Origin of the sequence: Paraburkholderia sp. EG304, from assembly GCF_046543485.1 — a bacterium.
Taxonomy (GTDB): Bacteria; Pseudomonadota; Gammaproteobacteria; order Burkholderiales; family Burkholderiaceae; genus Paraburkholderia; species Paraburkholderia youngii.
In genome coordinates, this window is the sequence record NZ_JBKGUA010000001.1 from 1 (window position 1) to 228,961 (window position 228,961).

Here is a 228,961-nt window from a genome sequence, read left to right on the forward strand (position 1 = left end):
CCGCCATGCGGCAGTTCGCGATCCTCTACGAGGATCGCTTCACACGACCCAACAGCTAGAATGAAATTGATCGCCTGCCACGCCTGAAATGTTCAGACGCCTTGCACACAAAAATTCAGACACTCCCCAAAAAAGCGCCGCCCCCACCGGGGCATATAATGTCCCCCGAACTGCGCTCCGCGAAAAAAATGCCCGACCTCCTCTCCAATCTGAACCCCGAACAACACGCCGCCGTAACGCTCCCGAACGAGCCCGCCCTGATCCTGGCGGGCGCCGGCAGCGGCAAAACCCGCGTCCTGATCACCCGCATCGCGTGGCTGATCCAGCAAGGCCTCGCGTCCCCCGCGACCGTCCTCGCGGTGACCTTCACCAACAAAGCCGCCCGCGAAATGATGGCGCGCCTCTCGGCGCTCTTGCCGATCGACACGCGCGGCATGTGGATCGGCACGTTCCACGGCCTGTGCAACCGGATGCTGCGCGCGCATCACCGCGACGCCGGGCTGCCCGCCACGTTCCAGATCCTCGATACCGCGGACCAGCTGTCGGCGATCAAGCGCCTGATGAAGGGCCTCAACATCGACGACGAAAAGTACCCGGCGAAAAACCTCCAATACTTCATCAACAACGCGAAAGAGCAGGGCCTGCGCCCCAAAGACGTCGACGCCACCGACAACTTCAACCGCAAGTTCGTCGAGCTCTACGAAGCCTACGATCAGCAATGCCAGCGCGAAGGCGTCGTCGATTTCCCCGAGCTGCTGCTGCGCTGCTACGAGCTGCTCGCGCACAATCCGCCGCTGCGCGCGCATTACCAGGCGCGCTTCAGGCACATCCTCGTCGACGAGTTTCAGGACACCAACAAGCTGCAATACGCGTGGCTCAAGCTGCTCGCGGGCCAGCACAACGCGATCTTCGCGGTCGGTGACGACGACCAGTCGATCTATGCGTTCCGCGGCGCGAACGTCGGCAACATGCGCGACTTCGAGCACGAGTTCAACGTGCGCAATCTGATCAAGCTCGAGCAGAACTATCGCTCGCACGGCCATATTCTCGATGCGGCGAACCAGCTGATCGCGAACAACTCGCGCCGGCTCGGCAAGAATCTGCGCACCGACGCAGGCCACGGCGAACCGGTGCGCGTCTACGAATCGGCGACCGATTCGCAGGAGGCCGGCTGGATCGTCGAAGAGATTCGCGCGCTCATCAACAACGGCCTGTCGCGCAGCGAGATCGCGGTGCTCTACCGCAGCAACGCGCAGTCGCGCACGATCGAGCACACGCTCGTCAATGCGGGCATCGCGTACCGCGTGTACGGCGGCCTGCGCTTTTTCGAGCGTCAGGAAGTCAAGCACGCGCTCGCGTACCTTCGCCTGATCGACAACCCGAACGACGACACCGCGTTCGGCCGCGTCGTCAATTTCCCGACCCGCGGCATCGGCGCGCGTTCGATCGAACAGCTCGCCGACGCGGCGCGTCTGTACAACTGCTCGATGGCCGCGGCGATTCCGTACGTCGCTGGCAAGGCGGGCTCGAGTCTCGCCGCGTTCGCGAACCTGGTCGGCAAGATGCGCGCCGACACGCAGCAGATGAGCCTGCCGGAGACCGTCGAGTACGTGGTCCGCGCGAGCGGTCTCGCCGACTTCTATCAGAACGAGCGCGAAGGCCAGGAACGGCTCGAGAACTTGCAGGAACTCGTCAACGCGGCCGCCGCGTTCGTCAGCGAGGAAGGCTACGGGCTCGATACGCCTGCGCGTTCGATCCCGCTGCGCCCGGGCGCCAGCGCCGCGCCCGAACTCGCGGTCGCGACCGACGATCCGAACACGGTGGTTCTCGACGCCCCGGGCATCGCCGATCCCGCGCAAAACCCCGACACGATGACGCCGCTCGCGGGCTTCCTGTCGCACGCGTCGCTCGAAGCGGGCGACAACCAGGCGCAGGCCGGCCAGGAAGCGGTGCAACTGATGACGGTGCACGCGGCAAAGGGGCTCGAATTCACCGCGGTGTTCATCACCGGTCTCGAAGAAGGGCTGTTCCCGCACGAGAACAGCGCGATGGAGGCGGACGGCCTCGAAGAAGAGCGGCGCCTGATGTATGTCGCGATCACGCGCGCGAAGGAGCGGCTGTATCTGTCGTTCGCGCAGAGCCGGATGCTGCACGGTCAGACCCGCTACAACATCCGCTCGCGTTTCTTCGACGAATTGCCGCAGGAAACGCTGAAGTGGCTCACGCCGAAGGTCGAGGCGGGCTCGCGCTGGGGCGGTCGCTCGGACAACGCCGGCTACGGGCGCGACTGGTTTGCGCGGCCGGGCTACGGCGGCGGTTCGGCGGCCGCGGTGACTTCTGCGCCGGCGCCGGCCTTCGCGAACGAGCAACGCGCGGCCGAAACGGGCTTCCGCGTCGGCCAGCAGGTGTTCCACACGAAGTTCGGCGAAGGCACGATCACCGCGCTCGAAGGCAACGGCGCCGACGCGAAAGCGCAGGTCCGCTTCAAGCGGCACGGCGAAAAGTGGCTGGCGCTGGCGGTGGCAAAATTGCAGGCGGTCGAATGAGCACGCCCTTGAACCTCAGCCATGGTGCGCGACGACCGCTCGGCATTCTGGCCGCGTTGCCGCAGGAACTCGGCGACCTGATCGAAGCGATGCGCGCCGAGTCCGGCGTGCGCACGGTCAAGTACGGCCAGCGTGACTACCACGTCGGCACCGTGCACGGCACGCCGTGTGTCGTCACGCTCGCGCGCGTCGGCAAGGTCGCGGCGGCCGCGACGGTCAGCGCGCTGATTCACGCGTTCGATGTCGAAGCCGTGGTGTTCACCGGTGTCGCGGGTGGGGTCGGGGTCGATGTGCATGTCGGCGATATCGTCGTCGCGAGCACGCTGATGCAGCACGATCTCGACGCGTCGCCGCTGTTTCCGCGCTTCGAGGTGCCGCTGCTCGGCATGTCGCGCTTTGCCGCCGATGCGGCGCTCGCCGATCGTCTCACGCTCGCATGCGAGCAGTTCGTCGCCGAAGAAGGCGCGGCCTGCGCCGCCCGCTTCGGCACGCGCGAGCCGCGCGTGCATCGCGGCTTGATCGTCAGCGGCGATCAGTTCGTCGCGAGCGCAGCGGCCGTCGCGGCTTTGCGCAACGCGCTGCCCGACGCGCTCGCGGTCGAGATGGAGGGCGCGGCGATCGCGCAGGTCTGCTACGAGTACGGCGTGCTGTGCGCGGTCGTGCGCACGATTTCCGATACGGCCGACGACCACGCGCCCGGATCGTTCATGTCGTTTCTGACCGGCATCGCGGGCACGTATTCGAACGCGATCCTCGCGCGCTTTTTGGGCACGCGGCACGCCGCGGGCTGAGCGCCCGCCGATTCATTTCTTCGTGCCGTCGCCGAGCGCGTCGCGCACCTGCTGTAGCGCGGCCGGATCTTCGATCGTCGGCAGATCTCCGGGCTCGCGTCCCTCGGCGAGCGCCGCGATAGCGCGGCGCAATAGCTTGCCGGAGCGCGTCTTCGGCAGCATCGATACCATCACCACGCGCGCGGGCCGCGCAATCGAGCCGAGATGGCGGTCGACCGTCATCGTCAGCTCGGCGGCGAGCCGCGCGCGCTCGCTCGGATCGCCTTCACTTTGCGCGCCGCGCAACACGACGAAGGCCATCGCCGCCTGACCCTTGACCGGATCGGTTACGCCGACCACCGCGACTTCCGCGACGGCCGCATGGCTCGACAGCGCCTCCTCGATCTCGCGCGTGCCGAGCCGATGGCCCGCGACGTTGATCACGTCGTCGGTGCGGCCGAGGATCGTCACGTAGCCGTCCTCGTCCTGCACGCCCCAGTCGAACGTCGAATAGACCTGCTGGTTCGGCACGCTCGACCAGTAGGTTCCGACGAAGCGCTTGTCGTCGCCCCACACCGTCGACATGCAGCCCGGCGGCAGCGGATAGTCGAGCGTCAGCACGCCTTTCTCGCCGGGCGCGCACGGCTCGCCGGTCAGCTCGTCGCGCACGGTCAGGCTATAGCCGACCGACGGTACGCCCGGCGAGCCGAGCTTGGTCGGCAGTACGTCGATGCCGCGCGGAATCGCGAGCATCGGCCAGCCGGTTTCGGTCTGCCAGTAGTTGTCGATCACCGGCTTGTTCAGCGCGGTCGAGATCCATTCGGCGGTCGGTTCGTCGAGCGGTTCGCCGGCGAGAAACAGCGTGCGCAGGCTCGACAGATCGGCTGCCTTCATCAGCGCCGGGTCCTGCTTCTTCAGCACGCGAATCGCCGTCGGCGCGGTGAACATCAGGTTGATCTTGTGCTGTTCGACGAGGCGCCACCAGATGCCGCCGTCCGGGCGAATCGGCGTGCCTTCGTACATCACCGTGGTCAGCCCCGCGATCAGCGGCGCGTACACGATGTAGCTGTGGCCGACCACCCAGCCGACGTCGGACGCGGTGAACATCGTGTCGCCGGCCTTGCCCTCGAAGATGTATTCCATCGATGCCGCGAGCGCGACCGCATAGCCGCCCACATCGCGCTGCACGCCCTTCGGCTTGCCGGTCGTGCCCGACGTGTAAAGCACGTACGACGGCTCGTTCGATTCGAGCCATTCGCACGGCACGTGGGCGTCGAAGAACTGTTCGCGCAGCGGCTCGTAGGCGACGAGGTAGGGCGCGTTCAGGCGCTCGGGCGCGAGCTGCCGGTCGATCAGCAGCACGTGCGGTGTCTTGTGCTTCGCGCGCGACAGCGCTTCGTCGACGAGCGGCGTGTAGTCGACCACTTTGCCGCCGCGCGCGCCGGCGTCGGCGGTCACGATCAGCACCGGCTTCGCGTCGTCGATCCGCGCGGCGAGGTTCGGCGCCGCGAAGCCGCCGAACACGACCGAGTGGATCGCGCCCAGCCGCGCGCAGGCGAGCATCGCGAACAGTGCCTCGGGGATCATCGGCAGATAGATCAGCACGACGTCGCCGCGCTTCACGCCGAGCGAACGCATGACCGCGGCCATGCGGTTGATTTCGGCGTACAGCTCGGCGTAAGTGTACTGCCGCTCGATGCCGGTTTCGGTCGATACGTAGACCAGCGCGTTTTGCTGTGCGCGCTCGGCCAGATGTCGGTCGACCGCGTTATGACAGAGGTTTGTGCGGCCGCCGACGAACCAGCGCGCGAATGGCGGCTTCGAGCGATCGAGCACGGTGCCGAATGGCGTGTGCCAGTGAATGCGCTGGGCTTCTTCGCGCCAGAAGGCTTCGGGGTGTTCGATCGAGCGGCGGTGGAAATCGCGGTAGCGGGTCATCGGCGGCGATCCTCGTGCGGCGGGAGTGGACGGGGGTGGACGCAAGTTGTGCGCCTGGGGCGGCGCGGGGGATGCACCATTGGCATTGTGCGCCGGAAATTGCTCGGATGCGGGGCGGTTTTCTTTCGTTGGTCTGGCTTCTTTGGCCTTTTCTTGTTGTGTTGTCGGTCAATTAGCGTTGCCCGTGTGCGGGGCATTTGCATGCATCGCATAGCTGACATTTCTGGAACATCGTAGCCAGGAATCGCCTACAGGGCAGAACTTGCACGTGTATTCCCATGAGTGCGCGGTCTGAGCGGCCATCTGCCCGATCCTGTCCCGGTATCCGGGAGATAGCCCGGCATGCCCGCCCGCCTGTCGATGCGGTGCAGTATGAACGCCTCGCACTGGCCGCTTCCCATCTTTGCGAACGGCAAGGGCAGCAACTTGACCTTGAGCGCTCTCGCGACGAGGCACTAACGGGTTGATCCGTGACGGCAAAGGCGGGCCGATGCCGCCTCTCCGTCTGCGTTGCAGTAAAACCGATAGTCAGTTGACGGATATTCGAATCCACATACTTCCGAAAAAACGTCCATCAGACCGATCCGGTTTTCGAAAATCTGTTGTCATCGCGCATTCATTAACATTGCCTGACAGATCTGAAAAGCATGTTGGCCTATCTTCGGAAGATAGCCAAAAAAAGCGTCACGCAAAATGAATAAGAACATTTTCCGGCTGGTATTCAGCCGCTGTCGGGGCATGCTCGTTGCCGTCGCAGAAACAGCCGTCTCCCATGGCCGGACCGGTGACGGCGAAACCCGCGCGCCTTGCACTCCGGTTTCCATCATGCAGTTCGCGATGCGCCACGTGGCCTTTGCCGCGCTGGTACTCGCCGGATTCGCTCCCGCTCTGTCGGACGCGCAGATCGTCCCCAATGGCGCGAACGGGCCGAACGTGATCAGTACGGCGAACGGATTACCACAGGTGAACGTGAACCGGCCCTCTGGGAGTGGTGGCGTATCACTGAATAGCTATTCGCAATTTGACGTCTCGCGTTCAGGCGCGATTCTGAACAATTCACCCGTGATGACGGGCACCCAGCAGGCCGGGCAGATCAACGGCAACCCGAACTTCGGGGCGAACCAGGCTGCGCGCATCATCGTGAACCAGGTCAACAGCAGCGCGGCGAGTCAGATCAACGGCATGCTCGAAGTGGCAGGACAACGCGCAGAGGTGGTGATCGCTAACGGTTCCGGCATTTCGGTGAACGGCGGCGGGTTTCTGAATACCTCGCGCGCCATTCTGACGACCGGTACGCCGAACTTCGCACCCGATGGTTCGCTCACCGGTTTCAATGTGACGCGTGGCAACATCACCGTGCAGGGAGCGGGACTCGACGGCTCGACGGTGGATCAGGTTGACCTGCTGGCCCGAGCGGTGCAGGTCAATGCGGAGATATACGCCGGAAAGAGCCTGAATGTTATCACCGGTGCAAATCAGATCGGTCACGACTCACTGGCGTTCACGCCGATTGCAGGCGACGGACCCGCACCGGCCGTCTCGATCGATGTGAGCCAGCTGGGCGGCATGTACAGCGGGCGTATTTTTCTGGCGAGCAACGAGTACGGTGTAGGTGTTTCGAACCAGGGCGTAATCGCCGCGCAGGCGGGCGACCTGACGCTGCAATCGAACGGCCTGCTGTCCCTCACCGGAAAGACCAGCGCGAGCGGTAATCTTGCCGCCACCGCTGCCGATATCCAGAACAGCGGCACGACCTACGCGCAGCAAAGCGCGACGCTTTCGGCCAGCGGTACGGTCACGAACAGTGGTATGGCGGCCGCGCAGCAGAATACGACTGTCAACGCCGCCAGCGTGAATTCAACCGGCACGCTCGCGGCGGGCGTGAACGGCGACGGCTCGCTCGCGCAGACGGGCGACCTGAATATCAGCGCATCCGGCGCGGTGACGGCAACCGGCCGCAATGTGGCGGGCGGCAATGCGAGCGTGAGCGGCGCGGCGGTCAATCTCGCGGGCGCGACCAATTCGGCGAATGGCGCGCTTTCACTCGCTGCGAACAACGGTGACCTGAACCTGTCGGGTGCGACCACGACGGCGGGCGGCACGCTCGACGCTCGCGCGGCGGGCACACTCACGAACGACAGCGGCGCAATGTCGTCGGGCGGCGCACAGACCATCACGGCTGGCGCACTCTCGAACCGCAACGGCCAGATCGTTTCGGGTGGTCCGCTGACGGCTAACGTAACAGATGCTGTGTCGAACGCGGGCGGCACGATGCAGGCGGCGGGGGCGCTAACGGCGAACGCAGGCAGCCTCGACAATACGGCAGGACACATCGCCTCACTGAGCGGCGATGGCCTGAGCGTCTTCACGGCGGGCCTGCTGAACAACGGCGCGGGCGGCACCATCGGCGGCAACGGGAGCGTGACCGCGCAGGCCGGGCAGCTTGCCAACGCGGGTTCGATCACGGCGGTGCAGTCGCTGATCGCCCGCGCTGTGCAGACGCTATTCAACGGCGGCATCCTGGCCGCCAACGGCAACACGACCGTCTCGGCGGGCACGGTGCTGACCAGTTCCGGCACGATCGCGGCCGGTCAGGTGGTGAGCGCGAGCGCCACGACAATCGACAACAGCGCGGGCGCGATCAGCGCGAACCAGATCGCGCTGCACGGAACGAATCTCGTCAACCACGGCGGCACGATCACGCAAACCGGAACCGGCGCGACGACGCTCGACGTGACCGGTACGCTCGACAACTCGGCAGGCGGCACACTCCAGACCAACAGCACGGACCTGACTCTTGCACCGGCCGCGCTCGACAACGACGGCGGCACGATTACGCATGCGGGTACCGGCACGCTGACGATTACGCCGGGCAACGGAGCCGGGTCAATCTCGAACGTTGACGGAACGATCATCGCTGCCGGTCAGATCGCGGCGCAGGCCGGGAGCCTGAACAACGCGACGGGCGTGTTCGCCGCGCGGGGAAATATCGCGGCGAGCATCGCTGGCAATATCAACAATACGCAGGGCGCGATGCGCTCGCTCGCGTCCCTCTCGCTCGCCAGTGGCGGCGCGCTGACGAATACGAACGGACAGATCCAGTCGGGCACGGGCGCGGCGGGCGATGCGAGCACGCTCGGCGTTCAGGCTGCGTCGATCGACAATACGAACGGTCTCATCAGCAACCTCGGCACGGGCGATGCGACCGTGCAGGGTGGCAGCCAGATCGTCAACAGTGGCGGTGTCATGACGGGTAACGGTCATGTGGCCGTCGACACGTCATCGCTCTCCAATACCCAGGGTGGTCAACTGAGCGGCGCGAGCCTCGCGGTTCAGGCGGCTACCGTCGACAACAGCGGCGGCAGGATCGGCAGTTTTGCGGGTTCGACCGGCGACGTTGCCATCACGACGACCGGCGCGGTGACGAACGCGAACGGCCAGATTGGCGCGACGCATGATCTGTCCGTGAATGCCGCGACGCTGACGGGCGGCGGCGCGTACAGCGCGGCTCATGACGTGGCAGTGAGCGTTCAGGGCGATTTCGCGCCCACGCCCGATGTGCAGTTCAACGCCGGTCATGACCTGTCCTTCACCCTGCCGGGCACGTTCAGCAACGGCGCGCTGGTTGAGGCGGCGAACAACCTGAACGTCCATGCCGCCGATGTCCGGAACAGCGGCGTCATGATGGCGGGCGGCACGCTCGCGACGCATTCGAACACGCTGGAGAACACAGGGACGATGGTCGGCGGCAGCGTCTCGCTGAACGCGACGCAATCGATCACGAACGTCGGGCCGACCGCGCTGATCGGTGCGACGGACAGTAACGGAACGCTCGAACTGCTCGCACCCGATATCGAGAACCGCGACGACACCACGACGACCGACACGCAGGCGACCACCGCGATATACGGTCTTGGCAAGGTGGTGCTGGCGGGTGGAAAAAACGCGGACGGCAGTTATACCAGCGCGAACCTGATCCGCAACCAGTCGGCGCTGATCGAGTCGGCCGGCGACATGGAACTGCACGCCGCTCAGGTGACGAACACGCGCACGACGATGACCACGACGGGTCTTAACCAGTCGGTCGATCCGGCCCTGCTCGCGCAGCTCGACATCAGCCTGTCGGGCTGCACGGCGGTCGACATGGCCGCCTGCTCCGGTCAGGACATAGGCTGGGCCATCTCCCAGCCGGATACCCCGGCATTCCTGACCATGATTGGCGGTGTGTACACGATCCCGCCGCACGGCGGCCAGTGGAATAGCGGCTACCAGTACACGACTTACACGGGCGTGGCGGTGGCGAACCTCATCACGGGGATCAGCCCGCAGGCGCAGATCATGGCGGGCGGCAACCTGGATGCGTCGAAAGTGGGGCTATTCCAGAACTACTGGAGCGCGGTCGCGGCCGTCGGCAACATCGCCGCGCCCGTGACGCTCGACCAGAATAGCTGGCGCGGGCAACTTGCGCCCGGCGTGCAGGTAACCTATTCAGGCCAGTATCACTACAACAATTACGACAACACCGAACACAACTGGCAGTTGCCGTTCGGCAACGCGACGTTCGTGACCTCCAATCCAGGCGGCTACCAGGTCGCGCCGGCTGACATCCGCACCTACGCGCTGCCGAGCTACGAATCGACGTTTGTCGCGGGCAGCACGCTTTCCGGCACGGGCGTGAACATCGATAACACGGCGGGCAATGCAGGCATCCCATCGCCCGGTCTTGCCCCCGGCCAGTCGCGGGGCGGCGTGACTGTCGGCGCAGTCAGCGGCGGCGGCCTCGTCAATCCGGTCATCGCCCATGCGACTGCGCAGAACGTGCTGCAAAACCTCTCGATTCCTCAGGGCGGACTGTTCAGCCCCGCCACCTCACCGGGCGCAACCTACCTGATCGAGACCAACCCGGCGTTCACGAACCAGAAGTCATTCATATCGAGCGATTACTACCTGCAACAGCTTGGCCTGAATCCGCAGACGACGGAGAAGCGCCTGGGCGATGGATTCTACGAACAGCAACTGGTCCGGAACCAGATTACGTCGCTGACCGGCAAGGCGGTACTCGGCCCGTACACAGACCTTCAGTCGATGTATCAGGCGCTGCTCGACGCGGGCGCGTCACTGTCGAAGTCGCTCGATCTGCCGTTCGGCATGAGCCTGTCGGCTGAACAGGTGGCCGCGCTCACGAGCAACGTCATCATCATGCAGACCGAGACCGTCAGCGGGCAACCGGTACTCGTGCCCGTCGTCTATCTCGCGAAGGCCAGCCAGCAGGACATGAACGGGCCGTTGATTGCGGCGACCGACATCGACCTTCAGAACACGCAGACGTTCACGAATAGCGGCACGATGCAGGCAGGCAATACGCTGTCGATCCAGGGCCAGCAGATCGACAACGCGTTCGGCAAGCTGCAAAGCGGCGGCCTGATGTCGCTGGCGACCACGGGCAATGTGGACCTGACCTCGGCCACGGTGAATGCGAGCAGCCTCGCGCTGAACGCGGGCGGCGACCTGTCGCTGAACACGGCGGTGAAGACCGTCGATCAGGTCAGCGCGACGGGAGCGACACGCAGCACGACCGCGCTTGGCCCGATTGCGAACCTCAACGTCAAGGGCGACGCGGCGATTGTGACGGGTGGCAACCTTGAGCAGAACGGCGGCAACCTGAACGTGGGCGGCAACCTCGGCATGGCCGTGGGCGGCAACTACGATCTCGGCTCGGTGCAGACCAGCGAGCATAAGGTGGTCGCGGGCGCGAACGGCGTGTCGAATACCGACTTCAACCAGACGACGGGCAGTTCGATTAACGTAGGCGGCGTCTCGCAGATCGGCGTGGGCGGTAACCTGACCGCGACAGGCGCTGATATCAACCTGGTCGGTGGCGGGACGGTTGCGGCGAACGGCGACGTCACACTCCAGGCGGCGAAGGCGACCTCGACTGTCGACAGCAGCAGTTCCGGTAGCGATAGCCACGTCAGCTACTCAGCGTCGCAGCATACCTCAGCCGATACCCTGACAGGGACGACGCTCCATGCCGGAGATTCACTGACCGTCGCATCGGGCCACGATCTCAACCTCATCGGCAGCACGATCAGTCTCGACCAGGGGACGGCGACGCTGGCGGCAGCGAACAATGTGAATATCGGTGCGGCCACCGCAACCTATGTCGACAATTCGCAGGAACAGCACAGCCACAGCACTATCGTGAGCGGCAAGGAAGTGGCGAGTTCGAGCAACACCACCGCCACGCTCTCGCAGGGCAGCCTGGTTTCCGCAGACGCCGTGACCATCGCCAGCGGTAACGACATCAATGTGAAAGGCAGCACGATTGTCGGCACGAACGATGTCGCGCTTAGTGCAGTGCATGACGTGAATATCACCACGTCACAGGACACCATGCAGTCGTCCAGCAGTTACCAGGAGAAGCGCACGGGCCTGGGAACAAGCGGCCTGAGCGTGACGGTCGGCACCAGCAAGCTCGCGACGACCAGTGAGGCATCGGGTGTCACGAACAACGCGAGCACGGTCGGCTCGCTGAACGGAGATCTGTCGATCCAGGCGGGTAACACCCTGCACGTTACCGGCAGCGATCTTGTCGCGGGCGGGAACCTCGCCGGAACGGCGGCGAACGTCATCATCGACGCGGCCACCGATACCTCGCACCAGGCGCAGACGCAGAAGACGAGCAGCAGCGGCCTCACGATTGGTCTGGCGGGTTCGGTCGGCGATGCGATCAACAACGCGTATTCGGAAAGTCAGGCCGCGAAGAATTCGGCCAGCACGGGCAACGACCGTGCGGCTGCGCTGCACAGCATCGCGGCGGCGGGCGATGTGGCCTTGACCGGTCTGACGTCTGCGGGCGTGACAGCGGACGGCAAGCCGGATATCGGCATCAAGGTCAGCATCGGGTCCAGCAAGAGCGAAAGCCAGTCGTCGGAAGCTCAGACAATGCAGCGTGGCTCCAGCGTGCAGGCAGGCGGCACGGCGGGATTCGTGGCAACGAACGGCGACCTGACGATCGCCGGGTCGAATATCAGCGCGAACGATGTCATTCTGGCGGCGAAAAACCACGTGAACGTCATCAACACGACCGACACCGATTCGACGCGTAGCTCGAACAGTTCCAGCAGCGCAAGCGTCGGCGTGCAGTACACGCTGGGCGGCGGCTTTGGCGTCTCGGCTGCGATGTCGAACGCGCATGGCGACGCGAATAGCGACGCGTCGATCCAGAACGCGTCACATGTGAACGGCGCGAACAGCGTCACGGTGATATCGGGCGGCGACACGAACATCATCGGCTCGCAGATCAACGGCAAGCAGATCGCGGCCGACGTGGGCGGCAACCTGAATATTGTGAGTGTGCAGGATGTGACGAACAGCGCCGCGCACCAGAGCAGCACGGGCGGCGGGTTCACGATCAGCCAGGGCGGCGGCAGCGCCAGCTTCAGCGCGCAGAACGGCCATGCCGGTTCGAACTACGCGGGCGTCAATGAACAGGCTGGCATCAATGCGGGAGATGGCGGGTTCAACATCAACGTCAAGGGCAATACGGACCTGACGGGCGGAGTGATATCGAGCACGGCCGACTCGTCAAACAACAGCCTGACGACCGGCACGCTCACGTTCAGCGATATCCAGAACCAGTCGCACTACAGCGCCAACAGCAACGGGATCGGCGCGGGCGTGGGCTTCGGTGGTAACACCGGCAAGGCGGTTGGCCCCGGTTCGGTGAGCGGCCATCCGGGCGTGTCGCCGATGATTTCGCAGAACGAAAGCGGCGACGAGAGCGCAACGACGCGCAGCGCGATCAGCGCGGGCACGATCAACGTGACGAACAGCGCCGGCCAGACTCAGGACGTGGCGAACCTGTCGCGCGACACGACGAATACGAACGGCACAGTTGCGAATACGCCGGACGTGAACGCTATCCTGTCGCAGCAGGCCGACACGATGCAGGCCGCGCAGGCGGCGGGTCAGGCGGTGTCGCAAGGTATCGGCGCGTACGCGGACATGAAGCGCGGCGAAGCGGCGGCAGCCTACAAGGCCGCGTCCGATCGCGGCGACAGCGAAGGCATGGCCGCAGCAGCGGCTGACTACAACAACTGGAAGGAAGGCGGCGATTCGCGCGCCGGACTGCACGTTGCGGGCGGTGCGCTGATTGGTGGGCTCGGTGGCGGTAGCGCGTTCAGTACGATTGGCGGTGCTGCTGGCGCGGGCGTGGCGTCGAAGATGGCCGGTTCGCTGAACGATATCTCGAAGGGTGTAGCGTCAGCGACGGGATCGGACCTGATCGGCAATCTCGCGGCCAACATCGCCGCGGGCGTAGCTGGCGCTGCGGTCGGCGGTACAGCGGGCGCGGCGATGGCGTCGAACGTGCAACTGTACAACCAGTCGATGGATGATGAACGTGCATTGACGGGCGACCCTGGTAAGAAATCGCCGTCCCTGTTCTCCCTCGCACTGCAAGGCATTGCGAACGGCCTGAGTGCGATCATTGGCATGGGTGGTGGCGTGCCGCCCGCTGCTAGTCCGGGGATGGTGCTGGCGAATGGCGCGGGACAGGTGCTGAACGCTGTCCCCGGTCTGCCGGGGTATGTGTCCGATAATGCAACGCTGAACGATGGCGGCGACGCTGCCAAAAGTCCGAGTACACCCACAGGAATGAACGGTAGTCCGATGAATGTGCCGCGCGGCACAAACGCGCCAACAACTATCAACGGGTTGGACTACTCAGGTCATTCGATAGATCAAATGCAAGGTCGAGGTGTTCCGCCCTCGGCGGTGAAGAACACGATCGAGAACGGTGTCACCTATCCTACCCGAGAGGGAACGACAGGATACTATGATGCAGCGAACAACCTTAGAGTTGTTACGAACTCTAAAACAGGATTGGTTGTAACAGTAATCCCCGGAGCACCTGGAAAATGAAAAAGACCTTCGTTGGCCTTGATTTGGACGTGAAGAGAATCCTACTTAACGAATGGGATCCAATTGGGATTGCTGACTTTCAGGAAGCAGACGACGAATACGACTCATATGTTCCGTACGTTAGTCGGATGCTACGAGAACACAAGACAGTTGAGGAACTGTACACCTATCTCCGGTGGATTGAAGTTGAGCGCATTTGTCTTGACGGTGATGAGGCACACACGCGAAACATCGCAAACCAGCTGATGGATTTATCTAAGGGCTAAGTTCAACGTACAAGGGACTGCTGGCAATGGGCCTTTGACGTTACACGGGTGATCAAAGCACCACTCGCAGAATCGAGGACCAATTTAGTAATGAAAGTCTCAAAGAGGCTGGCGGCATTGCCGCTTACAGCCCTGATAACGCTCGCGCACGCGCAGCAGACGCCGACGCCCACACCGGCGGATAAAGCAGCAGCGGCACGCGCCAACGCCGAGCAGAACCAGCAGGTCGAGCAGCAACGCAATGCACAGGAACGCGAAGCGACGGTTAATGCGCCTTCGGTGCGCTCGACGGTTGAGCGCGCCTCTGGCTGGCCAGACCTGCCGCCTGAAACGCCGTGCTTCCGCATTGACTCGTTCGTGCTTGACGTGCCAGCGACGCTACCTGACGCCGTGCGCTCGCAAGGCGCATCCGCGTTGCCGCTCGACCGCTTCGCGTTCGCCCGCGAATGGCTCGACCACTACAGGGCGCAATGCGTGGGCAAGGCAGGACTCGACATGCTCACGAAGGGACTGCAACAAGTCATCCTGAGCCGGGGCTACATCACCACGCGCGTGCTGCTGCCCGAGCAGGACCTCTCTACTGGCACGCTGAAGTTCGCACTGGTGCCGGGTGTCGTGCGTGCGATCCGCTTCGCCGAACCTGCCACGCGCGGCACGTGGAAAACCGCCTTCCCGGCCCGCGAGGGTGACCTGCTGAACCTGCGCGACCTCGAACAGGGACTCGAACAGATGAAGCGCGTCAGCAGTCAGGACGTGGACATGAAAATCGAGCCGACTGATGTACCCGGCGAAAGCGACATTGTCGTCACGGTAAAGCGCGCGAAGCCGTGGACAGTCGTCGCCTCGGTGGACAACTCGGGCACGCGGGCCACCGGCAAGCTGCAAGGCAACCTGAGCCTTGGCATCGACAATCCGCTCGGGCTGAACGACGTTTTCAACGTCGGCGTGAGTCAGGACCTCGAATTTGGTGACAAAGGTCTCGGTTCGCACGGCTGGAACGGCTTCTATTCCGTTCCGTGGGGCTATTGGACCGGCACGCTGTCAGCCTATACGAACACGTACTACCAGCAGATCGCGGGCGTCAACACGACTTTCGTGTCGAGCGGCAATTCGCAGACGGTCGATTTCAAACTGGCGCGTGTCCTCATGCGCAGCCAGAACAACGTACTCGGCGTGCAGTTCCGGCTGACGAAGCGCTTTGGCGAGAGCTTCATCGAAGATACCGATATTCCGCAGCAGCATCGCAACAACACCTTCATCGAGGCGGGGCTAACTGACCGTCATTACTTCGGCGCGTCGCAGTTCGACGGCAGTCTCGCGTACCGTCAGGGTGTGGGCGGACTTGGGGCGACAGCAGACTTTTACGAGAATGGTCCGACTTACCGCTTCCGCATGGCTGTGCTCGACGCGAACCTGTCGGTGCCGTTGCAGATCGCGAACCAGCCGCTACGCTACGTCACAACCGTTCACGGCCAGTTCACCAACAACACGCTCAACTATATCGATGACCTGACCATTGGCAGCCGCTACACAGTGCGCGGCTTCGACGGCGAAACGATGCTCGCGGCCGAGTGCGGTTTCTTCTGGCGCAATGAGCTTCAGTTATCGATCGGCTCGACCGGCCAGTCTGTGTATGCCGGTATCGACTACGGCCGCGTGTTCGGCCCCAACGCCGCGTTTCTCGCCGGTACCCAACTCGCGGGCGCGGTGATCGGTGCGCGCGGCAGCGCATCGGCAAAGCTCGGTGCGCTCGCCTATGACCTGTTTGCAGGTACGCCGATCTATAAACCGTCGGGCTTTCCAACTGCGCGCGTGACGCTCGGATTCCAGGTGACGGGGCAGTTCTGACAGACCGCCTGCGCCGTTTCCGCGCAGTCGCCGCAACGCGGGGCAACGCTAATAGACCGACAAGTCAGCAAGGAAAAGCCAAAGAAACCAGAACAACGAAAAAAGCCCCATCCCGCAGCGATATCACCCCTTCACCCGCTTCTCTTCAACATCCGGCAACAAAACAGTGAGCACCCCAATCAACGGCAAAAACGAACAAACCTTATAAACAAACCCAATACTGGTAGCGTCTGCCAATTGCCCCAGCACCGCGGCGCCAACGCCGCCCAACCCAAAGGCAAAACCAAAGAACAACCCCGCCACCATCCCCACCTTCCCAGGAATCAACTCCTGCGCATAAACAAGAATCGCCGAGAACGCAGAAGCGAGCACCACCCCGATCACAACAGTCAGCACCCCTGTCCAGAACAGATTCGCATACGGCAGCAGCAGCGTGAAAGGCGCGACGCCAAGAATCGACACCCAGATCACATACTTGCGCCCGATCCTGTCGCCAATCGGCCCGCCGATCACCGTCCCCGCCGCGACTGCCGCGAGGAACACGAACAGATGAATCTGCGCGGCCTGCACCGACAGATGGAACTTGTCGATCAGATAGAACGTGAAATAGCTGTTGAGGCTCGCGAGGTAGAAGTACTTGGAGAACACCAGCAACACCAGCACGCTCATCGCGAGGATGATCTTGTTACGCGGCAGCGCCGCATGCGCCGCCTGGCCGCGCGCTTTCCTGACCGACGGATGCCGCTTGTACCAGCGGCCGATCTGCGTGAGCACGACGATCGCGACGAGCGCCGCCGCCGAGAACCACGCGATGCTGCGCTGGCCATGCGGAATCACGATCAGCGCGGCCAGCAGCGGCCCGAGCGACGAACCCGCATTACCGCCAACCTGGAACAGCGACTGCGCGAGACCGTGACGGCCGCCCGAGGCCATCCGCGCGACCCGCGACGACTCCGGATGAAACACCGACGACCCGCAGCCGACCAGCGCCGCGGCGACCAGCAGCACGCTGAAGTTCGGCGCAACCGACATCAGCAGCAGGCCGGCAAGCGTGAAGCCCATGCCGACCGGCAGCGAGTACGGCTTCGGATGCTTGTCGGTATAGCTGCCGACGAGCGGCTGCAGCAGCGACGCGGTGATCTGGTAGGTCAGCGTGATCAGACCGATCTGCCCGAACGACAACGAGAAGTTGTCCTTGAACATCGGGTAGATGGCGAGGATCAGCGACTGGATCATGTCGTTGAGCAGGTGCGAAAAGCTGATTGCACCGAGCACGGAATACACCGTGCGCTGCACTTTGGCGGCCGCCGGCGCGGCGGCGACCGGGGACGCGCTCGCCCCCGTGGCGGATGCGCCGGCGAGGGCGCTTTTGTCGAGGCTCGTTTCCATACGCGAGTAGAAGAAGATCAGGCAAATGGGAGAAAAAATCGGCGCTGGAACCGGTGCGGCAGCGCGCTTCGTAGGCGCGTTCCGCCAACTGCTGCGTCGTTTGGTCGCGGCAACCGGCGCTTTGACTATTCAGCCGAAGTTTAATGTGGCCGGAGCGAATTGTAAGGACAAGTTTTGTCGCGAATCGGACGCGGGGCCGGATGACTTCGCTTTCGGCTGGGAAAGGCGAATCGTCTGCTCCGCGTTGTCGACGCATTTTTGGCGGGTTTTTGTCTGCGGTATAAAGCGCTCGCGAATGCGCGGCTCACGAAGCGGCGCATCGGACATGGGACCGGGAACGGCCGGCGGCGCACGACCCGCCGTCGTCTGATCGCGCGACATTCAAGATCGCGCGGCAGGCTGCCGTAGACCCGAAGAGACAAGCGGGGACGCCGGAACCGATCTTTCCGGCGCGTCGACACGTGGGGTGGGGGACTATGGAAGCAGTGGCACAGAGCGCGGCGGCAACGAAGTTCAACGGCCTGTCGGTCAAGGCGACGCTGCGGATCGCGTTCGCGATCCTGCTCGCCGGCACGCTGCTGATCGGCGTGTTTTCGCTGCTGCAGATCGGCCGGCTGAACGCGTCCACGCAATCGATCTACGACCAGGGCCACGTCGCGAGCCGCGCCGCCGAGGAAGCGCGCGGCCACATGCTGCGCGCGAGCCGCGCGCAGAAGATGCTGCTGACCGCGACTACAGCGAAGGAGCGCGACGAACTCGGCGCCGACATCGAGCGCGGCCTCGCCGGTCTGAACGAGCAACTGCGCACGCTGCAGCAGTACGCCGATCCGTCCGACGCGAAGGCGGTCGCCGCGCAGAAGGCGTTCGCCGCGGCGATCGGGACCTGGAGCACCCATCTGCGCGACTTCGTCACGCTCGTGAAAGCGCAGCCGCTCGATCTGTCGCAGATGAACTGGCAGGTCGGCACGCAGGACGTGTCGCTGCTCGTCGAAACCGGCAAGCTCGAAAAGCTCGTCGACGAACTTGTCGCCCAGCGCGGCACCGCCGCGAAGGCGACGATCGACGCGTCCGGCTTCATCTACCAGTCGTCGTTCGTGATGATCGCGGTGATGACGCTCGCACTGATCGTGCTCGCGTTCGGCATCGCGGCGTGGGTCGTGCGGCGGCTCACCGCGCAGCTCGGCGGCGAGCCCGCGTACGCGAAGGAAATCGCGCGCCGCATCGCCGCGGGCGATCTGTCGAATCGCATCGCGCTCGGCGGCAAGGACCGTTCGAGCATGCTGTTCGCGCTGTCCGACATGCAAAGCGGACTCGCGACGACGGTCGCCGACATCGCATCGAGCGCCGATGCGATCGCGACCGCGTCCGGACAGATTTCGATGGGCAACCTGGACCTATCGCAACGCACCGAGCAGCAGGCGCTCGCGCTCGAGCGCACCGCGAGCAGCATGGAACAGCTGACGTCGACGGTGCGTCAGAACGCCGACAACGCGAAGCAGGCGAGCACGCTCGCGAACAACGCGTCGGAGATCGCCGAGCAGGGCGGCGCGGTCGTGAGCCGCGTGGTCGCGACGATGAACGACATCAACGACAGCGCGCGCAGCATCGGCGACATCATCGGCGTGATCGAGGGGATCGCGTTCCAGACCAACATCCTCGCGCTGAACGCGGCCGTCGAAGCGGCGCGCGCGGGCGAGGAGGGGCGCGGCTTTTCGGTGGTGGCGGCGGAAGTGCGCAATCTGGCGCAACGGAGCGCTGCGGCCGCGAAAGAGATCAAAGGCTTGATCCAGACGTCGGTCGAGCGCGTCGGCAATGGCTCGACGCTCGCCGCGGACGCCGGTCAGACGATGGACGAAGTCGTCAAGGCCGTGAAGCGCGTGACCGACATCATCGGCGAGATTTCGGCGGCGTCGTCCGAGCAGAGCGCCGGTATCGAGGCGATCAATCTCGCGGTCACGCAGATGGACGCGGGCACGCAGCAGAACGCCGCGCTGGTGGAGGAGGCCACCGCCGCGGCCCGCTCGCTCGACGATCAGGCGCGCGGGCTGAAGGCGATGGTGGGGCAGTTCCGGATTTAAAAAGCGGCGCGGTGTTGAGCCGGAACCTGCTACCGGCCGCACGACCACTGTGCAGGTCGTGCTCGCCGCCAGCATCACTTCGGCCGGCATCGAGTCGATCTTCACGCACACCGGCACGCGTTGCGCGAGGCACTTCGGCCTGATCGCTGACGCGCACGTGCGGCAGCCTGGCTTCCTCGAAATAGCCATACACCCAGAACGAGTGACTATCGACGATCGCGAGCTTCGCGGCGTCGGCGGTTGCATAGTCGCAGCCGAACATCGCGAGGTTCATCGAAAGCCGATTTTGGGCGGTCGCCCATGTACGGACTACCTGTCGCACGGTAATTATCTGACTGCTGTCAACTCCGGCAGCGACTTCAGATAGACCAACGACACACCTATGTCCCTGTCCGTATTTGAGATGCACTCCGTGGAGCTGTTCTGTCAGCGGCCACCGGGTGCCTGTTACGTCATCTGTGACGAGTGGCACTATAAAGCGTGCCTTGGCAAGGCCGCAGTCCGTCAGAGGGCCAGGGCGGAGACCCGGGAATTTCTCGAGATTGCCGCACTGAATCACAGGAAGTGGGAGGAGGACCGGAAGCTGGTCAGGCGTATCCAGAAGACTGGCTGGCTGTTTTTCCATAGCGCGCGGTACCGTAACCCCGACACCGATGGATGGTGGGTCATCGTTGCTCTTCTCGAAGAGGTTCGCCGGGGCAAACTGCTTGCCATTAGAGGTCCGCGTAATGGCCTGTTTCCGTCACGTTACCGCAGCGCGCCGCTGAGGAATCCCGTTGCGAGGACCGGCAGTCATCCGGACGGCGAACCCATTCAGTCCGTCGAGTATGATCCGGCCACCTGGCAAGCCCAGTTAGCCGCTGCGCGCGCAGCCAGGGTGACACCGCCACACATCGAGATACCGCAGGCACTGACCAAGGCGCAGCGGTGGCAGACGCGCAAGGCGCTGATTGCGGCGGGCAATGCGGCCATGTCCGGGCGCGTGCGGGCGGCGGCTGAACGGCTCGCACGCAACAATGTCGCGGCGGAGAAGGCCAGACTCTCCGATCATGTCTACGAGCCGTCCGGGCCGGTGCCCGAAGGGTGGGCGAACCGCAGCGGGGATACGGAATTTCTGGATCGGTATGGCTTGAAGCCAAAAGACCTGAAAATCAAGGGCTCGAACTTCAGGGCGCAGCTATACGAACCGGATTCGGCGATCTTCGGTATCGATATGAAGCCCGCCCTCGCGTTCAAGGGAACCGAAACGACGAGTCTGGCCGATTGGTCGAACAACTTCAGCCAAAGCGTGGATATGGAATCGCCTTACTATGAGCGAGCCGTAGATATTGGATGGAAGATGCGCCGCACACAGGCGCCAATTGATATTGCAGGGCACTCGCTGGGTGGCGGTCTGTGTTCGGCCGCATCTTTGGCCAGCGGCAAGAACTGTTGGAGCTTCAATGCAGCGGGCCTGCACCCGAAGACGGTCCGGCATTATGGCGGGCAGGTCACACCATCGAACATCAATGCGTACCATGTGAACGGCGACATTCTGACCGTCGCACAGACATGGACGCCCCTGCCCGATGCAGCCGGTACTCCGTATCTCCTTCCCGGCAGCGGCTCGCCCGTGTCGCGGCACTTCATCAAGCAGGCAATTGACGGCATCGAGCAGCAGAAGGCGGAGGACATCTCCGTACTTGAAACACTGTCATGACAGGGCTGAAAGCGATGAAAACACTCAGCCGAATCCTTATCGTGCCGGTGCTGTTACTGGCGCTACTCCCTGTGGTTCATGCAATGAAAAAATTTTCCGCCACTGATTTTTTTAGCGGCCCGCAACTCGAACTGGCGCAGGCCATCGAGCGCGGTGACATGGAGCAGGTCAGGCGACTGGCGCCGAAGACGGACCTGAATACGCCGGGGCGCAAGAACATGACGATGCTGTTTTTTGCGTTTCAGGAGGCGTTGCAGCGCGACCCGCATCGGCTTGCGTTAGCGTCGGAGGTGGTGAGGGCCGGGGCCGATCCTTTGCAGGAAGTGCCGGATTTTGGCGATCCGCTCGGCGTCATGCTCAACAGCTCGCACCCGGAATTCCTGCGTGCGATGCTGGACGGCGGTGTTGATCCAAATTTGATTGCAGAAGGCACCCCGATAATTTTTGATGTTGCAAAGGAGTCGACGTCTGGCTCGCTCAAGCTGCTGGTGGAGCGTGGCGCAGATGTGAACCGGCGTGATTCGTTGCGTAATTCAGTGCTGTATGAAGCGCTGGCAAATCGCGCGCTAGATCAGATTGACTACCTGCTGGACCATGGGGCAAACCCCAGCACGTACAACATTAACGGCGAGTCATTCCCACTAGGGATATGGGATGACATTAATGCCTCCGCGCCTGATTCACCGGCATACAGGAAGCTGGTCGAAATCCGGGATCGCATCATCAGGATGGGCGTGAAATGGCCTCCCGAGACTCCGGAACAGATAAAAGCACGTTGGGGAGCCAATCCTCCGCGCCGGCTCGATGACAGCAAGCTTCCGCTGCCTTGACGCCGCTTCACGCTGGCGAGAGGTTAGAAGTTCATAACCGCCTCGCACTCGACAAGGCGGATAGGGCTGAAGGCGACGATGCGGCAGTTCCGACTATAAAAAGCGGCGCGGTCATCAGCTCGCATTGACCGACGGGGAGTGAGACCCGGACCCCGTCCCCGGCCGCACGACCACCGTGCAGGTCGTGCCCGCCGCCAGCATCACATCGGCCGGCACCGAGTCGATCTTCACACGCACCGGCACGCGCTGCGCGAGGCGCACCCAGTTGAAGGTCGGATTCACGTCCGCGAGCAGCTCGTGGCTTTGCGGATTGTCGCGGTCGTAGATGCCGCGCGAGATGCTCTCCACATGGCCTTGCAGCGTGCCGCCGCTCATCAGCCGCACTTCGGCCTGATCGCCGATGCGCACGTGCGGCAGCTTGGTTTCCTCGAAATAGCCATACACCCAGAACGAGTGACTATCGACGATCGCGAGCTTCGCCGCGCCGGCGGTCGCATAGTCGCCGCGGAACACCGAGAGGTTCGTCACATAGCCATCGACCGGCGACACGACGCGCGTGCGCTCGAGGTTCAGCTTCGCGGCGTCGAGCGCGGCGAGCGCCTGCTGATAGGCGGCACCGGCGGCGGACGCGGTATGCGTCGCGTTTTCGCGGCTTTCCTTCGACACCACCTGCGAGTCCATGTCCGCACGCCGTTGCGCGTCGTCGCGCTTCATCTGCAATTCGGCCTTGCGCGCGGCAACCGCGGCCTGCGCCTGCTCGACCGCGATCTGGTAGTGCGACGGATCGATCTGCATCAGCAGGTCGCCCTTCTTCACGAACTGGTTGTCCTTGACCGGCAGATCGACGATCGCGCCCGACACGTCCGGCGCGACGTTGACGATCTCGGCGCGTACGCGGCCGTCGCGCGTCCACGGTTCGTCCATGTAATGGACCCACAGCACGCGGCCAATCAGGATCGCGACGATGAAAATGACGGCTGTCGCGATGAAGCCCACAAGATTTCGGATGGTCATGTTTCGACTCTGATCAACGATAAACGGCGAGGCCGAGAAGGCCGCACACGGACACGAGCAAACTCGCCCGGAACAGGGAGGGATGCCACACCACGCGATACAGGCCCGTATAGGCGATCACGCGATCGAGTAGCCAGGTCAGCGCGGCGCCCGCGATGAACAGCAGCAGAATGGCCGGCACATAGGCATCGAGCACGGCGATATCACGCGGCATGAGGAGCTCCTTCTTCTTCTGAGATGTGCGCGCGCGCGCCGATCGCCGACGCGAGCGGCGACTGCGGATCGAGCAGCGCGGTACGGATGAAATGGAGTTGACTGAGAATGCGCAGCAGTTGATGGCGTTCTTCGCGCGATGGCGTAAAGCCGGCCATCAGCTGCTGCACTTGAGCGATCGCATCGGCGGTCGCCGCGAGCGCGCGTTCGAAGTGCCGCTCCCGCGGCCGCTCGAACAGCGCCGCGAGCGCATCGCGCAGCGAGCGCAGTGCGACGCGCCACGGCGCCGCCTTGTGGTAGCGCGGCTCGCTGGGCAGCGTCGCGATTTCGCGGCGCAGGTCGATCACCGCGTTGCCGACCTCCAGCACCGAAAACAGCCAGCGCAGCGTGTCGCGCTTCGTTTCGGGCTCGTTCTGCGACAGCGAATTGATCTGGAACATCAGATCGCGCGCACCGCTCTCGAAGCGCGAGCGCACGCGCGCAAGACTCGCGCGGCCAGCCAGCACCACCTGGCGGCGCAGGTCGACGAGCAGGCGGTTGCGCAGCCACGGCGTGGACGGCGGCAGCAGCACCGCGAAAGCGATCGACGCCACCAGCATCGACAGCACCAGCGCGAGCGCGTCGTTCATGAACGAGCTCGGGTCGTAGCGAATCACGTTGTCGGGGCCGGCGAGGAAGCAGAAGAAGATGCAGTAGCCGACGCCGTAGCCCGCGAGCTTCGCACGCGTGGTCATGAACACGCCGAGCAGCAGGAACGGCGTGAGCGCGACACACAGCATCACGAAGCCGTCGATGTGCGGATACACGCCGAACACCGCGGTCATGCCCATCAGCGCCGCGAGCACCGTGCCGCCGGCCATCTGGAACGCGGTGCGCTTCGGGTCCGGCGACGACGACGCGAGCGCGCACACGGCCGCCGCGTCGAGTGTCAGCGTCGAGCCGCTCGGCCACGCGGTCGCGATCCAGAACGCACCGAGCACCAGCATCACGATGGCCGCGCGCAGGCCCGCGACGCCGGCTGCGATCGCGTTGGTTTTCGGCTCGTAGCGCTCGATCCAGCGTTCGCGCGCGTGCGTGTCGACCGCGAGCGACGCGTAGGTCGCCGCATACGCGTGCAGGTCGTCGATGAAGCGGTACAGCAGCTCGGCACCGGTGTCGAAATCGAGCAACGGCGCGTCGGGGTGGGTTTCGAGCTCGTCGCGGGTCGCGCGCACGCGTTTCGGCAACTCGCTCCTGTAGGTGTCGAGCTGCGCCGCGGCGTGCGCGGCGTCGGCCGCGCTCAGCACCGGCTCGCCCGACTTCGCGAGCAACGGCGCGATCTCCTTGAAGTACGGCTCGAGCGCGTCGATCGCGATCGCCGCGCCGTGCGTGCCGTTCTCGCGCAGACGGTTCATCAACTGATGCAGCGCGTGAAAGCGCGTCGACGCGGTCATGAACTCGCTGTTCAGACGCGCGAGGCGCCCGCCGCGCATCCGCGAATCGGGACCTTCGAACATGGCCATGCTGCGCGCGGCCTCGAAACCGACGATGTCGGCGACGAAGCGCGCATTGGTCGCTTCGATCTGCGCGCGGTCGTTGCGCCCGGCCAGCGACGCCGACACGTATTCGACGAAGGCCGAGAAGCGCGCGCGCACGGTGCTGCGCATCTGCTGGCCGGCGAACTGCGGAAACACGAGGCCGCTGACCGCGCCGGCGCAGATGATGCCGATCACGACTTCGGCGACCCGCGTGAGCGCACTGAGGAACGCGCCATCCGGATGCTGCCAGGTCGGGATGCCGATCAGCGCGGCCGTGTAGCCGGCCAGCACGAAACCGTACGAACGGAAGTTGCGATTGCGTGCGGCGCCGGCGGTGCAGATGCCGACCCAGATCGCGGTCGTGATCAGGAACAGCTCCGGCTGCTGCGCGAACAGGCCGATCAGCGCGAGCATCACGACCAGACCGACCAGCGTGCCGCAGATCCGGTAGAAGCTTTTCGCGAACACCGCGCCGCTTTGCGGCTGCATCACGATGAACACGGTGGTCATCGCGGTGCGCGGCTGCGGCAGATCGAGTTTCATCGCGATGCCGAGCGCGAGGAAACACGCGGCGAGCGCTTTGAACAGATACATCCACACGAGGCCGTCGGTGCGCGCCCAGTGGGCGGCGGCTTCGTAGAGCGCGGCGAACGACGCGGGGCGCGCGGTCGACGGGGAGGACGAGGAGGACATGGCTTTTGTTACTCGGACGCGGGCGCGTTCGGGGCGCGCGAGGCGGTGGTGGCGGTGGTGACTGCGTTTGTCGTGGCGTTGCCATTCGCATCCGCCTTTGCCTTCGCCGTGCCGCTATCCGCCGAGCCGCTCTTGCCTTCGTTGCTGCCCTTGCCATGCGCCGGCAAAGTTTCGCTATCCCGCGGACCGTTGGCCGGATCGTCGAGACCGCCGCCGAGCGCCGTCATTAGCGACGCATGCGCGCCGAGCCGCTCGGCCTGCACCTTGGCGACGCCTTCCTGCGCGCGCAGCAACTGGTTCTGCGCGACCAGCACGTTCAGATAGTCGGTCAAGCCGCGCCGGAAGCCCTCGCGCGACAGATCGTAGTTCCTGCGCGCGGCGGCGACCGAGCGGTCGGCGTCGTCGGCCTGGGTGGTCAGCGAACGGATGCGGATCACCTGATCGGAGATGTCCTTCAGCGCGGTGACGATCGACTGGTTGTAGCGCTCGACCGCCTCGTCGTAGCCCGCCGACGCGGCGCCGAGCTGAGAGCGCAGCCGGCCGCCGTCGAAGATCGGCAGCGTCAGCGCAGGGCCCACGCTCCAGCTATGCGACGGACTCTTCAGGAACTGGAACAGCGGCCCCATCGCCGCATAGCCACCGATCGACGCGAGCAGGTTGATGTCCGGATAGAACCCGGCCTTCGCGACGTCGATGCCGCGCGCCTGTGCGGCGACCGTCCAGCGCGCCGCGACCACGTCGGGGCGGTGGCCGATCAGATCCGCCGGCAGCGCGGCCGGCAGACCGGCGGGCGCGGCGAGCGACAAGGTCGGGCGCTGGATCGCGTCGCCGGCGCCCGGACCCTTGCCCGCGAGCGCGGCCAACTGATTGCGGCCGAGCGCGATCTTCTCCTCGATCGCGTCGATCTGGCGCTCGTACTCGGGCATCGGCGTTTCGGCCTGGCTCACTTCGAGCTGCGTGCCGATGCCGCCCTTCAGGCGCCGGTTCGCGAGGTCGACGATTTGCTGCTGTTGTTGCAGCGTGGCCTTCGCGATGTCGAGCAGCGCGTAGTTCAACGACATCTCGATATAGGTGCGCACGACGTTCGCCTGCAGTTCGAGCTGCGCGGCGCGCGCGTCGGCGGCGCTCGCGTGCGCGAGGTCGAGCGCGCGCTCGGCGGCGTTCTTGTCCTTGCCCCAGAAGTCGAGGTGATAGGAGAGGCCGAGCGTGCCGGTGTTGTTCCACGACTGCTCGCCGGCGAGCGGCCCCGGCCCGTAGAAAACGTTGTCGGGCCACTGCTCGCGCTGGATCGACAGGCTGCCGTTGACTTGCGGCGCGAGCGCCGCGCGCGCGACACCGGCCATCGACGCCGCCTCGCGCACGCGCGCCTGGGCGACCGCGAGACTCGGATTGCCGGCCTGTGCGTCCGCGATCCACTGGTTCAGCTGCGGATCGTTATAGGCGCGCCACCAGTCGGCGGCGGGCCACTGGGCATCGGCGTTGGCGGCACGAATCGCGTTGCCGGCGTCGAGCGATGAAGGATTGATCGTGCGCGTTTGCGGCGCCACGCCCCCGGTACTTGCGCATCCGGCGATTGTTAATAGGATCGTAAGAACCGAGGCTGCGGCGATCCCTTTGTGTACCGGAGACTGCACGATTTCCTCCAAATTTGACTATAGAACCTTGTGCGCAATTATATTTTTCGATCAATTGCGGAATAACCGGTAATGATGCAAGGCATTTTTACAAGACATGAGATAATGGCCATTGCTGATCGTGTAACAATCGCTGCCGATTTTTCGCAACTGTGTTGCATGGGATCGGAGCAGGGGCGAAAGCGCCCACTCCGGTCGACAGAGGATAGGTATGGACACGCTTCAAAACATGCGCGTATTCGTCCGCGTCGTCGAAGCGGGCAGCTTCACTGGCGCCGCACAGCATCTGAATACGACGACGGCCTACGCGTCGCGCGCGGTTTCCGATCTGGAAGCGCATCTGCGCACGCGGCTGTTGAACCGGACCACGCGCCGCATCGCGCTGACCGAGGCGGGCGAGCGCTATCTGCAGCGCTGTGAGCAGATCCTCGCGTACGTGGATCAGGCGGAGGCCGAGGCGAGCGACGCCCATGCGCGCCCATCCGGCAAGCTGAAGGTTCACGCGATGACGAGCTTCGGCCAGCACTACGTGGTGCCGGCCGTTAGCCGTTATCAGCAGCGCTACCCGGACGTGCATGTCGAGCTGACGCTCGCGCAGCGCATGCCGGATCTGCTCGACGAAGGCTTCGACGTGTCGCTGACGCTCGCCACCGGCCTGCCGGACTCGGGGCTCGTATCGCAGCGCATTGGCAGCGCGTTCAGCATTGCGTGCGCGTCGCCTGCGTATTTGGAGCGGCACGGCGTGCCGCAAACACCCGCGGATCTCGCGCAGCACAACTGCCTGCAGATGGTGACGCCGGTGTACCCGCCCGACAAATGGACCTTCGACGGCCCGAACGGCGAGGAACTCGTGTCGCTCGGCTCGGCGACGTTCCAGGTGAACGTGGCCGAGGCGATGGTCGTGGCTGTCGCCCAGGGCATGGGTATCGCGCTGATTCCGATCTACTCGGCGATCAGCGGTTTGCGCAGCGGCGAGCTGGTGTGGCTGCTGCCCGAGTACACGTCGCAGCAGATGAACCTGTATGCGCTGTATCCGTCGCGGCAGTATCTCGATGCGAAGATCCGCACGTGGGTCGAATTCCTGCGCGACGAGTTGCCCTCGACGCTGGCGGCGGATCAGGAAGAATTGCGGCAGTTCGCGCGAACCTGACCGACCGGTTCGTCAAGCGTTGACGTTCGAGGGGCGCGCGGCGTGACAGCGTGTTACACACGCGCCGCGCCGCAACATTTCTTTACTTCTGCCGCGCAGTCGATTTGTTAACGTGTCGTTCACGCGTCGCCGCTCTGGCCGTACGCGCTGGATTCGCCGCCGTTCGGCACCTCGCAACCACTGAAGGACGACACATCCATGGATACGCACCTGATGATCGGCTTGGCCGTCATGTTCGGATTGATCGGCGTCGCCGCGTCGCGTGATCTGTTGCGACGCATACGTGTACAGCAGCCGCGCCTCGTGCCGGTCGAGGTCGAGTCACAGGATGCGCCGCGGCGAGAGCGGTGAGCGGGCCCGCTAGAACCAGCTAGATCTCGACGACCTTGTCCCAGGCAAACAGCGGATTTTCCCACTCGCGCTTGCGCCGGTCGAAATAGCCGCGCGGATTGCACACGACACGCGTGCCGTCCAGCACATAGTCGAACGACGTATGCGTGTGGCCGTGAATCCATAACGCGACGGGCGCGCGCACGAGCTCCGGCAGGTGATTGACGAAGCCCGCCGACGCGCGGTCCTCGGCAAAGCGCTCGGCGAGACTCAGCCGATGCGGCGCATGGTGCGTGACCACGATCGTTTGGCCGGCGAACGGTTTGGTCAGCTCGCTTTCGAGCCACGCGCGCGCATGCTGGTGCAGCGCGAGCGAGTCGGCGGGCGTGAAGTCGCGCGCGGCGTCGCGCGGGTCGTGCGGCCAGTTCATCTGGATCAGCCCGCGATAGTCGAGCATGACGCGGCGCGCCGCGACGATCGATTCCTCGATTGCTTCGGGCGTCGCGCCGTACAGCGCGAAGTCGGTCCACAACGTCGTGCCGAGCACGCGCCAGCGCCCCTGGCTATCGACGAGCGTGGCGTTGTTCAGCACGTGCACGTTATCGACCTGCGCGGCCGCGTCGAGCGTCGCGCTCTCCAGCGCGCCGAACTCACCGTCGTAGTACTCGTGATTGCCGGGCACGTAGACGACCGGCACCGTGTCGTCGAACGCCTGTGCGGCCCAGCGCGGGCCGGCCCCATGGTTGTGAATGTCGCCCGCCAGCACGACCAGATCCGCCTGCGCATGCGGGATCAGTTCAGGCTCGTCGTTTTCCAGATGCAGATCGGACAGCACGCGAATCTTCACGGACGCGACTCCTGCGAAACGCCGCCGCGCCGGATCGCGGAGGCTTCAAACATTAGCGTAGCACCTTGCCCGGATTCATCAGGTTCAGCGGATCGAGCGCGTGCTTGATCGCGCGCATTATCCGCACCTCGACGTCCTGCTTGTAGTGCGCGGCCTCGTCGATCTTCAGTTGGCCGAGTCCGTGTTCCGCACTGATGCTGCCGCGGTGCGCATTCACGCTGTCGTAGACGATCCGGTTGATCGGGCTCTGGTACTGCCGCAGAAACGCTTTCGCGTCGACGCCCTCGGGCGCCTGCACGTTGTAGTGCAGATTGCCGTCGCCGAGATGGCCGAACGTGACCATGCGCGCGCCCGGCGCGGCTTGCGCGATCGCGGCATCGGTCGCTTCGATGAAGTGGCCGATGCGTGAGATGGGCACCGCGATGTCGTGCTTGATGTTCAGCCCTTCCTCGGCCTGCGCGAGCGGAATGTGCTCGCGCAGATTCCAGAACGCGCGCGACTGCGCGAGGTTTTCCGCGACCACGGCGTCTTCGACGAGACCCTGTTCGAGCGCGGTTTCCATCAGCCCCTCGAACAGCGTGCGCGCGTGCTCTTCGCTTTCGCTGTCCGACAGTTCGAGCAGCACGACTTGCGCATGCGGCTCGGCGAACGGATAACGCATCTGTTCGAAATGCCGGCCGACGAGGCGCAGGCAGAAATCCGACATCAGCTCGAAGCCGGTCAGCAGCGGCCCGGCGACGCGTTGCGTGAGCGCGAGAAAATCGAGCGCCGCATGCGGCGACGCGAGCGCGGCGAGCGCCGTGACGCGCGCCGCCGGCTGCGGATGCAGCTTCATCACTGCCGCGGTAATCAGGCCGAGCGTGCCTTCCGCGCCGATGAACAGGTCGCGCAGATCGTAGCCGGTGTTGTCCTTGCGCAGCCCGCGCAGGCCGTCCCACAGTTCGCCTTGCGGCCGTCACCACTTCGAGGCCGAGGCATAGCTCGCGCGTGGTGCCATAGCGGAGCACGCCGGTGCCGCCCGCGTTGGTCGACAGATTGCCGCCGATCGTGCAGCTGCCTTCGGCGGCGAGGCTCAGCGCAAACAGACGCCCGGCCGCTTCGGCGTGCTTCTGCACGTCGGCGAGGATCACGCCGGCTTCGACGGTGATTGTGTTGTTGTGCGGATCGATGTCGCGCACGCGATTCAATCGGCGCAGGCTGATGACCGCTTGCGCGCCGCTAGCGTCAGGAGTCGCGCCGCCCGCGAGGCCTGTGTTCCCGCCCTGGGGCACCAGCGCGACGCGATGTTCGACCGCGAGTGTGACGAGCGCGGCGGCTTCCGCGGACGTGGCCGGGCACAGCACAGCGCAGGCCGCGCCGGTGTAGCGGCGGCGCCAGTCGGTCAGAAAGGGAGCGGTGTCGTGCGGATCGGTCAGGACGTGAGCCGCGCCGATGGCGTCGCGGCAGGCGGCGAGAAAAGCGGTGTGGTTCATGTGGATCGGTTGACGGTTTTGAAGCTTGGACGTCAGGCGGGCGGGGTTGGTTCGCGGGTGGTTTGCTTTACAGCCTGCTTTGCGGCTTGTTTCGCGGCGCGTTTCGCCGCGCGCTTGAACGGCCCCACATACGCGAGCGCGCAGGTGAAGAAGATCACGGCGAGCGCTGCTTGCAGCCAGCCGAGCCGCGCGCCCAGGCCTTGATCGCTCCAGCCGCGCACGACGCCTTCGGCGAAATACAGCAGGACCAGCATCGACGCCCATTGCATCGTATAGAGCCGACGCCGCCACACGCCCGGCAACGCGGAGAGCAGCGGCAACGCCTTCAGCACGAGCAGGGAGCCGCCAGGCCGCAACGGCGCGAGCCACCATTCCCATGCGACCGCCAGCACGATCATCGCGACCAGTGTGAAAGCGGCGACGAGCGCGGCGGCGGCTTTGGGCTGCACGGGTACGACGGTTGCGGCTGCCGACGTGCTTGCGAATTCCGCGCCGCTGGCGTCCCGACGGGCGTCGTCGCGGTCGGTTGGTTGCGGGTGCGGGTCGTTCACGGCTTTGCGCTCACGGCCTTTCTGACATCGACGCCGCCGTGCGCGCAACCCGCGCACCCAGCGCAATGGCGAGCGTCCGTTCGTCGGCGGAGATGCCATGGCCGGTCGTGCCCACGCGCGCGAAATGCGACGCGCCGTACGGCGTACCGCCGGTTTGCGTGGTGGACAGCACGCTCTCCGTGTACGGAATGCCGACGATCAGCATGCCGTGATGGAGCAGCGGCAGCATCATCGACAGCAGCGTGGATTCCTGGCCGCCGTGCAGGCTGCCGGTCGACGTGAACACGCAGGCCGGCTTGCCCGCCAGCGCGCCCGATAGCCACTGCGGCGTGGTGCCGTCGAGAAAGTATTTGAGCGCGGCCGCCATGTTGCCGAAGCGGGTCGGCGAGCCGAGTGCGAGGCCCGCGCATTCTTCGAGGTCACGCAGCTCGACGTACGGTGGTCCTTCGGCGGGGATGTCCGGCTCGCTCGCCTCGCAGACCGTGGAAACCGCCGGTACGGTGCGCACGCGCGCCTGCATGCCGGGGACGCTGTCGACGCCGTGCGCGATCGCCAGCGCGAGCTCGCGCGTGGCGCCGTGACGGCTGTAATAAAGCACGAGAATGTCTTTCATAGGCCTCATCATTGAACGGGTATTATAGGGGTTCGGTCCGTTGCACAGGCCATTCATAGCCGTTCGGCCAGCAGGTCCGGCCGAACGCCGCACGGGGTACCCGCAGTCCCGTTCCGACGGTTCAGCAAGCAAGGAGGCAGGTTTGTTGGTTAGGGTGCGTTTCGATCTCGACACGCTCAAACGGCTCGCGGCATTCGCCGCGCAACGCATCGGCGAGGACCGGATTCCGCAGGTCGCGGGCAGCCTGACGTTCACCACGATGCTCGCACTCGTGCCGCTCGCCACCGTCGCGTTTGCGCTGTTCACCGCGTTTCCGATCTTCAGCTCGTTCCAGGCGTCGTTGCAGTTTTTTCTTGCCGATCACCTGATGCCCGCGCAACTGAACGATCAGATCTTCAAGTATCTGAACCAGTTCGCGTCGAAGGCCAAAGGGCTGACCACGATCGGCATGATCATCCTGTTCGTCACCGCGGTGATGACGATGATGACCGTCGAGTCCGCGTTCAACGTGATCTGGCGCGTGCGCAAGGCGCGGCCCGTCGCGCAGCGCATTCTCGTGTACTGGGCGATCATCACGCTCGGTCCGATCCTGATCGGCGTGAGCCTGTCCATCTCGTCGTATCTGTTCACGCAATCGATGTCGTTCAGCGCCGCGCAGCGCATCACACCGCTGATCGAATGGGCGCTCGCGAGCGCCACGCTGCCGTTCACGATGCTCGCGTTCACGATCCTTTACGTTTATTTGCCGAACTGCCGTGTCGAATGGCGCGACGCGGTGGTCGGCGGCGTGATCGCCGCGGTCGCGTTCGAGCTCGCCAAGCGCGGCTTCGGCTACTACGTGCGCCGTATTCCGACCTATACGGCCGTGTACGGCGCGTTCGCCGCGGTGCCGCTGTTCCTCGTGTGGATGTATCTGTGCTGGTTCATCACGCTGACCGGCGCGATGATCGCATCGGCGTTGCCGGCGATCCGCATCGGTCAGTTTCACCGCCCGGTGTTCTATGGCAGCAATCTGTTCGATTCGCTCGAATTGCTCGCGCGGCTGTGCGAAGCGCGTGAGGGCGGCAGACGCGGCTACACGATGCCCGAGCTTGCACGCATGCTTCGCCGCGACAAGGATACGACGCTGATTCTGTTGCAGCGTCTCGAGGAGATCGAATGGATCGCGCGGCTGGAGGAGGACCATACCGGCCCGCACTACGTGCTGCTCGCTAACCCGGCGCAGGTGACCGTGCAGCGGCTGTACGACCTGTTCGTGATCGACCGCGCGGAGCTCACGTATCAGCTCGAACTCGACTCCACGCGGGTTGACGGCGGCATGCTGCTCGCCGCGCTCGACAACGACCAGCTGAAGGTGACGCTCGCCGCGCTGCTCGCTTCGCGCGCGGCGGCAAGGGCGGCGCGACCCGGAGACGAACGTGCGGCGGCTTCGATGCCGCACCAGGCGGCATGACAGGTCGGCTCGACTTCGAGCCGACCTGGTAAAACTACAACGATATCTTCCCCACGCAGATGTCCTTGAACATCACCCAGTCGCCCATCAGGCTGTAAAGCGGATGACGGAAGGTGGCCGGCTTGTTCTTTTCGAAGAAGAAATGGCCGACCCACGCGAAGCCATAGCCGCACACCACCGCCGCCGGCAGCCATACCCAGCTGCCGGTGGCGAGCGCCATCGCGAGAAAGCCAATTACACCGAGCGAGCCGACGAAATGCAGCCGCCGCGACGCGATGTTGCGATGCTCGCTCAGGTAGTAAGGGTAAAACTCCGCGAAGCTCGCGAAGTGATCGGTATGTGCTGTATGAGCCATAACGGCCTCCGGAGGCTGAAAGAGACGCTTCAAATCATTCTCCGGCGATCGCCTGCCTAACGCAACCTGGCCATTTGGCCAATGGCGCGTCAGGTTCGGCGTGGATATCGTCGTGATTCAGCGCGCTTCGTGCGGCGCACGCGTAGCGAAGCTGTACAGCGCATCGAGCGTCGCGTCGGGTTGCTCGGTCATCAAAGCGTGGCCCGCATCGAGCATGACGGTGTCGACCGGCGTGCCCGCCTGCGCGAGCGCATCGGCGAGCGCTTTCGCCGCGCGCGGTGGCGTCATCGCATCGCGCCGGCCGACGATCAGGCGCGTCGCGCAACGCACCTGCGCCGCGCGGGCGAGGCCGTCCGCATAGGTATGGCAAGCGGTGAAATCGGTGTGGAACAGATGCGGTTCGCCGCTCGCGGACACGCGCTCCATCAGCCGCTGGTTCATACCGTGCAGCCAGAAGCCGGGGCCGGGGCACGAGGGCTTCGCCGCGAGCGTCGAATGCGACCACTGATTGACCATGTCGATCGCTTCGGGCTCCCGATTGAGCGCGGCGTCGAGCAGCGCGTCGGAAACTGTCATCGGCAGCGCGCTCGCGAGCAGCGCAAGATGCGTGGCGCGCTGCGGATAGCGGCCGGCGAAGTCGAGCGCGATCAGCGAGCCCATGCTGTGACCGGCGGCGAACGCACGCGCGACGCCCACGGCATCGAGCAGCGCGGCGAGCCAGTCGGCCAGCGCGGCGATGCTGGCGAGCGCGGGGCCGGCGCTGCGCCGGTGGCCCGGCAGGTCGAGCGCGAGCACGCCGAAGCCGTGATGCGCGAAATAGCGGCTTTGCAGCGCCCACACGCTGTGATCGTGCTCGGCGCCGTGGATGAACACGGCGCTCGGCAGGCTCGCGTCGAAGGGTTTGCCGCCGGTGTAGGCGTAGGCCGGTTTGCCTTGGACGGTGACGATCATGCGGACTCCGGTCGGGCGGGGGCGTTCGTGGCGGCGGGCGCCGCAGCGGCGGTTTTTTGCGCGGCCTTCAGCGCGCGCTTGAGATCGTCGATCAGGTCATCCGGATCTTCGAGCCCGATCGACAGACGGATCGTGCCTTCGGTGATGCCGGCCGCGGCGAGCGCCGTGGCATCCATGCGGAAGTGCGTCGTCGATGCCGGGTGGATCACCAGCGAGCGCGCGTCGCCGACGTTCGCGAGGTGCGAAAACAGCGTCAGCGCTTCGATGAAGGCGCGGCCGGCCGCGCGGTCGCCGCGCAGGTTGAAGCTGAACACCGCGCCGGCGCCGCGCGGTAGCAGCCGCTTCGCGAGCGCGTGGTCGGGATGCGTCGGCAGCTCGGGATAGGCAACCGATTCGACCGCCGCATGACCGGCGAGAAACTCGACCACGCGGCGTGTGTTCGCGACGTGCCGCTCCATGCGCAACGGCAGAGTCTCGATGCCTTGCAGCAATTGCCACGCGGCCTGCGGATGCAGGCACGCGCCGAAGTCGCGCAAGCCTTCGCGCCGCGCGCGCAGCAGGAACGGCGCGACCGTGTTTTCCTCGGCGAACACCATGCCGTGGAAGCCGTCGTACGGCTCGGTGAATTCGGGAAAGAGGCCGGAAGCCTCGAAGTCGAACGTGCCGCCGTCGACCAGCACGCCGCCGATCGTCGTGCCGTGGCCGCCGAGAAACTTGGTCGCCGAGTGGTAGACGAAGTCGGCGCCGTGTTCGAACGGGCGCAGCAGGTAGGGCGTCGTGAAGGTCGAGTCGACCAGCAACGGCACGCGGTGCGCGTGCGCGATCTGCGCGAGCGCGGCGATGTCGAGCACCTCGAGGCCCGGATTGCCGAGCGTTTCGCCGAACAGCAGGCGCGTGTTGGGGCGCAGCGCGGCGCGCCACGCGTCGAGGTCGCCGGGCTTCACGAAGGTCGTCTCGATACCGAAGCGCCGCAGCGTGTAATGCAGCAGATTGTGCGAGCCGCCGTACAGCGCGCTCGACGCGACGATGTGCGAGCCGGCGCCCATCAGCGTCGCGATCGCCAGATGCAGCGCGGCCTTGCCGCTCGCGGTGCCGATCGCGCCGGCGCCGTTTTCGAGCGCGGCGACGCGCTCTTCGAACACGGCGACGGTCGGATTCGAGATGCGCGAGTAGACGTGGCCGGCGCGCTCCATGTTGAACAGCGCGGCGGCGTGGTCCGAGTCGCGGAACGAAAACGACGTGGTCTGGTAGATAGGCGTCGCGCGCGCGCCGGTGGCGGGGTCGGGGGCAGCGCCGGCGTGCAGCGCAAGCGTATCGAAACGGTTGGCGGACATCGTGTGCGGCGGGCCGGGAGGGGCCACGCGAATGATCAGGGTGGGCCGGCCATCCTATCATTGGCGCGCGCCGCTTCAAGCGCGGTTTTCCCGCGGGTGGAGCACGGGTTTGTGCGGCTCGTGCCGGGAGCGGGGCATGCTCGCTATCTGGAAGTCAGCTGAATTGGAGCCCTCGAAAGCCCGCCGAGCCTTGGCTGGCGGGCCGCTTTCCTTTTATGGGCCTTTCCGATAGGATCGAAACAACCATTTAATGCACTGCAAGATTGGCGGTACCAGGAGATAGATGATGCGAGTCAGCGACATTCTTAAAGTCAAGGGCAACACCCTTTTTACGGTCACGCCGGATACCACGCTGCATGACGCCGTCATCACCATGGCCGAGCACGACATCGGCTCGCTCGTCGTGATGGAGTACGGCGACCTCGTCGGCATGCTGACGTTTCGCGAAATCATTCTGACCTTGAGGGAGAACGGCGGCAGCGTCGGTACGTCGACGATCCGCAAGGTGATGGACGACCATCCGCTCACCTGCACGCCCGAAACCGACGTCAACGAAGTGCGCCGCATGATGCTCGAGCATCACGTGCGTTATCTGCCGGTCATGGAAAGCCGCACGCTGATGGGCGTCATCTCGTTTTACGACGTCGCCAAGGCGGTGGTCGAGGAGCAGGGGTTCGAGAACCGCATGCTGAAGGCCTATATCCGCGACTGGCCGGAAGAGCAGGAAGGACAGGACCAGCAACCGGCGCGTTGATGCGCGTGGCTCGAACGTCGCGCTCCGGCTGTCGCCGCGAGCGCGAATCCGCCGACAGGGCGCGCGCGCAAGCGGGCGCTTTTTTTGTGTCCGGGCCGTTTGTCCGCCGCTCCGCGCGCTTCATTGCCATTTTCCGCGCCGTTGTTCTGAATTCATGAACGATCGTCCGTTGCCTGCCGCCCGGCGCGCCGCTCGCGCGCATGAAGCGCACGAATCCCAGTTCCGCCTGCTTCGCCAGCGTCGTTTCGCGCCGTTCTTCTGGACGCAGTTTCTCGGCGCGATGAACGACAACGTGTTCAAGATCGGCTTCACGTCGCTCGTCACGTATCAGGCGGCGCGGTTTTCGGGCGTCGACCCAAAAACCGCGGCGTTCCTGATCTCGGCGATTTTCATTTTGCCGTTCGTGCTGTTTTCGGCCACTTCCGGCCAGATCGCGGACAAGTACGACAAGGCGTTGCTCACGCGTCTCGTCAAGACTTTCGAGATCGCGGTGATGCTGGTCGGCGGCGCGGGCTTCTGGCTGCATAGCGCACCGTTGCTGTATCTCTGCACGTTCCTGATGGGCGTGCATTCGACCGTATTCGGGCCGGTCAAGTATTCGTATCTGCCGCAGCATCTGTCGAAGGCGGAGTTGGTCGGCGGCAACGGCATGATCGAGATGGGCACCTTCGTCGCGATCCTGGTCGGCACGATCGTCGGAGGCGCGGGCGCGGGGTTCGCCGAGCATGGCGCGGTGGTGCTCGCTGGCGCGTGTATCGCGATCGCGCTGATCGGGCGCGCGGTCTCCGGCTTCGTGCCGGCTACGCCGGCGCCGCAACCCGGGTTGCGCATCAACTGGAACCCAGTCAGCGAAACGTGGCGCAATCTGAAACTGGCGCACGAGAACCGCACGGTGTTTCTGAGCCTGCTCGGCATTTCGTGGCTGTGGTTCGTCGGCGCGACGTTCCTCGCGTCGTTTTTCAATTTTGCGAAGGACGTGCTGTCCGCCGATCCGGACGTCGTGACCGTGCTGCTCGCCACGTTCTCAATCGGCATCGGCATCGGCTCGCTGCTGTGCGAACGGCTGTCGAAGCGGCGGATCGAAGTCGGCCTCGTGCCGCTCGGCTCGATCGGCATGAGCGTGTTCGCGATCGATCTTTTTTTCGCGAGCCACGCGCTGCCGCCGGCGGGGCATCTGCTCAGCGTCGGCGAATTTCTCGCGCGGCTCGCGCATTGGCGCGTGCTCGCCGATCTGTTCCTGCTCGCGATGTTCGGCGGCTTCTACAGCGTGCCGCTCTATGCGCTGATTCAGAGCCGTAGTCAGCCGAGTCATCGCGCGCGCATCATCGCCGCGAACAATATCCTCAACTCGCTGTTCATGATCGTGTCGGCGCTGATGGCGATGGGCCTGACCGCCGCGGGCTTCAGCATTCCGGCAATTTTTCTCGTCACCGCGCTGCTGAACGTGGTCGTCGCGGGCTACATCTATTCGCTCGTGCCCGAGTTCCTGCTGCGCTTCGTTGCGTGGCTGCTCGTGCATACGTTTTACCGGATCCGGCTCGTGCACGCGGAGCGCATTCCGGAGCACGGCGCGGCGGTGCTCGTGTGCAACCACGTCAGTTTCGTCGATGCGATCGTCATCATGGCCGAAAGCCCGCGGCCGATCCGCTTCGTGATGGACCATCAGATCTTCCGCTCACCGTTCATCGGCTGGCTGTTCCGGCATGCGAAGGCGATCCCGATCGCGCCCGCGCATCAGGACGCGGCGCTGCTCACGCGTGCCTACGATCTGTGCGCGCAGGCGCTCGCGGACGGCGAGCTCGTGTGCATCTTTCCCGAAGGCAAGCTGACGCGCACCGGCGAACTGAATCCGTTTCGCCACGGCGTCGCCGAGATCGTCAGGCGCACGCCGGCGCCGGTTATTCCGATGGCGCTGCGCGGTCTGTGGGGCAGCGTGTTTTCGCGCGCGGTCGACGCCCACTGGCCGCGTCCGCTCAGAAAGGGCGTGATGACCCGGCTGAGCCTCGCGGTCGGCGAGCCGATCGACCCGGCGCTCGCGACGCCGGAAACACTGCAGCAGATCGTGACCGAGCTGCGCGGCGCGCGCAAATAGCCTTGGGCCGGTGCGCGGATGCTGAGGTCGCTAGTTTGCCCAGTATCACCCGCATTCGGCAGCGCTGTCGCCCAGCCCCGTCTTAGAGGCGAGCGGGCTGGCATAATAGCGTTCTCCCCGAATTTCTTTGGACGACGCTCATGTCCGGCAACACGCTCGGTACGCTTTTCACTGTCACGACCTTCGGCGAATCGCACGGCCCCGCTATCGGCTGCGTGATCGACGGCTGCCCGCCGGGCATGGCGCTCAACGAAGCCGATATCCAGTTCGAACTCGATCGCCGCAAGCCGGGCACGTCGCGCCACGTGACGCAGCGCCAGGAAGAGGACAAGGTCGAGATCCTGTCGGGCGTGTTCGAAGGTCAAACCACCGGCGCGCCGATCGCGCTGCTGATTCGCAATACCGACCAGCGCAGCAAGGACTACGGCAACATCGCCGAGACGTTCCGCCCCGGCCACGCCGATTACACCTACTGGCAGAAGTACGGCATTCGCGATTACCGCGGCGGCGGCCGCTCGTCGGCACGGCTGACGGCGCCGACGGTCGCGGCGGGTGCGGTCGCGAAGAAATGGCTGCGCGAGAAGTTCGGCACCGAGATTCGCGGCTATATGGCCGCGCTCGGCGAGATCGACGTGCCGTTCGTCGATTGGGCCCAGGTGCGCGAAAACCCGTTCTTCGTGCCGAATGCCGAGATCGTTCCGCAGCTCGAGGCGTATATGGACGCGCTGCGCAAGGACGGTGACTCGATCGGCGCGCGCATCAACGTGGTTGCCTCCGGTGTACCGGTCGGCCTCGGCGAGCCGCTGTTCGACCGCCTCGACGCCGACATCGCGCACGCGATGATGGGCATCAACGCGGTGAAAGGCGTCGAGATCGGCGCGGGCTTTGCGAGCGTCGCGCAACGCGGCTCGGTGCATGGCGACGAGTTGACGCCGGAGGGCTTCGTCGGCAATCACGCGGGCGGGGTGCTCGGCGGCATTTCGACGGGGCAGGACATCACGGTGTCGATCGCGATCAAGCCGACCTCGAGCATTCGCACGCCGCGCCGTTCGATCGACAAGGCGGGGCAGCCGGTGGTCGTCGAAACCTTCGGGCGGCACGACCCGTGCGTCGGCATTCGCGCGACGCCGATCGCCGAGTCGATGCTTGCGCTCGTGCTGATCGACCACGCGCTGCGCCATCGCGCGCAATGCGGCGATGTGGCCGTGAGCACGCCAAAGATCGCGGCGAGCGCGCCATAACGCCGACGCGGCCCGAGATTGGCGGCGAACGAGCCGCCATGAAAAAGAATAGGGAAGGGGACCAACGAAACGCGCAACAATGCGCGCAGACGAAAGCGCGAGCGCGCTATCGGAATTTGCCTTCGCGACGCTGCCGCTTATCGCACAGCGCCGCAAAGGCAAACAGCACAACAGTTACATGTTCGGATAGTTCGGCCCGCCACCGCCTTCCGGCGTAACCCACACGATATTCTGCGTCGGATCCTTGATATCGCAGGTCTTGCAGTGCACGCAGTTCTGCGCATTGATCACGAGTCGCTCGTTGCCTTCGTCGTTCTTCACGAACTCGTACACGCCAGCCGGGCAATAGCGCGACTCCGGTCCGGCGTAGGTCTGCCAGTTCACGTTGACCGGTACGGTCGGATCTTTCAGCGTCAGATGCGCCGGCTGATTTTCCTCGTGATTCGTGTTCGAGATGAACACCGATGAGAGCCGGTCGAACGTCAGCTTGCCGTCCGGCTTCGGATAAGTGATCGGCTTGCACTGCGAAGCCGGCTTCAGCATCTCGTGGTCGGAATGCTGATGATGCAGCGTCCAGGGCACGTTACCGCCGAGCAGCTTCTGCTCGACGCCGACCATCAGCGTGCCGAGGTAGAGACCCTTGCTCATCCACTGCTTGAAGTTACGCGCGCGATACAGCTCGGTGTAGAGCCACGACGTCTTGAAGGTTTCCGGATAAGCGGTCAGTTCGTCCGACTGACGGCCGGCTTGGACGGCGGCGAACGCGGCGTCGGCGGCGAGCATGCCGGTCTTGATCGCGGCGTGCGAACCCTTGATGCGCGACGCGTTCAGGAAGCCCGCGTCGTCGCCGACCAGCGCACCGCCCGGGAACACCAGCTTCGGCAGCGACATCAGACCGCCCGCGGTGATCGCGCGCGCACCATACGACACGCGCTTGCCGCCTTCGAGAATCGCGCGGATCGCGGGATGCGTCTTATAGCGCTGGAATTCCTCGAACGGCGACAGATACGGATTCGAATAGCCGAGGCCGACCACGAAGCCGACCACGACCTGGTTGTTGTCCATGTGATAGAGGAACGAGCCGCCGTACGTGTCGTTTTCGAGCGGCCAGCCGGCCGTGTGCATCACCAGACCCGGCTGGTGCTTCGCGGGATCGATCTCCCACAGCTCCTTGATACCGATGCCGTACACCTGCGGATCGACGCCGTCGCGCAGCTTGAACTTCTCGTTCAGCTGGCGGCCGAGGTGGCCGCGCGCGCCTTCGCAGAACAGCGTGTACTTCGCGTGCAGTTCCATGCCGAGCTGGAAGTTCTCGGTCGGCTCGCCGTCCTTGCCGATGCCGAGGTTGCCGGTCGCGACGCCCTTGACCGAGCCGTCGTCGTTGTACAGCACTTCAGCGGCCGGAAAGCCCGGGAAAATCTCGACGCCGAGCGCCTCGGCCTGTTGGCCCAGCCAGCGCGTCACGTTCGCGAGGCTGATCACGTAGTTGCCGTGGTTCTTGAAATTGTCCGGAAGCGCCCAGTTCGGCACGCTCTTCGCGCCCGTCGCCGACAGAAACAGGAAGCGGTCTTCGGTCACCTCGACCGTCAGCGGCGCGCCTTTGTCCTTCCAGTCCGGGATCAGCTCGGTCAGCGCGCGCGGATCCATCACCGCGCCCGACAGAATATGCGCCCCGATCTCAGAGCCTTTTTCGAGTACGCATACGCCAAGCTCGACGCCTTGTTCGGCGGCGCGCTGCTTCAGACGAATGGCAGCCGACAGGCCCGCAGGGCCGCCGCCGACGATGACGACGTCATACTCCATCGACTCGCGCGGGCAATACTGCTCAATGAGACTTGCGGGGGTCATTGATGCTCCTCTTACCGTTAGAATGCTTTTTTCGGGTTCGTATTGTGGGCGATCGATCCCTGCGCCGCAACCCAAAAGCCACAGATTAGCACGAGCGTACTATTTCATGATACGGTATAGACCCTAGTCGCGGTCGTACCAAACCCCGTCAACCGCAGTTGTCCTTACAACCGAACAAGGAAAGACAATGGGCCGTTCGATCAATCTGGAAGGCAAGGTCGCGCTGATCACTGGCGCCTCGAGCGGGTTGGGCAAGCGCTTCGCGCAGGTGCTGTCGCAGGCGGGCGCGAAGGTCGTGCTTGCGAGCCGACGTACCGAGCGGCTCAAGGAGCTGCGTGCGGAAATCGAGGCGTCCGGCGGCGCCGCGCACGTGGTGTCGCTCGACGTGACCGACTACCAAAGCATCAAGTCGGCGGTCGCGCACGCGGAAACCGAAGCCGGCACCATCGATATCCTCGTCAATAACTCGGGCGTGTCGACTACGCAGAAGCTGTCCGAGGTCACGCCGGCGGACTTCGAATACGTGTTCGACACCAATACGCGCGGCGCTTTTTTCGTCGCGCAGGAAGTCGCCAAGCGCATGATCATGCGCGGCAACAACGCACAGAAGCCGTCGTACCGGATCATCAACATCGCGTCGATGGCGGGCTTGCGCGTGCTGCCGCAAATCGGCCTGTATTCGATGAGCAAGGCCGCGGTCGTCCACATGACGAAGGCGATGGCGCTCGAGTGGGGCAAGCACGGCATCAATGTGAACGCGATCTGCCCCGGGTATATCGACACCGAGATCAACCATCACCACTGGTCGACCGATCAGGGGCAGAAACTGATTGCGATGCTGCCGCGTCATCGGGTTGGCAAGCCGGAGGACCTCGACGGGCTGCTCCTGCTGCTCGCGGCGGACGAATCGCAATTTATCAACGGCTCGGTGATCGCCGCCGACGACGGTTTCGGGCTCGCGTGAGCGGGCCGTCCTAAGTTTCAACAGTCAGGCAGCAAAAGGAAGAACGGAAGTACAGCATGAGCGATTTTCACGCAGTTTTCGAAATGACGATGCCGATTCGATGGGGCGACATGGACGCCTTCGGTCACGTGAACAACACGGTTTATTTCCGCTACATGGAGCAGGTGCGGATTTCCTGGTTCGAACAGATGGACTTTCTCGGCGAGCGCCCGGACGGCCAGGGGCCGGTGATCGTCAATGCGTCGATGGAGTTTCTGAAGCAGCTGCACTATCCGGGCGACGTGATCGGCCGGATGTCGGTGGCCACGCCGGGGCGCAGCAGCTTCGATACGGCTTTCGAGCTTCTGCGTGCCGATGAGCCGGATACGCTCTATGCGCGGGGCGCCGCGCGATGCGTGTGGATCGACTACGCGGCAGGCAAGTCGATGCCGGTGCCCGACGTGCTGCGCGCGGCCATCGAGAGCGCGGCGCTCGTCAAGGCCGCCTGACGGCACTCCCTGAGCGCGCGATCGCGCGCCTCATACTCCCTTTCTCTGTCAGTTTCCGAGCAGCCGCTGCAACAGCTCGGTCGCATTGCCCGTATCGTATTTACGCATGAGCCGCGCACGGTAGACGTCGACCGTGCGCGGGCTGATGTCGAGCACGCGGCCGATCTGCTTGCTGGTCTTGCCCGTCACCAGTTGCGCGGCGATTTCGCGCTCGCGCGGCGTCAGTTCCACGGCAACCCGGCGGGTCGCGCTCAGATCCTCGAAGGTCCAGACACCCGCCGCGTGCGGGTCGGTGCGCTGCTGCGCGCGGCCCGTCACGTGACACCAGAACAGCTCGCCGTTCGCGCGTTTCATGATGCGGTCGTCCGCGTAACTGCCTTGCGCGGTCATGATCGGCGGGATGCGCGCGCCGATCCGCTCGAACTCATCCGTCGATGGGTACAACACCTGGAATGACTGACCGATCAGCGCGTCGCGCGCGTAGCCGAAAATCGACGCGAGTTCGTCGTTGCAGTCTTCGATGGTCCGCTCGCGCGACAGCACGAGTCCGATCGGCGCGAGGTGAAAGGCAGTGCGGTAATCCAGGGCGGGCATGGGCGGGGCGGCAAGTACTTATGTATTTTTGCGTATTGTGCCGTATGGCGGGGCCAGCGTACTCTTGCGGGCAGATGACAACGCGGCGCATGCCGCGGATGACTACTAGAATGACGTAGCGGTATCGTGAGGCGACGTGAAGTTCGCCAGTTGCGATATCAGCCGCAATGATCCGGCGGCCTGCATACAGGTTTGGTTTCGGGTTTCCATAGAGGAAGGGACATACAGATGAACAAAGTCTATCCAGGCGCCGCCGAGGCGCTGAAGGACATCGTCAAGGACGGGCAGACGTTCGCCGTCGGCGGCTTCGGCTTGTGCGGCATTCCAGAGGCGCTGATCGCGGCGCTGCGCGATTCGAAGGTGCGGGGCATCACCTGCATCAGCAACAACGCGGGCGTCGACGGTTTCGGCCTCGGCCTGCTGCTCGAGACGCGTCAGATCAGGAAGATGATCTCGTCGTACGTCGGTGAGAACAAGGAGTTCGAGCGCCAGTACCTGTCCGGCGAACTCGAGCTCGAATTCACGCCGCAAGGCACGCTCGCCGAGAAACTGCGCGCGGGCGGCGCGGGCATCCCGGCGTTTTTCACGAACACCGGCTTCGGCACGCAGATCGCCGAGGGCAAGGAAACCCGTCAGTTCGGCGAGAACCACTACGTGCTCGAACATTCGCTGACCGCCGATATCGCGCTCGTCAAGGCGTGGAAGGCCGACAAGGCCGGCAACCTGATCTATCGCCGCACCGCGCGCAACTTCAATCCGATGTGCGCGATGGCGGGCCGCATCACCGTCGCGGAGGTCGAAGAGATCGTCGAAGTGGGCGAACTCGATCCGGACGCGATCCATACGCCTGGCATCTTCGTGCAGCGCATCGTGCTGAATGCGCATCCGGAAAAACGCATCGAACAACGCGTCGTCCGCGCGAAAGGAGACTGATCATGGCTTGGACTCGTGACGAAATGGCCGCGCGCGCGGCGAAGGAACTGCAGGACGGTTTTTATGTGAACCTCGGCATCGGCTTGCCGACGCTGGTCGCGAACCACGTGCCGGCGGGCGTCGAAGTGTGGCTGCAGTCGGAGAACGGTCTGCTCGGCATCGGCCCGTCGCCGACCGAAGACGAAGTCGACGCGGACCTGATCAACGCCGGCAAGCAGACGGTGACCACGCTGCCCGGTTCGTCGATTTTCTCTTCGGCGGATTCGTTCGCGATGATTCGAGGCGGCCACATCAATCTGGCGATTCTCGGCGCGATGCAGATCAGCAAGAAGGGCGACCTCGCGAACTGGATGATCCCGGGCAAGATGATCAAGGGCATGGGCGGCGCGATGGACCTGGTCGCGGGCGTCAAGCGCGTGGTCGTACTGATGGAGCACGTCGCCAAGGGCGATCAGCACAAGATCCTCGAAGAATGCACGCTGCCGCTGACGGGCGTGGGGGTGGTCGACGAGATCATCACCGATCTCGGCGTGATCGAAGTGACCGAAAACGGCTTGAAAGTGACCGAACTTGCACCTGGAGTGAGTGTCGACGAAATCAAGGCGAAGACCGGCGCACCGCTCGATGTGAGCGCGGTGAGCTGACGAGGGTTCAAACGCCGCTGCGCGCGTCGATGCGACCACGCGGCGGCAACGATGTTTTCGGACGGGCGAGACGCGAGTCTCGCCCGTTCTATTTTTTTGGCGCGCGGCGCCGGATGCGCCGGACGGTTTGCACGACCTTCCTACGCCTTCTGGCCGATGCTTGCCGCGCGACGAAGCGGTTTACAATCGTTCGCAGCCCAATCCGCAGCGTCTTTGCAAGGACACCAGATGAGCGCAACGACTTCCGCTTCCCCCACCGGGCGGCCCGAGCCGCGTCAACGTTACGTGCAGTGCGCGAGCGCTGCCGGCCTGCATCGCGTCGCCTACACCGAGTGGGGCGATCCGGACAATCCGCGCGTGCTGCTGTGCGTGCACGGACTGACACGATCGGGGCGCGATTTCGACCGGCTCGCTGCCAACTTCGCGGAAACCTATCGCGTGGTGTGCCCGGACGTGGTTGGCCGGGGCTTGTCGTCGTGGCTCGCGAACCCCAACTTATATGCGGTGCCGCAGTACGTCGCCGACATGGTCACGCTGATCGCGCGGCTCGACGTCGACACCGTCGACTGGTTCGGCACCTCGATGGGCGGCCTGATCGGCATGGGGCTCGCCGGTCTGCCGGACACCCCGATCCGCAAGCTGCTGCTGAACGACGTCGGGCCGCATCTGGAGCCGGTCGCGGTCAAGCGCATCGGCGATTACCTCGGCAAGCCCGCACGCTTCGATACGCTGCAGCAGGGTGTCGACTACGCGGCGCAACTCGCGCAGGGCTTCGGCCCGCTGACGCCTGACGAATGGCGCGAAATCAATTCGCCGTTGCTGCGCGAAGACGACGGCGCGTGGGTGCTGCGCTATGACCCGCGCATCGCCCAGCCGTTCGAGGCGGTCACCGAGGAAGCGGCGAAGCTCGGCGAAGCGGCGCTGTGGCATTCGCTCGCGTCGTTTCAGGGGCCGGTGCTCGTGGTGCGCGGCGAGCATTCGGATTTGCTGTCGCGTGAAACAGTCGCAAAGATGGTGGCGGCCGGGCGTGCCGTAGCGAGCGTGGAGATCGCGGGCGTCGGTCATGCGCCGGCGTTTCTCGCGGCGGACCAGATCGCGCTCGCGAGGGAGTTCTTCATCGGTTCGGCCGCGAACGGGTCATAATATTGAGTTCCGCATGAAGCTTTTATCAGCAGTGTCGTGCGGCATGTAGTTCGATCAACCCTCAGCTCAGGACATTTCATGGCAGTCATTCGTTATCACGTCGGCAAGCGTCTCTCGGAAATGGCCGTGCACAACGGCACCGTGTACCTCGCGGGTCAGATCGCCGAGGACGACGATCAGGACATCACCGGCCAGACGCGTGAAGTGCTCGGCCACATCGACCGTCTGCTCGCTGAAGCGAACAGCGACAAGTCGCTGCTGCTGTCGGTGCAGATCTATATCTCGGACATGGCGCATTTCGCCGGCATGAACGCCGTGTGGGACGAGTGGGTCGCGCAGGGCGACACGCCGCCGCGCGCGACCGTCGAGGCAAAGCTCGCGAATCCGAAGTGCCTCGTCGAAATCGTCGTGATCGCGGCGCAGCGCAGCTGACTTGCGGTTGCGAGGCCGCACCGTTGCTGATTTTCCGTTGAATCGTCTGGCCCGGCGGGCCGTCGCACCATGAATACCGAAACCGTTCCGAACGCGCCTCACCCCCATCGTTCCTTCGACGAAGCGATGGCGTTCGTGCGCGAACATGCGGGCGAGGTGCGGCTGTCGTCGGGCGAATTGCTCGCGGATCACGCGGCGGGCACCGCGTCGATCATGCGCAAGCTCAACGTCGATCCGCCGGCGGTGCTGGCCGCGGCGCTGTTCGCGCTAACACCGCATCTGCACGATCCGGAGCGGGTGATCGCCGACAACTTCGGCGAAGAAGTCGCGCAACTGGTCGGCGACGTGCGCAAGCTGCTGCGGCTCGGCACGGTCAGTTTGCGTGCGGCACAAAACGCGATGCCCGAGGCCGGGCGTGACGCGCAGGCTGCGCGCCGCGCGCAAGTCGAGGCGCTGCGCAAAATGCTGCTCGCGTTCGCGCAGGACATTCGCGTCGTGCTGATCCGCCTCGCGTCGCGGCTGCAATCGCTGCGTTACTACGCAGCCGCGAAGATCACGCCGTCGCCGGACGTCGCGCGCGAAACGCTCGATATCTACGCGCCGCTCGCAAACCGCCTCGGCATCTGGCAATTGAAGTGGGAGCTCGAGGATCTCGCGTTCCGTTTCGAGGAGCCGGACACCTACAAGCGCATCGCGAAGCTGCTCGACGAGAAGCGCGTCGAGCGTGAGAGCTATGTCGCGCAGGCAATCGAACGCCTGCAGCAGGAGCTGGCCGCCGCGCATATCCGCGCCGAAGTGAGCGGCCGGCCGAAGCATATCTACAGCATCTGGCGCAAGATGCGCGGCAAGCAGCTCGACTTCGCGGAGCTGTACGACGTGCGCGCGTTTCGCGTGATCGTGCCGGACATCAAGGACTGCTACACCGTGCTCGGCATCGTGCACAACCTGTGGCAGCCGGTACCGAAGGAGTTCGACGATTACATCTCCCGGCCGAAGCCGAATGGCTACAAGTCGCTGCACACGGTCGTGATCGGCGACGACGGCCGCGCGTTCGAAGTGCAGATCCGCACGCAGGAAATGCATCGCTTCGCCGAATACGGCGTTGCCGCGCACTGGCGCTACAAGGAAGCGGGTGCGCGCGGCTATGGCGGCACGTTCACCGCGAGCGAGAAATACGACGAGAAGATCGCCTGGCTGCGACAGCTGCTCGCATGGAAGGACGAGGTGTCCGAGGGTGAGCATGGCGAAGCGGGCGCGGTGCAGCCATGGGAGCAGTTGCGCCAGGCGACGCTCGACGACGATCACATCTACGTGCTGACGCCGCAGGCGCGCGTGATTCCGTTGCCGCACGGCGCGACGCCGATCGACTTCGCGTATCACCTGCACAGCGAGCTTGGGCATCGTTGCCGCGGCGCGCGCGTCGACGGCGTGATGGTGCCGCTCAACACCGCATTGCAGAACGGCCAGACGGTCGAGATCGTGGCGGTGAAGGAGGGCGGTCCGTCGCGCGACTGGCTCAATCCGCAACTTGGCTATCTGCAAAGTGGGCGAGCGCGGCAGAAGGTGCGCGCGTGGTTCAATGCGGTCGAGTTGGAGGAGCACATCGCGAACGGTCGCGCGATGGTTGAAAAAACCCTGCAGCGTGAAGGCAAGACCTCGGTCAATCTTGATCAGTTGGCCGCGCGGCTTGGTTTCAAGGCCACCGACGACCTGTTCTCCGTGGTCGGCAAGGAGGAATTCAGCCTGCGGCTCGTCGAGCAGGCGCTGCACGACGCGCCGCCGCCCGAGCCCGAGGTCGAGGCACCGGAAAAATTCGAGAAACGCAGCAGTGGCGCGAGCGTCGCGCGCGGCGCGTCTACCGGCGTGCTGGTGGTCGGCGTCGATGCACTGCTCACCCAGCTCGCGCGCTGCTGCCGCCCCGCGCCGCCCGACGATATCTGCGGCTTCGTCACGCGCGGCAAGGGCATGTCGGTGCATCGCAGTGACTGCGCAACGTTCCGCCGCATGGCAGAGCGCGCGCCGGAGCGTGTGCTGCAGACCGCGTGGTCGGCTGACGTGATGAGCGGCCGCGGCCAGTCCGTCTACCCGGTCGATCTCAGCATTGAGGCGACGGACCGACAGGGCTTGCTACGTGATATCTCCGAAGTGTTCGCGCGGGAAAAGATGAACGTGATCGGCGTGAAGACGCAATCGCGCCGCAATGCCGCGTTCATGCAATTTACCGTCGAGGTATCGAGCTCTGCGCAGATCCAGCGCGCGTGCACGTTGCTGGGCGAAATCACGGGAGTGGTGCGGGCGACGCGCAAGAACTGAGGCCGGGACGATTGAAAAAAGGCCTGCTGACGGCGAGACGAATTAAAGTCGCTGCATAAAAGTACTTGCCAAGCTGCGATATACCCCATATACTCTCGTTTCTTCAGGCTCGTAGCTCAGCTGGTTAGAGCACCACCTTGACATGGTGGGGGTCGTTGGTTCGAGTCCAATCGAGCCTACCAACGAAATGAAATTCCGGCTTCGCCGGGGTTTCGCAAACTGCAGTAAGCGCTTGGAGCGCAAAAAGGCGAATACGGTTATGACACCGCGAACGTTGACCGAAACCACTTCGGAACGACGCTAGTCGAGGACCACTTTCGCCAGTGATGTTTGCATAAAATGTGAATGCGGCCCCTCGAAAGCGGGGCCGCATTTTTTTTTGTCTTTTTGACCCTGGTTGTATGTGCCGCCGCCGGTCGGCACCACGGAGAACGCAATGGTTTCGATACGTTTGCCTGACGGTTCTGTTCGACAGTACGAGCATCCGGTGACCGTCGCCGAAGTGGCCGCTTCGATCGGCCCCGGCCTCGCGAAAGCCGCACTCGGCGGAAAGATCGACGGGGAGTTGGTCGATACCTCCGCGCTGATCGATCGCGACGTGGCGCTCGCCATCGTCACGGAGAAGGACGCGGACGGACTCGATATCATCCGCCACTCGACGGCGCACCTGCTCGCGTATGCGGTGAAGGATCTGTACCCCGAAGCGCAAGTTACGATCGGCCCGGTCATTGACAACGGCTTCTATTACGACTTCTCGTACAACCGTCCTTTCACGCCGGAAGACCTCGAAAAGATCGAAAAACGCATGCAGGAGCTCGCGAAGAAGGACGAGCCGGTGTCGCGTCGCGTGGTGTCGCGCGACGAAGCGGTCGAGTACTTTAAGAGCATCGGCGAAAAGTACAAGGCCGAAATCATCGAATCGATCCCGGCCAGCGACGAAATCAAGCTGTACTCGCATGGCGGCTTCACGGACCTCTGCCGTGGCCCGCACGTGCCGTCCACGGGCAAGCTCAAGGTCTTCAAGCTGATGAAAGTCGCGGGTGCCTACTGGCGTGGGGACTCGAAGAACGAGCAGTTGCAGCGCATTTACGGCACGGCCTGGACGAAGAAGGAAGACCAGGAAGCGTACCTACACATGCTCGAAGAGGCCGAAAAGCGCGACCATCGGAAGCTGGGCAAGCAGCTCGACCTGTTCCACATGCAGGACGAGTCGCCGGGCATGGTTTTCTGGCATCCGCGCGGCTGGACGCTGTGGCAGCAGGTCGAGCAGTACATGCGCCGTCGCGTGAACGACGCCGGCTACCTTGAAATCAAGACGCCGTTGATCATGGACCGCTCGCTGTGGGAAGCCTCAGGACATTGGCAAAACTATCGTGAAAATATGTTCACGACCGAGTCGGAAAAGCGCGACTACGCGATCAAGCCGATGAACTGCCCCGGTCACGTACAGGTGTTCAACCACGGTCTGCGCTCGTATCGCGATCTGCCACTGCGTTACGCGGAGTTCGGTTCGTGCCATCGCAACGAATCGTCGGGCGCGCTGCATGGTCTGATGCGCGTGCGCGGCTTCGTGCAGGACGACGCCCATATTTTTTGTACTGAAGACCAGTTCATCAGCGAATCGATCGCGTTCAATACACTGGCGATGAGCGTCTACCGCGACTTCGGCTTCGACAACGTCGAGATCAAGCTGTCGCTGCGTCCGGATGCGCGCGCCGGTACCGCCGAAACGTGGGATCGCGCGGAGCAGGGGCTCCGCGAGGCGCTGACGGCCTGCGGCGTCACGTGGGAAGAACTGCCCGGCGAGGGTGCGTTCTATGGCCCGAAGGTCGAGTATCACATCAAGGACGCGCTCGGCCGATCGTGGCAGTGCGGTACGCTGCAGCTCGACATGGTGCTGCCGGAGCGTCTGGGCGCCGAATACGTCGCCGAAGACAACAGTCGCCGTCGCCCGATTATGTTGCACCGGGCAATTGTCGGATCGATGGAACGCTTCCTCGGAATTCTGATCGAGCACCATGCTGGTGCAATGCCCGCCTGGCTCGCGCCGATGCAGGTCGTCGTGATGAATATCGCGGAAAGCCAGGCCGAATATGCGCAGTCGCTAGCCCAATCGTTGCAAAAACAAGGGGTTAGAGTCGAGGCTGATTTGCGCAACGAGAAGATTAGCTATAAAATACGCGAGCACACGCTGGAAAAGGTGCCGTACCTACTGGTGGTCGGCGACAAGGAGCGTGAAGCACAAACGGTAGCCGTGCGTGCCCGTGGTGGTGTCGATATGGGTGTGATGCCTGTTGACGCCTTCATTGAGCGTCTGCGCCAGGACGTGCAGTCGTTCAACTAATCCACTTGGTACCCGGCTCGTTTTTTTTAATTTTTAGAGGAAACGTAACATCGCTACTGATAAGTCTGCGCACCGCATCAACGGTGAAATTACAGCACCCGAGGTGCGACTGGTCGGCGTCGAGAACGAACCGCTCGGCATTGTGAAACTCGCTGATGCGTTCCGCATGTCGGAACAGCAGGACGTGGATCTGGTCGAAATCGCCCCGCAGGCGGTTCCGCCGGTTTGCCGCTTGATGGACTACGGCAAGTTCAAGTACCAGGAAGCGAAGAAGCAACACGAGGCCAAGCTCAAGCAGAAGGTCATCCAGGTCAAGGAAGTCAAATTCCGCCCGGGTACTGACGACGGTGATTACAACGTCAAGCTGCGCAACCTCGTCCGCTTCCTCGAAGACGGCGACAAGACGAAAATCACGTTGCGTTTCCGTGGCCGCGAAATGGCTCATCAGGAAATCGGCATGCGCATGCTCGAACGCCTGCGCACCGATCTCGACGAAGTCGGTCAGGTCGAGCAGATGCCGAAAATGGAAGGGCGCCAGATGATCATGGTGCTCGCTCCGAAGAAAAAGAAGTAAGCACGAAGCAGTTGGCCGGAGCGGCGGCGTGCCATGTGGCCCGCGCTCCGGTAGCGCAAGGTTGTTTGATGCTGTGCTAGGTGTCCAGCGCGGTGTTGGAAAGTTTCGGAACGTCGCGCATGCAAGGGCGCAGTCGTTCCCGAAAAGCGGCCGCTGGCGGTATCGGCGGTCTGCATACCAAGTGGAATGGGTTTCGAAGGGCGGGAAATGGTCATCTGGCCGACCGCACACCCATGTCCATCTAATAATGGAGTTGTCATGCCGAAGATGAAGACCAAGAAGAGCGCTGCAAAGCGCTTCGTGGTGCGTCCGGGCGGTACCGTCAAGCGCGGTCAGGCCTTCAAGCGTCACATTCTTACTAAGAAGACCACCAAGAACAAACGCCATCTGCGCGGCTCCACGGCAGTTCATGATTCCGATCTGAACTCCGTTCGCGCAATGCTGCCGTTCGCTTAACCCTTAACCGACACTCATAGGAGCGAAACATGCCTCGAGTAAAACGTGGGGTTACCGCACGGGCCCGTCACAAGAAGATCATCAAGCTGGCCAAGGGTTACCGCGGCCGTCGCAATAACGTCTATCGCATCGCCAAGCAGGCGGTCATGCGCGCAGGCCAGTACGCCTACCGCGATCGCCGCAACAAGAAGCGTGTGTTCCGCGCACTGTGGATCACGCGTATCAACGCGGCGGTGCGTCAGCACGACATGACGTACAGCGTGTTCATCAACGGCCTGAAGAAGGCGTCGATCGAACTGGACCGCAAGGTGCTGGCCGACATGGCTGTGTTCGACAAGGCTGCTTTTGCTGCGATCGTTCAGCAGGTGAAAGCCGCCGTTGCAGCCTGATTGCGCTTCTGGCAATTAAAACTGCGTGGTTCGTTGCAGCGAACATCCGGTCGTCTCGGTGACGCTGCAACAAAAACGGGGCTCCTCACCGAGCCCCGTTTTTGTTGGTAGAACCAGTTTTGTTTCGATAGAACACTGACGTTGAAATGATGGGATCAATGGATCTGGACCAGATTGTCGCCGACGCGCAAAAAGCCTTCGCAGAAGCCCCCGACGTCACCACCCTCGAGAACGAGAAAGCGCGCTTTCTCGGTAAGGCGGGTGCGCTGACCGAGCTGTTGAAGGGTCTTGGCAAACTCGCTCCTGAAACGCGCAAGACAGAAGGCGCTCGGATCAACCTCGTCAAGCAACAGGTCGAAGCGGCGCTGACGGCACGTCGTCAGTCGCTCGCCGACGCGCTTCTGAACGAGCGCCTCGCCGCTGAAGCGATCGACGTCACGCTACCGGGCCGCGGCGCCAATGCAGGCAGCCTGCACCCAGTGATGCGCACCTGGGAGCGCGTCGAGCAGATTTTCCGTACGATCGGATTCGACGTGGCCGACGGCCCCGAGATCGAAACCGACTGGTACAACTTCACTTCGCTGAACAGCCCGGAAAACCATCCGGCGCGTTCCATGCAGGATACCTTCTACGTCGACGGCAAGGACGCCGACGGCCGCCCGCTGCTGCTGCGTACGCATACGAGCCCGATGCAGGTACGCTACGCGCGTACCAACACGCCGCCGATCAAGGTGATCGTGCCCGGCCGCACGTATCGCGTGGATAGCGACGCCACGCATTCGCCGATGTTCAACCAGGTCGAAGGCCTGTGGATCGACGAAAACATCAGCTTCGCGGACCTGAAGGGTGTCTATACCGACTTCCTGAAAAAATTCTTCGAGCGCGACGACATTCTCGTGCGCTTCCGACCGTCGTATTTCCCGTTCACCGAACCGTCGGCCGAGATCGACATGCAGTTCGAAACGGGCAAGAACGCGGGCAAGTGGCTCGAAATTTCGGGCTCCGGCCAGGTGCATCCGACAGTGATCCGCAACATGGGTCTGGACCCGGAGCGCTACATCGGCTTCGCTTTCGGCAGCGGCCTCGAGCGTCTCACGATGCTGCGTTACGGCGTGCAGGACCTGCGCCTGTTCTTCGAAAACGACCTGCGTTTCCTGCGTCAATTCGCATGAACCGGCGCGCACGAGCGTGACAAAGCATAGAACGTGGTAGCGCACCCGGTGCGCACCGCGAGCGTCCCCGGCAGAGCTCGCTGAACCGGCGCAAGATCACCGGCTTTACGAAGAGATTACCGGCTTTACGAAGCACCTGCCGGACGTGGACCTAACCTGATCAGAACGTACACAGAACCATGCAATTTCCGGAATCCTGGCTCAGAACTTTTGTCGATCCGCGACTGACCACCGACGAGCTGTCGCACGCGTTGACGATGGCGGGTCTCGAAGTCGAAGACCTGCGGCCGGCCGCGCCGCCGACCTCGAAGATCGTCGTCGGCCAGGTGCTGGAAGTCGTCAAGCACCCGGATGCGGACAAGCTCAACGTGTGTCAGGTCAACGCCGGCACCGGCGCGACGCTGAACATCGTATGCGGCGCTCCGAACGTGGCGCCCGGCATCAAGGTGCCGGTCGCGCTGGTCGGCGCGCAACTGCCGCCGGCCGAAGAGGGCGGCGCACCGTTCGCGATCAAGCTGTCGAAGCTGCGCGGCGTGGAAAGCCAGGGCATGCTGTGCTCGGCGCGCGAGCTGAAGCTCTCCGAAGATCACAGCGGTCTGATGATCCTGCCGGAAGATACGCCGATCGGCCAGGACATCCGCGAGACCCTCAACCTCGACGACACCGTTTTTGAAATCAAGCTGACGCCGAACAAGGCCGACTGTTTGTCGGTTTTCGGCGTCGCGCGCGAAACGTCGGCGATTACCGGCGCGCCGTTGCGCCCGCTCGACATCAAGCCGGCTCCAGTCAAGCTCACTGAAACCCTGCCCGTGAAAATCTCGGCGCCCGATCTGTGCGGCCGTTTCTCGGGCCGCGTGATCCGCGGCGTCAATGCGCGCGCGAAGTCGCCGCAATGGATGGTCGAGCGTCTCGAGCGCTCAGGCCAGCGCAGCATCTCCGCGCTCGTCGACATCTCGAACTATGTGATGCTCGAGCTGGGGCGTCCGTCGCACGTGTTCGATCTCGACAAGATCCACGGCGGCATGGACGTGCGCTGGGCCCGCAAGGGTGAAACGCTGAAGCTGCTGAACGGCAACACGGTCGAGCTCGATGAAACGGTCGGCGTGATCGCCGACGAGCAGCATATCGAAAGCCTCGCGGGCATCATGGGCGGCGACAGCACCGCGGTCACGCTCGACACCACCAATATCTATCTCGAAGCCGCATTCTGGTGGCCCGATAGCATTCGTGGCCGCTCGCGCAAGTACAACTTCTCGACCGATGCAGGTCATCGCTTCGAGCGCGGCGTCGACTACGCGACGACCGTCGATCATATCGAGCGCATCACGCAGTTGATCCTCGACATTTGCGGCGGCGAAGCGGGTCCGGTCGACGATCAGATCGTCAACGTGCCAAAGCGCGCGCCCGTGAAGATGCGCGTTTCGCGCGCGAACCGCATCATCGGCGTCGCGATCGGCGCCGATGAAATCGCACAGATCTTCACGCGCCTCGGCCTGTCGTTCGAGCGCGACGGCGATACGTTCTCGGTGATGCCGCCGTCGTACCGCTTCGATATCGAAATCGAAGAGGACCTGATCGAAGAAGTCGCACGTATCTACGGCTTCGAAAAGATTCCGGCGCGCCCGCCGGTCGCGACCAGCGAAATGCGCCCGACCAACGAGACGCAACGCTCGATCCACGCGATCCGGCATGCACTCGCCGCGCGCGACTACGCGGAAACGGTAAACTTCAGCTTCGTCGATGCCGAGTGGGAGCAGGACTTCGCAGGCAACAGCAACCCGGTGCGTCTGATCAACCCGATCGCGAGCCAGCTGTCGGTGATGCGTACGACGCTGTTCGGCAGCCTGATCCATGTGCTGCGCACGAACCTGAACCGTCGCGCGGCGGACCGTGTACGCGTGTTCGAAGCGGGCCGCGTGTTCCTGCACGATCCGTCGATCAAGGCCGGCGAGCTGACCGTCGAAGGTTTCGCGCAGCCGAAGATGATCGGCGCGCTCGCTTATGGTCCCGCGCTCGACGAGCAGTGGGGCGCACCGACGCGTGCTGTCGACTTCTTCGACGTGAAGGGCGACATCGAAGCGCTGGTCGCGCCGGCGGTCGCGCGGTTCGTGAAGGCCGAGCATCCGGCGCTGCATCCGGGACGCAGCGCGCGTATCGAATTGAATGGTCGCGCAGTGGGCTGGATTGGCGAATTGCATCCGCGCTGGATGCAAAAATATGATTTGCCGCATGCGCCAATTCTGTTTGAAATCGAAGCGGAAGCATTAATGCAGCGGGTATTGCCGATTCCGTCGGAAGTTTCAAAATTCCCGCCGGTACGACGTGATATTGCGGTGGTCGTCGATCAGAAAATCGAGGTTCAGGCGCTGCTCGACGAGCTGCAGAAGGCCCAGTCCGAGCCGGCCTGCAAGGCTGTCCAGAAGATTGCACTTTTCGACGAATTTCGTCCAAAATCAAACACTTCCGGTGGTCTGGCCGCGCACGAGAAAAGCCTTGCGTTCCGGGTGACCTTGCAAGATACTGGCGGAACCCTTCAGGATGAAACGGTCGATCTGGCTATTCAAACTCTGGTGGAACGTCTGGCTCGAGTATATGGCGCACGGTTGCGCGGATAACCCGCATTTATCATTTGCACGGCTGTTTCCGCATCCATTGTTTTACGCTTGGCGCGCCATTTGATAGATATGAATGAAATGAACTCGAGTGATTTCGAAGCCCTTCTTACGGCGCAACGCAGCGCCATGATTCGAGAAATTCCGACATCACCCGCCGTCGTTTCCAATGAAACGCCGACGCTCACCAAGGCGGAACTTGCCGAGTTGCTGTTCGACAATGTCGGGCTCAACAAGCGGGAAGCGAAGGACATGGTCGAGGCGTTCTTCGAGGTGATCCGCGATGCGCTCGAGAGCGGCGACAGCGTCAAGCTGTCGGGTTTCGGCAACTTCCAGTTGCGCGACAAGCCGCAGCGTCCCGGCAGAAATCCGAAGACGGGCGAGGCGATTCCGATCGCGGCGCGTCGCGTGGTGACGTTTCATGCAAGTCAAAAGCTGAAGGCGCTCGTCGAAAACGGCGCCGAAGCGAGCTTCGCGCGCTGATCGACTGGCGCGCTTCCGGGCAACCCATCACGGCTAACTGACGATGACAGCGACGATCGAAAAAGTCGTCTTGCCTCCGATTCCGGCGAAGCGCTACTTCACGATTGGTGAGGTCAGCGAACTTTGCGGCGTGAAGCCCCACGTGCTGCGTTACTGGGAGCAGGAGTTCACCCAGTTGAGGCCGGTCAAGCGGCGCGGCAATCGTCGGTATTATCAGCATCACGAGGTGCTGCTGATCAGGCGGATTCGAGAGTTGCTGTACGAGCAGGGTTTTACGATCAACGGGGCGCGCAACCGGCTCGATTCGCATAGCGGCGGTGGGCCGGAAGCGGCGGTCGAAGAAGGTGAGGCCGCCGGCGCAGCCGCGGGGCAGGTGCAGGCATCGGCGGCAACGGTTGCTGTCGATGTCGAGAAGTTGCGCGAGGAACTGCAGAGCGTAATCGATCTGCTGGGCCACTAGTTCCATCGGCTCGTTCGTTTTGTTCGCGTCGGGCAGTTCTAATCGAATGAAGTGTCTGTTATAATTTTTTTTCTGTTCGGGGCGTAGCGCAGCCTGGTAGCGTACCTGCATGGGGTGCAGGTGGTCGGAGGTTCAAATCCTCTCGCCCCGACCAAGATCAAAAAGGACTTACGGTGAAAGCCGTAAGTCCTTTTTTCTTGCCCGTCGCGGATAACTGCGACGCCGCTCGTCTCCGTCAAGCAGGTCGCCTCATGATCAGACCTGCGCGAGCGAAACCGCAGCCCCCAGCGCCACGAACCGCTCCAAATGATGATCCTCATCCCCAAGCTGATGATCGATGATCACGAGCCGCTTCGCGTAATGCGCAAGCGGCAACTCCCAGGTCATGCCGATCCCGCCATGCAACTGGATGCATTCCTCCGCGACTCGCGTGCCGATCCGGCCGATGCTGTACTTCGCCGCCGACACCGCGCGCTCGCGCGCATTGCGTTCACCATCGAGCACTGCCGCCGCATTGATCACTGCGGAGCGCGCCTGCTCGATTTCGAGCAGCAAATCGGCCATGCGATGCTGCAATGCCTGGAAGCTGCCGATCGGCACGCCGAACTGCCTGCGCGTGCGCAGATAGTCGAGCGTGTAGTCTTTCGCGACGTCCATGGCGCCGACGGCTTCCGCGCACAGCGCGAGCACGCCGCAGCTCACCGCATATTCGAGCGTCGCAAAGCCCTGGTCCACTGAGCCGAGCACGGAGTCGTCGCCGAGCGTGACATTGTCGAGCGTCACTTCGGCCGCGCGTCCTCCGTCGATCTTCCGATAGCCGCGCACGCTCACACCCGCCGCGTCCCCCGGCACCAGAAACAGCGTGATGCCGGCTTCCGCATCGTCATCGCCGCACGTGTGTGCCGAGACGAGGAACACCTGAGCATGCTCGCCATGCTGAACGACGGCCTTCGCGCCATGCAAAGTCCACACGCCGCTGTTGCCCTCAACGCTGCGCCGCGCGCGCGTCGTTGCGACCCGAGCCAGTTCGTAGTGACTGTCCGGTTCGCCATGCGCGAGCGCAACGATTCGCGAACCGTCGATCAACGAGCCGAGCGCCGCTTTTTGCGCGTCACTGCCGCTGCGAGCGATCGCCCGTCCGACGATCAGCGTATCGAGAAACGGCTCGACGACGAGCCCCCGGCCGATACTCTCGAACACGACGGAAATATCGAAGCCGCCGCCGCCAAAACCGCCGCTCGCTTCATCGAACAGTGCGCCGATCACGCCAAGCTCCGCGAAGCGCGCCCACAGATCGGGGCTGAAGCCTTGCGTCGAGCGCGCGATCTGATCGCGCGTCGCGAAGCCGTACTGCTCGCTGATAAACCGGTTCAGCGTATCCGCCAGCATGCGGCGATCTTCGGTGTGCTGGAAATTCATGACGTGCGCCTTTTACAGTCCGAGGATCATTTTGGAAATGATGTTCTTCTGGATTTCGTTCGAGCCGCCGAAGATCGACAGCTTGCGATTATTGAAGTACTGCGACGCGGCACTCGCGGCTTCGTCCGGGCCGACCGGCACGCCATCGAAGCCTTCGTACAGCGCTTCCTCGACGAATGGCTGCGCATAAGCGCCCATCGCGCGCCGCGTCAGCGACGAGATTTCCTGACGGATTTCGGTGCCGCGAATCTTCAGCATCGAACTCTCGGCACCGGGCACGCCGCCGCCCGCCACGGCTGCGATCACGCGCAGGTTGGTCGTCTTCATGTTCTCGAGGTCGATCTCGACGCGCGCCATGCGTGCCGCGAACGCGGGATCCTCGGCGAGCGGCCGGCCATTGCGCAGCTGTTTCGCGGCGATCTTGCACAGACGATTGAACGCGGCGACCGAAAAGCCGACGCCCGCGATATTGGTGCGCTCGTACGTAAGCAGATATTTTGCGTAAGTCCAGCCCTTGTTCTCCTCGCCGACGAGATTGTCGGCAGGCACGCGCACGTCGGTGAAAAACACTTCGTTGACTTCATGCTCGCCGTCGAGCGTGATGATCGGCCGCACTTCGACGCCCGGCGTGTTCATGTCGATCAGCAGAAAGCTGATGCCTTCCTGTTTGCGCACGTCGGTCGCGGTGCGCACGAGGCAGAAGATCATGTTCGCGTAATGCGCGAGCGTGGTCCACGTCTTCTGGCCATTGACGATGTAGTGTTCGCCCTGCGCATCCTTGCCGCGCACCGCCGTCGTCTTGACCGACGCAAGGTCGGAGCCCGCGCCCGGCTCCGAATAGCCCTGGCACCACCAGTCGGAACCATCGAGAATGCGCGGCAGCCAGTGACGCTTCTGCGCGTCGCTGCCGTACCTGATCAGCACCGGCCCGAGCATGTTGACGCCGAACGGTACGACGCGCGGCGCGCCGGCCAGCGCGCATTCGTTCTCGAAGATGAACTTCTGCACCGCGTTCCAGCCCGGGCCGCCGAACTCCTTCGGCCAGTGATTCGCGAGCCAGCCTTGCGCGTTCAGAATCGCGTGCCACCCGGCCATGTCGTCGCGCGTCAGACGCCGGCCGCCGTGCACCTTGTCGGCGAGGCGTCGCGGCAGCTTGTCGCGCAAAAACGCCAGCACGCTGGCGCGAAACGCTTCTTCTTCGGGGGTGAAGTTCAGATCCATCGCAGTCGTTCCGTCCGGTTCGTGGCGGCTCAGGCCGTCGTGTTCAGGCTCGCGAAATCCGCTCCGCGCTCGACCAGTTCGACGAGCAGCGGCGACGGCCGCCAGAACAGCGGGTCTTCCTTCGCGAACTCGCGGATGTCGGCGAGGATCGTCGCCAGCCCGACGCTATCCGCGTATTTCATCGGACCGCCGCGGTAGCGCGGAAAGCCGTAGCCGTACAGCAGCGTCACGTCGACGTCGAGCGGGCGCAGCGCGATGCCTTCGTGCACGACGTTCGCGCCTTCGTTGATCATCGCGGCCATATAGCGGCGCATGATCTGCTCGTCGGTGAAGCTGCGCGGCGTGACGCCCGCGCGCTTGCGTTCGGCGTCGATGATCGCCTCGACTTCGGGATCGGGGATGCCGCCGCGCGATCCTTCGGGGTACAGATAGAATCCGCGGCCGGTCTTCTGGCCGAACCAGCCACGCTCGCACAGGCGGTCGGCGATCTGCACGTAGCGTGCGTTCGGGTCGCGCGTGGCCGCGCGGCGTTTGCGCGCCGCCCAGCCGATGTCGCCGCCCGCGAGATCGACCACCTGGAACGGGCCCATCGGCAAGCCGAACGCGCGCACGGCCGCGTCGATCTGATACGGCGACGCACCGTCTTCCATCAGCGCGTCCGCGGCGGCGCGATAGACGGCGAGCAGCCGATTGCCGATGAATCCGTCGCACACGCCCGCGCGCACCGGCGTCTTGCGCAGCTTCTTCGCGAGCTCGAACGCGGTCGCGACGACGTCGGCGCTGACCTGCTTCGGCACCACGACTTCGAGCAGCTTCATGATGTTGGCGGGGGAGAAGAAGTGCAGACCGATCACGTCGGCGGGGCGCGAGGTGCTGGCCGCGATCGCTTCGATATCCAGATACGACGTGTTGGTCGCGAGCACCGCGCCGGGCTTGCAGACACGATCGAGCTCGGCGAACACGGCCTTTTTGACGCCGAGATCTTCGAACACGGCTTCGATCACGAGGTCGACGTGAGCAAGCGCATCGTACGACGTGCTGCCGCTCCAGCGCGCCATCGTCGCGGCTTTCTTCTCGGCGGTGAGGCGGCCCTTGGCGATCAGCCCGTCGTAGACCTTGTCGATGTGCGCGCGGCCGCGCGCGAGCGACGCTTCGTCGCGTTCGATCATCGTGACGGGCAGACCCGCGTCGAGCACCGCGACCGCAATGCCCGCGCCCATCGTGCCGCCGCCGATCACGCCGATCGCCCCGAGCGCGCGCGGTTTCGCGTCGCGCGTTTCGGGCGCTTTCAGCACTTCGCGCTCGGCGAAGAACGCGTGCACGAGACCTGCGCGCTGCGGGCTGTCGAGGCATTGCAGGAACAGCTTGCGTTCGAACTTCAGGCCTTCGTCGAAGGGCTGTTCGATCGCGGCTTCGACCGCGTCGACGATTTTCAGCGGCGAGAACAGGCCGCGCGCTTTCTTCGCGGTTTCGTCTCGCGCTTTCGCGACGGCGGCGAGGCTCGCGGCGCGATCGCTCAATGCGGCGGCGTCGCGCGTACGACGCACCGGCGCGTGCGCGGCGAGCAGTTCGTGCGTGTAGGCGAGTCCTTCGGCGAGGATGTCGCCGCTGTCGCCGAGACGGTCGATCAGACCTAGCGCGAGCGCTTCCTTCGCGCTCGCATGACGGCCGCTCAGGATCAGATCGAGCGCGGCCGGCGCGCCGATCAGGCGCGGCGTGCGTTGCGTGCCGCCCGCGCCGGGCAGCAGACCGAGCTGCACTTCGGGCAGGCCGAGCTTCGCGCCGTCCACGGCGATCCGGTAATGCGCGGCGAGCGCCACTTCGAGCCCGCCGCCGAGCGCGGCGCCATGCAACGCGGCAATCACGGGTTTCCCGCAGGCCTCGATGCGATTGCACACCTCCGGCAGCGAAGGCGGCACCGGAGGCTTACCAAACTCGCGAATATCGGCACCGGCGATGAAGTTGCGCCCCGCGCCGACGATCAGCACGGCTTCGACGGCGCGCTCGGCGTCGGCGGCTTCGATCGCGTCCAGCAGGCCGCGCCGCACCTCGGCGGAGAGCGCGTTGACCGGCGCGTGGTCGATCGTGACGAGCAGTACCTTGCCGCGCAATTCGCGCGTGACGACGTCGGCTGAAGGGGATTGATTCATCGTGGGTGTCTCCGTATCCAGGGTGGCGAAGTGCGCCGGATCGTCCCATTCTGGAGTGGTCAACGTTCATTGACAATCACATGGTTGATTGACAGACTGTCAAAATTATTTTGACAACGATGCGGCCATGGACGTCAACTCGCTGACCCTGCTCGTCGACATCCTCGACGCCGGCAATCTGAGCGAAGCGGCGCGCCGGCTCAAGATGAGCCGCGCGAACGTTAGCTATCACCTGAACCAGCTCGAGCGTTCCGTGGGCCTGCAATTGGTGCGGCGCACCACGCGCCGCGTCGAGCCGACCGAGATCGGTCTGCGGCTCTACGAGCACGGCCGCACTATTCGCAACGCGTTGCTGGCCGCGCGCGAGTCGGTGGCGACGCTGGGCCAGAGCCTGCAGGGGCGGGTGCGGCTGAGCGTGCCGAGCGGCTATGGCCAGCTCGTGATGTCCGACTGGCTGATCGCGTTCAAGCGGTTGTATCCGGGCATCGTGCTAGACGTGATGTTCGAGAACCGCGTCGAGGATCTGATGCGCGACGAAATCGACATCGCGGTGCGCGTGATGTCGGAGCCGCCGCAAAACCTCGTCGCGCGGGACATGGGGCCGGTCCGGTACGTGGCCTGCGCATCCCCCGAATTCGCGCGGACGCACGGCATGCCCGCGACGCTCGACGACCTGCGCGCCGCGCCGCTGATTACCGCGGCCGTGATCGGCAAGCAGTTGCGGCTCGCCGCATATTTGCGCGACGAGCGTCATGAAGTGCTGCTCGAACCGACGATTATTTCCGAGAACTTTCTATTTTTACGGCAGGCGGTGCTGGCCGGTCTGGGCGTCGGACTCGTACCCGACTATGTGGTGCAGGACGATCTGAAGCGCGGCGCGGTGCTGACCGCGCTCGATGCCTGGCGGCTCAGCATCTTCGGCACCCACATGTACATGCTGTACATGCCGAACCGGCACCACACGCGCGCGGCCGCGACGTTCATCGACTTCGTGCTGGAGCAGGCGCAGGGCTCGGGCAGGGGCGCTGCGAACTGAAGCGGCGAACTCAGGCGCCGAGTCTGCGCGCGATGGCCGTCGTGACCATCGGCACGCCGACGCGCAGCAGCTTGCGCACGCCTTCGTCGCTGCCGACTTTCTCCACCGCGTTGTCGATCATCGCCTGCATCACGCTCGCCGGATAAAACTCGCGAAACAGCTCGTTGGCGCCGGCTTGCTCGAACAAGTGATGCAGGAACGACCCGACGGGCGGCCCGATGCGCTTGAAGAGCCCCATCTTGACGACCCGGTTGTTCCACAGATGCAGCGTGTACGTGTCGGAACAGAGCGCCGCGCACTCTTCGAAATAGCGCGGCAGGAACACCTTGTAGTAATCGTTGAAATGCACCGGATAGAACAGGCTCTCGGGAAGCCCGGCCTTCACGCCGTAGACGGCGGTCAACAGACGAGGGCCGGTGTCGCCCCACTTCAGTGCGGTGCCTTTCATCGCTTCGATCCGTTCGATTGCCTCGTGCAAGCGCGGCTGATCCGGATCGAGCCTCAGAATCGCATTGCAGATGCTCGTCTGGTTTTCCCGTCCGATCAGATCGCCCTTGGCGTTGAGATCGAAATCACGAAGCAGCAGCATGTCGGTGTCGACCCAGATCTCGTCGGTCTTCGTGAACATCACGAAGCGGAAATAGTCGGTGAAATGCTGCATCGACGGCACCCCGCAAATCGGGAAGTCGTTCAGCGAATCGCGCGGCAATATCGTGGTCGCGTCCTTCGCGGCTACGCCGGGCGGCAATCCGGCGATCGGCTCGTAGCTATAAAGCGCGACCTCGCTGCCGTACTGCGTGAACGAACTTAGGCAGGCGACTTCATAGGGAGAAAGTTCCGGGCCGTGCCAGAACGATGCAAATCTTGCCTTGCGCATATGTCATCCGGGGGGAGCGATCATGCGGCGCAACATAGGCGCCGAAGCTGTGTAACGATCCTAGACGGGGACGGCACAGGTCAGACGTAAAGGGCTTGAATCACACAGGAGTTGTCGCAAAACGTTGAGTTCAGTGCGACCGGTCGGCGATTATGGGCGGGACTATGTCGTATTTGGCGAATCCAGTTGCGCAAGGCGACGCGTCGAACGGGACAGGCAAGATCGTGGGCTAAACTGCGGAACACCGGCCACGCGCGGAAGTAGCAAGCGATGGGCCATGCGGCAGCCCATGCAGCGATAACGACGATATTCAGGAGACACGATGAACCTCGACGGCGAGACTTACGATTCGCTCACGACCAATTTCACGTGGCGCATTCCACCGCGCTACAACATCGGCGTCGATGCATGCGACAAGTGGGCCGATGGCTCGGGGCGTCTCGCGCTGATCTATGAAGATGCCGAAGGCCGCGCGACCCGCTATACGTTCGATGAACTGAAAGCGCTGTCCGACCGCTTCGCCAATGCGCTGCTCGCGGCGGGCGCACAGCGCGGCGAGCGCATCGGCATCTTCCTGTCGCAATCGATCGAAACGGCCATCGCACATCTCGCTGCCTACAAGGCCGGCATGGTCACGGTGCCGCTGTTCGCGCTGTTCGGCGTCGACGCGATCGAGCATCGGCTCGGCGATAGCGGTGCGGTCGCACTTGTCACTGATCACGCCGGCGTGCAAAAGATCGACGAAATCCGCGCCGCGCTGCCGGAGTTGCGACACGTGTTCAGCGTCGATATCGAGCAGGATGACGAAGCATCGGACGCGCCCGTGAGGTCGTTCTGGCAGGCGTTGCATGGCGCTTCCGCTGAGTTCACGCCGGTCGATACCGCTGCGGACGAGCCGGCGATCATCATCTATACGTCGGGCACGACCGGAAAACCGAAGGGCGCGTTGCACGGGCATCGCGTGTTGCTCGGCCATTTACCCGGCGTCGAGATGTCGCAGCAGGGCTTTCCCGCGCACGCGACGCTGATGTGGACGCCCGCGGACTGGGCGTGGATCGGCGGTCTGTTCGATGTGCTGCTGCCGTCGTGGCATCACGGCGTCGCGGTGCTCGCGCGCCGTTTTGCGAAATTCGACGGCCACGCCGCGTTCGATCTGCTCGCGCGTCACGCGGTCTCCCATGCGTTTTTACCGCCGACCGCGCTGAAGATGATGCGCGGTGTCGAGCGGCCCGCTCATCTGCGGCTCGCGTTGCGCTCGGTCGCGAGCGGCGGCGAATCGCTGGGCGAGGAACTGATCGGCTGGGGGCGCGACGCGCTCGGCGTGACGATCAATGAGTTCTACGGGCAGACCGAGTGCAACGTCGTGGTGTCGTCGTGCGCGGCGCTGTTCGAGCCGCGCTTCGGCGCGATCGGGCGCGCGGTGCCGGGGCACCATGTCGCGATCGTCGATGCCGCCGGCAACGAACTGCCGCCCGGCGCGATCGGCGATATCGCGGTGGCCGCGCCTGACCCGGTGATCTTTGTCGGCTACTGGCGCAACGAAGCGGCGACGCGCGAGAAATTCCGCGGCAAGTTTCTGCTGACCGGCGATCTCGGCACGCGCGACGCGGACGGCTTCATTCGCTTCGTCGGCCGCGGCGACGACGTGATCACGAGCGCCGGCTACCGGATCGGGCCGGCATCGATCGAAGATTCGCTGCTGCGTCATCCGGCCGTCGCGATGGCCGCCGTGGTCGGCGCGCCCGATCGCGAGCGCACCGAAATCGTGATGGCGTTCGTCGTGCTGAAAGCGGGCTTCGTCGGCGACGATGCGCTGGTGCGCGAGATCCAGCAGCACGTCAAGACGCGTCTGGCCGCGCACGAATATCCGCGCGAGATTCGCTTCGTCGAAAGCCTGCCGATGACGGCCACCGGCAAGGTGATCCGCAAGGCGCTGCGCGAGGCGTTGGGGGAGACCGGCGCGCACGACCCGGACGCGGTCCCACCGGCAAAAAACTGAGTCTGCTACGATGACCCACCCACGATGAGAATCACAGCGGAGACATGGAATGCGCCCCGAGAGTGCCATTCGTTTCGATCAGGAGTTCGCGCCGCGCATTGCCGAGGCGATCGCCGCGTGCGTCGCGACGACCGTTCACACCGACGTGCTGCCGCATGGCGAGCCGGGGCAGCCCACCCGCGTGCGGATTCACGCAACGCCGCTCGATGAACTCGGTCATTACCCGCATCCGTTGAATCTGTATCTGACCTGGGACAGCGATGAAATAGAAAGACTGATGGGCGAGCAGGGCGTGACGCGCTTCGCCAGATATCTGGCCGCGCTGCCGCGCAAGCTCAATGCGTGGACCCAGGCGCGCGAACTCGATTTCTCCACGCACACGCAGGGTGAGCCGGTTACGTTGATCGGCGGGCTCGATTTCGAAGCGTAGACGCCCGCGCGCGATTGCGGGTTGGCGGGTGTGCGCTCGAGATAGCTGGATAAAAAACGGCCGCTGTGCTCGAAGAGCCAGCGGCCGTTACTTTTGCAGCGTTGGCTGACAGCGACGCTCAGCCGCCCTGCGCCGGATCGCTGATGCTGTCATTGCCCGTCTCGACGTGACCGGCGATGCGGCGTGCGAACGTCGGGTCGGTATCGACGGTGATCGCGAGATCGTACCAGCCGTATGCTTTGCGCAGATCGAGGTACAGATTGTCGGTGTCGCCGCCGCGCACCCAATGCTTGATCACATGGTTCCTGTCGTACGCGTTGACGATCGTGAACTGGCAACGCGCGCTGCCGACGTTCTCGAGCCGCAGTTGGAGATTGCCGTTCGCGACATCGTAGCCTTCGGCGACGGCGGGCCGTGCGGTATCCGAACCATTCCACCAGTTCCGCGCAACCACTTTGCCCGCGAAGCGGCGCAGGAAGCCGTTCGGTCCGTGCACGCTGAAGTCGTAGCTGCCATCGGCATTGAGCATCAGCGTGTCCTGCAGATGCTTGCCCGCTTCGACGGTATAGCTGCGCGGCGCGTCTGCGCTATTGGCCGCGTACACGAGGAACACGGCGCCCGCGCGGCCCGTGTTGACGAAGCGCATCGTCAGCTTGCCGTTCGCGCCTTCGTCGACGCGCACGAACAGTTCGTACGGCAGCGCGCGTGCCGGGCACACGCCCGCTTCCTGCTTCGGCACCGTCTGCACCGTCGGCGCTTGCGGCACGTAGTCCGGGTGACGGTTCTGGTCGGGCGGCACGTAACCGCTCGTGCTCGGCAGCGACGGCACCGACGCGTTCGGATTCGCGAAGTTGAACGCGGAGGTCAGATCGCCGCACACCGCGCGACGCCACGGCGTGATGTTCGATTCGCCGAGATTGTGCCGGTGACCGAAGCGCTTTTCGATGAATTGGATCACCGACGAGTGGTCGAATACTTCCGAGCATACGTAGCCGCCTTTGGACCACGGCGACACCACCAGCATCGGCACGCGCGGTCCGAGCCCGTACGGCCCGGCGACGTTCTTCGGATCGCCCGCATAGATCTCGTTCGTGATGTCGACGGTCGACAGACCGTTCGCGCTCGACGCGGCCGCGAACGGCGCGGCGATGTGATCGAAGAAGCCGTCGTTTTCGTCGTAGTTGATCAGCAGCACGGTCTTGCTCCACACGTCCGGGTTCGACGTGAGGATCTGCAGCACCTGGTCGATGTACCACGCGCCGTAGTTGGTCGGCCAGTTCGGGTGTTCGCTGTACGCTTCGGGCGCGACGATCCACGACACCTGCGGCAGCGTGCCGTTTTGCACGTCGCGCTTCAGGATGTCGAAGTAGCCGTCGCCGTTCGCCGCGTTGGTGCCGGTACGCGCATTGTCGTACAGCGGGTTGCCCGGCTGGGCGTTGCGGTACTGGTTGAAATAGAGCAGCGAGTTGTCGCCGTAGTTGCCGATGTACGCGTTCTGCGTCCAACCCCACGAGCCGTTCGCGTCGAGCCCGGTGCCGATGTCCTGATAGATCTTCCACGAGATGCCCGCGTTCTGCAGCACTTCGGGGAAGGTCGACCAGCCGTAGCCGAGCTCCGAATTGTCGATCACCGGGCCGCCGCCGCTGCCGTCGTTGCCGACCCAGCCGCTCCACATGTAGTAGCGGTTCGGATCGGTCGGGCCCATCAGCGAGCAGTGGTACGCGTCGCAGATCGTGAATGCGTCGGCGAGCTGATAGTGGAACGGGATGTCATCGCGCGTCAGGTAGGCCATCGTGGTCGCGCCTTTCGACGGCACCCACTGATCGTTGCGGCCGCCGTTCCATGCGGCGTGCGTGGTGCCCCAGTCGTGCGCGAGATCCTGCAGGAATTGCAGGCCGAGGTTCGGCGCGCTCGGACGGAACGGCAGCACGTAGCCGGCGCCGGTGGTATCGGTGGTGAGCGGCTGATACCACACCGGCTGGCCATTCGCGAGCTTGATCGCGCGCGTGTCGCCGAAGCCGCGCACGCCCTTGAGCGTGCCGAAGTAGTGGTCGAACGAGCGGTTCTCCTGCATCAGCACGACGATATGCTCGACGTCGCGGATCGTCCCGGTGCGGTTGTTGGCCGGAATCGCGAGCGCATTGCGGATGCCGGGCGGCAGCATGCTCAACGCGGTAAAGGAACCGGCGGCTTGCGCGGCCGAGCGCAGAAAATCACGGCGATTTGTTGAGGTCATGGTTGTGGCTTAGATCTTCGGTGGAGGAAAAAGGCACGGGGAAGACGACTTGCGGTACTGAAACGGCAATGCTGCGTCGGACGCGCGAAGGCAGGCTAGTCTCCGCGCGCGGCGCGATTCTCAATCGACGGTATGGATGACGGGGCGGGCAAGCGGCGGCGCAGCGGCGGACAAGGCCGTGCCGGCTTCGGATGCCGGTGCCGCTGGTGTCTGGATCGTCAGCGTCGGCGGCGCGGGGTCGGCCGGCGGCGGGGCGATCGATGGGTCGCCCGGGCTGGCGGCGGAATGTTCCGTTGAACTGATCGTATCCGTGCTCGGGGGCGGGTCGTCGTTGCTGCACGCTCCCGCTAGCGCGCACAGCGCGATGACCGCCACGGCGCCGGTCAAACGTTTGCGGCGCGGCGCACGAATCGGCTTCGACACGAAAGGCATGGCACTGTCTCCGGGCGAGGAAGGGATGCCTCGCCATCGATGTGCCGAGGTCAGCGATGCGCAAGCATAATCGCCGAACCGTGTAATTTTTATGAAGTATCGGTAACAGCCACGGCGCCGCTTATCGCTGCGCGCGGACGAACGCAGCGATCGCGTCGTTGAGCGCGGCGGGCGCATCGCGATGCGGCGAGTGTCCGCACGCGTCGAGCTTCACGAGTTTTGCATGCGGCACGCGCGCGCCGATCCTATCGATCTGCGCCATCGTGCCGTAGTTATCGTCGTGGCCCTGGATCGCGAGCAGCGGTCGGCGGATCGGCGCGAGCGCCTCGACGATCGACCACTGCCTGAACCCGGGATCGAGCCAGATATCGTTCCAGCCGTAGAACGCGGAATCGACGTCCGCGTGATAGCGGGCGAGCTTCGCGCGTAGATCGGTGGTTTCGTAAAGCTGCTTCATCTGGGCGATGCTTTGCACCGAGATGTCTTCGACGAATACGTGCGGTGCGATCACGACCGCGCCCGCGAGCGCATCGGGATATAGCGCCGCGTACAGCAGCGCGATCGAACCGCCGTCGCTATGGCCGATCACCCACATGCGCTGGCGTTGCCGCAAGCCGATATCGAGCGCGTCGAGCAAGGCGGGGAGAATGTCGCGCGCCTGCGCGGTCATGAAATCGACCGGCCATTTCTCGTCAGGCGCACGCGGTGTCGAGAGTCCGTAACCGGGCCGCGAATAGACGAGCCCGCGCATGCCGAGCCGCTCGCACAACGTCTGCGGCCAGTCGCGCCACATCGCGATCGAGCCGAGCCCTTCATGCAGGAAGACCGCGATCGGTGGATCGTCGTGTTGAGCATTCGCCTGCTCGTTGACCCATTGGTACTCGATGCGCAGCGGCCCATGCGACGTGGTCGCCGGCAGTTCGGCGAAGCCGCTGGCGGGATTCGTGGAGGGAGCAGCAGGGGCGGTACCTCGGTTCTGCATCAATGAAACACCTATGACAGTTCACGTAGTTTGAAGCGTTGAATCTTGCCGGTGGCGGTTTTCGGCAGATCGTCGGTGAACACGATATCGCGCGGATACTTGTGCGGCGCGAGCCGTTCCTTGACGAAGGCCTTCAGTTCATCGGCGAGCAGGTCTGAAGGCATGAAGTCGCGCTTGAGCACGACGAACGCGCGCGTTTTCACGAGTCCGCCATGATCGACGCCGACCACCGCCGCTTCGAGCACCGCCGGATGCGCGACGAGCACCATCTCGACCTCGACCGGCGACACATACTGGCCGCTTACTTTCAGCATGTCGTCGCTGCGGCCCGCGTAAACATAACAGCCGTTCGCGAGACGCCGATACTTGTCGCCGCTTCTGATCCATTCGCCGAGAAACGTCGCGCGTGTTTTCTCGCGATTGCTCCAGTACATCAGCGCCGCGCTCGGCCCCTTGATGAACAGATCGCCGACTTCGCCGTCGGGCACCGGCCGCCCGGCCTCGTCGCGCAACTCGACTTCGTAGCCCGGCACGGGGCGCCCGGTCGTGCCGTATTCGACTTCGCCCGCGCGATTCGACAGGAAGATGTGCAGCATTTCCGTCGAGCCGATGCCATCGAGAATCTCAGCGCCGAAGTGCTCGGTGAAGCGTTCGCCGACATCGCGCGGCAACGCCTCGCCGGCCGACGCGCACACGCGGATCGCGACGTCGGCGCGCGCGGGCAGATTCGGCGACACCAGCATGTTCGCGTACAAGGTCGGCACGCCGTAGAACACGGTCGGGCGATGCTTGACGAGGCGCGCGAAAATCGCGTCGGCGGTCGGGCGCTCGGCCATCAGAATCGCGGTCGCGCCGACCGACAGCGGAAACGTCAGCGCATTGCCGAGCCCATACGCGAAGAACAGCTTCGCCGCCGAAAACACCACGTCGCTCTCGACGATCCCCAGCACCGGCTTCGCATACAGCTCGGCGGTCCAGTACAGATTCGCATGCGTGTGGACGGTGCCTTTCGGTTTGCCGGTCGAGCCCGACGAATAGAGCCAGAAGGCGATGTCGTCCGCGTTGCTCGCGCAGCCTTTGACGGCGGGTGTGGCGGTATCGACCAGCGTTTCGAAGCGGGGCGCCGCGAGCGGCTCTCCAGGGGAAGCGTCAGGCTGCGAGACGATCAGCTGGCAGCCGTCGTCGTCGATGCTGCTCAGCGCCTCCGTCAAGTTGGGCAGCAACGGTTCCGACACGATCACCGCGCGCGCATGGCTGTGCGTCAGCATGTACGTGTAGTCGGCGGCGGTCAGCAAGGTGTTCGCGACGACCGGCACGATGCCCGCGTACAGCGCGCCGAGAAACGCGACCGGCAACGATACGGTGTCGAGCATCACGAGCAGCACGCGCTCCTCGGGATGCACGCCGAGCGCGCGCAGTGCGCTGGCGCAACGCCGCGCGCGCTGTTCGAGCTCACCGTAGGTCATCGCGCCGTGGTCGTCGATATAAGCGACCTTGCGCGCGCGCGCTTCGTTCAGCTGGAACAGATGCGTCGCGAAGTTGAACAGCGGGGGCGGCGGCGCAACCGGCTCGCGCGTGCTCGTTTCCAGCAGGGCTTCCATATGTCTCCTCCGTCCGTGGACGCGTCCGGCTTTTGTATGCGCGTGATCCGCTCGATGCTTGCCGCTCCCGGCTCACGCGCGCGTGAATTCGATCGCCCCTTGCGGCAGCAGATACAGCACCAGCGCCTGGCCATTCGCGACGGTCGGACGATGCGCGGAGCCGGGGCCGTACACGCACCAGCCGGCCGGATGGCCGTCGAACGTCGCGCCTTCGGTGAGCGGCATGATCAGATCGATCTCGCCGTGCGGATGGACGTGGTGCGGACCGGCAATGTCCTGCATGTCGACGACGTCGACGGAAAAGCCGTGCGTGTCGGGCAGCGCCTTGAAGATGCGGCCGTAGCGGATGCCGCCGGCCTCGCGGTTGCACAGCCAGCCTTCGGCGACGCCTGTACGGCATGCGCTCGCGAGTTCGTGAAAGGTGGGGCTATCGGCGGGCCAGATGTCGTTCAGCCAGTCGGCGAGCGAAGCGTCGAGCGGCCGCCCGGCGAGGTGCCTAGTGACACCTGCGATCAGGCGCTGGAATTCCTGTGCGGACATGCGAGCCTCCAGAAGCGCGCTCACGCAGGCCGGAGGGCCGGCCCCCGGAACTTTGTTGCATGCGTGGTGCGGCGCCGTCTCCGTGACGCGGCCGGAATGCAGGGCGGCGCGCGCCTGTGTTTGTGATTGGATCAGCTTTTGGCGAAAATTAAACCGTTCACCTGGTGCGTGTCAAGCACTATAGTACATGTCTCGTAGTCAAGAGGTCGCAAAACATGAACCAAAAGTATCCACCCGCACCGTTGGACGCAACCGACGACGCGGCCCGCGCCGAACGCACCGAGCGCGCGGGCGACCGCGCGGCCGAACGCGGCGGCGAGCGCGAAGAGCGCGACCCGTTCCTGACCGCGATGGGCGAGCGCGTGCGTTTGCTGCGCGCTCGCCGCGGCATGACACGCAAGACGCTGGCGGCCGAAACCGGTTTGTCGGAGCGGCATCTCGCGAATCTCGAATCGGGCGTCGGCAATGCGTCGGTGCTGGTGCTCCGGCAGCTCGCGGCCACGCTGAACTGCCCGCTCGCCGAGGTGATCGGCGACGAAACCACTGCGTCCGCCGAATGGCTTCTGATCCGCGAACTGCTGCAGGGGCGCGACCAGGCGGCGCTGCAGCGCGCGCGCATCGCGCTTGCGGAGATGTTCGCGCAGGCGCCGCGTGACCCGCATCGCAAGGACCGCATCGCGCTGATCGGTCTGCGCGGCGCGGGCAAGTCGACGCTCGGACGCATGCTCGCGCAGGAGCGCAAGGTGCCGTTCATCGAGCTCACACGCGTGATCGAGCAACTGGCGGGTTGTCCGCCGTCGGAGATTCATTCGCTGTACGGCGCGAGCGCGTATCGACGCTACGAGCAGCGCGCGCTCGAGGCAGTGATCCACGAGCATTCGCGCGCGGTGATCGCGTCGCCTGGCGGACTGGTGTCGGAATCGGGCACGTTCAACGTGCTGCTGTCGCACTGCTTCACCGTGTGGTTGCAGGCGACGCCCGAGGAACATATGCGCCGCGTCGTCGCGCAAGGCGATCTGCGGCCGATGTCCGGCAACCGCGAGGCGATGGACGACCTGAAGCGCATCCTCGCGGGGCGCGCCGAGCTGTACGGGCGCGCCGACATGACGTTCGACACCAGCGAAAAGACGCTCGCCGATGCCTACCTGCAGTTGCGCGACCGTCTCGCCGCGCGGCTCGCGGCGGAAGCGCCTGACGAAGCGCGCGTGAACTGACCGATCGGGCAGTAGGGTTTCCACTTAAAAATGCATTAAAGTGCTTTACGGTGGTATGACGATGCACTATTGTTCAAAAAAACAGATTGCATCGTCCAGTCAGGAGACGCCCCATGTCCACAGCACCTGCCGTCGTTGCCGAGGCGGCGCCGGTCGACTACCGCACCGAGCCGTCGCAGTACAAGCACTGGAAGCTCAGCTTCAACGGTCCGGTCGCGACACTCGGCATCGACATCGCCGAGGACGGCGGCATTCGCGACGGCTACAAGCTGAAGCTCAATTCGTATGACCTCGGCGTCGACATCGAGCTGCACGACGCGATCCAGCGCATCCGCTTCGAGCATCCGGAAGTTCGCACGGTGGTGGTGACGAGCCTGAAGGACCGGGTGTTCTGCTCGGGCGCGAATATCTTCATGCTGGGCCTGTCGTCGCACGCATGGAAGGTCAACTTCTGCAAGTTCACGAACGAAACGCGCAATGGCCTCGAAGATTCGTCGCGCCATTCGGGGCTGAAGTTTCTCGCCGCGGTGAACGGCGCGTGCGCGGGCGGCGGTTATGAACTCGCGCTCGCCTGCGACGAAATCTATCTGATCGACGATCGTTCCTCTTCGGTGTCGCTGCCAGAAGTGCCGCTGCTCGGCGTGCTGCCCGGCACTGGTGGTCTCACGCGCGTGACCGATAAACGCAAAGTGCGCCACGATCGCGCGGATATTTTCTGCACGGTGGTCGAGGGAGTGCGTGGCGAGCGCGCGAAGGCATGGCGTCTCGTCGATGAAGTCGTGAAGCCGAACCAGTTCGAGCAGGCCATTCAGGCGCGCGCGCTCGAACTCGGCGCGCACAGCGATCGTCCGGCCGATGCACAGGGTGTCGCGCTCACGCGCATCGAACGCACGGATCGCGAAGACGGCCTCGGCTACCAAACCGTGGACGTGACCATCGATCGTGCGAAACGGGTGGCGACCTTCACCGCGCGCGCGCCGCGCACCGAGCAACCGACCGAGCTCGCCGCGATCGTCGCGGCCGGCGCTAACTGGTGGCCGCTGCAATTCGCCCGCGAACTCGACGACGCGATCCTGTCGATGCGCACCAACGCGCTCGACATCGGCACCTGGGTGTTCAAGACCGAAGGCGACGCGCGCCATCTGCTCGCCGTCGATGCGACGCTGCTGCAGCACAAGGATCACTGGTTCGTGCGCGAAACGATCGGCATGCTGCGTCGCACGCTCGCGCGCCTCGACGTGTCGTCGCGTTCCATCTTCACGCTGATCGAGCCGGGTTCGTGCTTCGCCGGCACGTTCGCCGAACTCGCGTTCGCCGCCGATCGCACCTACATGGCGGCGCTTCCCGACAACGAGGACGAGGAGCCGTCGATCACGCTGTCGGAAGTCAACTTCGGTCTGTATCCGATGGTCACGCATCAGTCGCGGCTCGCGCGGCGCTTCTACGAGGAAGCCGAGCCGCTCGACGCGGTGCGCGCGCTGATCGGCCAGCCGGTCAAGGCGCTCGATGCCGAGCGCCTCGGTCTCGTTACCGCGTCGCCGGACGATATCGATTGGGCCGACGAAATCCGCATCGCGCTCGAAGAGCGCGCGGCGATGTCGCCCGATGCATTGACCGGCCTCGAAGCGAATCTGCGCTTCAACGGGCCGGAGACGATGGAGACGCGCATCTTCGGCCGTCTCACCGCCTGGCAGAACTGGATCTTCAACCGGCCGAACGCAGTGGGCGACAAGGGTGCGCTCAAGGTGTACGGCAAGGGCAGCAAGGCGCAATTCGATGTGTCGCGCGTGTAATCGGCATCGCGCTCACACCGACCAAACGACGCCGCTTGCCGATACGCGCCTCTCGCCACTGCAGCTTCCGAATAGGGAATCGACCCAGGGAACCGACCATGTCCTCGATCAACTACAGCGAAAAGATTCCGAACAACGTCAACCTCGCCGACGACCGCGCACTGCAGCGCGCGCTCGAACAATGGCAGCCGAACTTTCTGTCGTGGTGGGGCGACATGGGCCCGGAAGGCTCGCACAGCTACGACGTGTATCTGCGCACCGCGGTCAGCGTCGACGCGGGCGGCTGGGCGCACTTCGACTACGTGAAAATGCCGGAGTACCGCTGGGGTATTTTCCTCACGCCGGGCGAGCAGGATCGCAAGATCCACTTCGGCGAGCACAAGGGCGAGGCCGCGTGGCAGGACGTGCCAGGCGAGCATCGCGCGAACCTGCGCCGCATCATCGTCACGCAGGGCGATACGGAGCCGGCTTCGGTCGAGCAGCAGCGTCACCTCGGCTTGACCGCGCCGTCGCTGTACGATCTGCGCAACCTGTTTCAGGTCAACGTCGAGGAAGGCCGGCATCTGTGGGCGATGGTGTATCTGCTGCATCGCTACTTCGGCCGCGACGGTCGCGAGGAAGCCGAAGCCTTGCTCGGCCGCCGCTCGGGCGACGAAGACAATCCGCGCATTCTCGGCGCGTTCAACGAGAAAACGCCGGACTGGCTCGCGTTCTACATGTTCACGTACTTCACCGACCGCGACGGCAAGTTCCAGTTGTCGGCGCTCGCGGAGTCGGGCTTCGATCCGCTCGCGCGCACCACGAAGTTCATGCTGACCGAGGAAGCGCATCATATGTTCGTCGGCGAGTCGGGCGTGTCGCGCGTGATCCAGCGCACCGCGCAGGTGATGAACGAGCTCGGCAGCGACGACGTCGCGAAGATTCGCGCGGCCGGCGTGATCGACCTGCCGACCATCCAGCGCTATCTGAACTTCCATTACTCGGTCACGATCGACCTGTTCGGCGCCGATCATTCGTCGAACGCGGCGACGTTCTATAGCTCGGGCCTGAAGGGGCGCTACGAGGAAGGCAAGCGCGACGACGATCATCGGCTGAACGAGCATAGCTACAAGCTGCTCGACGTGCAGGACGGCAAGCTCGTCGAGCGCGAGGTGCCGATGCTCAACGCGATGAACGAAGTGCTGCGCGACGATTACATCAAGGACTCGGTCGCGGGCGTCGGGCGCTGGAACAAGGTGCTCGAGAAGGCCGGCATCGACTTTCGCATGACGGTGCCGCACAAGGCTTTCAACCGGCAGATCGGCACGTTCGCGGGCACGCGGGTGTCGCCCGATGGCCGCGTGATCAGCGAAGCCGAATGGGCCGCCAATGAAGCGACGTGGCTCGCCACGCCGGAAGACCGCGCGTTCGTCGCTTCGCTGATGGGTCGCGTGGCCGAACCGGGCAAGTTCGCGAACTGGATCGCGCCGCCCGCGATGGGCGTGAACCGTCAGCCGGTCGATTTCGAATACGTGCGCTTCAACTAGGGCCTGTGCGCAGGCCCTGGCAGCCGAAGCACGAAAGGCGCGCCACGCGCGCGCCGTATTGCGAGGTGGAGGAAGTCATGAACGGCCCAGTATCGGTCGAAGTTCTGCGGCAGCATCTGATCGATCCGGAGATCTGCATTCGCTGCAATACCTGCGAAGAGACCTGTCCGATCGATGCGATCACGCACGACGACAACAACTACGTCGTGAAGGCCGATGTCTGCAACGGCTGCATGGCCTGCGTGCCGCCGTGTCCGACCGGCGCGATCGACAACTGGCGCACGGTGCTGAAGGCCGACGCGTATTCGATCGACGAGCAGTTCACGTGGGACGTGCTGCCGGAGCAGAACACGATGGCCGTGCCGGCTGAAGAAACAGTGGCCGCTTCCGCCGCGGGCGACAGTTCCGCCGAAGCCGACGGCATCGAAGTCGACACCGTGCGCGGCGCGGTCGTGCCGCCGTGGTCGGCTGCGAAGCCGTACGTGAATCTGTACACGCACAAGGCGCCGACCACCGCGACGGTGGTCGGCAACTACCGGCTCACCGACAGCGCCACATCGAGCGACATCCATCACATCGTGCTCGACTTCGGCTCGATGCCGTTTCCGGTGCTCGAAGGCCAGTCGATCGGTATTCTGCCGCCGGGGGCTGCCGCCGACGGCCGCGTGCACCACGCGCGCCAGTACTCGATCGCGAGTCCGCGCGACGGCGAGCGGCCTGGCTATAACAACGTGTCGCTGACGGTGAAGCGCGTGTCGCAGCAGCGCGGCGACGCAATCGACGGCGTCTGCTCGAACTATCTGTGCGATCTGAAGAAGGGCGACGTCGTCAACGTGATCGGTCCGTTCGGCAGCACCTTCCTGATGCCGAATCATCCGAACTCGCATCTGCTGATGATCTGTACTGGCACCGGCTCCGCGCCGATGCGCGCGATGACCGAGTACCGCCGGCGCAAGCGCCTGAAAGGCGCGACCGGCAAGCTGATGCTGTTCTTCGGCGCGCGCACCAAGGAGGAGTTGCCGTACTTCGGTCCGCTGACGAATCTGCCGAAGGATTTCATCGACACCACGCTCGCGTTTTCGCGCACGCCGGGACAGCCGAAGCGCTATGTGCAGGACGCGATGCGCGAACGTTCGGCCGACGTTGCGAACCTGCTGAAAGACGACAACACCTATATCTACGTGTGCGGCCTCAAAGGCATGGAGGATGGTGTGCTGCAGGCGCTCGAGGATATCGGCGCGCAGCATCAGCTCGATTGGCAAGCGCTGTGGGCGAAGCTGAAGCGGGAAGGGCGGCTGCATCTCGAGACGTACTGACGTACTGACGGACTGATCGCGCGCGAATCATTTTGAAAATCGCGGACGATTTGCTACAGTCGGCCCACGCAGCCGGCCGCGCGCCGGCATCCCCTCGCCAAACGCGGCAGTCCGCCACCTGCGCAGCCACTCAGACCGGAGCCGTCCGATGAAACCGATTCGTTCACTCGCGATGGCCGCGCTATTGCATGCCGTCCTGGCGCATCCGGCGAGCGCCGACGAGCTCGCGCAGATCAAGGCGTCGGGCGTGTTCCGGATCGGCACCGAAGGCACGTACGCACCTTTCACGTATCACGACGAGGCGGGCAAGCTGACCGGCTTCGACGTCGAACTCGCCAGCGCGATCGCGCAGCGTCTCGGCGTCAAGCCGCAATTCATCGAAGGCAAATGGGATGGGTTGATCGCCGGTCTCGACGTCAATCGCTACGACGCGGTGATCAACGAGGTCGCGATCACCGACGAGCGCAAGCTCAAATACGATTACTCGAACCCGTACATCACGTCGCACGCGGTGCTGATCGTCGCCTCCGACAACACGACGATCAGATCTTTCGATGACCTGAAGGGCCGCAAGTCGGCCAACACCCTGACCAGCAACGTCGGCCGCATCGCGGCCGCGCACGGCGCGCAGGTGATTCCGGCGCAGGGCTTCGACGAATCGATCGATCTGCTCGTCACGGGCCGCGTCGATGCGACCGTCAACGATTCATTGTCGTTTCTCGACTATAAGAAGCGCGTGCCCGACGCGAGGATCAAGGTCGTCGCGGTCGATACGTCGCCCGATAGCAGCGACAAGTCGGCGGTACTGATCCGCAAGGGCAATCCGAAGCTGCGCGTCGCGATCGACGATGCGCTCGCCCGCATGAGAAAAGACGGTACCTATCAGCGGATTTCGCTCAAGTACTTCGGCCGGGACGTGTTTCAGTGAACCTCGGCCGACTTTGACGCGAATATATTCAGGTCAAAAAAGAAGGGGCGTCGTCGAGACGCCCCTTCTTCATTGCCATCAGCCCGTTGAACATGCGGCGTGCCGCGCGTTCAACGCGGCAGATCCAGGCGTCATACCGTCGCGTCGCTCAGCGCGGCGTCGAAGAAACGCTCCTGTGCATCCGCGTTCACGCGGGCATACGCGCGGTTCACGCCGCTGATCACCGCACGAATCGACGCGGTGATCAGGTTCGCATCGACACCGACGCCGAACGCGCTGCCGGCCACATCGGCGCCGGCCATTTCGGCGATCGCGATCGCGCGCGCATCGGCGCCCTGCGTGAGCGCGCGTTCCTCGTAGTGCTGGATGCGCACGGGCACGTCGAACGCGTTCATCAGCGCGTCGAGCGGGCCGTTGCCGGCGCCCGTCAGCACGCGCGGCGTGCCGTTGATTTCGACGTTGAGCCTGATGTGCTCGCGGCCGTCGTGCTCGGACAGGCTGTGGCCGACATAGCGGACCGGCTCCGCCGTGCGCACGTATTCCTGCTGGAACAGTTCCCAGATCTGCGCCGGCGTGACTTCCTGGCCGCTGTCGTCGGTGAAGCGCTGCACGGCCGAGCTGAAGTCGACCTGCAGGCGGCGCGGCAACACGACGCCGTAGCTCTGTTCGAGCAGATACGCGATGCCGCCCTTGCCCGACTGGCTGTTCACGCGAATCACGGAGTCGTAGGTGCGGCCGAGGTCGCTCGGATCGATCGGCATGTACGGCACTTCCCAGATCGCGTCCGGCTTCTGCGCGGCGAAGCCCTTCTTGATCGCGTCCTGGTGCGAGCCCGAGAACGCGGTGAAGACGAGGTCGCCGACATAAGGATGACGCGGATGGATCGGCAACTGCGTGCATTCCTCAGCCGTGCGCGCGACTTCGTTGATGTTCGAGAAATCGAGCTCGGGATCGACGCCTTGCGTGTACAGATTCAACGCGAGCGTGACGAGATCGACGTTGCCGGTGCGCTCGCCATTTCCGAACAGGCAACCTTCGACGCGATCCGCGCCCGCCATCACGGCGAGTTCCGCGGCGGCGACGGCCGTACCACGGTCGTTATGCGGGTGGACGGAGACGATCAGCGAATCGCGACGCGCGAGATTGCGGTGCATCCATTCGATCTGGTCCGCGTAGACGTTCGGCGTGGCCATTTCGACGGTGGCCGGCAGATTGACGATCGCCTTGTGCTCAGGGGTCGGTTGCCAGATGTCGAACACCGCGTCGCAGACTTCCTTCGCGAATTCGAGTTCGGTGCCGCTGAACACTTCCGGGCTGTATTGCAGCGTGAAGTGCGTTTCCGGCTGCGCGTCGGCGAGGCGCTTCACCGTGCGCGCGGCCTTCTGCGCGAGCTCGATCACGCCGCTCTTTTCGAGGCCGAACACGATCTTGCGGAAGTCCGGCGCGGTCGCGTTGTACACGTGGACGATCGCGCGCGGAGCGCCGCGCAACGATTCGAACGTACGCTCGATCAGATCGTCGCGCGCCTGCGTGAGCACTTCGATCGTCACGTCGTCGGGAATATGGCCGCCCTGGGTCAACTCGCGCACGAAGTCGAAATCGGTCTGCGACGCCGACGGAAACCCGACTTCGATTTCCTTGAAGCCGATCTGCACCAGCGTCTTGAACATGCGCATCTTGCGCTCGGCGTTCATCGGCTCGAACAGCGCCTGATTGCCGTCGCGCAGGTCGGTGCTCATCCAGATCGGCGCGCGCGTGATGGTGCGCGACGGCCACTGGCGATCCGTCAAATTGATCGGCTTGAACGAACGGTACTTGGTAGCGGGGTTTTTCAACATTTTCATCATCCGAGGGAGAGACCGTGGAACGGGTGTCGACCGGACGACGAAAACGCGATACTGGGCCGCCGGTCGGAAACCGGGGCTGGGTCAGTTACTGGGGATTCAAGCGATGCTTCGGTGTATCAGAGAGAAGCGGACGCGCGCAGCAGCAGACCTAGCCCGGTAGAGCGGGCTAGTAGTAGCGATAGGGTGGTCTGGGCGCGGTACATAGTGCGCAATGGGAACATATTATTGAGATTGCGTCAAGGGCACGCAGTGTGCTCGTGCCGCGTTCGATTCACGGGTGAGCTCACGAGGCGTCGTCAATTCATTGAGCAGGAGGCGAACATGAACAGGGTAGCGTGGATATCCGCCGTCGCAAGGATCTGCGCGTGCGCGGCGTTGGCGTGCGGGTTCGTCGGGCAGGTCGGCGCGCAGGGGCTCAGCGCGCAGAACGACATGAACGCGCCGCAGAACAGCACGCGCCTGATGCCACATGCGGCGCTCGGCAGCGAGTATCCGACGCACGGCAACCAGCAGGCGGGCGAGCTGAATCTGAATCCGACCGATCCGCGCGCGCAACTGGTCAACGGCTTGCCGAACAATCCGAGCGCGGGCGGCTATGGCGCGCCGCTGGCGGGCGTGCGCACTTATGTGCAGCCGCCGCGGCCGGCGGATTGAATTCGTCGACGCCGGGACAGTGTTTCGACCGGGCCCCGCGTTGCTCATCCGCCGGACAAAAGCCGCAGCGTATCGTTGTTCAACAACACCGATAAGCCTATCGCGAGCAGGATCAGCGGCAGCAGCGCCGAGCCGTACCGCCGGATTGGCGCGCCGAGCAACGGATGATCGACGAGCCATGCCGCGCCCGCGCACCACAATCCGATCATCACGATGAACACGAGCGAAACCAGCGCGTTCTCGGCGGGGGTATGGCTTGCGTACAGCGGCACGTAGACGGCGAGGTTGTCCGAGCCGTTGGCGATGGCGACGCTCGCGACGGTCCAACTCGATGAGCCGCGAATGAATGGCGAAGCGCTTGTGCGGCCGTCCTCGCCATCCTCGTTGGCGTCATGCCGAGCGTGGCCAGGACCGAAGCGCTGCCACGCCTTGTACAGGCCCACGACGATCGGCATCAAGCCGAGCAGGCCCACATAACCGGCCGGCAGGCGCGTGAGCAAGGCCGCGAGTACGAGCGCCGCGGCGACCAGGATCAACGATCCCGCGTACTGTCCCGCGATCACGCGGCGTCGCTCCGCGCCCGCTTCGGTCAGAAAGCCGAGCAGCACGAACAGGTTGTCGATATTGGTCGCGGCGTAGGCGACGATTGCGAGCAGGACGAGGCTGAGCATGAAGAAGCCGGAGTCGTTACCGAGGGAGAGTCGCCTGGAATTCGCCGCGCCATATGGGCAACGGGCGGCCGGTCAACACGATGCCGATGCGCGGCGTCAAGGTCAAGGTCAAGCGGCTACAATGACCGGGGCTTCGAACAACGGAACATCGATGAAGATTCGCCTTCTCTCTATTGCCTGTCTCGCATGCGCCGCGGCGCTGCTGGGGGCCTGCACGATCGTCACCCGCAACTCGAGCGCCTGCGAGCAATTGATGCGCAGCAAGCTGGCCGAGCCGTCGTCGGGAATGTCGTCGGATAGGCTGCGGGTCACCCATCGCGGGGCCGCGATTCGCGGCTCGCGGGTCGTGGTGGAGGGGACGATCGAGCATGCGGTGAGCGCGTCCGCGACGGCGGCTTCCGCGCCGCTCACCGCGTCGGCGTCGCAAGCGGCCTCCGAGGTCAAGGTGGCCGCCAAGCCGGCCCAGCCGTCGAAGGTCCGCACGCCGGCCGCCGCCGAATGCACATTCCATGGCGAACAGCTCGACGTATTCCGCTGGCTCGCGCCGCCGCAGCTGGCCACGCCGGCTGCACAACCGGCCAGCTCGGCGGGCTGAGTTCGCGCCCGCGCGGCGCACCGTTGCTGCGCATCTAACCCAGGCAAACCTTAGAACGCGTAATACGGCCCCTGGCCTGCCGACGTATTGCGCGTCGCAATCGCCGTGTAAATGCGTTTGCCGTAAAAGAACGGCAAGCCCCAGCCGAAACCGAGGCTCGAATTGCCGGCGAGATTGTCGAACGCGTTGTTCGACGACGCGAACAGCGTGTTCGAATTGGCGATGTCGAACGACACCGTGCTCGACGCGCCATCGATGCCGGTGATCGACGCGCTCGCCGACTGCGTCGAAGTCGGGCAGTACCAGAAGCCGCACAACGGGAACTGCGCCGAGTGGAAGAAGAGGCCGTTCGAGCCGCTATCGAGATAGCTCACCGCATAGGTGAGACCGCCCGAGTTCGTCGTCACGTAGCCCGTCACCGCGTTCGCCCTCAGAACGTTCGTGCCCGTCAGCGTATTGTTCGACTGGGTGCCGATGCCGAAAATCAGTGAGCCCGACACGCTCGCCACACCCGCATCGGCGACGGCGGGCAGGTCGATCACCACACCGTTGTTATCGAGCGCGAAGCTGCTGACCGGGTTGGTCACCTGCTGCGCGAGCGGCTGCGCGGTCGCGCTGCAGCCGCCCGTCGTGCAGCTGTAGTACCAGCGCGGCAACGCGGAATTGGCGCAGCCGTTGCCGCAGTCGACCGGGAACAGGCCCACGCCGAGGATGCCGTTCGCGTGCAGGCTCGATACGGTCAACAGCGACGCGCCGCCGGAGTTCGCGCAGTCGGCGGGCGCCCCGGGCAGCGCGCTGTCGGCAATCAACTGGATCGGAATCGATGACGCCTGTTGGCCAGCCATGCGCACGTCCGCGGTGCGGATCGAGCCCCACGCGTAGCCGCTGCCGAACACCGCGCATTCGGCGCTTACGCCGCTGCCCGCGGCGATGGTCGGCAGCGACAGCGTCGTCGGCAGCGCTGACGCGAGGATGCGCAGGCCGTTCGAGCCGGTGTCGACCTGGATGTCGTCGATCGTCGCGCAGTTGCCGGTGCCGGCCTGGCAGACGGTGACGCTCGTCATCAGCATGTTGCGCGTGTTGCCGGGCGATACGCCGACCGTGACCGGCTGCACGTTGGGCGTGGTCGATTGCGGCACGTTCGCGCTGGCGGAACTGGTCGGCGCGCTCGCGGACGGCGTCGAGCCCGAGCCGGACGAGCCGGACGAGCTGGATGAGGAACTGCCGCCTCCGCCGCCGCAGCCGGCCAGGGCCGCGCAGACGATCAGAAGCAGGGCATGGAAACGCAAGGCGGATGTCATGGCGTGGCGGTCCGTCTGGTGGAACTCAGGCGTGAAAGGGGCGCGAGCGACGCGTGCGGGGCGCGCGCGTCACTGGATGTCGTCGGATGTGACGCCGGCGGGCAAAGCCGCCGGCAGCCACGCGCGGCCGACGTAGCCACGCATCGGTCCGCCGGACTCGACGATCACGTCGGAGCGCGAGACCCGCGAAGAATGCAGATTGCCGCTGCCGGCCGGCGCCGCGGCGCCGGTCTTGTACGAGTCGCCGTATTTACCGAGCAGCGCGTGCAGATCCGGCATCGTCGGGCCTTGCCACGCGTACGCGACGATCAGGCCGGTGCTGGTCGCGTATTCGTTGATCGTGGTATTGCCGGCGTCGGTCCACGTGCGCTCGCGCAGTGCGCCATTGAGCAGCGTGCGCGGCGCGCTCGCGCCCGCCACCGCCTGGCTCGGCATCGTGCCGCCCAATTCGGCATGCGCGCCGAAGCTCGCGCAGCACGCGACGACGGCGATCACCGAGGCGATCGCGGATGGATGGAGACTGGACTGGGACATGAGGCCTTCCTCGTTTGGCGCCGGATTTTTATTGAGATAACTCGATCAACGTAGCACCGGTTTTCTTCTGGTCTTTGCACATCGCGGCGGACAGGACCGCACGCAATGTGGAAAACAAGCCGCATGCAGACCGGGAACCCTTTTTCGGCGGGCCTCCGGCGAAGACTTGGGAGTACTCCCAAGGTCAACTCGAAAGTGTCATTGAGTGTTAAATTTACCTCATAGGAGGGCAAATAGCGTGACGGGCGCGGACTTTTTTCCCGTGGCCGTTTCGTCGCGGTGGCATGCGGCGATTCCCGGGCAAACCCCAGTTTTTGCACACGCCTCGCCGGGACCGGTAAAATGTTGGGTTGATCCACGGAAACTTGCCGTGGCGTAGCGGAAGGATTCCCCGAACATGACTGATTTTCGTCTCACCAAGCGGTTTGCAGTAATGCTCATGGCAGGCGGGCTGGTCGCCGGCTGCGGTACCTCGTCGCCGACCAAAATCGACTATAGGAGCGACTCCCGTTCGAAGCAGGTATCGCTTGCCGTACCGCCGAACATGATCGACGAGACGGCCGATCAGCGCTCGCTGCCGCCACAGGGTGGCGAAACTTCGCTGTCCACGCTGAAACAGGTGCAGGCGCAGGCGCCGGCCGGCGACGCGGTTGCGGTCGTGCCGCCCGTCCAGGGCATCCATATCCAGCGCGACGGCACCGAAAGCTGGCTCGTGATCGACAACAAAACGCCCGACCAGGCGTGGCCGCAAATCCGCCGCTTCTGGCAGGAGCAAGGCTTCCTGCTCGTCGTCGACCAGCGCGACAAGGGCGTGATGGAAACCGACTGGAACGAAACCCACGCGCAGATCAACGACGGCTTTATCCGCAACACGCTGTCGAAGGCGATGGGCAACAGCTACGTGAGCTCGGAGCGCAACAAGTTCCGCACGCGTCTCGAAGCGGCGCCGAAGGGCGGCACCTACGTGTTCGTCAGCCAGAAAGGCATGCGCGAGGCGATCACCGGTACGAACAATGAGTCCACCCAGTGGCAACCCAAGCCGAACGACCCGGCGCTCGAGCAGGAATATCTGAAGCGCCTGATGGCCTCGCTTGCGCGTGCTGAATCGGGTGCGGGTGGCACGCAGAACGCCGAGCTGTCGCCTGCGGGCACGCAGATCGCGCCGAACGCGGCGACGGCGGGTGCGAAGTCTGCGACGGCCGCCGTCGTCGCGCAAAACGTCGCGCTGGCGGCTCAGCCGTCGACGCCGGACGTGGATTCGGCCAACAACACTTCGGCCCAGCTCTCGTCAACCGAACTCACGCTCGGGGAGCCGTATGACCGTGCGTGGCTGCGCGTGGGCCTCGCGCTCGATCGCAGCAATTTCACGGTCGACGACCGCGACGTGAGCCGCGGTCTGTATTTCGTGCGCTACGTCGATCCGAAGGATATGTCGTCGGCTGAGCAGGGCTTCTGGAGCCAGGTCTTCCACGGCCGGAAGGAAAAGGTCGCCAGGGAGTATCGCGTGAACGTGCGCGCGGTGACGCCGGATCAGACCCGCGTGGCCGTGGTCGACGACAAGGGGCAAGTCGACGAAAGCTCGCAGGCCAAGCAGATCATGAGCCTGATGGCCTATCAGCTGCACTGATACGGGAACCTCGCGGCCAACGCCGCCGGTTCGACGAAAAAAACGCCCGGAGCAATCCGGGCGTTTTTTTTCGACCGCCTACTCAGGTATCCGCGCGCCGCCGCGTGCCGACCCACGGCAAGCGCTTGATCACGCCGGTCGCCAACGCGGTGCCGACCAGAATCACCGCGCACCCTTCGAGCATGCCGGGTGACACCGTCTCGCCGAGAAACAGCGCGCCCCACAGAATGCCGAAGATCGGAATCACGAAGGTCACGGTGATCGCGCGTGTCGGACCGGCGACCGCGATCAGATGGAAGAACAGCATGTACGCGATGCCGGTGCAGGCGACGCCGAGCGCGATCACCGCGCCCCACGCACGCAGCGAAATCGGCGCGGCGGGCCAGTAGATCACCGCGAGCGGCAGCAATACGATCGTTGCGCCAATCATCGTGCCGGTCGCGACGCTGAGCGCGTCGACGCCAGTCAGGTGACGCTTCGTGTAGTTGGCGGCGATGCCATAGAGCAGCGTCGCGCCGAGCGCGGCGCCGGCGGCGAGCGCGACGGTGAGCGGCGCGGCGGCCGAGCCGTCCGGCGCCGCGATCTGGTCCCACACGAGCATCAGCACGCCGAGAAAGCCGACCACGAGGCCGAGTGTGCGCAGCGCGCTGAGCCGGTCGCGCAGCCACAGAAAGCCGACCAGCGCGCCCCACAGCGGCGCGCACGCATTGATCACCGACGTGACGCCCGCCGACAGAGTCAGCTCGGCATACGCGAACAGGCAGAATGGCGCCGCCGAATTGAGAATGCCGACCACGAGCAGCGGCAGCGCGTGCGTGCGCAACAGCGTGCCGGACTGTTGCAGCGGCCGTCGCGCGATCAGCACGATCGCGAGAAAGAGGGCGCCGATGCCGACGCGCAGCGCCATCAGCGGCGCGACGCCGAAGTCGGTCACGCCGACGCGGATGAACAGGAACGATGCGCCCCACAGGGCGGCGAGGATCAGCAGTTGCAGAAGGTTTCTGGCTTTCATTGGAATGGCGCCGCGCGCAGTTGAGTCGGGACGCCAGCTCATCCTAACAGTGCGATCGCGCGATTCGTTTCAATGCGGGATGAAACGGCAAGATCCGGGAGACGGCCGCGTCCGGGTAGGTCGATCGTAAGCGCTGCGAGAGTGCGCGCCAAACGAGCAATTCTCACCGATATGTGAGAAAAATTGCGATGCGGCGGCGCGGTAGCGGGGATGGAATTGCAAACGGAGCCCGCGATGCGCGGGCGCCGTCGGAAACGATGTGAATTGCGTTGCGCCGTTAGCGGCGCGAGCTCAGCGCGGAATCATCCATTGCAGGAAGTTCTGCTGCGCCCACACGAGCACGCCGAGCAGCACCGTGAGCAGAATCGAATGCTTGAAGGTCTTGGCGAACACGACGCCTTCCTTGCCCTTCAAGTCGGTGGTCGCGACGCCGGTCGAAATGTTCTGCGGCGAAATCATCTTGCCCATCACGCCGCCCGACGAGTTGGTCGCCGCCATCAGCACCGGATTCAGATTGAGCTGCTTGGCCGCCACCACCTGAAGATTGCCGAACAGCGCATTGCCCGACGTATCGCTGCCCGACAGGAACACCGCGACCCAGCCGAGAAACGCCGAGACGAGCGGAAACACCGGCCCGACCGACGCGACCCCGAGGCCGAGCGTGTAGTTGAGGCCCGAGTAGTTCATCAGATACGCGAGGCCGACGATCGTCGCCACGGTCAGAATCGCGATGCGCGTTTGCACCCACGTGTCGGAGATCGCCTTGCCGAACTCGGCGGGGGGGAGCCGCACGACGAACGCGGTGATGAGCGCCGCGACGAGGATCGCAGTGCCGGTCGCAAGCGGCTGGAAGTCCCAGATCGCGCCGTACGGCGTGTTGTACAGCGTGATGAACACGGCCTTGTCGAGACCCGGCCACGACACCTTCACGTCGCCGATCGTGAAGATCCTCGCTACCGTCCAGACGATCACGACAACCGACACGATGATCCACGGATACCAGCCTTGCACGCCGCCGATCTTGCCGCGCACCTCGTTGATGCGATCGACGTTGATCGCGAATTTCGGATCGGCGACGGGCTTCCACACCCGCAGGAACGCCACTGTCAGGATCAGCGAAACCAGCGAAGACAGCACGTCGGTCAGGCTGTAGTTCACGAAGTTCGAGACGACGAACTGAGTCAGCGCGAAGCTCAGGCCCGACACCAGCAGCACCGGCCAGATCCGCAGCATGTTGCGAAAGCCCGCGTACACGCCGATCACATAGAAGGGCAGCAGGACCGCAAAGAACGGCAATTGCCGCCCGACCATCTTGCCGAGCACATCGGACGGCAGATGCGTGACCGCGCCGAGCACCGTGATGGGCACGCCGAGCGCGCCGAACGCAACCGGCGCGGTGTTGAAGATCAGCGTGAAGATCAGCGCTTCGAGCGTCGGAAAACCGAGCATGATCAACAGTGAACTCGTGATCGCGACCGGGGTGCCGAAGCCCGAGATGCCTTCGAGCAGCGCGCCGAACGAAAAGCCCACCACGACGAGCACGATGCGCCGGTCGTTCGGCAGGTTGTCGATCATCCACAGGCGGAAGGCTTCGAAGCGTCCCGAGCGCTGCGCGATGTTGTACAGCAGGATCGCGGTGAAGACGATCCACATCACCGGCCAGAGCGCAAAGACGACGCCGGCTGCGACCGAGTTGAGGGCGAGCCCGACCGGAAACTGCCAGACGAAAATCGCGACGATCAAACCGACGATCAATCCCGCGAGCGATGCCTGCCACGCTGGCCTGCGCGCCCAGCCGAGCAGCGCGAGCACGACGATGATCGGCAGCGCGGCGACGATAAACGACGCAAAAAGCGAATTACCGACTGGAGTGAGCAGTTGATGAAACATCACGTCTCCTTCGTTGTTGTGTAATTCGACGCGGGAGATTGCGCATGACGGCGCGTCGCTCTGGCATGGCGGACGCTCGCGAGTGGCCTCGACCAAGCGGCTGCGCCTGATTTAAGCGGGTGCTGCGTGCAACCTTTCAAGAATAGAGCGCCATATCGGCGAGTCAAGCCGGGAAAGTACGGGCGGGGTGTGCGCGGTGACGGGTGAACAGAGACAGGTCAATGCCAGTGGCCGCCCCAATGACCGCCCCAATGTCCCCCCCAGTAGCCACCAATGCCGATCGCGATCGACGGTCCATAGTAGGGGGGATAGCCGTAATAGGCGGGATAAGGATAAGCCGGTGGCGGATAGTAGGCGGGATAAACCGGAGGTGCCACATACACGGGCGCGGGGGTTGCATAACCGGGCGGCATGTCCTGCGGCGCGACCTGCATTTGCGCCTGGGCTTGAGGCGTCTGCTGTGGATCGGTGGCCGGTGTGGTTTGGTCCGCTGCGGTGGCGGGGGCGGTCGAATAGTACGACGTGTAATAGCCCGCCGGATAGTAGCCGGCGGGGTAGTAGCAGCCGGATAAAAACAGACTGGAGGCGAGCGCGGAAATCGGGGCGGCGGGCCGCGCGAATCTCGCGGAACAACGAAACGATATGCGTGGCGACGAGAGACGCACCGCGCGAAGATGGGTGACGACGCGGGACTTCATGGCGCGCTCCTCGATGAACCGATGCCGCCTCGCGCGACGTCGTTGTGAGGAGCTTACGCTCTTGCCGCGGCAGCGCTGTGGCAAAACCGCAACCGCATATTTAAGTCTATTTCCACGCGCATAGTCGAGACGAGAGCGCACTGCATTCGCCGCCCTCGTCAGTCCTCGGAACGCTCGTTTGCCGCTCACTTGCCGATCTGGTTACCGATGACACCGCCTACCGCCGCGCCGCCCAACGTCGACAAGCCGCTGCCGCCGATCGCCGCGCCGGCTGCGCCGCCGACACCCGCGCCGATCGCGGTATCGCGTGTGCGTGGGGACATGTCGCCGCATGCCGCGACACCCGCGACGAGCGAAAGTGCAACTGCGACGGTGCCAAGACGAGTACGGAGTTGAAGGATCGATTTCATGATGATGACTCCCTTCTTTGTTGGACGTAGTTGTTTCCTTCTCGCCGCACACAACGTGCCTGCTCGACGCGGTGGCACAAAAAAAAGCCCGCCATGCCGGCGGGCTCCGATACTGCTGGGCTAACTCGCGCGTATCGCGCAAGCCGCTTATTGCCGCTGATAAATCTCCGCGCCTTGCTTCATGAACTCGATCGACTTGACTTCCATGCCTTTCTGCAGCGCTTCGTTATCGCTGACGCCCTGTTGCGCGGCGAACTCGCGCACGTCCTGGGTGATCTTCATCGAGCAGAAGTGCGGGCCGCACATCGAGCAGAAATGCGCGACCTTGGCCGAATCCTTCGGCAGCGTTTCGTCGTGGAATTCGCGCGCCTTGTCCGGGTCGAGACCGAGATTGAACTGGTCTTCCCAGCGGAATTCGAAGCGCGCCTTCGACAGCGCGTTGTCGCGTACCTGCGCGCCGGGATGACCTTTCGCGAGGTCCGCTGCGTGCGCGGCGAGCTTGTACGTGATGATGCCGGTCTTCACGTCGTCCTTGTTCGGCAGACCGAGGTGTTCCTTCGGCGTCACGTAGCACAGCATCGCGGTGCCGAACCAGCCGATCATCGCGGCGCCAATGCCCGACGTGATGTGGTCGTAGCCCGGCGCGATGTCGGTGGTCAGCGGTCCGAGCGTGTAGAACGGCGCTTCGTCGCACCAGTCGAGCTGCAGGTCCATGTTCTCCTTGATCAGCTGCATCGGCACATGGCCCGGACCTTCGATCATCACCTGCACGTCGTGCTTCCACGCGATCTGCGTGAGCTCGCCGAGCGTCTTCAGCTCGCCCAGTTGCGCTTCGTCGTTGGCGTCATAGATCGAGCCGGGACGCAGGCCGTCGCCGAGCGAGAAAGCCACGTCGTAGGCCTTCATGATTTCGCAGATGTCTTCGAAATGCTCGTACAGGAAGCTTTCCTTGTGATGCGCGAGGCACCACTTCGCCATGATCGAGCCGCCGCGCGACACGATGCCGGTCATCCGGTTCGCGGTGAGCGGCACGTATTGCAGACGCACGCCCGCGTGGATCGTGAAGTAGTCGACGCCCTGCTCGGCCTGTTCAATGAGCGTGTCGCGGAAGATTTCCCACGTCAGATCTTCAGCCTTGCCGTTGACCTTTTCGAGCGCCTGGTAAATCGGCACCGTGCCGATCGGCACCGGGCTATTGCGGATGATCCATTCGCGCGTTTCATGAATGTGCTTGCCGGTCGACAGATCCATCACCGTGTCGCCGCCCCAGCGGATCGCCCAGGTCATCTTGTCGACTTCCTCGCCGATGGAGGAGGTCACCGCCGAGTTGCCGATGTTCGCATTCACCTTCACGAGGAAGTTGCGGCCGATGATCATCGGCTCGCTTTCCGGGTGATTGATGTTGTTCGGGATGATCGCGCGGCCGCGCGCGATTTCCTCGCGCACGAACTCCGCGGTGATTTCGGTGAGGCCGTTCGGGCCGAACGCGCTCGCGCCGAACGCCTGGCCCGGATGCTGGCGGCCCATCATCGCGGCGAGCTTCGCGCCGTTCGGGCCGCTCGCCTTGAGGGTCTCCAGATACTCGGCACGGCGCTGGTTCTCGCGAATCGCGATGTATTCCATTTCCGGCGTGATGATGCCTTGCTTCGCGTAGTGCATCTGCGTCACGTTCTTGCCGGCGATCGCGCGCCGCGGCGTGCGATGCAGACCCGGGAAACGCAGCTGCGCGGTGGCCGGATCGGCAGCGCGCTCGCGGCTGAAGCTGCTCGACAGACCGCTCAGCGGCTCAGTGTCGCCGCGCTCTTCGATCCACGCCTGACGCAGCGCGGGCAGACCCGCGCGGATGTCGATCTTCGCGTCCGGATCGGAGTAGGGGCCCGACGTGTCGTACACGTAGATCGGCGGATTCTTTTCGCCGCCGAAGCTGTCGGGCGTGTCTGCCTGCGAGATTTCGCGCATCGGCACTCGGATGTCGGGGCGTGAGCCGGTCACGTAGACCTTGCGCGAATTCGGCAGCGGCGCGACGGCGGCCTCGTCCACATGGGCTTCGGCGGAAATAAACTTCGGATTGGCGCTCATGTAAGTCTCCGTACAAAGTGGGGCGGCTAAGCAGGAGACTGAGATGGAAGTGGTCGGAAATCGCTGGGAGGTGAGGCTGTTGAGGCTGGTGCGAGATCCGTACGCTTCCCTGCGCTGGCATTATCCAGATCAGGTTCAAAGGGTATTTCTCACCCACGCAACACGGACCTCCAGCTCCGCGCTACGCAGGACCCCCGCGTTAGCAGCGCACACGATACACCGCCCGCCCGCGGTTTGGCAACCTGTCTGCGTGATTCAAAAAAACTGGTCCAGATGAATCCGGACATCTCCTATGCTTATTTCGAGACCGCGTCAGACAGGGCAACTTACAACAATGGAACAGCCGGCTTACAGCGAAAAATCGTCGGCGGCTTCGGGCTGATACAGGATTTTGGCGATCTTGAGGACTTGCTGATCGCCGCTGGGTGGCGTGAAGCGGATGCTCTCGCCGCGGCGCGCGCCGAGCAGCGCGAGGCCAGCCGGCGAGAACACGTTCAGCCGCCCTTGCGCGAAATCGGCGTTGGGCGGATAGACGACGGTCCACGTCATTTGTTCGCCGCTCGCCGTATCGATCAGCGTCGCTTGCGAGTTCATTGTGACGACGTCGGCGGGGATATCGTGCGAATCAACGATTACCGCGCGTTCGAGCACGTCGTCGAGCACGTGCTGCAGCTTGGCGTTGGCGGCCGCATATTTCTCGAGGCGGGTCACGTCGAGTTCGGTCAGATAGCAGGTTTTGATCTTCTTCATCATCAGGACTCCGATAAGGCGGTGGAGGATGGCCGCGTGCGACGACCCCGTGCGGGTGGTCGGCGGATGAGTTCACGAATGGGAAAGCCCGGAGCCCGGCGACGCGGCCCTGGGTATCGGCAGGCTACGTCAGCAAGGGCGCCGGGCGGCGCGAAGCGGGAGCGTTCGGGACGTCTCGCCGGCGCCGTGCGGCGCGACACCCGCGCGCGCGCAGCCGCCTGCGCGGCATGGGCGCAAGCGGGCGAGAGCACGGAAAGTCGGACGACGCACAGAAGTCACGGGCAAAACGACCAGGTGATGGGAATAGCGAACAGGAGGTTGCCGCGCAGCAAAACGTGAAGCCCGCGACACCAGCGACGAAAACTTGATGTTAGCACGCTGTCTCGGGCGTTTCCGTTCGCGACATCGCACTCGGTCGAGCGGCCGTCTTTTGTGCGGTGCCAGAAGAAAGCGACGTGGTCCGCATAGCGTTCAAGCCAGTCACACGATTGCCGTTAATCAAAGTGCAGCGAAGGCCGCACTCCTGCGAAGCGATTCGCGGGATGGCGCGTGAATGGCGCGACGCGACTCGCGCCGATTGACCGATTGACAGAGAGGTGCACATGAAAGCGGAAAGAATGCGGTGGCGAACGTTCGGTCGCACAGCCGCGGTGGTGGCATTGCTTGCCGCGCCGCTGGCGGCGCCGGCGGCATCGACGGTGACGGGCGGCGTGATCCGGTTCGTGGGGATGATCGTCGCACCGCCGCTGCAGATCAGCGCGGATACGGCGATCACTGGCGTCGCCGTCGAAAGTGCGAGCGTGGCCGGTCAGCGCTTCTCGCGCACGGTGACGTTCAGCGCGCCGCCGGGCGTCGTCAGCGGGGCCGATGTCGCGCTCGAAGTGAACGGCGGCACGCAGTCGCGGGATCTGGTGGCAGCGCGTTTCGTCGATGGCGCCGGGCACGTCGTGCTGGCCCGCGACGGCCACTACGCGGTCGATCGCGCGGGCGGGGTGCTGTCGCTGAACGCGCGGCGCACCGATTCGGACACGCGCGTGACGGTAGTGGTCAGTTACGACTGAGTCGCGGCGAGCCTTGGCTCGCTACCCATGCCGGAAAAAAATTAAAAGAGGCTTGTCATAACCGGCCGCGCGGGCCGACAAACGTGCAGATTTCGATCGGAGCACGTCATGTCGACCGCGCACTATCGCTCGCTACTTCAGCGCCTAGCGACTTTTTCGAGGCCCGCCGCCGGCCTCGCGCTCGTTGTGCTGAGCGCTTCGGGCATAGGTGCGGCAGATGCGGCCAGGCCCCAATGTGCGACACACAGCCCCGCGCACCGGTTAGCGCTCGTCGAGCTGTACAGCAGCGAGGGCTGCGATAGCTGCCCGCCCGCCGACCGCTGGCTCGGTCAATGGAAAAGCAATGGCGCCGCCCACGGCATCGTGCCGCTCGCACTGCACGTCGACTACTGGAACAGCCTCGGCTGGACCGACCGGTTTTCCCAGCGTCGCTTCACCGAACGTCAGCAGACGCTGACGCACCTCGCGGGCGCGCACACGATCTATACGCCGGAAGTGTTCGTCGCGGGCCGCGAGCTGCGCGACTGGTCGCAACGCGACAGTTTCGAGCGCCGCATCGACGAGCTCGTCGCCGAACCCGCGCAGGCCAATGTCGCCCTCGAACTAAGTCCGCGTGCACCCGGTGCGTTCGATGTCGATGCGCAGTTCAGCACGACGGACGCCGCCACGGGTCCGTTGAGCGGCTATCTCGCGGTCTACGAAAACGCGCTGACGACGCAGGTCGGCGCGGGCGAAAACCGCGGCGCGACGCTGCATCACGAACGCGTCGTGCGCGCGTGGTTCGGGCCGGTGCCAATCGTCGCCGGTCACGCGCGGATTCGTCAGGACGTCGATCTACGCGATGCGAGCGTCGACGCGAAAACCGATCCGATCGCCAACGTCGCCGACCGCTTTGGCGTGGTCGCGTTCGTCGAAAGCGACGCGAGCGGCGATGTGCTGCAAGCCGCCGATCTTCCAGCGTGCCGTTGACCGACACCGCACGCGCCGCATTCTCTACCGCTGCCCGAGGAGAGCCGCCATGTCCACACCCACACCGCACGCGTTGCGCCCCCGCGCACCCGCCGCGCCCGCCGCACCGAAGCGCGCGGTCATTCACCCGCTGTGGCTGCGCATCACGCATTGGCTGAACGCGCTCGCCGCGGTCGTGATGATGCTGTCGGGCTGGCGCATCTACGACGCGTCGCCGATCTTCCCGGCGTTCAGCTTTCCGACCGGGATCACGCTGGGTGGCTGGCTCGGCGGCGCGCTGCAATGGCACTTCGCGGCGATGTGGCTGCTGGTGTTCAACGGCCTCGTGTATATCGCGCTGAATCTCGCGAGCGGGCGTTTCGTGCGCAAGTTCCTGCCGTTGACGCCGCGCGCGGTGCTGCGCGATTTCATCGCCGCGTTGCGCGGGAAGCTGTCTCACGACGATCTGCGCGTCTACAACGCGGTGCAGAAATTTGCCTACCTGTTCGCGATCGCCGATCTGATCGTGCTGGTGCTATCGGGGCTCGCGATCTGGAAGTCGGTGCAGTTTCCGCTGCTGCGTGAACTGATGGGCGGCTACGACAACGCGCGCGTCGTGCACTTCACCGCGATGTCGCTGCTGGCCGCGTTTCTTGCGGTGCATCTGGCGATGGTCGCGCTCGTGCCGCGTTCGTTGCTCGCGATGCTGCGCGGACGTTGAGCCGCGGCTGCGCACGACCATGCTCATGTTCACGCTCCTGAAAGCGCAATGCGAACACCCTACGGATATGGAATCATGAACAAGCCGATCGACAAAGCAGCAGACCAACCCACCCAGCGTGTTAGCCACACGCTCGACCGCGCGTCGATCCTGCTCGATGCGAAGCGCGAACTGGCGATGCCGTCGCGACGCCTGTTCGGCAAGCAGCTATTGACGCTCGGCGGTCTATCGATGCTCACCGGCTGCTCGCTGACCGACGACGCTTCCGTCAACCGCTTCCTGAGCGCGGTATCGCGGCTGAACGATCGCGCGCAGGCCGCGCTGTTCGATCCGAAGCAGCTCGCGCCGACCTACACCGAAGCGCAGATCACGCGACCGTTCCCCTTCAACGCGTACTACGGCATCGACGACGTGCCGCACGTGGACGGCTCCGCTTACCAGCTGAAGCTGAGCGGGCTCGTGACCGGCAAGCGCGTGTGGACGCTGCCCGAACTGTACGCGCTGCCGCATGCCGAGCAGATCACGCGGCATATCTGCGTCGAAGGCTGGAGTGCGATCGGCCGTTGGGGCGGCACGCCCTTCGGCGATTTTCTGCGGCGTGTCGGCGCGGATACGACGGCGAAGTACGTCGGCTTCAAATGCGCGGACGACTACTACGAAAGCATCGACATGCCGACCGCATTGCATCCGCAAACGCTGCTGACGTTTTCCTACGACGGCGAGCGACTACCCGCGAAATACGGCTACCCGATGAAGCTGCGCATGCCGACCAAGCTCGGCTACAAGAATCCGAAGCACATCGTCGAGATATTCGTCACCAACACGTATCCCGGCGGCTATTGGGTCGACCAAGGCTACAACTGGTTCGGAGGCTCCTGACGCATGCGGGCGCACGCGCGCTTGCGGCAGCGGCTTCGGAAGCACGCCGGCGCGAGCCGGTTTCGATTCATCCACCACCAACGGAGTCATCCCATGAAGAAGATTGCAATCACCACGATCGCACTGCTGATGCTGGCAAGCGGTGGCGCCGCATTCGCGCAGGCGAGCGGCGCAATGTCAAACGATGCGATGTCGAAAGACACGATGTCGAAAGATTCGATGTCCAAAGACAGCATGTCGAAGGACGGCATGAAAAAGGACGCGATGAAACACGACTCGATGAAAAAGGGCGGCGGCGCGATGGGCATGAAGCACGAGGCGTCGGGCGCGATGGGCAACTGAGTCCGCGCGCGGGGTGCTTAGCGATCCTGCCGATGCGGGGAGCATCGGACGGATTCGACGCTGAATGCAAGCCGGGGATGCGTCACCGGCTTTTCTGTTGCAGGAAACCAAAAAGTTACGATTCTGTCGCGCGGCGCACTCGGCGCTTACTGCATAATGCGTTGCGCGCCGCGGCTTTCGCCCGCGGCGTCGCCGCGCATCGCGGCCGCGTTGCGTCGTGTCGTTTTGACCGATTCCGCCGTCACAGCCGTTTCTGGCGCTTCCTGCGCCGCCCATCGTCTTACTGCTCCACCGACATGTCCGCCAGCCTCACCCGTCAGACCGCATCGCCGATGCGGTGCCCGCCATCCCGCCCGAAAGGCATCGACGCAGGCGCGGCGCCTCGCGGGCATCGAGCGCAGCGCGCGGGTCGAGTGGCGACGGCGGGCTGAACGCATGTCGCTGCAACCCTCAGTTTTTTCTCCCCGTGGCTGGCCGCTGTGGCTGCCGCAGACGCGCAAAGGGAAGGTCGCGCTCGCGCTTGCCGTCGTTTATCTGGTGTGGGGCTCGACCTATCTCGCCGTGCACGTCGCGCTCGGCTCGTTCCCGCCGCTGCTGATGTCGGGCTTGCGCAACCTGTTCGCCGGCATTGGTCTGTTCGTGTTCGCCGCGCGCCGCAAGCCGGTGTGGCCGAGCTTCGCCGAAATTCGCAACGCGGGCCTCGTCGGCACGATGCTGGTGGGTCTGTCGAGCGGCATGCTCGCGTACGGCATGCGCACGGTCGGCACCGGCACCGCGGCCGTGATGGTCGCGACCGTGCCGCTGTTCGCGACCGTGATCGCGGCCGTCGCCGGACGCAAGATCGGCCGCGGCGAATGGTTCGCGGTCGGGCTCGGGTTCGCCGGCATCGTGATTCTGAGTCACGGCGACAGCACGCCGGGCTCGGTGGGCGGCAGCCTCGCGATTCTGTGCGGCGCGTTGTTCTGGGCCGGCGGCGCGCATCTGGCCGGCGTGTTGAAGCTGCCGTCGGACCTGTTTTTGTCGACTTCGCTGCAGATCGGCCTGGGCGGCGCGATCTCGACACTGGTCGCGTGGGCGGCGGGCGAGCAGATGCTCGAGCTGCATTTTCTGCCGCTCGTCGCGTTCCTGTATCTGATGCTGATCGGCACCATGGCCGCGTTCGTCGCGTACGGTTATCTGATTCGCCACACGAGCCCGATCATCGCGAGCAGTTGCATGTACGTGAATCCGATCGTCGCGGTTGCATTGGGTGCGCTGCTGCTCGGCGAGCCGGTCACGCGCTCGACGGTGATCGCGACGATCGTGATCCTGAGCAGCGTCGGCTTGTCGTTCTGGTTCGATTACCAGAAGGGCAGCGCCTGAGCGCGGCGCGGTTCTCGTCGAACCGCGCGACCGTTGTCAAAGCGCCGCCGCCAGCTCAGCGCCCTCGCGGATCGCTCGCTTCGCATCGAGCTCGGTCGCGAGCTTCGCGCCGCCGATCACATGAAAGCGCGGGCCGCCGCTGCCGTGCTTGCCATCGACAGTCGGCGGCAACAGCTCGCGCAACGACTCCTGCCCTGCGCACACGACGATCGTATCGACGTCGAGCCATTCGTCGGCACCGTCTCGCGCGATCCTCAGACCGCGCGCGCTGATCTCCCGATACTCGACGCCGCCTAGCATCTGCACGCCGTTCCTCGCGAGCGCCGCCCGATGCACCCAGCCCGACGTCTTGCCGAGCCCCGCGCCGAGCTTGCCGGCCTTGCGCTGCAATAGCCAGATCTGCCGCGCCGGTTGCGCGGGAGCGGGCCGCTTCAGGCCGCCGCGCTCGCGCACCGCGAGGTCGACGCCCCATTCATCGAGCCACGTATCGCGCGGCACCGGCAGCGGCTCGCCCGCGCGATGCAGCAGAAACTCGCTGACGTCGAAGCCGATGCCGCCCGCGCCGATCACCGCGACGCGCGCGCCGACCGGCGCGCCGCGCAGCACGTCGACATACGACAGCACGTTGGCCCCGTCGATGCCGGCAATCGCCGGCCGCCGCGGCACGATGCCGGTCGCGACGATCACGTCGTCGTAGGCGCCCGCGGCGAGCAGCGCGGCATCGACGCGCGTACCCAGCCGCACGTCGACGCGATGGCGTTGCAACTGGCTGCGGAAGTAGCGGATCGTTTCGCTGAACTCTTCCTTGCCCGGCACGCGCATCGCGAGATTGAACTGGCCGCCGAGCGTGTCGCTGGCCTCGAACAGCGTCACGCGATGCCCGCGCGAGGCCGCCACGGTCGCGGCCGACAGCCCGGCCGGCCCGGCGCCGACCACTGCGACCGAGCGCGCCTGCTGTGCGCTTGCGAGCGGCCGGTAGACGAGCTCGGTTTCGCGTCCCGCGCGCGGATTGACGAGGCAGCTCGCGCGCTGATTCCTGAACGTGTGATCGAGGCAGGCCTGATTGCACGCGATGCAGGTGTTGATTTCGTGCGTGCGGTCCTCGGCTGTCTTCAGCACGAACTCGGGATCGGCGAGCAGCGGCCGCGCCATCGACACGAGATCCGCCGTGCCATCGGCGATCAGCGCTTCGGCGACCTCAGGCGTGTTGATACGGTTCGACGCGATCACCGGCACGTTGACCGCGGCCTTCAGACGCGCGGTCAGCGAGGTGAACGCCGCGCGCGGCACCGAGGTCACGATGGTCGGCACGCGCGCCTCGTGCCAGCCGATGCCGGTGTTGAAGATCGTCACGCCGGCCGCTTCGAGCGCCTGCGCGACCTGCACGGTTTCCTCCCACGTATTGCCGCCCTCGACCAGATCGATCAGCGACAGCCGGTACACGACGATGAAGCGCTCGCCGCATTCGGCACGCACCCGCTCGACGATCTCGCAGGCGAGCCGCATGCGATTCTCGATGCTGCCGCCGTATCGATCGGTGCGCCGGTTCGTGCGCGGGCACAGGAACTGGTTCAGCAGATAGCCTTCGCTGCCCATGATCTCGACGCCGTCGTAGCCCGCGCGTTGCGCGAGCCGCGCGCAGCGCGCGTAGTCGCGCACGGTGCGCTCGATGCCGGCGAGCGTCAGCGCGCGCGGCTTGAACTTCGAGATCGGCGACTTCAACGCCGACGCCGACACCACGAACGGCTGATAGCCATAACGGCCCGCATGCAGGATCTGCAGCGCGATCTTGCCGCCCTCCGCATGCACGGCCTCGGTCACGAGCCGGTGATTGCGCAGATCGAATACCGAGTTGAGCGTGCCGCCGAACGGCAGCAGCCAGCCCTCGCGATTCGGCGAAATCCCGCCCGTGATGATCAGGCCGACGCCGCCTTTCGCGCGCTCGCGGAAGTACGCGGCCAGTTGCGGGTAATGCCAGAAGCGGTCTTCCATGCCCGTGTGCATCGAGCCCATCACGACGCGGTTGGTCAGACGTGTGAAGCCCAGGTCGAGCTCGGCGAGCAAGTGTTGGTAAGACATGCAGGGACCGTGTAAGTGGAGGGCCGCACGAACGATACACCGCGCGCCAGACCAGACCGCCGAGGAAAAATTCTAATCGTCGCAATCCATTGATCCGCAAGACGTTAGTCGGTTGTCTCGCGCCAGCTATTAAGCGCACGGCACACCCATTGCTGATTTTGAGCGTCCATCGACACGGACGCGTCACCGACAAAACCGGCGCGCCGTGCGGCACGGACGGGAGGAGGGCGGCCGCGAGGCTTCCCGCGGTCGCCCACGTATCAATGGGCGATGAGCGTCAAGCCCGACATCGAGAACAGGTGAACACAATGAAAATTATCCGAACCATGGTAGCGGTCGTTGCGACCGCGGCGGTACTGAGCGCGTGCGGCGGCGGTGGTGGCAGCGATGCAGGCAAGACGCTGGGCTTGACCAATCCCGAGATTCACTTCGTTCACGCGCTTCCGGGTGGCCCCGCGGTCGACTTCCTCGTTAATGGCAGCGCGCCTTCCGGACAGACCAACATCTCGTATAAAGGCGTGACCAACCTCACCAATATCGACACGGGCCCGACGACCGTCGCTTATGCGGCGACCGGCACGAAGAACGCGCTCGCGAGCGGCAGCTTCCCCGATGTCGCGAAGGGCCACGTGTACACGGTGCTAGCGTTGCCGGGTCTGTCGGCGCCCGATATCGGCCTGATCGACGATCCGTTCGACAAGGGCCTGCTGACCAATGACGCGCGCGTGCGCGGCTTTAATGCGTCGGCGAACGCGCCCGACCTCGACCTCTATCTCGTGCAGGCCACCGCCACCAGCATCGCCAACGTGTCGCCGACGATCGCCGGCGTGTCGTTCAAGAACGCGGTGCCGGCGAGCGGCCAGGATTCGATCTACGTGTCGGGTGGCCAGTACGTGCTGATCGCGACGGTGGCCGGCAGCAAGACGCCGATCTTCCAGTCGAACTCGTTCTCGCTGGCGAACAACGCCGACTGGCTGATCACCTCGGTGCCGATCGCGGGCGTGTTGAGCCAACTGGCGCTGGGGCAGATTCATCTGCTGGTCGTACAGAACGGCAATACGAGCACGCCGAGTGTGGAACTGTCGAATACGTTGACCGGGCAATGACGCGGGCCGCCGATTACCGGATGAGCCTCGCGCGGCGCGAGCATCGATGAACCGCTTACGCCAGCCGGACAATCAAGGACTCCGGATGGTCGGAAAATGGGGGGACGGCACGGCGATCCACGACAGTGGGTCGCCGTTCTGTTTGATGGCGCTCTGAAAACGCGTCGCGTTGCAAGCCAACATGCACAAAAAAAGCCCGCCGCGGCATCCCGCGACGGGCTCTCTAAAACCTGCTGCCATGTGCCGGTCTATTTTGCCTTTTCCGCCTCGTTCGTGATGGCGTGGCCGCCCTTCGAAATATCCTGGCCGGCGCCCGCCATCGTGTTGCAACCCGTGACGAGCATGGCGGTTCCTGCGAGCACAAGCAAAGCGATCAGTCGAGTCATGAAACTTCTCCTTGTCGAGAATGCATCGGTTGATGTCGTCCGACCGGGGCCATGCCAGTCGATCAGGTTTCGATCCGGTTTCGAACCGGCCTGATTGCATGGTAAAAAAAGGGTGGGGGCCGCGCTGTCGGCCGTGCCGCGATTTTGTTGTAGGCGTGCTCCGGTGTTTGCGTCGGCGCACTCCTACAACGGCTTTGCGGTGCCGCGGCGAGCGCCCGTCAGACGGGACTTTGCGACGAAGTGGACGGCGTGGCCGGCGGCGCCAGCGGCTGATCCACCGACGGCGTCGCGGTGCTTGCGCTCGGCATCACGACGTCGATTTCGGTGCCGTTTTGCGCGCCACGGCGGATGTCGAAGCGTCCGCCATGCGCGGCCACGCGCTGGCGCATGCCGAGCAGGCCATGCGTATGCGTGCGTTTCAGATCGGCCGGCATGATGCCGACGCCGTTGTCCGCGATATGCAGCGCGACCTCGCCATCGCCGACCCGCAACGCGATGCCGACCTTCGAGGCTCGCGCGTATTTGGCGGCGTTCGTCAGCGACTCCTGCGCGACCCGAAAGAGCGCGATCTCGGTCTGCTCGTCGAGCTGGACATCGTCGGCGGGCAGGTGCAGCTCGAGCGTCCAGTTGTTGCGCTGCGCGGCTTCGTCGGCGAGCGTGCGCAGCGCGGTGACGAGCCCGAAATTGGCGAGCACGGTCGGCCGCATGTCCTCGATGATGCGCCGCTTCAGCGCGATACCCTGGTCGAGATTGGCGAGCGCGCGCTGCAGCTTGTCGGCGATGTCCGGCTCGCTGTCCTTCAGCTTGCGGCGCGCCCATGCGACGTCCATCCGGCATGCGGTCAGGATCGCGCCGAGCTCGTCGTGCAGCTCACGCGCGAGCTGGGTCTTTTCGTTTTCGCTGACCGCCTGCAGATGCCAGCCGAGCGCTTCGAGCTGCCGCGTGCGCTCGCCCACCAGCTGGTCGAGTTCCTCCTGCTGCGTAATCAGCTGACGCTGTGCGCGCGCCTGCCGGTCGATCTGGATGCCGAGATTGCGAAACAGCAGAATGAACAGCACGATGTTCAGCGCCGACAGACCCGCCGCGCACAGCGTCGACAGCCGCTGATCGGCGCGGCTCGCGGCCAGCGCGTGCTGCGCGCGGCGCTCCTCGTTGTCGCGCAGCAGCGTGAGCGTGCTGTCGATCAACGACGCGTCCGCCGGATTGACGTCGCTCGCGGGCCCGCATGCGCCGAGTTCGAGCGGATGCGGCGCTGCGTGCTGCATCGCGGCGGCGCCGGCGCCGATGCGCGCGTCGATCAGCGCGAGAATCTGCGTAAAGCTCGCGAGCTCCGCGCTGTCCGCGCGGCCGCCGCGATAGAAGCGGTCCAACTGCCGGGTGGTGTCGCGAATGCGCGCGGCGCTCGCGCAGAACGCGTGGGCGGATGCGTCGTCCTTCGTCAGAAGAAACTGGTTCTGTTGCGCGCTGAGGCGCGACAGGTCACTCGCGAGCGTGCTCAGTTGCACGGTGACGTCGCGCGCTTCGAGCGCGGTTTCGTACTCGGCGGTGATGCGCTGACGCGCGCTCTCCAGAATCACGAGGCCGCCCACCGTGATCACGATCGCGACCGTCATCGCGATCGCCCAGCTGCGCCTGCGCATCCAGTCGGCGAGCCGCGCGGTGGCGCGCGCGCCAGACTGTTCCGGTGGGTTCTGCAGATTCGACACTTGCTGCTCCAGAAAGAGGGCGTCGACTCAGGCGTCGACTCCCGCATCGCGCGAAGCCGCGCGTAACGTCGTCGTAATCCAATGTAAGCGGATTCTCACACGAAAAACGGCGAGCGTCGGAATGCGCGCGGCGCCGCGCATCGATAGGATGGACCCGATCGTTCATTCAATGTTTCCGGAGAAAACCATCATGTTGAAGTGGGCGCTGTTCTTCGCGATCGTCGCGGTGATCGCGGGTCTTCTCGGCTTTACCGGCATTGCAGCCGGCGCGGCGGCGATCGCGAAGTTCCTGTTCTTCGTGTTTGTCGTGCTGTGCGTGGTGTTCCTCGTGCTCGGCTTCGTCGTGACCAAGAAAATGATCGATTAGCGCGGCCATCGCAGTCGGGCAAGCCGCGCCTTCATAGCAGGCGAGGGGTTTGCTGGTAGTCGATTGCAGGGGCCAACAAAAGGGAGAAATGCCATGCTTCACTATGCCATCGTCTTCTTCGTGATCGCGATCATCGCGGCGGTGTTCGGCTTTACCGGCATCGCGGCCGGCGCGGCCGAAATCGCGAAGATCCTGTTCTACATCTTCCTCGTCGTGTTCGTGGTCACGTTGCTGCTCGGCGTGTTTCGAACCTAGCCACGCGAGCCCTGGATGAACGTAACACGAGATCGGCAGCGAAGTACGCAATACGTATACGTTGGTACAGGTAGTCAACAAGGCGCGGGAACGCGCGGCGTTTGAATCCTCGATCGAGGCGCCCGCGTTCGAAGCGCGCCGTCATTCCACCGTCGGCGCATCAGGTGCGATTCGTGCTGATGCGCGATTCCCCCAATACCGGATAAAGGAGAAGTTCGATGACGAAGCAATCTGGCGACACGTTCGTGATGGACATCAAAAAGATCCGCGAGGACGCGCGCAAGCATATGTCCGATGGTCCGGTCACGCCGACCTACGGCGCGGATCGCGAAACGGTGCTCAAGCTGCTGAACGACGCGCTCGCCACCGAGCTCGTCTGCACGCTGCGTTACAAGCGCCACTACTTCATGGCGAAGGGCATCAACTCCGAAGCGGTCGCGACGGAATTCGCCGAGCACGCGAGCGAGGAGCAGGAACACGCCGATCGCATCGCCGAGCGCATCGTGCAGCTTGGCGGCGAACCCGATTTCGCGCCGGACGGCATCAAGGCACGCGCTCATTCGGAATACAAGGAAGGCACCGATCTGACCGACATGATTCGCGAGAACCTGATCGCGGAGCGCATCGCGATCGACACGTACCGCGAGATCGTCCGCTATCTCGGCGAGAAGGACGTGACCACGCGCCGGCTGTTCGAGGAGATTCTCGCGGTCGAGGAAGAGCATGCCGACGATATGGCGGATCTGCTCGCGGGGCGTGAGTAGCGCGCCAGAATGACGGGGAAGCGACGAACACGAACTCGGGAATGCGGGCGGCTGCGATGCGAAGCCGCCCTCGCAGTCCACGTTCTGCCGTGGCCCCGGATCATTACAATGTCGGCTTAGGAGCGACTCCCTTTGCACGGACACCCAACCGATGATTCGAGTGCTGATAGCTGACGATCATGCGATCGTTCGAGGTGGTTTCAGACAGTTCGTCGCCGACGAGCCGGACATGTGCGTCGCCGCCGAGGCCGCCACCGGCGAGGAAGCGATCGGCCTCGTGCGCGAGCAGGCATTCGACGTGGTGCTGCTCGACATCGCGATGCCGGACAAGAACGGCATCGATACGTTGCGGGTGATCAAGCAGGTGCGTCCTGAGCAGGGGGTGCTGATCCTGTCGGGCTACCCCGAGAGCCAATACGCGATCAATCTGCTTCGCGCGGGCGCGAACGGCTATCTGAACAAGGACTGCGAGCCGGAGGAAATCGTGCGCGCAATCCGCTCGGTGGCGCGCGGGCATCGCTATCTGTCGGAGGCGGTCGCCGATACGCTTGCCGACAATCTCGACAAGCCCGCCGCCGGACGTCCGCATGAAGCGCTGTCGGAGCGCGAATTCCAGATCTTCTGCAAGCTCGCGGCAGGGCAATTGCCAACGCAGATCGCGGAAGAACTGCATCTGTCGGTGAAAACGGTGAGCACGTATCGCGCGCGAGTGCTCGAGAAGATGCGACTCGCGAACAACGCGGACCTCACGTATTACGCGATCAAGAATGGTCTGATCGAATGACCGACGATCGAGACATCCCGATGAACAGCGAATCGAACCCTGCTACCGATCCAGCCAGCCGCGCGCCGTTGCGCGTGCTGCTGATCGAGGATTCGCCGCTGATCCGCCGCAGCCTCGTCGAGGCGATCGATGCTTCGGGCTTGCTGCGCGTGGCCGCTTATGCCGATTCCGCCGATCAGGCGATCGCGTTGCTCGGCGATGAAGCATTCGATGCGGTGATCGTCGACTTGCAGCTGAAGCAGGGCTCCGGCGTGCCGGTGCTCGCGTATCTGCAACGCGAGGGGCTGATCGATTCGATGTTCGCGGCGGTGCTGACCAATCATGCGTTGCCCGCGTATCGAGCGCGTTGCGAGCAGTACGGCGTGCGGCACTTTTACGACAAATCGTTCGAGTTCGATCGTGTGCTCGATGCGCTGCATGAGTATGCGTTGGGGCGGGGTGGCGACGTTTGAACGCTCGCAGCAAGGGCTGAAAACGCGCGGCGTCCGCGTGATGCCTGCACAAATCAAAGGTGGAATCGGGCGTTCAATGCCCCGTCCGCGCCGGCAAGCGCAAATGATTCCACGCGCCGAGCCCGGCAAACCCGATCCCCGCGATAGTGACGCCGATCCACCCGAACGCCGGCCACACGATCGCGCCGACACCCGAGCCCAGCGCCCCGCCGATGAAATACGCGACCATGTACACGGTATTCACGCGGCTGCGCGCATCGGGCTTTAACGCGTAGATGCGCGACTGATTGGAAATCTGCGCGGCCTGCACGCCGATGTCGAGAATGATCACCCCGACCACGAGTCCCGCGATGCTCTTCGCCGATGCGCCGAAGATCACGAACGCGATCACGACCAGCACGAGCGACACGGTGATGATCGCGCGTGGGCCGCGCCGGTCGGCGAACTTGCCCGCGAGCGGCGCGGCCAGCGCGCCAGCCGCGCCGACGATACCGAACAGCCCCGCCGCCTGCGGCCCGAGATGAAACGGCGCACCCGCCAGCAACAGCGCGAGCACCGACCAGAAAAGGCTGAATGCGCCGAACAGGGCCGCACCGGTCAGCGACGCCTCGCGCAGCGCACGATGCTCGGTCACCAGATGCCACATCGACACGAGCAGTTTGCCGTACGGCAGCGTCGAGGTCGGCTGGCTCTTCGGCAGACGCAAAATGATGACGACTGCGAGCGCGAGCAGCGCGACGACCGATGCGCCAAACACCGCCCGCCAGCCGAAGTATTCACCGACGATGCCCGCCGCGGTCCGCGCGAGCAGGATGCCGAGCAAGAGGCCGCTCATCACGGTACCGACCGCGTGGCCGCGCTCGGACGGCGGCGCGAGTTCGGCCGCGAACGGCACCGCCTGTTGCGCGATCGTCGCGAGCACGCCGATCGCGAGACTCGTGACGATCAGCACCGCGAGCGTCGGCGCCGACGCCGCGACGATGAGCGCGACGCACATGCCGGCGATCTGCAGCAGGATCAGCAGACGCCGGTCGAAGCGGTCGCCGAGCGGCGCGAGCAGCAGCATGCCGGCGGCGTAGCCGAGCTGCGTGACGGCCGGCACCGCGCCGACCCAGGACGCGCTGTCCGGAAACGACTGGCGCAAGTTGTCGAGCAGCGGCTGATTGAAATAGATGTTCGCGACCGAGACACCGGCGATCGTCGCGAGCAGCAGCAACACGCCGCGCAACGACCGGGCGGAGGAAGCGGAAGTGGAAGCGTCGGAAGTGGACATGACAGAGGCGGATCGACGGACCGGCCCATGCGCGGTCCTCAAGCGTGCCGATCATACCGGAGCGGCGGGGTTCGTGCTGACGGCCGCGCGAGGCTCGCCCGCGCGGCCGCTATCGGTCTGTAGCGAGATGTACCGCTGGTTTCAGTCGATCAACGCGCCAGCGTCGTAGAACGGATACGGGCCGTCGGCCGCATCGACATACGCGTGATGCGTGACGATGCCCGTCGCCGCAGCGTAGTAATGCAGCGCGTACGCGGGCGGCTCCATCACGAACGCGGACGGTCCGTCCTCGCGAAAATCGAGCGCCACCTGGTGTGCGGGCGCTGGAATCGCGCTCGCGATCGTGCCGCCGAAGCGCACGAACATCGAGCGATGCACGTGCCCGCAGAGCACGCGCTCGACGTTGGGATAGCGGGCGATCAACGCGGCGAGCTTGTCCGATGCCGCCGGGTCGAGCCGGATCTCGTCCATATGCCCGATGCCGCATTCGAACGGCGGATGATGCAGCGCGACCACGACCGGCTTGCCGCGCGCCGCATCGAGCTGCTGCGCGAGCCACGCGAGCCGCGTATCGCACAGCATGCCGGCGCTCGAGCCGGGCACCAGCGAATCCAGTGCGATCACGCGCAGCGGGCCGACGTCGACCGCGTACTGCACGAACTCGCCGCCGCTTAGCAATTCCTCGCGCTCGGGAAACGCGGCGCGCAACGCGTCGCGTTCGTCGTGATTGCCGACCATCAGGAAGTAGGGGATCTCGAGCGGTGCGAGCAATGTCTTCAGGTGCGCATACTGCTGCGGGTCGCCCTGATCGACGAGGTCGCCGGTCATCAGCACCGCGTCGGGGCGCGGTGTGAGCGCGTTCAGCGCGTCGATGCAGCGTGCGAGGTAGGGAGCGGTATCGACGCGGCGATAGGCGAGTGCGCCGGGTTGTTTGATATGCAGATCGCTAATTTGGGCCAGCAGCATGACAGAGGTCCTTCGGGTTGCTTCGTGTTGAGCGCCGGGCAGCGGCGCTGTTTGTGCCTACGATAGCGCAATCAATGCGTGCTGCTCGATCGAAATGCCGACCGGCGTGCCGCGCGCAAGCTCGATACGGCCCGGGACGTCGACGACGAGCGGCTCGGGCGCGGCGCCGCCAATCGTCAGGCGCGTGCGTTCGCCGAGGAACGCGGTGCTTTCGATCTGGCCGCGCAGTTGCGCGAGCGCGGGGTCGGTGAGCCGCGCGTCCTCGGGGCGGAAGAAAAATTCGTGCGCGCCGTTCGTATTCGATGCATGCGCGGGTAACGGCACGGCGCCGCCGCTCGTCGTCAGCATGCCGTCGCGCGGCTCGCCCGCGATACGGTTGATCGTGCCGACGAACTGCGCGACCGTGCGATTGACCGGCCGATAGTAGATGTCGCGCGGCGAACCGATTTGCTCGATGCGTCCCGCGCTCATCACGACGATGCGATCGCCGAGCTCCATCGCTTCGGCCTGATCGTGCGTCACGTAGACGGTGGTGATGCCGAGTTCGCGCAACAGCGCGTTCATTTCCGTGCGCAATGCATCGCGCAGACGCGCGTCGAGCGCGGTCAGCGGTTCGTCGAGCAGCAGCACCCGCGGCTGCACCGCGAGCGCGCGTGCGAGCGCCACACGTTGACGCTGGCCGCCCGACAGTTGATCGATCGGCTTGTCCGCGTGCGCGGCAAGCCGCATCATGCCGAGCAGTTCGTCGACGCGTTGCCGGGCGATGGCCGCCGGCACACGCCTGATCTTCAGACCGTAGCCGATGTTGCCGCGCACGGTCAGGTTCGGAAACAGCGCGTAGCTCTGGAACACCATGCCGACCGCGCGTTTTTCGATCGGCAGCGCGGTCACGTCGTCGTCGCCGAATGCGATGCTGCCGCCGGCGTCCGGGGTTTCGAGGCCCGCGATCAGGCGCAGCGTCGTCGTCTTGCCGCAGCCCGACGGTCCGAGCAGCACGAGGGTTTCGCCCGCGCCGATCTCCAGGTCGAGCGGCTCGAGCACGCGTGTGCCGCGAAACGTCTTGGCGCACTGCGTGAGCGTGATGGGAACCGAGGTCAGTTTCATGGCGTGTCGATGGGTTTCGGGCAAGAGACGGCGCCGCGTTTGTTCGACGCGCTGCGCTGGCCGGTCGCATCGACGCCGAGCCATTGCATCGCGACGAGCAGCGGCATCGTCATGATGAAGAACAGGATCGTGTACGCGCTGCCGATCTCGATACGCATCGACGCGTAGGTATCGGCGAGGCCGACCGGCAGCGTCTTCGTGTCGGGCGTGTGCAGCATCCACGTGAGATTGAATTCGCCGATCGACAGCGTCAGCACCGCAAGCGCGCCCGCAACGATGCCGGGCCGCGCGTTCGGCAGCACGATCGTGATGAAGCGTGTGAAGAAGCCCGCGCCGAGGCTCGCCGCGCCTTCTTCGAGCGTGCGAAGATCGCCGCTCGCGCAGACCGCGGCGACCGCGCGCACCATGAACGGAAGCGTGAACACCACATGCCCGACGACGATGAACGCCGCGCTCATCCGGAACGCCGTGAAGCCGCCGTAGATCACCAGCAGCGCGAGTGCTGATGCGAGGCCGGGCAGCGCGATCGGCAGCACCAGAAACTCCTCGACGATGCGCGCGAAGCGCGACTTGCTGCGCGCGAGCACGTAGCCCGCGGGTACGCCGGTCAACAGCGTGACGGCGAGCGTCGCCGCGGCCACTTCGAGCGACAGCCACACCGAGCCGTGATACTGGCTCCACACTTCGACGAGCCAGCGCAGCGTGAGTCCGCTCGACACGCCCTTGAAGTAGTTGACCGTCAGCCCCGCGACGATCGACATGACGACCGGCACGATCAGGAACGCGCACAGCAGCAGGGTGACGAACCATTGACCCGCGGCGAGCCAGGTTCGCGAGGAAGGCCACGCGCGTCGCGCGCGCGGTCCCGCTGCCGGTTGCGACGGCGAGGAGGGTGAGGAGGCCGAGGAGGCCGTGACTGAGTTCATGGATGCGTTGTCGTTCATGCGCTCGCCGCCACGCCCGAACCGCTCGCGCTGCGCGCGATCGCCAGCACCGCCCACGTGACGATGCCCAGCACGATCGACAGGCCCGCGGCGGTCACCATGTTCGCGTTCAGCGTGAACTCGGTATAGATGGTCATCGGCAGCACGTCGATGTCGGTGGCTAGCGTGAACGCGGTGCCGAACGCGCCCATCGCGGTCGCGAAGCACACGGCGCCGGCCGCGATCAGTCCGGGCGACAGCGCCGGCAGCACGATGTCGCGCATGATGCGCCACGGCGATGCGCCGAGCGAGCGCGCGGCCTCTTCGAGCGACGCATCGAGCTTGGTCGCGGAGGCCATCACCGTCACGATCACGCGCGGAATCGAGAAATACAGATAGCCGAGAAACAGGCCGCTCATCGAATACGCGAACACCCAGCGATCGCCCGCGAGTTTGAGCGACAGCGCGCCGATCAGCCCCTGACGTCCGGCCAGCATGATGACCATGAAGCCGACGACGACGCCCGGAAACGCGAGCGGAAACGTCAGCAGCGCGAGCAGCGTGCGCTTGCCGGCGAACTCGCGGCGCGCGAGCAGCAGCCCCGCGATCACCGACAGCACCAGCGTGGCCGCCGTGACCGCCGCCGACAGCACGACGGTCGCGCCGAGGCTCGACATATAGCGCGGATTGGTCAGCATCGCGCGATAGGTCGCGAAAGCGTGGCCGCCGCCGGAGAGCTGCGCGAGCGCGCCCATCGGCAGCAGCCAGAACGCGATGAATACCGCGAGCGCGGGCGCGAGCAATGCGATGCGCCAGCGCAGCGGGAAGGTGACGTCGTTCAATGCATCACCTGCAGATAGCGCTCGCCGAAGCCCGACTGCTTCTCGGCCATCTTCGCGAAGTCGACCGGCTTCGCGCGCGCGTATTCGCTCGCGGGCAGGAACTGCGCGGCGGTTTCGGCATTCATCGCGCTCGCGCGCACCGGCCGCAGATACGCTTGCGCCCACAGCTTCTGGCCTTCGTCGGACAGCACGAAATCGAGCACCTTCTTGCCGTTCGTTTCGTGCGGCGCGCCCTTCACGAGGCTCATCACGTACGGCACCGAGATCGTGCCTTCCTGCGGAATCACGAACTCGACGTTCGCATGATCCTTGTATTTCGCGCGATACGCGTCGAAGTCGTAGTCGAGCAGGATCGGAATTTCGCCGGACAGCACACGCGCGTACGCGGTTTGCTTCGGCACGATCGGCGCATTCGCCTTGAGCTTGCGGAACCAGTCGAGGCCCGGCTCAAAGTTATCGAGCGTGCCGCCGAGCGCCTGGTTCACCGCGACCGCGCCCGCATAGCCGACGAACGCGCTCGACGGATCGAGGTAGCCGATCATCCCTTTGTATTCAGGCTTCAGCAGATCGGCCCACGAGCGCGGCACCGGTTTGCCTTCGAGCGCGTCCTTGTTGACGAAGAAGCCGAGCGTGCCCGAGTGGATCGTGAACCAGTAGCCTTGTGGGTCTTTCAGGCTTGCCGGAATGTCGTCCCAGTGCGCGGGCTTGTAGGTCTGGATCACGCCCTTGTCCTTCGCCTGGAACGCCGACGACACGCCGAGATACACGACGTCGGCGACCGGGCTTTTCTGCTCGGCCATCAGCTGTGCGATCGATTGGCCCGAGTTCTTGTTGTCGAACGGCACGCGAATGCCGGTCTTTTGCTGGATCGCCTTGATCTGGCTCGCCCAGTCGGCCCATTCGGGCGGGCAGTTGTAGCAGATCGCGGTTTCGTCGGCGCGCACTTTTTGCGGCGCGAGCGTGACGAACGCCGCGCCGGCCACGAGCAGGCTCGCCGGCACTACGGTCGCGGCGGCGTGCGACAGTTTCTGCCAGAGCGGTTTGGAGGATGCGAAGCGTGAGGTCGAGCGGGTCACTGCAGGTCTCCTGTGTTCGATCGGTGCAAGTGCTTCCGCACTCACTCCGGGCCCGTAAAAGGTGGTGGTTGCAAGCGGTTGTAGTGCGCGAAGGCTGCCTAGGCGGTCAGCCCTTGCGTTGGTGATGCCCTGTCGAAATCTGCGTGGGACCCGAGTGCCGCGATCGTCGCGCCTTCACGCACGCTGTGCGGTAGGGTCAATGCGAGCGAAGTGGCGGGGAATGCGCGCTCGTCGCGCTCGCCACCGATCCGTGCGAGCAGACGCTGCCACGCCGCCCGGCCGATCTCGCGATTCGGCGCGCAGATGCTGGCGAGCGCGGGCGACAGCAGTTCGCCCATCGCGAGGCCGTCGAAGCCGAGAATCGACATGTCTTGCGGAATCTTCAGACGCGCGCGGCGCAGGCCGCGCATCACGACCATCGCGAGCAGATCGTTGCTGCAGAAGAGGGCGGTCGGACGGTTTGCGCCTTGCGTCAGGTGCGCGAGCACGGACGGCGCGAGTTCGTCGGCGTTGAAATCGACTTCGAGCGCGGGCGCGGCGATGAGGCCGGCTTGCTGCATCGCCTGCGTGTAGCCGAGATGCCGCTGACGCGCGCGATCCGACGCGGCGAACGAGCCGGCCAGCATCAGGATGCGGCGATGGCCGTTGGCGATGAGCCGGCGCACGCCGTCGTAGGCGGCAAGGCGATTGTCGACCGACACCGACGGGCGGCGCACCGTGTCGTTGTGCATCAGCACGTACAGCAGGCCGTCGCGGTCGAGTTCGTCGAGCAGCGGATGGGTGTCGGCATCGGCGACGGTCAGGATCAGGCCTTCGACGCGATGTTCGCGCAGCGTCTCGATTGCGTGACGCTCGCGGTCCACGTCATACTGCGTGGTCATCAGCATCAGCCGATAGCCTTGCGCCGACGCGCGATCGTCGATGCCTTGCAGGCATTCGGCGAACACCGGGTTCGCGAGCGTCGGCAGAACGACGCCGATCAGGCGCGTACGCTCGCCGCGCAATTGCCGGCCGAGCGGGCTCGGGCGGAAGTTCAGCGCGTCGATCGACTGACGTACCTTGTCGAGCGTGATGGGGTTCACGGTGTGCGGCGCGTTGATCGCGCGCGATACCGTGGCAATGGAAAAGCCCGCGTGGGCGGCGACATCCTTGATCGTCGGCGTCATCGGTTTGCGGCCCGCTGTAATCGTTTTCGTGAGCGGATTATCGGCAAGGTTTGTGACTTGGGGATGAACGTGGTGTCGGGCGTTCTTGGGGCAGCGGCGACGCGATGGTAGAATTCGCGACCACGCGCGATTGCGACCCCTGCCGGGGTGATGAAATTGGTAAACATAGCGGACTTAAAATCCGCCGCCTTCGGGCTTGCCGGTTCAAGTCCGGTCCCCGGCACCACAATAGCAGCAAGGGTTTCGCGGCGTTGACCGGCGACAACCCAGAGCGAAGGGTGTGTGTTTTTCTGCCCTAAACCGGATTTTCCGGTTCCTTCCTCTTCTGCCCGATCTTCCCAACTGCTGCCGCCAGCCTCTCCGTGACCAGGTGCGAGTATCGCTTCGTCGATACGACGGACTTGTGCCCGAGCACGCCACCGACCGTAAAGAGATCGATGCCGGCGTTGATCATCTCAGATGCGGCACCATGCCGAAGATCGTGAAATTTCGTATGCGGGTATCCCGCCTCAGCTCGGGCGCGCTTCCATGCCTCCTCAAACTGCTTGACCGTGAGGGTGAAGCGAACGCGGCGCGCCAACACCGCAATTCGCGGGTGGATGGGGATGATGCGCGGCCGGCCGTTCTTCGTGTCGTCGAGCGAATACCCTTGCCTCGAAACCTTCGCCCGCAGAATCTCACCGCGGCGCATACCCGAATAGAACGCGATCCGGATAGCGGCGCGCACCTCGCGATGCTGACATGCGCGCGCGATCTCTAGCATCTCTTTCCGCTGCGGGTAGTGGTGCCGCTCGTTGTTGACGGCCGGTATGACCATTCGTGCCGTCTGGTCGACTTCGATTCGCCCGATTTTGTGGGCATACTTGATCGCTGCGCGCAGGTAGGCCAGAACGTTTCGGATCGCAGCATCGGACAATGGGCGCTTCGCCATGCCTCGATGGTCGACCTTCGCCCGCATGTACCCGACGAACCGGATCGACCAGGCGTGCAAATCGTTCGCGTCTTGCTCTGCGTATTCGGGAGCCCATTTTTCCAGAATCTGCACCCGCTTCAGCCCATCCTTCCAGCTCGCGCGCTTGTCCGTGAGATGCGCGAGAACGCAGTCACCGATCGTGACAATTTCCTTCACGACGCCTGTGTGCAGCGCGTAGGTCTCCGCGTCCCATTTGCGGCCTAGCTCGTCGGCCTGCTTTGCAGAAATGCCCGCAGGGAGAAGCTTGGCTTTTCGAACGCGGCTACCTTCGATGACGCGTTCGAACGTCCAGCGATAGCGGCGGCGGCCGGCCTTTGTAATGGTTTCGATTGGCATGATGCGAGGAATTTGTAGAGCGACTCGAGTTCGTAGACGTGCGTTTTGTGGCCGAGCTTGTATCGTTGAATGATTTCGCCGGCGCGGTCTATCCGGCTGATCGCGTATCGAGGCACGCCGAGAATCTCGGCCGCCTCCGTCGCGCTGACGCGCTTTCCTTTCGCAATGTCCATTACACACCCCAGTGTTTGCGCGTGGTTTCAATCATTCGTTGTGCTGCTGCGGTCATGCTAGGATTTTCCTTCCTTTGATATGGAGGCGCTCATGGCCAGGATCCAAACCGAACACGGCGCGCGGAACGTACAAACCGATGAAATCAAGGGCCGTAAAGTAGAAGTGGTAACGGGCTACGATGCAAACTCCGACAAGTACCCCGTTCACGTCTATATCGATGGTGAGAAAGTTGTCGGGCGCTTTATCGCTGACCGAATGTCGGAAGGATTCGATCTTGGGTTCAGCATTGCAGCGCAGGAGCTAGATCAGCGGTAGCCGGAAAATCGTCGTGCGTGCGACCGTCGAGGTAGCGGCCGGCTTCCTTTTTGCCGACGCGATAGAGGTCGGGCTCATCGTCGATGTGACCGTGGCTGGCAAGACTTTCTTCGCCGAACATCCACTTCTGAGCGAATCAGTCCGCGGTCTTGACGACGCCAGTCTGGCGCTGGACGTTCTCACTAGGCGTCCATTCCCCCCATTGCTTGAACAGGAACGGCACGCCTGCTGCGGCGCACTGATCGCGGAGCGCACGCGGCCATGAAGGATGCATTGGCCGCGCATCAGTGCCGCTCTCGCCGCCGACGATTACCCAATCGATCGGCTTGCCATTGCCCGTGCCGCGGCAATGCGGGCAGCGGACGCGCCACTCGGGCATCCCGCGCTCGTAATGCGTAGGATCGTCGCAACGGTCGCCGTTGCAGCAGTGATCGCAGGTCGTATCGCCCGCGCTGTTCGTCCATGTGCGAGTCGGAAGCCACAGGTTCACCGGCCCGAGCAAGGGCTCCATCGAGAGGAACCGCACGCGCGCCGGTACCGCGAGCAGCTTCGGGATGTCGCGGTCTGCTTCGGCCTGATTGACGACCGTCGCGCCGAGCCAGACGTTGTCGGGCAGTCGCGGCGACTCGATGCATTCCAGGTCGAACCGGTACTGAGCCGTCTCGCTGATCATCTGCATAACGTTTCCGATCCGCTTCGTCAGCAGAAGCCAGTCGAGGTTCGGTGTCTTCGCGATCAGGTTGAAGAGATCGCGGCGCCACGTCGGATCGACAGCGTTGTCGAACACGTCGGCGAGCGACGCGCAGAACACGCGCTGGCGCCGGCCATGCACGGCGAAGAACTCGTCATGCGCCGCATTCCACGCGAGCGGCTTGCGCCAGTTGGCCGGCGAGGTGCGCCGCCGCGGCGCGCCCGGGCCCCAGTTGATTGCGGTGCCGCCAGAGAATCGCGCATTGCGCGTTTCGGCGTAGCAGTGATCGCAGCCGGGCCCGACTTTCTGGCAGCCTTCCCACGGATTGAACGTGTGGTCGGTCCACTCGATTTTGCTGTTCTCGCTCATGCTAGGATTTCCCTGAAATAACGTTGGAAACGAGACCATGGCCAGTACGGTTCTGAACATAATCGGACTTCTTCTTGTGACTTTCGGCGGAGTTGGTGCGGCCTTGTTTTCTCCTGCGCCGAAATACAATCCTGATGGCTCAGTTAGCCTCATCGGTGAGCCGGATAAGGAGAAGCGAATTAGGATGCATCGGCGTCAGAAGCTGGTCAGGCCATGTCTTATGCTCGTTGGCGTTGGCGCATTCTTCCAGCTTGTCGCCATGGCGTTTTGATCGGTTGGGCCCTTCAGTTCGTCTTTGGTCATGGTGGTGTACTCGGTTAGGCGGTGTGGCGTTTTACGTATGGATTGTTCTCGTGATCTGTCAGGCCGGCGATGTAGTCGAGACTGACGTCGAATTGCTTCGCCAGCTCAGCGGCCAGCATCAGGCCGGGCGCATGCTCGTTGCGCTCAACCTGTCCGACGTACGTACCGCACATCCGGACCCGGTCTCCGACTGCGGCGAGGCTCATGCCGCGGTTCTTTCTAAGGCGCCGGATTCGTGCGCCAATCGTCTCGTTCATAGCGTGCATAGCTCCTGTGCGGTGAACAGTCCGGCCTGTGTGGGCTCGGGGATTTCCGCGATTCGTTCAGTCCAGCGTTTCGCCTCGCGCCAGTCGTTGGCGTTGCGGCCCTGCTTGCGCGCGGCGAAGCTCCAAGCCATCGAGTCGGCCGTATGCAGCAGTGCGCGCACAATCCACGACGACAGCGCCGTCGATTTCAGGCCGAATCCGTGAAGCTTCAGATCCGGCCGCACTGCCTTGATCGCCATCAGCACCGCCTCGATCGCGCGCGGGTCGCCGTTTCGCTTGCAGACCGATCCGACGCCGACCCATGCACCGTGCTTCAGTCGTTCGCCATACATCGCAATGTGTCGCACGTAGTCTTCCGGCGAATAACCCTGCAACACCGGCAGGATGTAGACGCGGCCGACGTCGCATTGCATTAGCGCGTCGTATCGCTCGATCGTGAGCTGCTGGTGTTGCTCGATCGTCATGCCGGTGATCTTCAGCATGTGTGCCTCGCACATGTAGTCCTGCGCCACCGCCGCCAACAAATTTCCGTTCGTCGACCAGCGTTTAATCTCTGCCGCGTACACCTCCACGCCTTCGGGATAGCCGCCGTGCGTCAAGATCGTGGTGAATGCGCCGCTGTCCATGATCCAGTCGCCGACCGCGAAACCCGACTTGCGAGCCTTCAGCCGGTTCTTGCTGATGAATGCCGCGTCGAAGTGTTTCGCGTCAGACGGCTGGTGCAGGCCCGTAAAAAACCGCATGTGCGCCCTTAGTCTTCGCCATCGTCAAACCATCGTCCCGACTTGCCGCAGATCGATGGCATTCTCTTTTCGTCTTCACCGCTGAATGTCCGGTGAGATTCAGCAAGCAGGAAAACCGGATATTCGCCGAATAGATCGGCCCGGAGATTGCGCGGGTGCCGGCACTTCGGGTAGCGGTCACGTGAAGGGGAGCGAATCGAAATATCGCGCGCTCTATGAATTGACCGGCAAGCCGTTTTCGCGCAGTGCCGACTACAAGCCGAATCCGCGCTATCTCGCGCGCAAGGAAAGACTCGCGGCCCGCGTGTTGGGCGGTGACATGGTGTTCGCCGTCATGCACGCGATTGTCTCGGCCGGGAGGGCGCACGCATGAAGCTCTATCTGGCAGGCCCGATGTCGGGCTATCCCGAACTGAACTTCCCGGCTTTCCATGCCGAGGCAGCCCGACTGCGCGCGCTTGGCTTCGAGATCGTCAACCCGGCGGAGATCAATGCCGATCCGACCGCCAAATGGCTCGACTGCATGCGTGCCGACATCGCCGCGATCATGACTGAGAAATGCGACGGTATCGCATTGCTTCCGGGTTGGGAGCAATCGCGTGGCGCGCCCATCGAGCACAACCTCGTGCGCGACCTCGGTCTCCGCGTCTACATGGCGGCGCACCTGATAGGGCTGCTCGATAACGACATTCCGGTGCTGTCCAGCGCTGCTGTCGTTGAAATTGTCCGGGAGGCGGCTTGAAGCGATCGGCGCCGATGAAGCGAACAGGCTTCAAACGCAAAGAGCCGGGCGCATTCAAGGCGCAGCTCGACCGCAACACACAGACGCTGGCACGCAAGGCAGCGATGAAGACGAAGCGCAAACGCCTGACAGTCGCGGAGGGCTCGAAATACCTGGCAGCGTGCCGCGGCGAGCCCTGCTACCTGAACGTGAAGTGCGCGCGCAGCGATTGGGCCGATCCGACCGTCGTGCCGTGCCACGACAACCGGCTGAGCGCGGGCAAGGGCGTGGGGTTGAAAGCGAGCCACGAGCGAACGCTGCCGGGTTGCATGTTGTGTCACCAGTGGTTGGATCAGGGGCCGGCGTCGCGCGAGGAGAAATTCGCGCGATTCGACGCGGCGTTGGCGCGCTGGCTGCCGCGGCGCGCTCGGAAAATGGGACTTGAAATGCAGGAGGCAGCTTGATTTTGCAGGTATTGATTCCCGACGGTGAGGGTTACCACAAGCGTCGTCAGGGCATGGGGTTTATCACGAAATACCAACGCTACCGACCGATTGTGACGACGGTCTACAAGCTGATCGGACCGCCGAGCCGGTTCGACCGTGACCTACCAAGCATCCATGTTCACGCCTGGATTCCTGAGCACCACCGCGCAGGGATCGACGCGAATGACATTGGATGGGTAGCGCCTGGCGTTTTCCTGTGTCGGGCCATCGTGAAAGACAACAGGCAGACGCTGCAGGAGTTTCTCCTTAGCGGGGAAACGGAGCGGGACGTGAAGGAGATAGAACCGTGAGCGCGCACGCATACATCCTGTACGACGCCGTGCCCGAGCAGCTGATCGATTCGGCGCTGCGCCATCGCGACACGGTCACCGGCGCGGAACTCATCGCGTTCGATAACTGCCCATTTAGTGGCGAGATCAGGGAGACGTCGAGTGGCGTGACGCAGATCGAATACGCATGGCCGCACAGCCCAAATTTGCGGCATGCGCTGGACGACTGGTTCACGCATAACGGCATTCACTTCACGGTGGTTATGTGAATGCGCGGCATCGCATTGCATACGGCGATCCGCTCGCGACCATGGTCGCCACTGAACGGCCGACCTGCTTAGGCTGCCCGCACGAGCGAATCTACGAATTCATCGTCACCATGCATACCATCTGCGCACTCGGCAACACACATGGCGACCGCTGCCAACAATACGGAAAGAGGCAACCCAACATGACGACAAACGCCATTGCCGTAGACGAGATCGACGCGATTCTGACGGAGTGGTACGAGTGGAGCCAGGCATATGAGCCTGCCCTTGGGTACGGTCGCGCGTCGGCGAGCTGCCGCGACTTCAAGATCAGCAATCAGTGGATGGACTACGACGATCTGTCCGACACCGTCGACCGCCAGTTGCGCGCGGCGACCGGCGAGGCCGTCGATCCGCTGATCCAGAGGCTGTCGCTCGCTCATCGCATCGCGGTCATGACCGCTGTGCGCAACTTTGTTGCTGGCGCTGTCGTGTTCCGCAACCCGCGCAGTCCCGCGACGCAGGACGCCGACTATGCGGACGCGAAGCGCGTCCTGCTCCCTGCGCTGTTCGCCAAAGGTCTCATTCGCATCGACAATAAAACGTAGCTACAAATAATCCTTGCGCAGTCGATTAAACGTAGCTACAATTATTTACATGGACATCACCTACGACCCCGCAAAGAACGAATCGAACATCGAGAAGCACGGTGTTTCGCTCGAAATGGCAGCGATGCTGGACTGGTCGGACGTGATGGCATACGTCGATACCCGCGCAGACTATACGGAAGTGCGCGAAGTCGGTTTCGGCGTCATCGGTGATCGCCTTTACTGCGTCGTGTTCACACAGCGCGGCAACGCAATGCACATCATCAGCATGCGAAAGGCGAACAAGCGCGAGGTAAAGAGCTATGTCGAACAAACGTAAGATCGTCATGCCGACGGATGAAGAAGACGCGGCAATCAATCGCGGCATCGCCGCGGACCCGGACACTTACGAGGTGCCCGATGAAGACTTCAAGAAGATGAAGCGACTCGGCGCGCGTGGTCGGCCACGCCTTGATACGCCGAAGGTTCTGTTGTCCGTTCGATACGATGCGGACATCGTTGAGGCGTTCAAGGCATCCGGCGATGGTTGGCAGACGCGCATGAACGATGCGCTGCGCGATTGGCTGAAGGACCATCAGCCAGCGTAAAAGGGCAGTTGTAAACCCGCAAGTTCTTTGGTAATGTCTCGTCCGTGGCGACTTCGCTCGTCCAAAGAAAAGCCCGCACGGTTCGCGCCGCGCGGGCTTTTTTGTTACTCGTGCGACGAATTGCCCTTCAATTGCGCGTACACATTGTTGATCAAGGTGCTCAAATAGATTGCATCGGCCTTGGCGTTAGCTTCCGCGTGCGCCGGAGTAACCGGTCCGATGAGCTTCGCTCCGCCGCTGGAAAACGCTGCAGAAACCACTTCCTTGATCAGTTGGCCTGCGCCGCTGCTTGAAAACTGCCCCATATTCGAAACTCCTTTTTTGTTGTGCCGGCCCTTCCGGCGCAACGATTCTACCTGCCCGCTATGAACCCGAAAGCCATCATTCAGAAGATCGTCTCGTGGTTCAAAGGCGAAGCCACGACAATTGAGACTCGTATCGTTGTAGACGCAAAGGCCGCCGAGAACGCGATCGCCGATTGCGTTAGCCAGTTGCGGGCGGCGATCGCAGTCGAGCTCGGCGACCGAAGAGACGCGGGCGTGTCGCTTGATTCAACCGTCAAGGGCGCCAGCTGGACCATCTCAAAGAGCGGCGAATTCACCATCAACGATTCAACCACCGAGGTAAGTATGAACAACGTCAATGTCGCAATCCAGATCGCTCTCGCACTCAAGGCAATCGACGCCGCGCTGAGCGCAGACGCAGTGCAGGCCGCGACCAATGCCGCGCTTGCTGCTGCTTATCCGGCACCTGACGCTGCAGCTGCAGCGCAACCGGCCGCCTGATCGTCGCGCCTGCACTTCGCATGAGTCGCAAGCTAACGACGCTCAAGCCGCGCGTGCAGTCGCTGACAGCCACGCGCGTGCCGATGCTCGAAGCGAAGGCAGGCACGACGCCGCGCATTCGCGGCAGTCGCTGGGTCAAGACGCGCCAGCGCGTCGCTGTTGCTCAGCAGTTTAAGTGTCAGCGCTGCGGTTGGTGGTCGGGTCGAAGGTGATCAGTTCTGGCATCTATGCCGAGGATCAAAGCTGATGCGAATTTCGGGAGCAAAGGGCGGCGGTGGCGGCGGGTCGCCGTCGGAATCGCCAGACAGCCTGCATTCGATCGCCTATGCGAAGGTGCTCGACCTGATCTCGGAAGGCCCGATTGTGGGGCTTGTCAACGGGCTGCAATCCGTATTTCTCGACGGCACACCGGTCCAGAACCCGGACGGCTCGACGAACTTCTCGAACTACACTGTCGATACGCGCGTTGGCACGCAGGATCAGGACTTTCTGAGCGGCTTTCCATCAGTCGAAAACGAAACGGCCATCGGCGTTGCGCTCACTAGCGACGCGCCATGGGTGCGGCAGGTCGAGAACATCCAGCTCACCGCGGTGCGGATTCGCTTCGGCGTGCCGGCGCTCGAGCAAACGAACACCTCGTCGGGCGACGTAACCGGCTATCGCATCGAGTACGCGATCGACGTTGCTGTGGATGGTGGATCCTATGCGCAGGTCCTCTCTGGCGCGTTCGATGGCAAGACGACCTCTCTGTACGAACGCAGCCCGCGCATCGAGCTTCCTGCCGCGACGACCGGTTGGCTGGTGCGCGTACGCCGCATCACGCCGAACGCGCACAACACCTATATTCAGGACACCGTCAACATCGAGGCGATCACCGAGATCATCGATCGCAAGCTGCGCTATCCGATGAGCGCGCTCGTCGGCATGCAGTTCGATGCCCGTTCGTTCAGTTCGGTGCCGACGCGATCGTTTGACGTGAAAGGCCGGATCATTAGCGTGCCGTCTAACTACGACTCGGAGGCAAGAACGTACTCCGGCGCATGGGACGGCACATTCAAACAGGCGTGGACCAACAACCCGGCATGGGTCTTCTATGACCTCGTGCGGAACGATCGATACGGTGCCGGCAAGTTCGTCGACGCGTCGTCGCTCGACAAGTGGTCCCTGTATGAGATCGCGCAGTACTGCGACGTCATGGTGTCGGATGGCAAGGGCGGCCAGGAGCCCCGCTTCATCTGCAATTGCGTGATCCAGTCGCAGTCGGACGCCTTCAAGGTACTGCAGGACATCGCCGGCATCTTTCGCGGCCAGGCGTATTGGGGCGCCGGCAACGTCGTCGCGACGGCAGACATGCCGTCCGATCCGGTGCACGTGTACACGCAGGCGAACGTGGTCGGCGGCAAGTTCGAATACGTCGGGTCGGAGCGCAAGTCGCGCTACACCGTGGCTCAGGTGAGCTGGAACGACCCGGCGAATCAGTACAAGCAGGCCGTCGAATACGTTTCCGACGACGACGGCCTCGCGCGCTACGGCGTCGTCAAGGCGCAGATCACGGCTTTCGGCACGACGTCTCAGGGGCAGGCGCACCGCCTTGGCCTTTGGACGCTGCTGACGAGCCGCTACGAGACGAACACGGTGTCGTTTCAGGTCGGTCTCGACGGCACTCTGTGCATGCCCGGCGAGGTGATCGCCGTCGCCGACTCCAACAAGTCCGGCCGACGCATCGGTGGCCGCATCCGCTCGATGAGCGGGGCGACCGTGGTGCTCGACAAGGCGCCGACAGCGGCGGCCGGCGACACGCTCACGGTGATCATGCCCGACGGCATCGCGCAAGCGCGCAGCGTGCAGTCGGTCGCCGGCGACACGCTTACGGTGACGTCAGCGTTCGGCGAAGATGCGGTGCACGGCGCGGTGTGGATGCTGGAGAGCGCCGAACTCGTCTCGCAGCTCTTCCGGGTGACAGGCGTCGAGGAAAGCTCCGACAACGGCCAGGTCACCTATACGATCAGCGCGGCGCAGCACGAGCCCGGCAAGTACGCGGCGATCGACAACGGCGCCCAGATCCAGCAGCGGCCGGTGACGATTACGCCACCCTCGGCACAAGTACCGCCAACGAACGTGCGCGTCTCGACCTACTCGTTCACCGATCAGGGCATCGCCAAGACGAATATGGTGATCGCGTGGGATGCAGCCGACAAGGCTGTGAGCTATATCCCAGAGTGGCAGAAGGACAGCGGCGAGTGGGTTTCAGCAAACCAGACAGGCGGGCTGCAGGTCGAGGTCGCCGGCATCTACCAGGGCAACTATCTCGCTCGCGTGCGCGCGCAGAATGCCATCGGAGTGACCTCGATCCCCGCGTACAGCGTGCAGACGGCGCTTACCGGCAAGACGAGCCCACCGCCGGCCGTGACGTCGCTCACCGCGACGACGCAGATTTTTGCGATCCAGCTCGACTGGACGATCCCTGCCGATGGTTCGGCGAACGACACGCAGCGCACTGAGTTATGGTACAGCCGGACGAACGACTGCACGACCGCGACCAAGCTTTCCGACTACGCCTATCCGCAGGCGCGCGCGAGTCTGATGGGTCTTGCGGCTGGCCAGTCGTTTTTCTTCTGGGCGCGGCTCGTCGACACATCGGGCAACCTCGGGCCGTGGTACCCGACCGGCGCCGGCGTGAACGGTCAAAGCAGCAGCGATGCGACGCCGATCCTCGAAATGCTCACCGGCGAGATCACGAAGACGCAGCTGGGTTCCGACGTGCTCACGCCGATCGATGCAATTCCTGACCTGCAGCAGAGCGTCGAGGTGAACGCCGCAGCTATCACGGCGGAACAGACGGCGCGCGCGGACGGCGACACGGCGCTGTCAAACCGCATCGATCAGGTGACGGCTCAGGTTGTCATTCCCGAGATGGCGGGCAGCACGGGCGACTATGCCGGGTCGACGCAGGTCTATGCTGGCGTTTGGTCGGAACAGTCCGCGCGCGCCGAGGCGGACCTTGCGCTCGCGCAAAACATTGATACGACGACGGCTCAGATTTCCTCAACGAAGGCGACGTTGCTCGCGGCGGTTCAAACGGAGACTCAGGCGCGCGCCGATGCTGATAGCGCCATGGCATCGCAGATCACGACCGTGCAGGCTCAGGCCAATGCAAACACGGCAGCCGCGCAGACGAACGCGCAGTCCTATGCGGACCTCAACGGCCGCGTCGCGGCCTCGTACCAGATCAAGACCCAGATCACGGCAAACGGCCGCACGTACATCGCGGGTGTCGGCGTCGGCGTCGACAACAGTAGCGGCACTGTCGAATCTCAGGTGCTCGTGTCTGCGAGCCGGTTCGCGGTGCTGGACCCGAACGGTAGCGCTGTTACGTCGCCGTTTGTGATTCAGGGCGGCCAGGTGTTCATTTCGCAAGCGCTCATTGGCACGGGCTGGATTCAGGACGCGATGATCGGCGACGTGATTCAGTCAACGGCCGTCGGCGCGAATGGGCAGCCGCGGTGGAAGCTGGACAAGAACGGGACGCTCACGCTTAATGGTGCAAACGGCGGGAGCGGCTATCTGACGCTGAGCGATTCAACGCTCCAGGTCTACGACAACAACGGTACGCTGCGCGTCCGACTGGGGCTCTGGTAATGGCTGCGGGACTTCAATGTTGGGACCAGAACGGTAACCTGATCTTCGATGCGACGTATCGGGTGCTGCGCATCATCGGTTCCCAGGTCATGGATGGAAGCAGCAGCAGCCTGCAGGATGACCGCCTAAAACAGGGCGGCTTCGTCTCGTTCCAGCCAAACATCACGTGTGGGGACGGCTACCTTTCGGGTGGCGTAATCACGCCGCGCTTTTCGATCGACCCCAGCACCGGAATTCTGAGTTGGTCGTATGCCGCGAAGCACAGTGCGCAATACGATACGTATCAGCTCGGCACGCTTTTCTACGGGGCGAGCTGATGACGGTCGGATTCCAGGCGTTCACTGATACGGGGTTGGTTCAGATCGACGGCACGACGCCGAACTATGCGCTGCGGCAAAAGTTGGATGTAACGACAGCGGCCGGCAGCATGAATGGCGGCAAGTCGAACGCGGGCGTCATGTACTACTACTCGGCCAATGTCGCGAGTTTCACGATAACCGCTGTTCAGCCGCTCATAGCGCTGTATTGCTCGACCGCATTCGCGACAATCCTGCAGTGCGTCAACAACAATAATGGCACATGGACGGTCAAGCTCTGGACGAGTGATGCGGCGACCGTGTCCGTCTACATCTTCGATCAGGCGCCGGCTGCGGCCCCGTCGGGCCCCGGCTACGGTCTCCAGGTGTTCGACCAGAACGGCGTGCTAGTTTTCGACGCTCGCCAGCGCATTGCTCGGGTGATCGATACGCAATCCGGAAACATCAATAACACGGGCCCCGACTGGGGGCAGTGGGCTCAGGTGGACACGCGCACGTATTCGTGGAGCTACCCTGCGGTGGCCAAGATTGGTGTCGCCGCGATCGGCACAGCTTTCATCTGCCCGGAAGGTGGCGGCAGCAACAGTTGGTACAACATCAGCGGCCTGCAGACAGCTGGCAACGTGGTGAATTTCAAATACCAGTACTACCAGAACGGCAGTCCGGCGCACCCCAACAACAATGTCGTCTTTGGATCGCAATACGACTGGCGATTCATGGCAGTTGATCTCAGCTACATGTAACCAGGAAGCAGCCATGCCTCTTCAAAAAGATTTCGAAACGCCGTCAACCGGTGCGACGGCCGGCTATCACGTTGTGCAGCAGGTTTCACTCGACTATGTGTCGTCGCAGATCGATGCGACAGTCGCGTCGTACCTGAGCAAAGATGCCCGCGACGCCGGAAAATTCCCGCTCTATACGCAGCAGATCACCGTCGCCGGCCTGCCCGCTGCCGGCGCCGACGCCCGCGACTATGCGCAGCAACAACTCGTCGCCGCAGCTCCACAGGACGGCAGCGGTCCGTATGCGAACCGTTTCGTATTCGCAGGCGCCGAAATTGTGGACTGAGGCCGAGATTTCCAGCTAAGCTTTCGTAAGAAAACCAGGAAGATCAACCACCATATACGGGGCGACGATGAGGAAACTGATGGTAGTGGGTGCGCTGACGGCGATGTGTCTCAGCGCATGCGGCGGCGGTGGCAGTGACAGCGGCGTTAGCGCGCCGCAGCCGACCGCCAAGCCGCTGACGATTTCGATGTATGGCAAGCCGCTGGTCTCGGGTTCGACTACAGCCGTGGCGCATGCGCAGTTAAGCGCCGTCTCCGCCGCTGCATCGGCGACGCCTGCGTCCGGCACCACGGATGCCCAGGCCACGGTGCAGAGCCTGACCGACGCGCTCGCCGCGCGCGGCGTGACCGCTGATGTCACCGCGCAGGTGATGGACGGCACGACACTGCACCAGATCGTGACTACCGAGCATAACGGCATCGCGCCGACCGCCGACCAGTTCAAGACGGACCCGAGTTCGTGGCTCGTCGTCAACTTCCAGCTCGACGACATGGTGACGCCGGCCAGCGATCCGGCACAACAGGCAGCGATGGCGCAGTTTTCGCAAGATCTGCTGGTGTTTTCGCAGTGGGCGGCCGTCGAGGGCAAGGCTGTCTTCGTGGTGACGCCGGTGTTCACGTGCGATACGGCCAACTCGGCCTCGGCGGGGCTGTGGACCGCAGAAAGCAATGCGCTGGTCAACGGGGCGCCGATCCGATTCATCGGCCAGACCGGCGTCGGCTTCAGCTTCTCAGGCACGGGGCAGGTGATTCCATCAGCCAACGTGGCGCATATGGGCGCCGACTGCCGCACGCCCGATGCCTATGTGCAGAACCTTCAGGTCCAGTCGGTCGCAGACTCGATCGCGGAGGGATACAAGGAGGCGGCGGCAGCCGCCGGCGGCGCAAGTGGCGCGAGCGCCGCGAGCGGGGCATCGGGCACCGGAACCTGACGCAAATCGAATACGAACAAAAGCCAGCTTTCGAGCTGGCTTTTTTATTGGCCGCCTTCGGGCGGCTTTTTTATGTCCGCGCGATTTGAAAAGGAGGTGCGCGTGATTCATGAGCGACAACCGGTGACGGAGCGGCGGGCAGCTGGCCCTCAATGGTCGTTCGACAAGTCGGTGAACCTGCCGACGCTTTTGACGCTTGTCGCGATGCTTGTGGCGAGTCTGGGGTCGGGCTTCGGGATCTACCTCAACTTTGACAGGCGGATCAGTAGCCTGGAGGATCGCACGAGCCACGTCGAGAAGGACCAGGACGAGCAGAAATCGGACAACAAGGAGCAGCTCAAGGCAATCAACGAGAAGCTGGACCGGCTTCTCTACGATCGCGCAGGCGTGCGTCCAGAAACTCGGGGGTGGACGAAATGAAATTCAAGATCACGCTGGCTGACGGCTGGCAAAAGCTGCATACGCGCGGCACCGTCATTTTCTCGGCTGCCGTCGGCGCCGTTGCGCCGCTCGGCGCGGTGCTGCGCGAGACGTGGAACGGAATGCCTGACGACCTGAAGCAGTATCTGCCGCATAGCGTGCAGCAGGCGATCAGCTACACGATCCTGTGCGCAACCTTCCTTGCGCTGCGCTACACGTCGGTGCGCCGCGTGCCGCGGGAGGGTGACGATGGCTCGCATTGACGCCGCGACAGCGGGCGGCGAAAACCGAGTGGCCTTTCTCGACATGATCGCGGTCAGCGAGATCGGCAACCAACTGCTGCCGCTGAGCGACGACGGGTACAACGTGCTCGTCGGCAGCACGCCTTCGAAGCCGTTGCTGTTCTCGTCGTACGCCGATCATCCGAACGTCTACAACGCCGCCTGTAATTCGACGGCCGCCGGGCGATACCAGATCCTCTACAAGTGGTGGCGCCTCTACAAAGCGCAGATGTTCCTGCGCGACTTCTCGCCGATCTCGCAGGACCGGTATGCGCTGCAGCAGTTGCGCGAGCACGGCGCGTTTCCGCTCATCGACGCGGGGCAGTTTCAGCAGGCGGTCGCAAAGGTCGCCAACGTGTGGGCCAGTCTTCCCGGCGCCGGATACGGTCAGCACGAAAACCAGATGGCGCATTTGCAGGCCGCTTATCAGGCGGCAGGCGGGGAGATTTCGACGTGACCGAAGCAATTGCACTCGCGTTCAAGGTTGGCCCTTGGCTGATTGCAGGGCTCGCGGCAGTGTTCGCCGCGCTGTCTCACATGAACGCCAAATCGAAAGTCGCCGCGGCCGGCCAGAAGGTGGCCGAGGCTCAAACGAGCGCAGCGCAGGCTCAAGCACAAACCGCCGAGGTGCGCGACGCCGAGGCCCAAGCGAACGCGGCCGCTGCACAGCAGGGTGCCGCAGCACAGAAGGAGAGAGCAAATGTTGAGAATGACGTGGCTGCTTTGCCTGCTGGGTCCGCTGCTCACCAGTTGCGCGACGAGTGGAGCCGACCAGGCGAAGACGCCGGCCGCGGAGCGGTTGGTGCAAGTCCGCACTAGATTCGTTGACACTGCGTGTGATTGGACGAAGCCTATCTACGTGAGCAATTCGGACGTGCTCACCGATGAGACGGCGAAAGCGATCCTTGCCCATAACCTGGCTGGCGCCAAGCAGTGCGGCTGGAAGCCAAACGGCAGAAAGTAGGCTGGCGCCAAAAGAGACCCGGCCGAAGCCGGGCGAATTAGCGTGGACTTGGCGTGGCATTGCTCCGCGCCAATCTTCAGTTTAGAGCACGTTGGGCACTTGTAAAGGGCTCACCACTCGACCGGCGCGAGCATGGGCTTTGTGGTGTCGATCCCGGCGCCTTGAAGCGCGGCGTCGATCTTCCTGAGTTGAGTCGCGAAGTCCAGCGTCCACGACTCGGCCTCGCTCGTGACTTTCATTCCGTTGTGAATAACGAGGGTATAGCGGGCGAGTAGCAGCGCTTTGACGACTGCACCCATGATGAACGTGAAAATACTGTATGGATGTACAGTATAAGCCGCGAGCAAGGGGTGTGGGTTTTTCTGCCTTAAAGCGGTAAACCACTGTTCGCATATACAGTATGCGACCACCCCGCAAACCGTTATAACACCGTGAAAGCCCCGCCCGAGGCCTGCGTTTATATACAGTGACTAAGGACTTAAAATCCGCCGCCTTCGGGCTTGCCGGTTCAAGTCCGGTCCCCGGCACCAGTGTTGCAATGACAGGCACGATGCGCGCACGCCGATGACCGCCGTGCCGATCTCGCTCTCCAGTTTTCCCGATCAGAAATGCAGTTGCTTCGCGCTGATACCGAGCGCCGCCGCGATCTTTTCGCGCGTTGATTTGCGCAAGCGATCGCTATTTTCCTGTTGCGCAAAAGCAGGCTGGCTGATGCCAAGACGCGCCGCGATGTTCGCCTGAGTGAAACCGAGCTGTTCGCTCCATGCGCGTACGGGTGAATCGCCGTCAACCGTGCGGCTCACGACGTCGTTGGGAATCAGGTTCCGGTCGTTGCCGGTCAGTAGTTCTTGTGTGTCCCTGGTGATCAGAGCGTTGCTCGAATCTGCGGCGCATCGCACGGAAGCGGTGAAACTCGTTGGCCTATGCGGACAAAATCGAGTGAGAAACTGTCACACCGCATAACGCGAGGAACCTCCAGAACTCGGCGTAAATCCGGACAAGCGCCTAACCTTGTCGATCGGCGCGACCGTGCGTAATATCACCTCGCCAACCTCAATCCGCCTTCATGTCTTCGCTCAAATACCTGACCGGCTACCCCGCACCTCTGCAAGACAAGGTGAGAACGCTGATCGCCGACAATCAGCTCGGCTCCTATCTCGCGCAGAAGTACCCGAACACGCACGAGGTGCAAACCGACCGCGCGCTCTACGAGTACTGCGCGGAGCTCAAACGCGAACACCTGCGCAACGCGGAGCAGATCGACAAGGTCACCTACGACAGCAAGCTCGACGTGATGCGTCACGCGCTCGGCCTGCATACGAGCATTTCGCGCGTGCAGGGCAGCAAGCTGAAGGCGAAGAAGGAAATCCGCATCGCGTCGCTATTCAAGGGCGCGGCGCCGGAGTTTCTGAAGATGATCGTCGTGCACGAACTCGCTCATCTGAAAGAGAGCGATCACAACAAGGCGTTCTATCGTCTGTGCGAGTTCATGCAGCCGGGGTACCACCAGATCGAATTCGATCTACGTCTGTATCTGACGCATCGCGATCTGGCGAAGAAGCCCGTGTGAGGGACGCCGCGCGCAAGGCGCGGAAAATAGAGCTGACTTCAGGCCGCCAGAACAGCGACATCCTGCACCACCGACGCCGTCAACAACACCGGAATCGACTTCGACGTCGGCGTACCCGCGCCATCCGCGACCGAGGAGAGCGGTACCAGCGGATTCGTCTCCGGATAGTAAGCGCCGAGGCAGCCGCGCGGAATGTCGTACTCGACGAGCAGAAAACCGTCCACCCGTCGCTCGATGCCATCGGCCCACACGCTCGTGATATCGACACGCTGACCGGCCGCGAACCCGAGCATCGCCAGATCGTCCTTGTTGGCGAACAGCACGCGCCGCTGTCCGTACACGCCGCGATAGCGATCGTCGAGACCGTAAATCGTCGTGTTGTACTGGTCGTGTGAGCGGGTAGTCATCAGCGTCATCAGGCGTTCGCCGTGACGCTTCTTCGCCTGATGAATCGGCGTGTCGAGCGCGATCGCGTGGACGATGAACTGCGCCTTGCGGCTCGGCGTTTTCCAGATGCGATCGCGCGACGCGACGCCGAGATGGAAGCCGCCCGGCTTCTTCAGGCGCTCGTTGTAGTCGTCGAAACCGTCGATCACCTTCGCGATGCCATCGCGAATCAGCGCGTAGTCGGCCGCATGCGCGAGCCAGTCCACCTTGCCACTGCCCAAAGTCGCATGCGCCATCCGCGCGACGATCGCCACTTCGGATAGCAGATTGTCCGACGCCGGCTTGTTCATCCCGTACGAGATGTGCACCATGCTCATCGAATCCTCGACGCTGACGCCTTGCGCCACGCCGTTCTGAATATCGATCTCGGTGCGCCCGAGCGTCGGCAGGATCAGCGCGTCGCGGCCGTGCACGAGGTGGCTGCGATTGAGCTTCGTCGTCACGTGCACGGTCAGCTCGCATGCGCGCATCGCGTCCCACGTGCGGGGCGTGTCCGGCGTCGCGATCGAGAAATTACCGCCGAGGCCGATGAACACTTTCACCTTGCCGTCGAGCATCGCCTGAATCGTGTTGACGACGTCGAGTCCGTGCTCGCGCGGCGGCGCGAAATCGTAGGCTGCGCCAAGCTTGTCGAGAAACGCGTCGGTAGGCTTTTCCTCGATGCCGACCGTGCGGTCGCCCTGCACGTTCGAGTGTCCGCGCACCGGGCACAGCCCCGCGCCGCGCCGGCCGATATTGCCGCGCATCATCATCAGATTCGACAGCAGCTGCACCGTCGCGACCGAGTTCTTGTGCTGCGTGAGACCCATGCCCCAGGTCGAAATCACCGCGCGGCCCTTCACATAGATATCGGCGAGCTTCAGCACCTCGTCGAGCGGCACGCCGGCCTCGGCGACGATCGTGTCCCAGCGCTCGGCGCGCAGATCGTCGGCGAATGCGGCGAAGCCGACCGTGCGTTGGGCGATGAAGTCGACGTCGAGCACGCGCTCGAGGCCCGACACCAGCGCTTCGTCGTCGAGTTCGAGCACGCGTTTGGCGACGCCCTTGATCAGCGCGAAATCGCCGCCGACCTTCGGACGGATGAACACGGAGCTGATTTTCGTGCTGCCCATCGTCAGCATTTCGACCGGATGCTGCGGGCTTGCGAAACGTTCGAGGCCGCGCTCCTTCAGCGGATTGATCGACACGATCGTCGCACCGCGCTTCGCGCACTCGCGCAGCTCGCCGAGCATGCGCGGATGGTTGGTGGCCGGGTTCTGGCCGAAGATCAGCAGCGTATCCGCGTGTTCGAAGTCGTCGAGCGTGACCGTGCCCTTGCCGATGCCGACCGTGTGCGGCAGGCCACGGCTCGTCGCCTCGTGGCACATGTTCGAGCAGTCGGGAAAATTGTTGGTGCCATACATGCGCACGAACAGCTGATACAGGAACGCGGCTTCGTTGCTCGCGCGGCCCGACGTATAGAACGCGGCGCGGTTCGGATCGTCGAGACGCTTCAGATGGCTTGCGATCAGCTCGAACGCGTCGTCCCAGCCGATCGGCACGTAACGGTCGCGCGCGGCGTCGTAGACCAGCGGATCGGTCAGGCGGCCGTGCTGCTCGAGCTCGAAGTCGGATTGCTTCATCAGCTCGGCGACGCTGTGCTGCTCGAAGAACGCGGGCGTCACGCGCTTGCCGGTGGCCTCGGCGGCCACCGCCTTCACGCCGTTTTCGCAGAACTCGAACGTCGACGCGTGCTCGCGATCCGGCCACGCGCAGCCGGGGCAGTCGAAGCCGTCAGGCTGGTTCTGCTTGAGCAGCGTGCGGTAGTTGCCGCCCGCGACCTTTTCCTTGAGCAGGTTGATGGCGACATACTTCAGCGCGCCCCAGCCGGCGGCGGGGTGCTTGTACGGCTCGATGCGGGGTTCGGCTTGTGCTTCGTTCTTCTTCATGACGTGGCGATGGACAGATTCGACAGGCTTTGCAGCCCAATGCCCGCAAGCGTACTGTGTTCCACAATCAACGTCGGATACAGAAAATCGGAAAGAATAGGAGTACAGTTGCGCGACCATCTCTGAAACCGCCCGAACCCGCCCGAATCGCATGAAGCTCTACGAAAAACTCGCCGACGAAATCACCGAAGCCGTGCGCCGCGGCGTATTCGCGGCCGGCGAGCGGATCGCGTCGGTGCGGCAAGCGAGTCAGCAGCACGGCGTCAGCATCAAGACGGTGCTGCATGCGTATGCGCTGCTGGAGAGCCGCGGCGTCATCGAAAGCCGGCCGCAGTCGGGCTATTTCGTGCGCGACGCGGCCGCGCGGGCGCTCACGCCGGCGCCCGCCGCGGCGCGCGCCGGCCGCACGTCCGCGCCGCCGCCGGTGCCCGCGACGGTCGACGTGAGCCGGCTCGTGCTGTCGACGCTGCGCAGCATCCGCGCGCACGACGCCGTGCCGTTCGGCTCGCCGTATCCCGATCCGTCGTTGTTCCCGTGGCGGCGCATCAACCAGTACGCGAACGCGATCGCGCGCCGGCACGCGAGCTGGAATCTGATCGACGATCTGCCGCCGGGCAACCCCGAGCTGATCCGCCAGATCGCGCGGCGCTACGCGGAAAACGGTCTGCCGGTCGATCCGGGCGAAATTGTGATCACGCTCGGCGCGACCGAGGCGATCAACCTGAGCCTTCAGGCGGTCGCGAAGCCGGGCGACACCGTCGCGGTCGAATCGCCGACCTTCTATGCGATGCTGCACGCGATCGAGCGCCTCGGCATGCGCGCGATCGAAGTGGCGACGCATCCGGTCGACGGCATCGACATCGACGCGCTCGCGAAGGTGATCGCGCGTCAGAAGATCGCCGCGTGCATGGTGATGCCGAACTTCCAGAATCCGCTCGGTTTCTGCATGTCCGACGAGCGTAAGCGGCAACTGGTCGAACTGCTGGCCGCGCACGAGATTCCGGCGATCGAAAACGACGTCTACCAGGAGCTGTACTTCGGCGACGCGCGGCCATCGACGCTGAAGACTTTCGACACCAAAGGGCTCGTGCTGCACTGTGCGTCGTTTTCGAAAAGCCTGACGGCGTCGTACCGGATCGGCTGGGCGCTGCCGGGGCGTTATCGCGCGCAGGTCGAGAAGCTCAAGTTTCTGAATACGCTGACGACCCCGTCGGTGCCGCAGGTCGCGGTCGCCGATTATCTGCGTCAGGACGGCTACGACCGGCATCTGCGGCATCTGCGCCGCGTGTACCGGCAGCAGGCGAGCATCATGAGCGCGCTGGTGCTGCGCTTCTTCCCGGTCGGCACGCGCGTGTCGACGCCGCGCGGCGGCTACGTGCTGTGGGTCGAACTGCCGGTTGCGATCGACTCGATGCGGCTTTATCAGGCCGCGCTCGAACGCAGTATCACGGTCGGGCCGGGGATGATGTTTTCGACGCGCAACGATTACCGGCACTTCATCCGGCTGAATTACAGCTATCCGTGGACCGCGCAGGCCGAGGCGGCGTTGAAGACGCTCGGCGAGCTGGCCACGGCGATGGCGTGAATCGCGCAACCGCGATACAACCGACGCATCGCAACACCGAGACCGACATGAACGACGACGACATCGACCCGCAACTCGCCGCGATACTCGCGCAGCTATGGCGCGCGCATCGCGAGACACCCCGGCGCGGGTGGTCGCTCGCGAAGCTGTCGAAGCAGGCCGGCGTGCCGATGAGCAGCTTGCGGCGCCAATTGACGGCGCTATCGGGCGCCGGTCTCGTCGAGACGATGTTCCATGACGATGGCACCGGAGCCGCGTCGCTGAGCGAAACCGGCGCGCAGCTTTGCGCGGAGCTGTTCGGCACGGGCGAGGGCGGTGAGCCGTCGGCCGCTGACTGAGCTTTCCGCGCGCAGTTCACCCGGCGCGCAGGCTCATCGCCGTCGTGGCCAGTGTGTTTCGCCGTCTCATTGCCCAACGCTCGCCTGCATCTGCGGTTGCATCGGCCTCTGCATCGGCGCTTGCTCTTGCGATGGCGCCATGTCCGCCGTCTCGAGCGTGGCCACGCCGCAAAACCAGTCGTCATCGCGCGGCTGAAACCTCCAACGCTGGCCCGACTGTTCGATCACGCTCGCACACTGCTCGTTGACGACGAGGCCGGGCTTCGCGGCCGTGCATTGCAGCGTCGACGGGTCCGGGTGCGCTTTCACATCCCCGCCCGCGGACGCCGGGTGCCGCGCGGCCTTCGGCAAGCTCGCCAGCAGCCGCTGCAATTCGTCGATGCGCGTCGCGTACCACGTCCGCAGACACGCGACGTCACGGCAGTTCGCTTCGCGCCAGGCCCACTTGCTGTTGCTGTCGTCGATGAACGCGCGGCGCTGGGCGACTCGCCGGCGCGCTTTCCAGTAGAGTTGGCCCAACGTATCGTCGAGCGCCGACAGCGCGGAGTCGCCGCAAATCATGCGCTCGGCCGGCGAGCGGCCGTGCTGGCAGTCGAAGCTGGTGGCGTTGGCATACAGATGCGCGAGCAGCAGTCCGGAGAGCACGAGGGGGCGGAAGAGGGTCATCAGAGTCCCGGCGGTGCATCGATTGATCATGCCGCCGATGATCGACCGGTCGCGCGCTTCCCGGACGCTCGAACAACGTCGGAGTTCGGGCGGGTCGTTACAAGATCTTGCCGCACGGGTTTGCCGGCTGGCATATGCCGTGCGTGATTGCTGCGGGCGCACGTTCGCGTGTCATGAAGCAGGCGCAACGTCTATATATTGGAAGTGGGGCACATAGGCCGGCGTGGTCAAAAGGTGGCCATCGAAATCGGGAGAGCGAATGCAACGACAACTCTTGATCGGTCTTTACATGGCAGCGGGCCTGCTGACTTTGCCTGGCGTGGCCAGCGCGCAGGCGCAGGCCTACACGAACAGCGGGACCAACGTGCGCGCGGGCCCGGCGTCCGATTATCCGATCGTCGCGCAGCTACCGGGCGGCGCTCCTGTGACGGTGATGGGGTGCCTGAGCAACTACCAGTGGTGCGACGTCGCCACACCGAATCTGCGCGGGTGGGTGTATGCGTCACGGCTCAGTTCGCCGTACCAGGGCTACAACATGCCGCTGAACTACGGCGCCGCGCTCGGCCTGCCGATCCTCGCGTTCTCGATCAACGATTACTGGGGCAACTACTACCGCGGCCAGCCGTGGTACGGCCAGCGCTCGCGCTGGGCTCGTCATGCGCCGCCCCCGCCGCCGCGACCGGGCGCCGGGCATCCGCCGCCGAACTGGCGGCCGCTGCCGGGGCATGTCGGCGGGCGTCCGCCGGGTGGCTCGCCGCCGGGTCACGCGGGCGGGCGTCCGCCGGGTGGGCCGCCGCCGGGCCATGCGGGTGGCCGTCCGCCGGGTGGGCCGCCGCCGGGCCATGCAGGCGGACGGCCTCCAGGTAACGAGGGTGGCCGACCACCGGGCAACGCGGGTGGACGCCCACCGGGTGGCCCGCCTCCGGGCAGCGCCGGCGGCCGTCCTCCCGGCGCGCAGCAGGGCGGTGGGGCTGGCCGGCCGCCGGGCGGCGGACCGCAAGGCGGCGGAGGCGGTCACCCGCCGGGCGGCGCTCAGCAAGGCGGCGGCAATCGGCCCCCAGGTGGTCATCAAGGCGGACCCCAAGGAGGTCCTCAAGGCGGTGGTGGCGGAACACGGCCTCCAGGAGGCGGCGGCAACAATTGACAATCATTGACGCCGCCACTGCACTGAAGACAATGGTGCCAAACGGGCCGCCGCAACCTGCTGCAGCGGCCCGGCGTCGAGCCGCCGCGGCGCCCGCGGGCTACGAACCCACAGCGCGAGAATCGCCGTCGCCCGTCGTACCCGCGTCAACCGATGCTTGCACGCCACACCCGTAGCCGTCCGCACCGATGCGTGGCGGATTTTCACGCCGTGCTTAGCGTAAACCCCGGTGTGCCGCGTACACTAACTTGCCGATGTTGGGTTGGGGGGCGCAACTATGATTTGCGAAGCGACATCACGTGGCACGACGACAGCCGCGCCGGAGGGCGCCCGCTATCGCCCGGAACGGGCCGAGGAAGTACTCGCATCCGAGCGCAGCGTGTTGCGGCTGATCACGCGCAACACGCCGCTGCCCGAGCTGCTCGACGAAGTCTGCCGTCGCGCCGAGGCGCTGCTCGGCGACGGCGCGTGCTGCTCGATCCTGCTGCTCGACCCAGACGGCTTGCATGTGCGCGTAGGCGGCGCGCCGTCGCTGCCGCCCCCGTTCAGCGCCGCGATCGAGGGCGCCGCGATCGGTCCGCGCGCCGGTTCGTGCGGCACGGCGATGTTCGAGCGCCGTCTGGTGATCGTCGACGACATCGAATCCGATCCGCTGTGGGAAAACTTCCGCGCTTTCGCATTGCCGCACGGCTTGCGCGCCTGCTGGTCCGTGCCCTTCGAAAACGACGCCGGCATCGTGCTCGGCGCGTTCGCCGTCTACTACCGCACCACGCGCCGTCCGACCCCAGAGGAAGAGGCGATGCTGCGCGACATCGGCAGCAGCGTCGGGCTCGCGGTCCATCAGGACGCGATGGCGCAGCGCCTCGCGCACAGCGAGGAGCGTCACCGGCTGGTCGTCGATCATCTGAGCGAAGGCATCGTCGTGCAGTCGCGCACCGGCATCGTGCTCGCCTGCAATCCGAGCGCGCAGCGCATGCTGCACGTGACGCCGCAGGTCGTCGGCCGCAGCATGCAGACCGTGATGACACGCGCGTTCGGCGAGGACGGCTCGGTGATCGGCGACGGCAACCGTCCGGTCACCCAGGTCTTCGCGACCGGCAAGCCGATGCTCGGCGTGACGATCGGCCTCGAGCTGATGAGCGGCGAAGTCGTGTGGATCACGGAAAACGTCGTGCCGATCCTGCGCCCGGGCGAGAGCGAGCCGGATTCCGTGCTGATTTCGTTTTCCGACATCGGGCCGGTGCGCGAGGCGCAGCGCCAGCTGAAGTACCTGGCCACGCGCGATTCGCTGACGGGCCTCTACAACCGCGCCTACCTGACCGAGCGGATGCGCGACCTGTTCGCGCCGCGCGCCAGCGGCGAGCATGGCGGCGAACCCGCCAGCGTCGCCGTGCTGTTCGTCGATCTCGACGGTTTCAAGAAGGTCAACGACACGGCCGGTCACGAAGCCGGCGACGCCTTGCTGTGCAGCGTCGCCGAGCGGCTGTCGGCCTGCGTCGGGCGCAGCGACACGCTGGCCCGGGTGGGCGGCGACGAGTTCGTGATCGTCTCCAGTGCGTGCGGCAATACCGGCGAGCTGATCGGCCTCGCGCATCGTGTTCTCGACATGATCGCGGTGCCGTTCGCGGTGGCGGGCAACGAGTACTACCTGGGCGCGTCGATCGGCATCAGCCTCTTTCCCGAAGACGGCCAGGACGTCGCGACGCTGATGCGCAACGCCGACTCGGCGATGTATCACGCGAAGCAGCGCGGCCGCAACAACTTCCAGTTCTTCACCGCCGAGCTGAACCGGCATCTGCAGCGGCGTTTCACAATCGAGCAGTCGCTGCGGCGCGCGCTCGCGGCCAACGAGCTGAGCCTCGTGTATCAGCCGATCGTCGATAGCCAGAGCGGTCGCACGATCGGCGCGGAAGCGCTGCTGCGCTGGTACAACAGCGAACTGGGCAACGTGTCGCCGGGCGAATTCATTCCGGTCGCCGAGGACGCCGGGCTGATCGTCGAGATCGGCGACTGGGTGCTCGAACACGCCTGCCAGCAGGTCGCGCAGTGGCGGCGCACATTGGCGCCGCATCTGATCGTCGCGGTGAATCTGTCGCCGCGGCAGTTCAACGACGGGCTGCTCGAGCGCATCGAGCGCTGTCTCGCGCAGTCCGCGCTCGAACCGGCCGCGCTCGAACTGGAAATCACCGAGCGGCTGCTGATGAGCGATAGCGACACCGTGCTGCCGATGCTGAGCGCGCTGAGCGCAATGGGCGTGCGCGTGTCGGTCGACGATTTCGGCACCGGCTATTCGTCGCTGTCGTACCTGAAGCGTTTTCCGCTGCATAACCTGAAGATCGACCGGTCGTTCGTCGCGGGGCTGCCGGATCATCGCGATTCGATCGCGATCACGCAGGCGGTCGTCGCGATGGCGCACTCGCTCGGCATGAACGTGACGGCCGAGGGCGTCGAGACCGCCGAGCAGGCGGCGTTTCTGCGCGCGATCGATTGCGACAAGCAGCAGGGCTACCTGTACAGCCGGCCGGTCGGGGCCAGCGCCTATGCGCGCACGCTGTACGACGCGCAATTGATCGGCATGGCGAAGGCGTCCTGACGCGATTGTTCAGATTGCCGAACAAGTGACTTCGCGTTGCCGCTATTTATCGGCGGCGACGCGCTCCCTAGAATTCCCCCATCGAAACGTTATTGGTGCGCGGTGCCGAAGCGGCGCTCCGCAATGGGGGTCGTGATGTCAGAGTTGATTAGAAACCAGCTTTACCGGCCATCGGTCGTGTTGCCGATGGTCGCTTTGATGCAGGTGATGGTGTCGCAAGACTTCAATCTCGGCCAGGTCGGCTGGGTGTTTGCGGCGCGCGGCGCGCAGGCCGCCTTGCAGCGTTCGCGCGAGTTGATTTGCGCGGTTCATTGCCACGCCTGAGAAGTCCCGCAGCGTATTCACAGTAATCCCAACGGATTGGCGCCACCTCGCGCGGCGCATGGCAAAACGGGTCGTCGCCAAAGCGCCCGCACGATCCGACATCGCATGGCAGCCGGTGGCACTAAGCGTAAGATGCTACGACCTGCACCCAGACCCGGGAGAGTTGCCATGCCACAGCACTTCGACGCAGTCGTGATCGGTACGGGACAAGGCGGCTCCCCGCTCGCCGTGCGCCTCGCTCAAAGCGGACGCCGTACCGCGGTGATCGAGCGCGCGGACTTCGGCGGCACCTGCGTGAACGTCGGCTGTACGCCGACCAAGTCTTATGTGGCGAGCGCCCGCGCGGCGCACGTGGCGCGCCATGCGGCGGACCTGGGCGTGCAGGTGGGCTCGGTCAGCGTCGATATGGCGGCCGTCAAGGCGCGCAAGGACCGGATCATCGGACAGTCGCGCAGCGGCGTCGAAAAATGGCTGCGCGGCACGGAAAACATCACGGTGTTCAATGGCCACGCGCGCTTCACCGGCGCGCGCACGCTGTCGATCATCGGGCGCGACGGCCAACCGCAGGACGAACTCAGCGCGTTCGAAATCTTCATCAACACCGGCACGCGCGCGGTCGTGCCGCCGCTCGAAGGCATCCAGCGGATTCCGTACTACACCAACTCGACGCTGCTCGAACTGACCACTTTGCCGAATCATCTGGTGATCGTCGGCGGCAGTTATATCGCGCTCGAATTCGCGCAGGTGTTTCGCCGCTTCGGCAGCCGCGTCAGCGTGCTGGTGCGCGGCGAGCGCGTGCTCAACCGCGAGGATGCGGACTTCGCGGAATCGGTGCAGAAGGTGCTCGCGCGCGAGGGCGTCGAGTTTCATTTCGGCGTGCAGCCGACGCGCGTCGAGCCGCATCCGCATCGCGCGAATGACGTGTGCATCGGCTTCGAGCAGAACATCCCGGCGATGGAGGCATCGCACCTGCTGCTCGCGACCGGCCGCACGCCGAATACCGACGACCTCGGTCTCGACGCCGCGGGCATCGAGACCGACCGGCACGGCACGATCATCGTCGACGGCCAGCTGCGCACCAGCGCGCCGGGTGTGTGGGCGATCGGCGACGTCAACGGCCGCGGCGCGTTCACGCATACCTCCTACGACGACTACCAGATCGTCGCGGCGAACCTGCTCGACGGCGGCGCGCGCAGCGTCGACACGCGGATCATGACGTACGCGGTGTTCGTCGATCCGCCGCTCGCGCGTGTCGGCATGTCGGAGGAGGAGGTGCGCAAGAGCGGCCGCCAGGCGCTGATCGCGACGATGCCGATGTCGCGCGTGGGCCGTGCGCGCGAGCGTGGCGAAACCGACGGCTTCATGAAGGCGCTCGTCGATGCGAACAGCAAACAGATACTCGGCGCGGCGATTCACGGCGTCGAGGGCGACGAGGCGATCCATACGTTCGTCGACCTCATGACGGCGGGCGCGCCATATCCGACCTTGCAATCCGCGATGCACGTGCATCCGACCATCAGCGAACTCGTGCCGACGCTGCTCGATGGACTCAAACCGATGCAATGAACCGCGTTGACGCCGGCGCAACACGCCCATGACGAACTCGCTCAAACCCGCACGTAGCAGCGGCAACCTGTTCGACGCCGTCGCGCGGTCGGGGACGATGGCCGCTGAGCAGGTCGACCCGCTCGTCGAGCAGGGCGGCGTGACGATCGAGCGGATCGTCTCGACCGGGCAGGCGAGTCCGCCCGGCTTCTGGTACGACAGCCCGCGCGCCGAATGGGTCGTCCTGCTCAGCGGCGCGGCGGCGCTCGAATTCGACGGCGACCCCAAGCCGCATCCGATGAAGCCCGGCGATCACGTGCTGATCGAAGCGCATTGCCGGCACCGCGTCGCATATACGAGCGACACCGAGCCAAGCGTGTGGCTCGCCGTCTACTACCCTTGAGCCGCGGCGGACGGAGCCATCCGCGCGGCCGGCTCCGCGCATCGACAAATCCTCACACCATCACGGATAATCGGCAGCGGCGCGGCCCGCGCGCAATGCGCGGGCGGGCTGTGCGCCCCACCGCATTCATCTTCGGGACATCGCAGCATGGGCAAGGGACGCGTCGAAGCCTTCAGCGATGGCGTAATCGCCATCATCATCACGATCATGGTGCTCGAGCTGAAGGTGCCCGAGGGCTACGATCTCGCGGCGCTGCGCCCGGTCGTACCGGTGTTCTGCGCTTACGTGCTGAGCTTCATTTACGTCGGCATCTACTGGAACAATCACCATCACGTGTTCCATGCGGTGCAGACGGTCAACGGCAAGGTGCTGTGGGCGAACCTGCATCTGCTGTTCTGGCTCTCGCTGCTGCCGGTCGTCACGCACTGGGTCGGCCGAAACCATCTGGCCGCGTGGCCGACCGCGATGTACGGCATCGTGCTGTTCATGTCGGCGATTGCGTATTTCATCCTGACGCGCGCGCTGATTTCTCAGCATGGACGCGATTCGGCACTGGCCAAAGCGCTCGGCAGCGACTTCAAGGGTAAGGTCTCCGTCGTCATTTACCTGACCGGTATCGGACTCGCGTTCGTCGTACCGTGGGCGTCGGCTGCGCTGTACGCGCTCGCGGCGGTGTGGTGGTTCGTGCCGGACCGGCGCATCGAAGCCGTGCTGGAGGCCTGAGCATGCTGCTCGCGCTGAAGCTCGTGCTGGTGCCGGCCTTTCTCGCCGCGCTGACGGTGGCCGCGCGCGTCTGGGGACCGTCGGTCGCGGGATGGCTCGCGGGGCTGCCGGTCGTCGCGGGACCGATCATGCTGCTACTCGCGCTCGAGCGCGGCCCGGCGTTCGCGGCGCAGGCGTCGGCGGCGTCGATTGCGGCGATCGCCGCGTTGGAGGCGTTCAATCTTGCTTATGGGTGGACCTGCCGGCGCTTCGACTGGCCGCTTGCACTGGTTGTGGGGATGGCCGGCTGGCTCGGCGCGGCGCTGCTGATCGTGCGGCTGCCCGGCTCGGCCGGATGGGCGCTGGCGGCGGCGTGCGTGGGCGTGGCGGTGTCGCAGAGCAGCTTGCCGCGCGCGACCGGTCATGTACCGGCGGCGCGCGTCGGGCACGCGGATCTGGCGGTACGCATGCTCGCGGGCGCGCTGCTGACGCTCGCGGTGACGACGGCCTCGGCATCGATGGGCGCGGCGTGGAGTGGCGTGCTGTCGGTGTTTCCGCTGCTCGGGATCGTGCTCGCGGTATCGGCGCAGCGTGCGCATGGCGCGGACTTCGTCGCGCTGCTGATGCGCGGCATGGTGGTCGGGCGCGGCTCGTTCGCGGCGTTCTTCGCGGTGACGGCGTTGCTGCTGCCGCAGTACGGTGTGGCGACCAGCTTTGCGTGCGCGGCGGTGGTGTCGGTGGTCGTGCAGGGGTTGACGCGGCGCATGCTGGCTGGGCAGCCGCGCGCTCAGGCGACGGCGCGCGGGTTGGTGCAGCCGCAGACTGAGCGAGACTGCGCATGACTTCACGTCGCCCACCATCGACTGCTACCCGCATCGGGCTCATCTCCGATACGCACAATCTCGTGCGTCCCGAAGCGTTGCACTATCTCGACGGTTGCGACGCGATCATTCACGCGGGCGATATCTGCAACCCGGACGTGCTCGACGCGCTCGCGCGGATCGCGCCGCTGACCGCGGTTCGCGGCAACAACGATACCGGTGAATGGGCCGCGTCTTTACCGACGCATGCGCGGCTGACCGTCCAGCAGGTGACGATTCTGGTCGTGCACGATATCGCCGAGCTGGGCTGCGTGCCGCACGACGAAGGCATTCGCGTCGTGGTGAGCGGTCACTCGCACAAGCCGTCGATCGCCGAGCGCGACGGCGTGCTGTACGTCAATCCGGGCAGCGCGGGGCCGCGACGCTTCAAGCTGCCGGTGTGCGCGGGCAAACTGATCGTCGAAGGCGCGCAGGTCAGCGCCACGTTCGATGCGCTGCTGACGTAAAAAAACGGGCCGGCGAATATCGCCGGCCCGCTTCGAAACTACTCTAGCGAGGGATGGCTGCGCGGATCAGGCACGTGCGGTCGCAGCCGCTGCGAACCGCTCATCCATCTCCTCGGCCTCGCGTTCGCCGCGCAGCACCGCGTGCGCTTCGGCGCGCGTCGCGACGCACGGGCCCGAGCCGAGCAGCGGCTTGCGCGCGGTTTCGCGCAGCGCGAGCACCGACACGATGCCGATCAGCGATGCGCCCATCAGGTAGTACGCCGGCATCATCAGATTGCCGGTGCGGTCGACCAGCCATGCGGTCACGAGCGGCGTCGTACCGCCGAACAGCGACACCGAGATATTGAAGCCAATCGCGAGCGCACCGTAGCGGATCCGGGTCGGGAACAGCGCCGGCAGCGCCGACGGCATCACGCCGGTGAAGCACGACAGCAGCACGCCGAGAATCATCAGGCCGGCGAACACCGGCAGCACCGTGCCCATGCGAATCAGCAGCAGCGCCGGGATCGACAGCGCGAACAGACCGACGCAGCCGAGCAGCATCACCGGCTTGCGGCCGATCGCGTCGGACAGACGGCCGGCGGCGAGCGTCAGCGGCATCATCAGGATCATCACCAGCAGCACGAGGAACAGGCCGTGCGTTTCGTTGAAGTGCAGCGTCGCCGACAGATAGCTCGGCAGATACGACAGCGCCATGTAGTCGGTCACGTTGAAGATCAGCACGAGGCCGACGCACAGCAGCAGCGGCTTCCATTGCTGCACGAGCAACTGGCGGAACGACTGCTTCGGCACCGCGCGGTCCTCGGCTTCACGCTGTTCGGCCTGCTTCTTGAACGCGGGCGTTTCCTCGAGCTTCATACGGATGTAGAGACCCACGAGGCCGAGCGGACCGGCGATCAGGAACGGCACGCGCCAGCCCCAGGACAGCAGCGCGTCGCTCGACAGCGTCGCCGTCAACAACGCGACCGTGCCTGCGCCGAGCACATAGCCGATCAGCGTGCCGAACTCCAGGAAGCTGCCCATGAAGCCGCGGCGCTTGTCGGTCGAGAATTCGGCGATGAAGGTCGCGGCGCCGCCGTACTCGCCGCCCGTCGAGAAGCCCTGCACGAGGCGCGCGAGCAGCAACAGCGCCGGCGCGAGAATGCCGATCGTCGCGTAGTTGGGGATCAGGCCGATCGCGAAGGTGCCCGCGGCCATCATGATCATCGTCATCGCCAGCACGCGCTGACGGCCGATGCGGTCACCGAGCGGCCCGAACACCATGCCGCCGATCGGCCGCACGAGAAACGCCGCGGCAAACGTGCCGAAGGTCGCGATGAGCTGCGCCGACGGGCTCGACGAGGGGAAGAAGACCTTGCCGAGCGTCACCGCGATGTAGCTGTAGACGCCGAAATCGAACCATTCCATCGCGTTGCCGAGCGCCATGGCGCCGACGGCCCGTTTCAGGAGGGAGTGATCGACGACGGTGATGTCGTCGAGGGAAAGGCGTTGTTCTTGTTTGTGATGTCGCCAGAAGCCGTTGCTGGAAGCGGTCAAGGTTAAAAACTCCAATGACTGCGACGAAACTCGTGATGCGTTCCGCCTCGGTTGCTGGAAGTGCAATTTCGTGAGCGTGGCGAGGATATCCGCGGCGCTGGTTATCCGGCGGCGGAACAGTTGGCGAAAAGAAACAAACGCCCGTGCCTCGCGATAAGTTCGCGAAAAAACACTCGTCTAGATTGTGCTGACAGTTGCACCTGCGTGGCCGTGGAAGGGGGGCAGATGCATGAAGGACGCGGGGCTGGCGGAAGCCGACCCGTGCGCCACTGAAGGCTTGAAACGAAAAAGGCCGGTGTTGAATTTATCCGCTTCAGGCGGGGAAACGACCGACGAGCCTTCTTGTTTAAAAACAGCTCGATTCAGGATGATGCACGCGCGAAAAGCACACGGCGAGTCAACTTGAAAAGAACACGATTGAAGGTGATTTGCAGCTGAAACGCCGCACATGTTAGCACGATGACAGAGGATCGTGCAAACCGGGGGTGCGGGCGAAGGCCGCCGATGTGCCTCAATCCATTGCGGGGCGGGAGCTCTGGCGGGGTCGGAAGAGGTTCGAAAACGGACCGCTTAGAACAATCGCGGGGTGACTTTCGACGTGCAGACATGGTGCGCATGCGGACACGAGGCGCGGCCAACATCGGGGCGAAAAAAATCCGCGCTCGCGGCGCGGATTTTTAGGCGTGTGTTCGCCCGGCTCGGGCGGCGCGTGTCTGGTGTCGTTCTCGACGTGGCAAGCTCAGGCCGACGGCGGCACGTAGCCCGATGCGGTATCCGCGCCTTCGCCAAAGAAGAACTTTTCGGTCTGCTTCATCAGATACTGACGCGCGCGCGGATCGGCCATGTTCAGGCGGTTTTCGTTGATTAGCATGGTCTGCTGCTTCAACCAGGCCTGCCAGGCTTCCTTCGAGATACTTTCGTAGATCCGCTTGCCGAGTTCGCCCGGCAGCGGCGGGAAATCGAGGCCTTCGGCTTCCTTGCCGAGCTTCGCGCATTGAACCATACGAGTCATGCTGTGCTTCTCCTGTGTCGACCGGAGTCGGTGCTTTTGCACTTAGTCCGGTCCCATGAAAAATAATTACTGTATCAATGTGGCGCGGGGCAACGCCAGTTCGGATCGGATGGGGACAATCACCGGGTTACTCAAAGCTGTTTCATCAGCACGAGCGACTTGCGCTGCCAGTTATAGAGTCGGCGACGGTCTTCGGGCAGGTCGTCGACCGTAACCTTGACGAAGCCGCGTTTCAGGAACCAATGTTCGGTGCGCGTGGTGAGCACGAAAATGCGCGTGAGGCCGCGTGCCCGCGCGCGCTGCTCGATCCGCTTAAGCAGACGCTCGCCGTCGCCGGTACCCTGCGCTTCGGGCGCGACCGTCAGGCACGCCATTTCGCCGATGCGCTCCTGCGAATACGGATACAGCGCCGCGCAGCCGAACAGCACGCCGTCGTGCTCGATCACCGAGAAATGGTCGATGTCGCGCTCGATCTGGTGACGGCCGCGGCGTACCAGCGTGCCGTCGGCTTCGAGCGGTTCGATCAGCGCGAGAATGCCGCCGACGTCGTCCGGCGTCGCTTCGCGCAGGCTCTCGAGATTCTCGTACGAGATCATCGTGCCGACGCCATCGTGCAGGAACAGTTCGAGCAGCAGGCTGCCGTCGAGCGCATAGGGGATGATGTGCGCGCGCGGCACGCCGCCGCGGCAGGCGCGGATCGAATGCTTCAGGTAGAACCCGGCGTCGCCGGTGACTTCGCCGCTTTCGTGCAGCTTGTAGGCGTCGTCGAGCGATAGTTCGCGGATCAGCTCCGTACCGCTTTCGCAGGTTTCCATCAAACCCGCGGTTTCGGTCAGGAAGACGATCTTGTCGGCGCGCAACGCGATGGCCGCGGCCGAGGCCACGTCTTCCATCGACAGATTGAACGCTTCCCCGGTGGGCGAGAAGCCGAGCGGCGACAGCAGCACGAGCTTGCGGCTCGCGAGCGAGTGTCGGATCGAATCCGCGTCGATCTTGCGCACGAGACCCGTGTGCTGGAAGTCGACGCCGTCCAGAATGCCGACCGGGCGCGCCGTTACGAAGTTGCCCGACACGACGCTGATGTGCGCGTGCGCCATGGGTGTGTTCGGCAGACCCTGGCTGATTGCGGCTTCGATGTCGAGACGCACTTCGCCGGCCGCTTCCTTCGCGGACTCGAGCGCGCGCGCGTCGGTAATGCGCATGCCGTGCGAAAACTCCGATTCGACGCCGTGCAGGCTCATCTGCTCCTCGACCTGCGGGCGCGAGCCATGCACCAAAACGATCTGGATGCCCATTGCCTGCAGCAGCGCGATGTCGGACACGAGCGCATTCAGCAGCCCCTGATGCACCACTTCGCCGCCGAAACCGACGACGAATGTCTTGTTTCGGAACGCGTGGATATACGGGGCGACTGAACGCATCCAGTCGACGAATTGCGCGTGCTGGGCGAGGGTTTCCGGCGAGTCGGCGGGGGCCGGAACGCTCGCGGGCGCGGGGACGAGGTCGGTTTGGGAATTCATGCCGAGGATTATAATGCGCCCCCATGTCGAATGTACCCAAAAGTCCCGCTGGGGCGAACGAGAAACCGGCGTCGGCCGGTGAGCCGGCCAAGCCCGGTGACACGATGCGCCACCCCGCGCAGGATGCGAGACCAGAGCAGGCGCGTGACGCGCGTCGGGAGGCGGGCGCGTCTGCGCAAAAAGTGTCACCGCAAGGTGGCGGTGCAGGTCGTGAAGATCGCGAAGAGCACGCTCGCGCGCGAGGCGCGGCGCGTGATGAACGGCGCGGTGAATCTCGCGCTGAAGCGGGCGAAGCGTCCGGTGCGAAGCGGGGCGGTGGGGCTCGTGGAGAGCAGCGTGGCGCTTCGTTGAGCGAGCAGCTTGGCCAGTTCCGTTCCGCGCTTCATAACGCGACCCGTGAACAGCAGAGCGGTGGGCCGCAAAGCGAGCAACAGGGCGAGCCGCAAAGCGAGCGCCGCAGTACACCTTCGAGCGCGCCCCGCGGTGCGCATGGCCGGCAGGCTCGCGATGAGCGAGCTGGTGCGCAGCAAAGCGGGCAGCGTGGCGATGCCCGCCACGCGCGCTCGGACACACCACGCGTTGAACAGCATCGTGCGCCTCGCAACGAACAGCAAGAGCGCGGACCACGTAACGAGCAACTCGGGTCGACCCGCGGCGAGCAACGTCACGGTTCGCGCGATACGCACTCGCCGGACAAACCATCGGGCGAGCCGCGCAAGGAGCCTCGCGCGCCGCGCGAACCGCGACCGCCGCGGATTGTCGAGCCGAATCCGATTCCACCGATCACGTTTCCCGAGGCACTTCCTGTCTCCGGTCGTCGCGACGAGATTGCGCGGGCGATCGCGCAGAATCAGGTCGTGATCGTGTCGGGCGAAACCGGTTCGGGCAAGACCACGCAGTTGCCGAAAATCTGCCTCACGCTCGGCCGTGGGCTGGGCGCAGGCGGCAATGGTCTGATCGGCCATACGCAGCCGCGCCGGATCGCCGCGTCGGCGACCGCGCGCCGTATCGCCGAGGAACTCGGCACGCCGTTCGGTGAAGTGGTCGGCTACAAGGTGCGCTTCAACGACAACCTCGCGCCAGGCGCTTCGGTCAAGCTGATGACCGACGGCATTCTGCTTGCCGAAACGCAGACCGATCCGCTGCTGAAAGCCTACGACACGCTGATCATCGACGAAGCGCACGAGCGCAGCCTGAACATCGATTTTCTGCTCGGCTACCTGAAGGAGATTCTTCCGAAGCGTCCCGACCTGAAGCTGATCGTGACCTCGGCGACGATCGACGCCGACCGTTTCGCGCGCCACTTCGGCAGCGACGATAAGCCCGCGCCGGTGATCGAAGTGAGCGGACGGCTTTATCCGGTCGAGGTGCGTTACCGACCGGTGGTCGAGGACAGCCCGGCGGTCAAGGCGGCGCAAGGGACTACGGGTGTGGCGTCTTCTGGCCGCGAGCGCCCGAAGACGCAGCGTGAGACCGATCGCGATCTGATGGAGGCGATCGTCGAGGCCGTCGACGAACTGTGCCGCGAGGGTCACGGCGATGTGCTGGTGTTCCTGCCCGGCGAGCGCGAGATTCGGGACGCCGCCGAGGCGTTGCGCAAACATCATCCGCCCCATACGGAGATTCTGCCGCTGTTCGCGCGGCTCTCGGCCGCCGAGCAGGAGCGCGTGTTCCGCGCGTCGAACGCGCGTCGCATCGTGCTCGCGACCAACGTCGCCGAAACTTCGCTGACGGTACCCGGCATCCGCTACGTGGTCGACACGGGTCTCGCGCGCGTGAAGCGCTACTCGTATCGCAACAAGGTCGAGCAGCTGCAGGTCGAGTCGATTTCTCAAGCCGCCGCAAATCAGCGAGCGGGGCGTTGCGGCCGGGTTGCCGATGGCATCTGCATTCGTCTGTACGAGGAAAGCGACTTCCAGGGCCGCGCGCGCTTCACCGATCCGGAAATTCTGCGCTCTTCGCTCGCTTCGGTGATTCTGCGCATGAAGTCGCTGCACCTGACGGCGATCGAAACGTTTCCGTTTATCGAGCCGCCTCCGGGCCGAGCGATTTCCGACGGCTACCAGTTGCTCAACGAGCTCGGCGCCGTCGACGACGACAATCACCTGACGCCGCTCGGCCGCGAACTCGCGCGACTGCCGCTCGATCCGCGCGTCGGTCGCATGATCCTCGCCGCGCGCGACCAGCAGGCGCTGAAGGAAGTGCTGATCATCGCGAGCGCGCTGTCGGTGCAGGACCCGCGCGATCGGCCGATCGAGGCGCAGGAGCAGGCCGACCAGGCGCATCGCCGGTTCGCCGACGAGCGCTCCGAATTCCTGCAGTGGCTGAAGATCTGGAACTGGTTCGACGAAGCGATCGCGCACAAGAAATCGAACCGGCAGTTGCAGGACGAGTGCCGCAAGAACTTTCTGTCGCAGTTGCGGCTGCGCGAGTGGCGCGATGTCCATTCGCAACTGCTGACTGTCGTGCGCGAGCACGGCTGGCGCCTGAACGAAGCGGAGGCTACGTTCGAGCAGATCCATCTTGCGCTGCTGACTGGCCTGCTCGGCAACATCGGCCTGAAAGCCGACGATGAGCCGTACTATCTGGGCGCGCGCGGCATCAAGTTCTATTTGTGGCCGGGCTCTGCGCTCGTGAAGAAAGCGGGCAAGTGGGTGATGGCTGCCGAGCTTGTCGAAACCAGCCGGCTTTACGCGCGCTGTATCGCGAAAATCGAACCGGAGTGGGTCGAGAAGGTCGGCGCGCATCTGCTGAAAAAGTCGCTGTCGGAGCCACATTGGGAAAAGCGCGCGGCGCAAGTGTCCGCGTTCGAGCGCGCGATGCTGTACGGCCTGCCGATTTATCACCGGCGGCGCGTCGCATTCGGCAAGCAGGACCCGGCGCGGGCGCGCGAGCTGTTTATTCGCGGTGCGCTTGTCGAGGGGGAGTTCGACACGAAGCTTGCGTTCTTCGCGCACAACCGCAAGCTGCTTGCGGATATCGAACAGCTTGAGCACAAGTCGCGCCGCCAGGACGTGCTGGTCGACGACGACTTGATCTACGCGTTCTACGATCAGGCGCTGCCCGATGGCGTCTATACCGGCGCGTCGTTCGAGCGCTGGTATCGCGACGAAGTCAAAAAGAGCGGCCAGGAGGAGGACAAGCTGCGGCTGTTGTATTTGTCCCGCGACGATCTGATGCGGCACGAAGCGGCAGGTGTCACGACGGATCTGTTCCCGAAGCGGTTGACGATGGCGGGCATCGAGATGGCGCTGACCTATCACTTCGAGCCGGGTACGCCTCGCGACGGCGTAACGCTCGCGGTACCGCTGTATGCGCTGAACCAGGTCGACGCGCTCCGTTGTGAGTGGCTCGTGCCCGGCATGCTGAAAGAAAAGGCGCAGTTGCTGCTGAAGTCGCTGCCGCAGAAGCTGCGTCGGCATTGCGTGCCGCTCCCTGAATACGCGGCGGGCTTCGCCGAACGGCACAGCGCCCAGCGCTTCGGAGCAGGGGGCCTGCTCGAGGCGCTGATCGCCGACGTGCGCGAGCAGACCCAGGTCGCGATGAAGCAGTCCGACTTCAAGCTCGAGACGCTGCCCGCGCATCTGTTCATGAACTTCAAGGTCATCGACGAACATGGCCGGCAGCTCGCAATGGGGCGCAATCTGTCGCAACTGCGCGCCGAGCTCGGCGGTCAGGCGCAGCAGCATTTCCAGAAACTCGTTTCGGGCGCGGCAGGCGCCGCCTTGGCCGATGCGGGCGGCGGCGGTGTCGCGACACCTGGGCGGCCTCCCGATCTGGGTGCGAGTGGCCCGGCGCGCGGCAAAGGCGCGGCCACGCCACAACCCGCGACGCCGGATGGCGCACCAGCCACCGCGCTGTACGAAAACCTGACCACGTGGAATTTCGGCAAGCTGCCCGAGTTGCTCGAAATTCGCCGTGGTGGCCAGACGTTGTTTGGCTACCCGGCGCTAGTGGACCGTGGCACCCATTGCGACGTCGAGGTGTTCGATTCGCCGGAAGAGGCCGCGCGGATTCATCGGGCGGGCCTGCGTCGGCTTTTCGCGCTGCAGTTGAAGGAGCCGATCAAGTATCTGGAGAAGAATCTGCCGGGCCTGCGCGAAATGGCCATGCAGTTCATGCCGCGCGGCACGCAGGAAGAACTGCGCGATCAACTGATCGACACCGCACTCGACCGCGCGTGTCTTCAGGACCCTCTGCCCGACGACGATGCGAGCTTCCATACCCGACGTGACGAAGGGCGTAGCCGCCTCACGTTGCTCGCGCAGGAAATTTCGCGGCTGGTCGGCCAGATCCTCGGCGAGTACGCGAGCCTGACGAAGAAGCTTCTGCAGGCGAAGCCATTCGCGGCCGCGTACACCGATCTGCAGAATCAACTCGATGCGCTGATCGGCAAGCGTTTCGTCGTCGATACGCCGTATGCCCAACTCGCACATTTCCCGCGCTATCTGAAGGGGATGGCGCTGCGTATCGACAAGCTGCGCGCGGACGCCACCCGCGACGCACGGCAGTTCGCCGAATTCCAGCCGCTGCTGCAGCACTATCAGCGGGCGGTGTCGCAGCGCGGCGGCGTCATGGATCCGCGGCTTGCGGAATTCCGCTGGCTGCTCGAGGAGTTGCGCATCTCGCTGTTTGCGCAGGAACTGCGCACCCCAATGCCGGTTTCGGTGAAGCGCCTGTACAAGGTGTGGGAGTCGATGCAGCGGTAAAGCCAAGCCGCTCGCACGCGGACGCTGGACACCAGGTCTGCACGGCGGCCGGGCTTTGCCCGACACGATCGCCCGCGCTGATTTCACCAATGCATCCCCGCGCCGATCGATGCGCCGAACTGCCCGCGCGAGTCGGTGCTGCGTTGGTCCTTGTAGATCCATTTGCCGGTGTCCGACAACTGCGACACGCTAATCGCGAGCGCGGATTGACCGCCGTACGTGCCGCCCGCCGTCGCGACCATGCCGTGTCCGGGCAGGACCGCTTGCGGCGAGCCTGCCATCGCGAGCGCCGATGCCGTGCCCCCGTAGCTGTCCCGGCGAACGGAACGGATCTGGTCGTCGGTATGGCGATTCGCCGCGCTGATCGCGCCGCTCATGCTTGCTGCAACTGATTGACGTTGACCGCGTCGGTGTCAGCGGTGCCAGCCGCGACGTTGGTGATCTGGCGCTCGTTGCCCGACCGATACGGTCCCCGCGCGATCGGCAATCGAGCCCTGACCGTGCGCGACGGAGTTTGCGGGTAGCGCGCTCGAGTGATAGCCGAGCGAAGGTGCGTTGTCGGCGGCTGCGCTGGCACCGGAGCCGAGCGCGAGGGTGCCGTCGCCGTTTGCCGTCGCGCTGGCCCGAGCGCCGTGGCCCCGGAGCCGTAGGCCGACGCTGACGCGCCCAGCGAGGTCGCGCCGGAAGTGCCGGCGACCGCGCCCGCGCCGATCGCGGTCGAGTTGGTTGCGCTCGCGCTGGCGCTCGTGCCGAATGCGCTTGCGTTGGCGCCCATGGCGCGAGCGTTGCTGCCCGCGGCGAGCGTGTGCGTGCCTTTTGCGAGTGCGTCGTTGGAGCCGTCGGCCGGGTCGGCAGCGCTGAGGTAATGCAGCGCGCTGCTTTCAGCGAGTGCATCGACCTTGTTGTCGACCGCGCTCAACTGGCTCACGTTGACCGCGTCAGTGCGCGCAGCGCCCGCGGCGACGTTGGTCAGGCACTGCGACCGAGTCGAGGCCGAGCGCCGACGTGTTCAGACCGACCGCGGTCGCGCGTTCCGCCTGCGCATTCGCATAGGGCCCAAAGGCGCTGGCGCCTTCCCCTTGTGCCGAAGAGGAGAGACCCATGGCGACTGCGCTGTCGCCCTGTGCCGTGGCGCCTGCCCCTACCGCGAGCGCGCAGTCGTTTTGCGCGTTCGCCTGCGAGCCGATCGCCAGCGATGAGTTGCCGCTTGCGATGGCCTGTGCGCCTATTGCGGCAGCGGCGTCGCCGGGCGCGCTGGCCGTGCCTAGCTCGACCGAATCGACGCCGGCGCCGTTCGCTTCCGTGACGTAAACGGCCGCCGCTATGGCAACACCCGCAGTACGTCGAACTGCCCGGGCGATGGTTGGCTGGCGCGCGGAAGCACGATGTGTTTGCAGGCAGGCAGTTTGCGGCGCTGCGACTTTTCTTTGAGATGCGGTACGGCCAATTATCGAAATCTCCTTGTTTATCAATTTAAAACCCTCCGCATAATTGTAGTTTGTGGCGTGTACTGCGTAATTCGGGATTGGCGTGACGTTATTGCTCACGTAAGTTGAAAATCTCGAAAATAAAAAGGGCTTGCGTTCTTTGGTCGGGTGCGCGTCGTCCCCGCGTTCCACGCACGGCTTTCATGGGTGAGGCACTGGGGGCCACGCGTAAGAAGAATTCTCTGATGTCCCCGCGGAACTCAGATATCAGCGAACTCCGAAATTCAATTGGGCTAAAAAATATATTAATACAGGTAAATTTTTATTCGCGAGAAATAATGGAATATTCCTATTGTTTTGGTTATTGCTTTAGGCGATATTAGCGTGTGGCCGATGCATGATTGATTCTGACAAGGAGAGCACATTGATTCATTACTCGAAAACCCGCGGCGCGAGCATCGAATGGGACGTGGCAGACGAACTCTCCGGCGCGCGGCCGCACTTCATCGCTTCCGTCATTTTTCGCGCGCCGCCCGGTGACTTACGTCAACCGCTGGGACCGGCAAACGTTCTACAATGACCGTTGTTCTCCGAAGCGAGTTTTCATGCGTAAATTTCTTCTTCCCGGCTTGACTGCCACGTTCGCCGCAACCGCGGTGCTGGTCGCCGCCGCAGGCCTTTTTTCTCCGGCGGCGCACGCCAACAACGTGATCGTGCTCAATTCCGGTGAGGCCACGCTGAGCCTGATCGACGAGAGCAGCCGCCAGGTCGTCGGCACCGTGCCCACGGGCAAGGAACCGCATCACCTGATGGTCACACCGGACAATTCCTCGCTGATCGTCGCCAATTCGGTGTCGAACAACCTGATGTTCGTCGATCCGAAAACCGGGCAGTTGCAGCGCTGGGTCGAGAACATCGAAGATCCCTATCAGATCGGTTTCTCGCCGGATCGCAAGTGGCTCGTCACTACGGGCCTGCGGCTCGACCGCCTCGACATCTACCACTATGACAACCAGAAAAACCAGATGACGCTGGCTTCACGGCTGCCGCTCGCGGTGATGCCGAGCCATATGGCGTTCACGAATGACAGCAAGACGGTGTTCGTTTCGCTGCAGATCTCGGGCGAACTCGCCGCCATCGACCTGCCCACGCAAACCGTCAAATGGAAGATGAAGGTCGGCAAGGTGCCCGCGGGCCTGTGGATGACGCCGGGCGAAAAATACCTGCTCGTCGGCATGACCGGCGAGGACTACGTCGCCGTCGTGGATTGGCGCAACCAGAAGATCGTCAAGACGATTCACACGGGCAAGGGCGCCCACAACTTCCGCTCGCTCGCCGACGGCAAGCATGTCGCGGTGTCGAACCGCGTGGCTAGCACGATCAGCATCATCGACGAAGACACGCTCACCAACGTCGGCGACATCACCGGCCTGATGCCGGGACCGGACGACATGGAACTTTCCGCCGACAAGCGCTATCTGTGGGTGACCTTCCGCTTCGCGAAGCACATTGGCATCATCGATCTCAATACGCGCAAGCTGATCCAGACGATTGCGGTGGGCCGCTCGCCGCATGGCATCTATTTCTTCAACCGCGCGCCGGTCACGGCGCCGAACGGTGCTTGAGGGATTTCACGGTGTGCGTGACGGCAACGCAGCAGAGCCCGGGCGCCACGAGCCATCAAGGATGAAGTAACAGGCCAGGATCATGTTCCATCTGATTTTCTCCACACTCGACAGCTTCGTTTCAGCCACGCAGACGTGGCTGTACGTCGACGTGGTACAGCCGCTGCTGTTCCGGTTCAATCTGATGGACTACGACGAGGACACCTACGATAGCCTGTACTGGGTCATCGTCGGTGTGCTCGAGGTGCTCGCGATGTACGCGATCCTGCGTCCGCTCGAGGCGCTGCGCCCGGTCGAGCAATGGGAGAACCGCAAGGCCGTGCGCGTCGACGTGCTGTACACGTGGATCGCCAAGCTCGGCATTCTGAACCTGTTCTTTTTCTTCGCACTGCAGCCATTCTTCGACAACGTGCAAGGCTGGCTCAGGCTTCACGGCATCGCGAACCTGAACTTCGACAACCTGTGGCCTGGCGTGACCACGCAGCCGCTCGTCACGTTCGTCATGTATCTGCTCGTGCTCGATTTCGCAGGCTACTGGTATCACCGCGGGCAGCACCGCTTCGGCGTGTGGTGGGAACTGCATGCGGTACACCATAGTCAGCGGCAGATGTCGCTGTGGTCCGACGATCGTAATCATCTGCTCGACGATTTGCTGCAGGCGTCGTTCTTCGCGGTGATCTCGCTCGCGATCGGTGTTCCGCCGTCGCAGTTCGTCGTGCTGGTCGCGATCACGAACCTTGCGCAAAGCGTGCAGCACGCGAACATCCGCCTGTATTACGGCTGGCTCGGCGAGCGGCTGCTCGTTAGCCCGGCATTCCATCGCCGTCATCATGCGATCGGCTTAGGTCATGAAGGGCTCAAGTACGGCTGCAATTTCGGCGTGCTGTTCCCTTGGTGGGACATGCTGTTCCGCAGCGCGTCGTGGAGCCGCGACATGGAGCCGACCGGTATCAGCGATCAGCTCGAAGGCCGGCGCTATGGCGACGGCTTCTGGGCGCAGCACTGGTTCGCCTTCGTGCGCATCGCGCATCGCCTCGCATCGAAGCGCCGTGCAACCGGCAACGACACCGCTGCCGTTTGAGTCCATTCAGAGTTCATTCCGAGCTCATTGCGGATCCTCTCGAGCACGCACTGCGCCGCAACGCCCACTTCCGCCGGCGGCGGGTCCGTTGGTTTATGCTGTGCACGTTCGTGCGCACCTCCGGTGCCCCAGCATGCCAGGCCGGCGCGCGGCGCGTTTTTCCTGTCCATCGTTTCGTTCGCAGGCATTGGCTCGCATGAATGATCTGTTGCGCTCGTTTGGGCGTGCACTCGCAAGCGCGTTGCATCCGCGCATGCTCTGGCTGACCTTCAAACCGTTTATCGTTGCGACGGTCGGTTGGGGCTTACTCCTGTGGTTCTTCTGGCAGACGCTGACCGGCGCGACCCGCATCTGGCTCGACGACTGGTCTTTCACCGCCACGCTTTATCATCTGTTCGACGTGCTCGGTTTTTCGACGCTGCACGCGGTCATCGCGCCGTTCATCGTGATTGCAATGGCGATCCCGTTGATCGTCGTCACCGTGCTGCTGCTGATCGCCATGCTGTCGATGCCGGCCGTGATCCGCTTTCTCGCGGCGCGCCAGTTCGCCGGGCTTGAGATACGCCGCGGCGGAACATGGTACGGTAGCCTCGGTCAGGCGCTCTGGACCACGCTGCTGTGTCTCGTGCTGTTGATCGTCACGTTGCCGCTGTGGCTCGTACCGCCGTTCTTCGCGCTGATTCCGCCGCTGCTGTGGGGCTGGCTCACATATCGGGTGATGACATACGACGCGCTCGCGTTGCATGCGACGCGTGATGAGCGGCGCGAACTCGTGCGGCGCCACCGGTTGCCGCTGCTGCTGATCGGGGTCGTGAGCGGCCTGCTAGGTTCGCTGCCGACACTGCTGTGGGCGTCGTCGGTATGGCTGATCGTGCTGTTCCCGGTCATCACCACGGTGACGATCTGGATTTACGCGTTCATCCTCGTGTTCTCGGCGCTATGGTTCGGCAACTACTGCCTGCGCGCGCTGCAGCGTATGCGGGCGGAAGCGTCTGGCGGCGCGCGCGAGGTCGCGCCGGTTCCCTATTGATCAAACGAAAGAGGCGGCAATGGCATTTGGCGTCATCATCATCGGCGATGAAATCCTGTCGGGCAGGCGCGTCGACAAGCATCTACCGAAGGTCATCGAATTGCTCCGCGCGCGCGGGCTGTCGCTCGGCTGGGCGGAGTACATCGGCGACGATCCGGAGCGCATCACGGCGACGCTGCGTCGGACATTCGCGTCAGGCGACATCGTTTTCTCGACGGGCGGCATCGGCGCGACACCTGACGACCACACGCGCCAGTGCGCGGCGGCCGCGCTCGGCGTGCCGCTCGAACTGCATCCCGAGGCCGCGAAGCTGATCCAGGAGCGCATTCGCGACATGTATCCGGCGACTTCAACGACGCCGCTCGATCTGAACTCGCCCGAGAACCGGCATCGCCTGAACATGGGCACGTACCCGCAGGGCGCCGGCATCATTCCGAACGGCTACAACAAGATTCCGGGCTTTTCGATCCGCCAGCACCATTTCGTGCCGGGTTTCCCGGTGATGGCCTGGCCGATGATCGAGTGGGTGCTCGACACGCAGTACGCGCATCTGCATCACACCACGCCGCACGCTGAAAAGTCGCTGCTGGTGTTCGAGCTGCCGGAGTCGCGCGTGACGCCGCTGATGGAGAAAATCGAGCGCGATTTTCGGGGCGTGCGGGTGTTCAGCCTGCCGAGCGTCGGGGATGCGGAGCGCGGCGGTGTGTATGCGCGGCATCACATCGATCTCGGTGTGAAGGGTGAGCCGGAGGCCGTCGCCGCCGCGTTCGTGAAGCTGCGCGAAGGGGTGCATCTGCTCGGTGGCGATATCGTCGAGCCTGAAGTCGCGCAAGCGGCGGCAGCCGCCACGGGCAAGCCGCGAAACTGAGCGGATGGCAGCGGTTCGCGCAGGAGGATTGGCGCGAGCCGCGACATCGCAGTGTCACAACCCGCGCCGACGATGCAATCAATACGTGGTCGGCGCGTCCCCTTTGCGATTAGCCTGCCTCAGCCTCGCGCGACGGGGCTTGCGCATGTGAGGGCAGTGCGTCGCCTCGCCATCAGGCGCCGATCCACGGCAAGCCGCGAAAACACCATCCCGACACCGTCTTCCGATGCCCCTGGCCGTCCTTGTCGCCTTCGAAGCCTTCCAGCAGGTCGTACGCCTTCGTGAAGCCGGCCTTGGTCGCGGCGATCGCGGCGAGCTTCGAGCGCGCCGCGCTGCGGCACAGGAACAGCACCGGCGTGTCGGGCGAGGCGACCTGCGCGAGTTGTTGCATGAACTCCTGATTGGGCACTGCACCCGGATAGCGCGTCCATTCGACGTGCGCGTATTGACCATCGCCGATCACCGGCCGGCCGACCCAGTCGAGTTCGGCGCGGGTACGCACGTCGACGAGACGCGTGCGCGGATCGAGTTCCAGCAGTTCGAACGCCTCGGCCGGCGATACCGCGCCCGCGTAGGGCAGTTGGTTCTCGGCGCGACGGGCGTCCGCCTTCGCGTAAAGCTGTTCGAGCGTGCTCATGAGCGTCAATCTCCTTCGGACCAAATGATCATTCTAGCGCGCGGCAGGCACCGCGCAGACGTGTGTAGACTGGGCGTCGTCGGGCCGTCGGCGGGCGCCGCCCCACACTTGATGCGCAAATATGGTGCACTTTCGTTCGAATGCACCAAAATGGAAGATAACGCGATTTCCAAACCTGTGAATGCACGAAATTGGTGCGTGAGGATGCTCAGGCATTGCTTCGTGACGCCGCTCGCGCTCCGCGCGTAGCCCGCAAACGCAAGCGCAGTAACGATGTGCGCCGCATTGGCTCATACTGGGCTGAAAGATGGCACGCTATCTGCTTTATTGGTGCCGATCGATTTGTCCCGCAGAATTTTCCGTCTGTGACGCCGTATAAGTGGACGTTCCGGGACGGGTCAGCTAGATTGGGCGGCGGCAGAAATCCGCCGAAATTGTTAATCAGGAGATAGGTTATGAGTAAATCCGTGGCCGACGTCGTTCAACTCGTCAAAGACGAAGACGTCAAGTTTGTCGACTTCCGCTTCACCGACACGCGCGGCAAAGAGCAACACGTTTCGGTGCCGGTGTCGGCATTCGATGAAGACAAGTTCGAAAGCGGCCATGCGTTTGACGGTTCGTCGATTGCCGGCTGGAAGGGCATCGAAGCATCGGACATGTTGCTGGTCCCGGACGCGAACACGGCGTTCATCGACCCGTTCTTCGAAGAATCGACCCTCGTGCTGACCTGCGACGTCGTCGAACCGGCTGACGGCAAGGGCTATGAGCGCGACCCGCGCTCGCTCGCGAAGCGCGCCGAAGCGTACCTGAAGAGCTCGGGCCTCGGGGACACCGCGTACTTCGGTCCGGAGCCGGAATTCTTCATTTTCGACTCGGTCCAGTGGAACACGGACCAGTCGGGCTGCTTCATCAAGATCGGTTCGGAAGAAGCGCCGTGGTCGTCGGCGAAGGAATTCGAAGGCGGCAACACCGGCCACCGTCCGGGCACCAAGGGCGGCTACTTCCCGGTCGCGCCGGTCGACACGTTCCAGGACATCCGCTCGGAAATGTGTCTGCTGCTCGAACAGATCGGCATTCCGGTCGAAGTGCACCACCACGAAGTGGCGGGTCAGGGCCAGAACGAAATCGGCACCAAGTTCTCGACGCTCGTGCAGCGCGCGGACTGGCTGCAGCAGATGAAGTACATCATCCACAACGTCGCGCACACGTACGGCAAGACGGCGACGTTCATGCCGAAGCCGGTCGTCGGCGATAACGGCTCGGGCATGCACGTTCACCAGTCGATCTGGAAGGACGGCCAGAACCTGTTCGCAGGCAATGGTTACGCAGGTCTGTCGGAATTCGCGCTGTTCTACATCGGCGGCATCATCAAGCACGCTCGCGCGCTGAACGCGATCACGAACCCGGGTACGAACTCGTACAAGCGTCTCGTGCCGCACTTCGAAGCGCCGGTCAAGCTGGCTTACTCGGCTCGCAACCGCTCGGCATCGATCCGTATTCCGCACGTGTCGAACCCGAAGGGCCGCCGTATCGAAACGCGCTTCCCGGATCCGCTGGCGAATCCGTACCTGTGCTTCTCCGCGCTGATGATGGCGGGTCTGGACGGCGTGCAGAACAAGATTCACCCGGGTGAAGCCGCTGACAAGAACCTGTACGACCTGCCGCCGGAAGAGGATGCAAAGATCCCGACCGTGTGCGCCGGCCTCGACCAGGCTCTCGACGCACTCGACGCGGACCGCGAGTTCCTGACGCGCGGTGGCGTGTTCACGGATTCGATGCTCGACGCGTACATCGAACTGAAGACGGGCGAGCTGCAACGCTATCGTCAGTCGGTGCACCCGATCGAATTCGAAATGTACTACTCGCTGTAAGCGGCGATGGCGCTTCGCCCTTCACGCGGCGAAGCGCTTTGCCCGACGCTCGCGATCGGTCACGAAGGGACGGCGGCGCCGTCCCTTTTTCGTTAGACCGTACGCACGGCCGGCCGCGCGCGGGCGACATGCAATTCGACGAATCACCAACAGCCCGCACTCCTGAATTACCACCATCTCCTACCGGCCACACTGCAAGATGGTTCTCAAGAATCTGATCAAGGCAAGGAAAGGACACGAACAGACGCTGTCGGATGACGTGCAGCTCGTGAGTTCTGGCTTGCTGCCAGGCTTCGAGGCGTTGCCGACCGTCGTGCTGGTGCTCGAGAAGCGCACGCTGCGCGTCGCGTTCGCGAATCCGTCGGCGGAATCGATGCTGGAGATGTCGCGCAAGCAACTCACGCAGATGGCGTGGCCGGACATCTTCTCGAATGCGGACGAACTGGTCGCGACGATCACCGCGATCGCCGCACACCGTTTTCACGCGACGCATCTGGACGCCGTGCTCGAGCGTCCCGGCCACGAGCCGCTGCACGTGCATGCGATCGTCGGCTTTCTGGAAAGCGCGCAGGACTACGTGTTGCTCGAACTGTTCGAGAACGAGCGGCATCTGCGCACCGACCGCGAAGAGCGCATCAACGACCTGACGGCCGTCAACAAGCATCTGATCCGCAATCTCGCGCACGAAATCAAGAATCCGCTCGGCGGTATTCGCGGCGCCGCGCAGTTGCTCGAATTCGAACTCGGCGAGCGTCAGCGCGACGAGTTGCGCGAGTACACCCAGGTCATCATCAAGGAATCGGACCGGCTGCAGACGCTGGTCGACCGCCTGCTCGAACCGCACCGTCATCCGCATATCGTCGGCGACGTGAATATTCACGAGGTGTGCGAGCGCGTGCGTCAGGTGATTCTCGCGGAATTTCCGCGCGGCCTGACGATCGAGCGCGACTACGACGTCAGCGTGCCGGATCTGCGCGGCGACAAGGAGCAGCTGATCCAGGCGCTGCTGAACATCGTGCGCAACGCGGCCGAGGCATTGCGCGAACGGATCTCGCAGGGCGATGCGCGCATCGAGTTGCGCACGCGCATCGCGCGCAAGGTCACGATTTCAAAACGCCTGTGCAAGCTGGCATTGGACTTGCATATCGTCGACAACGGCCCAGGCATTCCCGAAGAGATTCGCGACCGCATTTTCTATCCGCTCGTATCGGGGCGCGAGGATGGCAGCGGTCTCGGTCTAACGCTTGCGCAGACCTTCGTGCAGCAGCACGAAGGTCTGATCGAGGTGGACAGCCGGCCGGGCCATACCGAGTTTCAGATTCTGCTGCCGCTCGACCTCTAGCTACCACAAGCACCTCAAGACTTCTGACCGAACTATATGAAGCCGATCTGGATAGTAGACGACGATCAATCAATTCGCTGGGTGCTCGAGAAAGCGCTGGCGCGCGAGAACTTCGCGACGCGCAGCTTCGCGAACGTGCGCGAAGCGTCGGCCGCGCTCGATCACGACAGCCCGCAGGTGCTGGTCTCCGATATCCGCATGCCCGGCGGCTCCGGGCTCGAGTTGCTGCAAACCGTCCGCGACAAGGTGCCGGGCTTGCCGGTCATCATCATGACCGCGTTCTCGGATCTCGATAGCGCGGTCGCCGCATTCCAGGGCGGTGCGTTCGAGTATCTGGCGAAGCCGTTCGACATCGACAAGGCCGTCGAGCTGATTCGCCGCGCGGTCGACGAAAGCATGCGCGGCGAGCAGACATGGGACGAACGCGTCGCCGAAGCGCCCGAGATGCTCGGCCAGGCACCCGCGATGCAGGACATGTTTCGCGCGATCGGTCGCCTGTCGCATTCGGCGGCCACCGTGCTCATTACCGGCGAATCAGGCACCGGGAAGGAACTGGTCGCGCGTGCGCTGCACCGACATAGCCCACGCGCGAACGGCCCATTCATCGCGTTGAACACGGCCGCGATTCCGAAGGATCTGCTGGAGTCCGAGCTGTTCGGTCATGAGCGCGGGGCGTTCACCGGCGCGCAGGCGATGCGCCAGGGGCGCTTCGAGCAGGCCGAGAACGGCACGCTGTTTCTGGACGAAATCGGCGACATGCCGTTCGATCTGCAGACGCGCCTGTTGCGCGTGCTGTCGGACGGACAGTTCTATCGCGTCGGCGGCCACAATCCGCTGCGCGCGAATGTGCGCGTGATCGCGGCGACGCACCAGAACCTCGAAGCGCGCGTGCGGCAGGGTTTGTTTCGCGAGGACTTGTACCACCGTTTGAACGTGATCCGCTTGCGCTTGCCCGCATTGCGCGAGCGCAGCGAGGACATTCCTCTGTTGACGCGGCATTTCCTGCAGAAGAGCGCGCGCGATCTCGGCGTCGAACCGAAGCGCGTGTCCGACGAGGCGCTCGCGTATCTGGCGTCGCTGCCGTTTCCGGGCAACGTGCGGCAACTCGAGAATCTCGCGAACTGGCTGACGGTGATGGCGCCCGCGCAGACGATCGAGATCAAGGATCTGCCGCCCGATCTCGGTCCCGCGCACGGCGGCGGGAGCGAGCCCGGTGCGGGCGCCGCCGCGGGTGCGACGACGGATGGCGCCGTCGCGACCAATGGGGGATTCACGGTCGGTGCGCCGCTCGCTGGCGCGAACGCCAGCACGCTCGTCCATCCGGTCGGTGCGTCGGTCGCCACCGCGCTGAGCGCATGGGAAGGCGGCTTGCGCACCGAGGTCGCGCGCATGCTGCGCGAGAACGCGGCCGACGTGATGGACGAACTCGCGCGCCGCTTCGAAGCGGCCGTGATCCGCGAGGCGCTCGACTTCACGCGCGGCCGCAAGGTCGAGGCTGCTGAGCGGCTCGGTATCGGGCGCAATACGATTACGCGCAAGATTCAGGAGCTCAATCTCGAGCCTTGATGCGATCGTATTCAGCGATCCTGCATCGCAGGCGAGGGCGGCTCCGGCCGCCTTCGTCGTTTTTGCAGCGCGCGTCGCGGCAAACCGGCAACTACTGTGCACGAGGCATAATCAACGCTGTTCCGATCCGACAGCTAACGATGCCAGCTTCTCCCGCTTCTCCCGCCCCGTTCGAGTGGCCGCTTTCCCCCGATCCTTTCCTGTCGCTCGAAGAGCTGTACGACAGCGACGCACTCGCATGGGTCGACGCGCAAAATGCGCGCACCCGCGCGGCGTGGTGCAGCGGCGCGTCGTTCGACACGCTCAAACGCCGGCTCGCCGATGCGTATCTGCCGCGCGAGCGTCCGGTGATTCCGGATCGCTGGAAGGACTGGGCCTACGACCTGTGGCAGGACGCGAGCAATCCGCGCGGCATCTGGCGACGCACCGCGTGGGCCGCATGGCGCGCCGGCGCGCCGGTCTGGCAGAACCTGCTCGACTTCGACGCGCTCGGCGCGGCCGAAGGCACGCCGTGGGTGTGCGTCGATCTCGACATCCTCTATCCGGACGGCGACCGCGCACTGATCACGATGTCGCCGGGCGGCTCGGACGCGCTCGTCGTGCGCGAGTTCGATCTCGACGCGGGGCGTTTCGTCGATGATGGTTTCGCGATTGCGAAGGCGGGCAAGCACACGGTGTCTTGGATCGATCGCGATACGCTGTACGTCGGCTGGGACAACGGGCGCAAGACGCTGACGCGTTCCGGTTATCCACGCGACGTGCGGCGCTGGACCCGCGGCACCGCGCTCGCCGACGCGCCTGTCGTGTTTCGCGGCGAGTTTGACGACATCGGCGTGGAGGCGAATTACGATCCGGTCGATCGCCGGCATACGGTGACGAGCAGCGTCGACTTTTTCGATTCGCACACCTATTACCTCGACCATGCCAGCGATGCCTGGCATCGTTATGAAGTGCCGTCGCATGTCGCGGTGGGGGCGTGGCAGGGCTGGCTGCTGCTCGAGCCACGGCTCGACTGGGACTGCGAGTGGGACGGCAATCGCGCGCGCTATCCTGGCGGCGCGCTGCTCGCGATTCGCGAGGACGCGTTTTTGCGCGGCGAGCGCGACGTGACGCCGCTTTTCACACCGACGCCGCTGACCTCGGCCTGCGAGTGGTCGCATACGCGCCATCATCTGATCGTGTCGTACATCGACGACGTACGCGGCAAGACGCTGATCTGGACGCCGTGGCAACGCGAGGACGGCACGTGGCACTGGCGCGAGCGCGTGTTCGCGTCGCGCGGCGATGCGCAAGTGGACGTGTCGCCGGTCGAGTCGACGCTTAACGACGAAGTGTTCGTCGACACCGACGATTATCTGCAACCGCCCGCCTACTGGCTCTCCGATCTCGCGCGCGACGAGCCCGGCGAATGGGAGTTGCTCGACCGTTGGCCGACGCAGTTCGACGCGACGAGCGTTGCCGTGACGCGCGGACATGCGGTATCGGCCGATGGCACGCGCATACCGTACACGGTGATTGGGCCGAAGGAAGCATCGTCATCGCTGGGCGATCGACAACCGACGCGTCCGTGTCTGCTGAGCGGCTACGGTGGCTTCGCGATTCCGCTGCTGCCGAGCTATTTGACGGGGCAGGGTATCGGCTGGCTCGAACGCGGCGGCGTGTACGTGGTCGCGCATATCCGCGGCGGTGGCGAGTTCGGCACGCGCTGGCACACGGCGGCGCAGGGAGAACATCGCCAGCGCGCGTTCGATGATTTCATCGCGGTCGCCGAAGCGCTGATCGCGAGCGGAGTGACGAGCGCCGCGAAGCTCGGCATTCAGGGCGGCAGCAACGGCGGTCTGCTGGTGGCCGCCTGCATGGTGCAGCGGCCGGAGCTATTCGGCGCGGTCGTGTGCGAGGTGCCGTTGCTCGATATGAGCCGCTATCACCTCCTGCACGCGGGAGCGTCGTGGATCGACGAGTACGGCGACCCGGACGAACCCGATGAAGCGCGCGCGCTCGCCGCGTATTCGCCGTATCACAACCTCGCGGCCGGCGTCGCGTATCCGCCGGTGCTATTCATGACCTCGACCGCCGACGATCGCGTGCATCCCGGCCACGCGCGCAAGATGGCGGCGCGCATGCAGGCGCTGGGCGCGCAGAACGTGTGGTACCGGGAGAATACGGAAGGCGGACACGGCGGCTCCGATGAGCTCGAGCAGGCCGAGCATGATGCGATGGTGTTCGAGTTCTTGTGGGGTGTGTTGGGCGGCGCTTGAAGCACCAGGAAGGCGAGGCCGCACTGCCTCGCTTCGTGGCTGTGTTCCGGATCAACCGAGCTGCGCGAACACCGGCGCGTGATCCGACGGCTGATCCCATTTGCGCGGCACCTTGTCGATGTCGCACGCCTTGCAGATGTCGGACAGCGCCTTCGACAGCAGGATGTGATCGATGCGCAGCCCCGCGTTGCGACGGAACGCCATCATCCGGTAGTCCCACCACGAATAGATCTTTTCCTGCTGCTCGAACTGGCGGAACGCGTCGAGCAGACCGAGGCCGATCAGCCGCACGAACGCCGCGCGCTCTTCGGGTGACACCAGATTCTGACCTTCCCATGCCTTGGGGTCGTGCACATCGCGATCTTCGGGTGCGATGTTGTAGTCGCCGAGCAGCGCGAGCTTCGGATGCAGTGTCATCTCGGTTGCCAGCCAGTCGTGCAGCGCGTCGAGCCAGCGCAGCTTGTATGCGAACTTGTCGGTGCCGGGTGCCTGACCGTTGGGGAAGTACGCGGAGATGATGCGCACGCCGTCGATGGTCGCCGCGATCACGCGCTGCTGCGGATCCTCGAAACCGGGGATGTTGCGCACGATGCTGGTTTCGTCGACGTTCAATCCTTCGCGCACCAGAATGCCGACACCGTTATAGGTTTTCTGACCCGCGTACCAGCTTCGATAGCCGGCCGCCTCGAGTTCGGCGCGCGGAAACTTCTCGTCGGGGAGCTTCAGTTCCTGCAGGCACAGCACGTCGGTGCCGCTGCTCGCGAGCCAGTCGATGACGTGCTGCTGGCGGACTTTGAGGGAGTTGACGTTCCAGGTCGCGATTTTCACGAAAATATCCGATGCGTGCGTGATGAGAGCAAGGCGATTATAGCGGGGGCCTCGCCGGTCAAAGTCGGCGACATTCTACTTGCTGGGTGCGTCGCGTCTCGCGTGGAATGCGAGGCTGGGTCGCGTGTCTTGTGCTCACGGCGCAAGCTCATGTGTGTTCATCGAGGCTCGGGTTTCATGGCGACGACGTCGTTCGAGAAATGTTCCGCGTTTAGGTTTGACGATTTGCTAGCAAGCTTATATAATCTCTTTTCTCTGACGCGGGGTGGAGCAGTCTGGCAGCTCGTCGGGCTCATAACCCGAAGGTCGTAGGTTCAAATCCTACCCCCGCAACCAAGCTTTGTTGAAAGCCCGCATCGCGCAAGCCATGCGGGCTTTTTGACTTTCAGCGCTTCATTTTGCTTTGTGGCGCCCGCTGCATATGCTGCGCGCGCGTGAACTGGCGCAACATGATTCGCGCGCGATCGAAGCCTCTAACCCATCATCACGCCCCGATCGCCCACTCCACCGCGGCCTGCGCATGTAACGCGGTGGTATCGAACACAGGCAGCACCGAATCTTCCGGCTTGATCAGCAGCGTGATTTCAGTGCACCCGAGTATCACCGCCTGCGCGCCACGCGCGGCCAGATGTTCGATCACGCGTTGATAGACCTCGCGCGACGCGTCGTCCACATTACCGTGGCATAGCTCGTCGTAAATGATGCGGTGCACGTCCGCGCGTTCGTCGTCATCAGGCACGAGCGTGTCGAGTCCATAGCGCTCGCGCAGCCGGCCCGTGTAGAACGTCTGCTCCATCGTGTAGCGCGTGCCGAGCAGACCAACGCGCTCGACGCCCGCCGCGCGCAACGCCGCGCCGGTCGGATCGGCGATGTGCAGGAACGGCACCGTGATGGCCTGCTCGATCGATTCGTACACGCGATGCATCGTGTTCGTCGCAAGAATCACGAGATCGGCGCCGCCGCGTTCGAGCTGGCGCGCGGCGTCGGCCATCTGTTCGCCGAGCGCGTGCCAGTCGCCGGCGCGCTGGTTCGCCTCGATCGACGCGAAATCGACGGTCAGCAGCAGACTGCGTGCGTTGTGATGGCCGCCGAGCCGCGCCTTCGCATGGCGATTCAGCAGCCGGTAATACTCGCTTGACGACTCCCAGCTCATTCCGCCGATCACGCCGATCGTTTTCATCTGTACGCTCCGTCAATGCATGGCCGAAACGGCGAGTATAGGCGCGTCGCATCGCATCGAGCCGGTACGGATTGCGGCCTGTACGCCGGTACGCATCGGCTCGCGCATTATTCTGGCGTCGATAGAATCGTAGCGAGTCCAAACGCGATCAACCGGAGCGAACATGGATCTGATCATCCGCCGCGCGACGCTGCCGCGCAGTGCCGCCCAGCAGTTCACGCAGCAGCAGTCCCCAGTCGACATCGGCATCGCCGCGGGTCGCATCGTCGCGCTCGGGCCGAACCTGGCCGCGAGCGCGCGCGACGAAATCGACGCGGCCGGTTCGCTCGTCACGCCGCCGTTCGTCGATCCGCATTTCCACATGGACGCGACGCTGTCGTACGGTTTGCCGCGCGTGAATGCGTCGGGCACGCTGCTCGAAGGCATCGCGCTATGGGGCGAGTTGAAGCCCGAGCTCACGCAGCAAGCGTTGATCGAACGCGCGATGCAGTATTGCGATTGGGCCGTCGCGCGCGGCCTGCTCGCGATCCGCAGCCACGTCGACGTGTGCGATCCGCGTCTGCTCGCGGTCGAAGCGTTGCTCGAAGTGAAGCGCCGCGTCGCGCCGTATCTCGATCTGCAGCTGGTCGCGTTTCCGCAGGACGGTCTGCTGCGCAGCGCCGGCGCGTTCGACAACCTTAAGCGCGCGATCGGCATGGGCGTCGACGTGGTCGGCGGCATTCCGCATTTCGAGCGCACGATGGCCGACGGCGCGCAGTCGGTGCGCATGCTGTGCGAGTACGCGGCTGGGCAGGGTCTGCGCGTCGACATGCATTGCGACGAATCGGACGATCCGCTGTCGCGTCACATCGAAACGCTCGCGGCCGAAACGCATCGGCTCGGCCTGCACGGACGCGTCACCGGTTCGCACCTGACGTCGATGCATTCGATGGACAACTACTACGTGAGCAAGCTGTTGCCGCTGATGCGCGAGTCGGGCGTCGCGGCGATCGCCAATCCGCTGATCAACATCACGCTGCAAGGCCGCAGCGACACCTACCCGAAACGGCGCGGCATGACGCGGGTGCCGGAGATGCTCGCCGCGGGCATCACGGTCGGATTCGGTCACGACTGCGTGATGGACCCGTGGTACAGCCTGGGCTCGGCCGACATGCTGGAAGTCGCGCAGATGGGCCTGCATGTCGCGCAGATGACCAGCGTCGACGGCATGCGCGCCTGTTTCGACGCGGTGACCGTGAACGCGGCGCGCATTCTCGGTCTGGAAGACTACGGCATCGCGCCCGGTTGCGCGGCCAATCTCGTCGTGCTCGATGCGCGCGACGAGATCGAGGCGATCCGTCTGCGCGCCGCGCGGCTCGCGGTGGTGAGCCGGGGCAGGGTGGTGAGCCGCGCGCCGGCCGCGCGCGCGTCGCTATCGATCGAAGGGCGGCCCGAGCAGGTCGATTTCAAGCTCTATCGCGCGTAGCGCGCTGTCTCGCGCATGAATGAAAAAACCGGCGGCCTGCTCGCGCAGACCGCCGGCTTTTCTATTGGCATCGCGACGCTCGAATCGCTCAGTGTGCGGCACCCGGCGCCATGCCGTTATGCCGCAGCAGCGCATCGATATTCGGCTCGCGGCCGCGGAACGCCTTGAACGATTCCATCGCCGGACGGCTGCCGCCCACTTCCAGAATCTCGCGACGATAGCGCATGCCGGTCGACTGATCGAGCACGCTGCCCGCGGCTTGCGCGGCTTCCTCGAACGCCGCGTACGCATCGGCCGACAGCACTTCCGCCCACTTGTAGCTGTAGTAGCCGGCCGCGTAACCGCCCGCGAAAATATGGCTGAACGTATTCGGCCAGCGCGAGAACGGCGCTTGCGGCACGACGTGGAAGCGTTCGTTGATTTCGCGCGCGAGTTCATTGGCGCTCTTCGCACCGTTCGCGTCGAAGCCCGTATGCAGTTGCATGTCGAACATCGAGAACACGATCTGCCGCAACGTGCCGAGACCGCTCTGGAAGTTCTTCGCGGCGAGCATCTTGTCGAACAGCTCGCGCGGCAGCGGCTTTCCGGTATCGACGTGCGAGGTCATGTCGGACAGCACGTCCCATTCCCAGCAGAAGTTCTCCATGAACTGCGACGGCAGTTCGACCGCATCCCATTCGACGCCGTTGATGCCCGACACGCCGAGCTCATCGACGCGCGTAAGCATGTGATGCAAGCCGTGGCCGAACTCGTGGAACAGCGTGATCACTTCGTCGTGCGTGAAGCAGGCGGGCTTGCCGCCGACCGGCGCCGAGAAATTACACGTCAGATACGCGACCGGCGTTTGCACCGCGCCGTGCGCGAGCTTGTGACGGCCGCGCGCGTCGTCCATCCAGGCGCCGCCGCGCTTGCCTTCGCGTGCATACAGGTCGAGATAGAACTGCGCGACGAGGCCGCCGTCCTGATTCTCGACGCGGAAAAAGCGCACGTCCGGATGCCAGACGGCTGCATCGTCGCGGCGGATGCGCACGCCGAACAGCGTCTCGGTGACCTTGAACAGACCTTTGAACACCGCGTCTTCGGGGAAGTACTGCTTCACTTCGTTTTCCGAGAACGAATAGCGCTTCTGGCGCAGACGCTCGGCGGCGAACGTCATGTCCCACGGCTGCAGATCGGTCATGCCGAGTTCGCTCGCGGCGAATTCGCGCAGCTCCTTCCAGTCCTGCTCCGCATGCGGACGCGCGCGCGTCGCAAGGTCTTCGAGGAAGGCCATCACCTGAGCCGGCGATTCGGCCATCTTCGGCGCGAGCGACACTTCGGCGAAGTTGCCGTAGCCGAGCATCTGCGCTTCTTCGGCGCGCAGCTTCAGTTCGTCCGCGAGCACCTGGGTGTTGTCCCACTCGCTCTTGCCGTTGCCGTACTGTGCGCCGAGCTCGGACGCGCGCGTCACGTACGCGCGATACATCGCTTCGCGCATCGGACGGTTTTCCGAGTACTGCATGACCGGGAAATACGACGGGAAGTGCAGCGTGAACTTGTAGCCGGTCTTGCCGTCGCGCCCGGCGGCTTCCTTCGCGGCTTCGATCACGTCTTCGGGAAGGCCCGCCAGTTGCGCCTCGTTGCCCGCATCCACGAGGTACGCATACGCGTTGGTCGCATCGAGCACGTGATCCGAAAACGCCTTCGACAGCGCCGCCTGGCGCTCCTGCAATTCGGCGAAACGCGGCTTCTGGTCTTCCGGCAACTCGGCGCCGGACAGGCGGAAGTCACGCAGCGCGTTGCTGAGGATCTTCTTGCGTTCGCCGTTCAGCGACGCAAACTCGTCGCTCGCGTTCAGTGCCTTGTACTTCTCGTAGAGCGCGAGATTCTGGCCGACGCTCGACCAGAACTCGGTCACGCGCGGCAGGTTCTCGCCGTACACGGCACGCAGCTCGGGCGTATCGGCAACGGCATTCAGATGGCCGATCACGCTCCACGCGCGTGACAGCGGCTCGGTGGCGCGCTCGACCGGTTCGACGACGTCGGCCCACGACGCGGGCGTGACCGGCAGCGCGGCACGCTCGACGGCGGCCGCCGCGTCGGCGAGCAGCACGTCGAGGGCGGGCGTCACGTGCTCGGGTCGGATGGAGCCAAAGCGCGGCAGATCGGAAAAATCGAGGAGCGGGTTGTCTTGAGGCGTGGCGGTAGTGGACATAGGGCTTCCTGTCTGACGCGGGTGAAGGGGGCGGTGCGGCGGCGTTCGCGCGAGTCGTCTGGTGGCGTGTCGCTCGACGATCGGCGCGCGGCGGCACCGGCTAACGACAGTATTGGGGCGGGAGGCGCCGATTCCAATCCATCGGCTGACAAATTAACAGATGTTGCGGTGCGCTGGCGCGCGTTGGGGCGGGGCGTGGGCCGCGGGGTCCGGCGGCGCGGTGATGATGGGGTGGTTCTGCGAGAGAGGAGGGCGGGAGACGACCCGGTGCGCGAGACGGATGAGTCGCCTCACTCCGCCTCGCACCGACCGCGCGGCGATTACGCCTTGGCCGCGTTCGCCTCGCGCTCGGCTGCTTCGATCGTGTTGACGAGCAGCATCGTGATCGTCATCGGGCCGACGCCGCCGGGCACCGGCGTGATATGGCCGGCCACTTCCTTGACGCCCGCGAAGTCGACGTCGCCGCACAGCTTGCCGGCGTCGTCGCGATTCATGCCGACGTCGATCACGGTCGCGCCCGGCTTCACCATGTCCGCGGTCAGGATGTTACGCAGACCGGTCGCGGCGACCACGACATCGGCGTTGCGGGTGTGCGCGGCCAGATCGCGCGTCTTGCTGTGGCAGATCGTGACGGTCGCGCCCGCTTCGAGCAACAGCAGCGCCATCGGCTTGCCGACGATGTTCGAGCGGCCGATCACCACCGCGTTGGCGCCCTTCAGCTCGATGCCGTAGGCCTCGAACATTTTCATCACGCCGTACGGCGTGCACGGACGGAACAGCGGCTGGCCGGTCAGCAACGCGCCCGCATTGGCGACGTGGAAACCGTCGACATCTTTCTCGGGCGCGATCGCCTCGATCACCTTGTGGCTGTCGATGTGCTTCGGCAGCGGCAGCTGCACGAGGATGCCGTGGATGGCCGGATCGCGGTTCAGCTCGTCGATGCGCGCGAGCAGCTCGGCTTCGGGCAGGTGGGCCGGATAGCGGTCGAACGACGAGCCGAGGCCGTTGTCGTGGCAGGCTTTCACCTTGTTGCGCACATACACTTCGCTGGCCGGATTGTCACCGACCAGAATCACGGCGAGGCCCGGCTGATGGCCGCGGGCGGTCAGGGCTGCGGCGCGCGCCGCGACGTCGGCGCGCAGGGTCTTGGAGAGGGCGAGGCCGTCGATCAGTTTGGCAGTCATGGTCGGTCGAACGTTGAGTCGAGGTTGGAGATCGGGAATCGATTCGGGGCAGGCGGTTTGGGCTGGCGGGGCGAAGCGCTCGCGCGGAGGGGGCGCGCGACGGCGTGCTTCGGCTGCTCGACGAAGCCGGGTCGCCCGCGACAGGCGCGTTGCCGATTCGGGCAACGCGCCGCTGCAAAGTCCGACATTATACCGGCGCGACGGGCGTGCTTCCGCAGGGGATTCGCGGCGCGTGGAAGCGTACGGGAGGAGAGGGGCGGGACGTGTGACGGCAAGAAAGCGCAACGCGGGCGGCGGGGCAGGCCGCTCGAACGCCACGCGCACGCCGGACTCAGCGACGCTCACGCCGTCGCGAACCAGCGACGCAACCGCCGCATGGCGGTCACTTAGAGACGGCCCTCCGAGCGAAGGGCCGCCCATACCGACGTTACTGCGCGACGTTACTGCGCCGTTTGCGGCTTGTTCGACAGCGCGAGTCGCAGCAGATCGGCGACCGTGTTGACGTTCAGCTTTTCCATGATGTTCGCGCGATGCGCTTCGACCGTCTTGATGCTGATGCCGAGGTCGTCGGCGATCTGCTTGTTCAGGCGGCCCGCGATGATCCGCTCGAGCACCTGATGCTCACGCGCGGTCAGCTTGCCCAGGCGCTCGGCCGCGGCACGCTGCTGCTGGACGCTGGTGCTTTCACTGCGCGCCTTGTCGAGCATGCGCTCGACGAGCTTGCGCAGTTCGGCTTCGTCGAACGGCTTTTCGATGAAGTCCATCGCGCCTTTCTTCATCGTCGACACGGCCATCGGCACGTCGCCGTGGCCCGTCACGAAGATGATCGGCAGCGAAGCGTTGTCGGCGATCAGGCGTTCCTGCAACTCGAGCCCGCTCATGCCGGACATCCGCACGTCGAGGATCAGGCACGCGATCTGGCCCGGATGCTGATGCGGCTGCCATGCGTCGAGGAACTGTTCTGCGCTCAGGAAGCATTGAACGCGGTAGCCGTTCGCCTCCAGCAGCCAGCGCAGCGAATCTCGCACGGCCTCGTCGTCGTCGACGACAAAGACGGTTTCCTGGGTGGTGACTGGGCTGTTCATAGCTCTCCCGTAACGGTTTGTGGTGTCGGCGCCTCGGACCCGCCGTTGCTCGGGCCGTCAGGCTCCCCAATAGGCAGACTGCAATGGAACGTGGCACCCGTGATGTGGCCGTCGGACTCGACATTGTTGACCACCCACAGACGCCCGCGATGCGATTCGATAATCGAACGGCAAATGTTCAGCCCCATGCCCATGCCATCGGACTTGGTGCTGTAAAACGGTTCGAACAGACGCTCGGCGGTCGTTTCGTCGACGCCCGGCCCCTGATCGACGACGCTGATGCAAACGAAGCCGCTGTCCAGCCGCACGACTACGCGGATCACTGGGTCGACCGCGTTCGGGCGCGCTTCGGCCATCGCCTCGACGCCGTTCTTCAGCAGGTTCACCAGGACCTGCTCGATCAGCACCGGATCGACGTAGATCACCGGCAGCCGCGAGCGCAGATCGGTGACGATGCGAATCCGCCGCTTTCTTGCCTCGATTTCGGCGAGACCCACCGCGTCGGCGACGATATCCGCGACCCGCGTGGCCTGACGCTTCGGCTCGCTGCGCTTCACGAACTCGCGGATACGCTTGATGATCATGCCGGCGCGCACCGCCTGCTGTGCGGTCTTTTCGAGCACCGGCAGCAGATTGTCGGGCGTCGTCCGACCGGATTTAACCAGTGCGACGGTCCCGGAGCAATAGTTGTTGATCGCGGCGAGCGGCTGGTTCAATTCGTGCGCGAGCGACGAGGCCATTTCGCCCATCGTCATCAGGCGGCTCGTGAACTGCAGCTTCTCGTCCTGCTGGCGCGCCAGCTCCTGGGCGCGCTTGCGGGTCGTGATGTCGGTTGCGATCTGCATCTGCGCGAGATGGCCGTCGACCCACTGGATGTACTGGCGCCGCACCTCGAACCACTTCTGGATGCCGGGGATGTAGATTTCCTGCGCGTCGGCGGTGCTTTCGGTCAGCGCCGCGGCGGGCAGGCCGACGAAGGTGTCGACCATGTCGATCGAATCGGACGACGCCTGCGAGCTGTCGAAGCCGCCGCCCGCGAGTTCGAGGTGACCGTCCGGGCGGATGCCGAACAGATGCCGGTAGTAGCGGTTCGCGAACAGCAGCTCGGCTTCGTCGGCGGCGAGCACCGACACCGCCGCATCGAGGCTTTCGAGCACGGTCGTGAAGCGCTCATGGGCGGCGGCGAGTTCTTCGCGCGCGCGCTTCGGCTCGGTGATGTCGGTCATCGACGACATCCAGCCAGTCTGGCGGCCCGAGCTGTCGATCAGCGGCGACACGTAGAGCCGTGCGTGGAACGTCGAACCGTCCTTGCGCCGCACGCGCAGCTCGAAGCCGGACGAGGGCGCCTTGCCGCGCAGCGTCATGTCGAGCTGGCGCTGCATCTCCGGGTACGCGTCGCGCGGCCAGTACGCGAACGGCGCGCTCTTGCCGACGAGGTCGCTTTCGTCCCAGCCGGTCATGCGGCAGAACGCCGGGTTCACGTGCGTGATGCGGCCGTGCATGTCGAGCACGCGCATGCCGATCAGCACCGAGTTTTCCATTGCGCGGCGGAAAAACGCTTCCGCGTACAGCGCCTGCTGCGCCTCGAAGCGCTGCCGGGTGTGCTTCCACAGACTCCACAGGCTCCACAGCACGAAGCAGGAGAGGCCGGCGACCAGCCACACCAGCGTGTTGTTCGTGAAGTTGGTGATCTGCGGGAACGCGTATACGCGCACCGAGATGCCCTGGCCCGGCGGGTCGAGCGGCAGGTCGTAGAACATGTCGCGCGGCAGGCGCGGGCGGGTCGACGTGGTGGTCAACTCGCGGTTGTTCACGTCGATGATCGAGATCTTGTATTTGGCCGACAGCTCGGGCGGGATGTCGCGCTTCAGAATGCCTTCCACCGAGAACACCGCGGCGATCGTGCCGAGGAAATCGCGGTCGCGGAAGATCGGCGTTTGCAATGTGATGAAGCCGTTGCCGAGGTCGTCGTAGATGAGCGGCGAGTACACCTGGCGGCGCGTGTTGCGCGCCTCGGCGAAACCGGCTTTGACCGCTTCGTCCATTTGTGCGTCGTTGGGCCGCGCGAGCCGCTGGCCTAGCACCGGCGGCGCGGCATTGGGCCAGCGCGGCTGCTGCTGAGCGGTGTACCAGTTCATGTAGAGGATCTCGGGATGCCCCTGCATGATGTCCGTGGTGTTCACCTGGAACGAATGCTCGTCAGCATGGCCGGCGGCGAGGTCGCGCGCGAGCGCCTGAATCTGTTCCTGCGCGCCTGTCATCGACAGCCGGATCTGCTGCTGCGCCCACGCGACGTTGCGGTACAGCGTGTCTTCCTGCTGCTGCTGTTCGCGCCGGTTCAGACTCCAGAGAATCAGGCTCATGACGACCAGGAATACCAGGATCGACAGCAGCGGCGTCAGCAAATAGGAATTGGACCACCAGGGTCCGTGGTGCCAGCGCGGGGACGGCGACGAATCCGCCGGCGAACCCGCGGTGCGCGCCGAGCGAGAGAAAAGCCGTTCGGTCAACATGCGTGGCATTGTAGCTCAGCACGTCCCCGACAAATGACGCAAAAAAGCGCGGAAAGTGCAGTTAATCGGCGCAAACTAGCCGACGGATCGGTCTAACGGCAGTCAAACCAGGTTGCGTTGCAGCAATTTTCCGCATTGTGAGAATTGATCTCGTAATTTGAAAATTTGATTGCGTTGACGTCGGGACCCTTATTACAATCAGCCGGTGCTGCCGCGGCCTATCCTGCGTCCGCGTGATCTGTTCAAAGTGCGTTCCCCATACCCAGGAGACGAGCATGTCCGCTGTACCCGACGAAGTCATGAAATATGTCGCCGCCGAGAAAGACGACGATCCCCAGGAAACCGGCGAATGGCTGGAAGCGCTGGATGGCGTGATTTCTGCTGTTGGCCCTGACCGTGCCCACTACCTGATCGAAAAGCAGATCGAATTTGCACGGGTGCACGGCGAACATCTGCCGTTCTCCGCCAACACGCCTTACATCAACACGATTCCGGTCGCGCGCCAGGCCAAGAACCCCGGCGACCAGGACATCGAACACCGCATCCGCTCGTACACCCGCTGGAACGCGATGGCCATGGTGCTGCGCGCGGGCAAGGAAACCAACGTCGGCGGCCACATCGCGTCGTTCGCGTCGGCCGCCACGCTGTACGACGTCGGCTACAACCACTTCTGGCACGCACCGTCGGCCGAGCACGGTGGTGACCTCGTGTTCGTGCAAGGCCACTCGTCGCCGGGCGTCTACTCGCGCGCGTTCCTGCTCGGTCGCCTGACCGACAAGCAGCTCGACAACTTCCGCCAGGAAGTCGGCGGCGAGGGCATCTCGTCGTATCCGCACCCGTGGCTGATGCCGGACTTCTGGCAATTCCCGACCGTGTCGATGGGCCTCGGCCCGATCATGGCGATCTACCAGGCGCGCTTCATGAAGTACCTGCAGGCGCGCGGCATCGCGAAGACCGACGGCCGCAAGGTCTGGGCCTTCCTCGGCGACGGCGAAACGGACGAGCCGGAATCGCTCGGCGCGATCGGCATGGCCGGCCGCGAGCGGCTGGACAACCTCGTGTTCGTGATCAACTGCAACCTGCAGCGTCTCGACGGTCCTGTGCGCGGCAACGGCAAGATCATCCAGGAACTAGAAAGCGAATTCCGCGGCGCCGGCTGGAACGTGATCAAGGTCATCTGGGGCAGCCGCTGGGATGCCCTCTTCGCGCGCGACAAGTCGGGCGCGCTGATGCGCCGCATGATGGAAGTCGTCGACGGCGAATACCAGACGTACAAGTCGGAGTCGGGCGCGTTCGTGCGCGAGCACTTCTTCAACACGCCGGAACTGAAGGCGCTGGTCGCCGACTGGTCCGACGACGACATCTGGAATCTGAACCGCGGCGGCCATGATCCGCACAAGATCTACGCGGCGTTCACGGAAGCGACCAATTCGAAGGGCCAGCCGACCGTCATCCTCGCGAAGACGATCAAGGGCTACGGGATGGGCGAAGCCGGCCAGGCGATGAACATCACCCACCAGCAGAAGAAGATGCAGGTGGAGCAGCTGAAGAAATTCCGCGACCAGTTCCGTCTGCCGATCACGGACGAGCAGATCGTCGACGTGCCGTACCTGACCTTCGAGGAAGGCTCGAAGGAACTCGAATACATGCGCCAGAAGCGCATGGACCTCGGCGGTTATCTGCCGGCGCGTCGTCAGAAGGCCCAGTCGCTGCCGGTGCCGGAACTGTCGGCATTCGAGCCGCTCCTGAAAGGCACGGGCGAAGGCCGCGAGATCTCCACGACGATGGCGTTCGTGCGGATCCTGAACATCCTGCTGAAGGACAAGGCGCTCGGCAAGCGCGTCGTGCCGATCGTGCCGGACGAGTCGCGTACGTTCGGTATGGAAGGTCTGTTCCGTCAGATCGGCATCTGGAATCAGGACGGCCAGAAGTACGTGCCGGAAGATTCCGACCAGCTGATGTTCTACCGTGAGTCGGAAACCGGTCAGATCCTGCAGGAAGGCATCAACGAAGCCGGCGGCATGGCCGACTGGATCGCAGCCGCGACGTCGTACTCGACGCACGGCGAGATCATGATCCCGTTCTACATCTTCTACTCGATGTTCGGCTTCCAGCGCATCGGCGACCTCGCATGGGCCGCGGGCGACATGCGCTCGCGCGGCTTCCTGCTGGGCGGCACGGCCGGTCGCACGACCCTGAACGGCGAAGGTCTGCAACACGAAGACGGCCACTCGCTGCTGTGGGCGGCTTCGGTGCCGAACTGCATCAGCTACGACCCGACGTTCGGCTACGAACTCGCGGTCATCGTGCAGGACGGTCTGCGCCGCATGGTCGCCGAGCAGGAAGATGTGTATTACTACATCACGGTGATGAACGAGAACTACGAGCACCCGGCGATCCCGCAGGGCGCGGGGCTGGAAAGCGTGGCCGAGGACATCATCAAGGGCATGTACTCGTTCAGCAAGACCGCTGCCGACAAGAAGGCGCCGCATGTGCAGCTGATGGGCGCGGGCACGATCTTCAACGAAGTGATCGCCGCGGCCGACCTGCTGAAGAACGACTGGGGCGTCAACGCCGACCTGTGGAGCGTGCCGAGCTTCACCGAGCTCGCGCGCGAAGGTCACGAAGTGCAGCGCTGGAACCTGCTGCACCCGACCGAAGAGAAGAAGCTGTCGCACGTCGAGAAGCTGCTGAAGGACGCGCCGGGTCCGGTCATCGCATCGACCGACTACGTGCGTGCGCTGACCGAGCAGATCCGCGCGTTCGTGCCGCAGAAGTTCGTCGTGCTGGGCACCGACGGCTACGGCCGTTCGGACACGCGCGAGAAGCTGCGTCACTTCTTCGAAGTCGATCGCTACTGGGTCACGGTCGCCGCGCTCAACGCGCTGGCAGACGAAGGCACGATCGAACGCAAGGTGGTCGCCGAGGCGCTCAAGAAGTACAACCTTGATCCCGCCAAACCCAACCCGATGACCGTCTAAGGCATCACCCGTGTGCCACGATGCACGCGCCTGCTCCTCGTCGCGAGGGGCAGGCGGCGTGCGCGGCCCAGGAGACACTAACAATGAGTCAAGCGATCGAAGTCAAGGTGCCGGACATCGGCGATTACAAGGACGTCCCTGTGATCGAGGTGCTGGTAAAGGCGGGTGACACCGTCGAAAAAGAGCAATCGCTCGTTACGCTGGAATCCGACAAGGCGACGATGGACGTGCCGAGCTCGGCTGACGGCGTCGTCAAGGAAGTGAAGGTCAAGGTCGGCGATGCGGTGTCCGAAGGCACGCTCATCGTCGTGCTGGAAGGCGCCAACGCGGCAGCCGCGGCGCCCGCGCCGGCGGCGGCTCCTGCGCCCGCACCGGCACCGGCGCCGGCGGCAACTCCCGCCGCGGCGCCCGCGGCGGCAGGCGGCGGCGTGCAGGAAATCAAGGTGCCGGATATCGGCGACTACAAAGACGTTCCCGTGATCGAGATCGCGGTGAAGGTCGGCGATCGCGTCGAGAAGGAACAGTCGCTCGTCACGCTCGAATCCGACAAGGCGACGATGGACGTGCCGAGCTCGGCCGCCGGCGTCGTCAAGGAAGTGAAGGTCAAGGTTGGCGATACCGTGTCGGAAGGCTCGGTCATCGTCGTGATCGAAGCGGAAGGCGGCGCTGCTCCGGCACCCGCGCCGGCACCGGCTGCGAAGGCGCCGGCCGAAAAGCCGTCCGACGCACCGGCCACGCCGACCCCGGCACCGGCCGCGCCGTCCGCGCTTGCACAGGCGCCCCTGATCCCGGCCGGCGAAGGCGGCACGCGTCATCCGAGCCACGCTTCGCCGTCGGTGCGCAAGTTCGCACGCGAACTCGGCGTCGACGTGAGCCAGGTGAAGGGCACGGGTCCGAAGGGCCGCATTACGCAGGCCGACGTGACCGCGTTCGTGAAGGGCGTGATGACCGGCCAGCGCGCGGCGCCGGCAGGAGCCGCCGCGCCGGCCGCCGGCGGTGGCGAACTGAATCTGCTGCCGTGGCCGAAGGTCGACTTCACGAAGTTCGGTCCGATCGATCCGAAGCCGCTGTCGCGCATCAAGAAGATCTCGGGCGCGAACCTGCATCGCAACTGGGTCATGATCCCGCACGTCACGAACAACGACGAAGCGGACATCACCGAGCTCGAAGCGCTGCGCGTGAAGCTGAACAAGGAACACGAAAAGGCGGGCGTCAAGTTCACGATGCTCGCGTTCGTGATCAAGGCCTGCGTGGCGGCCCTGAAGAAATTCCCGACCTTCAACGCGAGCCTCGACGGCGACAACCTGGTGTTCAAGCAGTACTACCACATCGGTTTTGCCGCGGACACGCCGAACGGCCTCGTCGTTCCGGTGATTCGCGACGCGGACAAGAAGGGTCTCGTCGACATCGCGAAGGAAATGGCCGACCTGTCGAAGGCCGCGCGCGAAGGCAAGCTGAAGCCGGACCAGATGCAAGGTGGCTGCTTCTCGATCTCGTCGCTGGGCGGTATCGGCGGCACGCACTTCACGCCGATCATCAACGCGCCTGAAGTCGCGATTCTCGGCCTGTCGCGCAGCGCGATGAAGCCGGTGTGGGATGGCAAGCAGTTCGAGCCGCGCCTGACCATGCCGCTGTCGCTGTCGTATGACCATCGCGTGATCGACGGAGCGGAAGCCGCGCGCTTCAACGCATACCTCGGTTCGATTCTTGCCGATTTCCGGCGTGTGATTCTTTGACCGGCTGGTGAGGTCCGCCGGCGCGGGCGCGGGTAGTTCCAACTGATCCGCGTCGCGCCGTCCGCGCGTTCGCGTGCGCCGTGCGCGCCGAACGCGCCGCTCATCATCGATCAATAAGAGAAGGGGACACCATGAGTCTCGTCGAAGTAAAAGTGCCGGACATCGGTGACTTCAAGGACGTCGACGTCATCGAAGTCAACATCAAGGCGGGTGACGTCATCGAGCAGGAGCAGTCGCTGCTGACGCTCGAATCCGACAAGGCGTCGATGGAAGTGCCGAGCGACACCGCCGGCACCGTCAAGGAAGTGCGCATCAAGCCGGGCGACAAGGTTTCGCAGGGCACGGTGATCGCTCTCGTAGAGGCAGCGGCGGGCGGCGCGGCTGCGGCCGCGCCCGCGGCGAAGGAACCGGAAAAGGCGGCGCCCGCACCGGCGCCTGCCGCGCCGAAGGCCGCCGCACCGGCGCCGCAGGCCGGCAGCTATGCGGGCAGCGCGGACATCGAGTGCGACATGCTCGTGCTCGGTTCGGGCCCCGGCGGCTATTCCGCCGCGTTCCGCTCCGCCGACCTCGGTATGAAGACCGTGCTGGTCGAGCGTTATCCGACGCTCGGCGGCGTGTGTCTGAACGTCGGCTGTATCCCGTCGAAGGCGCTGCTGCACACCGCGCTCGTCATCGACGAAGCGGAAGATCTCGCGTCGCACGGCATCACGTTCGGCAAGCCGCAGATCGACCTCGACAAGCTGCGCGATTTCAAATCCGGCGTGGTCAAGAAGCTGACCGGCGGTCTCGCGGGCATGGCCAAGATGCGCAAAGTCGAAGTGGTGACGGGCACCGGCGCGTTCGTCGATCCGAACCACATGGAAGTGCAGACCGAGGGCGGCAAGAAGGTCGTCAAGTTCAAGCAGGCGATCATCGCCGCGGGCTCGGAAGCGGTGAAGCTGCCGTTCATTCCGGAAGACCCGCGGGTCGTCGATTCGACGGGCGCGCTCGAACTGCGCCAGATTCCGCAGCGCATGCTCGTGATCGGCGGCGGCATCATCGGTCTCGAAATGGCGACCGTGTACTCGACGCTCGGCGCGCAGATCGACGTCGTCGAAATGCTCGAAGGCCTGATGACCGGCGCGGACCGCGATCTGGTCAAGGTCTGGGAGAAGTACAACAGCAAGCGTTTCGCGAACGTGATGCTGAAGACCAAGACCGTCGCGGCCGAAGCGAAGGACGACGGTATTTACGTGTCGTTCGAGGGCGAGAAGGCGCCGGCCGAGCCGCAACGCTATGACCTCGTGCTGGTGGCCGTGGGCCGCTCGCCGAACGGCAAGCGGATCGGCGCGGAAAAGGCCGGGGTCGCGGTGACCGATCGCGGCTTCATCGAAGTCGACAAGCAGCAGCGCACGAACGTGCCGCACATCTTCGCGATCGGCGATATCGTCGGTCAGCCGATGCTCGCGCACAAGGCCGTGCACGAAGGCCACGTGGCGGCGGAAGCCGCGCATGGCGAGAAGGCGTATTTCGACGCGATGCAGATTCCGTCGGTGGCTTACACCGATCCGGAAGTGGCATGGGCCGGCAAGACGGAAGACCAGCTGAAAGCCGAAGGCATCAAGTTCGGCAAGGCGGTGTTTCCGTGGGCCGCGTCGGGCCGCGCGATCGCCAACGGCCGCGACGAAGGCTTCACGAAGCTGCTGTTCGATGAGGAGACGCATCGCGTGATCGGCGGCGGTATCGTCGGTCTGAACGCGGGCGACCTGATCAGCGAGGTCTGTCTCGCGATCGAGATGGGCGCGGACGCCACGGATATCGGCAAGACGATCCATCCGCATCCGACGCTCGGCGAATCGATCGGCATGGCGGCCGAGTTGTATGAAGGCGTCTGTACCGATCTGCCGCCCGTCAAGAAGAAGTAAGGCGGTGCGCCGGGCCTGCATCGCGACATGCGGGCCCGGCGAAGCGGGTCAAGCTGTGGCGCAAAGAAAAACGGCGCGCTCCATGTCGGAGCGCGCCGTTTCTGTTTTCCTGGCGCCCGGTAGGCGGGCAAAAAAATCCCGGCTTGGCGGCCGGGCAAACGATACGTCATTGCAACGTATCGGAGCGTTCGGCCCATCAAACCGTATAAGCGGCAACGGCACGACGCTGTTGCTTGCGATAACGCCGGCGCAGCGCGAAGGCTGGGCCGGCGTGAAAGACGACGACGCCAGGTATTTAAAGCCTGGCGTGTTGATGCGTGAAGCTTAGACTGCCTTCTTGGCGGCAGCGCGCGATGCTTGTGCAGCGGCTTGCGAAGCTGCCTTCGAAGCAGCCGTTGCAGCTGCATTGAAGTTGCTTTCGGCGATTTCGACAGCCTGGCGGGTTGCCTTGTGGACCGTTTCGTACGTGGTGTTGGCCGCGGTGATGGCCGACTTCATCACGGCGACAGCGGTTTCCGAACCAGCCGGTGCGTTCTTGGCGACGTTTTCGACGAGCGCCTGAACCTTGCGGTTTTGCTCTTCGAATTGTGCTTCCGCGACGCGGGTGAATTCACCTTGCGTTGCCGAAACGATTTCGTACACGTGGCGGCCATACGACAGCGCCTTTTCGGCGACCGGCTGTGCAAGGCTTGCTTGCAGTGCCAGCAGTTCCTGCGCGTCCTTCACGGACAGCGCGCGTTGGGCATTTTCCTGGCTTTCGGCGAGCGTCGACTTCACAACTTGCAGGTTCAGCTCAACCAGCTTTTCGACGCCTTCAAATGCTTTGGTCGTCAGGCCGAACAGGGTTTCGAAGTTGGCTTTCTGGGCTGCGGCGAATTGCTCAGGGGTCAGCAGAGTCATGGTTTACGCTCCTGGATCGCGGCCGGTCTGTGCGGACCGCATTGGGTGGGTGGCAAGACGCCGATTGATCGTCTGCCAGGACTGCGATGTATTGTGCATCGCAGCAATGGTTCCCATTTTAGGATGGTCACAAAGAATGTCAAGCGTTTTTTGTGCGTCGCACAATGTTAAGAAAGCGCCGATAAAACAACAGGTTATGCAGTAGGCATGTCATTAATATGAGGCGGAACGACTGGGTCCTTGCACCTGCTGGTGCGAGATAAACGACCCGCTCAACAGGCAGTCTGGAAATTATTTTTCCCTGTCAAAACCTTTTTGCGGGCTCGACACGCGTAGCATCGCAGCGCTTTGTCCCTGAAAAAACCAATCATCATCGATTCGATGTAAACCACCCGATGACAAGGAACGTTAAAGAACGAAGGCAGTCGAACGCGCGTTAGCGACTTTCGTTAGACACTTAAAAGTCTGTCGCACGCTCGCAACGCCCGCATGGCGCGGCGCAGTAGTGTGCGCCGGCGCTCTGACAGTATTTCCCCGGATCAAGGTTGTCTCAAAATTGCCGTTATCCTGCAAGGATCTGCTCGGTTGGGCTGGGCGGCAGCAATGGCGAGGCTTGCTGGCGACGATCGTTTTTTCGATCGAGGCGCGGCACTTATTTGTGTTTTCGCGATCGGAGCTGACAAGCCGGTTTAAGGACCGCGTATAAGTGCTTCAAATTGCTAATTTTTCGTTGCTTTACTACACTTGCGGAAACCTCTCGCCGCTCCCTATCGAACACCCATGAAAACCGACATGTTTTCGTCGCTAAAGGCGCTCCACGGCGCGGCGCGCAGCACCGCTCTATCGGTGGCCGTCTCGCTGGCCGTCACAGCGGCGTTCGCTACGCCTGTCAGCACTTTTGCAGCTACGTCTGCTGCATCCGCAAAAACTTCCAAACACGCAAAAACCGCCAAAAAGCCGGCGCAAGCGGCCGCCCCTGAAAAAGTGTCGAGCCGTGCGGCGAAAGCCGGCAAGGCTGAGGCAGCGAAAGCCGGCAAGGGCGAGGCCGTGAAAGCCGCTGCCGCCGACGAAGATGCGCCGCGCGCGAACGTCAAACGCAAGCGTGTGACGTTCGCGGTGAACGGCCGACACCATTCGGTGATGCGACGCGTCGCGTACGAGCCGCGCCAACCGAGCGTCGGCCAGGCGTTTGGTTTGCACGAGACACCGGACGTGCTGATGCTGCGCTCGAGCGTCGCCTACGTAGTCGACCAGAACAGCGGCGAGACGCTGTTCGACAAGAACTCGCGTGCCGTGGTGCCGATCGCGTCGATCAGCAAGCTGATGACCGCGATGGTGGTGCTCGATTCGAAAGAGCCGATGACCGACCAGATCGAAGTCACCGACGAAGACCGCGACTACGAGAAGAACACCGGTTCGCGTTTGGCGGTGGGCTCGGTGCTATCGCGAGAAGACATGCTGCACATCGCGCTGATGGCGTCGGAAAACCGCGCGGCGGCGGCGTTGTCGCGCTACTACCCGGGCGGCCGCCCGGCGTTCCTGGCGGCGATGAACGCGAAGGCCAGGCAACTCGGCATGAACGACACGCACTTCGAGAACCCGACCGGTCTGACGAGCATGAACGTGTCGAGCGCGCGCGATCTGGTGAAGATGGTCAACGCGGCGTATCAGTACCCGTTGATCCGCAAGTTCTCGACCGATCACAGCTACGAGGTGTACACCGGCAAGCGCACGCTCGCGTATAACAGCACGAACGCGCTGGTGCGCAACCCGACGTGGGACATCGGTCTGCAGAAGACCGGCTTCATCAACGAAGCGGGCGAGTGTCTCGTGATGCAGGCGACCATCCACGGCCGGCCGATGATCCTGGTGCTGCTCGATTCGTCGGGCAAGTACTCGCGTTTCGCGGACGCGACGCGTCTGCGTACATGGCTCGACAACGGCGGCGACCAGGCGCGTATCACGAGCGCGGATGCCGGCGGTCCCGGTACCTGAAGCCGGAACGATTTGCCGGCTGCGGTTATCGCAAAGAAAAAGCCTCGCGGATGCGAGGCTTTTTTCATTGGCGTCGAAGAGAGCGAGCGCAAGGGTGCAACGGCGGCCAAACGGCCGCTGCGCGTGCGGCCTACGAATGCTGGCCGTGTGAACTGTGCGAGCCGTGCGAATGATCCTGCTGCGCCTGCGGCCGGTACCCTAGCGACTCCGAAATCATCAACGCGGTCTGGCTCAACTGCCCGAGCCACGAATCCTGCAAGCGATCGGCCGGCGCCGACAGCGACAGCCCCGCGACCAGCTTGCCCGTATCGTCGTAAATGCCGGCGGCGATGCAGCGCACGCCCAACTCCAGTTCCTCGTTGTCGCGCGCGCAGGCCTGCTGGCGCACGTGCGACAACTCGCGCTCGAGTTTCGCGAGATCGGTGATGCTGTTCTGCGTGTGGCCCGACAGACCGGTGCGGGTCGCATAGGCCCGCACGCGGGTGGCTTCGTCGGCGGCGAGAAACAGCTTGCCGACCGAAGTCAGATGGAGCGGCGCACGCCCGCCGATCGCCCGCACCACCTGCATGCCAGAGCGCTCCGAATACGCGCGTTCGATATACACGATTTCGTCGCCCTGACGCACCGACAGGTTCACGGTCTGCCCGGTCTGACGGTGCAGCTCGCGCATCGGCGTAAGCGCCGCGTCGCGCACGGACAGGCGCGCCTTGACGAGATTGCCGAGTTCGAGCAGGCGCATGCCGAGACGGTAGGTGCCGGGGTCCGAACGGTCGACCAGCCGGCACATCACCATATCGTTCAGGATGCGGTGCGCGGTGGAGGGGTGCAACTCCGTGCGGAGGGCCAGTTCTTTCAGGCTGACCGGGTCGCTATGTGCCGCCAGTGCGTCGAGCAGGCGCATCATGCGTTCGATCACCTGGATCGAGGTTTTGGGATCCGGGTTCGTATCGCTCATATGAGAATCGGTGGATGCATCAAACAGCGAAAACTGATTGTATCTCGTATTGTGAAAAAAGCGAACGCGCTTCGAGGCGCGCTTCCAATCCGACGGTGCGTGCTTCCTATGACTTCCGGCCGTTGGTATTGCACCGGCAAACAGCGGATAATCAGGGACGTTTCCCCGAAAGGAGGGCTCATGCGAGTCGGATTGTTCGTCACGTGCCTGATCGACCTGATGCGTCCCGAGATCGGTTTTTCGGTCATCAAGCTGATCGAAGGCGCCGGTTTCGAGGTCGTGGTGCCGCCTGCGCAAACCTGTTGCGGGCAACCCGCCTACAACTCCGGAGACCGCCGGCTCGCGCGCGAACTCGCCGAGAAAACGCTGCGCGAGTTCGAACAGTTCGACTACCTGGTGGTGCCGTCGGGCTCGTGCGGCGGCATGATCCGCGCGCACTACGGTGACCTGTTCCGCGACGATCCCGAACTGATGAACCGTTTCGGCCGCCTGCGCGGCAAGGTGTTCGAACTGACGGACTTCCTCGTCAATGTCGCAAAGGTGCAGCTGCAACCCTGCGAGTTCCCAGGACAGGTGACTTATCACGACTCATGTTCGGGCTTGCGGGAACTGGGCGTCAAGGCGCAGCCGCGCGAACTTCTCGCGCAGGTCGGCGTCTCGGTCACCGAGATGAAGGACTGCGAACATTGCTGCGGCTTCGGCGGCACGTTCGCGGTCAAGTACGGCGATATCTCGACCGCGATCGTCGATGAAAAGTGCGCCAACATCGCGGCGAGCGGCGCCGGTACGGTCGTGCTCGGCGACCTCGGCTGCATGTTGAATATCGAAGGGCGGCTGCGCCGTCAGGGCGACTCCACGACGCGCGTGCTGCACATCGCGCAGGTGCTGGCCGGCGACGTGTAAGCCCCGCGCGGCGAACCCGGCCATTGGTCGCGTCGCGTGTCTCTCGTCTTTCACGCATTGCGTCGCGCGCGGATACGCCGCGCGTTTCAATCCGATCTCATCAGGGCCGCCATGCAAGTCCAATCGATGCAGTTCAAGGCTCGCGCCGGTCAGAAACTCGCCGACCAGCGCCTGCAGCAGAACCTGACCAAGCTGTCCACGAAGTTCGTGTCGGCGCGCGCGAGCGCGATCACCGCGATCGACTTTCCGGCGACCCGCGCGGCGCTCAAGGAGCGTCGCAATCGCGCGCTCGAGAATCTCGACGTGTGGCTCGAAACCTTCGAGCGCGAGGCGACTAGGCGCGGCGTGACGGTGCTGTTCGCCGAGACCACGCAGGAGGCCGCACGGCTCGTCGGCGACATCGCCCGCAGGCACGACGTGAAGAAGGTGATCAAGACGAAGTCGATGGTCACCGAGGAAATGCGCCTGAACGAAGTGCTCGGGCAGATGGGCGTGCAGTCGATCGAAACAGATCTAGGCGAATACATCCTGCAGATCAACGACAACGAGCCGCCGAGCCACATCATCGCGCCGGTGGTTCACAAGGATAAAGACGAGATCGCCGATCTGTTCGCGAAGACCCACGGTCGGCCGCGGCTCACCGAGATTCCCGACATGACGCGCGAGGCGCGCGAGATGCTGCGGCCGCACTTTCTGAGCGCGGACATGGGCGTGACGGGCGGCAATTTCGTCATCGCGGAAACGGGCTCGGTGGTGATCGTGACCAACGAGGGCAACGAGGGCATGTGCACGGTGATGCCGCGCGTGCACGTCGCTGTCACCGGCATCGAAAAGGTTCTGCCGACGCTCGAGGATCTCGCGACCGCGATGCGCCTGCTGCCGCGCTCGGCAACCGGGCAGGCCACCTCGAACTATTTTTCGGTGCTGACCGGGCCGCGAGGCGCGGGAGATCAGGACGGGCCCGAGCATATGTACGTGGTGCTCGTCGACGGTGGCCGAACTGGGCTGATCGGCGGAGACTTTCAGGAGATGCTCCGCTGCATCCGCTGCGGCGCGTGCATGAATCATTGCCCGGTGTATCAGAAGGTCGGCGGCCATGCGTATGGGTGGGTGTATCCGGGGCCGATGGGCTCGGTGCTGACGCCGAGCTATGTCGGCATCGACAAGGCGCTCGATTTGCCGCAAGCAGCAACGTTGTGCGGCGAATGCAATAGCGTGTGCCCGGTCGGTATCCCGTTGTCCGATCTGTTGCGCAAGCTGCGCGAAAAGCAGATGGAGCGCCACCTGCGGCCTTGGAAGGAGCGCGCCGGGTTGGCGCTGTGGGGTTGGCTCGCGCTGCATCCCGATGCCTATGCGCTCTTCACGAAACTCGCCGTGCGGGTGCTGGAGCGCCTGGGTGGGCGCAATCGGTCGATTGCAAAGCTGCCGCTGGGGGGCGCGGGCTGGACCGATACGCGCGACATGCCAGCGCCGGTGGGTCGTACGTTCCGGGAGTTGTATGCCGCGCAGCGCAGCCATCTTGGCTGAGCCGGCGGCAGCGGGAGTGGTTTGACGGCTGCGAGCTCACGCTGCCATCACCGTGGGCGTGGGCGAGACTAGCTCAGCGCCGGACGGTCCTCAATGTTCCGTCGGTTGCCCCGGGTGACGGGCGGGCGGATTTCGCGCCCAGTCGTTGCCCCGACCGCCGTTGCCTGCTTGCGGCTGCGGCTGGGACGGCGGCGGGCCACCTGCGCCGGGGCGCGGGCCGCCATTGGCGCCGCTGGGGCCGTGCGGACCGCCCGCTGCGCCCTGCGGCGGTGGCCCGCCGTGCGGCTGTCCAGGACCGCCACCATTGTTGCCCCGATCGTCGCCGTGATTTCCGTGGTGCCAGTCGTTGTCGCCTGGATGACCGCGAAAGCCCGGGCCCGGCGGCGGGCCGTAGTAGCGTCCAGGACCGTAATCGCTGTAGCCGAGGTACACATTGGTTTGCGGCACGACCGCGGCGCCCGGCGCGTAACCGTCATAGCCGCTATAGGCGCCGTAGCCGTTGCCATACATCGGCGTGCCGTCCGGATAGACCGCGCAGCCGCCGACCAGCGCGGCGGCCACGAGACCAGCGAGAGGTGCAATGCGTTTCATTTTGTAGGACCAGTTGCAAGTGCAAAGAAATGTCGATGTAAGAATAAGACCATCATTATCGCTTTCCGTCGCGCCGGTTTTGTATGAGTTTGTAAGGTCTTCTTTTTCGTGCCAGCGGTGCCCAGTCGCTCCTCGCAGCGCTCTCAATTGACTGTTCCATTTCGAGCAACGATCTATCCCGCGCGCGCGGGTTTTTCCTGATTGTGAATTCCTATAGGATTTCGGCTGGGCATAGTGCGCCAAAAGCTCATGCGCCCCTAATTGGAAAACACATCATGAAAAAGACAATATCGGTGTACTGGCCTCTGGCCATCGTTGTATCGCTCGCGGTGCTCGCGTATCAGCACGTCAACGGCCATACCTCTTCGCGCGCTTCGCAGATGCCGCTCGACGCCAACCATCTGACCGCCGAACTCGCACGCGCCGTGTCGTACGGCATGATCGACACCGCGTCGGCACTGCCGGCCAAACCGTTGCCTGCCGCCGCGGCGACCCCGTTGGCCGAGGCATCGTAAGCAGGACGGCGAACTGTGGCGGTACGAAGCCCGCTGCGCGTGCGCGGCTGTACCACACCCGGCGCGAATCCGTCGAGGTTTGTATAATCGCGGCGCAGTCCGCTGACTGGCTGAGACCTCACGCGCGGCGCCTGGAGCGTCGAAGAATCCCTGATGAAAACTGTGTCCATCTGTTTCGTTTGCCTCGGGAATATCTGCCGTTCACCGACGGCGGAGGGCGTGATGCGTCATCTGGTCGACGAGGCGAAGCTCCCGGACCGCATTCTGATCGATTCGGCCGGCACTGGCGATTGGCACATCGGCGCGCCGCCCGACGAACGCGCGCAACACGCGGCGCGCCAGCGCGGCTATACGCTCGACGCGCTGCGCGGCCGCCAGATCACGGTCGCGGACTTCGAGCGCTTCGATCTGCTGATTGCCATGGACGACCGCAACGTCGCCGCGTTGCGTCAGATTTGCCCGCCCGCTCAGCGCGACAAGATCCGTCTGCTGATGGAGTTCGTGCCGGAGTCGGATGGGCGCTGGAGCGGCGCGCGAGAGGTCGTCGACCCGTATTTCGGTGGCGCGGAAGGCTTCGAGTTGGTGCTCGATCAGTGCGAAGCAGCTTGCCGCGGGCTGATCGCCGCGCTGCGCCCGCAATTGCTCGCGTAGGTATCGGGGCGAACAACCCGGGCGATGCACGCGTGCGGACAAACGCGGACATGTCGGGAACGTCACGCGTGCGGCCTGGCGCCGAAGTAGGGCAATCAATTAAGCAGCTGACACAAAATTTACCGCCCATACTTGACTAAATCGGTCATGTATTTATACTTGACCAAACTTGTCGAGAATTGCGGTTCCCACATCATATGAGACTCACCACGAAAGGCCGTTTCGCCGTCACGGCGATGATCGACCTGGCGTTGCGCCAGGAGCAGGGCCCGGTGACGCTTGCGGGCATCAGCCAGCGCCAACACATCTCCCTGTCGTATCTCGAGCAGCTGTTTGGCAAGCTGCGCCGTCATGAAATCGTCGAGTCCGTGCGCGGACCCGGCGGTGGCTACAATCTCGCGCGCCGTGCCGAAGAGGTGACGGTGGCCGACATCATCATCGCGGTCGACGAGCCGCTCGACGCCACCCAGTGCGGCGGCAAGGGCACGTGCGAAGGCACCAAGCAGCACGATGGCCACTGCATGACGCACGAGCTGTGGTCGACGCTGAACCAGAAAATGGTCGAATACCTCGATTCGGTCTCGCTGAAGGATCTGGTCGACCAGCAGCGTTCGCGCGAAGGCGCGCCGGCGGTGCTGCGCGACAGGCGCAGCGACGCGCCGGCGGTCGAACCCGTCCGCGTGGCGCCCAAGGGTCCCAATTCCGTTTTCAACATGGCCGGATCGTGAAGCGCGGCGCGCAATAGGAAATCTTCCGCCGCAGCCCCATATCGAATCCAGAAGCCAGAGCACATGACGTCCCCGGAGCAATTGATGAACAACGACTCTCTCCATCTGCCCATCTACATGGACTACAGCGCCACGACGCCGATCGATCCGCGTGTGGTGGACAAGATGATTCCGTATCTGCGCGAGCAGTTCGGCAACCCCGCGTCGCGAAGCCACTCTTATGGCTGGACGGCCGAGCGCGCGGTCGAGGAAGCGCGCGAGCAAGTCGCCGCACTCGTGAATGCCGATCCGCGCGAAATCATCTGGACCTCGGGTGCGACGGAGTCGGACAACCTCGCTCTGAAAGGTGCCGCGCACTTCTACAAGAGCAAGGGCAAGCACATCGTCACGGTGAAGACCGAGCACAAGGCCGTGCTCGACACGACCCGGGAGCTCGAGCGCGAAGGCTTCGAAGTTACGTATCTCGATGTCAAGGACGACGGTCTGATCGACCTCGACGCATTCAAGGCGGCGCTGCGCCCGGACACGATTCTGGTGTCGGTAATGTCGGTCAACAACGAGATCGGCGTGATCCAGGACATCGAGGCGATCGGCGAGATCACGCGTGAAAAGGGCATCATTTTCCACGTCGACGCGGCGCAGGCCACCGGCAAGATCCAGATCGATCTGCAGAAGCTGAAGGTCGACCTGATGTCGTTCTCGGCGCACAAGACCTACGGCCCGAAGGGCATCGGCGCGCTGTACGTGCGTCGCAAGCCGCGTATCCGTATCGAGGCGCAGATGCACGGCGGCGGCCACGAGCGCGGTATGCGTTCGGGCACGCTCGCCACGCACCAGATCGTCGGCATGGGCGAAGCGTTCCGTATCGCGCGTGAAGAGATGGCGACCGAAAACGAGCGCATCCGCATGCTGCGTGACCGTTTGCTCAAAGGCTTGTCGGAAATCGAGGAAGTATATGTGAACGGCGACATGGAAAAGCGTGTGCCGCACAACCTGAACATCAGCTTCAATTTCGTCGAAGGCGAATCGCTGATCATGGCGGTGAAGGACGTCGCGGTGTCGTCGGGCTCGGCGTGCACGTCGGCGTCGCTGGAGCCGTCGTACGTGCTGCGCGCACTTGGCCGCAACGACGAACTGGCGCACAGCTCGATCCGCTTCACGGTGGGACGCTTCACGACCGAGCAGGAAATCGACTACGTGATCAACCTGCTGAAGACGAAGATTTCCAAGCTGCGCGATTTGTCGCCGCTGTGGGAAATGCACAAGGACGGCATCGATCTGTCGACCATCCAGTGGGCCGCGCACTAACGCGCCCGCGGAACGAAATCGACGTCGAACGTTCATCGGATTGCAGGTTGAAACGAATCAAGGAGTGTAATCATGGCTTATAGCGACAAGGTCCTCGACCACTACGAAAACCCGCGCAACGTCGGTTCCTTCGCCAAGGACGACGATACGGTCGGTACCGGCATGGTCGGCGCGCCGGCCTGCGGCGACGTGATGAAGCTGCAGATCCGCGTTGGTGCGGACGGCATTATCGAAGACGCGAAGTTCAAGACCTACGGCTGCGGCTCGGCCATCGCGTCGAGCTCGCTCGTCACCGAATGGGTGAAGGGCAAGACGCTCGACCAGGCCATGTCGATCAAGAACACGCAGATCGCCGAAGAACTGGCACTGCCGCCGGTGAAGATCCATTGCTCGATTCTCGCGGAAGACGCGATCAAGGCAGCGGTCGCCGACTACAAGCAGCGCCACGGCGAAGCGGCGGTTGCCGAAGACGGCAAGGCCGCCTGAGCGGCAACAAGGTAAGAACGAAGCAACCGGTGAGCGGGGCGCGAATACGCGCCGCGCACTCCGGCAACTGAGAAACGTTATGGCAATTACGTTGACCGAAAAGGCAGCACAGCACGTCCAGAAGTATCTGACCCGCCGTGGTAAAGGCATCGGGTTGCGCGTCGGCGTGCGCACCACCGGTTGCTCGGGCCTCGCCTACAAGCTCGAGTACGTGGACGAACTCGCGCCGGAAGATCAGGTGTTCGAGACAGGCGGCGTGAAGGTCGTCGTCGACCCGAAGAGTCTCGCGTATATCGATGGCACGGAGCTCGACTTCGCGCGCGAAGGGCTGAACGAAGGCTTCAAGTTCAACAACCCGAACGTGAAAGACGAATGCGGCTGCGGCGAGTCGTTCCGCGTCTAGATTCGTTACTTTCCGCGTGCGGCGGATCAAAGGCGGCGCGGGCCGCCTTTTTAGTTTGATCCGCACGCGTGCGAAGCGCTCACGCCTGACACGGCCCAACGTTTCCCCACCAGGTTTTCATCAACGGACTTTAATCCGATGGCATCGCTGAACGACAGCCACTTCGATCTGTTTGGTCTGCCGGCGCAATTCGCGCTCGACGCGAGCACGCTCGATCACGCGTACCGCACGGTGCAGGCGCAGGTGCATCCGGATCGCTTCGCGGCGGCCGGCGATGCGCAAAAGCGCATCGCGATGCAATGGGCGACGCGCGCGAACGAGGCGTATCAGACGCTGCGCGATCCGCTCAAGCGCGCGACCTATCTGCTGTCGCTGCGCGGCATCAACGTCGGCGCGGAGAACAACACGGCGATGGAGCCCGCGTTCCTGATGCAGCAAATGGAGTGGCGCGAGAACATCGAGGATGCGGCAGCGGCGAAGAACGTCGACGCGCTCGACGCGCTGCTCACGGAGTTGCGCGACGAGGAACGCCAGCGCTTGGACAAGCTCGGCGCATCGCTCGACAGCGGTGCGAATCAGGCGGCGGCCGAGGCGGTGCGGCAGATGATGTTCATCGAGCGCGTCGCGTCGGAAATCGACGCGCAGATCGAGCGGCTCGAAGGCTAGCGCGGTTTCGTGCGACGCGGGCAAAGAGCGCGGCGCAGGCAAGCAGCACCACGCCGAAGCAGCACCAGCAGGCAGCGATGTAGCAAGCGACAAACAAAAACCCGGCCGCGAGCCGTGGCATCACCCCCAGCAACGCGAACATTCAGGACGGGGCAAAACGTCCCCGAGAAGATCCAGATGGCCTTACTGCAAATCTCCGAACCCGGCATGGCGCCGGCGCCTCACCAGCGGCGTCTCGCGGTCGGTATCGATCTCGGCACCACCAACTCCCTCGTCGCCGCCGTGCGCAGCGGCGTGCCCGATGTGCTGCCCGACGAAGACGGGCACGTGCTGCTGCCGTCGGTGGTGCGCTACCTGGAACAGGGCGGCCGTCGCATCGGCCGCCGGGCGAAGGCCGAGGCCGCCAGCGACCCGCGCAATACGATCGTGTCGGTCAAGCGCTTCATGGGCCGCGGCAAGGCCGAGGTGGAAGGCGCCGAAAACGCGCCGTACGACTTCATCGACGCACCCGGCATGGTGCAGATCCGCACCGTCGACGGCGTGAAGAGCCCGGTGGAAGTATCGGCTGAAATTCTCGCGACGCTGCGCCAGCGCGCCGAAGACACGCTCGGCGACGAACTGGTCGGCGCGGTGATCACGGTGCCCGCTTACTTCGACGAAGCGCAGCGCCAGGCGACGAAAGACGCTGCGCGCCTCGCGGGGCTGAACGTGCTGCGGCTGCTGAACGAACCGACCGCGGCCGCGATCGCCTACGGTCTCGACAACGGCGCCGAAGGTCTGTACGCGGTCTACGACCTCGGCGGCGGTACCTTCGACCTGTCGATCCTGAAGCTCACCAAGGGCGTGTTCGAAGTGCTGGCGGCGGGCGGCGATTCCGCGCTCGGCGGCGACGACTTCGATCATGCGCTGTACCGCCATGTGCTCGAACAGGCCGGCATCGCTCCGCAGACGCTCGCACCGCACGACGTGCGCCTGCTGCTCGATAGCGTGCGCGAGGCCAAGGAGGCGTTGTCGAGCGCGCCGAAGGCTGACCTCAAGCTCACGCTTGCCAACGGCACCGCGCTCGATCTGACGATCGACGAAGCCACTTTCGAGACCATCACGGCCGAGCTGGTGCAACGCACGCTGGGTCCGACGAAGAAGGCGCTGCGCGACGCGAAGGTCACCACGAAGGACATCAAGGGCGTCGTGCTGGTCGGCGGCGCGACGCGCATGCCGGTGATCCGCCGCGCGGTCGAGGCGTTCTTCGGCCAGCCGCCGCTCGTCAATCTCGATCCGGATCAGGTCGTCGCGCTCGGCGCGGCAATCCAGGCCGATCTGCTCGCTGGCAACCGCGGCGCGGAAGGCGACGAGTGGCTGCTGCTCGACGTGATTCCGCTGTCACTTGGCGTCGAGACGATGGGCGGTCTCACCGAGAAGATCATTCCGCGCAACTCGACGATTCCGGTCGCGCACGCACAGGATTTCACGACCTTCAAGGACGGCCAGACCGCGATGGCGATTCACGTCGTGCAAGGCGAGCGCGAGCTCGTCAGCGATTGCCGGTCGCTCGCGCGCTTCGAGCTGCGCGGCATTCCGCCGATGGCCGCGGGCGCCGCGCGCATTCGCGTGACCTATCAGGTCGACGCCGACGGCCTGCTGTCCGTGTTCGCGCGCGAACTCGCGTCGGGCGTGGAGGGGTCGGTCGTCGTGAAGCCTTCGTATGGCCTTGCCGACGACGACATCGCGCGCATGCTGGAAGACAGCTTTTCGACCGCTGAAGTCGATATGCGCGCGCGCGCTCTGCGCGAGGCGCAGGTCGAAGCGCAGCGTCTCGTCGAAGCGACCGACGCGGCGCTCGCCGCCGACGCCGAACTGCTCGACGACGGCGAACGCGCCGAACTCGACACGCTGCTCGCCGCGCTGCGCAATGTCGCGTCGGGCGAAGACGTCGGCGCGATCGAAGCCGCGACGAAGGCGCTCGCCGAAGGCACCGACGAGTTCGCCGCGCGCCGCATGAACAAGGGGATTCGCCGCGCGCTGTCGGGCCGCAAGCTCGACGAGATCTGAACGGGCGAACGAACTGCGAACGTCGCACCAATCACCGGAGCGCGCCGCGTGGACTTAAAAAGTCCGCGCGGCGCCAGTAAAATGGTACGGAGCCTGCACGCGGCATTGCTGGCAGCCGCTGTGCCTCAGACCCAAACGGAAACTGTATGCCTCAAATCGTTGTGCTGCCTCACGTCGAACTGTGCCCGGAAGGCGCGGTGATCGACGCCGTTCCCGGCAAGAGCATCTGCGACAACCTGCTCGATAACGGTATCGAAATCGAGCATGCGTGCGAGAAGTCGTGCGCATGCACGACCTGTCACGTGATCGTGCGTGAGGGTTTCGCCGCCTTGACGCCGTCCGAGGAAGACGAGGACGATCTGTTGGACAAGGCATGGGGGCTCGAACCGGCTTCGCGCCTGTCGTGCCAGGCGATCATGCCGGACGAGCAGGATCTGGTCGTCGAAATTCCGCGTTACTCGATCAATCACGCGAAGGAAAACCACTAACAGGAGGGCGCCGCCATGAAGTGGACCGATACGCAAGAAATCGCGATGGCTCTGACCGACAAGCATCAGGATGTCGATCCGCAGCAGGTGCGTTTCACCGACCTGCATCGCTGGGTGATGGAGCTCGAAGGCTTCGACGACGATCCGAACCGCTCCAGCGAAAAGATTCTCGAAGCGATTCAGGCGGCGTGGATCGAAGACGCGGATTATTGAACGCGCGTTCGAACCGATTCATCGAACTACAAAGAAAAGGCGATTCCGATGGAATCGCCTTTTTTCTTGGCTGCGTTGACGAGAATGGAGCGCGTGAGTGAGGCAGCCGATGTCAGTCGGCGACGAGGCCGCCGTTCTGCACGCGCACGCGCTCGCCGTCGTGAAACGGCGGCGCCTCGTGATAGGTGAAGTAGCGCGTCTTGCCGTCTTCCATGTGCACGCGCACCGAATACGACGTCGTGCTGCGCAGATGTTTTTCGACCGAGTTGCCGGCGAGCCCGCCGCCGAGCGCGCCGAGCAGCGTCATCGCGGTACGCCCGCCGCCGGCCCCGAACTGGTTGCCGACGACGCCACCGGCCACCGCGCCGCCGACCGCGCCAATACCGGTGCCATGTCCTTCATGACGAACCGCCGAGATCGCGACGACGGTACCGCAAGTCGAGCAATGAGCGGCTTGCGGCGCCGGCTGCTGCGCGTACTGGGGCGCTGCTTGCGGCCCGGGTTGTTGCGCGTACTGCGACTGCGGTGCGGCCTGCGCCTGTTGCTGCTGCGCGTATTGCTGTTGCTGCGCCGGAGCGGGGAGCGCGGCTGGAGCGGGCTGCGCCGCTTGCTGAGCCTGACCCTGCTGCTGTTGCGCGGTTGGGTTGACCGGTGCGGCCGAATCGACGACGCCCGGCACTTGCGTGCTGACCTGCGCGGCCTGTGTCTGATCGTTTTGTGCGCCGTTGCCCGACGCCTTCGGGAACACGCCGGTGATTGCCGCGGTAGCGACGAGACTCGCGACGAGCACCGCGCCGGCGGCGACCGCGATCAACGGATGAAGACGACGTGGCTGCGTGGGTTGATGAGTAGGGGTGTCCATGTGGGGCCTCCGTTTCTGACAGAGCCGACTCCTTGTGAGATTCAGTGTCGGGCAATTCGATCCGGGCAGCGTTTCTATTTGTAACCGGCTCGATGGCGGCCTTGGCCGGAGGACGGTGGCCTCTACGCGGCGCGCCTTTGTGTCAGCAAGCTTTTCAGGCCCTTGCGACCACGGCGACTTGCGCGCACTGGAGCAGCTTTTACCGCCGGTTACAAAACGTCCCTTAGCAGAAATCGGTCCCGCCAAGCGAAAACGCGCGCACAAAGAAAACGCCCGGTATCGACCGGGCGTTCGTCAAAACCATCACATTGCACGCGAAACGCAGCGACTACTCGCGCTCTGCGTCGCTCAGTCTTCGCGACGCAGATGCGGGAACAGAATCACGTCGCGGATGCTCGGGCTATCGGTCAGCATCATCACCAGACGGTCGATGCCGATACCGCAGCCGCCCGCCGGCGGCATGCCGTATTCGAGCGCACGGATGTAGTCCGCGTCGTAGAACATCGCCTCCTCGTCGCCGGCGTCCTTCTGGTCGACCTGCTTCTTGAAGCGCGCGGCCTGATCTTCCGGATCGTTCAGCTCGGAGAAGCCGTTGGCGATTTCGCGGCCGGTGATGAATAGCTCGAAGCGCTCGGTGATGCCTTCCACCTTGTCCGACGCACGCGCGAGCGGCGACACTTCGATCGGATAGTCGATGATGTAGGTCGGCTCCCACAGTTGCGACTCGGCGGTCTCCTCGAACAGCGCCAGTTGCAGCGAGCCAATGCCCGCGTTTAGGAACTGCGGCTGCGAGGCATCGACGCCGAACTTCTTCAGTTCGGCGCGCAGGAACGTGCTGTCGGTGAGCTGCTCGTTCGTGTATTGCGGCGCGTATTTCTGGATCGCCTGCGTGATCGTGAGGCGATGGAACGGCTTCGACAGATCGAGCTCACGGCCCTGATAGGTGATGGTGGCCGTGCCGAGCGCATCGATCGCGGCCTGGCGGATCAGCTGCTCGGTGAAGTCCATCAGCCACTTGTAATCGGTGTAGGCCGCGTAGAACTCGATCATCGTGAATTCCGGGTTGTGGCGCACGGACACGCCCTCGTTGCGGAAATTACGATTGATCTCGAACACGCGCTCGAAGCCGCCCACCACCAGACGCTTCAGATACAGCTCCGGCGCGATGCGCAGGAACATCTGCATGTCGAGCGCGTTGTGGTGCGTCGAGAACGGCTTGGCCGCCGCGCCGCCCGGAATCGGGTGCAGCATCGGCGTTTCGACTTCCATGAAGTTCGCGTCGGCCATGTACTTGCGGATCGACGAAATTGCCTTCGTACGCGCGACGAACGTGCGGCGCGTTTCCGGCGTGACGATCAGATCGACGTAGCGCTGGCGGTACTTCATTTCCTGGTCGGCGAGACCGTGGAATTTATCCGGCAGCGGACGCAGCGACTTCGACAGCAGACGCAACTCCGTGCAGCGCACCGACAGCTCGCCCTTGTTGGTGCGGAACAGCACGCCGCGCGCGGCGACGATGTCGCCCATGTCCCACTTCTTGAACGCGTCGTAGGTTTCCTGACCGACGTCGGCCGGCGTGATGAAGAACTGGATCTGACCCGAGCCGTCGCGCACGGTCGCGAAGCTTGCTTTGCCCATCACGCGTTTGAGCATCATGCGGCCGGCGATCGCGACTTCGAGCGGATTCGCTTCGAGTGCTTCCTTGTCGGCGTGCTCGTACTGCGACTGCAGATCTTCGGCGTGGTGCGTGGGACGGAAATCGTTCGGATAGGCGACGCCTTGCTCGCGCAGCTCGCGCAGCTTTTCGCGGCGCTCGGCGATGATCTTGTTGTCGTCCACTTCGGGCACGACAGTCGGCTGGGTCGGTTCAGTCATGATGATTTGGTATTCGGTGGCCCGCCGCGGCGTGCGCCGCAAAGCGGGAAGCCAGTCAGTGTAAAAACCTCAGGCGGTACTGGAAAACGAGGCAAGCGCGGTCCCGATCGTTGGACGTGGCCGCGCCGCCGTGCGCGCTTAGACGCCTTGTTTCAGGCTCGCGCTGATGAACGGATCGAGATCGCCGTCGAGCACGCTCTTCGTGTTGCTGATTTCGACGTTGGTGCGCAGATCCTTGATGCGGCTGTTGTCGAGCACGTACGAACGGATCTGATGGCCCCAGCCCACATCGGTCTTGCCGGCTTCGAGCTTGTCCTGCTCGGCCTGACGCTTGCGGATTTCCGCTTCGTACAGGCGCGATTTCAGCATCGCCATCGCTTCGGCGCGGTTGCGGTGCTGCGAGCGGTCGTTCTGGCACTGCACGACGATGCCCGACGGCATGTGCGTGATCCGCACCGCGGAGTCGGTCTTGTTGATGTGCTGACCGCCCGCGCCCGAAGCACGGTAGGTGTCGATGCGCAGATCGGCCGGGTTGATTTCGACTTCGATCGAGTCGTCGATTTCCGGGTACACGAATACCGACGAGAACGACGTATGCCGGCCGCCCGACGAGTCGAACGGCGACTTGCGCACGAGGCGGTGCACGCCGGTTTCGGTACGCAGGAAGCCGTATGCGTATTCGCCTTCGATTTTGATCGTCGCGTTCTTGATGCCGGCGACGTCGCCTTCGGTCTGCTCGAGCACTTCGGTCTTGAAGCCCTTGCGTTCGCAGTAGCGCAGATACTGGCGCAGCAGCATCGACGCCCAGTCGCACGCTTCGGTGCCGCCGGCGCCGGCCTGGATGTCGAGAAAGGCGTTGTTGGGGTCGGCCGGGTTCGCGAACATCCGGCGGAATTCCATGTCGGCGACGCGCGCTTCGATGGCCTGTGCATCGGCTTCACAGGCGAGCAGCGTTTCGTCGTCGGCTTCTTCGCGCGCCATGTCGAACAGGTCTTGCGCGTCGTTCACGTCGTTGGTGATCGACGTGAGCTTGCCGACCGTGTCGTCGAGCAGCTTTTTTTCTTTACCGAGTGCCTGGGCGTGCTTCGCATCGTTCCAGACGTCCGGGTCTTCGAGTTCCCGGTTGACTTCGATTAGACGCAGTGCTTTGTCGTCGTAGTCAAAGATACCCCCGTAGGTCGTCCGCGCGCTTGCGCAGGTCGGCCAGAGAGGCTTCGATCGCGTTGAGACGTTCCGCTTCCATGTCGATCTTTTATAGCTTCGTAAAAAGGAGAAATTATAGCCGATCGGCACGCCGCGCCGGAGCCCCGCGGGCGATCCGGCGCGTGTTCGCGATTGATTTTGCGGAAGATTTCAGCTCACCGCGTGCTCGACGATCAGTTGCACGCGCGACACGCCGTTCCACGTGTCGCTCGATAGCCGGTACGCGACGGTGGTGCGCGCGGGCAGCGTATCGGTGTGATTGAACCAGATCGCGTTGAAGCGCTGGCGGCCGCGCAGCAGTTGCAGCTTCAGGTGCTTGTCCTTCACGAGCGCCTGCGAGGCGACCTCGAATTCGCCGGAGAACACCGGCGCCGGAAAGCCCTGGCCCCACACGGCCGCGTCGAGCATCTCGACGAATTGCGGCGTGAAGTACGCATCTTCGAGCTCGCCGTCGGTTTCGACGGTGCGCGCGAGCGCCTCCGCGGACAGCCATTCGCGGCCGACCGCCTCGAACGCGGCCGTGAAGCGCGGCACGTCGGCGGCGGCGATCGTCAGGCCCGCGGCCATCGCATGGCCGCCGAATTTGACGATCAGGTCCGGTTCGCGCTTCGAGATCAGATCGAGCGCGTCGCGCAGATGGAAGCCCGGGATCGAGCGGCCCGAGCCCTTGACGAGCACGCCGGTATCGTCGGCGGGCGCGAACGTGAACGACGGGCGGTGGAATTTTTCCTTCAGCCGTCCCGCGACGATGCCGATCACGCCTTGATGCCAGCCCGGATTGAACAGCGTGATCGTGGTCGCGCCGTCTGGGTCAACCGTCGACAGGTCGTCGAGCGCCTGCTGCTGCATGCCGGCCTCGATTTCGCGGCGCTCGCGGTTCATCGTGTCGAGTTGCTGCGCGAGCTCCCACGCGCGGCCGACGTCGTCGGTGGTCAGGCATTCGATACCGAGCGACATGTCCGACAGCCGTCCCGCAGCGTTCAGGCGCGGTCCGAGCGCGAAGCCGAGATCGAAGCCGGACGCGTTGCGCGCATCGCGCGCGGCGGCGCGAAAGAGGGCGGCGATGCCCGGCTGCATGCGACCCTTGCGGATGCGCTGCAGACCTTGCGCGACCAGCACGCGGTTGTTGCCGTCGAGCTTGACGACGTCGGCGACGGTGCCGAGCGCGACCAGATCGAGCAGGCCGTCGAGGCGCGGCTCGGGCAGCGCGTCGCCGAACGCGCCGCGGCGGCGCAGTTCGGCGCGCAGCGCGAGCAGCACGTAGAACATCACGCCGACGCCGGCCAGGCACTTGCTCGGGAACGTGCAGCCCGGCTGGTTCGGATTGACGATCGCGCGCGCGGCGGGCAATTCGTCGCCGGGCAAATGGTGGTCGGTGACCAGCACGTCGATGCCGAGCGCGTTCGCGGCGGCAACGCCGTCGACGCTCGCGATGCCGTTGTCGACGGTGATCAGCAGATCGGGCTTGCCCGCCGCGCTGCGCGCCGCCAGCTCGACGATGTCCGGCGTGAGTCCGTAGCCGTGCTCCATGCGGTTCGGCACCAGATAGTCGATGCGCGCGCCGAACATGCGCAGTCCGCGCACCGCGACCGCGCAGGCGGTTGCGCCGTCGCAGTCGTAGTCGGCGACGACCAGCATGCGGCGCTGCTGCTGGAGCGCGTCGGCGAGCAGCGCGGCGGCCGCGTCGCAGCCCTTCAGGTCGGCGGGCGGCACGAGCCGCGCGAGGCCGGTCTCGACCTCTTCGGGCAGGCACACGCCGCGCGATGCGTACAGGCGCGCGAGCACCGGATGCATGCCGCAGCGGGTCAGCACGTCGGCGTCGACAGGGGAGCAGGGGCGCGTAACGATTCGGGTCATGCGGAAGGGCCGTGGATCATTCGATGAAAAGCGAGGCCAGCACGCGCCGCCGCCAGAATTTGCGCAGGTCGCCGCGCGTGACGCTCAACGTCACCGAGCCGGTGTCGCCGCACAGCGTGAGGCCGAGCTCGGCGAGTTCGCCCGCCTGTAGCGCCGCGAGAGCCGGCTCGAACCAGTCGCTCTCCAGCGCGGCGAATGCCTGGTTCCAGCGCGCCCAGTCCTGTTCGATGTAGGGCGCGGAGAAGGGATCGAGTTCGACGAGTGTCGCGCCGCTGCCGCTGCCGTCGGTTGCACCGCGCAGCGCCGCCGGCAGTTCGCGGTACGACGCCGGCGGCGCGCCTGGCGCGATCCCCGCGCTGAGCGCGAGGCCGCGCGTCGCGGCGGCGTCGGACAGCACCCGCGCGAACGGACTGCGCACCGGCCGCGCGGCGCCTTGCGCGTGAAACCAGATCGAGTTGACGGCCGGCAGCCCGCGTGCCTCGCGCGCTTCGTTGACCGGATGCTCGAACCATGCCATCTGCACTTCGTTCTGCAGCTTCATCCATGCGCGCGAACGCTCGCCGGAATGCGCTTCGTGCGGCAGCCAGATCTCGATGTTGCGGCCGCTCGCGCGCAACGGCGACGCGCCCGCGAGCGTGCCGAACGCGTCGCTCGACAGATACCAGCGGGTCGGCTTCGGCGCTTCGACGCGCACGCCGAGTTCCTCGATCAGCGGACGCGCGAGCGCGAGCAGCGTGGCCGCTTCTTCATCCGATAGATCGAGCGAGGCGGGATCGATCAGCACCAGGTGGTCGTGCGCGATGTGCACGTGCACCGGCTGCACGCACGCCCACGTCGCGCTGCCGGGTTCGCCGCCGTCGGCGCGCAGCATGTAGGGCGCGAGCGGGGCTTCGTCGGCGGCGGCCGAGGCGCCCGCTGCGCCATCAGGCAGCGCGCCGAATTGTCGCGCGACCCAGCGCTCGTGCGGCAGCGTGCGCTGAAAATCCTCGCCGATCACGCGTTCGATCAGCGTCGCGCGCGCGATCAGCGTGTCGAGGGCGGGACTATGGATGTCGTGGAGCGCGGTGGAGGCGTCGGCCGCGGCGGGCAGCGCGAAAGGCAGCAGAAGATGGAGGCGGTCGGCAGGCATGATGCTGCGCATTGTAGGGCAAACGGTGCGAGTATTTCGACCAAGCACGGCTGGTTTATCGATCGCGTACCGAGGCATGAGCTTTGCGCGAGCGGGCGGCATTGTGTGGCAAACTTCGCGCTTGATCGCTGGACGTGGCAGCGGTGGCGCACCGTGCCGCCACGCCTCCATGCGCCGGCGCAGCCGCACAGCGGCCGGCCGGGCGAGGAACGATCGGCGCCGCCGCGAGCCCAACGATCACGACGCTCGGGCCGCCCGGCACACGCTCGATGTTTGCCGCTCCCGACACACAGTCGAAGAACGCACAAAAGGATTCGCTTGAAATTTCCCTACGAATGGCAGATTGGCTGGCGCTACACACGCGCCGGTAAACGCACGACCGGTAACGGCTTTATATCGTTCATCGCGCTGGTGTCGATGTCGGGCATCGCGCTTGGCGTCGCGGCGCTGATCGTGGTGCTGTCGGTGATGAACGGCTTTCAGAAAGAGGTGCGCGACCGCATGCTGTCGGTGCTCGCGCACGTCGAGATCTTTTCGCCGACCGGTTCGATGCCCGACTGGCAACTGACTGCGAAGGAAGCGCGGCAGAACCAGCAGGTGATCGGCGCGGCGCCCTACGTCGAGGCGCAGGCGCTGCTCACGCGCCAGGATGCGGTGAGCGGCGTCGCATTGCGCGGCATCGAGCCGACGCTCGAGCCGGAAGTGTCCGATATCGGCAAGGAAATGAAGGGCGGCAAGCTGACCGACCTCCTGCCCGGCGACTTCGGCATCGTGCTCGGCGCCGATCTGGCGGCCAATCTCGGCGTGCAGCTGAACGACAAGATCACGCTCGTCGCGCCCGAAGGAACGATCACGCCGGCCGGCATGCTGCCGCGCCTGAAGCAGTTCACGGTGGTCGGCATCTTCGAGTCGGGCCACTACGAATACGACAGCACGCTCGCGCTGATCAACATCAAGGACGCGCAGGCGCTGTTCCGGCTGCCTGCGCCGACCGGCGTGCGGCTGAGGCTCACCGATATGCAGCGCGCGCCGGAAGTCGCGCGTCAGCTCGCGCGCACGCTGTCGGGCGATCTGTACATTCGCGACTGGACCCAGCAGAACAAGACCTGGTTCTCGGCGGTGCAGATCGAGAAGCGCATGATGTTCATCATCCTGACGCTGATCATTGCGGTGGCCGCGTTCAATCTGGTGTCGTCGCTGGTGATGACGGTGACCAACAAACAGGCCGATATCGCGATCCTGCGCACGCTCGGCGCGCAGCCCGGCTCGATCATGAAGATCTTCGTCGTGCAGGGCGTGACGATCGGTTTCATCGGCACTGCGACCGGCGTCGCGCTCGGCTGTCTGATCGCGTGGAGCATTCCGTGGCTGGTGCCGATGATCGAGCATCTGCTCGGCGTGCAGTTCCTGCCGCCGTCGGTGTACTTCATCAGCGAGTTGCCGTCCGAGCTGGTTCCGGCCGACGTCGCTCGCATCGGCATCATCGCGTTCGTGCTGTCCGCGCTCGCGACTCTGTATCCGAGCTGGCGCGGCGCGAAGGTCCGTCCGGCGGAGGCGCTGCGCTATGAATGACCGCCTCGTCCATCCCTCAACCGATTCATCCATGACCGCTCAGGACCCCGCGTCGTATCCGTACGTGCTCGAAGCCACCGGCATTTCCAAATCGTTCGTGCAGGGTGGCCTGAACGTGCAGGTGCTCAACAATGCCGAACTCGCCGTGCGGCGCGGCGAGAAGCTCGCGATCGTCGGCGCGTCGGGCTCCGGCAAGAGCACGCTGCTGCACGTGCTCGGCGGTCTCGACGATCCGAGCGCAGGCGAGGTGTCGGTGCTCGGCAAGCCGTTCACGAAGCTCTCCGAGCGCGAGCGCAACGACCTGCGCAATCGCGCGCTCGGTTTCGTTTATCAGTTTCACCATCTGCTGCCGGAGTTTTCCGCGCTCGATAACGTCGCGATGCCGCTACGAATTCGTCGCGAGACGACCGAAGTCGCGCGCCGTGAGGCGATGGCGGTGCTCGAGCGCGTCGGCATGGGGCATCGCGCGAAGCATCGGCCGGGCGAGCTGTCGGGCGGCGAGCGTCAGCGTGTCGCGATCGCGCGCGCGCTCGTCACGAAGCCCGCCTGCGTGCTCGCCGACGAGCCGACCGGTAACCTCGACGGCGGCACCGCCGACACCGTGTTCAACCTGATGCTCGAACTATCGCGCACGCTCGAGACGAGCTTCGTGATCGTCACGCACGACCCGGAGCTGGCGGGGCGCTGCGATCGCATCATGCGGCTGCGTGACGGCGTGCTGCACGAAGAGCCGCCGGTGCCGGTCTGAGCCCGGCTTGAGCCGGGGTTGAGGCAAACCCCGGCACGGTCGTTGCGGGCGATCCGCGGATGACCGACCGCCGCCGCGAACCGCCGGCCCACCTTCGGTCGGGTCCCATTGCCAGCGAGACAACCCATGTGGATCGATACGCACTGCCATCTCGACGCTTCGGAGTTCGACGCCGACCGTGACGCGGTTGCGGCGTCCGCGCGCGATGCGGGCGTGTCGCGCATCGTGATTCCGGCGATCGGGCGACAGAACTTCGCGGCGGTGCGCGAGCTCGCGCACCGCGTCGACGGCGGCGCGTACGCGCTCGGCATTCATCCGATGTACACGCCAGGCGCCGTCGACGCCGACCTCGACCTGCTGCGCATGGAGATCGAGGCGAGTCTCGACGATCCGCGCTTCGTCGGCATCGGCGAGATCGGGCTCGACTTTTTCGTCGACGGTCTCGACGATGCGCGCCAGCAATTTTTCTACAACGGCCAGTTGGAGCTCGCGCGCGAATTCGATCTGCCGGTCATCTGCCATGTACGCAAATCGCAGGATCAGGTGATCGCGGGACTGCGCCGGCACCAGATCCATCACGGCATCGCGCACGCGTTCAATGGCAGTTTCCAGCAGGCTCAGGCATATATCGATCAGGGCCTGCATCTCGGGTTCGGCGGCAACGTGACGTTCGAGCGCGCGCGGCAGATCCGCCGACTCGCCGAACAGCTGCCGCTCGACGCGCTGGTCGTCGAGACCGACGCGCCCGATATCGCGCCATCGTGGATGTACAAGCAGCGCAATTCGCCAGAGCAGATTCCGGCGATCGGGGCGAGCCTCGCGCAACTGCGCGGTGTCACTTCCGACGCAGCCGCCCTTGGCACAACGGCTAACGCGCTCGCCGCGCTGCCGCGACTCGCGCTTTCCTCTGCATAATCGATTCGGTTGATCGAAAGGGTTCGCGCCGGGCGACGCCCACGCCCGGCGGGCTCGCCGCTGCCTGCTCGCCGGCGCGTGACGACGCCCGACGCCAGTGGCGCGGAGGGCGGATGCGGGCAGTCTGGTGTGGATTTGCGTTGGGTGTGATCTGGCTGCAGCGGCAGGCGGCGTTGCCGGATGCGGGCGGATGGTGGGCGTTGATACTGGCCGGCTGTGCCGCCGCCGGCGTTGCCGGGTGGGGTTTGCGTGGCGCTGGAGCGGGCGCGGCGTACCGGCTCGAAAACGAGCGGCGCTTGTCGCACCAGTTCGCTAGCCGTGTATGGCGCGATGCCCGCATGCGGCGGGTGGCCGGTTGGGGCGCTGTCTGGTGCGCGGCGATCTGCGTCGGCTTCGGCTATGCGGCTCTGCGCGCTCAAACGCGGCTCGCGGTGAGCCTGCCGCATGAGTGGCAAGGGCGCGATATCGAGGTCGTCGGCACTATCAAGGGATTGCCGACGCGCGACGACAAGGGCGCGCGCTTCCTGTTCGACGTTGAGTCGAACGATGCACGGCTCGCCGCCTTCCCGCGCGTGATCCAACTCGCCTGGATCGCGCGCGACGCCCCGGCGCCGCAGCTTGAACCGGGCGAGCGCTGGCGTCTGACCGTGCGCCTGAAGCGCCCGCACGGCAACGCGAATTTTGGCGTGCGCGATGCCGAGGCGAGTCTGCTCGCGCGCAACGTCCGCGCGACTGGTTACGTGAGCGTGCCGGATCATGCGCGGCGCCTCGCCGGTCGCGCGCGCGGGCTCGCCGTGCTGGTCGACCGCTGGCGCGCCGCGTTGCGCGCGCGTATCGACACGGTGCTCGCCGATGCGCCGCATCGCGGCATCGTCGTCGCGCTCGCGATCGGCGCGCAGGACCAGCTGAGCCGCGCCGACTGGCAATTGATGCGCGAAACCGGCACGAGTCATCTGGTGGCGATTTCGGGCTTGCATATCGGCTTGGTCGCGGGGCTGACCGGCTGGCTCGCGGCAGCAATCTGGCGACGCTCGGGCTGGCTCGGCCGCAACTGGCCGCTGCGCTTGCCCGCGCAGCTCGTCGGCGTGACGGCCGGGGCGCTCTTCGCTGCGCTGCATGCCGCGCTCGCGGGCTTCAACGTGCCGGCGCAACGCGCGCTGTGGATGGCCGCGCTCGTCGCGCTGGCGTTCGTCGGCGGCCGGCAGCTGGCGCGTTCAACGGTGCTCGCGTGGGCGCTCGGGCTCGTGTTGCTGATCGATCCGTGGGCGGTCGTGTCGGCGGGATTCTGGCTGTCGTTCGGCGCGGTCGGCGCGATCCTGTTCGCGTTGTCGGGGCGGCCGCGCGTGCGGGGTCCGCAGGCGTCACGTCAGCATGAAGACGGGGAGGGCGGCGCGGCGCAAGCCAGGTGGCTGGCGCTGCGTCCGGTGTTGATCCTGCATCTGCGCGCTCTCGCCGAACGCTTGCGCAGCGCCGCGCACGTGCAATTCGCGGTGACGGTCGCGCTTGCGCCGCTGACCGCCTACTGGTTCGCGCAGATTCCGCTCGTCGGTCCGCTCGCGAACGCGTTCGCGATTCCGTGGGTGAGCGCGCTCGTCACGCCGGCGGTGCTCGCGGGCGTCGCATTGCCCGCGCCGCTCGACGCGTTCGCGTGGCGCGCCGCGCACGCGCTGCTCGATGGCCTCGCGGCCGGCCTGCAACTGGTGTCGGGACCGCGCTGGACGCTGTGGTGGTTGCCGCAGCCGCATGCGTGGGCGCTCGCCGCGGCGGCGCTCGGTGTGCTGTGGTGTCTCGCGCCGCGTGGCTGGCCGCTGCGCTGGGCGGCGCCGCTGACGTGGCTGCCGCTGCTGATGCCTGGCGCAAACGGCGCGCTCGCCGAGCCATCGGGTGCGTTCCGTCTGACTGCGCTCGATGTCGGGCAGGGCACGTCGGTGCTCGTGCAGACCGCGCATCACGCGTTGCTGTTCGATGCCGGCCCCGGCCCGGAATCGACGCATGCTGGCGAGCGAGTGGTGGTGCCGTTCCTGCAGGCGCAAGGTGTGACGATGCTCGATACGCTGATGATCAGCCACGACGATTCGGATCATTCGGGTGGCGCGCCGGCAGTGCTCGACGCGATCGAGGTGCGTCAGCTGGTGGCCGGACTGAGGCCGGACAATCCGCTGTGGCCGAAGGCAAAACAGCATGGCACGCAGACGCTGCCGTGTGTGGCGGGGCAGCGCTGGCAGTGGGACGGTGTCGAATTCGCGGTATTGTGGCCGGACGCCGGGGCGCTCACCGGCAAGGCGAACGAGCATTGCTGCGTGTTGAGGGTCAGCACGTTGCCCGCCACCAACGCAGGTCAGGCGGCGTCGGCCAGTGCGAACGCGCCGCGTTTCGCGGCCCTGCTGACCGCCGACATCGAAGCGCCAACCGAGCGCGCGCTGCTCGCACGCGATCGCGAGATGTTACGCGCGCAAGTATTGGTAGTGCCGCATCATGGCAGCAAAACCTCGTCGACCGAACCGTTCCTCGACTCTATCGATCCGTCCATCGCGTTATTTCAGGTAGGCTACGAGAATCGTTTTCATCATCCGAACGCGGGCGTGTTCGCGCGCTATGTAGCGCGTCATATCGAGCTCGCGCGCAGCGATCGCGATGGCGCCGTCAGGGTCGACGTCGATCCGCGCGCGCGCTGAGGAGGGCGCCGCGCTCACGCTCGAGCGCTATCGCGACACGCAGCGCCGCTACTGGATGGAGCCCTGAGCGCGTCGCCGCTCAATGAGCGCAACGGCGCAGACAACCGGCGCAAGCAGCGGTATAAGCAGCGGCACAGGCGAAGCACCCGCCCGCGCGTAAAAAACACCACGGAGATTGCCGCAGTTGAAAAACATCATCCATTTCTCGCACGCGAACGGCTTTCCGGCCTCGACTTACCGGACCATCTTCGCCGAACTCTCCGACGACTACGAGGTGCGCTCAATCGAGCGGATCGGTCATGATCCGCGCTTTCCGGTCACGCAGGACTGGCCCCATCTGGTCGAGCAACTGCTCGACGATATCGCGCGCAGGTACGAGCAGCCGGTGTGGCTCGTCGGGCATTCGCTCGGCGGTTATCTGTCGGTGATGGCGGCGCTGAAAAAGCCGCAGTGGGTGAGGGGCGTCGTGATGCTCGACTCGCCGGTGATCGCCGGCTGGCGCAGCAGCATGCTGCGCGTGTCGCAATGGACCGGGCTCGACGAGCGGCTGTCGCCCGCCGCCGCGACGCGCAAGCGCCGCACGCAATGGGCGAGCCGCGACGAAGCCTGGCGGCACTTCCATTCGAAACCCGCGTTCGCGCGCTGGGACGAGCGCATGCTGTCCGACTACATCGACTTCGGCATTCCGCAGAGTTCGCCCGACGGCACCCGCTTGCTCGCGTTCGATCGTCGCACCGAATACCAGATCTACCGAACTTTGCCGCATACGCTCGGCGCGCGGCTCGCGCGCGGCGCGGCGGTGCCGGTCGGGTTCATCGCCGGCACGCACTCGAAGGAAATTCGCCAGGTCGGTCTCGACGCGACGCGGCGTGCGACCGGCGGTCACGTCGAGTGGATCGAGGGCAGCCATCTGTATCCGATGGAAAAGCCGATCGAAACCGCGCGCGCGGTGCAACGCATGTTGCGCGAGCTGGAGCGAACCGCCTGACGCACTGCGCGCACGAAGCGGGCCCCAAACTGCTGCGCCGGCTGCCGCCCGACGCGGCATCGGCACGCGGCGGGGCGGTCGTTTTTTGCTGGGTCGGGACCATCCTTTACGGTATAATCCGTTTTTCCCGCGAGCATCCAGCGATGACCAAATATGTTTTCGTCACCGGCGGCGTAGTATCTTCCCTCGGCAAGGGTATTGCCGCCGCTTCCCTCGCCGCGATCCTCGAATCGCGCGGTCTTAAAGTCACCCTCCTCAAACTCGATCCCTACATCAACGTCGACCCCGGCACGATGAGCCCGTTTCAGCACGGCGAAGTGTTCGTGACGGAAGACGGAGCGGAAACCGACCTCGACCTCGGCCACTACGAGCGCTTCATCAGCACGAAGATGCGCAAGGCCAACAACTTCACCACGGGCCAGATTTACGAATCGGTTATCCGCAAGGAACGCCGCGGCGATTATCTCGGCAAGACCGTGCAGGTCATTCCGCACATCACCAACGAAATCCAGGCATTCGTCGAACGCGGCGCAGCTTCTGCGACGTGCGGCGAGCCGGATGTCGCGATCGTCGAAGTGGGTGGCACGGTGGGTGACATCGAATCGCTGCCGTTCCTCGAAGCGGCGCGTCAGATGAGCCTGCGCCTCGGCCGCAACAGCGCGTGCTTCGTGCACCTCACGCTGGTGCCCTGGGTGGCCACGGCCGGCGAGCTCAAAACCAAGCCTACCCAGCACAGCGTGCAGAAGCTGCGCGAGATCGGCATCTCGCCGCACGTGCTGCTGTGCCGCGCCGACCGCCGCATTCCGGACGACGAGCGCGCGAAAATCTCGCTGTTCTCGAACGTGCCCGAAGACGCGGTGATTTCCGTGTGGGACGCGGACAGCATCTACAAGATTCCGCAGATGCTGCACGACCAGGGTCTCGACGCGATCATCTGCGAAGAGCTGAAGCTCACGCCGAAGGCGGCCGATCTCTCCATGTGGTCGGACCTCGTCGACAAGCTGCAGAACCCGAAGCACGAAGTGACGATCGGCATGGTCGGCAAGTACGTCGATCTGACCGAGTCGTACAAGTCGCTGATCGAAGCGCTGCGCCATGCGTCGATGCATACGTCGACGCGTGTGAATATCGAGTACATCGACTCCGAAGAGATAGAAACGCAAGGCGTCGAAAGCCTCAAGCATCTCGACGCGGTGCTCGTGCCGGGCGGCTTCGGCCGTCGCGGCACCGAAGGCAAGATCGCTGCGATCCGCTACGCACGCGAAGCGAAGGTGCCGTATCTCGGCATCTGCCTCGGCATGCAGCTCGCGGTGATCGAATTCGCGCGTGACGTGGTCGGCCTGAAGGACGCGAACAGCACCGAGTTCGATCAGGAAACGAAGAACCGCGTGGTCGCGCTGATCACCGAGTGGTACGACCGCGAAGGCCGCGTCGAGAAGCGCACCGAAGAGTCGGACCTCGGCGGCACGATGCGTCTGGGTTCGCAGCGTTGCCCGATCAAGCCCGGCACGCTCGCCGAAGAGATCTACGGCACGGATGTGAACGAGCGTCATCGTCACCGTTATGAGGTGAATAACCGTTTCGTGCCCCAGCTCGAAGGCGGTGGCCTCATCATTAGCGCCCGTACCCCGAGCGAGGATCTGCCGGAAATGATGGAGCTGCCGCGCAGCATGCACCCGTGGTTCGTCGGCGTGCAATTCCACCCGGAATTCACGTCCACGCCGCGTGACGGTCATCCGCTGTTCAAGTCGTTCGTCGAAGCGGCGCTCGCGCATCAGCAGTCGAGGGTCGAGGAGAAAGCATGAAACTGGGCGATTTCGAAATCGGGCTCGACAAGCCGTTTTTCCTGATCGCCGGTACCTGTGTCGTCGAATCCGAACAGATGACGATCGACACGGCCGGCCGCCTGAAGGAAATCTGCGCGAAGCTGAACATTCCGTTCATCTACAAATCGTCGTACGACAAGGCCAATCGCAGCAGCGGCAAGTCGTTTCGCGGTCTGGGCATGGACGAAGGTCTGCGCATCCTGTCGGAAGTGAAGCGCCAGCTCGGTCTGCCGGTGCTGACCGACGTGCACGCCGAGCACGAGATCGAGCAGGTCGCGTCGGTCGTCGACGTGCTGCAAACGCCCGCGTTCCTGTGCCGTCAGACCGACTTCATCCACGCGTGCGCGCGCTCGGGCAAGCCGGTCAACATCAAGAAGGGGCAGTTTCTCGCGCCGCACGACATGAAGAACGTGATCGACAAGGCGCGCGACGCCGCGCGCGAAGCGGGTCTGTCGGATGACCGCTTCATGGCGTGCGAGCGCGGCGTGTCGTTCGGCTATAACAACCTCGTGTCGGACATGCGTTCGCTCGCCATCATGCGCGAAACCAACGCGCCGGTCGTGTTCGACGCGACGCACTCGGTGCAGTTGCCGGGCGGTCAGGGCACGAGCTCGGGCGGCCAGCGCGAATTCGTGCCGGTGCTCGCGCGTGCCGCGGTGGCGGTCGGCGTCGCGGGCCTGTTCATGGAAACGCACCCGAATCCGGCGCAAGCGAAGTCGGACGGGCCCAATGCGGTGCCGCTCAATCGCATGGCCGACCTGCTCGAGACGCTCGTCACACTCGACCAGGCCGTCAAGCGCGGCCCGTTCCTCGAAAGCGACTTCAACTGATTCAGGTGTGCGCCGCGTGTCACGATTGCTCTCGATAATGACTCGCGGCGTTTTCGCATAATGGTCGTCGAACGTATCGGCGCGCGAGTTGTCTGTCGGGGAGGCCGGCAGTTGCCTTGCATGGGACCGGAGTAGGCGCTAAAGCACCAACTCCGGATCGGCAGCGCGATACAGTGTCAGAGTAAAGAATTCAACGTCATCCTTTGAGGAAACCATGAGTGCTATCGTAGACATCATCGGTCGAGAGATTCTCGATTCGCGAGGCAACCCCACCGTCGAATGCGACGTGCTGCTCGAGTCGGGCACGATGGGCCGCGCAGCCGTGCCGTCGGGCGCGTCGACCGGCTCGCGCGAAGCGATCGAACTGCGCGACGGCGAAGCCGGCCGCTACGGCGGCAAGGGCGTGCTGAAGGCCGTCGAGCACATCAACACTGAAATCTCCGAAGCGATCATGGGTCTCGACGCTTCCGAGCAGGCGTTCCTCGACAAGACTCTGCTCGAGCTCGACGGCACCGACAACAAGTCGCGCCTCGGCGCGAACGCGATGCTGGCCGTGTCGATGGCCGTCGCGAAAGCCGCCGCTGAAGAAGCCGGCCTGCCGCTGTATCGCTACTTCGGCGGTTCGGGCGCGATGCAACTGCCGGTGCCGATGATGAACATCGTCAACGGCGGCGCGCACGCGAACAACAGCCTGGACATCCAGGAATTCATGATCGTTCCGGTCAGCCAACCGAGCTTCCGCGAGGCGCTGCGCTGCGGCGCCGAAGTGTTCCACGCGCTGAAGAAGATCCTGTCGGATCGCGGCATGAGCACGGCAGTCGGCGACGAAGGCGGCTTCGCGCCGAACTTCGGCAGCAACGAGGAATGCCTGTCCACCATTTTGCAAGCCATCGAGAAAGCAGGCTATCGCGCCGGTGAAGACGTGCTGCTCGCACTCGACTGCGCGGCCAGCGAGTTCTACCATGACGGCAAGTACCAGCTCGCGGGCGAAGGCCTGCAGCTGTCGTCGACGGAATTCGCGGATTACCTCGCGAACCTCGCCGACAAGTTCCCGATCGTGTCGATCGAAGACGGCATGCACGAAGGCGACTGGGAAGGCTGGAAGATCCTGACCGACAAGCTCGGCGACAAGGTCCAGCTGGTCGGCGACGACCTGTTCGTCACGAACACGCGCATCCTGAAGGAAGGCATCGAGAAGGGCATCGCTAACTCGATCCTGATCAAGATCAACCAGATCGGCACGCTGACGGAAACCTTCGCAGCGATCGAAATGGCCAAGCGCGCCGGCTACACGGCCGTGATTTCGCACCGCTCGGGCGAAACCGAAGACTCGACGATCGCGGACATCGCCGTCGGTCTGAACGCCGGCCAGATCAAGACCGGCTCGCTGTCGCGTTCGGATCGCATCTCGAAGTACAACCAGCTGCTGCGTATCGAGGAAGATCTCGGCGATATCGCGAGCTACCCGGGCAAGTCGGCGTTCTACAATCTGCGCTAAGCGTTTTCGCCAGATTGTTCCCGCCGATCGATGAGCCGGTTATCCTTCGTTTCTGATTGACCTCGCCGCCCTGCGTATAGCGCAGGGCGGCGCGTATTTATTGTGCTTACTTCATGCGGCTTGTCACTGCTGTCCTGATCGTTCTGCTGGCGTTAATCCAGTACCCGCTCTGGTGGGGGCACGGCGGCTGGCTGCGCGTGCATGAGTTGCAGGGCCAACTCGCGCAGCAATTGCAGAAGAATGCCGACGCGAAGCTGCGCAACGAGCGCATCCAGGGCGAAGTGCAGGATCTGCAGAACGGCACCGCCGCGGTCGAAGAGCGCGCGCGCTACGAAATGGGCATGGTCAAGGATGGCGAAGTGTTCGTGCAGTTCGTGTCGCCGAACCAGCCGCTGCCGTTGGCGAACACGCCGTCGGTGGATACGTCGACCCGCGGCGAGGTGTCGGCCGCGCCGCTACACGTGGTGCCGAATCCGGAGTCGCGTGCGAAGCCGGATCGCAAGCATGGCGGGAAGGCGGCGGCTGCAAAGGAGAAGAAGCCGGCGCACTGAGGTTCGATATCTCGAATCCACCTTGCACGAAGGGCGCAAAAAAAGCGCGGTTCATCATGAACCGCGCTTTTTGTTTATTGGGCTGCAGGATTCGCTGCTACCAGCCCCAATACGGCCCGAACCCGACCCCGACCCCAGTCCCCCAGCCACGTCCCCAGCCGCCGCTCGAGAAGCCCAAGGAAAACCTTACGGGCGGCGAGCGCGAGTAATAGCGGGACCAAGCTTGCGCGGCGGCGTCCGTGGCGATCGCTTGATTCTGTTCGAACATGACCTGTTGCTCGATCGCGTCGTAGCGCGCGCGTTCCTCCGGTGTCAGCGTCTGTGTATGGCTGATGGCCTCCGCCTGGTCGGGCGGCAGTCGGCTCAGAATCGGCGCAGGGCCCGGCGGATCGATCGAGCAGGCGGTCAGCGCCGCGCAGCCCGTGAGGACGGCCAGGATCAACGAAAGCGTGTGCTTCATGGTCGAATCTCCATCGGTCCGAGGTCCGAGGCTCGAGCAGGCGTCTTCCAACACGCGGTGACGCATCCTTCCAATGCATCAACGCGGCGCTCAAATGCAACGCGCCGCCCGAGCCGTGACGAGGCATGGAGCGGCGCGGTCAGGACTTCCGTCGTAATGCGCGATCACTTCGTGGGCACGCACTCCGCTTCACCGAAAGCGCGGGTTTAGTGCCACTGCGCGGCCGCCGGCGTCACGCCTTGTGAGAGTCCGCCGGCGACGAAAAGTTGCGCGACGTCGACTGGGTCGAACTCGTAGCGCTGATTGCAAAACTCGCAGTGAATCTCGACGTGGCCGCGTTCTTCGATCACGCCGTCGACTTCATCGCGGCCGAGCATCTTCAGCATCGCGGCGACTTTTTCGCGCGAGCACGTGCATTCGAAGCGCGCGGTGACCGGCTCGAAATGCTGGACGTTTTCCTGCCAGAACAGGCGCCGGAACACCGTCTCCGGTTCTTCCTTCAGCAGTTCGTCCTGTGACAGTGTGCCGCCGAGCGTGCACACGCGCTCCCACGTATCCGCGTCGAGCTCGCCCGGATGCGGGACGATGCCGCCATCGCCCGGCAGCTTCTGAAGCAGCATGCCGACCGCGCGCTCGGTGTTTGCCGCGAGCCACATGCGCGTGTCGAGCTGTTCGGAGTGGTGCATGTAGTGCTCGAGCACTTCGGCGATCGACTTCAGCGGTCCATTCGCGCCCGAAAGCGGCACGATACTCTGGTACGGCTGCTGGCCGGGCTGCTTGTCGGTCGGGTCGAGCGTGATCACGCAGCGGCCGTGGCCGCTCGCGTTCACCAGGTCGATCAGCGAGGTCGAGTCGTCGATCGTATGGGCGGCTTCGCCGGACAGCTTCGCGGTGGCGCGCATCGTCAGGTTCGAGCTGCACTGCACGACCAGCATCTTGATCGGGCCGTCGCCGAAAATCTGCATGACGAGGGTGCCGTCGAACTTCAGGTTCGCCGACAGCAGCGCGCACGCGGCCATCATTTCGCCGAGAATCGTTCGCACGGGCGCCGGATAATCGCGGCGTGTCAGCACGTCCTGCCAGGTATTGCGCAGGGAAACGATCTCGCCGCGCACCGGCGCCGCGCTGAACATGAATTTTTGCAACTGGTCGCTCACAACTTTTCCTCGCTGGAATGACGCGGCGTGATGCCGCGCCTTTGCGCGCCGCGCGCCGGCCGTCTAGCAGATGCGTACGAGCTGCGCCTTGAAATACTCGCGCCGGCCGGCATAGCTTGCCGCGGCGCGCTGCAGGTTGGCGATATCCGCTTCCGTCAGTTCGCGCACCGCCTTCGCGGGCGCGCCGAGGATCAGCGTATTGTCGGGAAACACCTTGCCCTCGGTGACGATGGCACCCGCTCCGACCAGACAGTTGCGGCCGATCACCGCGCCATTCAAGACCACCGCCTGAATTCCGATCAACGCGCCTTCCTTGATCGTGCAGCCGTGCAGCATCGCCTGATGGCCGATCGTCACGTTCGACTCGACCGTCAGCGGATAGCCGGGGTCGGTGTGCAGCACCGCGTTTTCCTGCACGTTGCTGCCGGCGCCGATCGTGATCGGCTCGTTGTCGCCGCGCAGCGTCGCACCAAACCACACGCTCGCGTTCTCCTCGAGCGTCACGTTGCCGATGATGTTCGCCGAATCCGCGACGAACACGCTTTCATGAATGATCGGGGCGGCTTCGCCCAGCTTGTAAATCGTCACAATGTCTCCTTGTCGGTCGGAGCCGGGCCTTGGAGCGGCTCCGATCCCGTGCACGATGGGTGTCTGATCGATCGCCTCGCATGGGCGGGGCGGCGTGCGCCCGGCGCGGTGCGAGGAGTTTGGCGGTTCTGCGTCGCCAACTGACGGGCGTGCCCTAAAGCGCGCCGGGTGGTCGAATCGAGTATTGTAAACGGTTGTGTGCTTGAGCCGCTCGCGTGCGGGCCGGGCGCCGTCTCTCCGTGGGCTTCAACGCTTTCATCGCCTATCCATTTGTCATGACGTCCGTCCCTTCGCCCGTTTCCGTCGCTTCTCCCGCATCGATTTCTCACGACGAGCCGCTGTGCGCGCGCCGCGCCGCGCTCGCTGCGTTGTGCGAGCGGGAACCGGCCGCAAAGGCCGCGGCGGCCCGCGAACTGCACGCTGCGGTACTCGATGGCCGCGCGCTCTATGACGCCGGCCTCGATCTCGCCGAGCCCGCCGGCCTGCCGGGCCGCCCCGAACGGCCGGAACTGGTCGAGCCGCGCCAGCTCGGCCGACGCAGCATGCAGTCGCCGCAGGGGCGCGCGGTGCTGCTCCACGCGCTCGCGCACATCGAGTTCAACGCGATCAATCTCGCGCTCGACGCCGTCTGGCGCTTCTCCGGCATGCCCGGTGAGTTCTATATCGACTGGCTCAAGGTCGCCGCCGAAGAGGCATACCACTACTCGCTGCTCGCCGCGCGTCTCGCCGAATACGGCCACGCATACGGCGATTTCCCGGCGCACGCCGGCCTGTGGGACATGTGCGAGCGCACTCGGGGCGACGTGCTCGCGCGCATGGCGCTCGTGCCGCGGACGCTCGAAGCGCGTGGCCTCGACGCGTCGCCGCCGATCCGCGCGCGTCTGCAGCAGGCCGGCGATCACGCGTCGGCGGCGATTCTCGACGTGATCCTGCGCGATGAAATCGGCCACGTGCTGATCGGCAACCGCTGGTTCCGGCACCTGTGCTGCGCGGACGGCCTCGATCCGCACCAAACGTATCTGCGTCTGGCCGACCGGTATCACGCGCCGAAACTGCGTGGCCCGTTCAATTTCGAAGCACGCCGCGACGCTGGTTTCGACGACGCCGAGCTCGCCGCGCTCGCACGCCAGGATGCGCGGCAAGGCCCACAGGCTACGGACGACCGGGCGTCACCCTAATAATCCGTTACCACCTGTTGCGGCGCCCGCCCTATAATCGAACGACCATTCTTTTTTTCGAGTGCGCCGCCGATGAATACATCCCGCTCTGAGTTCGTTACCGCGCATGGCGTCCGGCTGCACGTGCGGCGCTGGGGCCGTCCCGACGCGCCGATACTGTTCATGCTGCACGGCTGGATGGACGTCGGCGCGTCGTTCCAGTTCGTCGTCGATGCGCTCGGCGGCGACTGGCAGGTGATCGCGTCGGACCAGCGCGGCTTCGGTCTGTCCGACTGGCCGGTGGCCGAGCGTGGCGGCGGCAGCTACTGGGTGCAGGACTATCTCGGCGATCTCGACGCGTTGATCGACCACTACGCGCCCGACGGCGAGGTGAACCTCGTCGGTCACAGTCTGGGTGCGAACGTCGTGTGCCTGTACGCGGGCGTGCGGCCGCAGCGGGTGCGGCGCGTGGTCGATCTGGAAGGCTTCGGGCTCGCGCATTCGCATCCGGCGCAGGCACCGAAGCGCCTGCTGAACTGGCTCGACGAATTGCGCGATCCACCGCAGCTGAAGCGCTACGCGTCGCTCGACGAGGTCGCCGCGCGTCTGATCAAAACCAATCCGCGCCTCGATCCGCGGCGCGCGCAGTTTCTCGCGCAACACTGGTCGAAGCCGGATGGCGAGGGGCGCTTCATGCTGCTCGCCGACCCGGCGCACAAGGTCCGCGGCCCGACCTTGTATCGTCTCGACGAGGTGATGGCGGTATGGCGCAAGGTCAGCGCGAAGGTGCTGCACGTCGAGGCCGCCGGCTCGCCGACGCTCGCGCGAATCGCCGGCGCCGTGCCGCTCGACGAATTCAAGGCGCGTTTCCACGCGTTTGCCGATTGGCGCGAGAAGATCATCGATGGTGCGGGGCACATGGTGCATCACGACCAGCCGGAGCAGGTCGCCGCGTTGATCGAGGGTTTCTGTGCCTGACGTCGTGCCTGAGGCTACGCTTGAAAGGGCGCTCGCGGGTCGCCCGGACGTTGGTCTCGGCACCGCCCGGTCCTGACCTTGCGGCACACGGACAAGCGCAGCCGGCGTCGCTAGATACCCCTGCGGACCCTTACTGCATTGCAGTAAAATGACCGCAGAACCCTTCCAGGACCACGATGAACGCCGATCTTCACTGCCATTCCACCGTTTCCGACGGCCAGTTCGCGCCGACCGACGTCGCGCGCCGCGCGCACGCGAACGGCGTGACGCTGTGGGCGCTCACCGATCACGACGAAGTGGGCGGCCAGCAAGAGGCGCGCACCGCGGCCGAGGCGCTCGGCATGAACTACCTGAGCGGCGTCGAGATTTCGGTTACGTGGGCGGGGCGCACCGTGCACATCGTCGGACTCGGCATCGATCCGACCAACCAGGTCCTGATCGACGGTCTGGCCCGCACCCGCGACGGCCGCGCCGCGCGCGCCGAGGCAATCGGCGAGCAACTGGCCACGCTCGGCATTCCAGACGCGTACGAAGGCGCGCTGCATTACGTGTCGAATCCCGACATGATGTCGCGCACGCATTTCGCGCGCTTCATGGTCGAGCACGGCCACTGCACAAACACCCAGGAAGTGTTCGACCGCTATCTCGGCGACGGCAAGCCGGGCTACGTTGCGCACCGCTGGGCCAAGCTCGCCGACGCGCTCAGCTGGATCGAGGCCGCCGGCGGCGTCGCGATCGTCGCGCATCCGGGTCGCTATGCCTATTCGCAACTCGAATTCGACGCATTCTTTGGTGAATTCATCGACCTCGGCGGCAACGCGATCGAGGTCGTGACCGGCAGCCACACGCCCGACCAATACCGCGAATATGCAGACGTCGCGCGTCGCTATGGTTTCGAGGCCTCGCGCGGTTCCGACTTCCATGCGCCAGGCGAAGGCCGCATCGAACTCGGCACACTGCCGCCGCTACCCGCCGATCTGAAGCCCGTCTGGGAACGCTGGCTGTGACCGCGCGCTGTGCCGGAACGGCACGTCTCGCGCGCGGGCCGGCTGGATGCGGCACGCGCTCTGCTCGCCGCAGCCCATCCGCCGCAGTTCGTCTGCCGCCATCGTGAGTCTCCATGTCGCAATACTTTCGGCTTCATCCCGACAATCCGCAGCCGCGCCTCGTCAAGCAGGCCGCGCAGATCATCAACGACGGCGGCCTGGTCGCCTTGCCGACCGATTCGACCTACGCGCTCGCCTGCCGTCTCGACGACAAGGATGCGGTCGAACGCCTGAGGCGTATTCGTGGACTGGACGAAAAGCAGCTGCTGTCGCTGCTCGTGCGCGATCTGTCGGAGCTCGCCAATTTTGCGATGGTGGACAACTGGCAGTATCGGCTGCTGAAATCGGTGACGCCGGGTCCGTACGTGTTCGTGCTGCAGGCCACCAAGGAAGTGCCGCGACGCGTGTCGCACCCGTCGCGCAAGACGATCGGTCTGCGCGTGCCGGATCACGCGATTACGCTCGCGATTCTCGAGGAGCTCGGCCAGCCACTGCTCGGCACGACGCTGATCATGCCCGGCGAAACGGAGCCGCTGAACGACCCCGAGGAAATTCGCGCGCGGCTCGAAAAGCAGCTCGATCTGGTGATCGACGGCGGCGCGTGCGTGTGCGAGCCGTCCACCGTGATCGATCTGACCGGCTCCGAGCCGGTCCTGGTGCGGGCAGGGCGCGGCCCGCTCGAGCCGTTCGGCCTCGAGGAAACGGCGTGAGCGGCCCGAGCGGCCCGAGTGAAAGCGGACAGACACGCGCGAGCGCATTGTTACAATAGCGAGTTATGGATTCTTCCCTGATACAGACAATTGCGGTGTACGCGCTGCCGGTGATCTTCGCGATCACGCTGCACGAGGCCGCGCACGGCTACGTCGCGCGCTGGCTCGGCGACAACACCGCGTACGTGCTCGGCCGCGTGTCGCTCAACCCGATGCGGCATATCGATCCGCTCGGCACGATCGCGATTCCGTTGCTGCTGTACTTCGCGACGAGCGGCGCGTTCATGTTCGGTTATGCGAAGCCGGTGCCGGTCGCGTTCGGCAATCTGCGCAATCCGCGCTGGGGCAGCCTGTGGGTGGCGGCGGCCGGGCCGGTATGCAACTTTGTCCAGGCTCTGCTCTGGGGCGTATTCGGCATCGTGCTGGCGGTGCTCAATGTCAACGAACCGTTTTTTACACGTATGGCGGGCGCGGGCGTCGGCGTCAATCTCGTGCTCGGCGTGCTGAACCTGTTTCCGCTGCCGCCGCTCGATGGCGGTCGTGTGGTGATGGCCCTGTTGCCGCCGAAGCAATCGATCGCGTTGTCGCGGCTCGAGCCGTACGGCTTTTTCATCGTGATGGCGCTCGTGATGACGGGCACGCTCACGCGTTTCTGGTTGAGGCCACTCGTTACGCTCGGCTATAGCGCGATCACCGCAATTCTGACTCCTCTTGTCTCGCTTTTCTAAATAACCATGTTCCCAGACCGTATCTTCTCCGGCATGCGGCCCACCGGGTCGCTGCACCTCGGCCACTATCACGGCGTGTTGAAAAACTGGGTACGGCTGCAGTCCGAGTACCCGTGCTTTTTCTGCGTGGTCGACTGGCACGCGCTGACGACGCACTACGAAACGCCCGAAGTGATCGAAAAGAACGTGTGGGACGTGCTGATCGACTGGCTCGCTTCCGGCATCGATCCGGCGCAGGCGACGCTGTTCATCCAGAGTCGGGTGCCCGAGCATGCCGAGCTCGCGCTGCTGCTCGGCATGAGCACGCCGCTCGGCTGGCTCGAGCGCGTGCCGACCTACAAGGAGCAGATGGAAAAGCTGAAGGACAAGGATTTGTCCACTTACGGCTTCCTCGGCTATCCGGTGCTGATGGCGGCGGACATTCTGCTGTATCGCGGCTCGCTCGTACCGGTCGGTGAAGACCAGGTGCCGCACGTCGAGATGACGCGCGAAATCGCTCGTCGTTTCAACTACCTGTACGGCCGCGAGCCGGGCTTCGAGGAAAAAGCGAACGAAGCCGCGAAGAAGCTCGGGGGCAAGCGCTCGAAGCTTTACCACGAGTTGCGCAACGCGTATCAGCAGGAAGGCGACGACGAAGCGCTCGAACGCGCGCGGGCGATGCTGCAGGAATCGCAAAGCCTGTCGATGAGCGATCGCGAGCGCCTGTTCGGCTATCTCGAAGGTTCGCGCAAAATCATCCTCGTCGAGCCGCAGGCGATGCTGACCGAGGCGTCGCGCATGCCGGGCCTCGACGGCCAGAAGATGTCGAAGTCGTACGGCAACACCATCGGTCTGCGCGAAGACGCGGAAACGATCACTAAGAAGGTTCGCACGATGCCGACCGACCCCGCGCGCGTGCGCCGCACCGATCCGGGCGATCCGGACAAGTGCCCGGTGTGGCAGCTGCATCAGGTCTATACCGACGAAGCGACCCACGAGTGGGTGCAGAAGGGCTGCCGCTCGGCGGGCATCGGTTGCCTCGATTGCAAGCAGCCGGTCGTCGAAGGGATTCTACGCGAGCAGCAGCCGATGCTCGAGCGCGCGCAGAAGTACATGGACGACCCGTCGCTGTTGCGCGCGATCGTCGCTGACGGCTGCGACAAGGCGCGCCGCTTCGCGACCGAAACGATGCGCGACGTTCGCGAGGCGATGGGGCTGTCGTACAACTGATGCGCACTCGAGGCGCCGCGCCGCAGCGATGAGCACGCCCGTTTCCGCTGGCTTGCATGGCCTCGGTGAACCGTCGCGCTGGGTGCGTCACTGGGCGCACCTGATCGCGGCGGGCGGGGCGGTGCTCGACGTGGCATCGGGGGCTGGGCGGCACGCGCGCTTTTTCGCGTCGCTCGGCCATCCGGTCACCGCAATCGATCGCGATGCCGTCGCCCTCGACCTGCTGCGTGACGCGCCGCTCGTCACGCCTGTCGTGGCCGATCTCGAAGGCGCGCCGTGGCCATTGCCGGGCGATGCGGCGTTCGCCGCCGTCGTGATCACCAATTACCTGCACCGGCCGCTTTTTCCGCAGTTGCTGCGCGCGATCTCGCCCGGCGGCGTACTGGTTTACGAGACCTTTGCGCAAGGAAACGAAAGCGTCGGCAAACCTTCCAATCCGGCGTTTTTACTCGCGCCCGGCGAGCTGCTCGAGATCGTGCGGGGCCAACTGCGGGTGATCGCGTTTCAGGACGGATTTCTCGCCGAGCCGCGTCCGGCCTACGTTCAGCGCATCTGCGCGGTTCGGGAAGCGGCACGTGCGAATGATCCCGCACGGGCAACAGTTCCACCTTGTTACGAGTTGGCTGGCTAATCCGCTACAATCGCGGTTTACCTGATCATATTCATGGCGTTTCATGACTAACGGCAACCACAGCGGTCACCAGGACGGCGTTCAGATCCGCGGCAGCATTCCTGCCATCATCACTCCGATGCTCGAAGACGGCAGCCTCGATCTGCCGGCGTTTCGCAAACTGATCGACTGGCACATCGAGGAAGGCACGAATGCGCTAGTCGTGGTCGGCACGAGCGGCGAGTCGGCCACGCTGTCGGTCGAAGAACACGTGCTGATGGTCAAGACCGCGGTCGACCACACCGCTGGACGCATTCCTGTCATCGCGGGCGCGGGCGCCAACTCCACCGCTGAGGCGATCGAACTCACGCAGCACGCGAAAGACGTCGGCGCGGATGCCACGCTGCAGGTCGTGCCGTACTACAACAAGCCGACCCAGGAAGGCATCTACCGCCATTTCGCGAAGATCGCCGAAAGCGTCGATCTGCCGGTGATCCTGTACAACGTGCCGGGCCGCACCGTCGCCGACATGAGCAACGAGACCATCCTGCGCTGCGCGCAGGTGCCGGGGATCATCGGCGTGAAGGAGGCCACGGGCAACATCGACCGCGCCGCGCATCTGATCAAGTCGGCGCCGGCAAACTTCAGCATCTATAGCGGCGACGATCCCACTGCGATCGCGCTGATGCTGCTCGGCGGTCACGGCAATATTTCGGTGACCGCGAACGTCGCGCCGCGCGCCATGAGCGAGCTGTGCAAGGCCGCGCTCGCCGCGGACGCGAAGACCGCGCGCGAGATTCATCTGAAACTCCTGTCGCTGCACAAGTACCTGTTTGCCGAAGCGAATCCGATTCCGGCGAAGTGGGCGCTGCAGCAACTGGGGCGTGTGCAGGGCGGCATCCGCCTGCCGCTCACGCCGCTCGACGCGCAATACCACGAAGTGGTGCGCGGCGCGCTGCGCGAAGCGGGCCTGCTCGGCTGAACGGCCCGCCCGTCCAGCCGCCCACGCCAGACCGCCACCGGCATTTCATTAACCGACGTCGCTTCAGCCCACGTTCCCGGCAGATCGAACGAGGCATCGCGTTCCAGCATCACGAAGGCCCTCATGAAACGTTCCGCACTTTCCCTCCACGCAACCCGCATGGCGGCGCTGGCGCTTGCCCTGTCGACGCTCGCCGGCTGTGACACGCTGAACGACTGGTTCGCTTCCGACCGCGTCAACTACAAGGCGACCTCGAGCGCGCCGCCGCTCGCCGTGCCGAGCGACCTGAGCACGTCGCCGAACGACCAGCGTTATGTGGCGCCGCCCGCGAATCTGGCGCTCGGTGGCTCGCCGACGCGCGCCGTCACGGCCGCTGGCAACGCGACCGAAGGTCAGCCGAACGCGCAGGATCCACTCGGCATGCATATCGAGCGCGACGGCGACCGTCGCTGGCTGGTGGTAGACGGCCGTTCACCGGAACAGCTGTGGCCGCAGCTGCAGGAGTTCTGGCAGGAGAACGGCTTCGTGCTGAAGACCGACGCGCCGGCCACCGGCATCATGACAACCGACTGGGCCGAAAATCGCGCGAACATTCCGGACGACTGGTTCCGCCGCACGATCGGCAAGGTGATCGACTTCGCCTATTCGTCGGGCACCCGCGACAGTTTCCGCACGCTGGTATCGCGCGGTTCGGACAGCGCGACGGATATCTCGATCACGCATAGCGCGATGGAAGAGGTGATGACCGGGCAGGACAAGACGTCTTCGCGCTGGGAAGAGCGTCCGCGTGACCCGGCGCTCGAGGCGCTGTTCCTCGCCAAGCTGATGCAGAAGTTCGGCCTGACCGAAGCGCAGTCGAAGCAGCTGCTGACCGACGCGCGCCCGGCCAGCGCGCCGACCACCATCGAGCAGAACGCAGGCGCGTCGACGCTCGATCTGCAGGAGTCGTTCGACCGCGCCTGGCTGCGTGTGGGCCTCGCGCTCGATCGCACCAACTTCACGGTCGACAACCGCGATCGCGAGAAGGGCATCTACTACGTCCGCTATGCGGATTCGATGCAGGAACTGAAGAAGGAAGGCCTGTTCGGCAAACTCTTCTACAGCGGCAATTCGACGCGCAAGCCGGGCCAGGAATTCCTCGTCAACGTGCGCGCGAAGGGCGACGCGGTGACGCAGGTTGCGGTCGTCGACGCGAACGGACAGATCGATACGTCGTCGGACGCGCAGCGCATCGTGTCGCTGCTGCACGCGCAACTGAACTAGGTGGGTTGTGCGCTTCGCAAGTCTCGGCAGCGGCAGTGAAGGCAACGCGCTGCTGGTGGAAGCGCACAGCGGCGCGAGCACGACGCGCGTGCTGCTCGACTGCGGGTTTTCCGCGCGCGAAGTCGAGCGGCGTCTCGCGCGGCTCGGCGCGAGCGCCGAGCATCTCGACGCGATTCTGATTACGCATGAACATAGCGATCACATCGGCAGCGCATTGACGCTGGCGCGCAAGTGGTCGATTCCGCTGTACATGAGCTGGGGCACCGCGCGCGCGGCGGGCGCCGACGAAGCCGATGTCGACCTGCAGGTGCTGTGGGGCGACGAGGCGGTGGCAATCGGCGACCTCAGCGTTCTCCCTTATACCGTTCCGCACGACGCCCGCGAACCGCTGCAATACGTGTTCTCGAACGGCGCAAGCCGGCTCGGCGTGCTCACCGACGTGGGCACGTCCACCCCGCATATCAGCGCGGTGCTGAGTGGTTGTGACGCACTCGTGCTCGAATGCAATCACGACGTGCAGATGCTCGCGGGCAGTCGTTATCCGCCGTCGCTTAAGGCGCGTATCGGCGGCAATCACGGGCATCTGAACAATGATGCGGCGGCTGAAATCCTCGCGTCGCTCGACCGCTCGCGATTGCGGCATCTGGTCGCCGCGCATCTGAGCCAACAGAACAATCTGCCGGAACTCGCGCAGGCGGCGCTCGCGGGTGTGCTTGGCGCGGCTCCCACCGAGGTGGTGGTTGCGTCGCAGAGTGAAGGTTTCGCGTGGTTGACTCTGTGACTGCGGTGCGGAGTTGGCTTCCGGTCGTGCCGCGCAGTATGCGTCACGTAGTCAGGTAATGAAAAA

General features: G+C 64.4%; 208 protein-coding genes, 4 tRNA genes, 3 pseudogenes and 1 riboswitch. Of the genes and pseudogenes, 136 read left to right on the top strand and 79 right to left on the bottom strand.

Going from position 1 to position 228,961, the window contains the following annotated elements:
- The first annotated feature begins 188 nt into the window (after positions 1-188).
- Positions 189-2,546, top strand: a complete 2,358-nt coding sequence (locus ACLFKU_RS00005; RefSeq protein WP_410847779.1) for a UvrD-helicase domain-containing protein — start codon at positions 189-191, stop codon at positions 2,544-2,546.
- Positions 2,543-3,337, top strand: a complete 795-nt coding sequence (locus ACLFKU_RS00010) for a 5'-methylthioadenosine/adenosylhomocysteine nucleosidase (protein WP_368587187.1) — start codon at positions 2,543-2,545, stop codon at positions 3,335-3,337. Before ACLFKU_RS00005 ends, ACLFKU_RS00010 begins: the two co-directional genes overlap by 4 nt.
- Positions 3,338-3,349: 12 nt before the next feature.
- On the opposite strand, the gene ACLFKU_RS00015 is transcribed toward ACLFKU_RS00010, so the two are convergent.
- The gene (locus tag ACLFKU_RS00015) at positions 3,350-5,299 is read right to left on the bottom strand and encodes a propionate--CoA ligase (protein WP_410847780.1); all 1,950 of its coding nucleotides are present in this window, start codon (positions 5,297-5,299) and stop codon (positions 3,350-3,352) included.
- Between the two features lie 780 nt (positions 5,300-6,079).
- Between ACLFKU_RS00015 and ACLFKU_RS00020 the strand changes: the two genes are divergently transcribed.
- From ACLFKU_RS00020 to ACLFKU_RS00030, 3 genes are all read left to right on the top strand, one after another.
- On the top strand, positions 6,080-14,179 hold the full coding sequence (locus ACLFKU_RS00020) for a hemagglutinin repeat-containing protein (RefSeq protein WP_410848067.1): 8,100 nt from the start codon (positions 6,080-6,082) through the stop codon (positions 14,177-14,179).
- On the top strand, positions 14,176-14,445 hold the full coding sequence (locus ACLFKU_RS00025) for a hypothetical protein (RefSeq protein WP_410847781.1): 270 nt from the start codon (positions 14,176-14,178) through the stop codon (positions 14,443-14,445). Before ACLFKU_RS00020 ends, ACLFKU_RS00025 begins: the two co-directional genes overlap by 4 nt.
- A 90-nt stretch (positions 14,446-14,535) precedes the next feature.
- Entirely contained in the window at positions 14,536-16,293 is a 1,758-nt protein-coding gene (locus ACLFKU_RS00030; RefSeq protein WP_368587184.1) for a ShlB/FhaC/HecB family hemolysin secretion/activation protein, read from the top strand.
- Between the two features lie 123 nt (positions 16,294-16,416).
- On the opposite strand, the gene ACLFKU_RS00035 is transcribed toward ACLFKU_RS00030, so the two are convergent.
- Positions 16,417-17,682: an MFS transporter gene (locus tag ACLFKU_RS00035; RefSeq protein ID WP_368587183.1), complete on the bottom strand. Its 1,266-nt coding sequence runs from the start codon at positions 17,680-17,682 to the stop codon at positions 16,417-16,419.
- Positions 17,683-17,707: 25 nt separating this feature from the next.
- Here ACLFKU_RS00035 and ACLFKU_RS00040 point away from each other — a divergent pair, with 25 nt between their 5' ends.
- On the top strand, positions 17,708-18,052 hold the full coding sequence (locus ACLFKU_RS00040; RefSeq protein ID WP_410847782.1) for a hypothetical protein: 345 nt from the start codon (positions 17,708-17,710) through the stop codon (positions 18,050-18,052).
- 106 nt (positions 18,053-18,158) lie between these two features.
- The gene (locus tag ACLFKU_RS00045; RefSeq protein ID WP_410847783.1) at positions 18,159-19,760 is read left to right on the top strand and encodes a methyl-accepting chemotaxis protein; all 1,602 of its coding nucleotides are present in this window, start codon (positions 18,159-18,161) and stop codon (positions 19,758-19,760) included.
- A gap of 30 nt (positions 19,761-19,790) precedes the next feature.
- Here ACLFKU_RS00045 and ACLFKU_RS00050 read toward each other — a convergent pair.
- A pseudogene (locus ACLFKU_RS00050) lies at positions 19,791-20,031 on the bottom strand (efflux transporter periplasmic adaptor subunit); the annotation flags it as partial.
- Positions 20,032-20,142: 111 nt separating this feature from the next.
- On the opposite strand from ACLFKU_RS00050, the gene ACLFKU_RS00055 reads away from it, so the two are divergent.
- The gene (locus ACLFKU_RS00055; RefSeq protein ID WP_410847784.1) at positions 20,143-21,459 is read left to right on the top strand and encodes a hypothetical protein; all 1,317 of its coding nucleotides are present in this window, start codon (positions 20,143-20,145) and stop codon (positions 21,457-21,459) included.
- The gene (locus ACLFKU_RS00060) at positions 21,456-22,289 is read left to right on the top strand and encodes an ankyrin repeat domain-containing protein (RefSeq protein WP_410847785.1); all 834 of its coding nucleotides are present in this window, start codon (positions 21,456-21,458) and stop codon (positions 22,287-22,289) included. Before ACLFKU_RS00055 ends, ACLFKU_RS00060 begins: the two co-directional genes overlap by 4 nt.
- Positions 22,290-22,403: 114 nt before the next feature.
- On the opposite strand, the gene ACLFKU_RS00065 is transcribed toward ACLFKU_RS00060, so the two are convergent.
- From ACLFKU_RS00065 to ACLFKU_RS00080, 4 genes are read right to left on the bottom strand one after another with little or no spacing between them, the layout of a single operon-like run.
- On the bottom strand, positions 22,404-23,303 hold the full coding sequence (locus ACLFKU_RS00065) for an efflux RND transporter periplasmic adaptor subunit (RefSeq protein ID WP_368587179.1): 900 nt from the start codon (positions 23,301-23,303) through the stop codon (positions 22,404-22,406).
- A 13-nt stretch (positions 23,304-23,316) separates the two neighbouring features.
- Entirely contained in the window at positions 23,317-23,517 is a 201-nt protein-coding gene (locus tag ACLFKU_RS00070) for a DUF1656 domain-containing protein (RefSeq protein WP_013089944.1), read from the bottom strand.
- Entirely contained in the window at positions 23,507-25,726 is a 2,220-nt protein-coding gene (locus ACLFKU_RS00075) for an FUSC family protein (protein ID WP_410847786.1), read from the bottom strand. The genes ACLFKU_RS00070 and ACLFKU_RS00075 overlap by 11 nt, the downstream gene beginning before the upstream one ends.
- Before the next feature lie 8 nt (positions 25,727-25,734).
- Entirely contained in the window at positions 25,735-27,360 is a 1,626-nt protein-coding gene (locus tag ACLFKU_RS00080; RefSeq protein WP_410847787.1) for an efflux transporter outer membrane subunit, read from the bottom strand.
- A 211-nt stretch (positions 27,361-27,571) separates the two neighbouring features.
- On the opposite strand from ACLFKU_RS00080, the gene ACLFKU_RS00085 reads away from it, so the two are divergent.
- Positions 27,572-28,510, top strand: coding sequence for a LysR family transcriptional regulator (locus ACLFKU_RS00085; RefSeq protein WP_368586538.1), 939 nt, complete (start codon positions 27,572-27,574; stop codon positions 28,508-28,510).
- A gap of 198 nt (positions 28,511-28,708) precedes the next feature.
- Positions 28,709-28,861, top strand: coding sequence for a hypothetical protein (locus ACLFKU_RS00090; protein WP_368586537.1), 153 nt, complete (start codon positions 28,709-28,711; stop codon positions 28,859-28,861).
- A 19-nt stretch (positions 28,862-28,880) separates the two neighbouring features.
- On the opposite strand, the gene ACLFKU_RS00095 is transcribed toward ACLFKU_RS00090, so the two are convergent.
- The 4 genes and pseudogenes from ACLFKU_RS00095 to wrbA form a co-directional block, all read right to left on the bottom strand.
- A complete protein-coding gene (locus tag ACLFKU_RS00095) occupies positions 28,881-29,687 on the bottom strand; it encodes a metallophosphoesterase (protein ID WP_410847788.1) in 807 nt (268 codons plus the stop codon).
- Between the two features lie 52 nt (positions 29,688-29,739).
- Positions 29,740-31,159: pseudogene (locus ACLFKU_RS00100) on the bottom strand (FAD-binding oxidoreductase).
- Positions 31,160-31,191: 32 nt separating this feature from the next.
- Entirely contained in the window at positions 31,192-31,710 is a 519-nt protein-coding gene (locus tag ACLFKU_RS00105) for a DUF2069 domain-containing protein (protein ID WP_410847789.1), read from the bottom strand.
- A 10-nt stretch (positions 31,711-31,720) separates the two neighbouring features.
- Positions 31,721-32,323 (bottom strand): NAD(P)H:quinone oxidoreductase, encoded by a 603-nt coding sequence (wrbA, locus tag ACLFKU_RS00110; protein WP_368586533.1) that lies wholly within the window; start codon positions 32,321-32,323, stop codon positions 31,721-31,723.
- A 142-nt stretch (positions 32,324-32,465) separates the two neighbouring features.
- Here wrbA and ACLFKU_RS00115 point away from each other — a divergent pair, with 142 nt between their 5' ends.
- Entirely contained in the window at positions 32,466-33,776 is a 1,311-nt protein-coding gene (locus ACLFKU_RS00115) for a YihY family inner membrane protein (RefSeq protein ID WP_410847790.1), read from the top strand.
- Between the two features lie 34 nt (positions 33,777-33,810).
- On the opposite strand, the gene ACLFKU_RS00120 is transcribed toward ACLFKU_RS00115, so the two are convergent.
- The 3 genes from ACLFKU_RS00120 to ACLFKU_RS00130 form a co-directional block, all read right to left on the bottom strand.
- Entirely contained in the window at positions 33,811-34,131 is a 321-nt protein-coding gene (locus ACLFKU_RS00120; RefSeq protein WP_368586531.1) for an Mpo1-like protein, read from the bottom strand.
- Between the two features lie 117 nt (positions 34,132-34,248).
- Positions 34,249-35,082: an alpha/beta fold hydrolase gene (locus ACLFKU_RS00125; protein WP_410847791.1), complete on the bottom strand. Its 834-nt coding sequence runs from the start codon at positions 35,080-35,082 to the stop codon at positions 34,249-34,251.
- Complete coding sequence (locus tag ACLFKU_RS00130) at positions 35,079-36,416, bottom strand: O-acetylhomoserine aminocarboxypropyltransferase (RefSeq protein WP_410847792.1); 1,338 nt, start codon at positions 36,414-36,416, stop codon at positions 35,079-35,081. The genes ACLFKU_RS00125 and ACLFKU_RS00130 overlap by 4 nt, the downstream gene beginning before the upstream one ends.
- 286 nt (positions 36,417-36,702) lie before the next feature.
- Between ACLFKU_RS00130 and ACLFKU_RS00135 the strand changes: the two genes are divergently transcribed.
- The 3 genes from ACLFKU_RS00135 (at position 36,703) to aroC (ending at position 40,503) form a co-directional block, all read left to right on the top strand.
- Positions 36,703-37,170 (top strand): CBS domain-containing protein, encoded by a 468-nt coding sequence (locus tag ACLFKU_RS00135; protein ID WP_176108073.1) that lies wholly within the window; start codon positions 36,703-36,705, stop codon positions 37,168-37,170.
- A gap of 154 nt (positions 37,171-37,324) precedes the next feature.
- Complete coding sequence (locus ACLFKU_RS00140) at positions 37,325-39,262, top strand: MFS transporter (RefSeq protein WP_410847793.1); 1,938 nt, start codon at positions 37,325-37,327, stop codon at positions 39,260-39,262.
- Between the two features lie 140 nt (positions 39,263-39,402).
- Complete coding sequence (aroC, locus tag ACLFKU_RS00145; RefSeq protein ID WP_008924141.1) at positions 39,403-40,503, top strand: chorismate synthase; 1,101 nt, start codon at positions 39,403-39,405, stop codon at positions 40,501-40,503.
- 174 nt (positions 40,504-40,677) lie between these two features.
- Here the strand turns inward: aroC and ACLFKU_RS00150 are convergent, their stop codons facing one another.
- A complete protein-coding gene (locus ACLFKU_RS00150; protein WP_410847794.1) occupies positions 40,678-42,351 on the bottom strand; it encodes an electron transfer flavoprotein-ubiquinone oxidoreductase in 1,674 nt (557 codons plus the stop codon).
- A gap of 187 nt (positions 42,352-42,538) precedes the next feature.
- Between ACLFKU_RS00150 and ACLFKU_RS00155 the strand changes: the two genes are divergently transcribed.
- Both ACLFKU_RS00155 and ACLFKU_RS00160 read left to right on the top strand, forming a co-directional pair.
- Positions 42,539-43,315, top strand: coding sequence for an SDR family oxidoreductase (locus ACLFKU_RS00155; RefSeq protein ID WP_013089927.1), 777 nt, complete (start codon positions 42,539-42,541; stop codon positions 43,313-43,315).
- Between the two features lie 56 nt (positions 43,316-43,371).
- Entirely contained in the window at positions 43,372-43,803 is a 432-nt protein-coding gene (locus ACLFKU_RS00160; protein WP_018435249.1) for an acyl-CoA thioesterase, read from the top strand.
- Between the two features lie 48 nt (positions 43,804-43,851).
- Here the strand turns inward: ACLFKU_RS00160 and ACLFKU_RS00165 are convergent, their stop codons facing one another.
- On the bottom strand, positions 43,852-44,397 hold the full coding sequence (locus ACLFKU_RS00165) for a LuxR C-terminal-related transcriptional regulator (protein WP_410847795.1): 546 nt from the start codon (positions 44,395-44,397) through the stop codon (positions 43,852-43,854).
- Between the two features lie 228 nt (positions 44,398-44,625).
- On the opposite strand from ACLFKU_RS00165, the gene ACLFKU_RS00170 reads away from it, so the two are divergent.
- From ACLFKU_RS00170 to ACLFKU_RS00240, 15 genes are all read left to right on the top strand, one after another.
- Positions 44,626-45,330 (top strand): CoA transferase subunit A, encoded by a 705-nt coding sequence (locus ACLFKU_RS00170; RefSeq protein WP_368586525.1) that lies wholly within the window; start codon positions 44,626-44,628, stop codon positions 45,328-45,330.
- A 2-nt stretch (positions 45,331-45,332) separates the two neighbouring features.
- On the top strand, positions 45,333-45,974 hold the full coding sequence (locus ACLFKU_RS00175; RefSeq protein ID WP_013089923.1) for a CoA transferase subunit B: 642 nt from the start codon (positions 45,333-45,335) through the stop codon (positions 45,972-45,974).
- Positions 45,975-46,202: 228 nt separating this feature from the next.
- Complete coding sequence (locus ACLFKU_RS00180; protein ID WP_410847796.1) at positions 46,203-47,117, top strand: alpha/beta fold hydrolase; 915 nt, start codon at positions 46,203-46,205, stop codon at positions 47,115-47,117.
- Between the two features lie 78 nt (positions 47,118-47,195).
- Positions 47,196-47,549, top strand: a complete 354-nt coding sequence (locus ACLFKU_RS00185) for a RidA family protein (RefSeq protein ID WP_018435253.1) — start codon at positions 47,196-47,198, stop codon at positions 47,547-47,549.
- Positions 47,550-47,618: 69 nt separating this feature from the next.
- Complete coding sequence (locus tag ACLFKU_RS00190; protein ID WP_410847797.1) at positions 47,619-49,862, top strand: RelA/SpoT family protein; 2,244 nt, start codon at positions 47,619-47,621, stop codon at positions 49,860-49,862.
- Between the two features lie 105 nt (positions 49,863-49,967).
- Positions 49,968-50,044, top strand: a tRNA-Val gene (locus tag ACLFKU_RS00195).
- A 254-nt stretch (positions 50,045-50,298) separates the two neighbouring features.
- Positions 50,299-52,206: a threonine--tRNA ligase gene (thrS, locus tag ACLFKU_RS00200; protein ID WP_410847798.1), complete on the top strand. Its 1,908-nt coding sequence runs from the start codon at positions 50,299-50,301 to the stop codon at positions 52,204-52,206.
- 49 nt (positions 52,207-52,255) lie between these two features.
- Positions 52,256-52,780 (top strand): translation initiation factor IF-3, encoded by a 525-nt coding sequence (gene infC, locus ACLFKU_RS00205; protein WP_075643713.1) that lies wholly within the window; start codon positions 52,256-52,258, stop codon positions 52,778-52,780.
- Positions 52,781-53,038: 258 nt separating this feature from the next.
- Positions 53,039-53,236, top strand: coding sequence for a 50S ribosomal protein L35 (gene rpmI / locus ACLFKU_RS00210; protein ID WP_006052501.1), 198 nt, complete (start codon positions 53,039-53,041; stop codon positions 53,234-53,236).
- Positions 53,237-53,265: 29 nt separating this feature from the next.
- Positions 53,266-53,625, top strand: a complete 360-nt coding sequence (gene rplT / locus ACLFKU_RS00215; protein ID WP_006052502.1) for a 50S ribosomal protein L20 — start codon at positions 53,266-53,268, stop codon at positions 53,623-53,625.
- 158 nt (positions 53,626-53,783) lie between these two features.
- Positions 53,784-54,797 (top strand): phenylalanine--tRNA ligase subunit alpha, encoded by a 1,014-nt coding sequence (gene pheS, locus ACLFKU_RS00220; RefSeq protein ID WP_410847799.1) that lies wholly within the window; start codon positions 53,784-53,786, stop codon positions 54,795-54,797.
- A gap of 179 nt (positions 54,798-54,976) precedes the next feature.
- The gene (gene pheT / locus ACLFKU_RS00225) at positions 54,977-57,412 is read left to right on the top strand and encodes a phenylalanine--tRNA ligase subunit beta (RefSeq protein WP_410847800.1); all 2,436 of its coding nucleotides are present in this window, start codon (positions 54,977-54,979) and stop codon (positions 57,410-57,412) included.
- Positions 57,413-57,481: 69 nt separating this feature from the next.
- Complete coding sequence (locus ACLFKU_RS00230; RefSeq protein ID WP_176108086.1) at positions 57,482-57,892, top strand: integration host factor subunit alpha; 411 nt, start codon at positions 57,482-57,484, stop codon at positions 57,890-57,892.
- A 43-nt stretch (positions 57,893-57,935) separates the two neighbouring features.
- Positions 57,936-58,352 carry a MerR family transcriptional regulator gene (locus ACLFKU_RS00235; protein WP_368586520.1) on the top strand — a complete coding sequence of 139 codons (417 nt, stop codon included), beginning with the start codon at positions 57,936-57,938 and terminating at the stop codon, positions 58,350-58,352.
- 77 nt (positions 58,353-58,429) lie between these two features.
- Positions 58,430-58,506, top strand: a tRNA-Pro gene (locus tag ACLFKU_RS00240).
- Positions 58,507-58,607: 101 nt separating this feature from the next.
- Here ACLFKU_RS00240 and ACLFKU_RS00245 read toward each other — a convergent pair.
- Genes ACLFKU_RS00245 through ACLFKU_RS00255 form a run of 3 tightly spaced genes read right to left on the bottom strand, consistent with a single transcriptional unit; the run spans position 58,608 to position 63,142 of the window.
- A complete protein-coding gene (locus ACLFKU_RS00245; protein WP_410847801.1) occupies positions 58,608-59,771 on the bottom strand; it encodes an acyl-CoA dehydrogenase family protein in 1,164 nt (387 codons plus the stop codon).
- 12 nt (positions 59,772-59,783) lie between these two features.
- Positions 59,784-60,992: an acyl-CoA dehydrogenase family protein gene (locus ACLFKU_RS00250; RefSeq protein WP_410847802.1), complete on the bottom strand. Its 1,209-nt coding sequence runs from the start codon at positions 60,990-60,992 to the stop codon at positions 59,784-59,786.
- Positions 60,993-61,021: 29 nt separating this feature from the next.
- The gene (locus tag ACLFKU_RS00255) at positions 61,022-63,142 is read right to left on the bottom strand and encodes a 3-hydroxyacyl-CoA dehydrogenase NAD-binding domain-containing protein (RefSeq protein ID WP_410847803.1); all 2,121 of its coding nucleotides are present in this window, start codon (positions 63,140-63,142) and stop codon (positions 61,022-61,024) included.
- A gap of 127 nt (positions 63,143-63,269) precedes the next feature.
- On the opposite strand from ACLFKU_RS00255, the gene ACLFKU_RS00260 reads away from it, so the two are divergent.
- The gene (locus ACLFKU_RS00260) at positions 63,270-64,178 is read left to right on the top strand and encodes a LysR family transcriptional regulator (protein WP_368586516.1); all 909 of its coding nucleotides are present in this window, start codon (positions 63,270-63,272) and stop codon (positions 64,176-64,178) included.
- Positions 64,179-64,188: 10 nt separating this feature from the next.
- Here the strand turns inward: ACLFKU_RS00260 and ACLFKU_RS00265 are convergent, their stop codons facing one another.
- Positions 64,189-65,055, bottom strand: coding sequence for a hypothetical protein (locus tag ACLFKU_RS00265; protein WP_410847804.1), 867 nt, complete (start codon positions 65,053-65,055; stop codon positions 64,189-64,191).
- 322 nt (positions 65,056-65,377) lie between these two features.
- Between ACLFKU_RS00265 and ACLFKU_RS00270 the strand changes: the two genes are divergently transcribed.
- Positions 65,378-67,054: an acyl-CoA synthetase gene (locus ACLFKU_RS00270; protein WP_410847805.1), complete on the top strand. Its 1,677-nt coding sequence runs from the start codon at positions 65,378-65,380 to the stop codon at positions 67,052-67,054.
- Positions 67,055-67,103: 49 nt separating this feature from the next.
- Positions 67,104-67,484, top strand: coding sequence for a DUF5594 family protein (locus ACLFKU_RS00275; protein ID WP_368586513.1), 381 nt, complete (start codon positions 67,104-67,106; stop codon positions 67,482-67,484).
- Positions 67,485-67,602: 118 nt separating this feature from the next.
- Here the strand turns inward: ACLFKU_RS00275 and ACLFKU_RS00280 are convergent, their stop codons facing one another.
- The 5 genes from ACLFKU_RS00280 to ACLFKU_RS00300 form a co-directional block, all read right to left on the bottom strand.
- Complete coding sequence (locus ACLFKU_RS00280; RefSeq protein WP_410847806.1) at positions 67,603-69,720, bottom strand: phosphocholine-specific phospholipase C; 2,118 nt, start codon at positions 69,718-69,720, stop codon at positions 67,603-67,605.
- A 120-nt stretch (positions 69,721-69,840) separates the two neighbouring features.
- Positions 69,841-70,152, bottom strand: a complete 312-nt coding sequence (locus ACLFKU_RS00285) for a hypothetical protein (protein WP_368586511.1) — start codon at positions 70,150-70,152, stop codon at positions 69,841-69,843.
- A gap of 121 nt (positions 70,153-70,273) precedes the next feature.
- Positions 70,274-71,134 carry an alpha/beta fold hydrolase gene (locus ACLFKU_RS00290; RefSeq protein ID WP_410847807.1) on the bottom strand — a complete coding sequence of 287 codons (861 nt, stop codon included), beginning with the start codon at positions 71,132-71,134 and terminating at the stop codon, positions 70,274-70,276.
- An 11-nt stretch (positions 71,135-71,145) separates the two neighbouring features.
- On the bottom strand, positions 71,146-72,735 hold the full coding sequence (locus ACLFKU_RS00295) for a benzoate-CoA ligase family protein (RefSeq protein WP_410847808.1): 1,590 nt from the start codon (positions 72,733-72,735) through the stop codon (positions 71,146-71,148).
- Positions 72,736-72,807: 72 nt separating this feature from the next.
- Positions 72,808-73,275 carry a DUF4863 family protein gene (locus tag ACLFKU_RS00300; protein WP_410847809.1) on the bottom strand — a complete coding sequence of 156 codons (468 nt, stop codon included), beginning with the start codon at positions 73,273-73,275 and terminating at the stop codon, positions 72,808-72,810.
- A 215-nt stretch (positions 73,276-73,490) separates the two neighbouring features.
- Here ACLFKU_RS00300 and ACLFKU_RS00305 point away from each other — a divergent pair, with 215 nt between their 5' ends.
- From ACLFKU_RS00305 to ACLFKU_RS00325, 5 genes are all read left to right on the top strand, one after another.
- Positions 73,491-74,489 carry a helix-turn-helix transcriptional regulator gene (locus ACLFKU_RS00305; protein WP_410847810.1) on the top strand — a complete coding sequence of 333 codons (999 nt, stop codon included), beginning with the start codon at positions 73,491-73,493 and terminating at the stop codon, positions 74,487-74,489.
- Between the two features lie 113 nt (positions 74,490-74,602).
- Complete coding sequence (gene boxC, locus ACLFKU_RS00310; protein ID WP_410847811.1) at positions 74,603-76,282, top strand: 2,3-epoxybenzoyl-CoA dihydrolase; 1,680 nt, start codon at positions 74,603-74,605, stop codon at positions 76,280-76,282.
- A gap of 98 nt (positions 76,283-76,380) precedes the next feature.
- Positions 76,381-77,808, top strand: a complete 1,428-nt coding sequence (gene boxB / locus ACLFKU_RS00315) for a benzoyl-CoA 2,3-epoxidase subunit BoxB (protein ID WP_410847812.1) — start codon at positions 76,381-76,383, stop codon at positions 77,806-77,808.
- Between the two features lie 77 nt (positions 77,809-77,885).
- Positions 77,886-79,124: a benzoyl-CoA 2,3-epoxidase subunit BoxA gene (gene boxA / locus ACLFKU_RS00320; protein ID WP_368586504.1), complete on the top strand. Its 1,239-nt coding sequence runs from the start codon at positions 77,886-77,888 to the stop codon at positions 79,122-79,124.
- A gap of 148 nt (positions 79,125-79,272) precedes the next feature.
- Entirely contained in the window at positions 79,273-80,052 is a 780-nt protein-coding gene (locus ACLFKU_RS00325; RefSeq protein WP_410847813.1) for an amino acid ABC transporter substrate-binding protein, read from the top strand.
- A 131-nt stretch (positions 80,053-80,183) separates the two neighbouring features.
- Here the strand turns inward: ACLFKU_RS00325 and leuA are convergent, their stop codons facing one another.
- Complete coding sequence (gene leuA / locus ACLFKU_RS00330; RefSeq protein ID WP_410847814.1) at positions 80,184-81,890, bottom strand: 2-isopropylmalate synthase; 1,707 nt, start codon at positions 81,888-81,890, stop codon at positions 80,184-80,186.
- A gap of 330 nt (positions 81,891-82,220) precedes the next feature.
- Between leuA and ACLFKU_RS00335 the strand changes: the two genes are divergently transcribed.
- Complete coding sequence (locus tag ACLFKU_RS00335; protein WP_368586501.1) at positions 82,221-82,553, top strand: hypothetical protein; 333 nt, start codon at positions 82,221-82,223, stop codon at positions 82,551-82,553.
- Between the two features lie 44 nt (positions 82,554-82,597).
- Here the strand turns inward: ACLFKU_RS00335 and ACLFKU_RS00340 are convergent, their stop codons facing one another.
- On the bottom strand, positions 82,598-83,224 hold the full coding sequence (locus ACLFKU_RS00340) for a cadmium resistance transporter (protein ID WP_410847815.1): 627 nt from the start codon (positions 83,222-83,224) through the stop codon (positions 82,598-82,600).
- Between the two features lie 151 nt (positions 83,225-83,375).
- Between ACLFKU_RS00340 and ACLFKU_RS00345 the strand changes: the two genes are divergently transcribed.
- Positions 83,376-83,819, top strand: a complete 444-nt coding sequence (locus tag ACLFKU_RS00345; protein WP_410847816.1) for a hypothetical protein — start codon at positions 83,376-83,378, stop codon at positions 83,817-83,819.
- A 50-nt stretch (positions 83,820-83,869) separates the two neighbouring features.
- Here ACLFKU_RS00345 and ACLFKU_RS00350 read toward each other — a convergent pair whose 3' ends face one another.
- Together ACLFKU_RS00350 and ACLFKU_RS00355 are read right to left on the bottom strand one after the other, a co-directional pair.
- Positions 83,870-85,120: a DUF3443 domain-containing protein gene (locus ACLFKU_RS00350; protein WP_410847817.1), complete on the bottom strand. Its 1,251-nt coding sequence runs from the start codon at positions 85,118-85,120 to the stop codon at positions 83,870-83,872.
- A 69-nt stretch (positions 85,121-85,189) separates the two neighbouring features.
- On the bottom strand, positions 85,190-85,654 hold the full coding sequence (locus ACLFKU_RS00355) for a DUF2844 domain-containing protein (RefSeq protein ID WP_410847818.1): 465 nt from the start codon (positions 85,652-85,654) through the stop codon (positions 85,190-85,192).
- A gap of 397 nt (positions 85,655-86,051) precedes the next feature.
- Between ACLFKU_RS00355 and bamC (ACLFKU_RS00360) the strand changes: the two genes are divergently transcribed.
- A complete protein-coding gene (gene bamC, locus ACLFKU_RS00360; RefSeq protein WP_410847819.1) occupies positions 86,052-87,281 on the top strand; it encodes an outer membrane protein assembly factor BamC in 1,230 nt (409 codons plus the stop codon).
- Between the two features lie 82 nt (positions 87,282-87,363).
- Here the strand turns inward: bamC (ACLFKU_RS00360) and ACLFKU_RS00365 are convergent, their stop codons facing one another.
- From ACLFKU_RS00365 to ACLFKU_RS00390, 6 genes are all read right to left on the bottom strand, one after another.
- Entirely contained in the window at positions 87,364-88,293 is a 930-nt protein-coding gene (locus ACLFKU_RS00365) for a DMT family transporter (protein ID WP_368587546.1), read from the bottom strand.
- Positions 88,294-88,584: 291 nt separating this feature from the next.
- A complete protein-coding gene (locus ACLFKU_RS00370; protein ID WP_410847820.1) occupies positions 88,585-90,183 on the bottom strand; it encodes an L-lactate permease in 1,599 nt (532 codons plus the stop codon).
- 218 nt (positions 90,184-90,401) lie between these two features.
- A complete protein-coding gene (locus ACLFKU_RS00375; protein ID WP_368587544.1) occupies positions 90,402-90,881 on the bottom strand; it encodes a hypothetical protein in 480 nt (159 codons plus the stop codon).
- A gap of 185 nt (positions 90,882-91,066) precedes the next feature.
- The gene (locus ACLFKU_RS00380; protein ID WP_410847821.1) at positions 91,067-91,291 is read right to left on the bottom strand and encodes a glycine zipper 2TM domain-containing protein; all 225 of its coding nucleotides are present in this window, start codon (positions 91,289-91,291) and stop codon (positions 91,067-91,069) included.
- A 147-nt stretch (positions 91,292-91,438) separates the two neighbouring features.
- Positions 91,439-93,370, bottom strand: a complete 1,932-nt coding sequence (thiC, locus tag ACLFKU_RS00385; RefSeq protein ID WP_368587542.1) for a phosphomethylpyrimidine synthase ThiC — start codon at positions 93,368-93,370, stop codon at positions 91,439-91,441.
- An 88-nt stretch (positions 93,371-93,458) separates the two neighbouring features.
- A riboswitch (TPP riboswitch) is annotated at positions 93,459-93,576 on the bottom strand.
- Positions 93,577-93,718: 142 nt separating this feature from the next.
- A complete protein-coding gene (locus ACLFKU_RS00390; RefSeq protein ID WP_368587541.1) occupies positions 93,719-94,123 on the bottom strand; it encodes a GreA/GreB family elongation factor in 405 nt (134 codons plus the stop codon).
- Between the two features lie 599 nt (positions 94,124-94,722).
- Here ACLFKU_RS00390 and ACLFKU_RS00395 point away from each other — a divergent pair.
- From ACLFKU_RS00395 to ACLFKU_RS00420, 6 genes are all read left to right on the top strand, one after another.
- Positions 94,723-95,181, top strand: coding sequence for a hypothetical protein (locus ACLFKU_RS00395; RefSeq protein ID WP_410847822.1), 459 nt, complete (start codon positions 94,723-94,725; stop codon positions 95,179-95,181).
- Between the two features lie 108 nt (positions 95,182-95,289).
- The gene (locus ACLFKU_RS00400; RefSeq protein WP_410847823.1) at positions 95,290-96,150 is read left to right on the top strand and encodes a DUF1223 domain-containing protein; all 861 of its coding nucleotides are present in this window, start codon (positions 95,290-95,292) and stop codon (positions 96,148-96,150) included.
- A 49-nt stretch (positions 96,151-96,199) separates the two neighbouring features.
- Complete coding sequence (locus ACLFKU_RS00405) at positions 96,200-96,850, top strand: cytochrome b/b6 domain-containing protein (protein ID WP_410847824.1); 651 nt, start codon at positions 96,200-96,202, stop codon at positions 96,848-96,850.
- 75 nt (positions 96,851-96,925) lie between these two features.
- Positions 96,926-97,729: a molybdopterin-dependent oxidoreductase gene (locus ACLFKU_RS00410; RefSeq protein WP_368587537.1), complete on the top strand. Its 804-nt coding sequence runs from the start codon at positions 96,926-96,928 to the stop codon at positions 97,727-97,729.
- Positions 97,730-97,822: 93 nt separating this feature from the next.
- The gene (locus ACLFKU_RS00415) at positions 97,823-98,071 is read left to right on the top strand and encodes a pentapeptide MXKDX repeat protein (RefSeq protein WP_368587536.1); all 249 of its coding nucleotides are present in this window, start codon (positions 97,823-97,825) and stop codon (positions 98,069-98,071) included.
- Between the two features lie 435 nt (positions 98,072-98,506).
- Positions 98,507-99,433: an EamA family transporter gene (locus tag ACLFKU_RS00420; protein WP_410847825.1), complete on the top strand. Its 927-nt coding sequence runs from the start codon at positions 98,507-98,509 to the stop codon at positions 99,431-99,433.
- A 36-nt stretch (positions 99,434-99,469) separates the two neighbouring features.
- On the opposite strand, the gene ACLFKU_RS00425 is transcribed toward ACLFKU_RS00420, so the two are convergent.
- Positions 99,470-101,512: an FAD-dependent oxidoreductase gene (locus tag ACLFKU_RS00425; protein WP_410847826.1), complete on the bottom strand. Its 2,043-nt coding sequence runs from the start codon at positions 101,510-101,512 to the stop codon at positions 99,470-99,472.
- A 308-nt stretch (positions 101,513-101,820) separates the two neighbouring features.
- On the opposite strand from ACLFKU_RS00425, the gene ACLFKU_RS00430 reads away from it, so the two are divergent.
- Positions 101,821-102,618 carry a DUF4397 domain-containing protein gene (locus ACLFKU_RS00430; RefSeq protein WP_368587534.1) on the top strand — a complete coding sequence of 266 codons (798 nt, stop codon included), beginning with the start codon at positions 101,821-101,823 and terminating at the stop codon, positions 102,616-102,618.
- A 248-nt stretch (positions 102,619-102,866) separates the two neighbouring features.
- Here ACLFKU_RS00430 and ACLFKU_RS00435 read toward each other — a convergent pair whose 3' ends face one another.
- Together ACLFKU_RS00435 and ACLFKU_RS00440 are read right to left on the bottom strand one after the other, a co-directional pair.
- Entirely contained in the window at positions 102,867-103,004 is a 138-nt protein-coding gene (locus ACLFKU_RS00435; protein WP_013089876.1) for an entericidin A/B family lipoprotein, read from the bottom strand.
- Positions 103,005-103,222: 218 nt separating this feature from the next.
- Positions 103,223-104,710 (bottom strand): sensor histidine kinase, encoded by a 1,488-nt coding sequence (locus tag ACLFKU_RS00440; protein ID WP_410847827.1) that lies wholly within the window; start codon positions 104,708-104,710, stop codon positions 103,223-103,225.
- 190 nt (positions 104,711-104,900) lie between these two features.
- Here ACLFKU_RS00440 and ACLFKU_RS00445 point away from each other — a divergent pair, with 190 nt between their 5' ends.
- From ACLFKU_RS00445 to ACLFKU_RS00465, 5 genes are all read left to right on the top strand, one after another.
- A complete protein-coding gene (locus ACLFKU_RS00445; protein WP_090805380.1) occupies positions 104,901-105,077 on the top strand; it encodes a DUF1328 family protein in 177 nt (58 codons plus the stop codon).
- 93 nt (positions 105,078-105,170) lie between these two features.
- A complete protein-coding gene (locus ACLFKU_RS00450) occupies positions 105,171-105,332 on the top strand; it encodes a DUF1328 domain-containing protein (protein WP_006052455.1) in 162 nt (53 codons plus the stop codon).
- A 218-nt stretch (positions 105,333-105,550) separates the two neighbouring features.
- A complete protein-coding gene (locus ACLFKU_RS00455) occupies positions 105,551-106,096 on the top strand; it encodes a bacterioferritin (protein WP_410847828.1) in 546 nt (181 codons plus the stop codon).
- Positions 106,097-106,247: 151 nt separating this feature from the next.
- Positions 106,248-106,880 carry a response regulator gene (locus tag ACLFKU_RS00460; protein ID WP_368587531.1) on the top strand — a complete coding sequence of 211 codons (633 nt, stop codon included), beginning with the start codon at positions 106,248-106,250 and terminating at the stop codon, positions 106,878-106,880.
- Between the two features lie 20 nt (positions 106,881-106,900).
- Positions 106,901-107,332 carry a response regulator gene (locus tag ACLFKU_RS00465; protein WP_410848068.1) on the top strand — a complete coding sequence of 144 codons (432 nt, stop codon included), beginning with the start codon at positions 106,901-106,903 and terminating at the stop codon, positions 107,330-107,332.
- A 73-nt stretch (positions 107,333-107,405) separates the two neighbouring features.
- On the opposite strand, the gene ACLFKU_RS00470 is transcribed toward ACLFKU_RS00465, so the two are convergent.
- From ACLFKU_RS00470 to ACLFKU_RS00500, 7 genes are all read right to left on the bottom strand, one after another.
- The gene (locus tag ACLFKU_RS00470) at positions 107,406-108,605 is read right to left on the bottom strand and encodes an MFS transporter (RefSeq protein ID WP_410847829.1); all 1,200 of its coding nucleotides are present in this window, start codon (positions 108,603-108,605) and stop codon (positions 107,406-107,408) included.
- A 141-nt stretch (positions 108,606-108,746) separates the two neighbouring features.
- Complete coding sequence (locus ACLFKU_RS00475; protein ID WP_410847830.1) at positions 108,747-109,571, bottom strand: phosphodiesterase; 825 nt, start codon at positions 109,569-109,571, stop codon at positions 108,747-108,749.
- 57 nt (positions 109,572-109,628) lie between these two features.
- The gene (locus tag ACLFKU_RS00480; RefSeq protein ID WP_410847831.1) at positions 109,629-110,675 is read right to left on the bottom strand and encodes an ABC transporter ATP-binding protein; all 1,047 of its coding nucleotides are present in this window, start codon (positions 110,673-110,675) and stop codon (positions 109,629-109,631) included.
- Positions 110,672-111,601 (bottom strand): ABC transporter permease, encoded by a 930-nt coding sequence (locus tag ACLFKU_RS00485; protein ID WP_410847832.1) that lies wholly within the window; start codon positions 111,599-111,601, stop codon positions 110,672-110,674. The genes ACLFKU_RS00480 and ACLFKU_RS00485 overlap by 4 nt, the downstream gene beginning before the upstream one ends.
- A 14-nt stretch (positions 111,602-111,615) precedes the next feature.
- Positions 111,616-112,440 (bottom strand): ABC transporter permease, encoded by an 825-nt coding sequence (locus ACLFKU_RS00490; RefSeq protein ID WP_013089865.1) that lies wholly within the window; start codon positions 112,438-112,440, stop codon positions 111,616-111,618.
- Positions 112,437-113,516: an ABC transporter substrate-binding protein gene (locus ACLFKU_RS00495; RefSeq protein ID WP_410847833.1), complete on the bottom strand. Its 1,080-nt coding sequence runs from the start codon at positions 113,514-113,516 to the stop codon at positions 112,437-112,439. The genes ACLFKU_RS00490 and ACLFKU_RS00495 overlap by 4 nt, the downstream gene beginning before the upstream one ends.
- A gap of 98 nt (positions 113,517-113,614) precedes the next feature.
- Entirely contained in the window at positions 113,615-114,682 is a 1,068-nt protein-coding gene (locus ACLFKU_RS00500; protein WP_410847834.1) for a LacI family DNA-binding transcriptional regulator, read from the bottom strand.
- 141 nt (positions 114,683-114,823) lie between these two features.
- Here ACLFKU_RS00500 and ACLFKU_RS00505 point away from each other — a divergent pair.
- Positions 114,824-114,908 (top strand) — tRNA-Leu (locus ACLFKU_RS00505).
- A gap of 69 nt (positions 114,909-114,977) precedes the next feature.
- Here the strand turns inward: ACLFKU_RS00505 and ACLFKU_RS00510 are convergent.
- Positions 114,978-115,991, bottom strand: coding sequence for a tyrosine-type recombinase/integrase (locus ACLFKU_RS00510; RefSeq protein WP_410847835.1), 1,014 nt, complete (start codon positions 115,989-115,991; stop codon positions 114,978-114,980).
- Positions 115,992-116,255: 264 nt separating this feature from the next.
- Here ACLFKU_RS00510 and ACLFKU_RS00515 point away from each other — a divergent pair, with 264 nt between their 5' ends.
- A complete protein-coding gene (locus ACLFKU_RS00515) occupies positions 116,256-116,480 on the top strand; it encodes a hypothetical protein (protein ID WP_410847836.1) in 225 nt (74 codons plus the stop codon).
- Between the two features lie 136 nt (positions 116,481-116,616).
- On the opposite strand, the gene ACLFKU_RS00520 is transcribed toward ACLFKU_RS00515, so the two are convergent.
- Positions 116,617-117,540 (bottom strand): phage Gp37/Gp68 family protein, encoded by a 924-nt coding sequence (locus ACLFKU_RS00520; RefSeq protein WP_410847837.1) that lies wholly within the window; start codon positions 117,538-117,540, stop codon positions 116,617-116,619.
- 37 nt (positions 117,541-117,577) lie between these two features.
- On the opposite strand from ACLFKU_RS00520, the gene ACLFKU_RS00525 reads away from it, so the two are divergent.
- Positions 117,578-117,811, top strand: coding sequence for a hypothetical protein (locus ACLFKU_RS00525; protein WP_410847838.1), 234 nt, complete (start codon positions 117,578-117,580; stop codon positions 117,809-117,811).
- Between the two features lie 46 nt (positions 117,812-117,857).
- Here the strand turns inward: ACLFKU_RS00525 and ACLFKU_RS00530 are convergent, their stop codons facing one another.
- Positions 117,858-118,100, bottom strand: a complete 243-nt coding sequence (locus tag ACLFKU_RS00530) for a helix-turn-helix domain-containing protein (RefSeq protein ID WP_410847839.1) — start codon at positions 118,098-118,100, stop codon at positions 117,858-117,860.
- Positions 118,097-118,852, bottom strand: a complete 756-nt coding sequence (locus ACLFKU_RS00535) for a hypothetical protein (RefSeq protein ID WP_410847840.1) — start codon at positions 118,850-118,852, stop codon at positions 118,097-118,099. Before ACLFKU_RS00535 ends, ACLFKU_RS00530 begins: the two co-directional genes overlap by 4 nt.
- 181 nt (positions 118,853-119,033) lie before the next feature.
- On the opposite strand from ACLFKU_RS00535, the gene ACLFKU_RS00540 reads away from it, so the two are divergent.
- Genes ACLFKU_RS00540 through ACLFKU_RS00575 form a run of 8 tightly spaced genes read left to right on the top strand, consistent with a single transcriptional unit; the run spans position 119,034 to position 121,790 of the window.
- Entirely contained in the window at positions 119,034-119,225 is a 192-nt protein-coding gene (locus tag ACLFKU_RS00540) for a hypothetical protein (RefSeq protein ID WP_410847841.1), read from the top strand.
- The gene (locus ACLFKU_RS00545; protein ID WP_410847842.1) at positions 119,222-119,593 is read left to right on the top strand and encodes a DUF4406 domain-containing protein; all 372 of its coding nucleotides are present in this window, start codon (positions 119,222-119,224) and stop codon (positions 119,591-119,593) included. The genes ACLFKU_RS00540 and ACLFKU_RS00545 overlap by 4 nt, the downstream gene beginning before the upstream one ends.
- A gap of 14 nt (positions 119,594-119,607) precedes the next feature.
- Positions 119,608-120,036, top strand: a complete 429-nt coding sequence (locus ACLFKU_RS00550) for a hypothetical protein (RefSeq protein ID WP_410847843.1) — start codon at positions 119,608-119,610, stop codon at positions 120,034-120,036.
- Positions 120,033-120,368, top strand: coding sequence for a hypothetical protein (locus ACLFKU_RS00555; protein ID WP_410847844.1), 336 nt, complete (start codon positions 120,033-120,035; stop codon positions 120,366-120,368). Before ACLFKU_RS00550 ends, ACLFKU_RS00555 begins: the two co-directional genes overlap by 4 nt.
- Entirely contained in the window at positions 120,365-120,616 is a 252-nt protein-coding gene (locus tag ACLFKU_RS00560) for a phage portal protein (RefSeq protein ID WP_410847845.1), read from the top strand. Before ACLFKU_RS00555 ends, ACLFKU_RS00560 begins: the two co-directional genes overlap by 4 nt.
- Positions 120,617-120,657: 41 nt before the next feature.
- The gene (locus ACLFKU_RS00565; protein WP_410847846.1) at positions 120,658-121,203 is read left to right on the top strand and encodes a hypothetical protein; all 546 of its coding nucleotides are present in this window, start codon (positions 120,658-120,660) and stop codon (positions 121,201-121,203) included.
- A 49-nt stretch (positions 121,204-121,252) separates the two neighbouring features.
- The gene (locus ACLFKU_RS00570; RefSeq protein WP_410847847.1) at positions 121,253-121,522 is read left to right on the top strand and encodes a BrnT family toxin; all 270 of its coding nucleotides are present in this window, start codon (positions 121,253-121,255) and stop codon (positions 121,520-121,522) included.
- Positions 121,506-121,790 carry a BrnA antitoxin family protein gene (locus tag ACLFKU_RS00575; RefSeq protein ID WP_410847848.1) on the top strand — a complete coding sequence of 95 codons (285 nt, stop codon included), beginning with the start codon at positions 121,506-121,508 and terminating at the stop codon, positions 121,788-121,790. Before ACLFKU_RS00570 ends, ACLFKU_RS00575 begins: the two co-directional genes overlap by 17 nt.
- Before the next feature lie 104 nt (positions 121,791-121,894).
- Here ACLFKU_RS00575 and ACLFKU_RS00580 read toward each other — a convergent pair whose 3' ends face one another.
- Positions 121,895-122,095: a hypothetical protein gene (locus tag ACLFKU_RS00580; protein ID WP_410847849.1), complete on the bottom strand. Its 201-nt coding sequence runs from the start codon at positions 122,093-122,095 to the stop codon at positions 121,895-121,897.
- Positions 122,096-122,155: 60 nt separating this feature from the next.
- Here ACLFKU_RS00580 and ACLFKU_RS00585 point away from each other — a divergent pair, with 60 nt between their 5' ends.
- The 11 genes from ACLFKU_RS00585 to ACLFKU_RS00635 all read left to right on the top strand — a co-directional run bounded on the left by ACLFKU_RS00585 (position 122,156) and on the right by ACLFKU_RS00635 (position 130,050).
- The gene (locus ACLFKU_RS00585) at positions 122,156-122,575 is read left to right on the top strand and encodes a hypothetical protein (RefSeq protein WP_410847850.1); all 420 of its coding nucleotides are present in this window, start codon (positions 122,156-122,158) and stop codon (positions 122,573-122,575) included.
- Between the two features lie 20 nt (positions 122,576-122,595).
- The gene (locus ACLFKU_RS00590) at positions 122,596-122,787 is read left to right on the top strand and encodes a hypothetical protein (protein ID WP_410847851.1); all 192 of its coding nucleotides are present in this window, start codon (positions 122,596-122,598) and stop codon (positions 122,785-122,787) included.
- Between the two features lie 34 nt (positions 122,788-122,821).
- Positions 122,822-126,214 carry a host specificity protein J gene (locus ACLFKU_RS00595; protein WP_410847852.1) on the top strand — a complete coding sequence of 1,131 codons (3,393 nt, stop codon included), beginning with the start codon at positions 122,822-122,824 and terminating at the stop codon, positions 126,212-126,214.
- Positions 126,214-126,531: a hypothetical protein gene (locus ACLFKU_RS00600; protein ID WP_410847853.1), complete on the top strand. Its 318-nt coding sequence runs from the start codon at positions 126,214-126,216 to the stop codon at positions 126,529-126,531. The genes ACLFKU_RS00595 and ACLFKU_RS00600 overlap by 1 nt, the downstream gene beginning before the upstream one ends.
- Entirely contained in the window at positions 126,531-127,274 is a 744-nt protein-coding gene (locus ACLFKU_RS00605; protein ID WP_410847854.1) for a hypothetical protein, read from the top strand. Before ACLFKU_RS00600 ends, ACLFKU_RS00605 begins: the two co-directional genes overlap by 1 nt.
- Before the next feature lie 13 nt (positions 127,275-127,287).
- Positions 127,288-127,599, top strand: a complete 312-nt coding sequence (locus tag ACLFKU_RS00610) for a hypothetical protein (RefSeq protein WP_410847855.1) — start codon at positions 127,288-127,290, stop codon at positions 127,597-127,599.
- 67 nt (positions 127,600-127,666) lie between these two features.
- Positions 127,667-128,530, top strand: a complete 864-nt coding sequence (locus ACLFKU_RS00615) for a hypothetical protein (protein WP_410847856.1) — start codon at positions 127,667-127,669, stop codon at positions 128,528-128,530.
- Positions 128,531-128,602: 72 nt separating this feature from the next.
- The gene (locus ACLFKU_RS00620; RefSeq protein WP_410847857.1) at positions 128,603-128,950 is read left to right on the top strand and encodes a hypothetical protein; all 348 of its coding nucleotides are present in this window, start codon (positions 128,603-128,605) and stop codon (positions 128,948-128,950) included.
- Complete coding sequence (locus ACLFKU_RS00625) at positions 128,947-129,213, top strand: hypothetical protein (protein ID WP_410847858.1); 267 nt, start codon at positions 128,947-128,949, stop codon at positions 129,211-129,213. The genes ACLFKU_RS00620 and ACLFKU_RS00625 overlap by 4 nt, the downstream gene beginning before the upstream one ends.
- Entirely contained in the window at positions 129,200-129,688 is a 489-nt protein-coding gene (locus ACLFKU_RS00630) for a glycoside hydrolase (protein WP_410847859.1), read from the top strand. Before ACLFKU_RS00625 ends, ACLFKU_RS00630 begins: the two co-directional genes overlap by 14 nt.
- Positions 129,685-130,050, top strand: coding sequence for a hypothetical protein (locus tag ACLFKU_RS00635; RefSeq protein WP_410847860.1), 366 nt, complete (start codon positions 129,685-129,687; stop codon positions 130,048-130,050). Before ACLFKU_RS00630 ends, ACLFKU_RS00635 begins: the two co-directional genes overlap by 4 nt.
- Before the next feature lie 255 nt (positions 130,051-130,305).
- On the opposite strand, the gene ACLFKU_RS00640 is transcribed toward ACLFKU_RS00635, so the two are convergent.
- The gene (locus tag ACLFKU_RS00640) at positions 130,306-130,494 is read right to left on the bottom strand and encodes a hypothetical protein (protein WP_410847861.1); all 189 of its coding nucleotides are present in this window, start codon (positions 130,492-130,494) and stop codon (positions 130,306-130,308) included.
- A gap of 303 nt (positions 130,495-130,797) precedes the next feature.
- The gene (locus ACLFKU_RS00645) at positions 130,798-131,064 is read right to left on the bottom strand and encodes a helix-turn-helix domain-containing protein (protein ID WP_410848069.1); all 267 of its coding nucleotides are present in this window, start codon (positions 131,062-131,064) and stop codon (positions 130,798-130,800) included.
- 197 nt (positions 131,065-131,261) lie between these two features.
- On the opposite strand from ACLFKU_RS00645, the gene ACLFKU_RS00650 reads away from it, so the two are divergent.
- Entirely contained in the window at positions 131,262-131,765 is a 504-nt protein-coding gene (locus ACLFKU_RS00650; protein ID WP_410847862.1) for a M48 family metallopeptidase, read from the top strand.
- Between the two features lie 38 nt (positions 131,766-131,803).
- On the opposite strand, the gene ACLFKU_RS00655 is transcribed toward ACLFKU_RS00650, so the two are convergent.
- On the bottom strand, positions 131,804-134,140 hold the full coding sequence (locus ACLFKU_RS00655; RefSeq protein WP_410847863.1) for an FdhF/YdeP family oxidoreductase: 2,337 nt from the start codon (positions 134,138-134,140) through the stop codon (positions 131,804-131,806).
- 151 nt (positions 134,141-134,291) lie between these two features.
- Here ACLFKU_RS00655 and ACLFKU_RS00660 point away from each other — a divergent pair, with 151 nt between their 5' ends.
- On the top strand, positions 134,292-135,725 hold the full coding sequence (locus ACLFKU_RS00660) for a PLP-dependent aminotransferase family protein (RefSeq protein ID WP_410847864.1): 1,434 nt from the start codon (positions 134,292-134,294) through the stop codon (positions 135,723-135,725).
- Positions 135,726-135,772: 47 nt separating this feature from the next.
- The gene (locus ACLFKU_RS00665; RefSeq protein WP_410847865.1) at positions 135,773-136,063 is read left to right on the top strand and encodes a helix-turn-helix domain-containing protein; all 291 of its coding nucleotides are present in this window, start codon (positions 135,773-135,775) and stop codon (positions 136,061-136,063) included.
- A 66-nt stretch (positions 136,064-136,129) separates the two neighbouring features.
- Here ACLFKU_RS00665 and ACLFKU_RS00670 read toward each other — a convergent pair whose 3' ends face one another.
- Complete coding sequence (locus tag ACLFKU_RS00670) at positions 136,130-136,729, bottom strand: lysozyme inhibitor LprI family protein (protein ID WP_410847866.1); 600 nt, start codon at positions 136,727-136,729, stop codon at positions 136,130-136,132.
- Positions 136,730-136,988: 259 nt separating this feature from the next.
- Between ACLFKU_RS00670 and ACLFKU_RS00675 the strand changes: the two genes are divergently transcribed.
- From ACLFKU_RS00675 to ACLFKU_RS00710, 8 genes are all read left to right on the top strand, one after another.
- Complete coding sequence (locus ACLFKU_RS00675; protein ID WP_410847867.1) at positions 136,989-137,873, top strand: SH3 domain-containing protein; 885 nt, start codon at positions 136,989-136,991, stop codon at positions 137,871-137,873.
- Between the two features lie 277 nt (positions 137,874-138,150).
- A complete protein-coding gene (locus ACLFKU_RS00680) occupies positions 138,151-140,466 on the top strand; it encodes a putative bifunctional diguanylate cyclase/phosphodiesterase (protein WP_410847868.1) in 2,316 nt (771 codons plus the stop codon).
- Between the two features lie 135 nt (positions 140,467-140,601).
- Positions 140,602-140,790 carry a hypothetical protein gene (locus tag ACLFKU_RS00685; RefSeq protein ID WP_008922008.1) on the top strand — a complete coding sequence of 63 codons (189 nt, stop codon included), beginning with the start codon at positions 140,602-140,604 and terminating at the stop codon, positions 140,788-140,790.
- 168 nt (positions 140,791-140,958) lie between these two features.
- Positions 140,959-142,356, top strand: coding sequence for an FAD-containing oxidoreductase (locus ACLFKU_RS00690; RefSeq protein WP_410847869.1), 1,398 nt, complete (start codon positions 140,959-140,961; stop codon positions 142,354-142,356).
- A 28-nt stretch (positions 142,357-142,384) separates the two neighbouring features.
- Positions 142,385-142,738: a cupin domain-containing protein gene (locus ACLFKU_RS00695; RefSeq protein ID WP_410847870.1), complete on the top strand. Its 354-nt coding sequence runs from the start codon at positions 142,385-142,387 to the stop codon at positions 142,736-142,738.
- Positions 142,739-142,885: 147 nt separating this feature from the next.
- Complete coding sequence (locus ACLFKU_RS00700) at positions 142,886-143,461, top strand: TMEM175 family protein (RefSeq protein ID WP_368624134.1); 576 nt, start codon at positions 142,886-142,888, stop codon at positions 143,459-143,461.
- 2 nt (positions 143,462-143,463) lie between these two features.
- A complete protein-coding gene (locus ACLFKU_RS00705) occupies positions 143,464-144,282 on the top strand; it encodes a hypothetical protein (protein ID WP_410847871.1) in 819 nt (272 codons plus the stop codon).
- The gene (locus tag ACLFKU_RS00710) at positions 144,279-144,767 is read left to right on the top strand and encodes a metallophosphoesterase family protein (protein WP_410847872.1); all 489 of its coding nucleotides are present in this window, start codon (positions 144,279-144,281) and stop codon (positions 144,765-144,767) included. The genes ACLFKU_RS00705 and ACLFKU_RS00710 overlap by 4 nt, the downstream gene beginning before the upstream one ends.
- A 66-nt stretch (positions 144,768-144,833) precedes the next feature.
- Here the strand turns inward: ACLFKU_RS00710 and proP are convergent, their stop codons facing one another.
- The 4 genes from proP to ACLFKU_RS00730 all read right to left on the bottom strand — a co-directional run bounded on the left by proP (position 144,834) and on the right by ACLFKU_RS00730 (position 149,425).
- Positions 144,834-146,303, bottom strand: a complete 1,470-nt coding sequence (gene proP, locus ACLFKU_RS00715) for a glycine betaine/L-proline transporter ProP (RefSeq protein ID WP_368586729.1) — start codon at positions 146,301-146,303, stop codon at positions 144,834-144,836.
- A 739-nt stretch (positions 146,304-147,042) separates the two neighbouring features.
- The gene (locus ACLFKU_RS00720; protein WP_026228676.1) at positions 147,043-147,315 is read right to left on the bottom strand and encodes an oxidative damage protection protein; all 273 of its coding nucleotides are present in this window, start codon (positions 147,313-147,315) and stop codon (positions 147,043-147,045) included.
- Between the two features lie 131 nt (positions 147,316-147,446).
- Complete coding sequence (gene argA / locus ACLFKU_RS00725; protein ID WP_410847873.1) at positions 147,447-148,835, bottom strand: amino-acid N-acetyltransferase; 1,389 nt, start codon at positions 148,833-148,835, stop codon at positions 147,447-147,449.
- Positions 148,836-149,020: 185 nt separating this feature from the next.
- Positions 149,021-149,425 (bottom strand): hypothetical protein, encoded by a 405-nt coding sequence (locus ACLFKU_RS00730; protein WP_410848079.1) that lies wholly within the window; start codon positions 149,423-149,425, stop codon positions 149,021-149,023.
- 165 nt (positions 149,426-149,590) lie between these two features.
- On the opposite strand from ACLFKU_RS00730, the gene hrpA reads away from it, so the two are divergent.
- Entirely contained in the window at positions 149,591-153,544 is a 3,954-nt protein-coding gene (hrpA, locus tag ACLFKU_RS00735) for an ATP-dependent RNA helicase HrpA (protein ID WP_410848070.1), read from the top strand.
- Between the two features lie 83 nt (positions 153,545-153,627).
- Here hrpA and ACLFKU_RS00740 read toward each other — a convergent pair whose 3' ends face one another.
- From ACLFKU_RS00740 to ACLFKU_RS00750, 3 genes are read right to left on the bottom strand one after another with little or no spacing between them, the layout of a single operon-like run.
- The gene (locus ACLFKU_RS00740) at positions 153,628-153,921 is read right to left on the bottom strand and encodes a YadA-like family protein (RefSeq protein WP_410847874.1); all 294 of its coding nucleotides are present in this window, start codon (positions 153,919-153,921) and stop codon (positions 153,628-153,630) included.
- Complete coding sequence (locus ACLFKU_RS00745) at positions 153,918-154,472, bottom strand: hypothetical protein (RefSeq protein WP_410847875.1); 555 nt, start codon at positions 154,470-154,472, stop codon at positions 153,918-153,920. Before ACLFKU_RS00745 ends, ACLFKU_RS00740 begins: the two co-directional genes overlap by 4 nt.
- Before the next feature lie 10 nt (positions 154,473-154,482).
- Positions 154,483-155,163 carry a hypothetical protein gene (locus ACLFKU_RS00750; protein WP_368586736.1) on the bottom strand — a complete coding sequence of 227 codons (681 nt, stop codon included), beginning with the start codon at positions 155,161-155,163 and terminating at the stop codon, positions 154,483-154,485.
- 205 nt (positions 155,164-155,368) lie between these two features.
- On the opposite strand from ACLFKU_RS00750, the gene ACLFKU_RS00755 reads away from it, so the two are divergent.
- The 5 genes from ACLFKU_RS00755 to ACLFKU_RS00775 all read left to right on the top strand — a co-directional run bounded on the left by ACLFKU_RS00755 (position 155,369) and on the right by ACLFKU_RS00775 (position 159,575).
- On the top strand, positions 155,369-155,551 hold the full coding sequence (locus tag ACLFKU_RS00755) for a hypothetical protein (protein ID WP_410847876.1): 183 nt from the start codon (positions 155,369-155,371) through the stop codon (positions 155,549-155,551).
- Between the two features lie 25 nt (positions 155,552-155,576).
- A complete protein-coding gene (locus tag ACLFKU_RS00760) occupies positions 155,577-156,596 on the top strand; it encodes a beta-propeller fold lactonase family protein (RefSeq protein WP_410847877.1) in 1,020 nt (339 codons plus the stop codon).
- 82 nt (positions 156,597-156,678) lie between these two features.
- A complete protein-coding gene (locus ACLFKU_RS00765) occupies positions 156,679-157,677 on the top strand; it encodes a sterol desaturase family protein (protein ID WP_368586739.1) in 999 nt (332 codons plus the stop codon).
- Between the two features lie 196 nt (positions 157,678-157,873).
- Positions 157,874-158,707, top strand: coding sequence for an EI24 domain-containing protein (locus tag ACLFKU_RS00770; protein WP_368586740.1), 834 nt, complete (start codon positions 157,874-157,876; stop codon positions 158,705-158,707).
- 19 nt (positions 158,708-158,726) lie between these two features.
- Positions 158,727-159,575: a competence/damage-inducible protein A gene (locus ACLFKU_RS00775; RefSeq protein ID WP_410847878.1), complete on the top strand. Its 849-nt coding sequence runs from the start codon at positions 158,727-158,729 to the stop codon at positions 159,573-159,575.
- A 172-nt stretch (positions 159,576-159,747) separates the two neighbouring features.
- On the opposite strand, the gene ACLFKU_RS00780 is transcribed toward ACLFKU_RS00775, so the two are convergent.
- Entirely contained in the window at positions 159,748-160,212 is a 465-nt protein-coding gene (locus tag ACLFKU_RS00780; RefSeq protein ID WP_368586742.1) for a rhodanese-like domain-containing protein, read from the bottom strand.
- A 455-nt stretch (positions 160,213-160,667) separates the two neighbouring features.
- Here ACLFKU_RS00780 and glnA point away from each other — a divergent pair, with 455 nt between their 5' ends.
- The 4 genes from glnA (at position 160,668) to ACLFKU_RS00800 (ending at position 167,249) form a co-directional block, all read left to right on the top strand.
- The gene (gene glnA / locus ACLFKU_RS00785) at positions 160,668-162,083 is read left to right on the top strand and encodes a type I glutamate--ammonia ligase (RefSeq protein ID WP_368586743.1); all 1,416 of its coding nucleotides are present in this window, start codon (positions 160,668-160,670) and stop codon (positions 162,081-162,083) included.
- 199 nt (positions 162,084-162,282) lie between these two features.
- On the top strand, positions 162,283-163,425 hold the full coding sequence (glnL, locus tag ACLFKU_RS00790; RefSeq protein ID WP_018435399.1) for a nitrogen regulation protein NR(II): 1,143 nt from the start codon (positions 162,283-162,285) through the stop codon (positions 163,423-163,425).
- Positions 163,426-163,461: 36 nt separating this feature from the next.
- Positions 163,462-164,991, top strand: coding sequence for a nitrogen regulation protein NR(I) (gene ntrC / locus ACLFKU_RS00795; RefSeq protein WP_410847879.1), 1,530 nt, complete (start codon positions 163,462-163,464; stop codon positions 164,989-164,991).
- 140 nt (positions 164,992-165,131) lie between these two features.
- Positions 165,132-167,249 (top strand): prolyl oligopeptidase family serine peptidase, encoded by a 2,118-nt coding sequence (locus ACLFKU_RS00800; protein ID WP_410847880.1) that lies wholly within the window; start codon positions 165,132-165,134, stop codon positions 167,247-167,249.
- 51 nt (positions 167,250-167,300) lie between these two features.
- Here ACLFKU_RS00800 and xth read toward each other — a convergent pair whose 3' ends face one another.
- The gene (gene xth / locus ACLFKU_RS00805; protein WP_410847881.1) at positions 167,301-168,077 is read right to left on the bottom strand and encodes an exodeoxyribonuclease III; all 777 of its coding nucleotides are present in this window, start codon (positions 168,075-168,077) and stop codon (positions 167,301-167,303) included.
- Positions 168,078-168,336: 259 nt separating this feature from the next.
- Between xth and ACLFKU_RS00810 the strand changes: the two genes are divergently transcribed.
- Positions 168,337-168,413: transfer RNA gene (locus ACLFKU_RS00810), tRNA-Met, on the top strand.
- A 148-nt stretch (positions 168,414-168,561) separates the two neighbouring features.
- On the opposite strand, the gene ACLFKU_RS00815 is transcribed toward ACLFKU_RS00810, so the two are convergent.
- Positions 168,562-169,257, bottom strand: a complete 696-nt coding sequence (locus ACLFKU_RS00815) for an aspartate/glutamate racemase family protein (protein ID WP_410847882.1) — start codon at positions 169,255-169,257, stop codon at positions 168,562-168,564.
- Positions 169,258-169,420: 163 nt separating this feature from the next.
- Here ACLFKU_RS00815 and ACLFKU_RS00820 point away from each other — a divergent pair, with 163 nt between their 5' ends.
- A complete protein-coding gene (locus ACLFKU_RS00820; RefSeq protein ID WP_410847883.1) occupies positions 169,421-170,722 on the top strand; it encodes an amidohydrolase family protein in 1,302 nt (433 codons plus the stop codon).
- 88 nt (positions 170,723-170,810) lie between these two features.
- Here ACLFKU_RS00820 and ACLFKU_RS00825 read toward each other — a convergent pair whose 3' ends face one another.
- From ACLFKU_RS00825 to fixL, 4 genes are all read right to left on the bottom strand, one after another.
- Positions 170,811-172,916: a M3 family metallopeptidase gene (locus tag ACLFKU_RS00825; protein WP_368586749.1), complete on the bottom strand. Its 2,106-nt coding sequence runs from the start codon at positions 172,914-172,916 to the stop codon at positions 170,811-170,813.
- 320 nt (positions 172,917-173,236) lie between these two features.
- Entirely contained in the window at positions 173,237-174,100 is an 864-nt protein-coding gene (folD, locus tag ACLFKU_RS00830; protein ID WP_410847884.1) for a bifunctional methylenetetrahydrofolate dehydrogenase/methenyltetrahydrofolate cyclohydrolase FolD, read from the bottom strand.
- Between the two features lie 440 nt (positions 174,101-174,540).
- Positions 174,541-175,185: an oxygen response regulator transcription factor FixJ gene (fixJ, locus tag ACLFKU_RS00835; protein WP_008922736.1), complete on the bottom strand. Its 645-nt coding sequence runs from the start codon at positions 175,183-175,185 to the stop codon at positions 174,541-174,543.
- A complete protein-coding gene (gene fixL / locus ACLFKU_RS00840; RefSeq protein ID WP_410848071.1) occupies positions 175,182-177,698 on the bottom strand; it encodes an oxygen sensor histidine kinase FixL in 2,517 nt (838 codons plus the stop codon). The genes fixJ and fixL overlap by 4 nt, the downstream gene beginning before the upstream one ends.
- Positions 177,699-177,973: 275 nt before the next feature.
- On the opposite strand from fixL, the gene aceE reads away from it, so the two are divergent.
- The 4 genes from aceE to ACLFKU_RS00860 all read left to right on the top strand — a co-directional run bounded on the left by aceE (position 177,974) and on the right by ACLFKU_RS00860 (position 184,647).
- Entirely contained in the window at positions 177,974-180,679 is a 2,706-nt protein-coding gene (gene aceE, locus ACLFKU_RS00845) for a pyruvate dehydrogenase (acetyl-transferring), homodimeric type (protein ID WP_368586751.1), read from the top strand.
- A gap of 83 nt (positions 180,680-180,762) precedes the next feature.
- Positions 180,763-182,415, top strand: a complete 1,653-nt coding sequence (gene aceF, locus ACLFKU_RS00850; protein ID WP_410847885.1) for a dihydrolipoyllysine-residue acetyltransferase — start codon at positions 180,763-180,765, stop codon at positions 182,413-182,415.
- Between the two features lie 131 nt (positions 182,416-182,546).
- Positions 182,547-184,319 (top strand): dihydrolipoyl dehydrogenase, encoded by a 1,773-nt coding sequence (gene lpdA / locus ACLFKU_RS00855; RefSeq protein WP_410847886.1) that lies wholly within the window; start codon positions 182,547-182,549, stop codon positions 184,317-184,319.
- An 82-nt stretch (positions 184,320-184,401) separates the two neighbouring features.
- Positions 184,402-184,647 carry a hypothetical protein gene (locus ACLFKU_RS00860; protein ID WP_368586754.1) on the top strand — a complete coding sequence of 82 codons (246 nt, stop codon included), beginning with the start codon at positions 184,402-184,404 and terminating at the stop codon, positions 184,645-184,647.
- On the opposite strand, the gene ACLFKU_RS00865 is transcribed toward ACLFKU_RS00860, so the two are convergent.
- The gene (locus ACLFKU_RS00865; protein WP_013089827.1) at positions 184,644-185,219 is read right to left on the bottom strand and encodes a phasin family protein; all 576 of its coding nucleotides are present in this window, start codon (positions 185,217-185,219) and stop codon (positions 184,644-184,646) included. The two genes, ACLFKU_RS00860 and ACLFKU_RS00865, sit on opposite strands and share 4 nt — an antisense overlap.
- A gap of 780 nt (positions 185,220-185,999) precedes the next feature.
- Between ACLFKU_RS00865 and pbpG the strand changes: the two genes are divergently transcribed.
- Positions 186,000-187,214 carry a D-alanyl-D-alanine endopeptidase gene (pbpG, locus tag ACLFKU_RS00870; RefSeq protein WP_410847887.1) on the top strand — a complete coding sequence of 405 codons (1,215 nt, stop codon included), beginning with the start codon at positions 186,000-186,002 and terminating at the stop codon, positions 187,212-187,214.
- A 130-nt stretch (positions 187,215-187,344) separates the two neighbouring features.
- Here pbpG and ACLFKU_RS00875 read toward each other — a convergent pair whose 3' ends face one another.
- Positions 187,345-188,169 carry an IclR family transcriptional regulator gene (locus ACLFKU_RS00875; protein WP_176126472.1) on the bottom strand — a complete coding sequence of 275 codons (825 nt, stop codon included), beginning with the start codon at positions 188,167-188,169 and terminating at the stop codon, positions 187,345-187,347.
- Positions 188,170-188,349: 180 nt separating this feature from the next.
- Here ACLFKU_RS00875 and ACLFKU_RS00880 point away from each other — a divergent pair, with 180 nt between their 5' ends.
- Both ACLFKU_RS00880 and ACLFKU_RS00885 read left to right on the top strand, forming a co-directional pair.
- On the top strand, positions 188,350-189,072 hold the full coding sequence (locus tag ACLFKU_RS00880) for a (Fe-S)-binding protein (protein WP_368586756.1): 723 nt from the start codon (positions 188,350-188,352) through the stop codon (positions 189,070-189,072).
- A 111-nt stretch (positions 189,073-189,183) separates the two neighbouring features.
- Positions 189,184-190,599, top strand: a complete 1,416-nt coding sequence (locus ACLFKU_RS00885) for a lactate utilization protein B (protein WP_410847888.1) — start codon at positions 189,184-189,186, stop codon at positions 190,597-190,599.
- A gap of 90 nt (positions 190,600-190,689) precedes the next feature.
- On the opposite strand, the gene ACLFKU_RS00890 is transcribed toward ACLFKU_RS00885, so the two are convergent.
- Positions 190,690-191,190 (bottom strand): hypothetical protein, encoded by a 501-nt coding sequence (locus ACLFKU_RS00890; protein ID WP_410847889.1) that lies wholly within the window; start codon positions 191,188-191,190, stop codon positions 190,690-190,692.
- A gap of 275 nt (positions 191,191-191,465) precedes the next feature.
- Here ACLFKU_RS00890 and ACLFKU_RS00895 point away from each other — a divergent pair, with 275 nt between their 5' ends.
- The 10 genes from ACLFKU_RS00895 to iscX all read left to right on the top strand — a co-directional run bounded on the left by ACLFKU_RS00895 (position 191,466) and on the right by iscX (position 198,697).
- The gene (locus ACLFKU_RS00895; RefSeq protein WP_410847890.1) at positions 191,466-191,705 is read left to right on the top strand and encodes a hypothetical protein; all 240 of its coding nucleotides are present in this window, start codon (positions 191,466-191,468) and stop codon (positions 191,703-191,705) included.
- A 153-nt stretch (positions 191,706-191,858) separates the two neighbouring features.
- Positions 191,859-192,356, top strand: a complete 498-nt coding sequence (locus ACLFKU_RS00900) for a low molecular weight protein-tyrosine-phosphatase (RefSeq protein WP_410847891.1) — start codon at positions 191,859-191,861, stop codon at positions 192,354-192,356.
- Positions 192,357-192,553: 197 nt separating this feature from the next.
- Positions 192,554-193,084 (top strand): Fe-S cluster assembly transcriptional regulator IscR, encoded by a 531-nt coding sequence (gene iscR, locus ACLFKU_RS00905; protein WP_013089819.1) that lies wholly within the window; start codon positions 192,554-192,556, stop codon positions 193,082-193,084.
- An 84-nt stretch (positions 193,085-193,168) separates the two neighbouring features.
- On the top strand, positions 193,169-194,392 hold the full coding sequence (locus tag ACLFKU_RS00910) for an IscS subfamily cysteine desulfurase (protein WP_368586761.1): 1,224 nt from the start codon (positions 193,169-193,171) through the stop codon (positions 194,390-194,392).
- Between the two features lie 72 nt (positions 194,393-194,464).
- Positions 194,465-194,878, top strand: coding sequence for a Fe-S cluster assembly scaffold IscU (gene iscU / locus ACLFKU_RS00915; protein WP_013089817.1), 414 nt, complete (start codon positions 194,465-194,467; stop codon positions 194,876-194,878).
- A gap of 79 nt (positions 194,879-194,957) precedes the next feature.
- Positions 194,958-195,281 (top strand): iron-sulfur cluster assembly protein IscA, encoded by a 324-nt coding sequence (iscA, locus tag ACLFKU_RS00920; RefSeq protein ID WP_129959361.1) that lies wholly within the window; start codon positions 194,958-194,960, stop codon positions 195,279-195,281.
- A gap of 138 nt (positions 195,282-195,419) precedes the next feature.
- The gene (gene hscB, locus ACLFKU_RS00925; RefSeq protein ID WP_368586762.1) at positions 195,420-195,947 is read left to right on the top strand and encodes a Fe-S protein assembly co-chaperone HscB; all 528 of its coding nucleotides are present in this window, start codon (positions 195,420-195,422) and stop codon (positions 195,945-195,947) included.
- Between the two features lie 177 nt (positions 195,948-196,124).
- Positions 196,125-197,996 carry a Fe-S protein assembly chaperone HscA gene (hscA, locus tag ACLFKU_RS00930; RefSeq protein WP_410847892.1) on the top strand — a complete coding sequence of 624 codons (1,872 nt, stop codon included), beginning with the start codon at positions 196,125-196,127 and terminating at the stop codon, positions 197,994-197,996.
- A 146-nt stretch (positions 197,997-198,142) separates the two neighbouring features.
- The gene (fdx, locus tag ACLFKU_RS00935; RefSeq protein ID WP_013089813.1) at positions 198,143-198,484 is read left to right on the top strand and encodes an ISC system 2Fe-2S type ferredoxin; all 342 of its coding nucleotides are present in this window, start codon (positions 198,143-198,145) and stop codon (positions 198,482-198,484) included.
- 15 nt (positions 198,485-198,499) lie between these two features.
- On the top strand, positions 198,500-198,697 hold the full coding sequence (gene iscX / locus ACLFKU_RS00940) for a Fe-S cluster assembly protein IscX (RefSeq protein WP_008922031.1): 198 nt from the start codon (positions 198,500-198,502) through the stop codon (positions 198,695-198,697).
- A gap of 112 nt (positions 198,698-198,809) precedes the next feature.
- Here the strand turns inward: iscX and ACLFKU_RS00945 are convergent, their stop codons facing one another.
- From ACLFKU_RS00945 to ACLFKU_RS00965, 5 genes are all read right to left on the bottom strand, one after another.
- Positions 198,810-199,559: a glycine zipper 2TM domain-containing protein gene (locus ACLFKU_RS00945; RefSeq protein ID WP_368586045.1), complete on the bottom strand. Its 750-nt coding sequence runs from the start codon at positions 199,557-199,559 to the stop codon at positions 198,810-198,812.
- A 348-nt stretch (positions 199,560-199,907) separates the two neighbouring features.
- Complete coding sequence (lysS, locus tag ACLFKU_RS00950) at positions 199,908-201,434, bottom strand: lysine--tRNA ligase (RefSeq protein WP_368586046.1); 1,527 nt, start codon at positions 201,432-201,434, stop codon at positions 199,908-199,910.
- Between the two features lie 138 nt (positions 201,435-201,572).
- Positions 201,573-202,677, bottom strand: a protein-coding gene (prfB, locus tag ACLFKU_RS00955; protein ID WP_013089810.1) for a peptide chain release factor 2 whose coding sequence is annotated in 2 segments (ribosomal slippage) — positions 201,573-202,595 and positions 202,597-202,677 — 1,104 coding nt in all. Because the reading frame shifts where the segments join, the coding sequence is not laid out codon by codon here.
- Positions 202,678-202,787: 110 nt separating this feature from the next.
- Positions 202,788-204,494, bottom strand: coding sequence for a single-stranded-DNA-specific exonuclease RecJ (gene recJ, locus ACLFKU_RS00960; protein WP_410847893.1), 1,707 nt, complete (start codon positions 204,492-204,494; stop codon positions 202,788-202,790).
- A 16-nt stretch (positions 204,495-204,510) separates the two neighbouring features.
- Entirely contained in the window at positions 204,511-205,635 is a 1,125-nt protein-coding gene (locus tag ACLFKU_RS00965) for a regulator (protein ID WP_368586048.1), read from the bottom strand.
- A gap of 306 nt (positions 205,636-205,941) precedes the next feature.
- On the opposite strand from ACLFKU_RS00965, the gene ACLFKU_RS00970 reads away from it, so the two are divergent.
- From ACLFKU_RS00970 to ftsB, 9 genes and pseudogenes are all read left to right on the top strand, one after another.
- On the top strand, positions 205,942-207,195 hold the full coding sequence (locus ACLFKU_RS00970) for a lipoprotein-releasing ABC transporter permease subunit (protein WP_368586049.1): 1,254 nt from the start codon (positions 205,942-205,944) through the stop codon (positions 207,193-207,195).
- A 31-nt stretch (positions 207,196-207,226) separates the two neighbouring features.
- Positions 207,227-207,943: a lipoprotein-releasing ABC transporter ATP-binding protein LolD gene (gene lolD, locus ACLFKU_RS00975; protein WP_018435427.1), complete on the top strand. Its 717-nt coding sequence runs from the start codon at positions 207,227-207,229 to the stop codon at positions 207,941-207,943.
- 126 nt (positions 207,944-208,069) lie between these two features.
- A complete protein-coding gene (locus ACLFKU_RS00980) occupies positions 208,070-208,858 on the top strand; it encodes a TatD family hydrolase (RefSeq protein ID WP_410847894.1) in 789 nt (262 codons plus the stop codon).
- A gap of 113 nt (positions 208,859-208,971) precedes the next feature.
- Positions 208,972-211,600 (top strand): annotated as a pseudogene (locus ACLFKU_RS00985) (DNA internalization-related competence protein ComEC/Rec2).
- 117 nt (positions 211,601-211,717) lie between these two features.
- Positions 211,718-212,521 (top strand): alpha/beta fold hydrolase, encoded by an 804-nt coding sequence (locus ACLFKU_RS00990; protein ID WP_410847895.1) that lies wholly within the window; start codon positions 211,718-211,720, stop codon positions 212,519-212,521.
- A gap of 143 nt (positions 212,522-212,664) precedes the next feature.
- Positions 212,665-214,326 carry a CTP synthase gene (locus ACLFKU_RS00995; protein ID WP_368586053.1) on the top strand — a complete coding sequence of 554 codons (1,662 nt, stop codon included), beginning with the start codon at positions 212,665-212,667 and terminating at the stop codon, positions 214,324-214,326.
- A complete protein-coding gene (kdsA, locus tag ACLFKU_RS01000; protein ID WP_410847896.1) occupies positions 214,323-215,177 on the top strand; it encodes a 3-deoxy-8-phosphooctulonate synthase in 855 nt (284 codons plus the stop codon). The genes ACLFKU_RS00995 and kdsA overlap by 4 nt, the downstream gene beginning before the upstream one ends.
- A gap of 214 nt (positions 215,178-215,391) precedes the next feature.
- Entirely contained in the window at positions 215,392-216,675 is a 1,284-nt protein-coding gene (gene eno / locus ACLFKU_RS01005) for a phosphopyruvate hydratase (protein WP_013089800.1), read from the top strand.
- A gap of 113 nt (positions 216,676-216,788) precedes the next feature.
- Positions 216,789-217,226 carry a cell division protein FtsB gene (gene ftsB / locus ACLFKU_RS01010; RefSeq protein WP_368586054.1) on the top strand — a complete coding sequence of 146 codons (438 nt, stop codon included), beginning with the start codon at positions 216,789-216,791 and terminating at the stop codon, positions 217,224-217,226.
- Positions 217,227-217,323: 97 nt separating this feature from the next.
- Here the strand turns inward: ftsB and ACLFKU_RS01015 are convergent, their stop codons facing one another.
- The 3 genes from ACLFKU_RS01015 to ACLFKU_RS01025 form a co-directional block, all read right to left on the bottom strand.
- On the bottom strand, positions 217,324-217,686 hold the full coding sequence (locus ACLFKU_RS01015) for a hypothetical protein (RefSeq protein WP_368586055.1): 363 nt from the start codon (positions 217,684-217,686) through the stop codon (positions 217,324-217,326).
- A gap of 206 nt (positions 217,687-217,892) precedes the next feature.
- Complete coding sequence (gene hslO, locus ACLFKU_RS01020; protein WP_410847897.1) at positions 217,893-218,843, bottom strand: Hsp33 family molecular chaperone HslO; 951 nt, start codon at positions 218,841-218,843, stop codon at positions 217,893-217,895.
- A 63-nt stretch (positions 218,844-218,906) separates the two neighbouring features.
- Positions 218,907-219,431, bottom strand: coding sequence for a gamma carbonic anhydrase family protein (locus ACLFKU_RS01025; RefSeq protein ID WP_410847898.1), 525 nt, complete (start codon positions 219,429-219,431; stop codon positions 218,907-218,909).
- Positions 219,432-219,706: 275 nt separating this feature from the next.
- On the opposite strand from ACLFKU_RS01025, the gene ACLFKU_RS01030 reads away from it, so the two are divergent.
- The 10 genes from ACLFKU_RS01030 (at position 219,707) to ACLFKU_RS01075 (ending at position 228,895) form a co-directional block, all read left to right on the top strand.
- Positions 219,707-220,609: a ferritin-like domain-containing protein gene (locus ACLFKU_RS01030; RefSeq protein WP_410847899.1), complete on the top strand. Its 903-nt coding sequence runs from the start codon at positions 219,707-219,709 to the stop codon at positions 220,607-220,609.
- A gap of 72 nt (positions 220,610-220,681) precedes the next feature.
- Positions 220,682-221,566, top strand: coding sequence for an alpha/beta fold hydrolase (locus ACLFKU_RS01035; RefSeq protein WP_410847900.1), 885 nt, complete (start codon positions 220,682-220,684; stop codon positions 221,564-221,566).
- Positions 221,567-221,742: 176 nt separating this feature from the next.
- Positions 221,743-222,573, top strand: coding sequence for a 3',5'-nucleoside bisphosphate phosphatase (locus ACLFKU_RS01040; protein ID WP_410847901.1), 831 nt, complete (start codon positions 221,743-221,745; stop codon positions 222,571-222,573).
- A gap of 113 nt (positions 222,574-222,686) precedes the next feature.
- Positions 222,687-223,322: an L-threonylcarbamoyladenylate synthase gene (locus ACLFKU_RS01045; protein WP_368586061.1), complete on the top strand. Its 636-nt coding sequence runs from the start codon at positions 222,687-222,689 to the stop codon at positions 223,320-223,322.
- A gap of 65 nt (positions 223,323-223,387) precedes the next feature.
- On the top strand, positions 223,388-224,050 hold the full coding sequence (locus ACLFKU_RS01050) for a site-2 protease family protein (RefSeq protein WP_410847902.1): 663 nt from the start codon (positions 223,388-223,390) through the stop codon (positions 224,048-224,050).
- 6 nt (positions 224,051-224,056) lie between these two features.
- Entirely contained in the window at positions 224,057-225,259 is a 1,203-nt protein-coding gene (locus ACLFKU_RS01055; RefSeq protein WP_013089790.1) for a tryptophan--tRNA ligase, read from the top strand.
- 28 nt (positions 225,260-225,287) lie between these two features.
- A complete protein-coding gene (locus ACLFKU_RS01060; RefSeq protein ID WP_410847903.1) occupies positions 225,288-225,890 on the top strand; it encodes a class I SAM-dependent methyltransferase in 603 nt (200 codons plus the stop codon).
- A gap of 43 nt (positions 225,891-225,933) precedes the next feature.
- Complete coding sequence (gene dapA / locus ACLFKU_RS01065; RefSeq protein ID WP_368586065.1) at positions 225,934-226,851, top strand: 4-hydroxy-tetrahydrodipicolinate synthase; 918 nt, start codon at positions 225,934-225,936, stop codon at positions 226,849-226,851.
- A gap of 123 nt (positions 226,852-226,974) precedes the next feature.
- Complete coding sequence (gene bamC, locus ACLFKU_RS01070; RefSeq protein ID WP_368586066.1) at positions 226,975-228,114, top strand: outer membrane protein assembly factor BamC; 1,140 nt, start codon at positions 226,975-226,977, stop codon at positions 228,112-228,114.
- Between the two features lie 7 nt (positions 228,115-228,121).
- Positions 228,122-228,895: an MBL fold metallo-hydrolase gene (locus tag ACLFKU_RS01075; RefSeq protein ID WP_410847904.1), complete on the top strand. Its 774-nt coding sequence runs from the start codon at positions 228,122-228,124 to the stop codon at positions 228,893-228,895.
- Positions 228,896-228,961 lie beyond the last annotated feature (66 nt).

Bases quoted from the DNA above. Each gene is read 5' to 3' on its own strand.
- ACLFKU_RS00185 (WP_018435253.1), top strand. From the start codon at position 47,196: ATGGCAGTCATTCGTTATCACGTCGGCAAGCGTCTCTCGGAAATGGCC.
- eno (WP_013089800.1), top strand. From the start codon at position 215,392: ATGAGTGCTATCGTAGACATCATCGGTCGAGAGATTCTCGATTCGCGA.
- ACLFKU_RS00005 (WP_410847779.1), top strand. From the start codon at position 189: ATGCCCGACCTCCTCTCCAATCTGAACCCCGAACAACACGCCGCCGTA.
- ACLFKU_RS00230 (WP_176108086.1), top strand. From the start codon at position 57,482: ATGAATGAAATGAACTCGAGTGATTTCGAAGCCCTTCTTACGGCGCAA.
- ACLFKU_RS00585 (WP_410847850.1), top strand. From the start codon at position 122,156: ATGAACCCGAAAGCCATCATTCAGAAGATCGTCTCGTGGTTCAAAGGC.
- ntrC (WP_410847879.1), top strand. From the start codon at position 163,462: ATGAAGCCGATCTGGATAGTAGACGACGATCAATCAATTCGCTGGGTG.
- ACLFKU_RS00120 (WP_368586531.1), bottom strand. From the start codon at position 34,131: ATGGCTCATACAGCACATACCGATCACTTCGCGAGCTTCGCGGAGTTT.
- ACLFKU_RS00605 (WP_410847854.1), top strand. From the start codon at position 126,531: ATGACGGTCGGATTCCAGGCGTTCACTGATACGGGGTTGGTTCAGATC.
- ACLFKU_RS01060 (WP_410847903.1), top strand. From the start codon at position 225,288: ATGAGCACGCCCGTTTCCGCTGGCTTGCATGGCCTCGGTGAACCGTCG.
- ACLFKU_RS00500 (WP_410847834.1), bottom strand. From the start codon at position 114,682: ATGACGCCGACGATCAAGGATGTCGCCGCCCACGCGGGCTTTTCCATT.
- ACLFKU_RS00825 (WP_368586749.1), bottom strand. From the start codon at position 172,916: ATGTCCACTACCGCCACGCCTCAAGACAACCCGCTCCTCGATTTTTCC.
- ACLFKU_RS00280 (WP_410847806.1), bottom strand. From the start codon at position 69,720: ATGACCTCAACAAATCGCCGTGATTTTCTGCGCTCGGCCGCGCAAGCC.
- boxA (WP_368586504.1), top strand. From the start codon at position 77,886: ATGAACGGCCCAGTATCGGTCGAAGTTCTGCGGCAGCATCTGATCGAT.
- ACLFKU_RS00860 (WP_368586754.1), top strand. From the start codon at position 184,402: ATGTCGGAGCGCGCCGTTTCTGTTTTCCTGGCGCCCGGTAGGCGGGCA.
- ACLFKU_RS01050 (WP_410847902.1), top strand. From the start codon at position 223,388: ATGGATTCTTCCCTGATACAGACAATTGCGGTGTACGCGCTGCCGGTG.
- iscX (WP_008922031.1), top strand. From the start codon at position 198,500: ATGAAGTGGACCGATACGCAAGAAATCGCGATGGCTCTGACCGACAAG.
- ACLFKU_RS00425 (WP_410847826.1), bottom strand. From the start codon at position 101,512: ATGTCTTACCAACACTTGCTCGCCGAGCTCGACCTGGGCTTCACACGT.
- ACLFKU_RS00685 (WP_008922008.1), top strand. From the start codon at position 140,602: ATGTCAGAGTTGATTAGAAACCAGCTTTACCGGCCATCGGTCGTGTTG.
- ACLFKU_RS00045 (WP_410847783.1), top strand. From the start codon at position 18,159: ATGGAAGCAGTGGCACAGAGCGCGGCGGCAACGAAGTTCAACGGCCTG.
- ACLFKU_RS00020 (WP_410848067.1), top strand. From the start codon at position 6,080: ATGCAGTTCGCGATGCGCCACGTGGCCTTTGCCGCGCTGGTACTCGCC.
- ACLFKU_RS00250 (WP_410847802.1), bottom strand. From the start codon at position 60,992: ATGGATCTGAACTTCACCCCCGAAGAAGAAGCGTTTCGCGCCAGCGTG.
- lysS (WP_368586046.1), bottom strand. From the start codon at position 201,434: ATGACTGAACCGACCCAGCCGACTGTCGTGCCCGAAGTGGACGACAAC.
- ACLFKU_RS00485 (WP_410847832.1), bottom strand. From the start codon at position 111,601: ATGAACTCAGTCACGGCCTCCTCGGCCTCCTCACCCTCCTCGCCGTCG.
- glnL (WP_018435399.1), top strand. From the start codon at position 162,283: ATGGTTCTCAAGAATCTGATCAAGGCAAGGAAAGGACACGAACAGACG.
- ACLFKU_RS00325 (WP_410847813.1), top strand. From the start codon at position 79,273: ATGAAACCGATTCGTTCACTCGCGATGGCCGCGCTATTGCATGCCGTC.
- ACLFKU_RS01035 (WP_410847900.1), top strand. From the start codon at position 220,682: ATGAATACATCCCGCTCTGAGTTCGTTACCGCGCATGGCGTCCGGCTG.
- ACLFKU_RS00980 (WP_410847894.1), top strand. From the start codon at position 208,070: ATGTGGATCGATACGCACTGCCATCTCGACGCTTCGGAGTTCGACGCC.
- ACLFKU_RS00520 (WP_410847837.1), bottom strand. From the start codon at position 117,540: ATGAGCGAGAACAGCAAAATCGAGTGGACCGACCACACGTTCAATCCG.
- ACLFKU_RS00510 (WP_410847835.1), bottom strand. From the start codon at position 115,991: ATGCCAATCGAAACCATTACAAAGGCCGGCCGCCGCCGCTATCGCTGG.
- ACLFKU_RS00395 (WP_410847822.1), top strand. From the start codon at position 94,723: ATGAAAGCGGAAAGAATGCGGTGGCGAACGTTCGGTCGCACAGCCGCG.
- bamC (WP_410847819.1), top strand. From the start codon at position 86,052: ATGACTGATTTTCGTCTCACCAAGCGGTTTGCAGTAATGCTCATGGCA.
- ACLFKU_RS00130 (WP_410847792.1), bottom strand. From the start codon at position 36,416: ATGTCCGCCAACCGTTTCGATACGCTTGCGCTGCACGCCGGCGCTGCC.
- ACLFKU_RS00965 (WP_368586048.1), bottom strand. From the start codon at position 205,635: ATGCGCAGCATCATGCCTGCCGACCGCCTCCATCTTCTGCTGCCTTTC.
- pbpG (WP_410847887.1), top strand. From the start codon at position 186,000: ATGAAAACCGACATGTTTTCGTCGCTAAAGGCGCTCCACGGCGCGGCG.
- ACLFKU_RS00480 (WP_410847831.1), bottom strand. From the start codon at position 110,675: ATGAAACTGACCTCGGTTCCCATCACGCTCACGCAGTGCGCCAAGACG.
- ACLFKU_RS00260 (WP_368586516.1), top strand. From the start codon at position 63,270: ATGGACGTCAACTCGCTGACCCTGCTCGTCGACATCCTCGACGCCGGC.
- ACLFKU_RS00875 (WP_176126472.1), bottom strand. From the start codon at position 188,169: ATGAGCGATACGAACCCGGATCCCAAAACCTCGATCCAGGTGATCGAA.
- ACLFKU_RS00895 (WP_410847890.1), top strand. From the start codon at position 191,466: ATGAAAAAGACAATATCGGTGTACTGGCCTCTGGCCATCGTTGTATCG.
- ACLFKU_RS00055 (WP_410847784.1), top strand. From the start codon at position 20,143: ATGTCCCTGTCCGTATTTGAGATGCACTCCGTGGAGCTGTTCTGTCAG.
- ACLFKU_RS00580 (WP_410847849.1), bottom strand. From the start codon at position 122,095: ATGGGGCAGTTTTCAAGCAGCGGCGCAGGCCAACTGATCAAGGAAGTG.
- ACLFKU_RS00175 (WP_013089923.1), top strand. From the start codon at position 45,333: ATGGCTTGGACTCGTGACGAAATGGCCGCGCGCGCGGCGAAGGAACTG.
- ACLFKU_RS00290 (WP_410847807.1), bottom strand. From the start codon at position 71,134: ATGCAGAACCGAGGTACCGCCCCTGCTGCTCCCTCCACGAATCCCGCC.
- ACLFKU_RS00630 (WP_410847859.1), top strand. From the start codon at position 129,200: ATGGCTCGCATTGACGCCGCGACAGCGGGCGGCGAAAACCGAGTGGCC.
- ACLFKU_RS01040 (WP_410847901.1), top strand. From the start codon at position 221,743: ATGAACGCCGATCTTCACTGCCATTCCACCGTTTCCGACGGCCAGTTC.
- ACLFKU_RS00775 (WP_410847878.1), top strand. From the start codon at position 158,727: ATGGCATTTGGCGTCATCATCATCGGCGATGAAATCCTGTCGGGCAGG.
- ACLFKU_RS00140 (WP_410847793.1), top strand. From the start codon at position 37,325: ATGAACGATCGTCCGTTGCCTGCCGCCCGGCGCGCCGCTCGCGCGCAT.
- ACLFKU_RS00890 (WP_410847889.1), bottom strand. From the start codon at position 191,190: ATGAAACGCATTGCACCTCTCGCTGGTCTCGTGGCCGCCGCGCTGGTC.
- ACLFKU_RS00435 (WP_013089876.1), bottom strand. From the start codon at position 103,004: ATGACTCGACTGATCGCTTTGCTTGTGCTCGCAGGAACCGCCATGCTC.
- ACLFKU_RS00010 (WP_368587187.1), top strand. From the start codon at position 2,543: ATGAGCACGCCCTTGAACCTCAGCCATGGTGCGCGACGACCGCTCGGC.
- iscR (WP_013089819.1), top strand. From the start codon at position 192,554: ATGAGACTCACCACGAAAGGCCGTTTCGCCGTCACGGCGATGATCGAC.
- glnA (WP_368586743.1), top strand. From the start codon at position 160,668: ATGAGTAAATCCGTGGCCGACGTCGTTCAACTCGTCAAAGACGAAGAC.
- ACLFKU_RS00610 (WP_410847855.1), top strand. From the start codon at position 127,288: ATGCCTCTTCAAAAAGATTTCGAAACGCCGTCAACCGGTGCGACGGCC.
- ACLFKU_RS00350 (WP_410847817.1), bottom strand. From the start codon at position 85,120: ATGACATCCGCCTTGCGTTTCCATGCCCTGCTTCTGATCGTCTGCGCG.
- aceE (WP_368586751.1), top strand. From the start codon at position 177,974: ATGTCCGCTGTACCCGACGAAGTCATGAAATATGTCGCCGCCGAGAAA.
- ACLFKU_RS00620 (WP_410847857.1), top strand. From the start codon at position 128,603: ATGTCCGCGCGATTTGAAAAGGAGGTGCGCGTGATTCATGAGCGACAA.
- ACLFKU_RS00255 (WP_410847803.1), bottom strand. From the start codon at position 63,142: ATGAATCAATCCCCTTCAGCCGACGTCGTCACGCGCGAATTGCGCGGC.
- ACLFKU_RS00070 (WP_013089944.1), bottom strand. From the start codon at position 23,517: ATGCCGCGTGATATCGCCGTGCTCGATGCCTATGTGCCGGCCATTCTG.
- hscB (WP_368586762.1), top strand. From the start codon at position 195,420: ATGGCATCGCTGAACGACAGCCACTTCGATCTGTTTGGTCTGCCGGCG.
- ACLFKU_RS00030 (WP_368587184.1), top strand. From the start codon at position 14,536: ATGAAAGTCTCAAAGAGGCTGGCGGCATTGCCGCTTACAGCCCTGATA.
- ACLFKU_RS00885 (WP_410847888.1), top strand. From the start codon at position 189,184: ATGCAAGTCCAATCGATGCAGTTCAAGGCTCGCGCCGGTCAGAAACTC.
- kdsA (WP_410847896.1), top strand. From the start codon at position 214,323: ATGAAACTGGGCGATTTCGAAATCGGGCTCGACAAGCCGTTTTTCCTG.
- ACLFKU_RS00295 (WP_410847808.1), bottom strand. From the start codon at position 72,735: ATGGAAGCCCTGCTGGAAACGAGCACGCGCGAGCCGGTTGCGCCGCCG.
- ACLFKU_RS00265 (WP_410847804.1), bottom strand. From the start codon at position 65,055: ATGCGCAAGGCAAGATTTGCATCGTTCTGGCACGGCCCGGAACTTTCT.
- ACLFKU_RS00345 (WP_410847816.1), top strand. From the start codon at position 83,376: ATGAAGATTCGCCTTCTCTCTATTGCCTGTCTCGCATGCGCCGCGGCG.
- ACLFKU_RS00455 (WP_410847828.1), top strand. From the start codon at position 105,551: ATGACGAAGCAATCTGGCGACACGTTCGTGATGGACATCAAAAAGATC.
- fixL (WP_410848071.1), bottom strand. From the start codon at position 177,698: ATGTTGACCGAACGGCTTTTCTCTCGCTCGGCGCGCACCGCGGGTTCG.
- ACLFKU_RS00465 (WP_410848068.1), top strand. From the start codon at position 106,901: ATGAACAGCGAATCGAACCCTGCTACCGATCCAGCCAGCCGCGCGCCG.
- ACLFKU_RS00285 (WP_368586511.1), bottom strand. From the start codon at position 70,152: ATGCCTTTCGTGTCGAAGCCGATTCGTGCGCCGCGCCGCAAACGTTTG.
- ACLFKU_RS00235 (WP_368586520.1), top strand. From the start codon at position 57,936: ATGACAGCGACGATCGAAAAAGTCGTCTTGCCTCCGATTCCGGCGAAG.
- ACLFKU_RS00035 (WP_368587183.1), bottom strand. From the start codon at position 17,682: ATGGAAACGAGCCTCGACAAAAGCGCCCTCGCCGGCGCATCCGCCACG.
- ACLFKU_RS00740 (WP_410847874.1), bottom strand. From the start codon at position 153,921: ATGAGCGGCGCGATCAGCGCGGCGAATCGCCATACCGACGACCAGATC.
- ACLFKU_RS00085 (WP_368586538.1), top strand. From the start codon at position 27,572: ATGGACACGCTTCAAAACATGCGCGTATTCGTCCGCGTCGTCGAAGCG.
- fixJ (WP_008922736.1), bottom strand. From the start codon at position 175,185: ATGAACAGCCCAGTCACCACCCAGGAAACCGTCTTTGTCGTCGACGAC.
- dapA (WP_368586065.1), top strand. From the start codon at position 225,934: ATGACTAACGGCAACCACAGCGGTCACCAGGACGGCGTTCAGATCCGC.
- ACLFKU_RS00090 (WP_368586537.1), top strand. From the start codon at position 28,709: ATGGATACGCACCTGATGATCGGCTTGGCCGTCATGTTCGGATTGATC.
- ACLFKU_RS00450 (WP_006052455.1), top strand. From the start codon at position 105,171: ATGCTTCACTATGCCATCGTCTTCTTCGTGATCGCGATCATCGCGGCG.
- rpmI (WP_006052501.1), top strand. From the start codon at position 53,039: ATGCCGAAGATGAAGACCAAGAAGAGCGCTGCAAAGCGCTTCGTGGTG.
- ACLFKU_RS00570 (WP_410847847.1), top strand. From the start codon at position 121,253: ATGGACATCACCTACGACCCCGCAAAGAACGAATCGAACATCGAGAAG.
- ACLFKU_RS01055 (WP_013089790.1), top strand. From the start codon at position 224,057: ATGTTCCCAGACCGTATCTTCTCCGGCATGCGGCCCACCGGGTCGCTG.
- wrbA (WP_368586533.1), bottom strand. From the start codon at position 32,323: ATGAAAGACATTCTCGTGCTTTATTACAGCCGTCACGGCGCCACGCGC.
- recJ (WP_410847893.1), bottom strand. From the start codon at position 204,494: ATGACCCGAATCGTTACGCGCCCCTGCTCCCCTGTCGACGCCGACGTG.
- ACLFKU_RS00545 (WP_410847842.1), top strand. From the start codon at position 119,222: ATGAAGCTCTATCTGGCAGGCCCGATGTCGGGCTATCCCGAACTGAAC.
- ACLFKU_RS00245 (WP_410847801.1), bottom strand. From the start codon at position 59,771: ATGAATTTCCAGCACACCGAAGATCGCCGCATGCTGGCGGATACGCTG.
- ACLFKU_RS00445 (WP_090805380.1), top strand. From the start codon at position 104,901: ATGTTGAAGTGGGCGCTGTTCTTCGCGATCGTCGCGGTGATCGCGGGT.
- ACLFKU_RS00275 (WP_368586513.1), top strand. From the start codon at position 67,104: ATGCGCCCCGAGAGTGCCATTCGTTTCGATCAGGAGTTCGCGCCGCGC.
- ACLFKU_RS00720 (WP_026228676.1), bottom strand. From the start codon at position 147,315: ATGACTCGTATGGTTCAATGCGCGAAGCTCGGCAAGGAAGCCGAAGGC.
- ACLFKU_RS00420 (WP_410847825.1), top strand. From the start codon at position 98,507: ATGTCGCTGCAACCCTCAGTTTTTTCTCCCCGTGGCTGGCCGCTGTGG.
- ACLFKU_RS00305 (WP_410847810.1), top strand. From the start codon at position 73,491: ATGAACCAAAAGTATCCACCCGCACCGTTGGACGCAACCGACGACGCG.
- ACLFKU_RS00405 (WP_410847824.1), top strand. From the start codon at position 96,200: ATGTCCACACCCACACCGCACGCGTTGCGCCCCCGCGCACCCGCCGCG.
- ACLFKU_RS00525 (WP_410847838.1), top strand. From the start codon at position 117,578: ATGGCCAGTACGGTTCTGAACATAATCGGACTTCTTCTTGTGACTTTC.
- ACLFKU_RS00040 (WP_410847782.1), top strand. From the start codon at position 17,708: ATGGGAGAAAAAATCGGCGCTGGAACCGGTGCGGCAGCGCGCTTCGTA.
- ACLFKU_RS00365 (WP_368587546.1), bottom strand. From the start codon at position 88,293: ATGAAAGCCAGAAACCTTCTGCAACTGCTGATCCTCGCCGCCCTGTGG.
- ftsB (WP_368586054.1), top strand. From the start codon at position 216,789: ATGCGGCTTGTCACTGCTGTCCTGATCGTTCTGCTGGCGTTAATCCAG.
- ACLFKU_RS00670 (WP_410847866.1), bottom strand. From the start codon at position 136,729: ATGACCCTCTTCCGCCCCCTCGTGCTCTCCGGACTGCTGCTCGCGCAT.
- ACLFKU_RS00430 (WP_368587534.1), top strand. From the start codon at position 101,821: ATGAAAATTATCCGAACCATGGTAGCGGTCGTTGCGACCGCGGCGGTA.
- ACLFKU_RS00625 (WP_410847858.1), top strand. From the start codon at position 128,947: ATGAAATTCAAGATCACGCTGGCTGACGGCTGGCAAAAGCTGCATACG.
- ACLFKU_RS00160 (WP_018435249.1), top strand. From the start codon at position 43,372: ATGAGCGATTTTCACGCAGTTTTCGAAATGACGATGCCGATTCGATGG.
- ACLFKU_RS00710 (WP_410847872.1), top strand. From the start codon at position 144,279: ATGACTTCACGTCGCCCACCATCGACTGCTACCCGCATCGGGCTCATC.
- ACLFKU_RS00065 (WP_368587179.1), bottom strand. From the start codon at position 23,303: ATGACCATCCGAAATCTTGTGGGCTTCATCGCGACAGCCGTCATTTTC.
- leuA (WP_410847814.1), bottom strand. From the start codon at position 81,890: ATGTTGAAAAACCCCGCTACCAAGTACCGTTCGTTCAAGCCGATCAAT.
- ACLFKU_RS00460 (WP_368587531.1), top strand. From the start codon at position 106,248: ATGATTCGAGTGCTGATAGCTGACGATCATGCGATCGTTCGAGGTGGT.
- pheT (WP_410847800.1), top strand. From the start codon at position 54,977: ATGCAATTTCCGGAATCCTGGCTCAGAACTTTTGTCGATCCGCGACTG.
- lpdA (WP_410847886.1), top strand. From the start codon at position 182,547: ATGAGTCTCGTCGAAGTAAAAGTGCCGGACATCGGTGACTTCAAGGAC.
- lolD (WP_018435427.1), top strand. From the start codon at position 207,227: ATGACCGCTCAGGACCCCGCGTCGTATCCGTACGTGCTCGAAGCCACC.
- ACLFKU_RS00410 (WP_368587537.1), top strand. From the start codon at position 96,926: ATGAACAAGCCGATCGACAAAGCAGCAGACCAACCCACCCAGCGTGTT.
- ACLFKU_RS00535 (WP_410847840.1), bottom strand. From the start codon at position 118,852: ATGCGGTTTTTTACGGGCCTGCACCAGCCGTCTGACGCGAAACACTTC.
- pheS (WP_410847799.1), top strand. From the start codon at position 53,784: ATGGATCTGGACCAGATTGTCGCCGACGCGCAAAAAGCCTTCGCAGAA.
- ACLFKU_RS00590 (WP_410847851.1), top strand. From the start codon at position 122,596: ATGAGTCGCAAGCTAACGACGCTCAAGCCGCGCGTGCAGTCGCTGACA.
- fdx (WP_013089813.1), top strand. From the start codon at position 198,143: ATGCCTCAAATCGTTGTGCTGCCTCACGTCGAACTGTGCCCGGAAGGC.
- iscA (WP_129959361.1), top strand. From the start codon at position 194,958: ATGGCAATTACGTTGACCGAAAAGGCAGCACAGCACGTCCAGAAGTAT.
- bamC (WP_368586066.1), top strand. From the start codon at position 226,975: ATGAAACGTTCCGCACTTTCCCTCCACGCAACCCGCATGGCGGCGCTG.
- ACLFKU_RS00355 (WP_410847818.1), bottom strand. From the start codon at position 85,654: ATGTCCCAGTCCAGTCTCCATCCATCCGCGATCGCCTCGGTGATCGCC.
- ACLFKU_RS00820 (WP_410847883.1), top strand. From the start codon at position 169,421: ATGGATCTGATCATCCGCCGCGCGACGCTGCCGCGCAGTGCCGCCCAG.
- ACLFKU_RS00575 (WP_410847848.1), top strand. From the start codon at position 121,506: ATGTCGAACAAACGTAAGATCGTCATGCCGACGGATGAAGAAGACGCG.
- ACLFKU_RS00815 (WP_410847882.1), bottom strand. From the start codon at position 169,257: ATGAAAACGATCGGCGTGATCGGCGGAATGAGCTGGGAGTCGTCAAGC.
- ACLFKU_RS00470 (WP_410847829.1), bottom strand. From the start codon at position 108,605: ATGTCCACTTCCGACGCTTCCACTTCCGCTTCCTCCGCCCGGTCGTTG.
- ACLFKU_RS00390 (WP_368587541.1), bottom strand. From the start codon at position 94,123: ATGATGAAGAAGATCAAAACCTGCTATCTGACCGAACTCGACGTGACC.
- ACLFKU_RS01045 (WP_368586061.1), top strand. From the start codon at position 222,687: ATGTCGCAATACTTTCGGCTTCATCCCGACAATCCGCAGCCGCGCCTC.
- ACLFKU_RS00515 (WP_410847836.1), top strand. From the start codon at position 116,256: ATGGCCAGGATCCAAACCGAACACGGCGCGCGGAACGTACAAACCGAT.
- ACLFKU_RS00550 (WP_410847843.1), top strand. From the start codon at position 119,608: ATGAAGCGAACAGGCTTCAAACGCAAAGAGCCGGGCGCATTCAAGGCG.
- ACLFKU_RS00755 (WP_410847876.1), top strand. From the start codon at position 155,369: ATGATTGATTCTGACAAGGAGAGCACATTGATTCATTACTCGAAAACC.
- ACLFKU_RS00945 (WP_368586045.1), bottom strand. From the start codon at position 199,559: ATGGACACCCCTACTCATCAACCCACGCAGCCACGTCGTCTTCATCCG.
- ACLFKU_RS00600 (WP_410847853.1), top strand. From the start codon at position 126,214: ATGGCTGCGGGACTTCAATGTTGGGACCAGAACGGTAACCTGATCTTC.
- ACLFKU_RS00910 (WP_368586761.1), top strand. From the start codon at position 193,169: ATGAACAACGACTCTCTCCATCTGCCCATCTACATGGACTACAGCGCC.
- ACLFKU_RS00375 (WP_368587544.1), bottom strand. From the start codon at position 90,881: ATGAAGTCCCGCGTCGTCACCCATCTTCGCGCGGTGCGTCTCTCGTCG.
- ACLFKU_RS00060 (WP_410847785.1), top strand. From the start codon at position 21,456: ATGACAGGGCTGAAAGCGATGAAAACACTCAGCCGAATCCTTATCGTG.
- thrS (WP_410847798.1), top strand. From the start codon at position 50,299: ATGGTTTCGATACGTTTGCCTGACGGTTCTGTTCGACAGTACGAGCAT.
- ACLFKU_RS00170 (WP_368586525.1), top strand. From the start codon at position 44,626: ATGAACAAAGTCTATCCAGGCGCCGCCGAGGCGCTGAAGGACATCGTC.
- rplT (WP_006052502.1), top strand. From the start codon at position 53,266: ATGCCTCGAGTAAAACGTGGGGTTACCGCACGGGCCCGTCACAAGAAG.
- ACLFKU_RS00760 (WP_410847877.1), top strand. From the start codon at position 155,577: ATGCGTAAATTTCTTCTTCCCGGCTTGACTGCCACGTTCGCCGCAACC.
- ACLFKU_RS00165 (WP_410847795.1), bottom strand. From the start codon at position 44,397: ATGCCCGCCCTGGATTACCGCACTGCCTTTCACCTCGCGCCGATCGGA.
- ACLFKU_RS00665 (WP_410847865.1), top strand. From the start codon at position 135,773: ATGAACGACGACGACATCGACCCGCAACTCGCCGCGATACTCGCGCAG.
- ACLFKU_RS00650 (WP_410847862.1), top strand. From the start codon at position 131,262: ATGTCTTCGCTCAAATACCTGACCGGCTACCCCGCACCTCTGCAAGAC.
- ACLFKU_RS00125 (WP_410847791.1), bottom strand. From the start codon at position 35,082: ATGATCGTCACCGTCCAAGGCAAACCGGCCTACGCCTACACCGGCGGC.
- ACLFKU_RS00370 (WP_410847820.1), bottom strand. From the start codon at position 90,183: ATGTTTCATCAACTGCTCACTCCAGTCGGTAATTCGCTTTTTGCGTCG.
- ACLFKU_RS00655 (WP_410847863.1), bottom strand. From the start codon at position 134,140: ATGAAGAAGAACGAAGCACAAGCCGAACCCCGCATCGAGCCGTACAAG.
- ACLFKU_RS01030 (WP_410847899.1), top strand. From the start codon at position 219,707: ATGACGTCCGTCCCTTCGCCCGTTTCCGTCGCTTCTCCCGCATCGATT.
- ACLFKU_RS00595 (WP_410847852.1), top strand. From the start codon at position 122,822: ATGCGAATTTCGGGAGCAAAGGGCGGCGGTGGCGGCGGGTCGCCGTCG.
- ACLFKU_RS00880 (WP_368586756.1), top strand. From the start codon at position 188,350: ATGCGAGTCGGATTGTTCGTCACGTGCCTGATCGACCTGATGCGTCCC.
- ACLFKU_RS00415 (WP_368587536.1), top strand. From the start codon at position 97,823: ATGAAGAAGATTGCAATCACCACGATCGCACTGCTGATGCTGGCAAGC.
- thiC (WP_368587542.1), bottom strand. From the start codon at position 93,370: ATGAGCGCCAATCCGAAGTTTATTTCCGCCGAAGCCCATGTGGACGAG.
- ACLFKU_RS00135 (WP_176108073.1), top strand. From the start codon at position 36,703: ATGCGAGTCAGCGACATTCTTAAAGTCAAGGGCAACACCCTTTTTACG.
- ACLFKU_RS00865 (WP_013089827.1), bottom strand. From the start codon at position 185,219: ATGACTCTGCTGACCCCTGAGCAATTCGCCGCAGCCCAGAAAGCCAAC.
- ACLFKU_RS00900 (WP_410847891.1), top strand. From the start codon at position 191,859: ATGAAAACTGTGTCCATCTGTTTCGTTTGCCTCGGGAATATCTGCCGT.
- ACLFKU_RS00800 (WP_410847880.1), top strand. From the start codon at position 165,132: ATGCCAGCTTCTCCCGCTTCTCCCGCCCCGTTCGAGTGGCCGCTTTCC.
- aceF (WP_410847885.1), top strand. From the start codon at position 180,763: ATGAGTCAAGCGATCGAAGTCAAGGTGCCGGACATCGGCGATTACAAG.
- ACLFKU_RS00705 (WP_410847871.1), top strand. From the start codon at position 143,464: ATGCTGCTCGCGCTGAAGCTCGTGCTGGTGCCGGCCTTTCTCGCCGCG.
- ACLFKU_RS00340 (WP_410847815.1), bottom strand. From the start codon at position 83,224: ATGCTCAGCCTCGTCCTGCTCGCAATCGTCGCCTACGCCGCGACCAAT.
- argA (WP_410847873.1), bottom strand. From the start codon at position 148,835: ATGAATTCCCAAACCGACCTCGTCCCCGCGCCCGCGAGCGTTCCGGCC.
- ACLFKU_RS00615 (WP_410847856.1), top strand. From the start codon at position 127,667: ATGAGGAAACTGATGGTAGTGGGTGCGCTGACGGCGATGTGTCTCAGC.
- ACLFKU_RS00075 (WP_410847786.1), bottom strand. From the start codon at position 25,726: ATGTCCTCCTCGTCCTCCCCGTCGACCGCGCGCCCCGCGTCGTTCGCC.
- ACLFKU_RS00400 (WP_410847823.1), top strand. From the start codon at position 95,290: ATGTCGACCGCGCACTATCGCTCGCTACTTCAGCGCCTAGCGACTTTT.
- ACLFKU_RS00530 (WP_410847839.1), bottom strand. From the start codon at position 118,100: ATGAACGAGACGATTGGCGCACGAATCCGGCGCCTTAGAAAGAACCGC.
- ACLFKU_RS00180 (WP_410847796.1), top strand. From the start codon at position 46,203: ATGAGCGCAACGACTTCCGCTTCCCCCACCGGGCGGCCCGAGCCGCGT.
- ACLFKU_RS00335 (WP_368586501.1), top strand. From the start codon at position 82,221: ATGAACAGGGTAGCGTGGATATCCGCCGTCGCAAGGATCTGCGCGTGC.
- ACLFKU_RS00690 (WP_410847869.1), top strand. From the start codon at position 140,959: ATGCCACAGCACTTCGACGCAGTCGTGATCGGTACGGGACAAGGCGGC.
- ACLFKU_RS00300 (WP_410847809.1), bottom strand. From the start codon at position 73,275: ATGTCCGCACAGGAATTCCAGCGCCTGATCGCAGGTGTCACTAGGCAC.
- ACLFKU_RS00695 (WP_410847870.1), top strand. From the start codon at position 142,385: ATGACGAACTCGCTCAAACCCGCACGTAGCAGCGGCAACCTGTTCGAC.
- ACLFKU_RS00155 (WP_013089927.1), top strand. From the start codon at position 42,539: ATGGGCCGTTCGATCAATCTGGAAGGCAAGGTCGCGCTGATCACTGGC.
- hscA (WP_410847892.1), top strand. From the start codon at position 196,125: ATGGCCTTACTGCAAATCTCCGAACCCGGCATGGCGCCGGCGCCTCAC.
- ACLFKU_RS00780 (WP_368586742.1), bottom strand. From the start codon at position 160,212: ATGAGCACGCTCGAACAGCTTTACGCGAAGGCGGACGCCCGTCGCGCC.
- ACLFKU_RS00640 (WP_410847861.1), bottom strand. From the start codon at position 130,494: ATGGGTGCAGTCGTCAAAGCGCTGCTACTCGCCCGCTATACCCTCGTT.
- ACLFKU_RS00675 (WP_410847867.1), top strand. From the start codon at position 136,989: ATGCAACGACAACTCTTGATCGGTCTTTACATGGCAGCGGGCCTGCTG.
- boxB (WP_410847812.1), top strand. From the start codon at position 76,381: ATGTCCTCGATCAACTACAGCGAAAAGATTCCGAACAACGTCAACCTC.
- iscU (WP_013089817.1), top strand. From the start codon at position 194,465: ATGGCTTATAGCGACAAGGTCCTCGACCACTACGAAAACCCGCGCAAC.
- ACLFKU_RS00700 (WP_368624134.1), top strand. From the start codon at position 142,886: ATGGGCAAGGGACGCGTCGAAGCCTTCAGCGATGGCGTAATCGCCATC.
- ACLFKU_RS01015 (WP_368586055.1), bottom strand. From the start codon at position 217,686: ATGAAGCACACGCTTTCGTTGATCCTGGCCGTCCTCACGGGCTGCGCG.
- boxC (WP_410847811.1), top strand. From the start codon at position 74,603: ATGTCCACAGCACCTGCCGTCGTTGCCGAGGCGGCGCCGGTCGACTAC.
- ACLFKU_RS00995 (WP_368586053.1), top strand. From the start codon at position 212,665: ATGACCAAATATGTTTTCGTCACCGGCGGCGTAGTATCTTCCCTCGGC.
- ACLFKU_RS00380 (WP_410847821.1), bottom strand. From the start codon at position 91,291: ATGAAATCGATCCTTCAACTCCGTACTCGTCTTGGCACCGTCGCAGTT.
- ACLFKU_RS00770 (WP_368586740.1), top strand. From the start codon at position 157,874: ATGAATGATCTGTTGCGCTCGTTTGGGCGTGCACTCGCAAGCGCGTTG.
- ACLFKU_RS00475 (WP_410847830.1), bottom strand. From the start codon at position 109,571: ATGCTGCTGGCCCAAATTAGCGATCTGCATATCAAACAACCCGGCGCA.
- ACLFKU_RS00660 (WP_410847864.1), top strand. From the start codon at position 134,292: ATGAAGCTCTACGAAAAACTCGCCGACGAAATCACCGAAGCCGTGCGC.
- ACLFKU_RS00025 (WP_410847781.1), top strand. From the start codon at position 14,176: ATGAAAAAGACCTTCGTTGGCCTTGATTTGGACGTGAAGAGAATCCTA.
- folD (WP_410847884.1), bottom strand. From the start codon at position 174,100: ATGACTGCCAAACTGATCGACGGCCTCGCCCTCTCCAAGACCCTGCGC.
- aroC (WP_008924141.1), top strand. From the start codon at position 39,403: ATGTCCGGCAACACGCTCGGTACGCTTTTCACTGTCACGACCTTCGGC.
- ACLFKU_RS00565 (WP_410847846.1), top strand. From the start codon at position 120,658: ATGGTCGCCACTGAACGGCCGACCTGCTTAGGCTGCCCGCACGAGCGA.
- ACLFKU_RS00150 (WP_410847794.1), bottom strand. From the start codon at position 42,351: ATGACCCCCGCAAGTCTCATTGAGCAGTATTGCCCGCGCGAGTCGATG.
- ACLFKU_RS00680 (WP_410847868.1), top strand. From the start codon at position 138,151: ATGATTTGCGAAGCGACATCACGTGGCACGACGACAGCCGCGCCGGAG.
- ACLFKU_RS00190 (WP_410847797.1), top strand. From the start codon at position 47,619: ATGAATACCGAAACCGTTCCGAACGCGCCTCACCCCCATCGTTCCTTC.
- ACLFKU_RS00730 (WP_410848079.1), bottom strand. From the start codon at position 149,425: ATGCTGTTCAACGCGTGGTGTGTCCGAGCGCGCGTGGCGGGCATCGCC.
- ACLFKU_RS00270 (WP_410847805.1), top strand. From the start codon at position 65,378: ATGAACCTCGACGGCGAGACTTACGATTCGCTCACGACCAATTTCACG.
- ACLFKU_RS00765 (WP_368586739.1), top strand. From the start codon at position 156,679: ATGTTCCATCTGATTTTCTCCACACTCGACAGCTTCGTTTCAGCCACG.